Source organism: Desulfovibrio psychrotolerans, from assembly GCF_013340305.1.
Classification (GTDB): domain Bacteria; phylum Desulfobacterota; class Desulfovibrionia; order Desulfovibrionales; family Desulfovibrionaceae; genus Halodesulfovibrio; species Halodesulfovibrio psychrotolerans.
Genome location: NZ_BLVP01000008.1, coordinates 634,662 through 865,347, shown reverse-complemented (window position 1 = coordinate 865,347; position 230,686 = coordinate 634,662). Strand labels below are relative to the sequence as shown.

The 230,686-nt window shown below is 58.6% G+C and carries 201 protein-coding genes and 4 tRNA genes (2 of these 205 only partly in view); 66 read left to right on the top strand and 139 right to left on the bottom strand.

The window, feature by feature from the left end; all coding sequences use genetic code 11:
* Positions 1–410 carry the 5' portion of a DUF2000 domain-containing protein gene (locus tag HUV26_RS11520; RefSeq protein ID WP_174410228.1) on the bottom strand. The gene continues 7 nt to the left of window position 1, outside the view, so the window shows 410 of its 417 coding nt (coding positions 1–410); the start codon lies at positions 408–410; the stop codon falls past the left edge of the window.
* Between the two features lie 172 nt (positions 411–582).
* Positions 583–1,515, bottom strand: a complete 933-nt coding sequence (locus HUV26_RS11515) for a helix-turn-helix domain-containing protein (RefSeq protein ID WP_174410227.1) — start codon at positions 1,513–1,515, stop codon at positions 583–585.
* Between the two features lie 301 nt (positions 1,516–1,816).
* Here HUV26_RS11515 and HUV26_RS11510 point away from each other — a divergent pair, with 301 nt between their 5' ends.
* Positions 1,817–2,254, top strand: coding sequence for a hypothetical protein (locus tag HUV26_RS11510; protein WP_174410226.1), 438 nt, complete (start codon positions 1,817–1,819; stop codon positions 2,252–2,254).
* On the opposite strand, the gene HUV26_RS11505 is transcribed toward HUV26_RS11510, so the two are convergent.
* The 4 genes from HUV26_RS11505 to HUV26_RS11490 all read right to left on the bottom strand — a co-directional run bounded on the left by HUV26_RS11505 (position 2,255) and on the right by HUV26_RS11490 (position 5,264).
* Entirely contained in the window at positions 2,255–3,199 is a 945-nt protein-coding gene (locus tag HUV26_RS11505) for a DMT family transporter (protein WP_174410225.1), read from the bottom strand.
* Between the two features lie 93 nt (positions 3,200–3,292).
* Positions 3,293–4,156 carry a J domain-containing protein gene (locus HUV26_RS11500; RefSeq protein WP_174410224.1) on the bottom strand — a complete coding sequence of 288 codons (864 nt, stop codon included), beginning with the start codon at positions 4,154–4,156 and terminating at the stop codon, positions 3,293–3,295.
* Between the two features lie 157 nt (positions 4,157–4,313).
* A complete protein-coding gene (locus tag HUV26_RS11495; RefSeq protein WP_243451370.1) occupies positions 4,314–4,745 on the bottom strand; it encodes a YkgJ family cysteine cluster protein in 432 nt (143 codons plus the stop codon).
* A 102-nt stretch (positions 4,746–4,847) separates the two neighbouring features.
* On the bottom strand, positions 4,848–5,264 hold the full coding sequence (locus HUV26_RS11490; protein ID WP_174410222.1) for a CoA-binding protein: 417 nt from the start codon (positions 5,262–5,264) through the stop codon (positions 4,848–4,850).
* Positions 5,265–5,458: 194 nt separating this feature from the next.
* Here HUV26_RS11490 and HUV26_RS11485 point away from each other — a divergent pair, with 194 nt between their 5' ends.
* Positions 5,459–6,709 (top strand): M24 family metallopeptidase, encoded by a 1,251-nt coding sequence (locus HUV26_RS11485; RefSeq protein ID WP_174410221.1) that lies wholly within the window; start codon positions 5,459–5,461, stop codon positions 6,707–6,709.
* An 88-nt stretch (positions 6,710–6,797) separates the two neighbouring features.
* Here HUV26_RS11485 and HUV26_RS11480 read toward each other — a convergent pair.
* Both HUV26_RS11480 and HUV26_RS11475 read right to left on the bottom strand, forming a co-directional pair.
* Positions 6,798–6,872, bottom strand: a tRNA-Lys gene (locus HUV26_RS11480).
* Positions 6,873–6,904: 32 nt separating this feature from the next.
* Positions 6,905–6,979 (bottom strand) — tRNA-Lys (locus tag HUV26_RS11475).
* A gap of 119 nt (positions 6,980–7,098) precedes the next feature.
* Here HUV26_RS11475 and HUV26_RS11470 point away from each other — a divergent pair.
* The gene (locus tag HUV26_RS11470) at positions 7,099–9,234 is read left to right on the top strand and encodes a protein-disulfide reductase DsbD family protein (RefSeq protein WP_174410220.1); all 2,136 of its coding nucleotides are present in this window, start codon (positions 7,099–7,101) and stop codon (positions 9,232–9,234) included.
* A 12-nt stretch (positions 9,235–9,246) separates the two neighbouring features.
* On the opposite strand, the gene HUV26_RS11465 is transcribed toward HUV26_RS11470, so the two are convergent.
* The 10 genes from HUV26_RS11465 to dut form a co-directional block, all read right to left on the bottom strand.
* Positions 9,247–10,257, bottom strand: a complete 1,011-nt coding sequence (locus tag HUV26_RS11465; RefSeq protein ID WP_243451369.1) for a glycosyltransferase family 9 protein — start codon at positions 10,255–10,257, stop codon at positions 9,247–9,249.
* 371 nt (positions 10,258–10,628) lie between these two features.
* Positions 10,629–11,411 carry a RipA family octameric membrane protein gene (locus HUV26_RS11460; RefSeq protein ID WP_174410218.1) on the bottom strand — a complete coding sequence of 261 codons (783 nt, stop codon included), beginning with the start codon at positions 11,409–11,411 and terminating at the stop codon, positions 10,629–10,631.
* 485 nt (positions 11,412–11,896) lie between these two features.
* Positions 11,897–12,751, bottom strand: coding sequence for a 50S ribosomal protein L11 methyltransferase (locus HUV26_RS11455; protein ID WP_174410217.1), 855 nt, complete (start codon positions 12,749–12,751; stop codon positions 11,897–11,899).
* A 7-nt stretch (positions 12,752–12,758) separates the two neighbouring features.
* Complete coding sequence (locus HUV26_RS11450) at positions 12,759–13,451, bottom strand: amino acid ABC transporter permease (protein WP_174410216.1); 693 nt, start codon at positions 13,449–13,451, stop codon at positions 12,759–12,761.
* 10 nt (positions 13,452–13,461) lie between these two features.
* Entirely contained in the window at positions 13,462–14,163 is a 702-nt protein-coding gene (locus tag HUV26_RS11445; protein WP_174410215.1) for an amino acid ABC transporter permease, read from the bottom strand.
* 68 nt (positions 14,164–14,231) lie between these two features.
* Positions 14,232–15,044 carry an ABC transporter substrate-binding protein gene (locus HUV26_RS11440; protein ID WP_174410214.1) on the bottom strand — a complete coding sequence of 271 codons (813 nt, stop codon included), beginning with the start codon at positions 15,042–15,044 and terminating at the stop codon, positions 14,232–14,234.
* Positions 15,045–15,111: 67 nt separating this feature from the next.
* Positions 15,112–15,840, bottom strand: coding sequence for an amino acid ABC transporter ATP-binding protein (locus HUV26_RS11435; RefSeq protein WP_274602458.1), 729 nt, complete (start codon positions 15,838–15,840; stop codon positions 15,112–15,114).
* A gap of 588 nt (positions 15,841–16,428) precedes the next feature.
* Positions 16,429–16,707 carry a hypothetical protein gene (locus HUV26_RS11430; protein WP_243451358.1) on the bottom strand — a complete coding sequence of 93 codons (279 nt, stop codon included), beginning with the start codon at positions 16,705–16,707 and terminating at the stop codon, positions 16,429–16,431.
* A 185-nt stretch (positions 16,708–16,892) separates the two neighbouring features.
* A complete protein-coding gene (locus HUV26_RS11425) occupies positions 16,893–18,095 on the bottom strand; it encodes an aspartate aminotransferase family protein (RefSeq protein WP_174410213.1) in 1,203 nt (400 codons plus the stop codon).
* A 61-nt stretch (positions 18,096–18,156) separates the two neighbouring features.
* Positions 18,157–18,678, bottom strand: a complete 522-nt coding sequence (gene dut, locus HUV26_RS11420; protein ID WP_243451357.1) for a dUTP diphosphatase — start codon at positions 18,676–18,678, stop codon at positions 18,157–18,159.
* A gap of 423 nt (positions 18,679–19,101) precedes the next feature.
* Between dut and glgP the strand changes: the two genes are divergently transcribed.
* The 3 genes from glgP (at position 19,102) to trmFO (ending at position 24,163) form a co-directional block, all read left to right on the top strand.
* Positions 19,102–21,669: an alpha-glucan family phosphorylase gene (gene glgP, locus HUV26_RS11415; RefSeq protein WP_174410211.1), complete on the top strand. Its 2,568-nt coding sequence runs from the start codon at positions 19,102–19,104 to the stop codon at positions 21,667–21,669.
* A 70-nt stretch (positions 21,670–21,739) separates the two neighbouring features.
* Entirely contained in the window at positions 21,740–22,615 is an 876-nt protein-coding gene (locus HUV26_RS11410) for a substrate-binding periplasmic protein (protein WP_174410210.1), read from the top strand.
* A gap of 198 nt (positions 22,616–22,813) precedes the next feature.
* Entirely contained in the window at positions 22,814–24,163 is a 1,350-nt protein-coding gene (trmFO, locus tag HUV26_RS11405; RefSeq protein ID WP_174410209.1) for a methylenetetrahydrofolate--tRNA-(uracil(54)-C(5))-methyltransferase (FADH(2)-oxidizing) TrmFO, read from the top strand.
* 37 nt (positions 24,164–24,200) lie between these two features.
* On the opposite strand, the gene HUV26_RS11400 is transcribed toward trmFO, so the two are convergent.
* A complete protein-coding gene (locus HUV26_RS11400; protein WP_174410208.1) occupies positions 24,201–24,824 on the bottom strand; it encodes an HD domain-containing protein in 624 nt (207 codons plus the stop codon).
* A gap of 262 nt (positions 24,825–25,086) precedes the next feature.
* Between HUV26_RS11400 and HUV26_RS11395 the strand changes: the two genes are divergently transcribed.
* Positions 25,087–25,386 (top strand): (2Fe-2S)-binding protein, encoded by a 300-nt coding sequence (locus HUV26_RS11395; protein WP_174410207.1) that lies wholly within the window; start codon positions 25,087–25,089, stop codon positions 25,384–25,386.
* 141 nt (positions 25,387–25,527) lie between these two features.
* On the opposite strand, the gene HUV26_RS11390 is transcribed toward HUV26_RS11395, so the two are convergent.
* Positions 25,528–26,136, bottom strand: a complete 609-nt coding sequence (locus HUV26_RS11390; RefSeq protein WP_174410206.1) for a DUF2238 domain-containing protein — start codon at positions 26,134–26,136, stop codon at positions 25,528–25,530.
* A gap of 273 nt (positions 26,137–26,409) precedes the next feature.
* A complete protein-coding gene (locus tag HUV26_RS11385) occupies positions 26,410–27,303 on the bottom strand; it encodes a flagellin N-terminal helical domain-containing protein (protein ID WP_174410205.1) in 894 nt (297 codons plus the stop codon).
* 540 nt (positions 27,304–27,843) lie between these two features.
* Here HUV26_RS11385 and panB point away from each other — a divergent pair.
* Positions 27,844–28,731: a 3-methyl-2-oxobutanoate hydroxymethyltransferase gene (panB, locus tag HUV26_RS11380; protein WP_174410204.1), complete on the top strand. Its 888-nt coding sequence runs from the start codon at positions 27,844–27,846 to the stop codon at positions 28,729–28,731.
* On the opposite strand, the gene HUV26_RS11375 is transcribed toward panB, so the two are convergent.
* Positions 28,728–29,321 (bottom strand): hypothetical protein, encoded by a 594-nt coding sequence (locus HUV26_RS11375; RefSeq protein WP_174410203.1) that lies wholly within the window; start codon positions 29,319–29,321, stop codon positions 28,728–28,730. The genes panB and HUV26_RS11375 overlap by 4 nt on opposite strands.
* A 388-nt stretch (positions 29,322–29,709) precedes the next feature.
* On the opposite strand from HUV26_RS11375, the gene panC reads away from it, so the two are divergent.
* From panC to HUV26_RS11355, 4 genes are all read left to right on the top strand, one after another.
* Positions 29,710–30,558 (top strand): pantoate--beta-alanine ligase, encoded by an 849-nt coding sequence (panC, locus tag HUV26_RS11370; protein ID WP_174410202.1) that lies wholly within the window; start codon positions 29,710–29,712, stop codon positions 30,556–30,558.
* Between the two features lie 59 nt (positions 30,559–30,617).
* Entirely contained in the window at positions 30,618–31,325 is a 708-nt protein-coding gene (locus HUV26_RS11365; protein WP_205245139.1) for a DUF502 domain-containing protein, read from the top strand.
* A complete protein-coding gene (gene metK / locus HUV26_RS11360) occupies positions 31,325–32,494 on the top strand; it encodes a methionine adenosyltransferase (RefSeq protein WP_174410304.1) in 1,170 nt (389 codons plus the stop codon). Before HUV26_RS11365 ends, metK begins: the two co-directional genes overlap by 1 nt.
* A gap of 140 nt (positions 32,495–32,634) precedes the next feature.
* On the top strand, positions 32,635–33,543 hold the full coding sequence (locus HUV26_RS11355) for a DUF4344 domain-containing metallopeptidase (RefSeq protein ID WP_174410201.1): 909 nt from the start codon (positions 32,635–32,637) through the stop codon (positions 33,541–33,543).
* Positions 33,544–33,613: 70 nt separating this feature from the next.
* On the opposite strand, the gene HUV26_RS11350 is transcribed toward HUV26_RS11355, so the two are convergent.
* From HUV26_RS11350 to nth, 3 genes are all read right to left on the bottom strand, one after another.
* Entirely contained in the window at positions 33,614–34,570 is a 957-nt protein-coding gene (locus tag HUV26_RS11350) for a chemotaxis protein (RefSeq protein WP_174410200.1), read from the bottom strand.
* Positions 34,571–34,740: 170 nt separating this feature from the next.
* Positions 34,741–35,580: a ribonuclease H-like domain-containing protein gene (locus HUV26_RS11345; RefSeq protein ID WP_174410199.1), complete on the bottom strand. Its 840-nt coding sequence runs from the start codon at positions 35,578–35,580 to the stop codon at positions 34,741–34,743.
* Positions 35,577–36,302 carry an endonuclease III gene (nth, locus tag HUV26_RS11340; RefSeq protein WP_174410198.1) on the bottom strand — a complete coding sequence of 242 codons (726 nt, stop codon included), beginning with the start codon at positions 36,300–36,302 and terminating at the stop codon, positions 35,577–35,579. The genes HUV26_RS11345 and nth overlap by 4 nt, the downstream gene beginning before the upstream one ends.
* Positions 36,303–36,418: 116 nt before the next feature.
* On the opposite strand from nth, the gene HUV26_RS11335 reads away from it, so the two are divergent.
* The 4 genes from HUV26_RS11335 to HUV26_RS11320 all read left to right on the top strand — a co-directional run bounded on the left by HUV26_RS11335 (position 36,419) and on the right by HUV26_RS11320 (position 38,774).
* Positions 36,419–36,721 carry a hypothetical protein gene (locus HUV26_RS11335; RefSeq protein ID WP_174410197.1) on the top strand — a complete coding sequence of 101 codons (303 nt, stop codon included), beginning with the start codon at positions 36,419–36,421 and terminating at the stop codon, positions 36,719–36,721.
* A gap of 328 nt (positions 36,722–37,049) precedes the next feature.
* The gene (gene cutA, locus HUV26_RS11330) at positions 37,050–37,460 is read left to right on the top strand and encodes a divalent-cation tolerance protein CutA (protein WP_174410196.1); all 411 of its coding nucleotides are present in this window, start codon (positions 37,050–37,052) and stop codon (positions 37,458–37,460) included.
* 160 nt (positions 37,461–37,620) lie between these two features.
* The gene (locus tag HUV26_RS11325) at positions 37,621–38,547 is read left to right on the top strand and encodes a carbohydrate kinase family protein (protein ID WP_174410195.1); all 927 of its coding nucleotides are present in this window, start codon (positions 37,621–37,623) and stop codon (positions 38,545–38,547) included.
* Between the two features lie 77 nt (positions 38,548–38,624).
* On the top strand, positions 38,625–38,774 hold the full coding sequence (locus HUV26_RS11320) for a hypothetical protein (protein WP_174410194.1): 150 nt from the start codon (positions 38,625–38,627) through the stop codon (positions 38,772–38,774).
* A 126-nt stretch (positions 38,775–38,900) separates the two neighbouring features.
* Here the strand turns inward: HUV26_RS11320 and HUV26_RS11315 are convergent, their stop codons facing one another.
* On the bottom strand, positions 38,901–39,101 hold the full coding sequence (locus tag HUV26_RS11315) for a heavy-metal-associated domain-containing protein (protein ID WP_174410193.1): 201 nt from the start codon (positions 39,099–39,101) through the stop codon (positions 38,901–38,903).
* Positions 39,102–39,524: 423 nt separating this feature from the next.
* Between HUV26_RS11315 and HUV26_RS11310 the strand changes: the two genes are divergently transcribed.
* From HUV26_RS11310 to HUV26_RS11265, 10 genes are all read left to right on the top strand, one after another.
* Complete coding sequence (locus HUV26_RS11310; protein WP_174410192.1) at positions 39,525–39,887, top strand: hypothetical protein; 363 nt, start codon at positions 39,525–39,527, stop codon at positions 39,885–39,887.
* Positions 39,888–40,178: 291 nt separating this feature from the next.
* On the top strand, positions 40,179–40,442 hold the full coding sequence (locus HUV26_RS11305) for a hypothetical protein (protein WP_174410191.1): 264 nt from the start codon (positions 40,179–40,181) through the stop codon (positions 40,440–40,442).
* 121 nt (positions 40,443–40,563) lie between these two features.
* Positions 40,564–42,012 carry a tRNA (N6-isopentenyl adenosine(37)-C2)-methylthiotransferase MiaB gene (miaB, locus tag HUV26_RS11300; protein ID WP_174410190.1) on the top strand — a complete coding sequence of 483 codons (1,449 nt, stop codon included), beginning with the start codon at positions 40,564–40,566 and terminating at the stop codon, positions 42,010–42,012.
* The gene (locus HUV26_RS11295) at positions 42,006–42,650 is read left to right on the top strand and encodes a bifunctional nuclease family protein (protein ID WP_174410189.1); all 645 of its coding nucleotides are present in this window, start codon (positions 42,006–42,008) and stop codon (positions 42,648–42,650) included. Before miaB ends, HUV26_RS11295 begins: the two co-directional genes overlap by 7 nt.
* A gap of 305 nt (positions 42,651–42,955) precedes the next feature.
* Positions 42,956–43,762, top strand: coding sequence for a hypothetical protein (locus HUV26_RS11290; protein WP_174410188.1), 807 nt, complete (start codon positions 42,956–42,958; stop codon positions 43,760–43,762).
* Between the two features lie 368 nt (positions 43,763–44,130).
* Complete coding sequence (locus HUV26_RS11285) at positions 44,131–44,787, top strand: histidinol phosphate phosphatase domain-containing protein (protein WP_174410187.1); 657 nt, start codon at positions 44,131–44,133, stop codon at positions 44,785–44,787.
* A 52-nt stretch (positions 44,788–44,839) separates the two neighbouring features.
* Positions 44,840–46,465, top strand: coding sequence for an adenosine deaminase family protein (locus tag HUV26_RS11280; RefSeq protein WP_174410186.1), 1,626 nt, complete (start codon positions 44,840–44,842; stop codon positions 46,463–46,465).
* Positions 46,466–46,582: 117 nt separating this feature from the next.
* Positions 46,583–49,705 (top strand): efflux RND transporter permease subunit, encoded by a 3,123-nt coding sequence (locus HUV26_RS11275; RefSeq protein ID WP_174410185.1) that lies wholly within the window; start codon positions 46,583–46,585, stop codon positions 49,703–49,705.
* A gap of 196 nt (positions 49,706–49,901) precedes the next feature.
* Entirely contained in the window at positions 49,902–50,318 is a 417-nt protein-coding gene (locus tag HUV26_RS11270; RefSeq protein WP_174410184.1) for a hypothetical protein, read from the top strand.
* 408 nt (positions 50,319–50,726) lie between these two features.
* Entirely contained in the window at positions 50,727–52,001 is a 1,275-nt protein-coding gene (locus tag HUV26_RS11265) for a tetratricopeptide repeat protein (protein WP_174410183.1), read from the top strand.
* A gap of 116 nt (positions 52,002–52,117) precedes the next feature.
* Here HUV26_RS11265 and HUV26_RS11260 read toward each other — a convergent pair whose 3' ends face one another.
* Both HUV26_RS11260 and HUV26_RS11255 read right to left on the bottom strand, forming a co-directional pair.
* Entirely contained in the window at positions 52,118–52,546 is a 429-nt protein-coding gene (locus HUV26_RS11260) for an arsenate reductase ArsC (RefSeq protein ID WP_243451355.1), read from the bottom strand.
* 111 nt (positions 52,547–52,657) lie between these two features.
* Positions 52,658–53,140 (bottom strand): arsenate reductase ArsC, encoded by a 483-nt coding sequence (locus tag HUV26_RS11255; RefSeq protein ID WP_174410182.1) that lies wholly within the window; start codon positions 53,138–53,140, stop codon positions 52,658–52,660.
* 304 nt (positions 53,141–53,444) lie between these two features.
* Between HUV26_RS11255 and HUV26_RS11250 the strand changes: the two genes are divergently transcribed.
* Both HUV26_RS11250 and acs read left to right on the top strand, forming a co-directional pair.
* Entirely contained in the window at positions 53,445–54,341 is an 897-nt protein-coding gene (locus HUV26_RS11250; protein WP_174410181.1) for a LytR/AlgR family response regulator transcription factor, read from the top strand.
* On the top strand, positions 54,338–56,443 hold the full coding sequence (acs, locus tag HUV26_RS11245; RefSeq protein ID WP_243451354.1) for an acetate--CoA ligase: 2,106 nt from the start codon (positions 54,338–54,340) through the stop codon (positions 56,441–56,443). The genes HUV26_RS11250 and acs overlap by 4 nt, the downstream gene beginning before the upstream one ends.
* A 35-nt stretch (positions 56,444–56,478) precedes the next feature.
* On the opposite strand, the gene HUV26_RS17000 is transcribed toward acs, so the two are convergent.
* The 6 genes from HUV26_RS17000 to mqnE form a co-directional block, all read right to left on the bottom strand.
* Positions 56,479–56,670 (bottom strand): 4Fe-4S binding protein, encoded by a 192-nt coding sequence (locus tag HUV26_RS17000; RefSeq protein WP_373869062.1) that lies wholly within the window; start codon positions 56,668–56,670, stop codon positions 56,479–56,481.
* 181 nt (positions 56,671–56,851) lie between these two features.
* Complete coding sequence (locus tag HUV26_RS11235) at positions 56,852–57,469, bottom strand: tetratricopeptide repeat protein (protein WP_174410179.1); 618 nt, start codon at positions 57,467–57,469, stop codon at positions 56,852–56,854.
* A gap of 133 nt (positions 57,470–57,602) precedes the next feature.
* A complete protein-coding gene (locus HUV26_RS11230; RefSeq protein ID WP_174410178.1) occupies positions 57,603–58,679 on the bottom strand; it encodes a DUF429 domain-containing protein in 1,077 nt (358 codons plus the stop codon).
* A gap of 236 nt (positions 58,680–58,915) precedes the next feature.
* Positions 58,916–59,794, bottom strand: a complete 879-nt coding sequence (locus HUV26_RS11225; RefSeq protein ID WP_174410177.1) for a menaquinone biosynthetic enzyme MqnA/MqnD family protein — start codon at positions 59,792–59,794, stop codon at positions 58,916–58,918.
* Positions 59,791–60,912: a cyclic dehypoxanthinyl futalosine synthase gene (gene mqnC, locus HUV26_RS11220; protein WP_373869061.1), complete on the bottom strand. Its 1,122-nt coding sequence runs from the start codon at positions 60,910–60,912 to the stop codon at positions 59,791–59,793. The genes HUV26_RS11225 and mqnC overlap by 4 nt, the downstream gene beginning before the upstream one ends.
* A gap of 5 nt (positions 60,913–60,917) precedes the next feature.
* Positions 60,918–62,093: an aminofutalosine synthase MqnE gene (gene mqnE, locus HUV26_RS11215; protein WP_174410175.1), complete on the bottom strand. Its 1,176-nt coding sequence runs from the start codon at positions 62,091–62,093 to the stop codon at positions 60,918–60,920.
* Between the two features lie 160 nt (positions 62,094–62,253).
* Between mqnE and HUV26_RS11210 the strand changes: the two genes are divergently transcribed.
* Both HUV26_RS11210 and HUV26_RS11205 read left to right on the top strand, forming a co-directional pair.
* Positions 62,254–63,090, top strand: a complete 837-nt coding sequence (locus tag HUV26_RS11210) for a 1,4-dihydroxy-6-naphtoate synthase (RefSeq protein ID WP_174410174.1) — start codon at positions 62,254–62,256, stop codon at positions 63,088–63,090.
* A 214-nt stretch (positions 63,091–63,304) separates the two neighbouring features.
* Positions 63,305–64,603, top strand: a complete 1,299-nt coding sequence (locus HUV26_RS11205; RefSeq protein ID WP_243451353.1) for an HD domain-containing phosphohydrolase — start codon at positions 63,305–63,307, stop codon at positions 64,601–64,603.
* Here HUV26_RS11205 and HUV26_RS11200 read toward each other — a convergent pair.
* Together HUV26_RS11200 and HUV26_RS11195 are read right to left on the bottom strand one after the other, a co-directional pair.
* A complete protein-coding gene (locus HUV26_RS11200) occupies positions 64,572–64,826 on the bottom strand; it encodes a hypothetical protein (protein WP_174410173.1) in 255 nt (84 codons plus the stop codon). The two genes, HUV26_RS11205 and HUV26_RS11200, sit on opposite strands and share 32 nt — an antisense overlap.
* 55 nt (positions 64,827–64,881) lie before the next feature.
* Complete coding sequence (locus HUV26_RS11195; protein WP_174410172.1) at positions 64,882–67,218, bottom strand: SLC13 family permease; 2,337 nt, start codon at positions 67,216–67,218, stop codon at positions 64,882–64,884.
* 500 nt (positions 67,219–67,718) lie between these two features.
* Here HUV26_RS11195 and HUV26_RS11190 point away from each other — a divergent pair, with 500 nt between their 5' ends.
* Positions 67,719–70,244: a diguanylate cyclase gene (locus HUV26_RS11190; protein WP_174410171.1), complete on the top strand. Its 2,526-nt coding sequence runs from the start codon at positions 67,719–67,721 to the stop codon at positions 70,242–70,244.
* Between the two features lie 57 nt (positions 70,245–70,301).
* Here HUV26_RS11190 and HUV26_RS11185 read toward each other — a convergent pair whose 3' ends face one another.
* Positions 70,302–73,541 carry a PAS domain S-box protein gene (locus HUV26_RS11185; RefSeq protein WP_174410170.1) on the bottom strand — a complete coding sequence of 1,080 codons (3,240 nt, stop codon included), beginning with the start codon at positions 73,539–73,541 and terminating at the stop codon, positions 70,302–70,304.
* A gap of 379 nt (positions 73,542–73,920) precedes the next feature.
* Here HUV26_RS11185 and HUV26_RS11180 point away from each other — a divergent pair, with 379 nt between their 5' ends.
* Positions 73,921–74,790, top strand: coding sequence for a formyltransferase family protein (locus HUV26_RS11180; protein ID WP_174410169.1), 870 nt, complete (start codon positions 73,921–73,923; stop codon positions 74,788–74,790).
* Here the strand turns inward: HUV26_RS11180 and HUV26_RS11175 are convergent.
* The 11 genes from HUV26_RS11175 to HUV26_RS11125 form a co-directional block, all read right to left on the bottom strand.
* Positions 74,771–77,485, bottom strand: coding sequence for an MFS transporter (locus tag HUV26_RS11175; RefSeq protein ID WP_174410168.1), 2,715 nt, complete (start codon positions 77,483–77,485; stop codon positions 74,771–74,773). The genes HUV26_RS11180 and HUV26_RS11175 overlap by 20 nt on opposite strands.
* 8 nt (positions 77,486–77,493) lie before the next feature.
* Positions 77,494–78,591, bottom strand: coding sequence for an ABC transporter substrate binding protein (locus HUV26_RS11170; protein ID WP_174410167.1), 1,098 nt, complete (start codon positions 78,589–78,591; stop codon positions 77,494–77,496).
* Between the two features lie 39 nt (positions 78,592–78,630).
* The gene (locus HUV26_RS11165; RefSeq protein WP_174410166.1) at positions 78,631–78,912 is read right to left on the bottom strand and encodes a hypothetical protein; all 282 of its coding nucleotides are present in this window, start codon (positions 78,910–78,912) and stop codon (positions 78,631–78,633) included.
* Between the two features lie 114 nt (positions 78,913–79,026).
* Positions 79,027–80,232 (bottom strand): prohibitin family protein, encoded by a 1,206-nt coding sequence (locus HUV26_RS11160; protein WP_174410165.1) that lies wholly within the window; start codon positions 80,230–80,232, stop codon positions 79,027–79,029.
* Positions 80,233–80,234: 2 nt separating this feature from the next.
* Positions 80,235–80,735 carry a hypothetical protein gene (locus HUV26_RS11155; protein ID WP_174410164.1) on the bottom strand — a complete coding sequence of 167 codons (501 nt, stop codon included), beginning with the start codon at positions 80,733–80,735 and terminating at the stop codon, positions 80,235–80,237.
* Positions 80,732–82,414, bottom strand: a complete 1,683-nt coding sequence (locus HUV26_RS11150; protein ID WP_174410163.1) for a cyclic peptide export ABC transporter — start codon at positions 82,412–82,414, stop codon at positions 80,732–80,734. Before HUV26_RS11150 ends, HUV26_RS11155 begins: the two co-directional genes overlap by 4 nt.
* 175 nt (positions 82,415–82,589) lie before the next feature.
* Positions 82,590–89,180: a non-ribosomal peptide synthetase gene (locus HUV26_RS11145; protein ID WP_174410162.1), complete on the bottom strand. Its 6,591-nt coding sequence runs from the start codon at positions 89,178–89,180 to the stop codon at positions 82,590–82,592.
* Between the two features lie 595 nt (positions 89,181–89,775).
* Positions 89,776–90,387 (bottom strand): YcjF family protein, encoded by a 612-nt coding sequence (locus tag HUV26_RS11140; protein ID WP_174410161.1) that lies wholly within the window; start codon positions 90,385–90,387, stop codon positions 89,776–89,778.
* Between the two features lie 47 nt (positions 90,388–90,434).
* Complete coding sequence (locus HUV26_RS11135; protein ID WP_174410160.1) at positions 90,435–91,508, bottom strand: type 1 periplasmic-binding domain-containing protein; 1,074 nt, start codon at positions 91,506–91,508, stop codon at positions 90,435–90,437.
* A gap of 562 nt (positions 91,509–92,070) precedes the next feature.
* The gene (locus HUV26_RS11130) at positions 92,071–95,355 is read right to left on the bottom strand and encodes an efflux RND transporter permease subunit (RefSeq protein ID WP_174410159.1); all 3,285 of its coding nucleotides are present in this window, start codon (positions 95,353–95,355) and stop codon (positions 92,071–92,073) included.
* Between the two features lie 2 nt (positions 95,356–95,357).
* Positions 95,358–96,695, bottom strand: a complete 1,338-nt coding sequence (locus HUV26_RS11125) for an efflux RND transporter periplasmic adaptor subunit (protein WP_174410158.1) — start codon at positions 96,693–96,695, stop codon at positions 95,358–95,360.
* Between the two features lie 653 nt (positions 96,696–97,348).
* Here HUV26_RS11125 and HUV26_RS11120 point away from each other — a divergent pair.
* Positions 97,349–99,274, top strand: a complete 1,926-nt coding sequence (locus tag HUV26_RS11120) for a PAS domain S-box protein (protein ID WP_174410157.1) — start codon at positions 97,349–97,351, stop codon at positions 99,272–99,274.
* Positions 99,275–99,478: 204 nt separating this feature from the next.
* Here HUV26_RS11120 and HUV26_RS11115 read toward each other — a convergent pair whose 3' ends face one another.
* From HUV26_RS11115 to HUV26_RS11060, 12 genes are all read right to left on the bottom strand, one after another.
* A complete protein-coding gene (locus tag HUV26_RS11115) occupies positions 99,479–100,333 on the bottom strand; it encodes an ABC transporter permease (protein ID WP_174410156.1) in 855 nt (284 codons plus the stop codon).
* Positions 100,330–101,181 carry an ABC transporter permease gene (locus HUV26_RS11110; protein WP_174410300.1) on the bottom strand — a complete coding sequence of 284 codons (852 nt, stop codon included), beginning with the start codon at positions 101,179–101,181 and terminating at the stop codon, positions 100,330–100,332. Before HUV26_RS11110 ends, HUV26_RS11115 begins: the two co-directional genes overlap by 4 nt.
* An 11-nt stretch (positions 101,182–101,192) precedes the next feature.
* The gene (locus HUV26_RS11105) at positions 101,193–102,305 is read right to left on the bottom strand and encodes an ABC transporter ATP-binding protein (RefSeq protein ID WP_174410155.1); all 1,113 of its coding nucleotides are present in this window, start codon (positions 102,303–102,305) and stop codon (positions 101,193–101,195) included.
* A 75-nt stretch (positions 102,306–102,380) separates the two neighbouring features.
* Entirely contained in the window at positions 102,381–103,439 is a 1,059-nt protein-coding gene (locus HUV26_RS11100) for an extracellular solute-binding protein (RefSeq protein WP_174410154.1), read from the bottom strand.
* A 352-nt stretch (positions 103,440–103,791) separates the two neighbouring features.
* Positions 103,792–104,334, bottom strand: coding sequence for a single-stranded DNA-binding protein (locus HUV26_RS11095; RefSeq protein WP_174410153.1), 543 nt, complete (start codon positions 104,332–104,334; stop codon positions 103,792–103,794).
* 49 nt (positions 104,335–104,383) lie between these two features.
* A complete protein-coding gene (locus tag HUV26_RS11090; RefSeq protein WP_174410152.1) occupies positions 104,384–104,731 on the bottom strand; it encodes a hypothetical protein in 348 nt (115 codons plus the stop codon).
* Positions 104,732–104,743: 12 nt separating this feature from the next.
* Positions 104,744–105,394, bottom strand: a complete 651-nt coding sequence (locus HUV26_RS11085) for a biotin attachment protein (RefSeq protein WP_174410151.1) — start codon at positions 105,392–105,394, stop codon at positions 104,744–104,746.
* Positions 105,395–105,405: 11 nt separating this feature from the next.
* On the bottom strand, positions 105,406–107,673 hold the full coding sequence (locus tag HUV26_RS11080; protein WP_174410150.1) for an acetyl-CoA carboxylase carboxyl transferase subunit alpha/beta: 2,268 nt from the start codon (positions 107,671–107,673) through the stop codon (positions 105,406–105,408).
* Positions 107,674–107,762: 89 nt separating this feature from the next.
* Positions 107,763–109,181, bottom strand: a complete 1,419-nt coding sequence (locus HUV26_RS11075) for an ATP-binding protein (RefSeq protein ID WP_174410149.1) — start codon at positions 109,179–109,181, stop codon at positions 107,763–107,765.
* A gap of 25 nt (positions 109,182–109,206) precedes the next feature.
* The gene (locus HUV26_RS11070) at positions 109,207–109,587 is read right to left on the bottom strand and encodes a PilZ domain-containing protein (protein WP_174410148.1); all 381 of its coding nucleotides are present in this window, start codon (positions 109,585–109,587) and stop codon (positions 109,207–109,209) included.
* A 12-nt stretch (positions 109,588–109,599) separates the two neighbouring features.
* On the bottom strand, positions 109,600–110,313 hold the full coding sequence (locus HUV26_RS11065) for an OmpA/MotB family protein (RefSeq protein ID WP_174410299.1): 714 nt from the start codon (positions 110,311–110,313) through the stop codon (positions 109,600–109,602).
* A 10-nt stretch (positions 110,314–110,323) separates the two neighbouring features.
* Positions 110,324–111,079 carry a motility protein A gene (locus HUV26_RS11060; RefSeq protein WP_174410147.1) on the bottom strand — a complete coding sequence of 252 codons (756 nt, stop codon included), beginning with the start codon at positions 111,077–111,079 and terminating at the stop codon, positions 110,324–110,326.
* Positions 111,080–111,203: 124 nt separating this feature from the next.
* Between HUV26_RS11060 and HUV26_RS11055 the strand changes: the two genes are divergently transcribed.
* Positions 111,204–112,031: a purine-nucleoside phosphorylase gene (locus HUV26_RS11055; protein WP_174410146.1), complete on the top strand. Its 828-nt coding sequence runs from the start codon at positions 111,204–111,206 to the stop codon at positions 112,029–112,031.
* A gap of 81 nt (positions 112,032–112,112) precedes the next feature.
* On the opposite strand, the gene HUV26_RS11050 is transcribed toward HUV26_RS11055, so the two are convergent.
* Both HUV26_RS11050 and HUV26_RS11045 read right to left on the bottom strand, forming a co-directional pair.
* A complete protein-coding gene (locus tag HUV26_RS11050) occupies positions 112,113–112,595 on the bottom strand; it encodes a hypothetical protein (protein ID WP_174410145.1) in 483 nt (160 codons plus the stop codon).
* A 20-nt stretch (positions 112,596–112,615) separates the two neighbouring features.
* On the bottom strand, positions 112,616–112,870 hold the full coding sequence (locus HUV26_RS11045) for a DUF6899 family protein (protein ID WP_174410144.1): 255 nt from the start codon (positions 112,868–112,870) through the stop codon (positions 112,616–112,618).
* A gap of 276 nt (positions 112,871–113,146) precedes the next feature.
* On the opposite strand from HUV26_RS11045, the gene HUV26_RS11040 reads away from it, so the two are divergent.
* Positions 113,147–115,048, top strand: coding sequence for a flagellar assembly protein A (locus tag HUV26_RS11040; protein WP_174410143.1), 1,902 nt, complete (start codon positions 113,147–113,149; stop codon positions 115,046–115,048).
* Between the two features lie 399 nt (positions 115,049–115,447).
* Positions 115,448–117,283 carry a translational GTPase TypA gene (gene typA, locus HUV26_RS11035; RefSeq protein ID WP_174410142.1) on the top strand — a complete coding sequence of 612 codons (1,836 nt, stop codon included), beginning with the start codon at positions 115,448–115,450 and terminating at the stop codon, positions 117,281–117,283.
* Positions 117,284–117,420: 137 nt separating this feature from the next.
* Here typA and HUV26_RS11030 read toward each other — a convergent pair whose 3' ends face one another.
* The 4 genes from HUV26_RS11030 to galE all read right to left on the bottom strand — a co-directional run bounded on the left by HUV26_RS11030 (position 117,421) and on the right by galE (position 120,697).
* Positions 117,421–118,107, bottom strand: coding sequence for a FlgO family outer membrane protein (locus HUV26_RS11030; RefSeq protein WP_174410141.1), 687 nt, complete (start codon positions 118,105–118,107; stop codon positions 117,421–117,423).
* Between the two features lie 11 nt (positions 118,108–118,118).
* The gene (locus HUV26_RS11025; RefSeq protein WP_243451352.1) at positions 118,119–118,469 is read right to left on the bottom strand and encodes a hypothetical protein; all 351 of its coding nucleotides are present in this window, start codon (positions 118,467–118,469) and stop codon (positions 118,119–118,121) included.
* Between the two features lie 9 nt (positions 118,470–118,478).
* On the bottom strand, positions 118,479–119,357 hold the full coding sequence (locus HUV26_RS11020; protein WP_174410140.1) for a FlgO family outer membrane protein: 879 nt from the start codon (positions 119,355–119,357) through the stop codon (positions 118,479–118,481).
* A 326-nt stretch (positions 119,358–119,683) separates the two neighbouring features.
* Positions 119,684–120,697 (bottom strand): UDP-glucose 4-epimerase GalE, encoded by a 1,014-nt coding sequence (gene galE, locus HUV26_RS11015; RefSeq protein ID WP_205245138.1) that lies wholly within the window; start codon positions 120,695–120,697, stop codon positions 119,684–119,686.
* A 147-nt stretch (positions 120,698–120,844) separates the two neighbouring features.
* Between galE and HUV26_RS11010 the strand changes: the two genes are divergently transcribed.
* Entirely contained in the window at positions 120,845–122,026 is a 1,182-nt protein-coding gene (locus HUV26_RS11010) for a DUF3179 domain-containing protein (protein ID WP_174410139.1), read from the top strand.
* A gap of 82 nt (positions 122,027–122,108) precedes the next feature.
* Here the strand turns inward: HUV26_RS11010 and HUV26_RS11005 are convergent, their stop codons facing one another.
* On the bottom strand, positions 122,109–123,281 hold the full coding sequence (locus tag HUV26_RS11005) for an NAD(P)/FAD-dependent oxidoreductase (protein WP_174410138.1): 1,173 nt from the start codon (positions 123,279–123,281) through the stop codon (positions 122,109–122,111).
* 199 nt (positions 123,282–123,480) lie between these two features.
* Between HUV26_RS11005 and HUV26_RS11000 the strand changes: the two genes are divergently transcribed.
* Positions 123,481–124,206, top strand: a complete 726-nt coding sequence (locus HUV26_RS11000; RefSeq protein WP_243451351.1) for an HAD family hydrolase — start codon at positions 123,481–123,483, stop codon at positions 124,204–124,206.
* An 84-nt stretch (positions 124,207–124,290) separates the two neighbouring features.
* On the opposite strand, the gene HUV26_RS10995 is transcribed toward HUV26_RS11000, so the two are convergent.
* Complete coding sequence (locus tag HUV26_RS10995; RefSeq protein WP_174410137.1) at positions 124,291–125,049, bottom strand: class I SAM-dependent methyltransferase; 759 nt, start codon at positions 125,047–125,049, stop codon at positions 124,291–124,293.
* Positions 125,050–125,060: 11 nt separating this feature from the next.
* Positions 125,061–126,242, bottom strand: coding sequence for a pyridoxal phosphate-dependent aminotransferase (locus HUV26_RS10990; protein WP_174410136.1), 1,182 nt, complete (start codon positions 126,240–126,242; stop codon positions 125,061–125,063).
* Positions 126,243–126,689: 447 nt separating this feature from the next.
* On the opposite strand from HUV26_RS10990, the gene HUV26_RS10985 reads away from it, so the two are divergent.
* On the top strand, positions 126,690–130,592 hold the full coding sequence (locus HUV26_RS10985; RefSeq protein WP_174410135.1) for a class I adenylate cyclase domain-containing protein: 3,903 nt from the start codon (positions 126,690–126,692) through the stop codon (positions 130,590–130,592).
* A gap of 361 nt (positions 130,593–130,953) precedes the next feature.
* Here HUV26_RS10985 and HUV26_RS10980 read toward each other — a convergent pair whose 3' ends face one another.
* Positions 130,954–131,880, bottom strand: a complete 927-nt coding sequence (locus HUV26_RS10980) for an HD domain-containing protein (protein WP_174410134.1) — start codon at positions 131,878–131,880, stop codon at positions 130,954–130,956.
* Between the two features lie 5 nt (positions 131,881–131,885).
* Entirely contained in the window at positions 131,886–132,347 is a 462-nt protein-coding gene (locus HUV26_RS10975) for a hypothetical protein (protein WP_174410133.1), read from the bottom strand.
* Positions 132,348–132,553: 206 nt separating this feature from the next.
* On the opposite strand from HUV26_RS10975, the gene dnaE reads away from it, so the two are divergent.
* The 4 genes from dnaE (at position 132,554) to HUV26_RS10955 (ending at position 138,018) form a co-directional block, all read left to right on the top strand.
* Positions 132,554–136,036 carry a DNA polymerase III subunit alpha gene (dnaE, locus tag HUV26_RS10970; RefSeq protein ID WP_174410132.1) on the top strand — a complete coding sequence of 1,161 codons (3,483 nt, stop codon included), beginning with the start codon at positions 132,554–132,556 and terminating at the stop codon, positions 136,034–136,036.
* Complete coding sequence (queD, locus tag HUV26_RS10965) at positions 136,029–136,427, top strand: 6-carboxytetrahydropterin synthase QueD (protein WP_174410131.1); 399 nt, start codon at positions 136,029–136,031, stop codon at positions 136,425–136,427. The genes dnaE and queD overlap by 8 nt, the downstream gene beginning before the upstream one ends.
* A 3-nt stretch (positions 136,428–136,430) precedes the next feature.
* Complete coding sequence (locus tag HUV26_RS10960; RefSeq protein ID WP_174410130.1) at positions 136,431–137,054, top strand: MarC family protein; 624 nt, start codon at positions 136,431–136,433, stop codon at positions 137,052–137,054.
* Positions 137,055–137,463: 409 nt separating this feature from the next.
* Positions 137,464–138,018 carry an Rv1289 family protein gene (locus tag HUV26_RS10955; protein ID WP_174410129.1) on the top strand — a complete coding sequence of 185 codons (555 nt, stop codon included), beginning with the start codon at positions 137,464–137,466 and terminating at the stop codon, positions 138,016–138,018.
* Positions 138,019–138,084: 66 nt separating this feature from the next.
* On the opposite strand, the gene HUV26_RS10950 is transcribed toward HUV26_RS10955, so the two are convergent.
* From HUV26_RS10950 to HUV26_RS10900, 11 genes are all read right to left on the bottom strand, one after another.
* Positions 138,085–139,677, bottom strand: a complete 1,593-nt coding sequence (locus HUV26_RS10950; RefSeq protein WP_243451350.1) for a Ni/Fe hydrogenase subunit alpha — start codon at positions 139,675–139,677, stop codon at positions 138,085–138,087.
* A gap of 19 nt (positions 139,678–139,696) precedes the next feature.
* On the bottom strand, positions 139,697–140,443 hold the full coding sequence (locus tag HUV26_RS10945; RefSeq protein ID WP_174410128.1) for an NADH-quinone oxidoreductase subunit B family protein: 747 nt from the start codon (positions 140,441–140,443) through the stop codon (positions 139,697–139,699).
* Between the two features lie 9 nt (positions 140,444–140,452).
* The gene (locus HUV26_RS10940) at positions 140,453–141,286 is read right to left on the bottom strand and encodes an FAD/NAD(P)-binding protein (protein ID WP_174410127.1); all 834 of its coding nucleotides are present in this window, start codon (positions 141,284–141,286) and stop codon (positions 140,453–140,455) included.
* Positions 141,276–142,322 (bottom strand): 4Fe-4S dicluster domain-containing protein, encoded by a 1,047-nt coding sequence (locus tag HUV26_RS10935; protein WP_174410126.1) that lies wholly within the window; start codon positions 142,320–142,322, stop codon positions 141,276–141,278. The genes HUV26_RS10940 and HUV26_RS10935 overlap by 11 nt, the downstream gene beginning before the upstream one ends.
* 733 nt (positions 142,323–143,055) lie before the next feature.
* The gene (locus tag HUV26_RS10930; RefSeq protein WP_174410125.1) at positions 143,056–145,941 is read right to left on the bottom strand and encodes a chemotaxis protein CheA; all 2,886 of its coding nucleotides are present in this window, start codon (positions 145,939–145,941) and stop codon (positions 143,056–143,058) included.
* A 137-nt stretch (positions 145,942–146,078) separates the two neighbouring features.
* The gene (locus HUV26_RS10925; protein ID WP_174410124.1) at positions 146,079–146,447 is read right to left on the bottom strand and encodes a response regulator; all 369 of its coding nucleotides are present in this window, start codon (positions 146,445–146,447) and stop codon (positions 146,079–146,081) included.
* A gap of 9 nt (positions 146,448–146,456) precedes the next feature.
* On the bottom strand, positions 146,457–147,221 hold the full coding sequence (locus tag HUV26_RS10920) for a chemotaxis protein CheW (RefSeq protein WP_174410123.1): 765 nt from the start codon (positions 147,219–147,221) through the stop codon (positions 146,457–146,459).
* Entirely contained in the window at positions 147,218–147,994 is a 777-nt protein-coding gene (locus HUV26_RS10915; protein ID WP_174410122.1) for a ParA family protein, read from the bottom strand. The genes HUV26_RS10920 and HUV26_RS10915 overlap by 4 nt, the downstream gene beginning before the upstream one ends.
* 44 nt (positions 147,995–148,038) lie before the next feature.
* Entirely contained in the window at positions 148,039–148,917 is an 879-nt protein-coding gene (locus tag HUV26_RS10910) for a CheR family methyltransferase (protein WP_174410121.1), read from the bottom strand.
* On the bottom strand, positions 148,918–150,849 hold the full coding sequence (locus HUV26_RS10905; protein WP_174410120.1) for a HEAT repeat domain-containing protein: 1,932 nt from the start codon (positions 150,847–150,849) through the stop codon (positions 148,918–148,920). It abuts the gene before it with no gap.
* Positions 150,850–150,905: 56 nt separating this feature from the next.
* Complete coding sequence (locus HUV26_RS10900; RefSeq protein ID WP_174410119.1) at positions 150,906–151,991, bottom strand: protein-glutamate methylesterase/protein-glutamine glutaminase; 1,086 nt, start codon at positions 151,989–151,991, stop codon at positions 150,906–150,908.
* Between the two features lie 238 nt (positions 151,992–152,229).
* Between HUV26_RS10900 and HUV26_RS10895 the strand changes: the two genes are divergently transcribed.
* Positions 152,230–152,306, top strand: a tRNA-Pro gene (locus HUV26_RS10895).
* Between the two features lie 160 nt (positions 152,307–152,466).
* Here HUV26_RS10895 and HUV26_RS10890 read toward each other — a convergent pair.
* Complete coding sequence (locus HUV26_RS10890) at positions 152,467–154,041, bottom strand: hypothetical protein (protein ID WP_174410118.1); 1,575 nt, start codon at positions 154,039–154,041, stop codon at positions 152,467–152,469.
* A gap of 209 nt (positions 154,042–154,250) precedes the next feature.
* On the opposite strand from HUV26_RS10890, the gene HUV26_RS10885 reads away from it, so the two are divergent.
* The 5 genes from HUV26_RS10885 (at position 154,251) to HUV26_RS10865 (ending at position 158,532) form a co-directional block, all read left to right on the top strand.
* Entirely contained in the window at positions 154,251–155,597 is a 1,347-nt protein-coding gene (locus HUV26_RS10885; protein ID WP_174410117.1) for an MATE family efflux transporter, read from the top strand.
* A 244-nt stretch (positions 155,598–155,841) separates the two neighbouring features.
* The gene (locus HUV26_RS10880; protein ID WP_174410116.1) at positions 155,842–156,027 is read left to right on the top strand and encodes a hypothetical protein; all 186 of its coding nucleotides are present in this window, start codon (positions 155,842–155,844) and stop codon (positions 156,025–156,027) included.
* 333 nt (positions 156,028–156,360) lie between these two features.
* Positions 156,361–156,576, top strand: coding sequence for a hypothetical protein (locus tag HUV26_RS10875; RefSeq protein ID WP_174410115.1), 216 nt, complete (start codon positions 156,361–156,363; stop codon positions 156,574–156,576).
* Between the two features lie 160 nt (positions 156,577–156,736).
* On the top strand, positions 156,737–157,801 hold the full coding sequence (locus tag HUV26_RS10870) for an OmpA family protein (RefSeq protein ID WP_174410114.1): 1,065 nt from the start codon (positions 156,737–156,739) through the stop codon (positions 157,799–157,801).
* Between the two features lie 248 nt (positions 157,802–158,049).
* Positions 158,050–158,532 carry a hypothetical protein gene (locus HUV26_RS10865; RefSeq protein ID WP_174410113.1) on the top strand — a complete coding sequence of 161 codons (483 nt, stop codon included), beginning with the start codon at positions 158,050–158,052 and terminating at the stop codon, positions 158,530–158,532.
* A gap of 320 nt (positions 158,533–158,852) precedes the next feature.
* Here HUV26_RS10865 and HUV26_RS10860 read toward each other — a convergent pair whose 3' ends face one another.
* From HUV26_RS10860 to HUV26_RS10830, 7 genes are all read right to left on the bottom strand, one after another.
* Entirely contained in the window at positions 158,853–159,044 is a 192-nt protein-coding gene (locus HUV26_RS10860) for a 4Fe-4S dicluster domain-containing protein (RefSeq protein ID WP_174410112.1), read from the bottom strand.
* A gap of 209 nt (positions 159,045–159,253) precedes the next feature.
* Positions 159,254–159,625 (bottom strand): Hpt domain-containing protein, encoded by a 372-nt coding sequence (locus HUV26_RS10855; RefSeq protein ID WP_174410111.1) that lies wholly within the window; start codon positions 159,623–159,625, stop codon positions 159,254–159,256.
* A gap of 172 nt (positions 159,626–159,797) precedes the next feature.
* Positions 159,798–161,210, bottom strand: coding sequence for a sigma-54-dependent transcriptional regulator (locus HUV26_RS10850; protein ID WP_174410294.1), 1,413 nt, complete (start codon positions 161,208–161,210; stop codon positions 159,798–159,800).
* A complete protein-coding gene (locus HUV26_RS10845) occupies positions 161,210–162,916 on the bottom strand; it encodes a two-component system sensor histidine kinase NtrB (protein WP_174410110.1) in 1,707 nt (568 codons plus the stop codon). Before HUV26_RS10845 ends, HUV26_RS10850 begins: the two co-directional genes overlap by 1 nt.
* A gap of 678 nt (positions 162,917–163,594) precedes the next feature.
* A complete protein-coding gene (locus tag HUV26_RS10840) occupies positions 163,595–167,005 on the bottom strand; it encodes an AsmA family protein (protein WP_174410109.1) in 3,411 nt (1,136 codons plus the stop codon).
* Positions 167,006–167,107: 102 nt separating this feature from the next.
* The gene (locus tag HUV26_RS10835; RefSeq protein WP_174410108.1) at positions 167,108–170,074 is read right to left on the bottom strand and encodes an EAL domain-containing protein; all 2,967 of its coding nucleotides are present in this window, start codon (positions 170,072–170,074) and stop codon (positions 167,108–167,110) included.
* Positions 170,075–170,130: 56 nt separating this feature from the next.
* A complete protein-coding gene (locus HUV26_RS10830) occupies positions 170,131–171,363 on the bottom strand; it encodes an ABC transporter substrate-binding protein (protein WP_174410293.1) in 1,233 nt (410 codons plus the stop codon).
* Between the two features lie 149 nt (positions 171,364–171,512).
* On the opposite strand from HUV26_RS10830, the gene HUV26_RS10825 reads away from it, so the two are divergent.
* Positions 171,513–172,481 carry a D-2-hydroxyacid dehydrogenase gene (locus tag HUV26_RS10825; RefSeq protein ID WP_174410107.1) on the top strand — a complete coding sequence of 323 codons (969 nt, stop codon included), beginning with the start codon at positions 171,513–171,515 and terminating at the stop codon, positions 172,479–172,481.
* Positions 172,482–172,594: 113 nt separating this feature from the next.
* Here HUV26_RS10825 and zupT read toward each other — a convergent pair whose 3' ends face one another.
* Together zupT and thiC are read right to left on the bottom strand one after the other, a co-directional pair.
* Positions 172,595–173,425 (bottom strand): zinc transporter ZupT, encoded by an 831-nt coding sequence (gene zupT / locus HUV26_RS10820; RefSeq protein WP_174410106.1) that lies wholly within the window; start codon positions 173,423–173,425, stop codon positions 172,595–172,597.
* Positions 173,426–173,765: 340 nt separating this feature from the next.
* A complete protein-coding gene (gene thiC, locus HUV26_RS10815) occupies positions 173,766–175,055 on the bottom strand; it encodes a phosphomethylpyrimidine synthase ThiC (protein ID WP_174410105.1) in 1,290 nt (429 codons plus the stop codon).
* 195 nt (positions 175,056–175,250) lie between these two features.
* Here thiC and HUV26_RS10810 point away from each other — a divergent pair, with 195 nt between their 5' ends.
* Positions 175,251–176,243: a glycosyltransferase family protein gene (locus tag HUV26_RS10810; protein WP_174410104.1), complete on the top strand. Its 993-nt coding sequence runs from the start codon at positions 175,251–175,253 to the stop codon at positions 176,241–176,243.
* Positions 176,244–176,506: 263 nt separating this feature from the next.
* On the opposite strand, the gene HUV26_RS10805 is transcribed toward HUV26_RS10810, so the two are convergent.
* Positions 176,507–176,980, bottom strand: coding sequence for a hypothetical protein (locus tag HUV26_RS10805; protein ID WP_174410103.1), 474 nt, complete (start codon positions 176,978–176,980; stop codon positions 176,507–176,509).
* A gap of 62 nt (positions 176,981–177,042) precedes the next feature.
* A complete protein-coding gene (locus HUV26_RS10800) occupies positions 177,043–179,154 on the bottom strand; it encodes a hypothetical protein (RefSeq protein ID WP_174410102.1) in 2,112 nt (703 codons plus the stop codon).
* A 128-nt stretch (positions 179,155–179,282) separates the two neighbouring features.
* Here HUV26_RS10800 and HUV26_RS10795 point away from each other — a divergent pair, with 128 nt between their 5' ends.
* Positions 179,283–180,557 carry a radical SAM family protein gene (locus HUV26_RS10795; protein ID WP_174410101.1) on the top strand — a complete coding sequence of 425 codons (1,275 nt, stop codon included), beginning with the start codon at positions 179,283–179,285 and terminating at the stop codon, positions 180,555–180,557.
* A 110-nt stretch (positions 180,558–180,667) separates the two neighbouring features.
* Here the strand turns inward: HUV26_RS10795 and HUV26_RS10790 are convergent, their stop codons facing one another.
* Entirely contained in the window at positions 180,668–181,840 is a 1,173-nt protein-coding gene (locus HUV26_RS10790) for a TP0624 family protein (protein ID WP_174410100.1), read from the bottom strand.
* A 467-nt stretch (positions 181,841–182,307) separates the two neighbouring features.
* On the opposite strand from HUV26_RS10790, the gene HUV26_RS10785 reads away from it, so the two are divergent.
* A complete protein-coding gene (locus tag HUV26_RS10785) occupies positions 182,308–183,480 on the top strand; it encodes a Bcr/CflA family efflux MFS transporter (RefSeq protein ID WP_174410099.1) in 1,173 nt (390 codons plus the stop codon).
* A gap of 146 nt (positions 183,481–183,626) precedes the next feature.
* Here the strand turns inward: HUV26_RS10785 and HUV26_RS10780 are convergent, their stop codons facing one another.
* Entirely contained in the window at positions 183,627–184,442 is an 816-nt protein-coding gene (locus HUV26_RS10780) for a sirohydrochlorin cobaltochelatase (protein ID WP_174410098.1), read from the bottom strand.
* 280 nt (positions 184,443–184,722) lie between these two features.
* Between HUV26_RS10780 and rfbB the strand changes: the two genes are divergently transcribed.
* From rfbB to lpxB, 4 genes are read left to right on the top strand one after another with little or no spacing between them, the layout of a single operon-like run.
* Positions 184,723–185,748 carry a dTDP-glucose 4,6-dehydratase gene (rfbB, locus tag HUV26_RS10775; protein ID WP_174410097.1) on the top strand — a complete coding sequence of 342 codons (1,026 nt, stop codon included), beginning with the start codon at positions 184,723–184,725 and terminating at the stop codon, positions 185,746–185,748.
* Positions 185,745–186,644 (top strand): dTDP-4-dehydrorhamnose reductase, encoded by a 900-nt coding sequence (rfbD, locus tag HUV26_RS10770; RefSeq protein ID WP_174410096.1) that lies wholly within the window; start codon positions 185,745–185,747, stop codon positions 186,642–186,644. The genes rfbB and rfbD overlap by 4 nt, the downstream gene beginning before the upstream one ends.
* The gene (locus HUV26_RS10765) at positions 186,641–187,663 is read left to right on the top strand and encodes a hypothetical protein (protein ID WP_243451349.1); all 1,023 of its coding nucleotides are present in this window, start codon (positions 186,641–186,643) and stop codon (positions 187,661–187,663) included. The genes rfbD and HUV26_RS10765 overlap by 4 nt, the downstream gene beginning before the upstream one ends.
* Positions 187,664–187,699: 36 nt before the next feature.
* Positions 187,700–188,827 carry a lipid-A-disaccharide synthase gene (gene lpxB / locus HUV26_RS10760; RefSeq protein WP_174410291.1) on the top strand — a complete coding sequence of 376 codons (1,128 nt, stop codon included), beginning with the start codon at positions 187,700–187,702 and terminating at the stop codon, positions 188,825–188,827.
* 174 nt (positions 188,828–189,001) lie between these two features.
* On the opposite strand, the gene lon is transcribed toward lpxB, so the two are convergent.
* The 39 genes from lon to rpsL form a co-directional block, all read right to left on the bottom strand.
* The gene (gene lon / locus HUV26_RS10755; RefSeq protein ID WP_174410095.1) at positions 189,002–191,476 is read right to left on the bottom strand and encodes an endopeptidase La; all 2,475 of its coding nucleotides are present in this window, start codon (positions 191,474–191,476) and stop codon (positions 189,002–189,004) included.
* Positions 191,477–191,647: 171 nt separating this feature from the next.
* The gene (gene clpX / locus HUV26_RS10750; protein WP_174410094.1) at positions 191,648–192,901 is read right to left on the bottom strand and encodes an ATP-dependent Clp protease ATP-binding subunit ClpX; all 1,254 of its coding nucleotides are present in this window, start codon (positions 192,899–192,901) and stop codon (positions 191,648–191,650) included.
* A 13-nt stretch (positions 192,902–192,914) separates the two neighbouring features.
* Positions 192,915–193,514, bottom strand: a complete 600-nt coding sequence (gene clpP / locus HUV26_RS10745) for an ATP-dependent Clp endopeptidase proteolytic subunit ClpP (RefSeq protein ID WP_174410093.1) — start codon at positions 193,512–193,514, stop codon at positions 192,915–192,917.
* A gap of 247 nt (positions 193,515–193,761) precedes the next feature.
* Positions 193,762–195,078, bottom strand: coding sequence for a trigger factor (tig, locus tag HUV26_RS10740; protein ID WP_174410092.1), 1,317 nt, complete (start codon positions 195,076–195,078; stop codon positions 193,762–193,764).
* A 101-nt stretch (positions 195,079–195,179) separates the two neighbouring features.
* A tRNA-Leu gene (locus HUV26_RS10735) sits at positions 195,180–195,263 on the bottom strand.
* 184 nt (positions 195,264–195,447) lie between these two features.
* Complete coding sequence (gene selD, locus HUV26_RS10730; RefSeq protein WP_174410091.1) at positions 195,448–196,509, bottom strand: selenide, water dikinase SelD; 1,062 nt, start codon at positions 196,507–196,509, stop codon at positions 195,448–195,450.
* A gap of 2 nt (positions 196,510–196,511) precedes the next feature.
* Positions 196,512–197,423: a selenium metabolism-associated LysR family transcriptional regulator gene (locus HUV26_RS10725; protein ID WP_174410090.1), complete on the bottom strand. Its 912-nt coding sequence runs from the start codon at positions 197,421–197,423 to the stop codon at positions 196,512–196,514.
* A gap of 144 nt (positions 197,424–197,567) precedes the next feature.
* Complete coding sequence (rplQ, locus tag HUV26_RS10720; protein WP_174410089.1) at positions 197,568–198,071, bottom strand: 50S ribosomal protein L17; 504 nt, start codon at positions 198,069–198,071, stop codon at positions 197,568–197,570.
* Positions 198,061–199,104, bottom strand: coding sequence for a DNA-directed RNA polymerase subunit alpha (locus HUV26_RS10715; RefSeq protein WP_174410088.1), 1,044 nt, complete (start codon positions 199,102–199,104; stop codon positions 198,061–198,063). Before HUV26_RS10715 ends, rplQ begins: the two co-directional genes overlap by 11 nt.
* 13 nt (positions 199,105–199,117) lie before the next feature.
* The gene (gene rpsD / locus HUV26_RS10710; RefSeq protein WP_174410087.1) at positions 199,118–199,744 is read right to left on the bottom strand and encodes a 30S ribosomal protein S4; all 627 of its coding nucleotides are present in this window, start codon (positions 199,742–199,744) and stop codon (positions 199,118–199,120) included.
* Positions 199,745–199,759: 15 nt separating this feature from the next.
* Positions 199,760–200,149 (bottom strand): 30S ribosomal protein S11, encoded by a 390-nt coding sequence (gene rpsK, locus HUV26_RS10705; protein WP_174410086.1) that lies wholly within the window; start codon positions 200,147–200,149, stop codon positions 199,760–199,762.
* Between the two features lie 154 nt (positions 200,150–200,303).
* Entirely contained in the window at positions 200,304–200,675 is a 372-nt protein-coding gene (gene rpsM, locus HUV26_RS10700; RefSeq protein ID WP_174410085.1) for a 30S ribosomal protein S13, read from the bottom strand.
* Between the two features lie 18 nt (positions 200,676–200,693).
* Positions 200,694–200,807 carry a 50S ribosomal protein L36 gene (gene rpmJ, locus HUV26_RS10695; protein WP_174410084.1) on the bottom strand — a complete coding sequence of 38 codons (114 nt, stop codon included), beginning with the start codon at positions 200,805–200,807 and terminating at the stop codon, positions 200,694–200,696.
* A gap of 128 nt (positions 200,808–200,935) precedes the next feature.
* On the bottom strand, positions 200,936–201,703 hold the full coding sequence (gene map / locus HUV26_RS10690; protein WP_174410083.1) for a type I methionyl aminopeptidase: 768 nt from the start codon (positions 201,701–201,703) through the stop codon (positions 200,936–200,938).
* Between the two features lie 3 nt (positions 201,704–201,706).
* Positions 201,707–203,023, bottom strand: a complete 1,317-nt coding sequence (secY, locus tag HUV26_RS10685; RefSeq protein ID WP_174410082.1) for a preprotein translocase subunit SecY — start codon at positions 203,021–203,023, stop codon at positions 201,707–201,709.
* Between the two features lie 7 nt (positions 203,024–203,030).
* Positions 203,031–203,480 carry a 50S ribosomal protein L15 gene (gene rplO, locus HUV26_RS10680; RefSeq protein ID WP_174410081.1) on the bottom strand — a complete coding sequence of 150 codons (450 nt, stop codon included), beginning with the start codon at positions 203,478–203,480 and terminating at the stop codon, positions 203,031–203,033.
* Entirely contained in the window at positions 203,480–203,650 is a 171-nt protein-coding gene (gene rpmD, locus HUV26_RS10675; RefSeq protein ID WP_174410080.1) for a 50S ribosomal protein L30, read from the bottom strand. The genes rplO and rpmD overlap by 1 nt, the downstream gene beginning before the upstream one ends.
* An 11-nt stretch (positions 203,651–203,661) precedes the next feature.
* A complete protein-coding gene (gene rpsE / locus HUV26_RS10670) occupies positions 203,662–204,153 on the bottom strand; it encodes a 30S ribosomal protein S5 (RefSeq protein ID WP_174410079.1) in 492 nt (163 codons plus the stop codon).
* Positions 204,154–204,172: 19 nt separating this feature from the next.
* A complete protein-coding gene (gene rplR / locus HUV26_RS10665; protein ID WP_174410078.1) occupies positions 204,173–204,529 on the bottom strand; it encodes a 50S ribosomal protein L18 in 357 nt (118 codons plus the stop codon).
* A gap of 14 nt (positions 204,530–204,543) precedes the next feature.
* Complete coding sequence (gene rplF / locus HUV26_RS10660; RefSeq protein ID WP_174410077.1) at positions 204,544–205,080, bottom strand: 50S ribosomal protein L6; 537 nt, start codon at positions 205,078–205,080, stop codon at positions 204,544–204,546.
* Positions 205,081–205,091: 11 nt separating this feature from the next.
* Entirely contained in the window at positions 205,092–205,472 is a 381-nt protein-coding gene (rpsH, locus tag HUV26_RS10655) for a 30S ribosomal protein S8 (RefSeq protein WP_174410076.1), read from the bottom strand.
* Positions 205,473–205,490: 18 nt separating this feature from the next.
* Positions 205,491–205,676, bottom strand: a complete 186-nt coding sequence (locus tag HUV26_RS10650; RefSeq protein WP_174410075.1) for a type Z 30S ribosomal protein S14 — start codon at positions 205,674–205,676, stop codon at positions 205,491–205,493.
* 12 nt (positions 205,677–205,688) lie between these two features.
* Positions 205,689–206,228, bottom strand: coding sequence for a 50S ribosomal protein L5 (rplE, locus tag HUV26_RS10645; RefSeq protein ID WP_174410074.1), 540 nt, complete (start codon positions 206,226–206,228; stop codon positions 205,689–205,691).
* A 12-nt stretch (positions 206,229–206,240) separates the two neighbouring features.
* The gene (rplX, locus tag HUV26_RS10640) at positions 206,241–206,564 is read right to left on the bottom strand and encodes a 50S ribosomal protein L24 (protein ID WP_174410073.1); all 324 of its coding nucleotides are present in this window, start codon (positions 206,562–206,564) and stop codon (positions 206,241–206,243) included.
* 9 nt (positions 206,565–206,573) lie between these two features.
* A complete protein-coding gene (gene rplN / locus HUV26_RS10635) occupies positions 206,574–206,942 on the bottom strand; it encodes a 50S ribosomal protein L14 (RefSeq protein WP_174410072.1) in 369 nt (122 codons plus the stop codon).
* Between the two features lie 9 nt (positions 206,943–206,951).
* Positions 206,952–207,218 (bottom strand): 30S ribosomal protein S17, encoded by a 267-nt coding sequence (rpsQ, locus tag HUV26_RS10630; protein WP_174410071.1) that lies wholly within the window; start codon positions 207,216–207,218, stop codon positions 206,952–206,954.
* 1 nt (position 207,219) lies between these two features.
* A complete protein-coding gene (gene rpmC, locus HUV26_RS10625; protein ID WP_174410070.1) occupies positions 207,220–207,408 on the bottom strand; it encodes a 50S ribosomal protein L29 in 189 nt (62 codons plus the stop codon).
* Positions 207,409–207,822, bottom strand: coding sequence for a 50S ribosomal protein L16 (rplP, locus tag HUV26_RS10620; protein ID WP_174410069.1), 414 nt, complete (start codon positions 207,820–207,822; stop codon positions 207,409–207,411).
* The gene (rpsC, locus tag HUV26_RS10615; RefSeq protein WP_174410068.1) at positions 207,822–208,463 is read right to left on the bottom strand and encodes a 30S ribosomal protein S3; all 642 of its coding nucleotides are present in this window, start codon (positions 208,461–208,463) and stop codon (positions 207,822–207,824) included. The genes rplP and rpsC overlap by 1 nt, the downstream gene beginning before the upstream one ends.
* Positions 208,464–208,472: 9 nt before the next feature.
* Positions 208,473–208,805, bottom strand: a complete 333-nt coding sequence (rplV, locus tag HUV26_RS10610; protein ID WP_174410067.1) for a 50S ribosomal protein L22 — start codon at positions 208,803–208,805, stop codon at positions 208,473–208,475.
* 13 nt (positions 208,806–208,818) lie between these two features.
* On the bottom strand, positions 208,819–209,100 hold the full coding sequence (rpsS, locus tag HUV26_RS10605; protein WP_174410066.1) for a 30S ribosomal protein S19: 282 nt from the start codon (positions 209,098–209,100) through the stop codon (positions 208,819–208,821).
* 9 nt (positions 209,101–209,109) lie between these two features.
* Entirely contained in the window at positions 209,110–209,940 is an 831-nt protein-coding gene (gene rplB / locus HUV26_RS10600) for a 50S ribosomal protein L2 (protein WP_174410065.1), read from the bottom strand.
* A gap of 3 nt (positions 209,941–209,943) precedes the next feature.
* Complete coding sequence (gene rplW, locus HUV26_RS10595; RefSeq protein WP_174410064.1) at positions 209,944–210,234, bottom strand: 50S ribosomal protein L23; 291 nt, start codon at positions 210,232–210,234, stop codon at positions 209,944–209,946.
* Positions 210,235–210,246: 12 nt separating this feature from the next.
* Positions 210,247–210,867, bottom strand: coding sequence for a 50S ribosomal protein L4 (gene rplD, locus HUV26_RS10590; RefSeq protein WP_174410063.1), 621 nt, complete (start codon positions 210,865–210,867; stop codon positions 210,247–210,249).
* 12 nt (positions 210,868–210,879) lie between these two features.
* Positions 210,880–211,509 carry a 50S ribosomal protein L3 gene (gene rplC, locus HUV26_RS10585; protein WP_174410062.1) on the bottom strand — a complete coding sequence of 210 codons (630 nt, stop codon included), beginning with the start codon at positions 211,507–211,509 and terminating at the stop codon, positions 210,880–210,882.
* Between the two features lie 12 nt (positions 211,510–211,521).
* Positions 211,522–211,839 carry a 30S ribosomal protein S10 gene (gene rpsJ, locus HUV26_RS10580; RefSeq protein ID WP_007521013.1) on the bottom strand — a complete coding sequence of 106 codons (318 nt, stop codon included), beginning with the start codon at positions 211,837–211,839 and terminating at the stop codon, positions 211,522–211,524.
* 704 nt (positions 211,840–212,543) lie between these two features.
* Complete coding sequence (gene fusA / locus HUV26_RS10575; RefSeq protein ID WP_174410061.1) at positions 212,544–214,619, bottom strand: elongation factor G; 2,076 nt, start codon at positions 214,617–214,619, stop codon at positions 212,544–212,546.
* A 15-nt stretch (positions 214,620–214,634) separates the two neighbouring features.
* Entirely contained in the window at positions 214,635–215,105 is a 471-nt protein-coding gene (gene rpsG, locus HUV26_RS10570) for a 30S ribosomal protein S7 (protein WP_174410060.1), read from the bottom strand.
* An 18-nt stretch (positions 215,106–215,123) separates the two neighbouring features.
* Positions 215,124–215,495: a 30S ribosomal protein S12 gene (gene rpsL / locus HUV26_RS10565; RefSeq protein WP_174410059.1), complete on the bottom strand. Its 372-nt coding sequence runs from the start codon at positions 215,493–215,495 to the stop codon at positions 215,124–215,126.
* A 694-nt stretch (positions 215,496–216,189) separates the two neighbouring features.
* Here rpsL and sat point away from each other — a divergent pair.
* Entirely contained in the window at positions 216,190–217,467 is a 1,278-nt protein-coding gene (sat, locus tag HUV26_RS10560) for a sulfate adenylyltransferase (RefSeq protein WP_174410058.1), read from the top strand.
* A 127-nt stretch (positions 217,468–217,594) separates the two neighbouring features.
* On the opposite strand, the gene HUV26_RS10555 is transcribed toward sat, so the two are convergent.
* A complete protein-coding gene (locus HUV26_RS10555) occupies positions 217,595–218,446 on the bottom strand; it encodes a response regulator (RefSeq protein WP_174410057.1) in 852 nt (283 codons plus the stop codon).
* A gap of 4 nt (positions 218,447–218,450) precedes the next feature.
* Entirely contained in the window at positions 218,451–219,182 is a 732-nt protein-coding gene (locus HUV26_RS10550) for a M48 family metallopeptidase (protein WP_174410056.1), read from the bottom strand.
* Between the two features lie 166 nt (positions 219,183–219,348).
* Here HUV26_RS10550 and HUV26_RS10545 point away from each other — a divergent pair, with 166 nt between their 5' ends.
* The 7 genes from HUV26_RS10545 (at position 219,349) to dsrP (ending at position 226,369) form a co-directional block, all read left to right on the top strand.
* On the top strand, positions 219,349–220,350 hold the full coding sequence (locus HUV26_RS10545) for a hypothetical protein (RefSeq protein WP_174410055.1): 1,002 nt from the start codon (positions 219,349–219,351) through the stop codon (positions 220,348–220,350).
* Positions 220,351–220,850: 500 nt separating this feature from the next.
* Positions 220,851–221,390, top strand: a complete 540-nt coding sequence (locus HUV26_RS10540) for an RsbRD N-terminal domain-containing protein (RefSeq protein ID WP_174410054.1) — start codon at positions 220,851–220,853, stop codon at positions 221,388–221,390.
* Positions 221,391–221,409: 19 nt separating this feature from the next.
* Positions 221,410–222,417, top strand: coding sequence for a sulfate reduction electron transfer complex DsrMKJOP subunit DsrM (dsrM, locus tag HUV26_RS10535; RefSeq protein ID WP_174410053.1), 1,008 nt, complete (start codon positions 221,410–221,412; stop codon positions 222,415–222,417).
* 9 nt (positions 222,418–222,426) lie between these two features.
* Complete coding sequence (gene dsrK / locus HUV26_RS10530) at positions 222,427–224,037, top strand: sulfate reduction electron transfer complex DsrMKJOP subunit DsrK (RefSeq protein ID WP_174410052.1); 1,611 nt, start codon at positions 222,427–222,429, stop codon at positions 224,035–224,037.
* Positions 224,038–224,039: 2 nt separating this feature from the next.
* A complete protein-coding gene (dsrJ, locus tag HUV26_RS10525) occupies positions 224,040–224,420 on the top strand; it encodes a sulfate reduction electron transfer complex DsrMKJOP subunit DsrJ (RefSeq protein ID WP_174410051.1) in 381 nt (126 codons plus the stop codon).
* On the top strand, positions 224,420–225,196 hold the full coding sequence (gene dsrO, locus HUV26_RS10520) for a sulfate reduction electron transfer complex DsrMKJOP subunit DsrO (protein WP_174410050.1): 777 nt from the start codon (positions 224,420–224,422) through the stop codon (positions 225,194–225,196). Before dsrJ ends, dsrO begins: the two co-directional genes overlap by 1 nt.
* Before the next feature lie 9 nt (positions 225,197–225,205).
* Positions 225,206–226,369 carry a sulfate reduction electron transfer complex DsrMKJOP subunit DsrP gene (dsrP, locus tag HUV26_RS10515; RefSeq protein ID WP_174410049.1) on the top strand — a complete coding sequence of 388 codons (1,164 nt, stop codon included), beginning with the start codon at positions 225,206–225,208 and terminating at the stop codon, positions 226,367–226,369.
* 162 nt (positions 226,370–226,531) lie between these two features.
* Here the strand turns inward: dsrP and metG are convergent, their stop codons facing one another.
* A complete protein-coding gene (gene metG / locus HUV26_RS10510; RefSeq protein WP_174410048.1) occupies positions 226,532–228,499 on the bottom strand; it encodes a methionine--tRNA ligase in 1,968 nt (655 codons plus the stop codon).
* A gap of 102 nt (positions 228,500–228,601) precedes the next feature.
* Positions 228,602–230,284 carry a regulatory iron-sulfur-containing complex subunit RicT gene (gene ricT, locus HUV26_RS16975; RefSeq protein ID WP_174410047.1) on the bottom strand — a complete coding sequence of 561 codons (1,683 nt, stop codon included), beginning with the start codon at positions 230,282–230,284 and terminating at the stop codon, positions 228,602–228,604.
* 228 nt (positions 230,285–230,512) lie between these two features.
* On the opposite strand from ricT, the gene HUV26_RS10500 reads away from it, so the two are divergent.
* Positions 230,513–230,686, top strand: the start of a protein-coding gene (locus tag HUV26_RS10500; protein ID WP_174410046.1) for an HDIG domain-containing metalloprotein. Its footprint extends 387 nt past the window's final position; only the first 174 of its 561 coding nucleotides appear in the window; it begins with the start codon at positions 230,513–230,515; its stop codon lies off the right edge, out of view.

Below are 230,686 nucleotides of genomic sequence, written 5' to 3'. Positions count from 1 at the left end.
AGCTCAAGATGGCCAGTCAGCCGGGATATGCATCCCCGTTCGCCGAACAGGACCAGCCCCAGATACCGCATGTTGTCGGATGTCACTCCGCCAAGGCGGACCGCGTATTCATCATAGGAACGCGACCGCTGCGCCGTTTCGGAAAATCCTGCCACAAGTACACCGTTCTGCCCGTTTGCCTGGGCATGCAGGCGCGCCAATTCTTCAGACCGCGCCTTGAGCATGGGAAAGGGCACACGCGTAATGGCGGGGTGTACGCAACCTTCCGCATCCGCCACATCCCAGCCGACCAGCCCTTCTACCTTGCAGGAAAGGGCTGTGGCCAGAACCGCTGCTGTATTGGCCGCAAGGCCCGCAGGCAGCGTATCATCTATAACAAACACACATTTGGATTTCTTGTCCGCAGTCATGATACCTCCTTCTGAACGTCAGACAAGAGCACCCTAGCGCATCGTCGAAATCCGGTATGGTAAAAAATTGCGATGCCGGGCCTAAATGCTTCACGCAGCCCCACTACTGCCGGTGAAGACAGTACGGCGGCAGCAGAAGGCCGGGTTCGGAGACTGTGAAGAATATGAAAAATCAGGCTGCGGAACGGGCCATGCGGTACAAACCGGGAGTTGCTCCGGTATAGGTACGGAAGGTGCGTGAGAAATGGCTCTGATCAGTAAAGCCTGCGGCTGCGGCGGTGTCGGCAATGGACGCACCTTTGGAAAGCAGCGTCTTGGCGCGGTTTAAGCGCAACTGCACCTGCCACTGGTGCGGGGTTAACCCGGTTTCCGCACGGAAAATCCGCAGCAGGTGGTACGGGCTGAGTCCGCCCACGCGGGCAAGATCATCCAGTGTAACTTTTTCCGCATGGTTTTCGGCAAGATAGGCACGCACGGCACGCACAGCGGCATGTTCCGAATCGTTCGCAGCATCGGGCCGTGCATCGCGTACGTCCGCATACCCCACAAGCAACCGGGAAAACGCCTCGGTCATGGCAGTGCGTCTTGGCAAAGGGTCCGCCCCATGCTCCACAAGCCGCTGAAAACCGGAAAAAGCGGCAAAAACACGCGCATCGCCTATGACCGGTTCGTCAAAGCCGACGGCTAGCCCGCCCACGCGCTGCGTGGAAGAGCCGGAAATATCATCCGCCATTCTCTGCATAAGAGAATCCGGTACATACAGCATCCGGTAGGTCCATGAACCTTCACGGGGATTGCAGTCGTGCGCGGCACCGGGAGGAATGACCACCACCTGTCCGGCGTGCACAATCCGCTGCTGACCATCCATGCGGAAGACGGTGCAGCCCGCATCTATCAACCCCACGGACCACGTATCATGCACATGCGGAGGAAAACGGTAACCGCTGAAATGCGAGTAGCGCACCTCCACCGCGTCCACGCCCTCTTCACGCCAAAAGCGGACAACGTTATCCGCTGGGCAATGTCCATCGCACCCAGCCTGTACCGGGGTGCCGCTCATGCCCGTGTGTAAAGACATATCCGAGGGTTGGCTCATCCGACTCATGACACAGACCTCCGCTCCTGTTCCGCTGCCCGTAATGTCTTGCATTCTGCAAAATCCGCAATGTGCGCTCTGTCCGGCAGCGCCTGCCCCGATGCGCTCCCATACCCCCATTCGCCGGACAGAGCAACCGGGGAACATTTCCCGCCAACGCCTGCAACTCAATGGCGCTCCTATCTGGCGCTAATATATGGTACAATATCTGTCACCAGGCACCCGCCTGCGGGATTGACATGTCCGGGGCTATGGCAGAAAGTCGATAGCATGAAATAAGAAGCGCCATTGGCATAACAGAAGGAAAACCATGCATCTGGCCATATCCCTGCTGCTGCTCACCAGTTTGGGGCTTATCCTCTGGGTGGTACGCCGTGCCGCGCAGGTGGACCGCACCGCCCCCACGGACCCCCAATGGTATGACGTGAAGCTCTTTCACGATGCTGCAGCCATACTGGACGATGAAGACATGCGCGCCCTGCTTGATACCTGTGCCGAAGAAGAGGAACTGGACTCCGGTATGGAGCTGCGCGCGTGGACAATGGCTTCACTGCTCAAAGATGCCCCGAACAGCCTGCATAATCCCGTGGCGCGCAAGACCAGCACGGAACTGGCTCATGCCCTTGAAAGCCTGCTGGAACGGCTGGATAATCATGCAGACCGGGAGGCTCTGGAAAAAGCCATTGCCAGAACGGATGCGGCGTATCTAGCCTATCGTTCTTATTTTTATGATCTTACCGGAGAATGATCACGGCCTTGTGGCCGTGCGTATGCCTCCAAGAATAAGCACACCGCTCACCAGATGCACCCAGCTTACAGGCTCGCCCAGCAGCACCACCGCTTCAATGCCGCTGAAGAGGGGAAGGCTGTAATAGACCATACCAGCCTGTGCCGGCCCTATAACGGCCACAGCCTTGTTCCAGCACCAAAAAGCCACGAGGGATGCCCCCACCCCCACATAGGCCATTGTGCCCAGAATCACGGGGGTGAATGCAAACCTCAGCCCCTGCTGCCATTCCCACCACGCTCCGGGAGCCAGCATAAGCGCGCCCAAACCGAACAGGACGAACAGAAAGGCTCCCTGCTCCATGGGTTCGGGTATGCGCCGTACGAGGATGCTGTAACCGCCGAAGAGCATCGCTCCGGCCAGCATCCACACATCGCCCACGGCAAACTGTAATGCCGCCAGTCGTCCCAGATCGCCTCTGGTGACCAGCAGCACTATGCCGCAGACGACCACAGCTACCCCCGCAAGCCTGCGGCCGGTGACAATCTCGCCAAGGAACAGCCGCGCGAACACCAGAATGAACATGGGCGAGGTAATGGCGATGAGGGAGAGATTGAGTGCCGTGGTGGTGTGTGCCGCCACGTACAGGAAGGTATTGAATAGCGTTATGCCGATGAGGGCCGTGCAGGCAAGATACCGCCAACGGCGACGTACCACCGGCCACTGACGCAAAAAAGGCCGCAGCCCGAAGGGGAACAGCACCGCAAACGCTGTGGCCCAGCGCAAAAACGCGAGGGTTACAGGAGGAACGGTATCCGTGAGTCCGCGCGCCACAATGAAGTTGCCGGACCATATGACCGTTGCTGCCAGTGCAAAGAGGAAGCCCGCAAGTGCGGAAGGGGTGGCCTGAACAGAAGAAACGGTTCCGGAAACGCGGGCAATCTGCTCCGGCGTACGCTGGGTCATGTAAGCTGCCTTCTTCAGATGAAAGAATGTTGCATGAAAGAAAAATCGCCCGAAAAGGCAAAGCCAGACATGGGGAAATAGCTGGCCGGGCAGCTATACCTTGGCAAGCACCCGCAGAAACAGATCCCCTGTCCACGGCCCGATTTTGCGTCCCAACCCCTTCAGACGGATGGGGCGCCCCACAACAAAGTCCTGCGGCAGGGTTATCTCAATCTGTCTGGGCTCATCCCGCATTCCCTGCGAAAGGGAAATGCGCACCCGCGCACCGGGCAGCAGGTTCTGGGGCGGAACGTAGATGGTCTGCTCATCATCCATCTGCTTGCGCAGCCAGCTCTTCACTCCGGCCACCACGCCGTGGGTCATGTCGAAGGAGAGCTTGGATTCACCCCATTCAAAACTCAGCCTGCGTTTTTTAGGCAATGGCGATGGCTTGCCGCCTTCCCGCCGTATCTGGCTGTAAATATCCTCGAACACACGCCGGGCAAAGGGGTCTTTCAGGATATCGTTCAAGACGTCTTCCTGCCTGTATTCAGATGCGGTGCGCCGTGCTCCGCCGGGGGCACCCTTGCGGGCCTGCGTCCGTGCATAGGCTTCTGATGCCTGTGCCCTGCGCGCCTGCTCCGTTTCTTCTCCGGCTGCACCGGCATCTGCACCTGCAGTGCCGTTTCCCGCCCCGGCAGCAGCATTCTTCTGCCGGGCCTGAGAAGCGTCAAATCCCTTCTTGGCCTTTTCATAGGCAGAATTCGCCCGCGAGCGGGCATCGACCTCCGGCCCCGCGCTCTTGGTCAGCAGCACATAGGCTTCATTCAGCAACTTAAATTGCCGCGACGCGTCAGGATTATCCGGATGCAGGTCCGGATGCAGTTCAAATGCCCGCCTGCGGTAGGCGGACTTGATGGCATCCATTCCGGCCCCAGCATCCAGCTTCAAAATCCGGTAGCATTCCTGTAGCGTCACGCTGCTTTCTCCAGACTATTCTTCATTGCCGTCCGCGCGCCGGCACCCATTGTATTTCTTACCCTCCGCCCGGACAACCGGCCCCAAGGCGCTTGCAGGCAGCAACATCTTACAACACCCCATTGCCCCCGTTCGCTGCCTATCACAGAGCATGCTTTCAGCGGGGATCAGGTTCGTCGTCCAGAATCAGGGCACGCGCCTCACATGCAGGGTCAGACGCAATCAGCCCGTTCTCTTTCAGGTAAGCGCGCCCCTGCCGGGCAAATTCAGCATGCGGCACATCACTCCGGATACCGGGGCAATATTCCTTGGCAAGCTCCAGCGATTCCGCATCTACCACATTGCCCCGAAAAAAAGGCCACGCCCGGCAGATATCGGGCTTGGCCACATGCACGCCGCAGCCTTTTCCTTTTTCAAAAAAGATACAATACCCGTCAGAACCCGCACGGATGAACAACTTTCCACCTTTGTACGCGCCGTGTTCGGCGGCAAAAGCCTGCGGCTCCATGCGCAGATGCGCTGCTATGCGCGCAAGGTCTTTAGGGCTGACCACTATACCGCCTTCGCCGAGGCAGCAGTGCCCGCACATCTTGCAGTCAAAGGCTTCCTGTTCGTCTGCCTCATGCGATTCCTGAATCTTACGTTCCTGCAACACCTGTATATTGGTTTCCGCCATGCGCATTCTCTCCGGCTATCGCTTCAGTACCAGTCGTTGATGATCCACCATGATGCATCGGTCCTCAACCACACGCACCCCCGCAACGGACAGCATTGCCCCTGCCTCCGGGTTGCGGATGCCGGACTGCATCCAGAACGTGCCGGGCAGCACGGGCAATGCCAGAACCTCGCGGGCATGGCCGGCGCAGTGCTGCGAAGCACGAAAGACGTTCACAATATCAACAGGAACGGGAATATCCCCAATGGTTTCGTAGGTGACAAGCCCCCACACATTACGGCGGACGGGATGTACAGGAATGACCGTGTAGCCGGCCTCAATAAGGTAGCGGCCTACAGAATCCACGGGCTGCCCCGGTTTGTCCTTGGCACCCACTACCGCAATGGTCTTCGCGGTGCGCAGCAAGGCACCCACGGTATCGTCAAACAGCATATGATATCCTTCTCAAGAAATCGTAAGCGAGGAGCATACTCCGCAGCGCAACGAAGTGCAATTGCACAAAAGCGCATCCGAAAGCAAACTGGTCACGTTGCACTTGCCACCCCCTTCACGTACAACACGGCACAGGATCAGACGAAGTGCACCAAGCCTTTTGCAGACTGACGAATAAGACCGCAGGATACACTATGACCACCCAGCAAACGACCACGGATCACACTCCCATAGAAGTCATTCCACCGGAAGAACTGTTCATCCGCCATACGCGGTGCAGAGAAATGCTCGCACGGCATGCGCCGCAGGCCTGCGGCCTGCTAGTTTTCTCGCGCGTGAACATCTACTACCTTACGGGCACACTGGGCAACGGCGTGTTCTGGCTTCCTCTTAGCGGAGGGCCGGTGTTGCTGGCACGCCACGGGCTGGAGCGTTGCCGCCTGGAAAGCCCGCTAGCACATATTCTGCCCTTCCGGTCATACAGCGACATTCTTCCCAGACTCGGCGAAGCAGGCAGCGCACCGCAGAATACCACTCTTGCAGCCGAATTCTCGGGCCTGACATGGCAGTTCGGCGATATGCTGCGTGCCAAGCTTGCCGGTTTCAGTTTTGTGCCGGGAGACCACGCCCTGACCCTGACCCGTTCCGTGAAAACCGGCTGGGAACTCGCCAAACTCCGGCTGGCAGGGAAACGGCATCACGAAAGCCTGTATAGCGAATTGCCCAAACTCATCCGGCCCGGCATGAACGAACGGGAAATTTCCCACCGCGCGTGGGACGTTTTTTTCGCACGCGGACATTCCGGCATTCTGCGCATGAACTCCTTCGGGGAAGAGATATTTCTCGGCCACGTTTCGGCGGGAGAAAACGGAAACTACCCAAACCACTTCAACGGCCCGCTAGGCGTGAAAGGCGAACATCCAGCCACACCATACATGGGGTACGCTGGCAGCGTCTGGAATCCCGGCACGCCGCTGGCCGTGGATATCGGCTTCTGCCTTGAGGGCTATCATACCGACAAGACACAGCTTTACTGGGCGGGAGACGCGCAGGGCATTCCCGATGCTGCACGGCGCGCCCACGACACCTGCATAGAAATCCAGCGGCATGTCTCGGAGCGGATGATGCCGGGAGCCATTCCTTCCCAAATATACGGAGAAGCCATTGCCATGGCGGACAAAGCAGGTTTTGCGGAAGGCTTCATGGCATTGGGCGGCGGCAAGGTTCCCTTTGTGGGGCACGGAATAGGCCTTGCCGTGGACGAATATCCGGTTCTTGCCAACAAGTTTGACGATCCGCTTGAAGCGGGCATGGTCATGGCCGTGGAGCCGAAAATAGGCATTCCCGGGCTGGGTATGGTGGGGGTGGAGAACACCTTCGAAATCACCGACACGGGTGCACGTTGCCTTACCGGGAACGAGTACGACATGGTGTGTATTTCCTGAACCGCACATGGGCGGGCAAGGGCTTCCCAGGCCCTTCCCGCATGGGCGCAAAAAAGAAGGCACCCCGCGTACGCAGGGTGCCTTGATATGGTGGGGCATCAGGGATTCGAACCCCGAACCAATTGATTAAGAGTCAACTGCTCTACCGTTGAGCCAATGCCCCAAATATTATTTCGCCTTACGGCGTTGTTATCATGGTGGGCCATCAGGGATTCGAACCCCGAACCAATTGATTAAGAGTCAACTGCTCTACCGTTGAGCCAATGGCCCACACCATGGCTGCTGCGGCTAAATTGCTTCAACCTGCGGCGGAGATGGAACCTATTTGGAAGACCCATTTCTGTCAACATTATTTTGCATAAATTCCGCAAAAACCCCATAACAGCCCCATGGACAACTCAACACACCTCGCTCAACCGGAATCCTGCGGTCTGCGCACGCCGCGCGGCATATTCCTGCGGCGGACCGCATGCGTATCACTCAAAATCGCCCAGGTCACCCATGTCACTCTGATCATCCTTATAGCTCTGATCGGGCTGCTCTTCCTCCGCCCCTCCGGCAACGCGCTCGCTGCGGATCTGCCTGTAAGCTTTCGTACAGAAGCCTTTCTGCTGGACCAAGCAGCGCCGCCCGCAAATGTTCTTTCCCCCGCTCCGGGAACCGGTGACACACCCCTTCTCGCCGGGGACATACTGCTTGCCGTATGGATAACACCTGAAAACGGCTACCATTTCTACGCACACAATCCCGGCGATACCGGACGCCCCACGGAAGTGGTTCCCAATCGCCTGCTCGAAGGCATGCGCATCTATTACCCGTCCGGGGTGGCCAAGAAAGATGTTTTTGACCCAGCCGCCACGGTCATGATCCACGATGGCCCCACGCCAGTGTTCATCCGTTTTCCCGCCACTTCCGCCAAGCCGCCCCTTGAGATAACCATTAAGTTGCTGTTGTGCTCTCAGGACAACTGCTGGCCTGTACACCACACATTGAAAGCAGAATGGAACACCTCCAAACTGGCCTACGCAGAAGCACAGCCGTGGTGGCCTCTTTCCGGGCAGTATACGGAAATCGTTCCGACACAAGGCGGCGAGACCGTAACGGTGGGGACCAGCACATCGCGTCTGGCTACAGAACTTGGGGCGGAACTGGGGGTGGAGCTGCCTTCCGCATCTGGCGGAGGCACACGTGCGCTGCCTGCCACAAAGGATAAGAACGGCAAGGATAGCTCCGTGTCCCTTTCAGACCGTGCCTCCTCTTCTCTCTTCAGTTCAGAAAAAGGCTACAGCATAACGCCAGTTTTCTTCATGCAGTCGCTGGAGGTTACATCACTGGGCAAGGCCGTGCTTTTCGGGCTGATAGCGGGGTTCATCCTGAACTTTATGCCGTGCGTCCTGCCTGTCATAAGCCTCAAGCTCTCCTCCATTGTCTCGGCCACCAATATTGCAGACAATGCTGCACGCATGCGCAGCTTCAGGGAACATAACCTGCTGTTTGCAGCCGGAATCTTGACATGGTTTCTTGCGCTCGCGGCCATTCTTTCTGTGGCGGGACTGGCCTGGGGCCAGCTTTTTCAAGATCAGCGGCTCGTCACCGCCCTGCTACTGCTGGTCTTCACGCTGGGCCTTTCCACCTTTGACGTGTTCGATCTGCCCATGCTGAACCTGCGCGGCATCTCTTCCGCACAGGGCAACGGACGCTGGAGCGCCTTTTCCACAGGTCTTCTGGCAACCCTGCTGGCAACCCCGTGCAGCGGCCCCTTTCTGGGAGGCGTGCTGGGATGGGCCTTCATGCAGCCCCCCGTGGTGCTGGCCACCATCCTCGTGGCGGTGGGCGCAGGGATGGCCCTGCCCTATCTGGGCATGGCCGCGTGGCCGGGACTGGTGACTCACTTCCCTAAACCAGGCGCATGGACAGTCACCCTGCAACGGGTTGTAGGCTTTTTCCTCATGGGTACAGCAGGCTACCTGCTGACCATTCTGCCTGCGACACGGCTGCCCTTCCTTCTGGCCCTGCTGTGGCTTACCGCCTTTGCGGCGTGGATATGGGGACGTTTTGCTGGCTTGTCCGCCCCGCCGCTCCGCCGCTGGATTGTCAGGGCCTTGTGCTTGGCGCTGATTGCAGGGGCGCTTATGTATGACGGGCGGGGAACCAAAGAGGGCGGTGGCCAAAGTCCGTGGCAGACGTTCTCGCAACAGCAGTTTCTTGAAAGCGCGGGCAGGCACAACCTAGTGCTGGACTTCACCGCGGACTGGTGCCCCAACTGCAAGATTCTGGAGCATACCGTCCTTACGGAGGCGAACCGCGCCCGCTGGGCACAGGAATACGGAGCAGTCTTCATCAAGGTAGACCTGACGCGCGAAAACGAGGAGGGATATGCCCTGCTACGCGCACTAGGGTCCCAGTCCATTCCCGTGGTGGCGTTTTTCCCTGCGGGAGAAAAAGCGGCCTCACCCCTTGTTTTACGGGACCTGTTCACCACGGACGTGGCGGAGGCGGCCCTGCGGCAGGCCTTTGGCCCATAAAGGCGCGGCGGACTAAATCCCGCAATGCACCATGTGCTCGCGTACTGCCAGCCATACGGCTTCCGGCTCAAGCCCTTCAAGGCATGTGTAGCCTGTTTCGCAGGAATTTCGATTGCATGGCTGACAGTCGCAGCCAAGCGCTATCTGAGCATGCTCGGCAGAAGGAAAAGTCCATGCCGGACTCGTAGCTCCCAGCACGGTAAAGGTGGGAGTTCCCACGGAAACGGCAATATGACGCGGTGCTGAACAGTTGCCTATGTGCAGCACTGCCCGCTCGATGCAGGCTGCCATCTCTCGCAATGAGATAATCTCATCCGGCAGGATGACGGCCTCCGGGCACGGGCAGGCGTCGCGCACAGCGCCGGCTTCTTCCCGCTCCCCCGGGCCGTACAGCAGCAGAAAACGCATGTCCGGGTGATTTTCTGCCATACGTGCCATGAGTGCGCCGTAATGCCGTGCGGGCCAGCGCCGGGTGGCACGGCGATGGGTGGGATCCACGGTGACCAGCCTGTGATGTTCCTGCACACCGTACCGCGCAAGATAGTCTGCTGCAAAGGCCCGTTCCGGTTCCGTGAGATACAGGCGGGGTTTCTCTCCGTTCCATGCAATGCCGAGCGGCCGCAGCACGCTGGCCTTTGCCATGGCGGCATACCCGTCCTGCGGAGTAACGGTGTGGGTAAAGAGCCACGCATTGTACCACGCGGGGGTATAACTCAGGCGCACCGGCGCGCCGGAAAAGGCCACAACCCAGCGGCATCTTGGGAGTTGTTGGAAGTCCACCACGATGTCATAGCCCTGCCGGGCAACGGACCAGTAGAAGGATATCTCCTTGAAAAGACTGGTTAATTGCTTGCGGTCTATGGGCCACACGGTATCCACATCCGGATTGTTTTCCAGCATGGGGGCGCACTTCTTCTCGGTGAGCACATCTATGCGCGCCAGAGGAAAACGCTGTTTTAGCAGGTGGATAGATGGCGTTGCGAGCAGCACATCGCCTATTTGCCGCAACTGGCAGACCAGAATCCTGCGTACGGTGGCAGGGTCTGCGTGCTGGACGGAAACAGGAAGATTTTGGACGGGAGTGGATGAACTCAAAGCAAAACTCCGTGGCTTGTTGTGTGCCAGCGATACGGGCTTCCTGCTCCGGAGTCAACATTCTGCCGCCTCTGAAAAGAGCTGGAACAACGGCAGACATCCAACAGCCTGATTCAGACAATCAGACTCCTCAATGCGAACGCCCCCGGAAGCAATGCTTCAGGGGGCGCAACAGCAATTCGGACGTCTTGGCAGGCGGCAGGCGGGCAGGCAGATATCTTTCGTATGTATTAGCCAAGCCAACGTTGCCCGCCCCGACTGTAGCCAGCAGACGGAGCCGCAGCCGTGCGGCCGAATTATCAGTGATTTTGTCCGGGGATGAATTTGATAACCCGGAAATGGCTCTGGTCTGCGCAGTTCACCTCATCGGCGCTGGTTCTGCACCGGAAGAACATCATGACGAGGAAATATGCGGAGAACGCCACAAACGAGAGAGAAATGAATCCGAGTTCCTGCGCAGGGTCTGCGAACACAGGAAGGAAATAGGAAGCAAGCTCCGGTGCCGTTTTCACGAAATAGCGTACGGCGAGAAAACCCCACGTGCAGGCGAGGTACAGCGAAAGATAGTCGTTAACCTTGGACGTGCAGAAGGGGCGCAGTTCGTAGGAAGATGACGCCGGGTCGCACACCACGCCCTTGGAGGGATGGTAGAGGCTGTTTGCGCGCGCCTTGGCACTGGTTACCGTGGTGTAGGTCTTGAAGAGGGGGCCCACCGCTTCATCTTCCAGCGTATGAACAAGGCGGCACCACTTTTGCTGTGTGTACCGGCTGCCCTTGGTAATGGCTACCCAGGCAAAGGAGATGACCGCCCCTATGCTGCAGACAACAAGCTGGTAGAAATAGGGGTTTCGCATTGCTGCATCGGCAACGAACAGCCCGGTAAAGGCAAGGGCAGTGAACGCCCAGAACAGGATGGATTTTTTCCAGTACAGCTCGTTCTCGTAGCGATAATTATCCAGTGCCGTCTGCAAGGCCAGCGTTCTGCGTGTTCCGGTGATTTGACAGTCTCCTCCAGCCGCGTCGGTATCGCAGCCCTCACCGAAAAACGCTTCCACATATTCCTCTGGGGAAAGTGTCAGCATGATTCCATCCTTATCCGTTTGAAATGAAGGCGGACAGCACGCAACCACCTGCTGATTGCGCACTCAAACTATGCGCAGAGTAGTTAGCTCCAGTTGGCCTGCCCTGTCAACCTCCTTGTGAATTTTGTTTTAAGATATAAAATCGCAAAGATACGAAACAATCCCTGCCAGTTAGAGAGCACCACTTTCGCCAGCGACAGCAGCAAACTGTTCGGGCAAACAGCGCAACTACGCAATATGTTGGACTATTCTCGGATATCCTTCCAATGACGAGGACAACACTCAGGGCAGGTGTAGCAAATGCAACCTGCACACACAGAGGCTTGTGACCAATGGCGCAAAGACGAAGGCGCGTGCGGCTTGTCGCGTGTTGTTAAGGCACGTTCGGCTGCATTCAGAAATACCATTCCCGTTACCAAACGAAAACCGCCTCCGTTTGGAAACGGAGGCGGGACAATCAGCAATATATGCAGGGGAAAGAACGCTTACACGCTCTCCCAGATGAGCGCGGCCCACTCTCCGTCTATCTCACGACGTGCAGGCGCAAGACCAAGGGCTGTATAAGCCTGCTCCACACTGTCCGCCTGCGTCGCCAGCAGGCCGGAAAGCACAAGGCAGCCTCCGGAAGCCACGCGGGCCACAATCTGCGGAGCAAGCTCACGCAGCGGCTGAGCAAGAATATTGGCCAGCACCACATCGAAGACATCCTGCGTGTAGTCCGCGCTGCCCCTGGCAACGGCAAAGGCACTCTCCACGCCGTTTATGGCGCTGTTTTCCCGGCTGTTTTCCACGGCAAGGGTGTCGATATCCACCCCCAGCCCGGTCATGCCTATCTTGGCGCAACCAATGGCGAGGATGCCGGAGCCGGTGCCTATGTCGAAAAAGCGCATTCCTTCGCGCAGGCGACCTTCCTTTGCCAGCTTGGAAACACAGGCGAGGCACAGTGCCGTGGTGGGGTGATGCCCGGTGCCGAACGCCATCTTGGGCTCAATGACGATGGGAATGCGGCCTTCAAGATCCTGCGATTCCGCCATCCACGGCGCTATGACCATGAACAGTTCGCCCACCCTTACGGGAGTGAAAAATTCGCGCCACGCCATAGCCCAGTTGCGGTTTTCCACTTCGTCGCGCTCCACGCGAGCGTCCGGAACCAGACTCTTCATCTCCGCAAGAAATTCCTCGCAGAACGCGGGATTTTCCACATACACGCGGTAACGCACATCGCCCGTGGGCAGTGCTTCCTCTTCCCATCCGTACTGGAGCTTGCGTACCAGCGCCACGGTGGCGAGGTCCTGCATGTCTTCCGGTACCGTGATATCCAACCTGATCAGGTGTTCCATCGTATTGTTATCCTCGTGCCTGGTATCGTGCCATTTTGCGCTCCAGCCTGCGGCTGAAGGAGGTGAGCACGTAACAGATGATGAAGTACATGACAAGGATGGTCAGGTATATCTCCATGGGAGCGGAGAGCGTGCGGTTATTCACCTGTGTTGCTGCACGGGTGAGTTCGGCCACGCCGATGATGTAGGCCAGCGAAGTATCTTTAGTCAGGGAAACAAACTGGTTGACGAAGGAAGGAATCATGTTCCGCAACGCCTGCGGCAATATGACGTATTTCATCGCCTGAAACTTGCTCAGCCCTGTAGCCCGTGATGCCTCCATCTGCCCTGAAGGCAGCGCCAGCACGCCCGCGCGGACAATTTCCGCGATGTAGGCGGCGGTAAACACCACAAAGGCTATAATGACGGAATCGTTTTCCGGCATTGCCTTGCCCATGACCACCGGGAAAAGGAAATACACCCACAGGATGAGCATGAGCAGCGGAATGCCGCGGATGATTTCAATATAGACGAAGGAAGGCCATTTCAGCCACCAGCGTTTGGAAAGGCGCATCAGGCCGATGATAAGCCCGAGCCAGAACGCCCCGAAGATGGAAATGGCCGCCATGACCACAGTGAGGGCAAGCCCGCCCAGGGGTCCTTCCGGATAGGCGCCTATGAGCAGATATTCAAAGTTGTCGGCAACGATATTCCACTGCATGCCGGTACTCCTAGTAGCTCACTGTGCGCATGAAATGCTTATTGTACTGGGTTATCGCAAACGAAACCAGCAGCGAGATGAAAAGGTATATGAGCGTGCTCACCGTAAACGCTTCGAATCCGCGGAAAGAATAGGATTCAATCTGCCGCGCCATGTAGGTGAGTTCTGCCACGCCTATGGTCATACAAAGAGAGGAGTTCTTAATAAGATTAAGCGATTGAGAAATAAGCGGCGGTATGATGATGCGGAAGGCCTGCGGCAGAATGACATAGGCCATGGCCTGCACGAAGGACAATCCGCATGCGCGGGAGGCTTCGAGCTGCGTCTTGGGAATGGAGTTTATGCCGGACCGAATTTCCTCCGCAATGAAGGCGGAGGTGTACACCGTAAGCGCAATGACCCCGGCGACAAATTCAAAGTCCCATTGATACAACCACTGCATGACCGGACGGGGAAGCAATCCTTCCGAACCGAAATACCAGAAGAAAATCTGCACCAGCAGCGGCGTGTTGCGGAAAAATTCCGTGTACGCAACGGTAAACCACACAAAGGGCCTGAACCCTGTGAGGCGCATGACGGCCAGTGCCGTGCCGATGATAACGGAAAACAGAAGCGATAGTGCCGAGATTTGGCAGGTAACCGCAACACCCTGAATTATCCAGTCCAGATATTCTCCGGAAAGGACAACGTTCCAGTTGAATTTGTAATTCAAAACATGCCTCGGAACATGCAAAACGGGGAGCACGCGGTCAGGCGTGCTCCCCGCAGGTTAATCAAAGCTTAGGGCCACAGTTCCATGGTCCAGGTAAGGGGCAGGTAGAAACGGGTTTCCGGGCCGAACCACTTGTCGTACGTGGTCTTGTATTCGCCGGAACGCCACATTTCCATGAGGGTCTTGTTGATGAAGTCGCGGAACTTGGATTCGTTTTCCACAATGCCGAGACCGTAAGGCTCTATGGAAATGGCGTCGGGCAGAATTTCCCACTTGCTCGGCTCGGGGTCGGAACCGCGAAGGCCCAGAAGGATGGTGGAGTCGGTGGTGACGGCCACGGCCTTGCCCTGCTTCATGGCCAGCATGGCCTGCGGGTATTCGTCAAAGGAAAGCACCGTGCAGTCGGGCTGTGCTTCGCGGATATTCTTTTCGGAGGTGGAGCCCTTTACGGTGGCTACGCGCTTGCCCTTGAGGTCGGCAACGGACTTGATACCGGAATCCACGGGCACCAGCAGCTTCTGGCCGTCCATGAAGTAGGTGATGGAAAAATCGATGACGTCATCGCGCTCAATCTTGTGGGTCATGGTGGCGGCGGCGATATCCACGGAGCCCTGCAGCACCATGGGGATGCGCGAAGCGGAGGTGACGGCCTTCAGTTCCAGTCCCACGCCCATGGCATCGGCAATGTACTTGCAGATATCCACGTCGAAGCCCACAAGCTGTTTGCTCGTTTCGTCCACGTAGCCGAAGGGCACGGTGGAGTCCTTTACGCCGCAGATAAGCGTGCCGCGTGCCTTGATCTCTTCCAGCTTGTTGGCGTGTGCCAGAGTGCCCGTAAAGAGAATGCCCAGAGCCACTGCAACCAGTACTAAACGTTTCATGCCTTACTCCCTCACATTTGTTCTGTTGGGGACGCGCACCGTGCCTCGTCCCGTGTCCGCGGATATGCTAAAGGATTTCCTTGAGGAAAGCCTTTGTACGGTCATGCTGGGGGTTGGTGAAGAAATGTTCGGGCGTGCCCTCTTCCACAATCACGCCGGCGTCCATGAACACCACCTTATCCGCCACTTCACGGGCAAAGCCCATTTCGTGGGTAACGCAGAGCATGGTCATGCCGTCGCGGGCAAGGTCTTTCATGGCGTTGAGCACTTCGTTGATCATTTCCGGGTCCAGAGCCGAGGTCGGCTCGTCAAAAAGCATCACCTTGGGCTTCATGGCAAGGGCACGGGCGATGGCAACGCGCTGTTGCTGACCGCCGGAAAGCTCTACCGGATACTTTTTGGCCTGATCGTGTATGCCCACCCGCTCAAGCAGTTCCATGGCGAGCTTCTGCGCTTTGCTCCTGTCCGTTTTGCGGACCTTGATAGGCGCGAGGGTCACATTTTCCAGCACGGTGAGGTGCGGGTAGAGGTTGAACTGCTGGAACACCATGCCCACCTCGGTGCGCAGTTCGTTCACATCCACACCCTTGTCGTGAATGTTTCTGCCTTCCAGCAGTATTTCGCCCTTCTGGATTTCTTCCAGCCGGTTGATACACCGTATGAAGGTGGATTTACCGGACCCGGAAGGCCCGCAGATGACGAGCACCTCGCCCTTCTCTATGCTCTGGCTCACATTTTTGAGAACATGGAACTCGCCGTACCACTTATGAATATCTTTGATTTCAATCATTGCCATGAACAGCAACCTGCTTCCTCAAGTAAGGGGAAAAGTCCGCAACGGCGGCGCAAGATAGCCGGAAACACAGAGCCGACACAGGGGGTGGCGCGCACACAGGGCAACCTTTCCGAACCCGTTCGGCAATTCCCCCGATTTGGGTGATTTCTGCAGTTTCCGGTGACAATTCAATGGAGTTTCGTTGTTTTTAGACAAGGCAGGGCAAAACTGTCAAGCCCTAGATTTTACACGAATGTAAAACAAACCTCTTTTCAGCATGTTGGCTGTATGTCCAACCAGCCTTATGACAATGCCCTCTGCACCGTCTTATTTCAGGGTCATCAGCCGCTTATGCCGTGAAGGCGCAAAGCCCCTGATTTTAGTGCTGCTGCGGGAACCATGGAAAAAGCCCGCCGGAAAAACCCGGCGGGCTTGCTGTGGCTGCTTTCATGACGCGCTTGCTCCGGCATGTGCGAATTGACAAAAAAGACAAAAAAGGACAACGCGCACGGAGTCCTTAGGGGCAACGTACTTCATGCCCCGCCTGCTGACGCATGGGACTTAGTATTTGTGCCCATGAGTTGCCAGCCACGGCCTTTTACCGTCTGATCAGACATACATGTTCGCCAAGGCACCCTTGCCCGTTGCAAAGGCTCCCAGAACATCCTTATTGAAATTGTATGTGGCGCTCAGACCGGAGGCATCTCTGCCGCCGCCCGTATTCATGTACTCCATGGTCTTGCTGACCACCTGCGCGCCGAATGTCTGCTTGTCCGTTGCGCCCATGGACGCAAAGCCCGGTGAAGATGAATTATTCAGGTAATCCATGGTCTTGCTGACTACCTGTGCCCCGAACGTCTGGCTAGCAACACTTGTCATGCCGCTCATGGTCTCCCCTCCTTGAACGCGGGAATGCATACACACTCCACATTGAGCACTACTCTTAAATATAGAACACGCACAACCATAAGGCCAGTATTTTTTGTCAATTCAAGCTACGTTACAAAAAAAGAGGCACCCCGAACGGAGTGCCCCAAACATGCTGCATAATGCGGCAGGTATGAATACGTGCATCAGTTGCGCGCTGACAGCAATTCTTCCAGCACCCTGGCAAAGGATTCCAGATCCTCACGCCCGATGATGAGCGGCGGCACAAGGCGCAGCACACGGTCCTGCGTGAGGTTGAGCACGAAACCCCTGTCCATGAGAGTGCGCCAGATTTCCTGTCCGGGAAACGCCAGAACAATGCCTATCATAAGGCCCAGACCGCGCACTTCCTCAATGGTTCCGGGATGGCGGGCACCAATGGCGCGGAACAGGCCCATAGCGTACTCGCCCAGCTCTTCCGCACGGCGGGCCAGATCTTCTTCCCGCAGAATATCCAGCACCTTGGCTGCCACCGCCGACATGGTCGCTCCCGCGCCGAAGGTGGTGGCATGGCTGCCCGGCTCGAAGCCCCGGGCCACCTCGTTTGTGGTCATCATGGCGCCCATGGGCAGGCCGTTTGCCAGTGCCTTGGCAGAGGTGACAATATCCGGTTCCAGCCCGTAATGCTGAAACGCCCAGAAGCGTCCTGTGCGGCACAGCCCGGTCTGAATCTCGTCCACCATGAACAGCACGCCCTTTTCACGGCACAGGGCCTGCAAGCCGAGAGCGAATTCACGCGTCATGGGCCGGACACCGCCCTCGCCCTGTACCACCTCTATCAAAACCCCCGCTGTCTGCGGGCTGATGGCTGCGCGCAAGTCTTCCAGGTCGCCCCACTCCACCTGCCGGAATCCGGCCGGGATGGGTGCAAACCCATCCTGAAACTTGGCCTGCCCCGTTGCCGCCACCGTGGCCAGCGTGCGCCCGTGAAACGCGCCTGTAAAGGTGATGATCTCTCCTGCATCGCGCCCCTGCACCCGCTGCATATACCGGCGCGCAATCTTTATGGCGGCCTCGTTGGCCTCTGCCCCGGAGTTGCAGAAAAAGACCTTGGAAAAATGGTTGGTGGCAAGCAGTTTCTCCGCCAGATCGAGTTGCTCTTCCTGATAGAAAAGGTTGCTCACATGCACCAGTTTGCGCGCCTGTTCAGCCGCCACATCTGCCAGTTCCGGACGGCAGTGCCCCACGTTTACCACGGCGATGCCCGCCAGCAGGTCTATGTATTCCCTGCCTTCAAAATCGTACAGGCGTGCGCCGCTGGCACTCTTTACCGCAAGGGGATACCTTCCATAGGTGCGGCACAGCAGCGCCTCTTCCCTCTTCTTCAACGATTCAAACGTTTCGCTCATGGCGTGCACACCTTTGTCCGCCGCACACGCGGCGGGTAGATTGTCCTGACTGCCGCAGAGTCTACACGGTTCCGGTATGCCCGAAGCCGCCGCTGCCGCGGCTGGTTTCGCCCAGTTCTTCCACCGGCGTGAGCTGCGCCCTGAAAAAGGGCTGAAAGACCAGCTGCGCAATGCGTTCGCCACGCACAACGGTCCGCTCCGCACCGGAGGTATTCAGCAGCGAAACCACTATTTCGCCCCGGTAGTCCGGGTCTATGACGCCCACGCCCTGACTCACGGTCAGTCCGTGCCGGGCACCGAGCCCGCTTCGCGAGTAGACGAATCCCGCCACATTGAGCGCATCCGGCTCAATGGCGATGCCCACGGGAATGGCGCACCGCTCGCCCGGCGGAATCGTGATGCTCTCCTCTGCAAAACAGGCACGCAGGTCCAGCCCGGCGGAGCCCGGCGTGGCGTACGCAAGCCCCCCGTCTGACACACCGCCGGCGTAGACAGCCTTTGCATAGCCCACAAACCGTACCCGTACGGAAACGTGGGCCGCAGCACCTTGCGGGGCGGGGGGGGTGTATGTTTCGCTTGTCACTGTGTTTCTCCTGTGCAACAGTTCCATACATGCTCATGCCGGACAATAACCGGATGCTGCCGGACCGCAACATACGCAGGGTAAGTGCGGCCAATACCCTGCCTGCCATGAAAGAAGCCGGGGCGGCATACAGCATTGGGCAAGAAGGCCGCAACCGTACCCTGTGACCAATCTGTTCACAATACGGAACGAGCACCCCGGCGCAATGCGGGCTGATGGTGCGGTTTTGATATTCCAGACAGGGTTCCAAGTAAAGCAGCGACATGTTTTTTACTGTAACAGGATGGAGCACCTGCGGATAACGGGAAAACCCGCTGCCCGGATGCCCCCATAACCCGTCACTTGATTGCTGGCAAAAATGGGCTATACTGAACGCCTTGCCGCCGCACGACATATTTCTGTAGATAACACGGAGGAAAGCGCATGCAGCCGCTCAAGGTATTCAGTGTGGTCCCCCGCCTGCCCGAGGAGTTGGAAGATCTTCGGGAACTGGCGTACAATCTGTGGTTTGCATGGAACAGCGAGATAGAGTCCCTGTTCTCTCAAATAGATCTCGCCCTATGGCGGCAGATGGAAAAAAACCCGGTCCGGTTCCTGAACAAGCTGCCGCAGACAAAACTGGCGGAACTGGCACGCGACGACTTTTACCGCCAACGGCTGCGCGAGGCGGTGCAGAAAACCCGTGCCTATCTCTCGCGCCCCTCCTCGCCCCTGTTTAAAGATGCGGCGCGCACGCATCCTGCGCTGGTCTACTTCAGCTTCGAATTCGGCATTTCCTCGTGCCTGCCCATCTACTCGGGCGGTCTGGGCATACTCGCGGGCGACCATCTTAAATCTGCAAGCGACCTGAATATTCCCCTTGTGGGCATGGGGCTGGCTTACAAGGAAGGCTACTTTCGCCAGTATCTCACCCCGGACGGCTGGCAGCAGGAACGCTACCCGGATTATGATTTTGAACAGATGCCGCTGCGCAGGGCCCTCACTCCTGAAGGAGCACCTGCCCAGGTAACGCTGGACGTGGGCGGACGCCCCCTTGTGGCCCGCATCTGGCAGGCGGAAATAGGCCGCGTGACCCTGTATCTTCTGGACACCAATGTGGCCGCCAACCCGCCGGAGTTTCGCGCCCTTACGGCCCGGCTTTATGGCGGCGACCTTGAAATGCGCATTCAGCAGGAGATTCTGCTGGGCATTGGCGGCATAAAGGCACTGGAAGTGCTGGGCCTGTCTCCCAAGGTTATTCATATGAACGAAGGGCACTCTGCCTTTGCGGGGCTGGAGCGGCTGCGCAGCTTTATGCAGCAGGGACTGAGCTTTGAAGCGGCACAGGAGGTTGCGGCATCCAGTTCCGTCTTTACCACGCACACTCCCGTGCCCGCCGGGAACGACCGTTTTCCCATGGACATGATGCGCCGGTATTTTGAGGGCTATGCCAACGAGATTGGCCTTGCCTTTAAGGTATTTATGGCGCTGGGACGCGAAAACCCCTTCAACGACAACGAAGATTTCTGCATGACCGTGCTCGCGCTGAAGCTCTCCCGGTTCTGCAACGGAGTATCCAAGCTGCACGGGCATGTCTCGCGCGATATGTGGAAGCGTGTGTGGAACCAGTTTCCGGTGGAAGACGTGCCCATAGGCGCACTGACCAACGGGGTGCATGCCCCCACATGGGTGGCGGACGACATAGGCCTTCTGAACGACCGCTATCTTGGCCCCAACTGGCGTGAAGACCCGGACTGCACGCGCACATGGGCGCAGGCGGATGTTATTCCCGATGCGGAGCTTTGGCGCACCCATGAGCGGCTGCGCGCCCGCCTCATCGACTTTGCCCGTTACCGGCTGCGCAGACAGCTGGAGGCACAGGGAGCGCGCAACAAGGAATTGCAGCATGCGGACGAGGTGCTTAACCCCGAAGCCCTGACCATAGGGTTTGCCCGCCGCTTTGCCACCTACAAGCGCGCCAACCTGCTGCTGAAGGAAAAGGACAAGCTCCTCAGGCTGATTGCGGACAAGAAAAAGCCCATCCAGTTTATCTTTGCCGGAAAGGCACACCCGGCGGACAACGGCGGCAAGCAGCTCATTAAAGACCTTATCGCCCTGTGCCGCACAGCGGAGTGCCGCTTCAACATGGTCTTCATCGAGGACTACGACATGGAAGTGGCGCAGCATATGGTTTCCGGCTGCGATGTATGGCTGAACAACCCGCGCCGGCCGCTTGAGGCCTGCGGCACAAGCGGCATGAAGGCCATGCTGAACGGCGTGTTGCAGTTCAGCACGCTGGACGGCTGGTGGGACGAGGCCTACAAGCCGGACAACAGCCTAGGCTGGGCCATTGGCAAGGGGGAGGAGTATTCCGACCCGGACTATCAGGATTTTGTGGAAATTCAGACCCTGTACAATGTGCTGGAGCACGAAATAATCCCCGAGTTCTACGACCGCGGGCACGGCGGGCTGCCGAGGGCGTGGATACGGCGCATGAAGCAGGCTTTGGTGGAGCACGGCCCGGTGTTCAACTCGCACCGCATGGTCAGCGACTATGTGCGCACGGCGTATGTTCCTGCCTATGAGAACTACCTGCGCCTGAGCGAGAACGGCTTTGCCGCCGCAGGAGAGCTTGCCGCATGGCGCATGGACATGATGACCAAGTGGAGTTCCATCGAGATTCGCAACGTGCGCACCGCCGACACGACCCGTCTGTTCGTGAGCGAGAAGATCGTGATAGAGGCGGAGGTACACCTGAACGGCCTGCCGCCGGAGCATGTATTGGTGGAATCGTATTTCGGCCCTGTGCAGCAGGACGGCAGCTTTGCCTCGCGGGAGGTCGCCACCATGCACCCCGTGACGGCGGTGCGGGACGGGTGGGCAACATACCGGGGAGAAGCAACGCCGCCGGAGGCAGGACGGTTCGGCTTTACGGTGCGTGCCGTTCCCTCGCACCCGCATCTGCTGGACCCGCATTCGCTGGGGCTTATCCATTGGGCTCAGCCGGAGTAGCGAAGACGAAGGACGGTAGGTGCGCCGAAAATCATACAGGGGGGCACAGGGGGTGAACAGAGCGGGAACCATGCGGATAGCATACGTAGCCGCCGTCTGCGCGGTTGTTCTGTTGCTCGCCGCTGGGCCGGGTCGTGCGGATAACGCCCTGCAGCCCCTGGTCACCTACACGGTGCCGCCGCAAACACCGCCCTCGCCGAGCACCCTGCGGTTCGCCACGCTGGAATGGCCCCCCTATATCTCGCGGGAGCTTCCCGGCAACGGGTATGTGGCGCACCTGCTGAACGAGGTGTTCGGGGCTGCCGGATATCGTGTGGAGCTTGTCTTTCTGCCATGGCAACGCGCCATAAACGCCCTTTCTGACACCTCATTCGCAGGGTATGTGCCGGAATACTTCGATAAGACCATCAGCGAAAAACAATGTCTCTTCTCCGAAGGGTTTCCCGGCGGACCGCTGGCACTTGTGCATCGCACCGGACGCAGCATTGCCCTTGCGCCGCTTGAGGAGATGCGCCACCTGCGCTTCGGGGTTGTGGCGGGCTATGTCAATTTCAGGGAGTTCGACGACGCCGACTATCTGTTCAAGGACGATGCCCCGGACGATATGCACAACATCCGCAAACTTCTTGCCGGAAGAATAGACGTTATCATCGGCGATGCCATGGTCATTCAGTACCTGTACCGGACGCATATTGCGCCGGGCGGGAACGACCTGACCATTCTGCGACCCTATCTGGAGGACAAACCCCTGCACCTGTGCGTTAACCCCCGCCATCCAGACGCGGAAGTCGTGCAGAAGGTGTTTGCCAAGGGACTGGAGACCCTTCGCCGTAACGGAAGGTTACAGCAGTTGTATGATGCGTTTGTTCAGATGTGCGCACCACAGAACAACGGACCAAACCCGGCGGAGTCGCAGGACGTTCAGGCTTGCCCTCCCGTGCGGTAAATTTCTGTTGCTTCTTGCATGAGAAGACACGGGCATGACGGATGCCCGCCTGTGCGGAATGCCGCCCTGACCACGCCAGAACAAGCTTACCTGTAAAACACGCCTGCCTATAGAACACGCCCGGCTATAGAACACGTCCGGCTGACGTCTGTTGCCACTTGCCATTGCCCGCCCTATGGTCTACCAGAAAGCCCAACCATGCAGGAGGCTCACGTGTCCCATATTTCCAAGGTCGCCATAGTGGGCGGCGGTTTGGCTGGCTGCGAATGCGCCCGCAAGCTCTCGCTGGCAGGCGTGCATGTCACCCTGTTCGAAATGAAACCTGAACGGTTCTCTCCCGCGCATCAGCTTGAAGGGCTGGCTGAGCTGGTCTGCTCCAACTCTTTTCGCTCCGACCAGCAGGATTCCGGCGTGGGCCTGCTCAAACAGGAAATGCGCGAACTGGGCAGCCTGACCATGAGCGCGGCAGAAGCAACCAAGGTGCCCGCAGGCAAGGCACTTGCCGTGGACCGAGACCTGTTCAGCGCGCACATTACCCGCGAAATGGAACAGGACGCCAACGTCACCTTGGTCCGCAAGGAAATTCCTTCGCTGGACGCCCCTGAGCTGCTAGGGTTTGACGCTGTGGTCATTGCGGCAGGACCCCTTGCCAGCGAAAGTCTGAGTGCCTCGCTTGCGCAGGCGGTGGGCGGCACGCACCTGTATTTCTATGATGCCATTGCGCCCATTGTGAGCGCAGATTCCATAGATATGACCAAGGCGTTCTGGGGTTCGCGTTATCAGCCGGACGACAAGGATTATCTGAACTGCCCCATGAGCCGCGAGGAATACTTCGCCTTTCATGCCGCCCTTATCGCCGGAGAAAAAGCGCCCACCAAGGACTTTGAAAAGGAAATACACTTTGAAGGCTGCATGCCCATAGAGGCACTGGCGGAGCGCGGCGAAATGACGCTGGCATTCGGTTCGTTCAAGCCCGTAGGGTTTACGGACCCCGCGACAGGCCAGCGCCCCTTCGCCATTGTACAGTTGCGCACCGAAGACCTGAACAAGTCCATGTTCAACCTTGTGGGCTGCCAGACCAAGCTCAAGCACGGAGAGCAGGCCCGCATATTCCGCATGATTCCGGGACTGGAAAACGCGGAGTTTGTGCGGTTCGGCAGTGTACACCGCAATACCTATGTGAACGCGCCCAAATCGTTGGGCCCCGACCTTTCACTCAGCTCCCGCCCGGATGTCTTTCTGGCGGGACAGATTACGGGAGTGGAAGGCTATGTGGAGTCTGCCGCGTGCGGCCTGTGGCTGGGCATTGTGCTCGCAGCCCGTGCACGGGGACTAAAGATTCCTCCGCCACCGCCGGAAACCTGTCTCGGCGGGCTGCTGAACCACCTGCGCACGGAGCAGAAGAACTTTCAGCCTTCCAACGTGCAGTTCGGGCTTACGCCGGAACTGAACATGCGGGCCAAGAAGAAAGACCGCAAGTCCCTGTACGCCGAGCGTGCCCGCGAGCGGTTTGCAGCATGGCTGGAAAGTGTACGGGATATTCTGTAAAAAAGAAGGCCGGAGTCGCTGAGACCCCGGCCTTTTGCTATTTCTTGCCGTTTTTCCGTTCCCACCAACTGCGGTCCGGCCCGATGTACCACCAGTCTGTATGGTCCGTTTGCGCTATGACCTGAGCCAGCGCGTTACCTTGCGGAGTTCTGAGCCGCTGCAACGCCGCCTCCATCCACTTGCCCGCGTAACGGTTGCCCAGATCCAGCTCCTGCTTGAGGTTGAGGATAAGGTCAATCTGGTCCGCATCCTGCGCAAGCCGGGCTTCCTGCGTCTTGGCCTCTTCCAGCTCATCCCACAGCGGCAGCACGGCATCTTCCAGCCCGGTGCCTTCTGTGGCGTGCTCCAGCGCAGCCCGAGGCTTGCTGGTATTGTAGATGCGATTCACGTAGTTGAAGTCGCCCACCCGCGCCTCATGAAAATCATGGAACAGGCACATCAGTGCCGTGTGCTCAGCATCTGCACCGGCTTCGTGTGCCAGCACCCAGCCTATTACGGCCGTGCGGAAACTGTGTTCCGCCACATTCTCCGTTCCCGTTCCCAAAAACTGGTACCCGCTGCGGGGTGTCTTGCGCAGCATGCCGGCCTCGAAAAGAAAATCGGCCAAGCGGGTCAGGCGATCCCTGCCCTGTAAATTCTGCTGCGGATTACACGCTGTCATTCCTCTCTCCTGCGCTGGAATACTCCACATTTCGCTCATCAGCCCTGACAGGCACATCACTGCGCCCTGCGGGGCAAGGCTTATCCCCTTTTCCCATCCGTGTACAGCCGTGCCCTTGGAGTGAAGAAGGAAAACATACGTCAGCGATGTCAGTTGTTGCTCTCATTTTTGACGCAGTGGTATTGTTTTTCCTTACAGCACCACAACGGGACATAGCCGGCAGGTGCCGTAACAAGCCTTACACTGCGGGGGGATACCGACCATGGCGACAATGAAAACCGGACCGAACGGGCCAAATGGACCTGCCGGAACGACGGGGACGACCATTCAGGACGACATACTGAACGCCCCGGATGCCGAAATGGTCTGCTTTTGCAGCCAGACCAGCAAAGGGACGCTGGTGGGCCTTATCCGGGACGGCGTGCACAGCCTTGAGGAATTGAAACAGCGCATCGGCGCCACAGGCACTGAATGTGCGGAACGCTCACCGCGCGGACGTTGCTGCACACCCGAAATAGTCCGCCTGCTGCGTCACGCCAAGGGCATGCTGCCCATGGGCTGACCCTTTCCTCTCTCCGTTTTGCACCATACCATGCAGAGACCGGGCACCTGCCCCAAGCCATCAGGGGACATTGCGGGCACGCTCCCCCTCTGCAAAAGACGCCTGCCGTGCAGCAACCACCTGCCGCACCCCGAAAACGGCCTAACGGCTGCCCCACCGCTCGCCGAACACCCAGAACAGAATAAGCACGGTAACGGCACCCAGCGTGTCTGCCAGCATGTCCTTCTGGGCATCCCACACATCTCCCTGACTGCCCAAAAACTCAATGCCCGCCTCGCCGCCTTCGGCTACAGCATACCACCACTCGATGATTTCATATCCCGCTGCCACGGACATTATGAAGAAAAGAGAAAACAGCGTGGTGACGATTGGTCCTGCGAGTTTGCGCCGGATAAAAAGTTCCGCCATGGGATAGGCGTAAAAGCCCACTGAAAAATGGCCTATGCGGTCAAAGTGGTTGCGCTCCGCGCCCATGAGGTCGGTGATCCACTGGAACGGCACATTGGCGAAGGTAAAATGCCCGCCAATCGTATGCCAGAACAGCCACACCGCCATAAGTCCGTACGACACGTTGGAAAACCGGAACCACCGGTATGTGGCCGCCAGAAGAACAAAGACGAAGACTACGGGGATAACCTCCGCCAGCCATACGGCCCGGGAAGCTGGATTTATGGCGAGAAGGCCGAAAAAAACCACAAACACGGCCGCCAGCACCGGAGCAAAATTCTCTTGTGTCAGTCTGAATCGCATGACCACCTGCCTGTTATCGGAGACGTTTACGGAGAGTCTTCCGTTTTGTTCAATGTGCCGCAACGTCTGGCGATTGTAAACACGGCGGAAGCTCCCCCCGTTTCTTCCAGAGCGGTGTGCGGACGAAACGGCATGGAGCCGCATAAGAGAACGTACGCCCGCGATATGGCAGAAAACACGGCAGGAGGCATAGCTGAAAGCAATGAAAAAGGGCCGCCTTGCGGCGGCCCAACCATGTTCAGGACCGAGACTACCCCCATCCCCATGCGGGTGTTAGCCGCCGAGGAGCTGCATGGCCATTCTGGGCAGGCTGTTTGCCTGAGACAGCATGGCGACTGCGGCCTGGGTAAGAATCTGCTGGCGGACGAATTCGGTCATTTCGACGGACACGTCCACGTCGGAGATTCGGGATTCCGCAGCCTGGAGGTTTTCTGCCTGAATCTGCAGGTTGGAGATGGTGTTCTCCAGACGGTTCTGCAGGGCACCCAGAGCGGCGCGGATGTTGTCCTTGGAGATGATGGCGTTTTCAATGCCCACCAAAGCCTGCTGTGCAGCGGACTGGGTGGAGATTGTGTAGCCCTGGTTAGTGGCAGTGGCCTGATTGCCGAGACCAAGAGCCGAAGCGGTGGCAGTCCCTATCTGGATGTAGTAGTAGTCTTCCGCGCTATCGTTCTTGGTGCCGAAGTGGATCTTCATCTTGCCGGTGGATGTCAGACCGCTGCCGTCGTGGCTCGAACTGGACAGGTTGCCGTTCAGCAGATGAATACCGTTGAAGTCCGTGGAGTTGGCGATTCGGGTAATTTCTGAAGCCATGGCCTGATATTCGGAGTCGATGATCAGACGCTGGTCAGAGGTGTAGGTACCCGTTGCGGCCTGCTCTGCAAGTTCCTTCATGCGGATGAGCTTTTCGTCGATAACGCCGAGCGCACCGTCGGCGGTCTGGATCAGCGAAATAGCGTCGTTTGCGTTCCGGACGCCCTGGTTAAGGGCGGAAATGTCGGCCCGCATGAGTTCACGGATGGCAAGACCGGCAGCATCGTCCGCCGAAGTTCCGACGCGCAGACCCGAAGAAAGGCGGCGCACCGAGGTGGAAAGGTTGCCAAACGAAGTGCCCAGGTTGCGGGCAGCGTTCATAGCCATCATGTTATGATTGATTACCATCGACATAATATTCCTCCCTGAATATTTGTGTCTCCGAAGCGGTAGCACTGTGCTCGGCCGCATCCATGCGACCTTATCCGCCGTTGCATGACCTACTCATCGGTCCGGCTACACACTTCTTAAGGGTACTTTGCAAATAATTAGCACTGCCCTTTTCGCCGGAGGCATAAGCCAAGCAGGTCGACTGCGCCTTGGCTGCGTGCCGTTTGCCATAACCACCCAAACAGCGGAGTTGCGGCATTTTCCCCCTGCCCGGGCATGTTCTCCCGGCCAAGCAAATACCCGCCCCCCCACCCGTTTCACGGCACGCAGCACAGTCCTTGTCCTGCCGCAGGCAATCATATACAAACGGCCCCCGGCAGGGCAGGATGGGTGCACGCATTCTTTCCTGAAGCTGCGCCACAAGGCACGCCGCTGTGCAAACGGAAATGCCCTGTACTATAGACCCTTGAGCACTGATTACTCTCTCCTGGACGCATCGGCCCTGATCCGTCACGGAGAGATTGTCCGGCTGCAGAACCCAAAGCCTCTTCCGGAGAACAGACCATGAGCAAACATATACAGCCGGCTTCTGCCAGCACCGCCGGCACTTCCCCCGTTGCCACCCCCGTAACCGCAATGACAGTGCGCGGTGCCAAAGGTGCCAGAAAGCTCACGATGCTCACTGCCTACGACTACCCTTCCGCCACGCTGGTAGACCAATGCGGCATTGATATGATTCTGGTGGGCGATTCGCTGGGCATGGTCATGCTGGGGCGCGATGACACCATAAGCGTGACCATGGACGAGATGGTGCACCACTGCCGGGCGGTTACGCGTGGCACAAAACGCGCGCTGGTGATAGCTGATATGCCGTTCATGAGCTATGAACCGGGAGTGGAAACGGCCCTGACCAACGCCGCACGACTGTTCCAGCAGGGCGGTGTGCGTGCGGTGAAACTGGAAGGCGGACGGGAGATTCTTCCGCAGGTGCAGGCTCTGGTGCAGGCGGGCATACCTGTGGTGGGGCACATAGGCCTGACGCCGCAGCGTGTGGCAGCACTCGGCGGCTTTAAGGTACAGGGAAAGACAGCCGAAGCGGCGCGTCGTCTCATGGACGAGGCAAAGGCACTGGAGGATGCGGGTGCGTTCTGCATCGTACTGGAGGCCATTCCCGCCCCCATAGCCAGCCGCATAACCGCTGCCGTGGGCGTTCCCACCATCGGCATAGGCGCGGGCAGCGACTGTGACGGTCAGGTGCTGGTGTTCCACGACCTGCTCGGTCTGTTCGACCGCTTTGTGCCCAAATTTGTGAAGCAATACGCGAACCTGCGCGACATAGCGGCGCAGGCTATATCCGAGTACCGGCAGGATGTGGAAAACGGGGATTTTCCCGGCACAGAGCACAGCTTCCGCATGCCGGAAGAGGAAAACGCCAAGCTGGATAACGACTAGACCGCCTGCCGCTCCAGCAAAAAGATTGCAGCAGGCTCCAAAACAATCTGGCAGCCGGACGGGACAACCGCCCTGCGCACGGCGAATCCGCCACGGTCCAGAAAGTGTACGGCGGATTCCTCCTTGCTTGCATCGAACAGAAACAGGGTATCTCCCATAAAGCGGTCAGCCACTGTCCAGTGACAGACCACAGGGAGTTCGCGGGGCGGGATATACCGGCGGAAACGAAACACCGCCGTACGGCTGCCCGGATGCCGCGCCGTCCATTCCGCCATGGTAGTCCAGATATCGCCGGGGATTACGGCAGGTTCATTCCGCTCCTCGGCATAGTCTGCCCACGGACGATGCCACGCCAACCCCATGTTCGTGCCGTAGGTTTGCAGCAGTTCCGCAACCAGCCAGATGTAGTCTGTCTCGTTGCGCACACAGGCACGCCAGCCCTGAGGATTCTCTTCCGGCAACCGGAGAAGGATTTCCATGAGCAACGATTTGGCCTGCCATACGGAAATGCCGCTCAACTTCTGAAAAGCGTTCAGCACCGCATAGATGGCACAGAAAACATCAAGCTTTCCCTGATAAAACGGTTGCACCGTTCCTCCCGCTTTGCGCCCGGCACAGCCGGGGAACAATCTGCCACAAAGTTGCAGCACAGATACGTTCCGCACATGCGTACCGTATGAATAAAGCCAATGCATACCCCCGTGCGCCACAATCCGCCAGTTCTGAACCGATGATGCAAGACGCATCGGCCAACCGCAAGGAGACGCGCGCTCTCGCTGTGAGTACCCGCTCACGCTCCATCATGCAAACAGAACCGCCTGAAGGATGGCGATTCGCCCCGAATAGTGTACACTAGGCCAATGCGGCACTCTTTGGCGACAAATGCTTTCTTTTCAGTCTGTTATGTTGATTTGATTTTTCTGGACAAACCATTTGGGCCAGTATATATGCTACACAACCATATGCGGATAACTTGATATGCAGATAATTACAGACCCTTCACAGTTGCAACAGACCTGCCTGCAGTGGCGGGCGCAGGGCCAGCGTATTGCGCTGGTTCCGACCATGGGCTTTTTTCACGCCGGACATGAAAGCCTGATGGAGCACGCACGCACCGTAGCGGACAAGGTAGTGGTGACGCTGTTTGTCAATCCTACGCAGTTCGGCCCCGGAGAAGATCTGGAAGCCTACCCGCGCGACCATGACCGGGATACCGCCGTGGCTTCCGCCAGAGGCGTGGACGTGCTTTTCATGCCCGCCCCCGGAACCATGTATGAGGCGGACCACGCCACATGGGTGGAAGTGCCCGAACTTGCCCGCGGCCTGTGCGGACTGACGCGGCCCACACACTTTCGGGGCGTTTGCACGGTTGTGCTCAAACTGTTCATGCTCACGCTGCCGCACATGGCCTTTTTCGGACAGAAGGACTGGCAGCAGCTTGCCATCATCAGGCGTATGACGCGCGACCTGAACGTGCCGGTACATGTGGAGGGACGACCCATTGTGCGTGAGCAAGACGGTCTGGCCTTAAGCTCGCGCAATGTCTATCTTCTGCCCGATGAACGCAGGCAGGCACCGGCCATTCGTGCCGGATTGTGCCTTGCCGCAGACATGGCGGCGCGGGGCGAGAAGGATACCGCAACGCTGGCGGAAGCCATACGCACTTACTGGCGTGAGCACCTGCCCGCAGGCACTGAGGATTATCTGGCCTTTGTGCACCCGGAATCGCTTGCTCCGGTCACCCGCATGGACGGCCAGGTGCTGTGCGCCGTGGCGGTGCGGCTGGGCAAAGCGCGACTGATAGACAACATACTTATGGGCAGCTAGATACTGAAGAACCGGGTACGCATACGGCACAAACGGCCTTCGGACCGGAGGGTGCATGCATGATACAGGCGCCACAGGAAAAAACAGGGATAATCAGCGGCATCCGCCGCTTCATCAAGGCCAATCTTCTTGCGGGCATTCTGTTTCTGGTTCCGCTGGTATCTACGTTTCTCATCCTGCGCATGGTTGTGCGCTGGGTGGACAAGTCGCTGCTGCTTATCCCGCCTGCCTACAGGCCGGAAGAGTTTCTTCCGTACAAGGTGCCGGGACTGGGCTTTATTCTGGTGCTGGTGGTTTTGCTGGTCACGGGTGTTCTGGTGCGCAATCTGCTGGGGCGCAAGCTGGTGGCCCTGTGGGATGCCGTTTTATACCGCATTCCCTTTGTCAGCAGCTTCTACAAAGCCGTAAAGCAGCTTGTGGAAACCATATGCAACGGCGGGACCAAAGATTTTAAGCGCGTGGTGCTTATAGAGTATCCGCGTAAGGGACTGTACACGCTCGGGTTCGTCACCGGCGTGGCCGTGGGAGAGATTCAGCAGAAAACGGCAAAGCATGTGCTGAATATCTTTGTTCCCACAACCCCCAACCCGACGTCCGGCTTTTATCTGATGGTGCCGGAAGAGGATGTTATCCCTCTTGAAATGGGAGTGGAGGACGCCTTCAAGGTACTTATGTCCGGGGGCATACTCAGCCCGGACAAGCGTGACAGGAACGGAAACAAAGAAAAAACAAACGCGGAAACCGCTCAGGAGGACTCCCCGCTATGATGATCAACAAGAACGGCAAGTATCATTTTACGTCCGAATCCGTGACGGAAGGCCATCCGGACAAAGTGGCAGACGCCATTTCCGATGCAGTGCTGGACACCCTGCTTGAACAGGACCCCAATTCCCGCGTGGCCTGCGAAACCCTGGTGACCACCGGCATGGCCGTTATCGCCGGTGAAATTACCACCAAGGGCTACGCCGACCTGCCGCAGGTGGTGCGCGAAACCATCCGCGAAATTGGGTACACCAGCTCCGCCATGGGTTTTGACTGCGATACCTGCGCGGTTATTTCCTCCATAGACAAGCAGTCGCCCGACATTGCACAGGGCGTGGACCGCAGCGCCCCTGAAGAACAGGGCGCAGGCGACCAGGGCATGATGTTCGGCTTTGCCTGCAATGAAACCCCCACCCTGATGCCCGCTCCCATCTACTGGGCGCACCAGCTTTCCCAGACGCTTACCCGCGTGCGCAAAGAAGGTGTTCTGAACTTCCTGCGCCCCGACGGCAAGACCGAAGTTTCCTTTGAATATGTGAACGGCAAGCCCGTGCGCATAGACACGGTTGTGGTATCCGCCCAGCACTCCCCTGATGTGACGCAGGAAGAGATTGTGGACGGCATTACCCGCGAGGTTATCCGCAAGACCCTGCCTGCCGACCTGCTGGACAGCGCCACCCGCATCTTCGTCAATACCACGGGCCGGTTCGTTATCGGCGGTCCCATGGGCGACTGCGGCCTGACCGGACGCAAAATCATTCAGGACACCTACGGCGGCATGGGCCACCACGGCGGCGGCGCGTTTTCCGGCAAGGACCCCTCCAAGGTGGACCGCTCCGCAGCGTACATGGGCCGCTACATTGCCAAGAACGTGGTGGCAGCCGGACTTGCTCCCTCCTGCGAAGTGCAGATTGCCTACGTTATCGGCGTGGCCGAGCCTGTTTCTGTGCTGGCGACCTCGTTCGGCACCTCCGAGGTGCCGGATGAAGTGCTGACCAAGGCCGTGAAGGAAGTGTTTGACCTGCGCCCCTACGGCATCACCAAAACGCTGGACCTGAAGCGCCCCATCTACAAAAAGACCTCCTGCTACGGGCACTTTGGCCGCGAACTGCCCGAATTTACGTGGGAACACACCAACGCCGTGGACGACCTGCGCACCGCAGCCAAGGTGTAACCGACAGTGTTCCGCCTTTTCCGCCGCCAAACGGCGGCGGAAAAGGCACACCGGACAATGATCTGCTGCAGGGCTGTTGGCAGAACAGATATGGCCCGCGGACAGACGTGTACGGTTGCTGTAGACAACGACACAGGAATATGCTTCACCATGAGCCGGGGAACGCCCCGGCTTTTTCCATACCGGGCCCCTGCTCCATCCTCACGAGGTTACGTGTGCGCTCCGTTTCCTTTCCGCTCATACTGATTGCCCTGCTTCTCGCAGCGCCGGCGTTCTCCGCCCAGCGCGGGTCTGTGCGCGTTACGTATGAACGGGCCGATAGGGAGGAAGCGCGCATAGTGCAACTGCTGCGCGAAAACAACATCGGGCGCGAGGTGGCGCGGGTTATCAACGACCTGAACTGTCTGCCCCACGATGTGGTGATACGCTTCGGAACGCAGGAAGGGCCGCAGTACGCCCCGGCGCTGCACAACCGTCCGGCGGAGATCCATTTTCCCTACGCCTTTGTCATTGAGCTGCAAAACCTGTTTGCAAGGAACGGCTACACGGACAGCCCGCAGGCACTGGAACAGGCAACGCTTGATGCGGTGCTGCATACCCTGTTCCACGAGATCGGGCACGCCATCATAGACATGCTGAACATTTCCGTAACCGGCGGAGAAGAGGATGCGGTGGATTCTCTTGCCGCCATTCTGCTCATAGAATCCTATGAAAATGGCGGTGACATTGCGTTGAACGCGGCAGATGCCTTCTCTCTGTTTGCTGCGGAGAGAGAGGAGCTGGGCGAATGGCCGCAGGGTATTCCTGAACCTGAAGGCCAGACTTCCGGCCAGACTCCCGGGCAGTCTTCCGCCATGCTGGATGCCATGACCGAGCACAGCCTTGACCAGCACAGGTTTGAAGCCATTGCCTGCCTCATTTACGGCAGCAACCCGGAGCGCTACACATTTATCGCCGAAGACCTTGCCCTTACGGACATGGACGCCGCAAGCTGCGTGGAAAACTACGCCAAGCAGGCTGAGTACTGGTTCTCGCTGTTGCAACAGTAACGAAAAGGCCCCGCGCCTGTGGGCACGGAGCCATTGTATCGTTTGCCAGCCGTACGGTGCGCGGGCGCGGCTATTTGCCGTGATATTTGCGGATAAGCCCCTTGGCGCGCTCGGTCAACGAGGGCAGGTCCGGTTTGGAAACCTGATCGTCTGCCCCCACCGCAACGCCCTTGTGCCGCAGGCTTTCTGTGATGAGTGATGAGAACAGGATGACGGGCAGCTTCTGCAGCACAGGGTCCTGCTTCACGCGTCTGGTGAAGTTGTGGCCGTCCATTTCCGGCATCTCAATATCGGAAACAATCAGATCCACAAAATCCGTGAGGGGCTTGCCCTGCTCCTCGGCACGGCGTTTCCATGCCTGCACCATATCCCACGCCTCGGCGCCGTTGAACGCCTGTGTGCAGACAAAACCCGCCTTTTCCATAGTATGCACGATCATATTACGGATGGAGCTGGAATCGTCCACCACCAGTGCGCGGTATTCCTCATCCGTCTCTTCCGGGGGCATGTCTTTTATGGTGTGGTCCATGCGCAGGCGCGGGTTCATGGAGGCGACGATCTTCTCCATATCCAGAATGAACAGGATGCGGTCTTCAAACCGCACCACGCCGGTGATGGAGTCCTGACTGAAGGCGCGCATGTGCTCACCCGGCGCTTCCACCTGACTCCAGCTGAGGCGATGGATGCGGGTAACGCCGGAAACCAGAAAGGCTGTGACCACGCCGCTGAACTCGGAAACAATAACCTTGTTGGCTTGCGACGTTACCATGGTTTTGCCCAGCCAGACGGAAAGGTCTACGAGCGGCAAGACCCTTCCCCGCAGGTTAAAGGTGCCGAGCGCGGCAGCGTGGTGTTTGCTCGGCATGCCCGTAACATCGGGCTTGCGGATTATTTCCAGAACCTTGGCCACGTTCATGGCGTAATAGCCCGTGTATTGTCTGCCGGAGGAATCTTCTTCGGCAATGAAGAATTCTATGATTTCCAGCTCGTTGGTTCCTGATTCAAGCAGAATACTGTTCTGCGTCATGGCGGTTCACCCCTTTATTATCTACCCCGACACGGACCACGCGCCGCGCCCCCCTGCCCTGAATGCCCGGTAACAGTCACTTTCCACGGCTGATATGATCCGCCCGATGCACGGTTCCGGGCAACCGACCTTCATCAGATGCGGGACACCGCCTTTACATGCCTACCACATCACGCACCTTGAGTAACAGTATAGAGTATCTCGGACGATGCAGCAAACGGATTCTCGGTCTGCGGCGGCTCCTGCAACCTGTAACGATCCGACAGGGGCGTAGACTCCATATGCCTGTTGCATGCCCATACCGCCAGCGGCAACAGGTTGAGCACATCTTCCACGTTGTAGGCGAGCAGGGTTTCCAGCGCCCGCCTGTCGCCCGTGCGCCGGTAGTGCCGCCACAGCAGCACCGCAAGAAAGCCGTCCACCCCGTCAAGTTCGCCCCGGTCTATGCCCAGCACCTTTTCCACACGCTTCAGGCCGCCGGAGTATCCCAAGGCCTTGAATACATAGCGCAGGTCCACATGGCCGCAGCGCAGGGTAATGCCGAAGCTACGCTCTATGAACGGCACGTCGAAGCACTTGCCGTTAAAGGTGATGAGCAGGTCGTAGCGGGCGATGTCTTCTGCAAAGGCTTCCAGATTCTCGCCGTGCACGTAAGTGCGCACGGAGGTTCCGTCATACAGCGCGATGGTGGTGATGTGGGCGTGCGGCCATGAAAGGCCTGTGGTTTCTATGTCCACGCAGGCCACGGAATCCATGAATTCCGGCAGCAGGCGCCATTGCTGGTTGGCGGGCATGCGGGCGCCGAACCATGCCGCATCGCGCAATGCCAGATGCTGCGCGGAATCTTCCAGCAGGGCACGCAACTGTTCAGGGGAGGGTTTGCGCACGGGCAGCTTGCCCTGCCGCACCGCATGCAGGGCATCTTCCCACGTGAGGAGCCCGGCATCCCACAGCCGCTGCTCCGCGCCGCCGCCCACGCCCTGCAAATGACAGAAGGTGGAACGGATCATCGCCTGCCCCGCTTTGCCAAAGGCTTGCTTCCGCGCCCGGCAGAGGGCTTTTTGTCTTGGTCCGCAGAGTCTTTCATTTTCCGTTCCGCCACCCCGCAACGCGGGCAGATATCCTGCATTTCACACATACCGCATGCGGGATTGCGCGCATCGCACACATGCCTGCCGAACCACACCAGCATATGATTCACATTACCCCATTCGGACGCCGGGAACAGCGGCAGCAGGTCGCGCTCGACCACAACGGGATTGTCTGATTCCGTCAGCCCAAGGCGGAAGGCGATGCGCTTGACGTGCGTGTCCACGGCCATGCCCTCGTTTATGCCGAAGCCGCCCCAGAGCACCACGTTGGCGGTCTTTCGCGCAAGCCCCGGAAGGGCCACCAACTCCTCCATGGTGCGGGGCACCTCGCCGCCATGCATCCGCATAATACGCTCGGCCGCGCCGATGAGATTCTTCGCCTTGTTGCGGTAAAAGCCGGTGGAATGCACAACCGTCTCCAGTTCCGCCACATCCGCACGCGCAAGCTCCGCCGGTCCGGGCCAGCGGCGGAACAGTTCCGGCGTGACCTTGTTCACGCGCTCGTCTGTACACTGCGCCGCAAGCACGGTGGCCACAAGCAGTTGCCACGGCGAGGCGTGCACCAGATGCGTTTCCGGTTCCGGATACCGGGCATGCAGCCGTTGCAGCACCAGCAGGGCCCTTTCTGATTTTTCAAGCATGTTTTCCCGTACCTGCTGACAGAAAATGAGAGTCGTTGTATATGAAAGGCAAACGTTCCCTTTGGCACAGCCTCGTGCATAAGGCAACCGGACCTATCACCGCAAGGAGTGAATGTATGAACCTTCGCCGTATCGGGTACGCATCGGTTCCGCCGCTTGTCATTGCCTGTCTGGTTTTCGGACTCATGGTGTCTCCTGCCCTTTCTGAAGATATTGGCGCAAAGGTGCGTAGTGCCTGCACCAACTGTCACAACCTGAACCGGGTATGCAAAAATCTGGGCGTGAAGTCCGAGACGGACTGGACCACCACTGTGCAGCGCATGGTAGGCAAGAAGCCCGTGCTGGAGGGAGAGGAAGTGGGAAGCGCCATTTCATACCTTTCTTCGCTTGAGCCGAAGAACCCTGAAATCTGCAAGTGATGCGGCTTTGCCCGCCGGTATTGCCGGTCAGGATAGTTCATCAGGACTAGACATCTGCCCTGGACATCCGGGCTGAACATCTGAGCTGAACATCTGGACAGTTCGCCGGAACGATACATCCGGGCTGTACGCTAGGGCTGTTCATCTGGTCGATTCATCCGGATTGCCCGCCGGGGCAATTTGCGATACGTACACTGCCTGTGCCTGCGGCAAGGATTATCCATATGCCGCAGGCACAGCCGCGTGCATAGCCGCAAGCACAGACGCATAGACAGCCGCAGGCACAGCCGCGTGCATTGTACGGCTACTGCGCAACAGGAGACAGAGCATGGCACTGCTCGTATACATGACCGCCGCCTCTCCCGAAGAGGCAAGAACCATAGGCGATGCCCTTGTGGCCGGACGCTTTGCGGCGTGTGTGAACATTCTTGGGCCGGTGCAGTCTCTTTTCCGGTGGAAGGGTGCAGTGCAGTCGGAGACGGAAACGGCGTTCATCGCCAAAACCACGCAGGAAAGACTGGACGGACTGACGGCGGAAGTCCGGCGGCTGCACAGCTATGAAGTGCCCTGCATCATCGCCCTGCCCATACTGGGAGGCGATGCGGCATTTCTGGACTGGATAGTCTCCGAAACAAACGATGCCTCCCCCCGTCCGTCCGGCGAAGCTTCCGGTGTTACGAGCAATGTTTCTTCCGGTGCCCCTTCTGCTCCCCTCACTGTACCCGGCAAGGATACATGACAGGGGTTTGCCCGGTCCACACCTTGCCGAGAACAACCAGATGCACTGACTGATACTGAACGCAATACGGCATCCCCTGCCCCGGCATCCCTTAACCGCCTGCCGCGCGCCCGTGCGCACCGGCAGCATACCCGCAGCACAGCATTTCAAAGGAACGGCAATGTCCATCTATATCTCCGGTTCCATCGCCTATGACCGCATCATGAACTTTCCCGGTAAATTTTCCGACCACATCCTCCCCGACAAGATTCATATCCTGAACGTCTGCTTCCTCATTGACAGGCTGGAGGAAAAACGCGGCGGCACTGCGGGCAACATAGGCTACACCCTCTCGCTGCTGGGCGAAAAACCGACCATTCTTTCCGCCGTGGGCAAGGACTTTGACCGCTACGAAGACGTGCTGCGCACCATGGGGCTGCCGCTGGACGGCATACGCAAGTTTGACGACCTGTTCACCGCAGGCGCGTACATCACCACTGATCAGGACGACAACCAGATTACCGGCTTCAACCCCGGTGCCATGGCGAACCGTTGCGGCTACGCCTTTTCCGCCCTTGACCCGCAGAAGGACATTGCCCTTGTTTCGCCCGGCAACAAGGACGACATGATCGAACTGCCCCGCGCCTACCGTGCGGCGGGCGTGCGCTACATATTTGATCCGGGTCAGCAGATTCCGGTGTTTACTGCCGGGGAGATGCTGGAGTGCATTACCGGCGCGTACATGCTGGTTTCCAACGACTACGAACTGGAAATGATCATGAAGACCACCGGCTGCACCAAGGCGCAGTTGCTGGAAAAGTGCTCCTACATCATTACCACGCTGGGTGAAAACGGCTCGCGCATTGACAACGGCACGCCCATTGAGGTGGGCATTGCTGCCCCCGAGCGCGTGCAGGACCCCACCGGAGCGGGAGACGCCTACCGTGCAGGGCTGGTGAAGGGCATTCTGGAAGGAAGGTCTGTGGAAGACGCCGCGCGCATGGGCGCGGTCTGCGCCAGCTTCTGCATTGAACATTACGGCACGCAGGAACACTGCTTTACCATGGAGCAGTTCGCAGCGCGTTACGCCGCCGCTTTCGGCAGCTAGCCAGCTCCGCCCGGACACAGCCCCTGCCTGTGCGGGCTACTGTCGAATACTGCCGGATACTGTCGGATACTGCGGGATTGCCTCAGCCCCTGCGGAAGACCGGAGCCGTCTACGCCCCCAGACCGGAAGAGGCAGACGGGCTGACTGCAACGGGCAGCCAGTCCGGCAGACAATCCGGCAACCAGTCCGGCAGCAAGGCCGGCTGCAAGGCCGACAGACAGCACTAAGCAGACAGAAACGGGCAGACGCCGCTACCATACGGTGTCTGCCCGTTGATCATTTTTCTGCCCATGCCATGAAACCCGTAAGGCGGACACGGCGCACCCCGGAAAAATCCGGGGAGAGCACGGGGGTTACTCCTCCACTTCGTATCCGGCCTTTTCCACCGCTTCTTTGAGGATGGACATATCCACGCAGGCATCAGGACCGTAAGTCACTTCGCCCGTGGCAAGGTTCACGTTTACGTTCTCCACACCGTTGACCGTGGAAACGACCTTGGAAACCGTGGCCGCACAATCCGGGGTCTGCATGCCCCGCACACGTATCTTTTTCATGGCATCCTCCGCTTTGGGTGTCTTTATGTTGGAGCAGGAAAGCCCATGCGCCGCAGGCTGTAAACTCCGCGCGCGTCTCTCCCCTTCTTACTCTCGGCATACGCTTCTCATACCCTCCCGGCGTACCCTTGTGCAAGCTTGCAGTTACCATCCGAAAAAGATGGAACAGCCGCCGAAAATTGAGTATGATTACAACAACCCCTCTTCAGAACACAACGCGCAGCGCGCGACTATTTGATATTACTATAGAAAACGGAAACCGCGATACGGACCCTCTCCGTGCGGAACGGAAACGACGTATCCGTTTTCCGGCAGCCTTTCCCGCATACGCAGCGGCACCATGCCGCCCGCAAACATGCCGGGGAGAAATGCCGCACAGCCCTGACGCGGCAAACGGCCTGAGGCCGGAAGAGGAGGTGGGCTATGGTAGAAATGGTTGAAGCAGAAGTCATTGAGATGATGGACATGATGGACTATGAGGTATCGCCCATGGGCTATCTTATCATGGGAATCATCTGGTCCTTTGCCGGATTTCTCGGCGCGCATCTTGCCTATGACAAAGGCTGCAATCCCATTTTCTGGGCGGTGGTGTGCATGATTGCCCCCATTGCCCTCATGGCCATCTACGGCATGCGCAAGGCAGGGGAACCCGTGCCGGTTCTGTTGGGACGTGGACAGGAGGAGCAGCCCGGCTCCGTTGAAGGACGTGCCGGCGGACTGGTCCGAAGGCCCCGCACGCCTTTTCCCGCCGTTCCTCCCGCAGCCTTCCGCAAGGCACTGCCGTAAATGCAGCGGTGCAGACCAGTCAGGTGGTAGGGTCACGGCGTCTGACAGAGGGAGAATCCTTTATGAATTGGCACCGGCGCATGCGGCGGCACAGGCATGCGCCGGTTTTGCTTTGCTCTGCCGCACTTGCGCCACATGCCGGAATGCCGTATGGCAGTACCGCCTCCACTAGGCGATGACACCCCCCGGCCCAACCCCGGTTCAAACACAATTCAGACACGATGCCGCCCGGCCCGAAACGGGCCGAAACTGGCCAGAACTGGCCGGGACAGGCCGAACCATAGGAACAATATGATAGAATTGGATTTTACAGAAACCGGCTATATAATCATGGGGCTTATCTGGCTGCTGGCAGGCATATTCGGTGCAGGGCTGGCGTACAAAAAAGGCCGCAGCCCCTTCTTTTGGGGCATACTGTGCCTCATCGTACCCATTGCGCTCTTTGCCATAGGCGGCATGCGCGCCCCCGGCGAACCTCTGCCCCCCATTTTCCAGCGGGAAAAAGATGAACTGCGCCGTGAGGCAGAAGAGCGGGCCGCCCGGAACAAAAACTGACACACGCAATCTCGTGCCGCTGCTGCAGCGCGCACAGGCCGCTCCCGGCCGAGGCGGTGCTCGCCGCATATTTGCTGCCGACACAGCCCTTTTTTCCCGCCCATAACGATTCGGATGCACCATGATTGAACGCATGTTCCATATAATGACCTTTGGCTGCCAGATGAATGCCAATGACTCTGACTGGCTCCGCCGCTCTCTTTTTTCACGGGGGTTTACAGAGGCTGAAAAGCCCGAAGACGCCTCCGTCTTCATTCTGAACACCTGCTCCGTGCGTGAAAAACCGGAACAGAAAGTGTACAGCCTGCTCGGACGCATCCAGAACATGACACAGGGGCGCGAGGATGTGCTTGTGGCCGTGGGCGGCTGCGTGGCGCAGCAGGTGGGACGGGGATTCTTTAACCGCTTCAGGCAGGTGCGTCTGGTCTTCGGCACCGACGGGCTGGCTTCCGCCCCGCAGGCACTGGACCGCCTGACGGAAGAAACCCAGCTGCGCATGAGCCTGCTCGACTTTTCCGATGAATACCCGGAAAAGGAACAGGACTGGACGGACGGAGAAGTGCCCGCTGCCGGGTTTGTGAACATAATGCAGGGGTGCGACAACTTTTGCGCTTACTGCATTGTGCCCTACACCCGCGGGAGGCAGAAGTCGCGTTCCACCGCAGCCATACTGGAAGAATGCCGCGCCATGGCGGCAAGGGGCACACGCGACATCACCCTTCTGGGACAGAACGTGAACTCCTTCGGGCAGGACGCCCACGGAGACGGCACCTCTTTTGCGGAACTGCTGCACAGCGTGGCGGATACAGAGGGACTGCTCCGGCTGCGCTTTGTCACCTCGCACCCCAAGGACATAGCGGACGAGGTGATTGAGGCCTTTGGCAGCCGCACGAACATCTGCCCACGCCTGCACCTGCCCATGCAGTCCGGCTCTGATGAGGTTCTCAGACGCATGGGCCGCAAGTACGATATGGCGCGCTACCGTTCCATTGTGGACAAGCTGCGCGCCGCACGGCCCGACCTGCAACTGACCACAGACATCATCGTAGGGTTTCCCGGCGAGACGGAAGACGATTTTCAGCAGACTCTTGCCGCAGCCAGAGAGATAGGCTTTGCCCAGTCTTTCTCGTTCAACTACTCCGACCGTCCCGGAACCAAGGCGGAGATGCTGGCCGACAAGGTTTCCAAAGAGGTCATGCAGGACCGCCTGCAACGGTATCAGGACTGGCAGTCGGAATATACTGAACAGGTTCTGCAAAGTATGGTAGGAAAGACGGTAGATGTTCTCTTTGAAGGCATGAGCAGGCGTCAGACGGGCCAGATGGTGCCCGAAACGCCCGATTCGCCGAAGGGTACGGCGGGAACGGCGGATGCGGGCGATATGCGCGAGGCCGCAGGCCAACAGGCACCCGCAGGCGGCGAAACGTGGCAGGGACGGGATGTCTACGGGCAACTTGTGCATGTGCGCCTGCCGGAAGGGATGAATATGCAGGGCAAATGCATGTCTGTACGCATCTGCGAGGCCAAGAAGCACTCCCTGACGGGAGAAGGGGTTGGTGATCCATGGTAGTCATGCACGTAGCCGGGCTTACCCTTGACGAGCAGACCAAGGCACCCATCCTTGTACTGAAAAATGTGCATGGCAGTGAGGTGCTGCCCATCTGGATAGGAGCCATGGAAGCCATGGCCATTTCTGTGGTCCTGAACGAGGTTGCCGTGCCCCGCCCCCTGACCCACGACCTTATGCTGCGCACCCTGGAGGAATCCGGCACGGTGCTGCTGGGCGTGGAAATAGTGGCTTTGCAGGAAGGAACCTACTTTGCGGTACTTTCGCTCGGCGTAGGCGAGAGCACGCACAGGGTGGACTGTCGCCCCTCTGACGCGGTGGCGCTGGCACTGCGTGCGCAGGTGCCTATTCTGGTGCACGACCATGTGCTGGAAACCGCGCTGCGCGAAAATCTGCGCCCTTCCACCGAGCCTGCCACAGAAGAAGAGCGTGACCGCCTGCAGGAACCTGCCGATGCCGCCGCAGAAATGGTCCGCGCCTCCCGCGGGATGGGGAAGGGGCGTCCTTCCGGCCTGCGTCCGGCAAACAAGGCAACGGACGTTGCTTCCCGCGCCGCCACGTCTTCCGATGAGCCGCAGGATGATGAAAGCCTTGCGGATATGCTCCGCCAGATGGAACCGGACATAAAGACCAAGATGTAATTGTTCCCGCCGCCCTGCATGGTTACTCCTCCATACAAGGCCAGTCAGCCCTTAAGGATGCCCCGGCGCAATTTTTCCGGTACGGCTTTTCCCTTCTGCTTTTGGGACCGCTCCGTCCCCCCCCACTTCCCACCGCCTGCAGAACCTTAAGGTTTCTTAACCATTCTTAATGGTTTGCCCGACACTTCTCCATACACCCCGGCTGGACTCTTGCACGCCATTTCTCCGGACGCCGGAGCGGAAAATGTTTCCCCCCGGCGACGCGCGTTCAACAAAGAACCGAGGAGAACAGCGAGGTACAGGCTATGTCCATTTACGGAGTAAGCGGGTCCGGGTCATCCGGCGGCCTTGCCCAGCTGCTGGCGCAGGCAATTGCCCAGCGGCAGGCACAGCAGACGGATACCGAAAGCACGGAACGGTTTGCACAATCGTTCATTACGGACCATGACAAGGACAGTGACGGTCTGCTTGCCATGGGCGAGACGGATTTTGACCAGAAACAGTTCGACAGCATTGACACGGACGGAGACGGCTTTCTCTCCGCCGGGGAGTTGAGCGCAGAGGAACAGCGCAGGCAGGAATCCGGAGCCTTTGCCATGGCGATGCAGTCCTTCGGGCTGGATACGGACAAGATTGCCGCATCGCTCATCTCTGCTCTGGATACGGACAGCGACGGCATGCTCAGTGCCGGGGAAAGCGGGCTGGATGAAGACCTTTTCGGCTCACTGGATGCCGACGGCGATGGAGCCATAACCACGGCAGAGCTCACCGATGCGCTGAACAGCCAGCTTGAAACCGCACAGACGCAGACCGCCGCTGCCGGAACAGCAGCAACGGCAGGCATGCCCGGTGCGGCGGCTTCCGGCACCGGATCTTCCGAAGAGGAATACGATGAACTGGACCTGAACAAGGACGGCATTGTTTCCGCAGACGAACTCCGGCAGGCCATGATGCAGGGATTGATCGGCAAATCCGGAGAAACCTCCGGGGCAGGCGATACGGGAAGCATGTTCACACGCAGATTAGCGGAACAGGCGTACGGCGCTCAGTCGGGGGCCATGGACGCCATGTCGGCGCTTCTTACCTCATCCATACGGGAAATGGCGGCATGACCGGGCGTTGAGAAAAGGGAATCCGCAGTGATGCTGCGTAGTATTCCGGCCTGCCGCATGGCTCACTACGCGTTTGTGCGCAGCAGGTCTGAATAGCCCCTGCCCCTGCGTCACTCCCTTTTGAACGCCCTGGCGCCCTGAAGGCCTGAAGGCCTGCGGAAAAGGCGTTCCCCCCCCCCGGTGCGAACACCGCACGGGACACGAAGAGACAGACTCAACGGCTCTGCACGCAGCGGCCCCCGTCCGGCAACGGTCTTGGGGCCGTTTCGTTTGCAACCGTACCGGCTCTGGCGTATATTGGCCGGGTCCGCGCATATTTGTACAATGAACCTCCTTTCCGGAACCCAAGACGCAACGGATAATACCGCATGATAGACCTGCATGTGCACACGTACTTCAGCGACGGGAAAAATTCTCCGGCAGTAGCCATGCGCTACGCCAAGGCTGCCGGATACCGCGCCATAGCCTTTACCGACCATGTGGATGCCAGCAACATGCGGCATGTGCTGGAAAACCTGCTGCCCATGGTGCGTGCCTACGGCCCGTATGCAGGCATAGACCTCTTTGCCGGTGTGGAGCTTACCCATGTGCCTGCCGCGCTTGTGCCGGACGCCATACGTGAAGCACGCGCCATGGGGGCACACATTGTCAGCGTGCACGGGCAGACGCTGGCCGATATAGTTGAAGAAGGGACCAACCTCGCCGCCATTGAGGGCGGAGCGGATATACTGTGCCACCCCGGCCTCATTACCGAGCAGGAAGCCGTGCTCGCTGCCGAGCGGGGCGTGCTGCTGGAAATTACCACCCGCCCCGGCCACGCCCTTGCCAACGGCCATGTGGCAGTCACCGCGCGCCGGTGCGGCACGAAACTTGTCATTAACAACGATGCCCATCACTCAAGCGATTTCGTTTCCCGCGACAAACGCAAGGCCATTGCCCTTGGCGCGGGAATGACGCCTGATGAAATACGGCAGGCAGAGGAAAACAGCCGCGCACTGGTTGTCCGGCTGCTGCGCAACGTCTGACCTTCTGCGGAATTGAATATTTCAACAGAATCACGCCTTCAGGAGAACCTTCATGTCCCGCCCATCCGCCCATAACCGGCTCCATAGTGCGGTTTACTTCCTGCTGCTGGCCGTCCTCATGCTGCTTCCCGCGCAGGGAATGAGCCAGCCTGCCCTGTCGCAGAATGAGAAATCCACCATCCAGTTTTTTGAATCCGTTCGCCACAGCCCGCCCATGATGCGGGCATTTCTGGACGCAATGCCCAAAGGGGCAGACCTGCACACGCATCTTTCCGGTGCCGTCTATGCCGAAGACTATCTGCAATGGGCCATGGAGGACGGACGCTGCATAGACACCGCCACCTTTACCATCCTAAGCCCTGATGCTCCGTCCAATAAATCCACGGCGCAGGACCCGTGCCCGCAGGGCAGCGTGCCCGCCGAACGCCTGTTTCATGACAACACGCTGTACGCCGATGCCGTAAACGCGCTTTCTACCCGCGACATACACTCTGTTTCGCGCATGTGGGGGCATGAGCAGTTCTTCAGTTCGTTCGCCAAATTCAATGCGGGCAAACTGGGGCGCGGTGCGGACATGCTGGCTTCCGTCATACGCCGCGCGGCGAGCCAGAATATTCTGCACCTTGAGGTCATGGACTCCATCTACCCCGTCACGCTGAAGAATATTGCAACATCGGTGGGATGGTCCGGCAACGCGGAAGATACACTGAATGCCCTGCGACAGGCGGGGCTGTTTGAATCCATAGAAAATTCCGTGGCGGCCCGCCGCGCCCTGCTGGACGAAACCCGGTTCCTGCTGCAAGCCGGACTGGAAGATGAGCCCGGGCTTGCGGGCGGGGCATCGGCCCCCGTGCCGGACGTTTCCGTTCGGTTCATCCAGCAGATACACCGCAATTCGTCTCCGGAACAGGTGTTCGCCCAGCTTGCCTACAGCTTTGAACTGGTGCGTCACGACCCGTATGTGGTTGCCTTCAACTTTGTGGCACCGGAAGATTACCCCACCGCGCTGCGGGATTATACCCTGCACATGCGCATGATAGACGCCCTGCATGCCCTGCCGGAATACACGGGCACCAACATAACCCTGCACGCGGGCGAGCTGGCCATGGGCCTTGTTCCCCCACGGGATTTGCGGTTCCATATCCGTGAGGCCGTGGAAACAGGACATGCCCGCCGCATAGGGCACGGGGTTTCCGTTATGCATGAGGATAACGCCTTCGGCCTGCTGCGCACCATGCGCGACCGCCGCGTGGCCGTGGAGATATGCCTTTCAAGCAACGACCAGATTCTGGGGGTGCGCGGGGCGGACCACCCCTTCCCCGTCTACCGCAAGTACGGCGTGCCCATGGTGCTGAACACGGATGATGAGGGAGTGGCGCGTATTGACCTGACCAACGAGTACCTGCGTGCGGCCACGACCTACGCGCTGGGGTATCAGGACATGAAGGCGCTTTCGCGCAACAGTCTGGAATACAGCTTCCTTCCCGGCGCGAGCCTGTGGGCGGACCCCGCCGCCTTCATCATGGGGGGAGACTGCAAGGATTCTCCCATGGGACACGAGACGGCCCTGTGCGCCCGGCTGCTGGAAGCCAGCGACAAGGCGCGTATGCAGTGGCAGCTGGAAAAAGCCTTTGTGGATTTTGAACGGGACGTGGCGGAAAACATGGCCCGCCCGTAGGGGCAAGCGATCATGGCCGCGCCGGGAGCAGCGCTTTACTGCGCAGCCCCGGCGCGTTACATAGGACAAGCCGTATACACGCCCATATCAACCGCCTGACGCAAAACGGGAAGACACATGGACTTCATCGGATTTTCCATAAAAAAGCCTGTCGCCATCCTTGTGGGCGTTATCCTGCTGGTCATGTTCGGCACGCTGGGGCTGATGAACATGCCCTATCAGCTCAGCCCCACGGTCACGGAACCGGAAATTACCGTAACCACCTCGTGGACCGGTGCCACCCCGTACGAGGTGGAGCGCGATATCATTGAAGAGCAGGAGAAGGTGCTCAAGGGGCTGCCCAACCTTGTGACCATGGAATCCACCTCTTCCAACGGCAGGGGCCAGATTACGCTGCGCTTCACCATAGGCACCGAGGTGGACACCGCCCTGCTGCGCGTTTCTAACAAGCTGAACGAAGTTCCCTCCTACCCGCAGAATGTGGACAAGCCCATCATCAGCGCATCGGGCGAATCGTCCTCGCCCGTTATCTGGATGGTGCTGAAGACCCTGCCCGGCAACGAAACGCCCATAGACACCTACCGCACCTTCTTTGAAAACGAGGTGCGCCAGCATCTGGAGCGTGTTGACGGTGTTTCTGACCTGCTTGTGTTCGGCGGCACCGAACGCGAAATGCAGGTTACGGTGAACCCGCACAAGCTGGCAGCGCACAGGCTTACCATTTCTGACCTCATCGCCGTGCTGCAGTCGGAAAATGCCAACATTGCCGCAGGCAACATGGAGCTGGGGCGCAGGCAGTACCGCATCCGTACCGTGGGCGAATTCGACTCGCCGGAAACCATTCTGGATACCGTGATCACCTCCAGCGGCGAGAGGCGCATAACCGTGCGCGACGTGGCGGAAGCCTCGTACGGCTTTCAGAAGCGCACCGCTGCCATGCTGCACAACGGGGCCCCCGGCGTGGTCTGCGGCGTGCGCCCGGAAGCGGGCACCAACGTGCTGACCATGACCGATGCCACAGAAGCCGTGGTGACCGCACTGAATGCGGGCCTGCTGAAAGACAACGGCGTGCGGCTGGACTGGACGTATGACCAGCGGCCCTACATCAACGGTGCCATTGATCTGGTGAAGGACAACATCATGCTTGGCGGCATGCTTGCCATATGCGTGCTGCTGGTGTTTCTGCGCTCCCTGACCTCCACCGTGGTAGTGGCCGTGGCCATTCCCATAAGTGTGCTGGGCACCTTTATCTTCATGAACGGACTGGGCAGGAACCTGAACGTGGTGAGCCTTGCCGGGATATCGTTTGCGGTGGGCATGCTGGTGGACAACGCCATTGTGGTGCTGGAGAACATAGACAGGCACCGGAGCATGGGCAAATCGCCCTTCCGCGCCTGCTACGACGGCACAACGGAAGTGTGGGGAGCGGTGCTTGCCTCCACCCTGACCACGGTGGCGGTGTTTCTGCCTGTGGCCTTTGTGGAGCAGGAGGCGGGGCAGCTTTTCAAGGACATCTCCATTGCCATTACCTGCGCCATAACGCTCAGCCTGTTCGTTTCGCTGTCCGTCATTCCCATGCTGGCCAATCAGTTCTTCTCGCTTTCCCGGAAGAGCAAGGAACGGAGCAGGTTCCTCCCGTTCATAGACAGCGTGGGGCGCGGCATAAGCGCGGCCATAATGGGTGTGCTTGGCGTGACGCTGCGCAACGCCTTCACCCGGCTGGTCACGGTGGGCGCACTGACGGCCTTTGCCGTGGTTTCCACCTACATGGCCTTTCCCAAAATGGAATACCTGCCGCAGGGCAACCGCAACCTCATCCTGAACATTCTTATTCCCCCGCCCGGTCTTTCGTATGAGGAACGCTACGCCATAGGCTCCTACATCCAGCAGACCTACAGCGGGCAACTGGCCTCTGAAACGGAAGACGTGGACGGACTGCCGCCCATGAAGGCTCTGTTCTACGTAGGCGCGGCGGACTTTATGCTCTTTGGGTCCACCTCCAAAATTGAAGACAGGGCTGCGGAATACATTCCCTCCTTCACCGCCACCATCAACTCCATTCCGGGCATGTTCGGCGTTTCCATGCAGGCCGGGATTTTTCAGGACAGCATAGGCAAGGGCAGAACCATTGAGGTGGACCTTTCCGCCGGAGACATAAACAAGCTGGTAAGCGGCGCGGGTGCCCTGTTCGGCTCCATCATGCAGTCTATTCCCGGTTCGCAGATACGCCCCATTCCCTCGCTGGAACTGCTTTTTCCCGAAATACGCCTGAACCCGGACCGCGACAGGCTGCGGGCTGCGGGCATGTCTTCTCGCGAGCTGGGCATTGCCGTGGATGTGCTCATGGACGGCAGAAAGGTGGGCGACTTCAACGAGGAAGGCGAAAAAAAGATAGACCTCACCATCATGGCGTCTGATGCCGACGTATCTTCCCCGGAGGCGCTGTATCACTCGCTGGTGGCTACTTCCGGCGGGGTGCCGGTGCCCATATCCTCTCTTGCGGATATTGAGCGCACCTACGGCATTTCGCAGATACGCCATCTGGAGCGTGACCGCACCATAACCCTGCAAGTCACACCGCCGCAGGAAATGCCGCTGGAACAGGCCATGGACATCATTTCCGGCGAGCTTATTCCCAAGCTGCAGGAAGGACCGCTGCACGGGATAAACTACCGACTTTCCGGCGCTGCGGACAAACTTACGCAGACGCGGGAGGCGCTGCAATGGAACTTCCTGCTGGCAGTGATCATCACCTACCTGCTCATGTCTGCACTGTTCGGCAACTTCATCTACCCGCTCATTATCCTGTTCACCGTGCCGCTGGCGGCTGCGGGAGGCATTCTGGGCCTCAGGCTGGAAAACCTGCTCGTAACACGGCAACCCATGGATATTCTTACCATGCTGGGGTTCATCATCCTTATCGGCGTGGTGGTGAACAACGCCATTCTCATTGTGCACCAATCCCTGAACAACATACGGGAAGGGGGCATGGCGCACCGCGAGGCGGTGCTGGAATCGGTGCGGTCGCGCCTGCGCCCCATCTATATGAGCGCAACCACGTCCATATTCGGCATGCTGCCGCTGGCCATTGCTCCCGGCCCCGGTTCGGAACTGTACAGGGGTCTCGGTTCCGTGGTGCTGGGTGGCATAGCCATCTCCACGGTGTTCACGGTATTTGTCATTCCCGCCCTGCTGCTCTTTGTCATCGGCATGGAAAAACCGGGCACAGGCGAAGAATAGCGCCGCATCACTTCCTTCTTACGTTCCGCGCAACGGCATCCCGGAGGCATTTCCGGGATGCCGTTTTCTTTTGGGGCCGCACTGCACTTTTTCACACGCTTTTTTGCAAAGCATTCTAAAGTTGCCGGCACTTCTGCCGATAGGACTCATGTATTCGAAAAAAAGGCGCGCTCCGCGTGCGCGAGAGGTGTTCCGCATGCTCAACTATTACCGCTACAAAGAAGTGTACGAGCTTTTCCTCAAAGGAAAACCGGATGAAGCCAAACACCTGCTCATGGATTTGCAATCCCGATACATAGAAGTCTGCGATGAAAACAATGTTCTCAAATCGCAGGTTCAGGAATTTGAAGACATACTCTATCTTTCCAAAAACCTTGTGTATGACGGGAGCTATTACTGGCTCATTACCGGCAACATAAAGCAAGGTCCGTTCTGCTCCGCGTGCTACAACAGGGACGGTATTCTCATCCGCCTGCACGATGACGGAGAAGCCCGCAAATGCTACAATTGCGGGACGCAGTACGAACGGGATAATGCCGTCGCGGCTGCGCAGGGAGTGGAGAAATCCGCAGCACCGCAACGGCTGGCCAAGGTCATACCCCTGTACAAATAAGGAGCCGAGTATGCGCCAGTCTCGCGCCGCAACAATGGAGTACGGTTTGTTTCTGCAACGAGTCTATATCGCAACCGGTCTGATTTCCGTTTTTGCCCTCTGCTTTCTCACCTTCAAGACCATGTAGCCGTCTGCATTTGCAGACCTTCCGGCACACACCCGGCCCGCCCCCCGGCGGGCCTTGTTTTTTCCCTCTCCGTGAGCGCCGTACCGTGTGCATTTCATCGTGCACATGTCCGCGTATGGCTACGCGTATCGGCATAAATCACTACGGAACATAGGCGTTGCCTTGTTCCGCTAAAGAGATAGCGACTTCTGCTAAAGAGATAGCGGTATCTGCCGATAGGGTATGCAAGCTCACGCCGCCGTTCTCCCCCGTCCGGGCGGCACAACAGCGAGGCCCTGACCATGACCAAGAAGAATCAGTCGCCCTTTTTGTCCGCCCTTGTACTGGCGGATGCGGAAGGCGTTGCCGCCGTGGACCGCACCACCCTGCGCACCCACGGCATACGCCATGTACGGGTGCTCTCATCCGGCGAGGAAGCTGCGCGCCTGCTTGCCCGCGAGGCCGCCCGCAGGGAAAAACACCGGGCAGCCCTGCACCAAGGCAGGGGGCAGGAAGAGGCCAGAGATACCAGAGAAACCGGAGAAGCACGACCAACCTCCCCGACCTGCGACCTGGTGCTTTGCAACGCCACGCTGGACGATATGGAAGGGACCGCCTTTCTGCGGCTTATCCGCAAGCACCCTGCGCTGGCATCGCTGCCTGTCATTCTCACTGCTCCCTCGGCCACGCGGGAAGATGTGCTGAAGGCCATAGGGGCCGGATGCACGGGCTTTCTTGTGCGGCCCTACACGACAGCCGCCTTTGCCGAGCAACTGGAGCTGGCGGCCCGCAGTGCGGCCATGCCGGACATGGCAAGGCTCATGCACTCTGCGGACACGGCACTGGGTGCGGAAGAATTTGACAACGCCCTCGCCACGCTGGGCAAGGTGGTGACTGTTGCCAAACCCAAGGCGCAGGAATGCTACGAGCAGGGCATGGCGCACCTTGAGGCCCGCGACTACGCCGCCGCCATTGCCGCCTTTAACCGCGCAGTGCGGCTGAACGTGCTCTATGCCGAGGCATATATGGGGCTTTCTCACGCATGGCGCGGTAAAGGAGACCAACGCAAGGCCCGCAAATACATGATGATGGCAGGCGAAGCATACGCCCGGCTGGAGGCCTTTGCCGATGCGCGGTCGGTTTTCAGCCAGCTTTCGCAGGAATGGCCGGATATGCCCAACCTGCTGCTGGGCACTGCGGGCGCACTGGTGCGGCAGGGCAATTTTCAGGCGGCGGCCATGGCCTATGTGGAAGGGTACAAGCTCACCCCGGATGCGGACATAAGCACGCAGGTTGCCCGCGCCTGCCACTTCACCGACAAGCCGGAAGAGGCTGCGGTGGCGCTGTGCCGGGCCATGGAAAAAGGCGGTGAACGGGATATGGCGCAACGGCTTTACCGCCGCATCATCGCCATACCGGAACGGCGGCCTGCTCCCGCACGCAAGCCCCTTCTGGCGCAGTTTCCCATGCTCAACGAACTGCTGGCCGTGGCCCGCTACACCATGCGCGCATACAGGGAAGCGCACACCGCCCCGCCGGAACAACTGGCGCAGGACCGCAGACTACGCATTATCTGACGCAGAACTGAGCAAACCGCACACACATACATAAAAAGGCAGGCCCGGAAGCGTATCCGGCCTGCCTTTTCTTTGGCTTTACTCTCTAACGGAGTGCGCTCCCGCCGTGCGGCGGGCTATTCCAGAGAGGCAGGCAACGATGCGGCCCACGCCCGGATTTCGTCCCTTACCCGGCGGTAATGCACAAGGGCCTCCTCTTCCGAGGTGGCATGTTCGGCCAGTTTGGGCGGGTCGTCAAAGCCCGCATGCACACGCCGCGCCGCTCCCGGGAAGAAGGGGCAATTTTCGCTGGCGTGACCGCACACGGTGATAATGTAGTCATACTCCTGCTGCGGCAGATCGCCCACCAGCTTGGAAACGTGGGAAGAGATATCCACCCCGGCTTCCGCCATGACCTTTACCGCATGGGGATTGAGGCCATGCTTCTCTATGCCTGCTGACCAGACATCAAACGTATCGCCTTTCAGCGCGCGCACCCATCCCTCTGCCATCTGGCTGCGGCAGGAATTTCCGGTGCACAGGATAAGCATTTTTTTCTTGCTCAACAGTTCACTCCTCCAACGTGTTTACGGACGTGCCGCACGCGGCAGGCTGCTCCGGCAAAGGATACCTCCGGCCGGTCTCCGACCTGCGGTGCGCAACGGGTCGCCGCAAAATCAGAGGGGAGCCTTTTCAGCATCCGCCTGCACACGCCCCGCCGCCTTTCCGGCAAGCAGCGAAGCGGCGAGCGTCTGCGCCCGTTCGCGTATATCATCACGGATGCGGCGCACTTTTTCCAATTTTTCTTCGTGGCTGCCGGTAACACGGGAAGGATCTTCCAGATCCCAGTGCAGCCGCCTGACCACGCCGGGAAACAAGGGGCAACGAGCCTCCTGCTCCGCCGTGCACACGGTCAGCACATAGTCATATAACCTGCCCTGCCGGTAAAAATCAAATACACCGTTGGTCGGCTTGCCGGAAAGGTCTACACCTTCTTCCCGCATCACCTCAATGACAAGGGGGTTGATGACGCCCGGCTCCAGACCGGCGCTTTCCACGGCGAGGCGTCCTTCTCCGAACTGGTTCAGATACCATTCCGCCATCTGGCTGCGCGCGCTGTTATGCACGCAAATGGCCAATATCCGTATGGGTGCTGACATAATCGTTCCTCTTGGGGATGAGTGTTCGACATGAAAACTACATGCTCCATGATGACGAATTGAAGACACCGGCACGGCGGCAAGGGTGAAATATAGGGTGAAAGAAAGACTGAAATCAGGGCTGAAAACCGCCACGGCACGGGACTGCCCTTGTGCAGACTGCGCAACCAATCAACATCTTCTCTCCGTAACCCCTTTTCATGATTCACGCATAGTTGTAGAGTACAAAAAACCGCACGCCACCCGGAAGGATTCGGCGAGGTACGGGCTGCCATGCGCAGCCCCCGCAACGCAACGAGGTTACATGAGCCATCTCACCACCCTGCTTGTCCACCCGGACGCCGCCATACGCGCCCGCCTGCGCGCCATGCTGGAGCCTGTTTCCTTTGTCCGCGTGCTCGGTGAGGCGGCAACGGGGCAGGAAGCCCAACTCCTGCTGGACGCCATTCCCTACGGAGTGTTCTTTCTGGGTGTATCGCTTAGCAGCCCCACAGACGGGCTGGACCTTGCCCGCCTGCTGCTGGGGCGCAGGCAGCGCCCTGCGCTGGTATTCCTTGCCACGGATGAGCAGCACGCGTTTGCCGCCTTTGAACTGGAGGCGACGGATTATCTTATCTTCCCCTGTCAGGAAGACCGGTTTGCCCGAACCGTGGACCGCCTGCGGCAGTTTAAAACCCACCACAACCTTGCGCCGGAGCCTTCTTCCCGCTGGCGTGAACCGCATGCTCCCGTGCAGGTGGAGCATGACGGCGATTACGATGAGCTGGAAGAAACCGTACAACTGCCGCTTGCCGATGATGAGCAGGAGGATTTTCTTTCTGCCCTCAAACAGGCGTGGGACCACAGCAGCCGATTCCGCCCGGTGGAGATTGAGCGCCTTGCCATAACGCTGGAAGGCAAGACCATGCTCCTGCCCTACCACGAGATAATCTTTGTGGAGGCGTATGAAGATTATTCTTACGTCCATACCGCCACGCAGAAATACCTTACCTCTTACCGCCTGAAGGTGCTGGAAAGCCGCCTGCGCGCCCACCGCTTCTTCCGCGTGCACAGGAAATATCTGGTGAATCTGGATATGGTTACGGAAATAGCGTCACTGCCCGGTTCCAATTTCATGCTGCGCACCGCCGGGCGCACCCGCATCGAGCTGCCCATCAGCCGCCGCAGGCTTGCAGAACTCAAACAGGTACTGGGGCTATGACCATGAACAAACCCAAGAAAAATGCCCCTGCCCATAGAAGCGGCACTGCCGGACAGCGCACGGCGCAACAGCCTGCTGCCAAGGATGCCACCCGAAATGCCACCCCCAATGCAGCCGGGGGCGTTTGCGGCACGCTGGACACCCTGCTGGTGGAGGAACGCGTTTTCCGCCCCCTGCCCCGCGTGATGGCAGAAGCCACCGTAAACCCGCAGGACGCGGCGCATGCCCGCCGCCGCGCGGAACAGGACTGGCTGGGATTCTGGGAAGAGGCAGCGGACGAACTGCAATGGTTCCGCAAATGGGAAACCGTGCTGGACGATGCCGAGCCGCCTTTTTACCGCTGGTTTGCCGGAGCACGCTGCAACATTGTGCATAATGCGCTGGACCGCCATATAGAGACCGTGAACAAGAACCGCCTTGCCCTGATCTGGGAGGGCGAACCCGGTGACACGCGCAAGCTTACCTACTTTGAGCTATACCGGGAGGTTAACCGGTTTGCCAACGTGCTGCGCGGCATGGGAGTGCGCAAGGGCGACATGGTACTCATCTACATGCCCTCGCTGCCGGAAACCGCCATTGCCATGCTGGCTACAGTCAAAATCGGCGCCATTCACAGTGTGGTGTTTGCGGGGTTCTCTTCCGGCGGGCTGGCGGACCGTATCGTGGATGCACGGCCACGCATCATCGTAACGGTGGACGGCTTTTACCGCAACGGCAGGGTCATTGCCCTGAAGCCGTTGGTAGACGATGCCATAAGCCACTGCCGCCGCGCCGCGCAGGACAGGGGTGAAGCCTCTGCTGATGCAGGAATCGAGCAGGTAGTGGTAGTGCACCGGGCGCATCTGGACGTTGCCATGAAGGACGGGCGCGACCACTGGTGGCACGATGTTATGCTGCACCAGCCCTCGGAGGCGCTGACAGAGGTCATGGACGCCACGGACCCGCTGTTTGTGCTCTATACATCGGGCACCACGGGCAAGCCCAAGGGCATTGTCCATTCCCACGGCGGGTATATGGTGGGCGTACACCGGACGCTGAACTGGGTGTTTGACCTCAAGCCCACGGATATTTTCTGGTGCACGGCAGACCCCGGCTGGATTACCGGGCATTCCTACGCCATTTACGGCCCGCTTATGGCGGGAACCACAACGCTGCTGTACGAAGGGCATCCCCTCTACCCGGAGGCGGGGAGGCTATGGTCCATGGTGGAACGCTGGGGAGTGACCATACTCTACACCGTGCCCACGCTTATCCGCATGCTCATGCGGTTTGGCACGCAGTATCCTGCGCGCCACGACCTGACCACGCTGCGGCTGCTGGGAACCGTGGGTGAACCCATATCGCCCGAGGCGTGGGTATGGTTCCACAAAAACATAGGACGCGGCCAATGCCCGTTGCTGGATACGTGGTGGCAGACGGAGACAGGCATGATCATGATTGCGCCGCTGCCTGTCTCGCTGCTCAAGCCCGGTTCCGTCACCCGGCCCATGCCGGGCATAGAGGCAGACGTGGTGGATGCAAAGGGCAATTCGCTGCCGCCCCGCACGGGCGGGTATCTGGTCATAAAAAGACCGTGGCCCGCCATGATGAACACGGTGTTCAATGACCGGCAGGCGTATGAATCCATGTACTGGTCACAGTTTCCGGGCTGGTACTTCCCCGGCGATGTGGCACGCAAGGATGATGACGGCTATATCTGGATTCAGGGACGCGCCGATGATGTTATCATGATAGCCGGGCACCGCGTGGGCACGGCCGAACTGGAAGCCGCCCTTGCCTCGCACCCCGCCGTTGCGGAATGCGGCGTTATAGGCGTGCCGGACGACATTCGCGGCGAGGTGGCAAAGGCATTTGTGGTGCTGCATGACGATGTGCCGCCCATAGGCGGATTTGTGCAGGCGGAGGATCTGGAGTCGGAACTCATGGAACATGTGCGGCGTGAACTTGGCCCTGTGGCGGTGCTGCGCGGAGTGGAGTTCCGTACGCAGTTGCCCAAGAACCGCAGCGGCAAGATTATGCGGCGCATTCTCCGCGCCGAAGAACTGGGCGAAGACACCGGAGACACCAGCACACTGGAAGAGGAGCCGTTCTACCTGAGGTAGGCAGGGGATAAGAGGATATCTTTTCTATATATAATTCATCTCTTAACAGCTTCTGTTGGGCATGATGAGACACAAACTCCACAATTTGTACAGCCATCACCAACAATATACGTATTGCCAACCTTTACTATAATCTGCTCAGGACAAACCACACTGCATACTCCACATCCGATACACATGCTCGAATCTACCCTAGGACTTGAACCATTGACTCCTTGATGGTCAATAAGATTTTATTTGTAAGATTCAATCCAAGAAAACGGCATTTCACCATACTCTGTCATCATTATGCACAAATTATTCCAAGCATAGGCTCTATATTGAAGACTAAGAGATGTGTCTTTAATTATATTTTCACAAGCTTTTATATACGCTTGATCTTCCAAAGAAAATTGTATCATCCAATCGTTACTCATAACTGCCACCAAAGCTCATCGTTCCATTTTTATTAATAATACTCATGACTTTAATAGATTGTACAAATCCTTTTTTTGCGGAAACCTCCAATAGACTTTTTGCTTTTTCAACATCCTTTTGCACACCAAGCCCGTTAAGATACATCATTCCAACAACGAATTGTCCACGGGGAACCCCTGCTTCGGCAGCACGAATGCCATGCTGATAGGCTTTTTTCATATCCGCTTCCCCTGCAATTCCGAAAAGATACATATAGGCGAGATATGCATCAGACTTTGCATCCCCTGCCTCGGCACCCGACACAAAATGGCTTTTTGATTTTTCCAGATCCATTTCGTTACAGCGCCCTGAAAACAACACAACTCCCATTATGTGGTTAATATGCTTCTCGCCTTCAGCAATTGCAGAAAGGCAACTCGAATAAAGCTGCTCGCAATTTTCGAAGGGCCTATTTATATTGTAAATCTTTATGCATATTTCTGCATTGGTTAAACCTGTATGGTCCTCTTCAACACCTTGCGCCAAAGCATTGCTGGCCACTCCCCAAATAAGAAAAGCACATCCATACAACACGGCACGAACGAGCTTTGCATTTGCAATCGTATCCAACGCGCCCTCACAATACGTATTCATTGTTTGATAATGACTTTCATATTCAGACCCGATATGTCAACGCTTTTCTTCGGCAGACCGACTTTCTATCTCCACAACAGAAACGCATACCTCGCACTATACCAGAACGTTATGCCCTGAATTTTTCGGGCAGGCCGGGCAAGCCGGACAAGGCGGGCAGGCCAGACAGGCCGGTTCCCGCAATCCAGCCTTCAGTACGGCACATGCGTTCCAGATGCTCACGGCAGACAGAAGTATCGCCGCAATCGTGTGCAGCGGGAAAGCCCCAGTCCGGCAGCCGGGAGGCGCGGGCCGTCTGCACGGCGCAGAGAACGGCATCCAGAGCGTCTGCCTGCGCATCCTGCACCATTGCCTCACACAACGCCTGCGGCATGCGCAACGTAATCCCTAAGCACCGTTGCGTGTACTCCGGCAAATCACGAAGCAGCCTTTCCCGGTTGGCGCGGCGCAGTACCCGCTGTGCAGGCAGGCCATCTTTATAGGGTGCTGCGGCTGTAGCCTTGCGCCTGCCGCCCCCTGCGGGCTGCCCTTCACCATTGTGCATAGCCAGAACAGCCCGTGCAAGAAGGGCCGGATACGCTTCCAGCAGTACCGGACGCTGCGGAACAGGAACGGCCTGCGGAGCCGCCGCATCATCCCTCTGCGCCTGAATGCCCTGACCGCCGCCTGCCGCCTGCGGCAGATACGCCGCCCCGCTGCCCATGCGGAAGGGTACCACATCTGCTCCGCCGGCTTCCAGAACAGGCGCGAGCACGTGGAACATGCGCGCCACAGGCACATAGGCAAGGCTCATGGGGCTGGCGGCGTGGGCTGCACGGTCCGTAAGCCTGCGGATAAGCTTTTTGCCTGCCGGACGGTTGGCCATTACAGCGTATATGACCTGCGCGAAGTCTTGGGCATTCAGTCCTGCGGCGTGGCGCACATAGTGGCTCCATTCCGTGGGCCAGCCCGCTTCATGCAGAAATTCCAGCGGTTGCCCGAAGGGGAAATCCAGCCCTGCCGCCCATGGCTCCCCGTCCCGGCAACGCCGCGACGCCTCTGCAAGGTGCTCTGCGAAGGCCTGAACCGATTCCAGCCGGGTGAGTTCCTGCAGGTGCAGCACGGTGCCATCGAACCGGCATTGCGCACAGACAATGGGCTTGCGCCGCGCCGGGGCGGAGGTCATGTCGAAACCGCAGATGTGCACGCCCCTGCCTCCTTTGCAAAAAAAGCGGCGTGATGACACGCCGCTTCAGCATGATGACAAAGAATTTTTTGAGTTTTTTCGCCTCCGGCGGGCAGGGACCAAGCGGCCCCTGCACCCCGCATTAGCGAGGCAAATCCGTTTCTTGACTTCAGACCCGGCTTTACGGAAATCCGTTTTTTCAAAAAGACACGGTTTGCCAGCTATCTGAATCGACGTGATGGCACGCCGCTTGTCTGTTAATCGTCATCCCGTTCCGTCAGGCATTCGGGCGGCACCATGGCGGCATGGTCGTAAAACACCAGGTCCGGCACAGCGGGTATTTCTCCCGCTCCGGCCAGACGCTGCATGAACAACACAAGCCCTTCCTGTTCCTTTCGGCGCAGGTTGTAGACAAGCCCGCGGAAGTAGGTGCGCATGTCTTCTTTGCTCAGGTAGCCCGTATCTGCCGCCATGGAGACCATCTGCTCCATATTGGCGGTTCCCCAATCCTTGGCGCGGACAAACAGGGTGGCGGGGTCGCGCGTGAAGCATCCCTCTGCCACCGCCTTGCGGGAAATGACCCATACCCCGAAGATGAAGGGCAGGCCTGTCCATTCCCGCCACGCTTCGCCAAGGTCCAGCCGGTAGGGAAAACGCCCGTCCGAACGCAATTGCAGTGCCTCGTCCCCTATGCACAGGGCGGCGGTGGGCAGGTCGCCCGCCTGCAACCGCTCCGTCACCGAGCCTGTCTCGTACCGGACATCCACCTTCAGGTAGTCACGGAAGAGCATACGCAGCAGCGCGGCGGAGGTGTGCGACTGCGCCGTGGAGAGGATGGTTTCTCCCTCCAGCTCCCATATGGGCTTGCGGCTGATGAGCAGCACACTCATGACCGGGCCGCAGCTGCCTATGGCGATATCCGGCAGCAGGTAATACTGATCGGCATTGCGGGCGTATTCTATGGATGAGGCCGAAGACGCGTGCAGCTCGCCACGCGCCATCATATCGTTCAGCTCGGCGGGGGTGCCGTAGACAATCTCGAAATCACGACCCATTACCCCGCTTTCCATGGGGTAATAGATGGGCAGCACGTTCAGATACCGAATGCGCCCTATGCGCAGTTGCCGCTGACTCACGCCTGCACCTCTGGCTGCGGGTCTACGAGTTCATAGGTCATAGTGCGCTGCCGGGGTTCGAATCCTGCGGCGCGGATGATCTTGTGGATTTCTTGCCGCGAAAGCCGGAAAGAGACTCCGGCTGCCGCCACCACGTTTTCTTCTATCATCAGCGAGCCGAAGTCGTTGGCACCGTAGAACAGGGCAAGCTGCGCAATATGCGGCCCCATGGTGACCCACGAGGCCTGAATGTTATCCACATTATCCAGCACGATGCGCGACATGGCCAGAACACGCAGATAGCCGGGGCTTGGTTCCGGCAATACGCGGATGTTGGTGTTGGCAGGCTGGAAGGTCCACGGGATGAAGGCGGTGAACCCGCCCGTGCGGTCCTGCACCTCGCGCACGGCAAACAGGTGCTCCAGCCGGTGCAGGTGGGTTTCCTCATGCCCGAACATCATGGTGGCGGTGGTGCGCAGGTCCTGATAGTGCGCCTCTTCCATTACATCCAGCCAACGTGAGGCGCTGCACTTGTTGGGTGAAACCTTGGCCCGCACCTCGTCCACAAGGATCTCTGCCCCGCCGCCGGGGATGGAATCGAGCCCTGCCGCGCGCAGCCGGGCAATGACCTCTTTGACCATGAGGCCTTCCAGCTCCGCAAAGAACACGATCTCCGGCGGGGAAAAGGCGTGCACATGAATAGAGGGGTAGGTTTCCTTTATCCAGCGGATCATATCCTCGTACCATTCTAGCCGCAGGTCCGGGTGGTGCCCACCCTGCATGAGAATCTGGGTGCCGCCCAGCGCGATGGTTTCTTCTATCTTGCGCGCAAGCTCCTCGCGGGTGATGACGTAGCCGCCCTGCTCCGCCGATTTTTCCGGCGGGCAGTAGAAGGCGCAGAAACGGCATGCGCAGACACAGATGTTGGAATAGTTTATGTTCCTGTCCGCAACGTAGGTGACGATGCTGCCGGGATGCCTGCGCATGCGGATGCTATGCGCCAGTGAAGCCAGCGTGAACAGGCTTGCCTGCTCATACAGCACGCGGGCTTCGCCAAAATCGATACGCTGCTGCCGCAGCACCTTTTCCGCCACGGCGGACACGGCGGGATGCTCGGTAAACGGACTGCCGGAAAGCATGGACATTATGCGGCACCTCCCTTGCGGTCTGCCCCGCAGTTGACGGCTGCGGGGTCGGCACCCGTGAGATTGACGTTCACGGGATTGTAGAACGCATCGCGGCGGACAGGGGTAAACCCGGAACGGGTGATCATTTCATGCAGCCCCGGAATGGTCATGGACTGCTCCGACTGCGCACCGGCATCGTGACCGATCTTTTCTTCCACGATGGTGCCGTCCAGATCGTCCGCGCCGAAATACAGCGCCGCCTGCGCCATCTTCATACCCAGCATGACCCAGTAGGCCTTTATGTGCGGAATGTTGTCCAGCATGAGGCGGCACAGGGCAATGGTCTTAAGCCTGTCCAGTCCCGTGTGCTCGCCGAGGCGTTCTACCGGAAGCTTGAGCAGGCTGTTTTCGGTAAGGAACGGCAGGGGAATGCAGCAGGTGAAGCCGCCGGAGATATCCTGCTGCCGCCGGAGCCTGTCCAGATGGTCCAGCCTGTCTTCCACGGATTCTATATGGCCGAAAAGCATGGTGCAGTTTGTCTGCAACCCGAGGGAGTGCGCCTCTCCGTGCACCCGCAGCCACTCCTGCGCATCGGATTTGCGGGGGCATATGCGCTCGCGTACCTGCGGGGCGAAGATTTCCGCACCGCCGCCGGGCATCATACGCAGTCCCGCTTCTTTCAGGCGGGTGAGCACCTCCAGAGTGGTGCAGCCTTCCAGCTTTGCGAAATGCGCAATTTCCACGGCGGTGAAGGCTTTGACCGTTATGGCGGGAAATGCCCCCTTCACACGCCGGATGACACCTTCAAAAAAAGAAAGCGGCAAGGCGGGATGGCAGCCGCCCACAATGTGCATTTCATTGAAGGGCATGCCGCCGTGGTCGGATATTTTCTGCACAATCTCATCCGCGCTGAGGGCAAAGGCCCCTGCCTGTTCCGCACGCTCCTTCTGGAAGGCGCAGAAAAGGCAGCCGTTCACGCAGATGTTTGTGTAATTGACGTGCCTGTTCAGAACGTAATAGGCTTTGTCCCCGGTCAGGCGGGTTCGCACATGGTGCGCCAGTGCGCCCACGGCGTTCACGTCCGGACAGGCGAACAGCCGCGCCCCATCTTCCAGCGTGAGCCGTTCGCCCGCCAGAACCTTGTCGTATATGCCTGCCAATCCCAGCCGGGAATAGTGGTCGGCTGTAAGCATGGTTTATCCTCCGCTGTTTGACGGCACCGCCCGGCTGAAACCCGCGAAAGATGCGGGTGGGGGCTGCGCCGTCCGGCTGGTGAGTATCGGCTCAGTGCCCCGTCATGTCAACCTTTAGGCACGCCGTCCGCCTTTTCCGGCGGCATGCAGGACACATACGATGCAACGCTTTGAACTGGGCATATCCCCCTGCCCCAACGATACATTCATTTTTTACGCCCTTGCCAACGGGCGCGTGGACCTGCCCTTTCCCGTGAGCATGTTCATGGCGGACGTGGAACAGCTGAACGCACGGGCACGCCGGGGCGATATTGCAGCCACCAAGCTTTCTGTTGCCGCCATGGTGGACGCGATGGACGAATACATCCTTCTGCGGGCAGGCGGCGCGCTGGGGTTCGGCTGCGGACCGCTGCTGGTGGCGCGGGAAAACCGCTGCGTTTCTTCCATTGTCAACGAGCGCATTGCCATTCCCGGCAGCATGACCACCGCCAACCTGCTGCTCTCGCTGCATGGCGTGCACAAGGGAGAGCGGGTGGAGATGGTGTTTGACGAGATTATGCCCGCCGTGGCGCGGGGCGATGTGGCGGCGGGGCTGGTCATCCACGAGGGACGATTCACCTACGGGCGGTACGGGCTGGAACAGCTTTTCGATCTGGGGCGCTGGTGGGAAGACACAACCGGCCTGCCCATTCCGCTGGGGGCCATTGCCGTGCGCAGAGACGCAGGAGAGGAGGCAGCCTTTGCGCTGGAACATGCCATCCGCCGCAGTCTGGCCTTTGTGCGGCAGCACCCTGAGGAAGCACGGGGATATATAAAAAGCCATGCGCAGGAAATGGACGACGCGGTTATTGACCGCCACATAGCCACCTTTGTGAACGACTTCAGCATGGAGCTGGGCGAGGCGGGGCAGCAGGCCATACGCATTCTGCTGGAAAAGGCGTTTCACACCGCCGGAAGGCCCATGCCGCGCAGGCCGCTTTTTGTGGGAGAAGCGTAGAGGAATACAAACGATATCACGCCTTTTTTCCTTCCGTCCTGTTGCCATGGGAGCGGCATATGGGCTACCGTGTACTCTCGTGTAATGCAGTGCCGCGTCCGGGCTAGCATGGACGGAAAGCCGCGCCGTAAGCCGCCATGAACAGGCAGAAAGGGATATAGATGCGGCACAGGCACGCAAGCCCGCTCGGTTTTTAACTCCGGAGGCTGACTCCATGTCAGACAAGAACAACGACATCCGCAATAACACATTCCCTGTATCGTCCGGGGCTGGATGTACCGGGCTGGATTCTGCCGGGCGGCACGCGCCTTCCGATGCGGAAGCCATGATATGCAGCTTTTTGCGGGTCAGCGACGAGTTGAACCAGCTGAAGGACGTGGACACGATTCTGGACCGCACCCTCACAGAGGTGCGCGCCCTTGCCAACGCGGATGCAGGCTCCATTTTTCTGGTGGAGGATGGCAGGCTGCGCTTCAGCTATGTGCACAACGACACCCTATTTGCCAAAGACGCCACCAACGCGGCGGTCTATTCCAACTTTGCCGTTCCCATTACGGAAGCCTCCATTGTAGGCTATTCCGCCCTTTCCGGCGAAACGCTCATTATTGATGATGCCTATACGCTGGACCCTTCGCTTCCGTTCAAGTTCAACCCCTCCTACGACAAGGCAACGGGCTACAAGACCACATCCATACTCACCATTCCGCTGAAGATAGCGCAGGGTAAACTTGTGGGCGTGATGCAGATAATTAATGCCAAGGACACCGCAGGACGTTCCGTGCCCTTTGACCGCACCGCGCAGACATATATTCCCCTTTTCGCCAACAACACCGCCATTGCCATAGAACGAGGCATAATGACCCGCGAACTCATCCTGCGCATGATGAAAATGGCGGAACTGCGTGACCCTACGGAGACAGGCGCACATGTTCAGCGTGTGGGAGCCTACTGCGCGGAAATTTACCACCGCTACGCCCTGAACAAGGGGGTTCCGGTGAAGGAACTGAAGCGCACCAAAGACCTGTTGCGCCTTGCCGCCATGCTGCATGATGTGGGCAAGGTAGGCATATCGGACTCCATTCTTAAAAAACCCGGCAAGCTCACCGGGGAGGAGTTTGATATCATAAAGCTGCACACCGTATACGGTGCCCGCCTGTTCGAAAACTCCACCTCGGATCTGGACGCCATGTGCCGCGACATAGCCCTGAACCATCACGAAAAATGGAGTGGTGGCGGCTACCCCGGATTTGTGGACGCCCTGTTCGAGGGTGATCCGCATCTTGGCACCGCCTCCAAAAACGGGGAAGAAATCCCCCTCGCCGCCCGCATATGCGCACTGGCGGACGTGTATGACGCGCTGGCTTCCCCCCGCTCATACAAAGAGCCATTCCCGGAAGATAAGGTGCTGGACATTATCAAAAAGGACACCGGCACGCATTTTGACCCGGAAGTGACGGAAGCGTTCCTGCAGATACACGACGTCATCCTTGCCATACGCAGCAAGTATCAGTAGCCCGCGCACAGTAGGCCACCCGCCACAGAGTAAGCAGAACCGAGAAGGTTATGCCCTTGCCTGCCTTGCTGTTCACCGGCAGGTGTCCGCCCATATTCCCTGCAATGCCTAAAGAAATGGTCAGCCCCGGACCGGATCCCTCGCCCGCGCTCTTTGTGGTGAGGACGGGCTTGAACATCTTGTCCATAACATGCTGACGGATACGGCTGAATGGGTGAACCATACCGCCGCCTGCCCCGGAAAGATGTACTCAGCATGTCAGCCGGCAGGGGCCATGCTTACGCAGGCCAAAACAGAGGGAGCAGAAACACGCACACCAGCATGGTGATGATGGTTATGGGCACGCCTATCTTCACGTAATCCATAAAGCGGTAGCCCCCCGGCCCCATGACCAGCAGATGGGCCGGATGCGACAGGGGGCTGGCAAAGCTTGCAGACGCCGCCATGGCCACCGTCATCATAAGCAGGTGGGGCGAAATGTTCAGGTTGGCCGACGTGCTGAGCGCAACAGGCGACATGAGCACCACCAGAGCGGCGGTGGGAATGACCTGCGTGCCCAGCACGGTGACCAGAAAAAGCGCTGCCACAACCCACCGCGGCCCCATATCACCCACAAGGACGATGAGCGCCTCTGCCCCCATCTGCGCCGCGCCCGTGCGCTCAAAAGCCACCCCGAGCGGAAGCAGTGTGGCGATGAGGAAAATGACCTTCCACTCCACGGAGCGGTACGCCTCTTCCATGCTCAGGCACCCCACCAGCACCATGAGGGCGGCTCCGGTGAGCGCAGCAATGGAAATGGGCACCAGCCCCAGAATGGCGCTGAGGATGACCCCCAGCATTATGACCGCCGCCACGGGAGCCTTTTCCAGCAGGGGAGCCTGCGCGGCGGACTGGTCCAGCACAAGGAAGTCTCTGTCGCGCGCAACAGCGGCAAGGTTTTTACGCGGGCCGTATACAAGCATTCCGTCTCCGAACTGCAACGGCTGTTCCTGCAAACCGGTTCTGCGGGCACGTCCGCCGCTCCATATGGCCAGCACGTTCAATCCGTAATGCTCACGGAAGCGCAGGTCGGCCAGCGTTTTACCGCTCAAGTTGGTGCGGGGCGAAAGCAGCACCTCGGTAGCGCACACCTGCTGCGATTCCAGTTCGGCCACGATGCCGGGAGGCGTTTCGGAGAAAACAAGTTCCTGCAACCCCTGCAACACCGCAAGGTCACGGTCCAGTCCGTGCAGGAGAAGGATATCCTCTGCCTGCACCACCTCATCGGGAGCGGGCATCATGCGCGCCTCTCCGCTGCGTTCAATGCCCACCACGGTAAGGGCAAATGCATTGCCAAGGCGGGTTTCCGCCAGGGTACGACCCACCAGCACGGAGCCTTCCGGCACGCGCACGGACATGAACGAGGCATCGGGGCACACCTTTTCCGGGGCGCATTCCACAATCTCCAACCCACCCAGCATGCCCAGTTGCTCCAACTTTTCCAGCGACTCCCTCTCGCCCATGAGAAACAGGACATCTCCCTGCTCCATGGGATGATGCAGCAGATCGCCCTGCTCTTTCCTGTCTCCCGCATGCAGTGACAAGACGTGCACACGCTGTTCACGGCGCAGGGAGCTCTGCGCAAGCGAGACGCCCAGCAGCGGAGATTTTTCCGTAACCACACCGCGCGCCGTGCAAAACTTTTTCAGCACATGCACAGTCGCCCCGTTGCCGTTTTCCGTGCGCAGATGCTGGCTGCCGTACAGACGCCGGTAGTGTTCCACCGAGCCATGCACGATAAGGGTGTCGCCGCCCCGTACGGCATCGGAAGGGCCGGGGGCAAGACGCATTTCGCCTTCTCTCCGCAGGGCCAGCACTGTAAGGTTGAGGGCGGAGCCAAGGCGCGTCTCACCCAGCGTTCGCCCGGCAAGGGGTGAATCCGGACGGATGGAAAGGGAAAAAATGTGCGTATCCAACTGGTAGGACGATTCCACGGCATTGGCTTTGCGGTTCTTGGCAAGCGCGTCCCGGCTGGGCAGCAGACGTGAACCGCCCAGCACCACAAAGGCGATGCCGCACAGGACTATGACACCGGTTATGGGCGTAAAGTCGAATATCCCAAAGGGGGCGAACCCGGCACTCTTCAGTGCATCAATGATCATCATGTTGGGCGGGGTGGAAATTCCTGTAAACGGCCCGCCCAAAAGGCAGCCCAACGCCATGGGCAGCAGAAGGCGGGAAGGAGACCTGCCGCTGCGGCGGGCAAGATCCATAACCGTAGGCAGCAGAATGATGGCAACAGTGGTGGTATTTATGAGCGCGGAAAGAATGCTCGCCGTAGCCATGAGCACGGTCACCAGCAGCCATTCCGGGCTTTGGGCAAAACGTTGCAGGGGCTGCCCCAGCCGGTAGGCTATGCCCGTGCGGGAAAGCCCGGCAGAGATAATAAACAGGGCCAGCACCGTTATAACCGCAGAACTGCTGAACCCCGCCAGAGCCTCGTTGGTGGTGACAAGCCCGGTGAGAGCAAGGGCGGAGAGCACGAGCAGCCCCACAAGGTCTACGGCTATCCAGCCGCCGATGAACAGCACAAGGGCTGCCACGATGATGGCAATAAGAATAATCAGCGAAAGCACGGTACGCTATCTCCATATTCTCCGTTCGCAAGTACGGCAAACAGCGGATGCCGCGACCGGAGGGTAGACGTTGGTGACAAGGGAAGTTGCCGCAAACGGGTAATGCTCTGCGACGGACAGACATGCCTCGGGGCAGGCTTGGATGCCGTGCGTAGTCCCGGACAAGAATGTAATCTACCCGCTGCCCGCATCTTCCGCAAGCCTTGCGGGAGAATATCCGCTATGCGCACGAAACGGATATTCCGGCGGACATGCTGCTCCCCCGCACGGACACGATCAATAACCTTACAGCTAGACGGTTGAACGCCGAATGATATACAATGCAAAGGGATGGAGTATAAGGAATCCAATGAGCTGCAGCAGAACGAGTAACACGTTCCCTGTTGCCGGACTCCCGCCTGCCCTGTTCTTTCCATGGTAAGACACAGCCCGAAAGGGTGTTTTTCCTCCATAAAGGATTCATACGATTCAGGCAGATCCGCTTTAACCCGCAGCCCGGCATGGCCATGAAAAAACACTATCTTCGCCCCCTCCTCCTTATCGCAATCCTGTGCGCGGGGCTGGACGGATTATTGTATTACCAGATGCTCAACCAGCACCTGAATAACCAGAGAGTGGATGCTTCTCTGAGGCTGGCCACCCTGCGGGCCCGCCTCGAAAAGGAAATTACCGCAAACCTGCTGCTGGTGCAGGGCATGGCGAACTTTATCTCTGTAACTCCCGGGCTTACTCCGCAGATATTTACGCAATACGCGCGGGAAACGCTGCAGGATTCCCCCGTTATCCGCAATCTGGGGGCGGCTCCCGATTATGTAATGCGCTATGTCTACCCGCTGGAAGGCAACGAGGCAGTTCTTGGCGTGAGCTACCGCGACCTACCGGAGCAGTGGGAAACGGCCAGCCGTACGGAGCGTACAGGGGAACTGATCGTGGACGGCCCCTTGCAACTGGTGCAGGGCGGCACCGGCATAATCGGACGGGCTCCGGTTTTTGTGTACCAGAAAGGGCAGAGACATTTCTGGGGAGTTGTCTCTTCCGTCATTGACGCGGACCGCCTGTACGATATGGCGGGCATGCGTGATACCACCCTGAAACTGGCTCTACGCGCAGTGGATGAATACGGGCAGGAAGGACCGGTCTTCTGGGGACAGCAGGATCTGTTCGACCCCAAAATGAATGCCGTCCGCATGCCGGTTACGTTTCCTTCCGGAAACTGGGTGCTGGCAGGCACGCCGGAACATGGCTGGTCGCACACCCCGCCCCTTGCCTTTATGATACACGGTCTGGTGCTGCTGCTCTTTCTTGTGTCCGGTTTTGCAGCATACAGGGCCGCCCGCAGAAACCACCTTATCGAGCAGACACGCGAAAGCCTGAACCACGCGCAGGCTCTGTCCCATCTAGGCAGCTGGGACGCTGACATGCGCACCGGCGACCTGTGGTGGTCGGATGAAACGTTCCGGATATTCGGCACAGACAGGGAAGAGCACACCCCATCACTCAGAGGCTTTCTGGGCATGGTCCATCCCGACGACCGGGAACTGGTGGAAAACCAGTTTGCGGAAAGTCTGCGTTCGTGCGGCAGCTATTCCGTGGACCACCGTATAATCCTTGCCGACGGTACGGTACGCCACGTGCAGGAACGCGGAATAACCGAATGCGACGCCACCGGTACCCCCATACGCTCCACGGGAACCATTCAGGACATAACCGACCGCAAACTCATAGAAGATGCGCTGAAGGCCAATGAGGCACAGATGCGGGCCATGGCGGAGGCATCGCACGATGCCCTGATCATGATCGACTCCGATGATCACATCATGTTCTGGAGTCCCGCTGCAGAAAGAATGTTCGGCTGGACCCGCAAAGAGGCATTGGGCAGAAGCCTGCATCTGCTTGTCACGCAGGAAAGCGACAGGGAAAAGGCGTGGAAGGGGCTTAAGCACTTTGCCGCCACCGGCCAGGGGCCTGTAGTCGGCTCGGTGATGGAGTTCATGGCCGTTAAAAAAGACGGGGAGCTCTTCCCCGTGGAACGTTCCGTTGCGGCTTTCAGGCTGGGCAATTCCTATTATGCTGTGGGCAGCCTGCGCGACATAACCCAGCGCAAGAAGGCGGAACAGGAACTGCATGCCTTTTCAGACAGGCTGGAACTTGCATCACGCGCGGGTGGCATAGGCGTATGGGAATGGAACCTGAAAGACGACTCCCTGATATGGGATGAGCAGATGCTTGCCATTTACAAAATTCGTGGCGGAGAATTCTCCGGCCTGTACGAAGCGTGGAAAGGCCGTGTGCACCCGGCGGACATAACAGCCGCCCACAATGCCATACAGGAGGCGGGCAGAAGTGCCAGCCCGTGGGAGTGGGAGTTCCGCATCATCTGGCCGGATGGTTCCGTACGCCATGTGCGGGCAGCCGCACTGACCCGCCGAGACGCGCAAGGCCAGCCGGAACACATGATAGGCGTGAACTGGGATGTTACTGAATCGCGCATGCTACAGGAACAACTGCACAATCTGGCAACCACGGACGCGCTGACGGGCCTTGCCAACCGCCGGTGGTTCATGGAGCAGACAGAGCGGGAACTGGAGCGTTGCAGCCGGTATGACTCGCCCTTCTCGCTCATCATGTTTGATGCGGATAAATTTAAATCTGTTAACGACACCTACGGACACGATGCAGGGGATATTGTGCTTAAAGCCATTGCCGAAGCAGCCCGGTCGGTGCTGCGCGAGGTGGATATCCTTGGACGTTTGGGGGGCGAGGAGTTCGCCGTCGGGCTTCCGGAAACAGATATTGAGGGCGGCCGGCTGGTGGCGGAACGCATACGCCTTGCCATGCAGGACAGCGGCGTGGAGTTGGAAGACGGCACCACCGTGCGATTTACGGTAAGTCTGGGGGTTGCCGAATATTCTGAAGCCTGCTCCAGTCTGGAAACACTGCTCAAGCAGTCGGATATGGCACTTTACCGGGCCAAGCAAAACGGACGAAACAGGGTGGAGTGCTCGCTTGTGCCTCCGGTGCAGTAGCCTGCCGCCCTTCAGCAGGGCTTAGCCCCAACCGTTCACAAGATATGCGCCACCGCCTTAACGCATGGAGCGGCGTAGAATACGGAGCAGCGTGCCCACATCGAAAGGTTTGGCCAGATACTCGTCCACGCCTGCTTCCAGCAGGCGTTCACGGTCACCTGACATGGCATGCGCGGTAAGCGCGATGATGGGCACGTTCTTTCTGTCCTTTCCGGCGGTCCCTTCGCGTATGGCCCGCGTGGCCTGCACGCCGTCCATTACAGGCATCTGCACGTCCATAAGCACCACATCAAACTCCTCTGCCGCCAGCGCACGCACGGCTTGCTGCCCATCCTCCACGGCAGTAACAGCGTGCCCGTGCTTTTCCATGAGCTTAATAACGAGCGAGCGGTTCACCCGTTCATCCTCTGCCAGCAGAATACGCAACGGCCGCTCAGGCAATGCGCTTTCGGCAGATTCCAGTTCCTCCGGCACCAGGACGGCGTCATCGCTCCGCCCCAGCGTGACACAGAAGTGCACGGTGGTTCCCACCCCTTCTTCACTGGCTATGGAGATACTCCCTCCCATGAGGGCCACCAGACGCTTGCAGATGGAAAGCCCCAGCCCCGCGCCCTGATGCTGGCGGGCCATGCTTCCATCCACCTGCGTAAAGGGATGAAACAACTCGTTCTGTTTATCGTCCGGAATACCCACTCCCGTATCCGCAATGGCAAAAAGCACCCTGTACTCATGGGGCTTTATGGCCTGCAGGGGATATGCTTCCACAGTTACGGACCCGCCCTTTGTAAACTTGAGGGCGTTACCCACCAGATTGCTTATCACCTGCTGCAGCCGGACCACATCTCCCATGAGTCTGGGCGGAAAATCCTCTGAAATCCTGAATTCCAGAAGGTTGCCGGACTGGCTGGCACTGGGGCGGAACAGCAGTTCCATGGAATGCAGCGTCTCCCTCAGGTCGAACGGCTCCATGTAGAGTTCCATCTTGCCTGCCTCAATGCGCGACAAGTCCAGAATATCGCTGAGCAGGCGGGTAAGACGCCGGGATGATTCAAGTGCCGCACGGGCATAATCCCTCTGCTCCTCGTCAAGGTGGGTTGCCTCCATAAGTTGCAGCATACCCATAATGCCATTGAGCGGGGTGCGCAGTTCATGGCTCATGTTGGCCAGAAATTCAGACTTGCTGCGGCTTGCCGCCTCTGCCTGCTCCTTGGCTGCAAGCAGTGCCGTGTGCATCTTGCGGAAGTCGGAGAGGTCCACATCCACGCAGAACAGTTCCATATCGCCGCCCGGTCTGCGCTGGATGGCGTGCGAAGAATACACGGGCACCTCGGACCCATCTTTATGCTGCAGCACCAATTCCGCAGCCGGAATGGGCACCCCGTTGCGCACCCAGTTTTCTACCGCCTCCTTCACACCATCCCTCATAGGTTCCGGTATGATCAACTCCAACAGAGACCGCCCCATGGCCTCTTCATCGGTATAGCCGTAAAGCCGTTCGCTGGCCCTGTTCCAGTATATCACCCGCAGGTTGCTGTCGTAGCCCTGCACAGCCACCTCCACATCTTCAATAATCAGGCGGAAGCGTTCCTCGCTCTGCCGGATGGCCTCTTCCGCCCGCTTCTGTTCTGTTATATCCCGGAATTCCACCACGCGGACCTGCCGCCCTTTATAGGGTATCTGCCGCGCTTCAAGGCGAATGTGGTAGACCTCGCCGTTCTTACGCACTCCAAGTGATTCATAGGGTTTTTCATAGCCGGCTCGAATCCTCTCCATCACGTCGCCCCGACAGGACTCTTCAATAAGCAGCAAGCCGTCCATGCCCACCAGTTCATCCACCGTATACCCGGTAATATCCGCAAGCCCCTGATTACAGTCGAGAATAAGTCCATGATCATGGATAGTTATGCCCCCGAACGAGGCATTGTGCAGCGTGCGGAAACGGGCCTCGCTCTCCCGCAACATCTCTTCGCCCCGCTTGCGTTCGGTGATATCCAGCGCCGTAAAGGTTACCCCCACCGAATAGTCTGCAAGATTCATGGGGGTGGAACTGAGCAGCACATCCATGATGCCACCGTCCTTGCGCCGCCAATGCGTTTCCACCGTTCCCGTTCCGCGTTCCCGTATCTGCCGGTACTTTTCATCCCCCACGTAACGGTAGCTTTCGTCATCGGGATAGAGCATCCGGGCGTTGCTGCCTACCAAGTCCTCCTGCGAGTATCCTGTCATCTCGCACAGCCGGTCATTGACCCGAACAAAAACCCGGTCCACAACCACGCCTATGCCTACGGGAGCGGCCCGGAATATGCTGTTCAGGGCTGCCTCGCGGGCGCGCAGCGATTCCTCTGCCTGCCTGCGTTCGGTAATGTCTTCCAGCGTGGCGATGACCTCTGTGGGCGAACCCCCCGGGCGCACGGGATTGAAAATGACGCGAAGAATCAGGTGCCTGCCACCCGTAACGGAGGTGTAGGCATCCTCAAACGTGGACGGCTGACCGTTCAGGGCACGTTGCAGGGCGGCACTCATGGCAGGCGAGCTTTGCCGCACGGTATTGAAGCCTATGACCTTGTCGCGGGATGAACCCATAAGCTCCACGAACTTATCGTTGCAATCCACCACGGTGCCCGAGGAATCGAACAGAATCATACCCAGCGGGCTGTTCTCAAAAATGATTCTGTGGCGCAGTTCGCTGGCACAAAGCGAATCTTCCATGGCATCGCTGGTGAGACGGCGCGACATAAGGCTGCCGAGCAGGGCTGTGGCAACGGGATAGATCAACAGGACAGGCAGCCAGATACCGGAGAACACACGCAAGGCGATGTCGCCGGGAAGAGTCAGCGTGAGCATGAGCATGACGATATGGATGGCCAGGCCGAAGATATACAGCTGCGGCCATGAAAGTCCTTCCAGCCGCCGGGTGCGGTATCTCCACAGCAGGCCGATGATACCGGAAGTAAGTATGACGCTGACACCCATGACTGCCCCAGCCCCGCCCTGATACAGACGCAGTGCTGCCGTCATGCCCATGGTCACAAGGACAGGAATAGTACCGAAGAACAGCCCGGTTATACCTATCAGCACCGAACGGGTATCGAACATAACGCCAGGTGTGAAGGTCCACGGCGTAAGCATGACCACCATGCCGATAACACCGAGCAGGAAGCCCGTGAACAGCTTGGCGGGCAGGTGTCCCACCCCCCTGCGCCAACGCGAGGCAAAAAGATCAAAGAACAGGGCCGCCGCCAGAAGAAGCGCCACATTCTGCACCAACCCGACAAGTATCCCGGAATACTGCTCCATATGTCTCCCGCAGAATGGTAGTGCCCCGCCCTGTTCTGAGCAGCACCATGCAACTCTTTACGCTATCACACCAGCTATGCAACAGGCAGTGCCCTGCCGGGCGTGTCCCGCATGCGCCTGTTCTGCACAACACTATACCATGTAACGCTATATTGCCCAATCCCCACCATGCAGGGCATTATAGATTCGCAGCGCCGTGTGCCGCGCAGCACGCTCACCCGAAAAGCGGCATCGGCCTGACATGAACCAAGCCTGCCCCGCATAGATAACGCCTTAGACATGCAATGACCATCTTGTGCTCCCGCCGCAGCCCGTGCTATCTTCCCTCCCCGACGCGGCGTTCCCCTTTCAGGCTTCAACGACTCCCCATGGCGGCCCTTTGAAAATCGTCATCTGCACCAAACGTGATCTTGCGGGAAATCTGGCTCTGAACAGGCTTGTGAGCGCGCTTGCTCCCCGCCACAATGTCCATGTGGTTCTCTCCGACTATGTGCTCAAGGCGGAGCGGGCAAACCTGCTGGCAGCATGCCTGCTCAATCATGAACGGGATATGCCCCTGAAACTGTTTTACCCCTATCTGGATGACAGGTTCCCGGAAGGCAGTACTGCAGAATACCAAACATTTTCCGGAATTTCCAAAAAATTCGGCATTCCGGTCGAACTATGGGGCCGGGCCAGCAGGCCCGAAGCGGCCGCCGCCATGCGCGCCCTTGCCCCGGATGTCATACTCTCCTGCCGGTACGACTTCATCTTCAGAGAAGACATCATCTCCATTCCCCGCCTTGGCATATATGGCATGCACCCCGGTGTATTGCCTCAGATTCAGGGATTATGCGGCCCTTTTCGCGCCATGCAGATGCGTCATGCCCGCTCAGGCTGCACGGTCTTCCACATTGACCCCGGCATAGACAGTGGCGACGTGGTGGACGTGGGCTGGGCAGATATACGGTATGACCGTTCGCTGCTCTGGAATTTTGTGCAGACATATTTTGCAGGCATAGAAGCGTTTTTGCGCCACCTGCCCGTGCTGGAACGGGAAGAACGGCTGCCCGGCACATCGCAGGACAAGACACAGGAGCAGTATTTCAGCTACCCCACAGAAGAAGAATTCAGGCAGTTTGCTGAAAACGGCGGCAGGCTCATAGACATGGACGACTACCGCCAACTGCTCTCACTCTACCTGCCACAGGGGCTGGACGACCCCTGTCTGCCGGAGATGGAAGACCTGCTCAATCCTTCCGGCTGCTGATGCGCCATACCACCATGAACAGTATGGCGAGCAGGCACACGCCCGCCCCCACGGCCAGCAGGGTATGTGCGGCCCCCATGCGCACCAGCGCAACGCCGAAAAGAATAGGCCCCAGCACCTGCCCCATCCGTTCCAGCGTCCGGTAAAAACTGGCCGCCTTTTCCCGCCCCAGCCGACGCGCGGACCCCAGCGAGGTAACGCAAAGAATGGTTGCGGGAGCTGCAAGGCACTGGGCCACTCCGATGAGCAGGACGGATAACACAATGATGGCGATGCCTTGAGGTGTCATCATCCCCTGCACCGCTCCGGCACCTTCTGCCTCATGCCCTGCGGGCATGACATCAAGAAACGCCAGAGAAAGAGCGGCGGCAAGCAGGGAAACCCCGGAAAACACCCCCGTGAGCATGGCAAAGGCCCCCTTGTCCCGGGCCCTGTCCAGCAGCCTGCCCAGCATGGGCCCCACCGTGATGAAGCACAGCCCGTAAACCATGAAGATACGGCCGATGTCCGACTGGCTCACGTGCGCACCGTTCAGCACGAGCGGCAGCAGGTAGTAGAGGAATCCCGTCAGACACACAGAAGCGGGAATGCCCACCATGGCGAGCAGGAACAGCATGCGCGGGTCGAGCAGAAAGGCGAGCGCGGCTCCGGCCGCTCCCGGCGCAGGGGTGACATGTGGTACCGCAGGGACGGAAAGGTCATCCTGCCCGGCGTTATCGGCCTTCTCTGCCTTAGCAGTCTTACCCACGGGGCAGTTTTCCGGAACAGAACCGGAAGCCCAGCCACCGCCTACATACAACGCCAGAATGGACACGGGAACCAGCACGGCGGCCACCAGAAACACCGTTTCAAACCCCAGCCGCTCCGCCAGCATGGCCCCGGCAGCGGAACCACAGATGCTGCCGGAAAAAATTCCCGCGAAAACGCCCGCTAAGCCCGCACCGGCCTTTTCATCTCCCAGCGTTCCCAGCTGCACGGCCATGAGCACCAACCCGAAGCCGAAGCCGGAAGCACCGCGCGCCACGATAAGGGCCGGCAACGAGGTGGCGGCCCACCCCATTATCAGCCCTGCGGAGGCGGCCACGGCTCCCAGCGCAAACGCCATGCGCCAGCCGAAACGCTCGGAGAGGATGCCAGCCAGCAGCAGAGCCACACCGGCGCAAATCATCTCTGCGGATATGGGCAGCCCGGCCTGTACCTGTTCGGAAAAACCCCACAGCGGGGCCTTGAAATTACGCGCCAGCAACGGAATGAACGAGATTCCCATGTCGTAACCGAGAAAAAACAAAAAACCGGCGGCCCGCAGAGCCTGCGATGTGCAAACGGTTACTCCCGCTGTCCGGCCGATTGTCCGCCCCTTCGCCCGGCCAGTCACCTTTCGTGTCGTCTGCCCCGCATCCCCTTCTGCGGCAAGCATGGATCTGGTAAAACGCACAGACACCATGCTCAGCAGCCGCGCAAGCTCCATGAGAAACAGCAGGCTGATGACGAAGGAGGTGACGAGGTCCACGCTCAGGCTGCGCACCCCGGCCGCCACATGGGCATTGTCCACATGCAGGCGTATGCGCATGGCCTCTTCGCGCTGCCGGAAACGGCTTGGCCAGTAACCATCCACAGAACGCTCCACAATATGGCCCCCCTGCGTGATGTCTCCGGCAGAGGCAAGCATTGTCCCGTCCGGCAGCACCATCTCGGCACCTGCCACTTCGGCGTGCGCCTCCACAATGCGGGCAAGCAGGGCCTCTCCCCCGCGGATGGAGCGCACATCCACCCCCTTGTGGATAATGTACTCAAAGTCGCGCTTGATGAACCGGGCCGCCATGTCCACCTTTTCACGCACGGCATGTTCCATGAACGAGTCGAACAGCGTGACCATAGCGAGGGAATACGCAAGCTGCGTGCCGCCGATGAGGACAAGCAGCAGCAGGGACAGGGATTTCTGGAGCCGGGCCCGGGCTTCGGGCGTGGCGGTGAGCAGCCATATCCACCCCGCCAGCGTCACACACACAGCCGCGCACGCCACCACCAGCAGCAAGGCGGCCCAACGGGAAAATCCATCGGTGACGGAATCCACATGCGACCTGTCTATATCCAGCGCCAACCCGCCCGCGATACCCTGATATTGCAGCGGAATGACAATGCGGTAGACATCTGCCTTTGCAAGAAAGTCTTCCCCGTTATCTACCGCCGCCCCCTTCCGGGCTGCTTCAAGCATTGCGCGATCAAACGTCCGTGTACCGTCACCGGGAGAGCCATCATCCTTTGCGGCATACCCGCTGCCGGAGTCTGCGGGGGGCATGCTGTCCCTGCCGCCCTCAATTGTCGCGACGGAATACAGCGGTGTCCCGGAGACATCCAGCACCTGAACGGAGCGGATATTGCCTGCGCCGTCACGCAGGTCATCCAGCATCTCCACCATGCCCGCGTACTGTGCAAGGGGTTTGCCGAATCGCAGTCCGCGTTCAATACTCAGCGCCACATGCTCGCCTGCAGCGCGATAGCCCGAAAGCAGCGAGGCCGTTGCCAGCCTGTCCAGCGTGGACACGGAAAGCAGCACATTGAATCCGAGCGTGAGAACCAGCACGCCGAGGCACAGCACCCCGATGCCCATACGCAGCTGGAAAAGTCCTGCGGGATGTTCAGGTCCGGAGCTAGATACGGAGCCCGACACAGCAGCAGAAGTTGGGGTTTCCATCTCCACGGCTACTGCTCCTTTCCTGCGGCAGGCAGTGTTATCCGCTCGTGGATTTCATCGGAAACCACCAGCACGTCCAGAGGGAAGATAAACCCGATGCGTCCGGCGGTTTCCAGATTAATGGCAATGGTCGGCTCCACCCTGTCCAGCATGGGAATGGCGCGGGGGGAGGTGCCATTGAAGACTGCCGCCGCCTGCCGCGCCAGAAAAGTGCCTGACGGACCGAAATTCCATGTGGAAAAGCCCATAAGTGCCCCTGCCCGCACAAAATCTGATCCATCGCGGGCAAAGGTAGGAATGTTCCAGCCGTTCAGCAGTTCCAGCAGCGATGCCACGTTGCTGGTCTGCCAGTCGAAACAGTTCAGCGGGCCAATGAAAAAGGCATCCATGCCCTGCGCCCGCAGGGCATCCAGCCCCGCACGGCATTCCGCTTCTGTTTCCGCAGAGGAAAGCCCGCCATATTCGGCAATGCCGAATCCCAGCTCCGAAGCCACGGCGCGGGCGTCATCCAGAGCGGCATAAACCCGGCCTTCCGGGCTGTCGTTATACAGAATACCCAGAGTACGGAAGCCCACCACGTCGTGGAATACCCTGAACATGGTGGACCAGCGGTCTGCAACGATATGGCAGGTAACATTCTCCGCACCGGAATCTTCCGGCCCCGCCACCACGCCCGCCGCAACGGGGTCTGCCATGCCCATACCCATGATCGGGGTCTGTCCGGTATTGGCCGCCAGCAGGGCCTTCATGGCTGCCGTTCCCATGCCTACAACAAGATCAAGGTCATCCCGTTGCATCAGTGCCGCAGCAGCCTGCGGCAGGCGGGCCATGTTTTCAGGCTCCCATCCGGGGCTGAACCGGGCGTCTGCGGGAAAATCCGCACGGATTCCGCGCTCCTGCAAGGCATCGCGGAAAGCCTGAAAGGTGCGTTCAAACAGCCAGAAATGTCCGGCTTCCAGATAGCCGATGCGCCTGATTTTTTCTCCGCCCGTCCCGGCTTCTGACGCCTTGACGGGGGACGCGGCTGCCAGTGCACCCAGCATGAGGAGGCAGCCCAATAGCCGTAACACAACGCTGGAGAGGGCAATGTTCAGATGAGGCGGCATGCGTACCCCGGATGACAAATGAAAAACGGTATTTCACGCTCAGACATTGCCGCCTGCGGTGCCCGCTCCGGCTTCAGTTTCGGCTCCGGTTCCGGCCCGGGTTCCGGCCCGGGTTCCGTCTGTCGAGCCGGTCCGGGAAGAAGTGGCATGGGCATCGCGCCGATCACGGCACCCCGGTCCAGCCGCAAGCACCAGCAGCAGACCTACCACGGGCGTAAGCAACACGCTGGCAAAGAAATGCCCCCAGAAACCGAACCGGCAGTACCTTCCCAGAAACCCGACAATGATGCTTCCAACAAGGAAAAAGAGTAATACAACCATGATCTCACTCCGTTGCGTTTGGTCCGGCCACGGCATAAACTCGGCGAACACCTGTGCCCGCTCCGCACTGTCACGCCTGATCAGTCTGCGGAAAAGGCCCCCCTGCACAGGCGGCTATCGCCTGCCTTGCCCCTTATTGCCATTCTCGTCACCCTGTGAACCGTACGCACCGGGCGAACCGGACGCACCGGGCGCCTGCCTGTTCGGGTTCAGCAGTGTGGCATCCAGTTTTTTCATAAACTCAAGCAATTCCGGCTCGCGCAGTTGCCACTGCTTCCATCCGCCTTCTTCGCGCATGTTGGGTGCGGAACCGCCTCCTACAACACCTCTTGCGGATGCATTGCCCGCTGCCGAGTCAGCTGCGGTGGAGTTGCTTTCCGATGCCGCCGGGGTTGCCTGTCTGCGCCCGAATTTATCCTGCCGCTCCCTCGCCTCGCGGGTTGCGTTCGTCATATCCGGAATCCGCGGCGTATCCTGCGTATTCAGGATAATGGGCAAACCATCCTTGCCGCTTCCCACGACCACCACCTTGGCGTTCTCTGACGCGGCAAGCTTATGCGTTGCCTTAATGCCTTCATAGCGCAGGTAGTTCTCGGTCATGTTTTCGTTGACCAGCGATTGGTAGAAACGGATACCCTGCCCTTCTATGGCCTTGCGCTTTGCCTCTTCCCGTTCTTCGAGCAGGATATAGTAATAGCGCAGATACTTCTGTTCGGCCACCAGCTTGTCCACAATGGCGTCTCTGAGCACTTCCGGCAGGCTGATTTTCTTCACCACAAACCCATGCACGATGAGGGGCAGGCGGCCCAGTTCTTCCACCGCATCCACGAGCATTTTATCCTGCAGTTCCTGCCGCGCCGTGGAATACAGCGCATCGGGCCTGTAGCTGCCTATGGTCTGGCGTACCGCCGATGTCATGATGGGAAGAATGACCTTGCGCTTATACTCCGGTCCGATCTGCTGATGCAGAACGGGCAGTCTGTCGCGGATGATCTGATAACGCAGCGAAACATGGACCTTGACCGTCAGACCGTCCAGCGTGAGCACTTCCACTTCCTGCGTTTCTTCCTGAATGCGCACGTCATACACATAAAGGATGTCCCACGGAGGAATGAAGTGCACCCCTTCCTCGTACGTCCTGTCCATTCTGGTTCCGCCGAACAGGCGGGAGTAGTACACACCCAGTTCACCCGGCCGGATGCTTATGATGATATCCGGCCAGAAGAAGACAAAAAACAGCACGAAGAGCAGTCCCGTGGATACGAGGAACATCCGGTACCGCCTCAGCAGATTGCGTATCTTGATATACAGCGTTTTCATCATCACTCGGACCGATATTGTTGATGGGTGTACTGAGCCGCGCCGCGCCAGAATCTGTCCAGCGTATAATCCACGCACTGACGCTCAAAGAGGATGCAACGCTCCCTGTCATTCTGCGTCTGCCCCGTGCACAGGTTGTACATGACGGGGCACAGGTTGATATTTACCACAAACCACCCGAGATCGGGGCGCGAGCGCACCTTATCCCGTGCCTGGCTGACCAGTTCTTTTACATAGGCATTATTGCAGACACGCAGACGGGGGGTGTAGTCGGCATACTCCGCATAGCATTCCAGCCGCTGGCGGATAATGGCATCGTTTTCCCGTGCGTTGACTTCCGAGGCACGCGTTTTGTTCACATTTTCATACAGTTCGCGCACTTCCTGAATACTGGTACGCTGTTCCAGCTTGCGCGCCTGAGCAGGCGCAACCGCCAGAAAGCAGACCAGACAGATGGTCAGAAAGCTGGCCAGCACGGCGTAGCAGAGAATTACCCCTCTCATGCCGATCCCTCCTGCTGCCCGTTCTCCGCAAAGGTTCCATCGCGCATGCACAGCACCCTGTCCGCCACATGGAAGAAGCGGTCATCATGGGAGATGGCGAGAATGGTCGCGCCCTGCCCGCGCAGTTCCGGCAAAAATTCCTCATAGAAGAAACGCCTGAATTCCGGATCAAAGTCCGCCGCAACCTCGTCCAGCAGGTATACATCCCTGTCCTCAAGCATGGCGCATACAAGGGCAAGCCGTTTGCGCTGCCCGGCGGACAAATCCAGCGTGGAAAAAGTACCATCCTCGGTGATGCGCACCTTGGTATCCAAGCGCATCTTTTCCAGCATTTTTTGCGTACGGCGGGCGGAGGCATCCACTCCCAGCGGACGGCTGAAAAGATGGAAGTCCGCAGGCAGCACGGCAAAAAGGTTGCGGTAAGACTCCATGCCCACGTCTTCCACAGGCATGCCGTTCAAGATGAACTCGCCGGACTGGGGCTGATACAGCCCTGCCAGCACGTTCATGAAGGTGGATTTTCCCGAACCGTTGCCCCCGCGGATGAAGACCATCTCACCACGCTGCAGGGAAAACTCGGGCACATGCACCCCGAACTGGCGCGCCCCGTGCCTGTCCACATACTCAAACCGCACATCGCGCAGGAGAAGCGATTCAAAAGCGGGTACCTTGGGGTCCGGGTGCTGCCAGCTAGCAGCCACGCCTTCCCGTTCAAAGGGTTCGGTCACCGCATCCAGATGGCGCTCCATGTCCGTGAGTTCGTGCAGGCTCATTTCCACCTTGCCCATCAGCGGCACAAAACCCACCAGACTGAGCAGAGGACTGAGACAGAACATGGTGAGCACCAGCAGAGTGGAGGTGGATTCGGCATCCAGCCCCAGAAACCCCGGCATGAGGAACAGGATAAGCCCCAGAATGAGCAGGTTGAACATGGCAAAGAAGGAAATGCCTAGGGCATGCCTGCGTTCCATGGCCTCACGGGCCACGGAGGCTTTATTGAGTCCCTGCAGAATCTGCCCGCTGAACAGGTCTGTGGTCTTGGGCTTGTGCAGCTTCAGTTGCAACAGGCCGTCATGCAGGTCGCGCAGACCGGATGAAAACTCCAGATCTGCCCTGCGCGCAGGCTCCATAAGTGCCTGCACGCTGCCCACCAGCCGCAGAAAGATGCCAAGCCCCAGCCCCATAAGCAGCAGCACGCCCACAGTGCCCACAAACGAAACCGTGAACATCTTGCAAATAGCCACCAGGATCATCACGGAGTTGGCTGCGGAGGCCATGAGCATACGCGCCGCTTCCACCACCATCTCGCGCCCGTCCAGCAGCACGGACTGCACCTGCCCCCTGTCCAGCCGCGCATATTCCAGCAGCGATATGCCGCGCAGCTTGGTGGCAATGCGCATGCGCCATTCCATAACGCCGCGCAGGGCTATGAGGGCCGATTGCCCGGTTATGTAGCGGAAAAGATAATAGAACAGCCCGAGGCACAGAAGAAATGCCGCAAAGGTGTGGAACTTTATGCCCTCATCGGAAGAAAGCTGCTCCAGCCCCTGCAGCACGGTAAAGACGCAAAGCCCCTGCATGATACCCGCGCCAAGGCAGGCACCCACGAGCCGCCGCCCTTCCGCACCGGCGTTATCGCGGAGCAGCGTGAGAAAATACGATTGTTTCAGTTGCAGCATGAGTCCCAACAGCCCCCGTTACCGGAAGTCGCGATTGCAATGTTCATGGCCGGAAACCCCGGCACCCGGGCAGAAAGACCGGCACGCTCCACGAAGGAGTGATAGTGCCCTTCCTTGCTGTAAAATACAACTGGCGGAGTGCCGATTTGCACAAAAGTCCGCCATGTTACCAAAATCACGGTTCCTGCGGAACGCAGGCCTGCCGTCCTGCTGCCGTTGCCGCCCACAGGGCAGCATCCGGCACCAAAAGCCCCATTTCCGCTACGGGGCACTCCGGCAATTCTATGACGCTGCGCAACAGCCCGAGCCAATGTTCCGCAATCCGTTCCACTTGTTTCCGGGCATGGGCGGACGAATCATACCGGAACCGGAACCGCACGATACCGTCCGTCTCTGCCCAAAGGCACAGGCCGTGCGGCACCCCGGCGTGCATCCGCACGGATTCCAGCCGCAACCCGCCGGAAACGCCAAGAAACGGGGGCGCACCAAAGTGCACCAGATGATCCGGCCCGGAGCTGACAGCAAGGTCTCCCCACGCATCGGCGGGCAGCGGCATGTGGGCAACGGGCGAACGGTCCTCCATATCCTGCGCCACAGATTCCGCCAAGGCAGAGATGGTGGAATGCGGCAGCACCCGCAGCCGCAGGGGCAGTGGCTGCCCGAACATGCCCACGGTCTGCGTCGCTGCCTGCTGCGTCTGCGGCAACGCCGTGGTCATGGAGGCGAAAAGTACATCCGCGCGACCGGAGCCGGCAGAAAGGAACAGGCCCCATGCGGCGCAAAGCAGTGCTTCTGCCGAAACTCCGCATCGGGCGGCCAGCGCACGCAGGGCGGTGATTTCCACTTGCAACAGTTCCGCCGTGAACTCTTTTGTCTCCCCGGCAACGGCAACAGCGTCGGCCATTTCGCCATTGCGAGGCAGCAGCGGCACATAGCCCTGCGTCCCGGCAAGATATCGGCGCCAGAATGCCTGCGTATCATCCTCGTTCTGCAACGGCAGACCCGACAACGCCCCGGCAAGACTCACCGTACACGGCAGCACTGCTGACTCGTTGTGCAAACGGGCATGGTAAAGTGCGCACAGGTCGTGCAGCAGAATACCCACGCTCCGGTCGTCCAGAAGCAGACGGGGGAATGTCCATGCCATGGTGCAGCAATCATCGCCATGCCGCATGAACAGAACACGCATGAGCGGGCCGGACGGAAGGAAGGGGCGCTTCCGCTCAAACCCGAGCAGCGCCTGCAATTCCGCATCCTGCACCTCCGGCTCCAGACCCAGACCATCGGACACGGTCACCGCGTGCGCAGCTTCGGGCATCAGGCGCTGCTTAACGCTGCCTTCCCCCTTCTGCACAAAGACTGCTCTCAAAAATTCATGCCGCTGCACCACCTGCCGCCAGACATCGGGCAGCATTGCCGCGCACCGGTTGCCGCGCAGGCGGAAGGAGATCTGAACGGTTCCGGCAGCCGTCTCTCTTGCAGTCGCTTGACCCGACTCGTTCAGGCTTTCCACCAATGCCGCCTGCAAGGGAAGCACGGGAAATACGTTCTGCCCTGCCGCATGAACCGGAAAGGCACCGGATGCAGGCGCAGAGCGGGCCATCTCGCCAAGATTCGCTCTCCAGCGGTCCAGCATCGCGCGCACCCAGTCCGCATCCAGCAGTCCGCCGGGGAACTGCGCCACGATGTGCAGCGTTCCTTCCAGAATAACCAGCGACAGGTTCACCGGATCGGAATGCCGGGTGGATACCATGTCTGTGAGCAGGTCCGGATTGTGTCCGGACAGCCCGAACCCGTCTCGGCGCTCGACGGTTTGTCTTCCGTGATAGTTGAAACTGAAACTTGCCGCCGGTTTTTCAAGACGCTTCAGGGCATGGCACAACACGCAGAAGCCTGTGCCGCCATCCGGCACCTGCCGCATGTGTTGCAGCAGGTTCCCGGCAAGAGCCGATAGCGGAGAATGCGCATCCAGCGGCAGCCGGAAGGGATACGCCGCCGTAAACCAGCCCACCGTGCGGATCACATCCAGCGTGGAGTAAGAAACCTGCCGCCCGTGGCCTTCAAAGGTGAGCAGCACCGCGTCGCCTTCCAGCACAGGGACAAGGCTGCGCGCAAGGGTGGCCAGCAGGATGGACCGCATGTCCAGACCGTTACCCACCGCAAGGGCTTCCAGCCGGTCCACCACATCCGGGGACACTTGTGCCTCCTGCATAGTCCACTGCTCGTCCTGCGCCACGACAAGGGGAAGCCGTGCAATCCTGCCGGACACCATGTTCCGCCAGAATTCCAGTTCCCCCTCCGTTGCACCGGATTCCGCATGCCTGTACAGAGCGCGCAGCCACTGGTCAAATCCGGCAGCACCGGACACAAGCGCCCCGGGGCCGCGCCGGTACGCCGTTTCCAGATCATCGCTGAGTACACGCCACGACACCATATCCACACTGGTATGCGCGCTTACCACGAGCAGCAGAACCGCCTGCGGGGTACTGAACAGGCAGGCGCCCACGTTGTAGCCCTTGCATGGGTCTATCCACTCACGGATGGATCTGCCCTCCCGCAGGGCTGTTTCCGCCACGTCCGCATCGGCGCAGGCTATCCGCTTCCAGTAAACGCGGGGACTGCCCAGCAGTTCAAACGCCGCCCCGTCATGCAGCCGCAGCCTGTACCGGAACGCCGGATGATGCCGCACCACGGCCCGGAAGGCCGTTTCCAGCCTGTCCTCGTCCGCGGGGTCCTCATCGCGCCGTACTTCCACCATGAGAGATTGCACAAACTTGCGCAGAAAATCCGTCTGTTCGGGGATGAAGATATGGGCCACGGGGCTCACCGGAACCGGCCATGCGTCTGGCAGGGCTTCCGGCGTTGCCTCTGCTGCGCGACATGCTTCTGCCGCCTCTGCCACTGTCGGGAAGCGGAAGAGCTGGGCGGGAGAAAGGGGAATGCCGTGCTTGCGCAGCTCCCCGCACAGGCTGATGGCTTTTATGGAGTCGCCGCCGGCGGTAAAAAAGTTATCCCGTTCGTGCAGTTCCGGCCTACCCAAAGCCGTGCGCCACACAGCCAGCATAGTGCGGCGCAGCTCTTCCGTGCCAGCCGAGGATGCGGCGGCTGATGCCTGACCGGAGGCATTGCAAGCATCCGCCTCCCCTGCTCCGGCAGAAAGTGCATCGGAAGCGTTTTCTCCGTTCAGCACAGGCTGCCCGTATGCACCCTCAACAATCATGGCCCGCAACGATTCCAGCATGGCTTTTGCCGTCGAGCGGCTGTAGAGGTCGGAGTCGTACTCAAGCACCAGCATCAGGCCGCCATCCGGCAAGATGGCGGTCACGAATGTCAGGTCGAATCTGGCAAGGCCGGAATAGAGTGAAATAAACCTGCCCTTGCCCAAGGACAAGGACATTTCGCCCCGCGGATCGTCCGCCAATTTTTCCGGCATATCCTGCGGCAGAGTATCCGGCTGGCTGTCCGGCTGGCTGTCCGGCTGGCTGTCCGGTTGACTGTCCGGCTGGCTGTCAGGGCGACTGTCCGACTGGCTGTCAGGGCGACTGTCCGGCGAAGCCATTCCTTCATCATCTTCATAGCCATGCACATTGCCCTGTACGGGCACAGTCAGGGAAAGCTGGGGCGTGGTAATCATGACATCGAACAACGCCCCCCGCGCCGGGTCGCGCACAACGTCCAAATCGCCGTACAGCCGCACGGGCGGATACATGCAGTGTTCCATGGCTCCAGCCACAGCCTGTATGGACGAATTGAGCACGGTGGCAAACCCCTCCTGCGCCCTGACAGGCACCACCAAAGGCTGCGGCACAATGAAGTTGCCCACAACCTGCCCGAAAGACCCTTTATGCCGCACCGAAACAGGAATGCCCATGGTTATGGTGTCCCCGTCCGCACGGCTGCGCAGCAGCATGGCCACACAGGCGACAATGCGCATGAACAGCGAACCGGGCAGGGAATCGCGCCTGCAGAAATCCGCCACCTGCGTTCCGGAAAGAGCCACCCGACAAATCTCGCCCCGCCCCCTGCGAAAAGCCGGGCGTTCATACTCGGTGGCTATATCGGCCCGCGGCTGCCCCTGCGACAATACGTCCAGCCAGTACCTGCGGTCTGTCTGCATGACCGGAGAAGCCAGATACTGCTGCTCCGCATGGACAAAATCCTGATACTGCCCCTCTACGGCAGGCAATGCGCGCCCTTCCATGCAGGCCAGCAATTCATGCCCGACTATGCCCACGGACTGCCCGTCACCCACAATATGATGCAGGCTCACCGCAAGCCACACCCGGCCGGAAAGCCGGATGAGCAGCCCGCGCAACGGCGGTGGCTGGGTTATGTCCAGCGGGGTTTGCAGCAACTCCACGCACAGGTCCTGCGCATCCTCATCCGGTGTCAGGCTGTCGCTCAGATCGCGCAGGTCGGGCGTAAAGGGAATGTGCGGATGAATAATCTGCATGGGAGCGCCGTCCACCATGCTGAACGAGGTGCGCAGGCTCTCATGCCGGTCCATAATCGCACCGAAGGCGGCGCGCAGACGCTCTTCAAGAGCCTGTTCCGCTCCGGGTGTACAGGAAAATTCGACAACAAAGGACATGTTGCTGCTGGCTGCGGAAGCTTCCGACTGATGCAGTATCCAGTACTGCCGCTGCGAGAAGGACATGGGCAGCACACGCCCCGTTGGCATTTCAGGCGTGGTCCTCTCCGCTGCGGGCTGCCCGGGGATTTCGCTCTTGTGAGCCGCAGCTTCCGGTTTCTGCGCCGGGGCAGCCTGGCTGGAGAAGTCGCTCGGGACTGAACAATCAACACCTGTGGCAGCCGCCTGTGCAGCCAGTGCGGCATAATCAATCTTGCCGGAACGGTTGAGCGGCAGCCTGTGCAACTGCGTCCACCCTGAAGGAACCATATAGTCAGGCAGCGTGCGCAGCAGCCACTCCCGCAGCATCACAGGCGAAGGCAGCGCCTTTTCTCCCCGCATAACCAAAAAGCCGTGCAGGGCAGTGCTCCCGCCCATATCATCCGGCAGGCGATGGGCTGCCACGGCGCATTGCAGCACATCGGGCAATTCATCCAGCGCGCATTCCACCTCGCCGGGGTCGATGCGGAAACCGCGCACCTTCACTTCCCTGCCTATACGCCCCAGATATTCCAGTTCACCTGCGGCATTCCAGCGGACCAGATCGCCCGTCCTGTATATACGCCGGTTCTGCAAGGCCGGGCACAGAATAAAACTGGCTGCGTTCAGGTCCGGCCTGTTCACATAGCCCATGGCGAGACTGCGCCCGCTGAGGCAAAGCTCTCCCGGCTGTCCGGGCGGCACAGGCGCAAGGTCCGGCCCCAGTACGTGCGTTCCCATGTTAGGCAACGGCTTTCCCATGGGCAGGGGCACCCGTCCGGCGCAGGTTTCTCCTTCTGCGCCCCCGCTCCCGCCGTTTCGACCGCTCCCGTTGCTCCCAATGCTCCCGCTGTTCTCATTCTCCATGCCAGAACCGTGCGGAATGATACGCGTCATTGTCGCGCACACGGCGTTCTCCGTGGGGCCGTAGGCATTGTAATACGCAAGACGGGCGGCGTAATGCAGCGCATCTTCCCGGACAGGCGCTTCTCCTGCCGTAAGCAGGAACCGCAGGGTGGGAAAATCACGCCGCTGGAACAAACGCAGGTAGGCCGGGGGCAATGTGGCTCCGGTAAGGCCGTGGGAGTCTACAAAGGCTGAAAAAGATTCGGTATCCCCAATAATATCGCGCGAGACAGGGTACAGGCTGGCTCCCGCCCCCAGCGCCATGAACATTTCGGAAAGCGAGGCATCGAACGAAGGCAGTGCGAAGGCCAGCAGGCGGTCTGCGGGGGTTATGCCCAGCACGGCAATCTGCCCGCAGATCATGTTGACAAACGCCCCGTGGGAGACGGCAACCCCCTTGGGGATGCCCGTAGAACCGGAAGTGAAGATGATGTAGGCGCATGCGGCGGAATCTGCCGCGCGATGCACCGCATGGTCCGGGCAGAGTAACGCTGCGTCCATATTCAGATGGGCACAGCTGAACTCCGGGGTTGACTTTTCCGGGTCCGGCAACAGGCAATCGGGCACAGGGCGGGCGCGAAGGTCTGCATCGGTGCGCGCATCAAACAGCACGCGCACGCGTGCATCTTCCATCATTCTGCGCAATCGCGGGGCAGGCAGCGAGGCATCCAGCGGCAGATACACGGCACCGGCCTTCCATATCCCCAGAGCCACCACCGCCAGATGGGGATTCCTGCCCGTAAGCACCCCCACAACACGGTCTGGCACTGCCAGTTCCGCCATGTCGGCACTTTCCGGCGTGTTCATCGGTCCGGAAGAGATTGTGCTCCCCGTGCCGTTGCCGTTGCCGTTGCCATTGTCGTTTGCGGAGTGAGATGACACGTGCAGGGCGTGCACGGCTGGCGCTGGTTGAATGCCGTTTCCGTTCACACCGCCCAGAATATGCAGCAGCGCGTGCGCAACACGATTGGACGCTGCATCCAGTTCCGCATAGGAGAGCAACGCCCCGTCAACCAGCAGAGCGGGAGCGTGGGGAGCCATGCGCACCTGACGGGCAAAGAGCGCAGGAATGCCGCCATGAGGCACGGGCCTTACAGGACCGTACTCCCATACGTTGAGTTGCGCCCGTTCTTCCGGCGTAAGGGGCGCGCTGTCCGCATCTCTGCAGTCAGCACCGGTATCATCCGCCAGCACGGCGGCAGGCTCCGCCTTCTGTTCAGGGGGGAGCGGCAACGATCGGTTCTGCGTCATTCGGATTCCGATTCCTGCCCTGAATTCCACGTGAATACCATTGGAGATGGCAATCCCGCATGCCACACCCATCGGTATGAACCGGAGAGTGATGCAATATCTCTCCGGCATACGCAGGGTTCGATACGGGACAACCACAGCCCCCGCAGCACCGGACGAACAGGCAATAACAAACGGCTGCCCGCCGGTACCCCTGCGGTACATAAAGCCCTGTTCGGCTCAGATAAGCAGGCACCTGTACTGGCGCACAGCCTTGACGCAGGGAGGCACTATGCCCCTTCTGCCACGGCAAAGCGTCAGAGGACGGCAGGTACCGCAACGGCTAACAGCCGCACGGCAAGGCGCTTCCTTTCACTCCATGCTCGTCCATGCCCGGGCCATGCTCAGTCCATGCTACCTTACGTGTATACCACGCTGATTTCATGGACAGCCCAAGCCCCACACTGTGCACAAAGCATGGTCGGTCGCCCAGGTCCCGAAGCCCCGACCGCGCACTCGCTGAGCGAACACGTGCTGACATTGAACACGACCGCGCTCTACAGTGGCACACCCTACAGGAACGCATCCCACAGGAACACGCCCTACAGGAACATGCTTATGCCGGAGACTGCGCTTCGTCCGCTGCCGGTGCGGCCGCCTCGGCTGATTCATCCTTCTTCTTGGGATTCATCTTGGATACCAGAGCCTTGCCTTCTTCCATTTTGGTCTTGAAATAGGACTTGGCTTCCGCGGTATCAAAATTGACCAGATTGCCGCCCTTCTTGAAATGCCGGTCGAACACCCAACCCAGTGCATAGGTGGTGGCACCGCCCGTAATGCTCAGGGTAGCCGCACCGGCCGTGGTGCCGATAACCGGAATGCACTTGAACAGGGAAGCGAGCATGGGCACTGCCGCCACGGTGGCAACGCTGCCGCACAGGGAAGAAATGATGGATTTGACGCGTTCTTTCTTGAACTCCACGCCATACGCCTTGGAAAGGGCATAGACCATTTCCAGCTGAATGGCGGTAAGACCGGCCAGATCAACCAGCGGCACGGGAACAAAACCCAGTCCCACAGCCGCATAAACACGCTTGCGGATAATGCCATCCACTTCGTGCTCGCAGGGCAGAACCCTGGCCGTTTCCTCGGCGGCGTTCTCCATCGGTTCACCAGCTACGGTCTGTTCCGCCGCTTCGTTTGCCACATCGGGATTCTTCTTCGCCATTTCAAAGCCCCTTTAGTTTAGTTGCACGTTTCGGTCTTGCGACCCGCTTACTGTGACACCGTTGCATTCCGGACAGCCGCAAGGCTGGAATCGAAAATTTCGTCAGCAGAAATAAGCAGCACCAGAGGAACATTAATCTTCAACGCACTTGCGGTATCCAGATTCAACGTAATTTTGGGCCGGTACCGATATTCCGATGGCATAAAGCCTTCCGGCATCAGCCCCAGCAGTTCGGCAATGCCGGCTGCGTAAAATTCTGCCAGCGGCACATAATCCAGCGTGGAAAGCCCCATGAGCACTCCGCGCCGCACATGCACGGTTCCGTCCCGCGCAAAGGTGCGGATGCCCTTGCCATGCAGGCTGTCCAGCATGGGCTGCGGGTTTGCCTGCGTCCAGTCAAAGCAGTTGAGGGCAGAAATATAGAGAGCATCCACTCCCTGACTGATCAGGCTCCGCACCCCTTCCGCACAGGATTCCGGGCTTTCCTCCCTGTCCAGACGGTCATATTCCACAAGCTCGAACCCTCGCTCGCGTGCCACTTCGCGCGCCTCTGGCACGTTAGAGTACCAGAGCCCTTCCGGCGTATCGCTGTACATGATACCCAGACGGGAAAAGGGCAGTGCCTCGTGGAACAATACGAAAACCCTGTGCCATTTGTCCGGCGTATGCTGAATGATCAGGTTGGGCGCACCAAGTCCTGTATCCCGGTCAATGAATCCTGCGCGCACAGGGTCCGCCACGTCTATGGCCACAATGGAGGTTCTTCCGTTATTCTTGGCCAGCAGAGCCTTGGTGGCTTCCGTTCCCATGCTTATGATGGCGTCCACCGAAGGGTCTGCCATGAGCCGTTCAGCCTCCGCAAGATACACGTCGGGGTCTGCTCCCCAGCCGGGGCTGCTATGCAGATGCGGGGGCAGATGCACCTTGTCCCGCACGCCCATGCGCTCCAGCGCGGCGAGCACTTCCGTATACAGAAGTTCAAACTCCCAGTAAGGCCCCGCCTCAAAATACGCGATGGTCCCTGCTGAAGCAACTGCAGCCTGTGCATCATCCTCTGCCGCACGGGCGCTGTGCAAACCGGAAACAGCCAAGAGACAGCAGGCAACCAACAATACAGCCATATGGTGTATGGTTGTTGCTCGGGCAGGCAGGCCCGAACAGATACCACTGCATCTGCGGACCGGACTACTGCCCGATATCCGACTGAGAATCCTATCACGAACAACCATACACAATGAGCGCATTATCATCACGGTCCGTATTTCAGGCTCTGTTCTGACCAGCTTAGGCCAGTTAAAACTCTGTTCAGGTTCGGTTAAGCCTCAGTTAATCAAGTGGACACTCACTATCTCACAGAGTGATACTTTCTATCAGAAGATACTTGCCACCGTCCAGTATTCCCTTGCAGAACCTGTGGAAATGGCTTTTTGCCGCATGCCGGGACCAACCTCCGCCCCGTCCGTTACCGCCGCGGCAGTGCAGCAAATTCACGCTCCATCTTTGGTTTTCGCCGTGGGACCCGCAGGGACTGCAATCCCCTTCTTGCCCACAGGTAGCACAGTTCCTGCCCCTACTCCGTTATTATTCCCCGGCCTTTCCGGGCCTGTGCCTGTATCATGCCGTTTCTGCGTCCACACCCCCGCAATGCCCCACGCCTGAAAACGCCCCGTACCGCGCCCGCGGCTACACTTCCTGCGGCGCTTCCCTTGTGCATACGCCCGCGCCTTCGTACCCGGACTCCCCTGCCCCGGAAACCAGTATATACAGGGCCGGAATAATGACCAACGCCATGGCTGTGGATGCCGTAAGCCCGAACACGATGGCAAGGCACAGCGGCTTCCATGTGGGGTCTGCGATGGCAAGCGGCAGCAGGCCCACCACCGTGGTCAGGCTGGTGCTTATAATGGGCCGCAGCCTGTCAGCCGCACCGTGCGCTGCGGCATCGACCGCACTGCACCCGTTTCTGCGATATTCGTTCATGGTTTCCACCATGACGATAGCGTTATTTACCACAATACCGGCAAGGGAGATGATGCCTATCAGCGCCGGAAACGACAGCGGGATACCGAGGAAATAAAAGCCCGTAAACGTGCCGGAAAGCGCCATGGGCACTGTGAACATGATAATGAACGGCTGGCGGAACGACCCGAAAAGCAGTGCCATAACCGCAAACACCATGAACAGGGCCATGCACAGCACGGCAGGCACGGCGCTGTATACCTCGCCGCTGCTCTCCGCCTCTCCGCCAAAGGACACGGTGTACCCTTCCGGCCACGTGCCTCTGGCCTGCGCAAGCTTGGCGGAAAGAGGCCCCAGCACGTCCCCTGCGGTCACTCCTTCCGTTTTTGCCTTCACCGTTACGGTTCTGAACCCGTTGCGATGCGGAATGACCTGCTGCGAGGGAGCCAGCGTAATCTGCGCCAGCGATGCCAGCGGCACGGAGTTTCCTCTGGCATCGTTCACACGCAGAAAATACAGTTCCTCAATGCGCCTCGGGCCGCCCATGCCTCCTTCCCGGCTGGGCCACAGGCTGCCCATGCGCATGTCCAGATCATCCTGCGTACCGGACATCTTGAGCTTTCCCACCACATCGTTTTCCAGCGCAAGCCGCATCTGCGACACCACCTCGCTTTCGGTGAGTCCGTGGAAGTCCAGCGCCTCCCTGTTGGGAGCCACGCGCACAGCAAGGTCCGCAGGGCCGATGGTATCGCGAATATCCGTTGTTCCGGGAATCTGGGCGATCATGGACTGCACCTCTAGGGAAAGGCGGCGCAGCACCGCTTCATCGTCACCCGTTATGACCACCTGAACCGGATCATCGTTGGAAGAGCCGCCCGTCTGCGGCGTGAGGTACAGGCGGGTTCCCGGCCACGCTGCCAGAGACGTGTCCAGCCCCGCGCGCAATTCGTCCATGTATTCAAAGGCCATCTTGTCACGCTCTTCCTCCGGTACGAACCGGGCGGAAAAACCGATGAGATGCGATGCCTGGCTCACCCCGAGTGAATCTTCCTGCGAAACGGTGGAGAAAGGACTCTTTTTGCCCACGTACTTGGTCACGCTTTCGAACTGGGGAAAACCGCGCAGCATCTCGCCCGCAGCGTCCGCCACCCTCTGCGCCTCATCCAGTTCCGTTCCCGGTGCCATCTCTATAAGAATGCCCAGATCGCGTCCGTCACTCTTGGGATACATTTCCGAAGGCAGCGTTCCGGCCATGCGCAGGCTGAGCATGAACAGCAGCACGGCGTTCACGGTCCAGAACAGAGCCACCTTGCGGCTGCATAGTACGTTGCGGTGCATCCAGCCCCGCAGCCTGCCCGTCACGCGGTCTGTCAGAGCGTCTATGGCGGTGCCGGAGGGCGTGCCGCGGGATTTGAGCAAGTAGCGGGAAAGCGGGACACTGCACGCGAACGCGATGCAGAAACTGAGGCCAAGGCACACAATGGTGGTCAGCGGAATAATGCGGATGAACTTGCCGTCTGTTCCGCCAATGGCAAACAGGGGCGCAAGCGAAAGAATGGTGGTAAGCTGCCCAGCAAAAGCGGGCATGGCAAAGGTGCGCACCGTCTGCCACGCTGCGGCGGCAAAACTGCGCCCCTTGGTGAATATGCCCTCGTGCATGCCCTCCATCACAAGAATAAAAACGTCCACCATCATGCCCAGCGCAAGCACCATGCCCACAATGACCAACTGGTTCATGGTATTGCCGAAGGCTGCCAGCAAAGCGACGGTGCCCAGAAAGGTAACGGGCAGCGATAATCCCGCGATGAGTGCCTCGCGCCATGTGAGCATGAACAGCAGAATAACGGTAACGCACAGCATGGACTGCCAGCCGTTGTTCAGTGCCGTGGAAAGCTTTTCGTTGATGTTCTCGGACTGGTCCGAGGTTATGGCGTAGGTCAGCGTGGGCGGCCATCCGGGGGCGTGCACGGCCTGCTCCATGACCGTTTTGGCAACGGCGATGAGTTCCAACGTATCTCTGCCCGAACTCTTCAGAAGTGATATGGCCACCCCGTTGCGGTATTCACCCCCCTTCCAGCTCATGAAGGTGCGGGTGGTTTCCTGCGCAAGGTCACGAGAAACACGGGCCACCTCATACAGGCGCACCACGCGCCCGCCTGCTATACGCACAATGGGCAGATTTTCCACATCGGGCAGGCGTTCATACCGGCCTGTAAACTTGATGGAATAAGAAAGCACGCCTTCCTGTTCCACGCGGCCTAGGGGCATGTCCGTGCCGAAGGTCTGCAACTGCCGCTTGACCTGCGAGGAGGATATGCCCAATGCCTGCAAGCGTTCCGGCATGAGCTGGATGCGGACAATCTCTTCCCGCTCCCCAGCCAGCGTCACTTCACGCACGCCGGATATCCGCTCGAACTTTTTCTGCAAAGAGACGGCCATGCGCCCGATGACGGCGGGCGATGCATCGCCGTACAGCATGAAGGTGATAATGGGCGAATCGTTCACGGACATCTCCGTCACCAGCGGCTGTTCCGCTTCCGCAGGCAGGTCGCCTGCCGCCTCGGAAACAGCGGCGCGGAGCAACTGCATGGATTCGCCGAGATCCGCTTGCGCCTCAAACTCCACGGCAATGGAGGAGAAAGACTCCCGCGAACCGCTGAGAATACGCTTAACGCCCTTGAGGGACTTCAGCTTCTTTTCGATTTTGTTGGTAATTTCTTTTTCTATGATATCCGGCGGCGCACCGGCCCACTGGGTGGAAACCATGGCCTGCGGAATGGCGAGGTCCGGATTGGATTCCTTGACCATGCCCGAATAGCCGAGAATGCCCCCCAGAACCAGCGAAATAGTCAGCAGTATACTGAAAATGGGCCGCAGCACGAAAAACGAAAAGGCCACCCCGTAAGGACCGTCCGCCGCATCGCGCGCAGGCGCACCCGTTTCTGCCGTATCAGGAGCAATCTTCTGCCCGCCTTCATCCTGTCTGCCCGGACCATCTTCGTGCGGCATGGCTACCTCCCCTCCACCGGCACCACCTGAACGGCAGTGCCGTTCACCAGCAGGTGTCTGCCTTCGGTAATGACAAGCTCACCTTCCCGCACTCCTTCCAGCACTTCCACATTGGAGATGCCGCTTATGCCCATACGCATCTGCCGCTGCGCGGCTTTTCCCGTGGTGGAAGACGCGGAACCGGGTTCCGGTTCAAAGACGAACACCGAAGGCCGGCCATCGGAAAACACCAGTGACTCCATGGAGATGACCAGCGCATTGTCGCGCTGCTCATCGGCTATCCACGCCGTCACCAGCATGCCGTCCTTAAGGTGTTCCGCGCCCTCCACGGTATGCAGTTTAACCTGCACGGTACGGCTGTCTTCAGAAATGGAAGGGGTAATGGAATACACTATGCCCGTGGCGTATGGCGGCCTTTGCTCCGGGGGAATATGCAGCAGGCGTTCGGGCGAAAGCATGGTCTGCCCGAAGAAGAAATACGCCTGCTGCCCTTCCTGCACACCGTGGGCGGCAAAGGGCGGCAGATCCACCACCACTTCATACTGCGAGGGGTCTATAAGCACCACGGGCGTGGTTTTACTCATGCGCTCTGCACTGCTGCGGTCCACTGCCTCCGGTGCCACGGAGTCGCCCAGCCGGATGTTCAGATAGGCCACCATACCGGTAAACGGCGCGAACAGGCCTGTCCGCTCCAACCCCAGCTTGGCCTTGCGCAGGTCGGCTGTTGTGGCGGCGTATTCCGCCTGTGCGGTACGCAGGCGCGCCTCTGCGCTGCGCAGTTTGGCGCGGGCGTTTTCAAACACCGCCTGCTTAGATTCCAGTTCCTGCGCGGCAATGGCATCCTGCTTGAGGAGCGCGCGCGACCGTTCCAGATCAAGCCGGGCAAGTTGCAGGTCGGTCTGCGCCTGCGCAATATCAGCCTGTGCAGAGCTTATGCCTTCGGCAGATTTCCTCTGGTAGGCTTCCTGCGAGGTGTAGGTTTCCAGATCATCTCGCGTGTCTATGCGGGCAAGCAGCTGCCCCAGCATCTCCCCTTCGCCCGGACCGGAAACAATGCTGCCCTCCCGCAGGGGGAGCCCTTCCCTGTCCGTGCCCAGATACACAACCTTTCCGGCTTTCTCAAAAAAGAGGTACTCGCGGCGTATGGCGTAGGCCTTGCCTTCTCCATACACCCAGTGGCGCAATGTTTCGCGCTGTACGGGCAGGGCGGATACGGCAAGGGGAGGATGCTCGGGAGGCGGAGCCGCACTCTTTTTCTCACCCGACCCGACCACCAGCATGCCAAGGGCGAGAACAGCCGCCGCCACCGCCAGATACACCAAAGGCCGCGAAGATTTCATGCTTCCCCCTCATGAAAAGACGAAATGCCGTAACAGTTCCGCTTATATCCTATCCATTACAGTAATTTTTCAGATTCAGAAATACCTTTTCTATTCACGGACCCAAATACACGCCGGTGTGTGCCGGACCAAGAGAGAATGCGCACCGCGCGTCCATTTCCGCCAGTGCAACTGCAGAGGCACCGCCTGACATGGAGACAACGCAATCAGGCGCGCCGCTGGCAAACATTCATACTGAGGGCCATACCTTTCTCCATGCAAAAAATGAATATTTTATGCCCGTTGCACCATTCAGTTTTTGCGCGACCCACCGATAGTGTACATCTGAGCAGCCTGCCAGCACGCTCCATATCTGCATACTGTGCCAGCATATGCAATTATTCGTTTCCAACCTCCGCGTATTGGTATAATCTGCTCACAGTCTTGCACTCTGTTTCCGCGAAAGGCAGCCCTCCAATGCGTTCCGCAGAAAGGCTGCCTCCACTGTAAGCACGTGCTCACATAACTTTTGCAACCTTTCCGGGAAGGCCTGCACCAAAGATATTTGCAGCAACCCGGGATAACCGGATAAGCCGTTATTCTTCGCCGTCTGCAAAGTGCAGTGGAAAACGGCCCATTGCCAGCCCGAAAAGGCAGGAGACGCACACCGCACCATGAAGAACACGGACTACAGACTTCTCTTGCAGCACTCTCCCTTCGGCTATGCCTACCACAGGCTTATTACCGACGAAGCGGGAAAGCCTGCCGATTACATCTTCCTTGAAATAAACCCCGCCTTCGAAAACCTTACAGGACTGACCGCCATAAACACCATCGGCCGCCCTGTTACAGAGGTCATTCCCGGCATTGCCACAGGTACAGTGGATTGGATTGCCTTTCACGGCGAGGTGGCTTTGCATGGCGGAGTCAAAGAATTCGAAATGTATTCCGAGCAGTTGAAGCGCTGGTATAAAGGGCAGGTATTTTCTCCAGAAAAGCATCATTTCGCCGTCATCTTTGTGGATATAACCACCGAGGTGGAAAAAACGGCGGAACTTGAGAATTTCTTTTCAGTTAACCTGGACCTGCTGTGCATTGCAGACACATCCGGCCGTTTTCTCAAGGTGAACAAGGCGTGGGAAACCATACTCGGCTACCCGGTGCATGAAATTCAGCAGATGAGCTTTCTGGACTTTGTGCATCCTGAAGACCTGCAAGCAACCATCGACATCCTTGCGCGGCTGGAGCGGCAGGAGGATGTATGTCAGTTCGTAAACCGCTACCGGTGCCATGACGGTTCATACCGCATTATCGACTGGCACTCGCGACCTAACGGCAACCTCATATACGCCGCAGCACGCGATGTGACCCGGCAGAAACTGCTGGAATCGGAACTGACACAAAGCCACGAACGCTTCCGCAGCCTTGTGGACAGCTCGCCTTTCGGAATGGTCCTTGCCTCGCGCGATGGCACTGTGCTCTTTGTAAACGAGGAATGCACCCGCATGCTGGGGTACACCCGCGAGGACATTCCCAACACGGACGCACTGTGGCAACACACGCATCCCAAGGAAGAAGACCGCTGCCTTGCACGCCGCCTCTGGCATGCCATGGACAGCAACTCAGCCAGCGCACCTCCCTGCGACTTTCTGCTTGCCACCAAGGACGGCAAAAAGCGTGATGTGGAGTTCCGCATCAAACCCATAGGCAGCGAAATGCTGGTTATTCTGAACGATGTGACGGAGCGGAAGCGTACGGCCGAACTGCTTGTGCAATCGGAAAAGATGCACTCCGTGGGCGGGCTTGTGGCGGGTGTGGCGCACGAAATAAACAACCCCCTCGGCGGGATTCTGCAAGGCGTGCAGAACATCTACCGCCGCCTTTCGCCCGACATGGAAGCAAACCACCAGTCCGCCGCAAGCGCGGGGTGCGCGCTGGACAACATCCATGCTTACCTGCGCCTTCGCAAGATAGACAGAATGCTGGAAGGCATTCAGGAATGCGGACAACGGGCGGCGGACATTGTAACCAGCATGCTCAGCTTCAGCCGCAAAAGCGAAACCGCCTTTGCACCGCACGCCCTGCCGACCCTTGCGGAACGGGCCATAAACCTTACCCGCTCAGATTACGACCTGAAGCAGAACTATGATTTCCGCAAGGTAGAAATCATCCGCGACTACGCCCCCGACCTGTCTCCTGTGGAATGTTCCGCAACAGAGATAGTGCAGGTATTGTTTAACCTCGTCCGCAACGCCGCACAGGCCATTGCCAAGCAGCCGGACCGCAACGACATTGGCAGGATAACCATTCGCCTGCGGCAGGAAGGCGAATGGGCCATCATTATCGTAAAGGACAACGGCCCCGGCATGGACAACGAAACCCGACGCAGGGCCTTTGAACCGTTTTTCACCACCAAGCCTCCCGGAGAAGGCACCGGTCTCGGTCTGCCGGTTTCCTTCCTTATCATCAGCCGCAATCATAACGGGGAAATGTTCATAGAAACTGCCCCCGGACAGGGCACGGCCTTCCACATCCGGCTGCCTGTAAACCATGCAGCCGCCATGGCGGGCAGGCTCCAGAACATGGAACAGGCCCTCTGACCGGCCAACCGCATAGAGCTGTTCCCGGACCCCAAGTACAATGCTGCGCACCCCGCCCTTGCGGAATGCGCAGTACACTCATGGGTTACTGAAAAGACAACTCACTGATCTGGCACAAAATGTTCAGCTATTCTGCAGTTTATTCGCCCCGCCGGAAGCCGGACGGAACATTTCGCACGCCCGACTGCCGTATCTGGCCGGAAACTACTCCGCCTTGCGGCTTACATAGAGATTAAAGAGTACCAGAACCGAGGTACCCACGATCAGCAAAAACGAAATGGCGTTTATAACAGGCGTGCTGCCGTCCCGCACCTGCAGATACAGGTTTATGGGCAACGTGGGTTGCGACCCCACCAGAAACAAGGTGGTGTTAAAGTTCTCAAAGCTCATCAGAAAGGCAACCGCCCCTGCTCCGATAATGGCGGAACGCAGGAACGGCAAGGTGATGTACCGTATCACCTCAAACCTGTTGGCTCCCAGATTCAGGGCCGCTTCTTCCAAGGTTCTGTCAAACTTGCGCAACCGGGCGGAAACCACCAGCGTGACAAAGGTAGTGATGAAGGAAAACTGCCCGAGCACCACCAGCCAGAAGCTGGGCCTCAGCCAGCCCACATCCCAGCCGAACATATCTTCCAGCGCAAAGCCCATTGTGTTGGCAGCCAGAAGCTGTGAAATGCCCAGAATAACCCCGGGAATAACCAACGGCACCAGCATGAGCATGTACAGCAAGCTCTTGAACGGGAACTCCTCCTGCTCAAACAGGAAACTGGCGCAGGTGCCCACCAGCACGCTGAACACAGAAACCCAGAAGGCTGTCTGCACGCTGGTGACCATGGCCCGCAGGTTCTGGCTGTCATGGAACACCCCTATACGCTCCGGTCCGGGAGAAAGGAACCAGTCCAGACTGAACCCGTACCACGGCAGCGAGGGAAAGTTGGAATCGTTGAATGCCAGAACACAGGTGACCACCAGCGGCGCGAACAGAAACACGAGATACAGAATGACAAAGGTGTGGAACGACCACAGATAGCCCTTTCCGTTATTCAGCGACCGGATCATGACGCCACCTCTCCCAGCTTTTGGCGTGTCAGCTTAAGCCCCGCCCAGACAATGCCCGAACTCAGGGCAAGCAGCAGGAAGCCGAAAGCGGACCCCTGATTCCAGTTAAAGCTGGCGATGAACTGATTGTATATCTGCTCCGTAAACCACAGGGAGTTCTTGCCACCCATGAGGTTTGGGGTGAGGTAGTTACCCAGCGAGAGCATGAACACCACAATGCAGCCGGAGGTTATGCCCGGTTTGGCGTGCGGAATGATAATGGTGCGCCATATGCACAGCTTGCCCGCGCCAAGGTCATAAGCCGCCTCCACAAGGCTGTCGTCCAGACTCTCCATAACCGAGACAAGGGGCACTACCATGAACAGCATGGATGTGTAGACAAGCCCCATGATCATGGTGGCGTCGTTGTAAAGCATTTCAATGGGCGTATCTATGATGCCCGCTTTCAGCAGAAAGTAGTTGATGACGCCGGATTCGCGCAGCAGAATCATCCATCCGTACACGCGCACCAGTTCGCTGACCCAGAAAGGCAGCAGCAACAGCACCATAAGCGCGCCGGAAAGGCGCGGACGCACCACCTTGGCGATGTAGAACGCCACAGGCAGCCCGATGACAAGCGTGAACAGGGTGGTCACCACCGCATAGGTGGCTGTACGCACAAAGGTAAGCCAGTAGATGGGCTCCTCAAAAAAGGTACGGTAGTTGGCCAGCGTCCAGCCCGGGTCGGAAAAATTGCCGCTGCGAAAACTCATGTACAGCATGTCCAGATGGGGCAGCACGATAAGCAGCAGCAGCCACCCGAGCACGGGGGCAAGGAATATCCAGAACGCAAGCCGGGACTGCTTCATGCCCGTTGCCGTCATGCGTCGCCTCCGTCCGTGCAGGAAGCATCACCATCCGCCGCAAAACATATGCCCGATTCGGGATACCAGCCCACGGTGAACTGCCTGCCGGACTCAAGCCCGTCAAAGGTCCGGTTCTGGGGCAACCGCACCAGCAGCTCATGCCCCTGTTCGGTCACGGTAAGCAGCCGGCTGTTTGCACCGTCAAAAAGAACGGCCCGCAAGGTCACGGTAAAGAGGTTCAGTCCCGCCGTTTCACGCGGTTCTATGCGCATGGCCTCCGGCCGCAGGAACAGGTTCACCCGCGTTCCTGCGGGGCAGCCCGCCATGCCGCGGGCACGGAACACATACCCCTCATCGGTGCGGAGCACCACCAGACCTTCCTTCACGTCTTCCACCGTGCCTGCCCACGTATTATTATCACCCACAAACCGGGCAACAAAGGGGGTGGCGGGCTGGCCGTACAGTTCCTGAGGAGTGCCTACCTGTTCAAACGCACCAAGATTCATCACGGCCACCCGGTCAGACATGACCAATGCCTCCGACTGGTCGTGGGTGATGTAGATAAAAGTGGTGCCCACCTTGGCCTGCAACTTCTTCAACTCCACCTTCATCTGCTCACGCAGCTTCAGGTCCAGTGCCCCCAGCGGCTCATCCAGCAGCAGAACGGAAGGTTCCAGCACCAGACACCGGGCAATGGCCACGCGCTGTTTCTGGCCGCCGGAAAGCTGGGTCACGCGCTTATCGGCGTAACCGGGCAGGCCCACGCGCTCCAGCATGGCCTCGGTACGCCTGCGGGCCTCGTCATTGCCCACACCCCGGCGTTTAAGCCCAAAGGCAATGTTCTCCGCCACGCTCATCATGGGGAAAAGGGCCAGATGCTGAAAGACCAGATTCACCGGCCTTCTGTTAGGCAGAACGCCGGCCATATCTTTGCCGCGTATGGCTATGGTTCCGCTTGTCGGCTCCTCAAACCCGGCCACCATGCGCAGCAGAGTGGTCTTGCCGCAGCCGGAAGGGCCGAGAATGGAGAAGAATGAACCCGTGGGCACATCCAGTGAAATATCGTTTACCGCGATGAAATCCCCAAACCGTTTGGTCAATGACCGCAAGGACAGATCGTTTGTCATGGCTTCCGTAGGCGTTAAGGAAAAGCACGGGGCGGCATGCGCCGCCCCGTGCGTGGGGTGTTAGAGATGGCGCGCCTACTTGGCGGCCTTGACCTTGTCGAGCATCTTGCCTTCCATGGCTTCCAGTTCAACCGGAACAGGCGGATACCACTTGATGTTGTCTATAACCGCAGGCGGGAAGGAGCGTTCAAAGTTGGCGCGCACAGACTCGGCCACGAACTCGTTGCCACCGGCAGACGCGGTGGGCGTATTCTCCTGCGTGGTGAAGTAACCGGCGTTTTCAGGACGCAGCATGAAGTTTATCCACTTGTAAGCTGCGTCCACATTCTTTGCCTTGGAAGGAATGGCAAAGGTATCTATCCAGCCCAGAGCGCCTTCCTTGGGAGCCTTGAAGTCAATGGCGGGATTTTCTGCGTGGAGCTTCCAGCCGCCGTTGTCCCACGCCTTGGCCACATGCACTTCGCCGGAACGCATGGATTCCAGCAGGGCATCGCCGTTGGCCCAATAGTTCTTCACCATAGGCTTGGCTTCGATAAGGGTCTTTTCAATGACGTCCAGCATTTCCTGATACTTGGCGGTATCGCCGTACAGGGCGAAGGGGTCATAGCCAAGGGCAAAACCCATGGCGATGATGATGGGACGCTTCAGGCGGTAGCTCACGCGTCCGAGATATTGCTTGTCCAGCAGGGCCTGCCAGGAATCTACGCCGGGGGCCTTTTCGCTGTTGACGATGAGGCCGGAAGTGCCCCAGCAGAAGGGAACAGCATAGGAAGCGCCGTCCACAAGGGTGTTTTTCTTCACTGCCTCAAGCATGGAGGGAATGAACAGGCCGGTTTCGATGCGGGAAAAATCTATGGGCTGATACAAACCAAACTCGGCCTGCACGGAAGAGATGCGGTCCTGACTGGGCTGGGCAAGGTCAAACCCCGCACCGCGCGTGGCGCGCAGCTTGGCGATCATCTCTTCGTTGTTGGAGTAGGTAACTTCAACAGCAATACCGGTTTCCTTCTGGAACTTATCCACAAGTTCCTTGGGGGCATATCCCTTCCATGTCAGAATCTTCAGAGGCTCGGCATGGGCAACGCCCGTTGTGGCAAACAGTGCCAGCGCAAGCAACACAAGCAGTCTTTTCATTGCAAACCTCATAACGTTGTGTGGTTAATGACGGTATCAGGCCTTGGCGGCAAGGCCTGAGGAAAGGTAGCCGCACTCGGTTTCATTTCCGCGTCGCAACAGGAGTACAGTGCACAACTTTCGCAAATTCGGCAACACAGACATGCCGCAATGCCCACTTTTACATACAGCAAGTCCTCACTGCATTCTGCTGCAATGGTTAAGCAGGCAGGTCGGTTACGGCCGGGAACACCGGCTTACGTCCTCAGCCTGAAAAGTCTGTGCCGTGTATTGCGGTGTTCCCGCTCGCTAAAAAAAACCTCCGCAAACGTATCCGTCTGCGGAGGGTACCGAAAGTATTTTCAGAACGTGCCTAAAAAGGCACGTCATCCATGCCGCTGGCCTCGGAAGGAAAGGCGGGACCGAGGTCATCATCATATCCCGGCCCGGCGTTATCCGCGTAGGCAGGCTGATTGCCACGTCCGCCCTTTCCGGATTGACCGCCGGATTGACCACCGGATTGGCCACCCTGATTAGCGAAGGAGCGACGCTCACCGCCGCCCGCCGCCTGCTGAGCACCCGCCCCTTCTCCACGGCGGTCAAGGAACTGCACGCGCTGCGCCTTGATCTCGGTGGTATAGCGGGTCTGCCCCTGCTGGTCCTGCCACTGCCGGGTCTGCAGGCTGCCCTCTATGTAAACGAGGCTGCCCTTGCCCAGATAGTTGGCGCAGTTCTCTGCCTGCCGCTGAAAAACAACCACGCGGTGCCATTCAACACGGTCCACCTTGTTGCCTTCGCGGTCGGTATAGGATTCGTCCGTCGCCACGTTAAAGCTGGCAATGGGCGTGCCGTTTCCCGCATAGCGCAACTCCGGGTCCGCGCCCAGACGCCCTATGATCATTACTTTATTCAGCATGCCTTGGCTCCTTGAGAATACAGGTTCTCCCTCACGGGGAGATGCATCATTACGCCTTGGGGAGAACTTTTTCAATACCCGTAAGCAGGTCTTCAATCTGGTCTGTGAGCCTGTTGGCGGCCTTGGGGTCCCAGTCCGCCAGAGCCGCATCCAGTTGCACACGCACTGCCGCAAGCTGGCGCAAGCCTTCTCCGGTCAGTTCCCTGACATCTTCAGGCCAATCCGCGAACCGGTGGGCATCCACAAGCGTATCCACCATTTCCAGCACGCCCTGCTTGGCCACATACACGGGGCTTTCCACGGGCCAGGCCAGTTTATGCAGCCGGGGCCATTCCCTGAGCACATCATCGTCATTGTAGGTAGTGGCCCATACCCGGACCTGCAACACCTTGCCCATGGTCTGTCTCCGTTAATCCTGTTCCACCCACTCCGTCTGCACGCGGATGACCACATCCTCAATCATGCCTACCTGATCGGGCGGGCACACGCCTATGAGGGGCGCGCCCGCATCCACGTTCTCGTTGTGCTGAAAGTAGACGGCGTAAATCACGCCTTCCGGTCCGGAATAGTTGAGAGCGGCCTCGCGTTTCATGCGTGACATGATGAACAGTTCCTGCCCGTCATGTACCGTCACGGCCTTGGGGCCGGAAGCCTTTATCTTTTTGTCCGCATCCGGGGCAAAGTAGTACTTTGCCCGTTCCGGTGCGCTGAACAAATACAGGGCCTTCTTCAGGATGATGCCCAGCACCTCGTCCTTGGAAAGATAGTGCCGCAGTTCCAGCAGCGGCGTACCGGCCTCCACAAAGGTGCCTTCCAGTTCGGAGTGCACCTTGGCGACTACGCCTTTTTCCACAGAGAGGATGGGTTTCTTGTTCCGTTCGCGGTCCAGCGTGGCAAGACGGGTTCCGGGAATCTCCTTCCACATGCCCGTGGGGCCGACAACGCGGTCCCCCTCCTTCAGTCCGGCAAAGCTTACTATACCGGTGTGGGGGGCATGAATGACCACCTCCTCATAGGGAGAGGCCTTTATCTCTTCAAGCAGTTTTGTAATATCCAGCATGGCTTGCTCCCTTACCTGTAGTAGAGGTTGCGCCCACCCATGGTGAGCAGCGCCTGACGCAGGTTATGCCGCGCATCGCGCCGGTCCCATATGCCCTGAATGTGCCCACGGGAAAGCGCGCGGTAGGCCCGGTGGTAGTCCGGAGGGATGTCCATGCCGGTGGTTTCCTTAATGACGCCGGGACCGGCAAAGCCGATGTTGGCGGACCGGATGGCAAACTGGTACGGCGAGCAGCCGAGGAAGCTGGCCAAAGGACCGGCGTAGGAGTTGGTGTCGTACAGCACGAGGTACAGGCCCCCCGCGTCTATGTAGCGACGCACGGCAATGGTGCAGCGCGGCATCTGAATAACGCCGTTCACGCCTTCCTGAATGCGTATGCCCGCAGTGCCATGCACATAGGCGAGGAAGGGAAACCGCTTTTTCTTGGCCCGCTCCGCCGCCTGAATGAACTTTTCGCCTTCTGCCGCCCCAACTGTGCCGCCCCGGAAGGGCGCCACCAGCATGGCGACAACGACCTTCACATTGTCTATACGCGCCTCAAAGGTGGTGCAGGCGGACTTGAGACCGGTTTTCTTCTTGGCCTCTTCCAACTTCACGTCCAGCCCTTCAAAGCCCAGCGGGTTTGCGGATTCCACCTCGCTGTTGAATTCGAATATGGAACCGGGATCAAAGATGTTATGCAGATACCACTGGTATTCCATGGGGAAATGGTGTCCGCAGTAGTTGCACACCCCTGCAAACTCACCGAACAGGTCCGGTGCCCACAGGTCAAGACAGCCGTGCGTGGCGGCATTGGGGCAGGTTATGGCCCTGTCTTCCTTGGCGCGCCCGGAAACATAGCTCCACTCGCCGTTGCGGGCTTCGTCTTCCTTATCCCACTGCGAGAGCATGGTCAGCTCGCGTTCCTTGGAATCGTCCTTGCCCTGTGCGGTAGGCAACGCGTTGGTCAGCTTGCGCCAGGGACGCAGCACCTTTTCCACAAGAACGCGGGCTTCCGCGTCCACTTCTTCCACGGCGTAAATGAGCTGTTTCTGGTGTTTACGCCACAGGTCGTACTTGAAGTAGGAATAGATATCCCACCCCTTGTCGTACCACCATGCGGAAAAACGGCGAAAATAGGGCCTGCGGTCCAGAAACGCCTGACGCGACAGCCGCAGGAACTTCTTATGCCGCTTCTGAAGCAGGGTTGCCCGTGCGGCGGGGCTGAGGCTCCAGCGCACGTAAATGTTTTCTATATCCAAATCTTCAATGGTCTTGCCCCTGCGGCGGCGCAGAGCCATGGCGCGGAACGGGGTGAACCCCTTTACGCTCAGCACCACTTCGTCCGTGGCGCGGATAACTTCCTGCCGCAGGCGGCGGAAGAAATCGTAATGGTAAGGACGCGCTCCCATCGGCGGCTCATCAATGGCATGGTCAATGTAGCCCATGCGCACGTTGTCGTCGGAGGTCATCTTCAACTGCATGGCGCACTTTTCGATGAGTTCGCCGCCCGCCCGGTCTCCCGAACGCAAACGCCCTTCGATGGCTGCAGCACCTTCCGGCGAAATCACGGAGTAATAGCCATGCGAGAGCATGAGACGGATGTCCGCAAGCCCTATGGCTTCCGCCCCGCCCGACCCGCCTTCGGAAAAAACGGAGATAATGGGAACACGCAGCCCAGCCATTTCATACAGGTTCTTGGCTATCTGCTGTGCCGCGCCGGGAGCGTCTTCCACGGGAAAGGAGCCGGGCGTGAACACATAGGTATGCACGGGAATGTCTTCCGTCTCCGCAACCTTCATGTATTGCAGCGCCTTGGCATTGCCCCACGGTTTCACGGAGCCGCCGTTGCGGAACTCCTCTCCGTGCCCCTTCTCCTGCCCTATGACCATGACCGGCTGGTGGTAGGTCTTTTTTCCGCTGCGGCGGGTTATGTAGGCGCGGGCGATGAGCATGCTCGGGTCAATGCTGTTTTCGTCCTTGCCGCCTATTTCCGTGTAGTTGTCATACACGTTTTCAAGAATATCGCGCAGGCATATGCGCTGGGAGTGGCGCACTATGCGCACCTTGTCCATGGGGGTGAGTTCCGTTTCCAGCTTTCTTTCCACAAAGCCGAAAAGGTCCTCTATGGTCGTTACGGCAGCCAGCTTTTCCTTGGCAGGAAGCGCGTTCTCCCTCTGGACAAACTCCTCAAGGCGGGTTTCCAGCAGCCGGACATTTTCCGCCTGCTTGGTACCGAAAATGTCCTTGATGTACGAAAGACGTTCGGTGAGATGCTGTATCTTCTTGTCAATATCCATATGGGCACTCCCCCTCGCCGCATGGCGGGGCGGTAGATGTCATGATGGCACCGGGGCGGACGCAACGGTCCGCGCGGTGCGTGCGAGTCCTAGAATTTCAGGATGACGGATGTCTTGTCACGCAGGAAATTCACGTTGGACTTCAACGCCTCGCCAGCCTTGTTGCGCCCCTGCAGGGTAAGCCTGTCCAGAAACGCCACGCCGCGCTCCTTCACCTGAACAATATCCTTGCCCCAAATGATAGCAAGCGCGAGGTTGGGGTCGAACTCGGTGGGAATGTCGTAAGGCATATCCGTAGGCACATGCGTGTGCATCTGGAACCAGTCTTCCTGCTCCCAGCCGAACGCTTCTATGCGCCCCACCCACGGGGTGAACTTGTTATCCGGGTTTTCCGCAATGAGCCGGTACTCTATGCCCACACCCTCAAAGGTGATGTCGGACTGTGCGTACCCCAGCGGTTCCCCAAGCCCCACGCGGATCTGCTCCTTGATCAGGTCCACACCCTTTTCCCCGTGCACACGGGCTATCATGGCAGAAACACCGTTCTCCACCTGAATGCGCGTGTTCACTTCCATGAGGAAGGGGCGTCCGTCGCGGGTGACAATCCATTCCCACGTGCCCACGTTGTCGTAGCCCACCTTGCGCGCCATGGCGAGCGAGTACTCGGTTATGTCGTCCAGCACCTTTTGTGCGTCGAACGTATAGGTAATGGAGGAGGGATCGAATCCGGGAGCAATTTCCAGACGTTTCTGGAGTCCCGTGGACTGTATGGAGCAGTTTCGGGTGCCGAAATGCACGGGATTTTTCCCGGAACGGTCTGAGACGACCTGCACTTCCAGATGGTTGAAATCCATCACGCGCTGCTCAATGAGAACGCCTTCGTCGCTGAACTGGCGTAACGCGTAGTTGCGGATACGCCGGTACACGGATTTAAAGAGATCCGGATCATGCACCTCTTCAATGCCCATGCCGCCGCCGCCCGCAGAGGCCTTTACCAGCACCAGCGGACGTTCCACCCCCAGCTCTTCCTGAAACTCGAAGAGCTGACGGGCCACTTTTTCCGCTTCCATTTCGTCATAGATGGGCCTGTCCGAACCGGGCACCGTGGGCACCCCAAGGCTTCTGGCAAGCCGCTTGGTGTTTATCTTGTCGCCCAGTTCGCGGATGACGCGCCACGAGGGGCCTATGAATATGAGTTTCCTTTCGCGCTGCGCCACGCGCCGCGCGAATCGGTAGTCTTCCGCAAAAAACCCGTAGCCGGGATGAATGGCCGTTGCGCCGGAATCGTCCGCCACGGCGAGCAGCTCGTTGGCGTCCTGATAAGAGGACACGCGGTACAGGCTTTTTTCGCCGCCTTTTTCGCGGGCAATGCGAACATGGCCCGATGCGGCGTCCTCCGCCGTATGCACGCACACGAAGTCCAGTCCCAGCTTCAGGCACGCCTGAACGATACGGATGGCGATTTCCCCTCTGTTCGCCACCAGCACCTTATGGTCTTTTGTATGCACCTATTTCCCTCGATTGTTATTGCTTTCAGTCTTCTTCCAATCCAGTACGCTTCTTGGCTATGCTCCGCTTCTGCACTTCCAGCACCAGCTTGTCCAGCCGTGCCTCCTGCCTGCGGTCCAGCTCCAGAAAGTCGAAGGCCACCACGCCGCTGGCCAGCACGCGCACCACCTTGCAAGGCAGTTGAGATATAAACAGGCGCTTGCTGATCATCATGTCCAGATGCACGCTCTGCCCTTCCTTGAAAGGCTTGCCCTGCGTCTGCACCGCCAGTCCCGTGGCGCTTACATCCTTGACGGAATATGCGGCATCGTGTTCCGCAACCCAAACTTCCAGCCCGGGAACCTGTGCCCGGAAGGCCCGGCGAGCAGATTCCTCGCCTCCTATGGAAAACTCGAAACTGTTCACACTGGTCCCTTTCTAATTCCCCACCTTGCGTTCCAGAACAAATTCCACCCTTCGGTTCTTGGCTCTGTTCTCTTCACTCGTGTTGGGTAACAGGGGGTCTAAATCACCAAGTCCGGTGGCTGTCAACCTGTTTGCTTCAATTCCCGAGCGCAGGAAAAAACGCAGCGTATTCACTGCGCGCAGGGCAGAAATCTCCCAATTGTCTTTAAATCTGCTGCCCGTAGTCGGCATTGTGTCGTCAGTGTAACCCTTAATATTGATAGTCTGGGTCTTATTTTTGAGAAAAAAATCTCGCAGACTCATGAGCAGGGCCTCCCCCTGCGGGGTAAGTTCCACCTCGCCCTTGCCGAACATCACGCCCGAAGGCACGCGCAGGGTGATAATGCCCTCATCGAACACGGCACCCACGATGCCCTCCACTCCCTTCTGGTTCATGAAGGTGCGCACATCAGAAAAAACCTTGCGCTGCGATTCGATGAGCTGCTTCTGCAACCGCACGCTGTCCATTATGGAGGCATCGTCATGCCGGACCGTCGTGGTCAGAAGATCCTTGTCCTTGCCGCCGAACACCTGCCGCACGGTGAGGAAAGAATCCGTGAACCGCTTCTGGTCAATGACGGACATGGAGAAAAGCAGGATGAAGAACACCAGGAGCAGCGTAACCAGATCGGCAAAGGTCATAAGCCATTCGGATGTCTGCTCCTCGCCTTCCAAGTCCTGACCCATGTTCTGGGGTTCATCTCGCACTCTTGCGCTCCTGGGGCGGCATGAACGAGCTCAGCTTTTCATACACCAGCCGCGGGTTGTTGTTCTCCAGAATGGATTTGGCACCTTCAAAGATGATGTTCAGGTGCACTTCCTCCTGTAACGTTCGCGCCTTGAGCTTGCCCGCAATGGGCAGAAAGAGCAGGTTCGCCAGAATGGCTCCGTAGAAGGTGGTCAGCAGTGCCACAGCCATGGCAGGGCCAATGGTACTCGGGTCATCCAGCCGTGCCAGCATCTGCACTAGCCCGATCAGAGTACCTATCATCCCGAACGCGGGCGCAAAGGCACCCAACCGGTTGAACACGGCAATGGACACGTTGTGCCGCCGTTTCATGGTGGCAATCTCGATCATCACCGTATCGCGGATAAGGGCGGGGTCCGCGTTGTCGGCGATCAACTGGCAGGCTTTTTTAAGCAGGGCGTTTTCAGTCTGAATGTTTTCAAGGGCCATGAGGCCTTCGCGGCGGCTTATTTCCGCAATGCGCACCATGGTGTTCACAACTTCCTGCGGCTTTACGCGGCGGGCGGCGAACACCTGTATGCCTCCGGCAAACGCATGCGCCACCTCTTCCAGCGGAAAGGTTACGCTTATAGCCGCCGCAGTGCCCCCGAAAACAATCATTACGCCCGGAATGTTTATGAAGTCCGCTATCGAACCGCCCATAAAAATAGCGCCGATGACGAGAGCAAAACCGACGATAATGCCCAAAAGTGTTGCAATATCCATATGTTCGGCCTATACATCCATACAGAAAGCGGACGATGGCGGAAACTTCCACGGCAGCTGCCGTCCCTTTACTGCTGCCATGCCCCCCGCATGATTCATCAACAATAATACATTTGGGACTGTTATGCAAAAGCCAAAAAAAGTCCAGAATGCGGTGCAGGCCATTCGGGAAAGGCTGTCCGGCCTGCCTGAGCCCAAGGTGGGCATCATCCTCGGCACGGGCCTGGGCGGGCTGGCAGACGCCATGCAGGTGCACGCCGCAGTGCCCTACGCTGATATCCCGGAATTTCCCCGCTCAACCGTGCAGTCACATGCCGGACGTTTTCTGTTCGGCACGCTGGGCGGAGTGCCCGTGGTCATGCAGCAGGGACGCAACCACCTGTATGAAGGATACGGCCCGGATGATGTGTGCATGGGCGTGCGCTGCATGGCACAGCTGGGCATGCAGACGCTTATCGTGACCAACGCCGCAGGCTGCCTGAACCCCCAGTGGGACGCAGGCGACCTAATGGTCATAACCGACCACATCAACTTTACGGGGCGCACGCCCTTAAGCGGCGAAAACCACGAGGTGTGGGGACCGCGCTTCCCGGACATGAGCCGCGCCTACGACCCGCAACTGGTACGAACAGCCCTGGAGCAGGCAGATGCGCTGGGCATACGGCTGGAACGCGGTGTTTATGTGGGCGTCTGCGGCCCGCAGATGGAAACCCCCGCAGAAACCCGCATGTTCAAACGACTGGGAGCGGACGCCGTGGGTATGTCCACGGTCATGGAAGTCATCGCCGCGCGGCACATGGGCATCCGGGTGCTCGGCTTTTCCTGCCTGACCAACAAAAACCTGCCGGACTGCATGGAAGACGCCCCCATAGAAACGGTCATTGCCATGGCTAACCGCTCCGGTGGCAACCTTGCCCGGCTCATAGAGTCCGTCACCGCACGGCTGGGATAACGGCGGAATAGAGCACCACCATCCGGAACACGCACCGCGCACAGCAAACAGGCGCGGCGCGTGTTCCGGGCGAGGTGATTTTTATTTCTTCAGCCCTGCCAGCATGTCGCGCAGCGCCTGGGCCTGTTCCTTAAGTGTTTTTTCCTGTCCCGCTTCCCCCACCGTGGCGGCAAGCGCCTCTGTGCGGTGCGTCAGGTCTTCCAGCGCGGCGGATATGGCGGCCTTTCTCGCGGCAGTTTCCAAATCACCCACCGACTCCAGCCGGGCGGAAAGCACGGCCACCTCTTCACGCAGTGCCGCCACGGAAGCCAGCTCCGACGACAGGGCGGAAAGACGCACCACTTCCTCGCGCATGCCGGAAATATTCTGCGTTACGCCAAATCCCACCACCACGGAAACGATGAGTGCCAGCGCGGCCAGCACCATGGGAATACGCCCGGCAAGGCAGGCAAAACGGCCTTCGGAACGCTCACGCTCACGACGGGCCTTATCTTCCTGCTCCTGTCTGCGCATCTCTTCCCGCCGTTTTTCCTCTTCCATCTCCCGTTCCAATTCATGCTGCATAGGTCATTCCTCCGGCACGGTTATATGTCACCGTGTTCTGCAATTTTCTCATCCTCATACGGGGCCAGTTGCCTGCGGTACCATTCCAGCTTTGCATGCTCCATGGCACCGGAGCACATGGAGAGCTTGGCGTAGCTCTTTCCTGTGCGCCCGATAAGCATGGTACACATAGCGTATATGCAGTAATTAAGCTCTCCCTCATTTTGAATCTCGGCAGCGCACCGGGCCAGGGCTTCATTAAAAACCTTCCTGCGCTCCTGCGGAATATACGGCATGTTCCCTCCGGCTCCATATACCTTTCTTCATCCCCACGCTACCGCCGCCCAGCGCAGCGGAAAACCACGGGGCCTGATCGCAACCATAACTCATCATAGTAGATTCCTATACGCTGTTCAAGCAGTTGCCCATTGTTCCCGTTTAGCCTACTCTCGTCTTGGGGAGGCTGTCCGGAATCGTCGCCGGAACAGGGGGTGCGGTATTTCGTTCTTGCGCCGTCGGTTCGTGGTGTCGGCTGTTCCGGCAGACGCAACATTCTACGGTGCGGGTACCACATGAGCGCACGAAACGCCGATATTGAAATCATCGTTTCCGACGACGGACTTGCGGCCATTGTCTCAGGCTTCACCATAGCCGGGGACGGGGGCGCGCCCTTTACGATGCAGACCCTCAGCAACGCCCTTGCCCGTGCGGGCATTAAGGCCCCGCCCGACAAAGAGGCGGCAAAACACCTGCTCAGTGCCTTTTCCGCTGGCGAAACGCCGGATGAAAAGGCGGTGCTGGGCACCGTCATTGCGCGCGGCGTTCCGCCCAAGCGGGCGGAAGACGCTTCCATCAAGCCTCTGGGTGACCTTTCCCGCCCCGTGTTGCCCGGCGATGCCTTCTGCGAGATAGTGCAGGCAAAACCTGCAACGGATGGCATTTCCGTCTCCGGCACCTCCATCCGGCCCGCCGGTCCGCCCATGGGCAAAAGCCTTGCCTTCCCGGAGTCGCCCAACTGCTTCATAGACACCACCTCCCTGCAGATTCGTTCAGAGACATACGGCCTTGTTGTCTTTGAAGACAGCACCCTCCATGTGCGCCCGCTCCTACAGGTCGCCAAAGGCGACATGCAGGTGTTTGCCACGGTTTATCCCAAAACCTTCCGGGACAGAAATATCACCGCAGAGCACATGGAATCCGCCCTTAAGGAAATGGGCATAACCGCGCCACCGGACCATCAGGCCCTCTCCCAGGCACTGGAGGCTGCGCGCACCGCCAACGCAGAAGTAACACAGGTATCCGTTGCCCGGGGTCTGGAGCCCATCAACGGAAAGAACGGCTGGTTTGAACTCTACGTGAAAGACGAACGCTCCGGTGTGGGACAAGAAGATGAAGAGGGCAACATAGACTTCCGGGCACGCGGCGTCATCCGCTCCGTACCTGTGGGTGCCGCCGTAGGCAAACTGCATGCCCCCACGCGCGGCATTCCCGGTAAGGATGTCTACGGCAGGGTAATCCCTGCCCACGATGGCGCAGTGTTCCCCATCTCGCTCGGCGAAAACGTTTCCGCCACGGAAACAGGCTCTGAGTTCATCGCCGACATAACGGGCATGGTCTTCTTCATCCGCAACACGCTTTCCGTCACGGAGGTGTTCACCACCGCCAGCGATGTGAACATGACCACAGGCAACCTGCTGCTGGAAAAAGGCTCCGTCCATGTACGCGGCTCCGTGCTTTCCGGCTTCCGCATAGACTGCCCCCGCAACGTGCTGGTGGATGAGGTGGTGGAAAGCGCCGTCATCAATGCGGGCGGCGATGTGCAGGTACGCGGCGGCATCATCATGGACAGAGAGGGCAGAATCACGGCGCAGGGCGGCGTTTCCGCCATGTTCGCCAAGGGCGCAACCGTAGAGGCACAGGGCGACGTGAACATTGCCCACGAAATGATCAACTGCGTCATCTTTGCGGGCCAGAATGTCGTCGCCACCAAGGGGCGGGGAAAAATAGTAGGGTCCACCGTGCGCTGCGGCGGCTCCGTCATCGCCAACGAGATAGGATCCGAACTGGGAGTGCCCACCACCATCTTCCTCGGCTTGGAAGCGGAAACCACCGACTACAGCCAGCGCAGGCGCGAACTGAAGGCGCTGCTCCAGAAGATATACGGCTCTCTGGGAACGGGCGATCCCCGCACTATTCTCGTTAACACCCCGCCGGGCAAGCGCGAAGCCGTGGCACAGGTGCTCAAGCTACGGCTCAGTGCGGAAAAAGAACTGCGGGAAATTGACGCATGCATCCTGTGCGAACGCGCGGAGCAGCGCAAGGCCATGCAATCCAAACTGAAAGCCCAGCGCGTCATCTATCCCGGCACCGTTGTACACGCATACGGAGCCATCTTCCGGGTCACCGCACCGCTGGAACGCAGCCAACTCGTTTACGACCCGGACGAACAGAAAATCGTGGTCATGTCGCTCTGATTCCTTGGCACGCCATGCGCGGAGCATACCATAAAGAAAGACGCTACCTTTCCCGGGCGTGCTTCCCCCCTGCGGTATAACTTCTTCTCCCGCTTTCCTTATCAATGCCGGTCATATCCGCACGCAAAAAGCAACGCTTGCCCTTTCCCCGCGTTCGGTATATTTCCGGCAGCACCACAACGTCCGAAAACGGACACACGCCACAAACCACCCGCCGTCTTTGTTCCGACACAGGAACATGCCAAGGGTTTGTCCATACGGATACGGAGCGTGGGGCATAAAGGAAAAGCCCAGTGCGCGCAATGCCCGAGCCGCAAGGCTCTGTCCGGCAGATACCGCGCCGCGCCGTTTCAAAAACAAACTCACTGCACAAGACAGCCCTTTCATGAGGATACCCTGTTGAAAAACCGCATAGTTAATGATTCCGTCCGCAACGTTGCCATCATCGCACACGTTGACCACGGCAAGACCACCCTTGTGGATGCCATGTTCCGTCAGGGCGGTGTATTCCGCGACAATCAGGAAATGAACGACCGCGTCATGGACAGCATGGACCTGGAACGCGAGCGAGGCATCACCATTGCCGCGAAGAACTGCGCCGCCTCCTGGGCAGGACGCAAAATCAACATTATCGACACCCCCGGCCACGCCGACTTCGGCGGCGAGGTGGAGCGCTCGCTCTCCATGGCCAATGGTGCCATCCTGCTGGTAGACGCCTCCGAAGGCCCCCTGCCCCAGACCCGCTTCGTGCTCAAAAAGACATTGGAAGCCGGGCTCAAGGTCATCGTCGTGGTGAACAAGATAGACCGTAAAGACGGCCGCCCCGAAGAGGTGCTCAGCGAAATTTACGACCTGTTCATTGATCTGGACGCCAACGACGAGCAACTGGAATTTCCCGTGCTCTACGCCATCGGCCGCGATGGCGTGGCCATGCGCGGCCTTGAGGACGAACGCAAGGACCTTACCCCCCTGTTCGAAACCATTATAGAAAAAATTCCCGCTCCTTCCTATGACCCGGAACAGCCCTTCCAGATGCTGGTGGCAGACCTTTCCTACTCCGACTATCTGGGCCGCCTCGCTGTGGGCCGTGTATTCCACGGCACCGCGCGCAACAACGACGCCCTTGCCTGCATCGGCGCGGAAGGCAAGCCCAAATCGCTTAAGGTGAGCAAACTGCAAACCTACGACGGCAGCAGCCTGCGCGAGACCACCGAAGCCCAGCCCGGCGACATCGTGGTCATTTCCGGCATTGAGGACGTGGTCATTGGCGATACCATCTGCACCCGGGACAATCCCCGCGCCCTGCCCCGCATAAACGTGGACGAACCTACGGTTTCCATGCGCTTTTCCATAAACACCTCCCCGCTTGTAGGGCAGGAAGGCAAGCTCGTACAGTCCAGCAAAATTCGTGAGCGCCTGCACAAGGAAACCCTGCGTAACGTGGCCATCCGCGTGGAAGACAGCGATGACCGCGACTGCTTCATCGTCAAGGGACGCGGCGAATTCCAGATGGCCATCATCATCGAGCAGATGCGCCGCGAAGGATTTGAACTCACCGTGGGCCGCCCGGAGGTCATCTACCGCGAGGTGGACGGCAAGCTGCACGAACCCATCGAGCATGTGTTCGTAGACTGCGACGAAGCCTTTTTGGGCATCGTCACCGAGAAGCTGGCCATCCGTAAAGGCCGCATGACCAATCTCACCAACAACGGTACCGGCCGCATCCGCATGGAATTTTCCGTGCCCTCGCGCGGCCTTATCGGCTACAGGGACGAATTCCTCACCGATACCAAGGGTACCGGCATCATGAACTCGCTGTTCGACGGGTACGAACCCTACCGGGGCGACTTCCCCACCCGGTTCACCGGTTCACTGGTGGCGGACCGTCCCGGCGTTGCCGTGGCGTACGCCCTGTTCAACCTTGAACCGCGCGGCGAGATGTTCATCGTTCCCGGCGTTCCCATCTATGAGGGAATGATCATCGGCGAACACAACCGCGACAACGATATCGACGTGAACCCCGCCAAGGGCAAAAAGCTTACCAACATGCGCGCATCCGGCAAGGACGAAGCGGTAACGCTTACTCCCGTGCGCCCCATGACGCTGGAACGCGCCATCCACTTCGTGCGCGAGGATGAACTGGTGGAAGTAACCCCCCATTCCATCCGCCTGCGCAAGGCAGTACTCTCCGCCATGGAACGGCACCGTCTGGGCGGCAAGAAGAAAAAGGACTAGCGTCATTCCGGTTTAGGGTGGGGTTCCTGCCTGACCAAAACGCCAACGGCCCGTGGCTGCGTGCATCGCACCGCCACGGGCCGTTTTCTCATGGGTCGCTAACACAGGGAGGACCAACGGAGGAAAAGGCGTTCCGGCTACGGAAGCCGCGTTCCCACCGAAGGCATTATGCCTATATTTCTTGCACCCCCCGACATACCCGGCATACCGGGAATCCCCTGCATGCCCGATACGGGCGAGCTTTCCGCCACCAGCGTGCGTAATTCCGCATTCATGGGCACAGTCTGGCTGGCCATGGCTACCACCTCGTTGGTGGCAGCATGCAGCAGACGCACGTTAAAGCGCACGTTCTTCGCGGTTTGCGAGTAGGTGGTCGCCATAATCAGGGCACTACGCACATTCTCGTTCCCCAGCAGGTTACTGCGGCGAGTGAGCAGCGTCTCACCGTTTTTGGGGTCGAACAGCACCGTGCGGCCCTTGCGGATTTCCTGCACCTTATAGCCGGACTGCACGAACCACAGGGCCAGTTCCTCGCCCATCTGCCGCCCCAGCGGGCTGGACGCTTCCAGATTATTCAGATCCACGGGCGTGGTCACTATAAGGGTGTAGCCTTTGGCAGGCCCTTCCAGCAGACCAAGCCGCTCAACCAGTTGCGAATCCAGCACCTCTCCTATCTTGAACGCTGCAAGCGGCAGATTCACAGGCGCGGGTGCCGGCGGAGCCTTGGGCTCATCCTTCCAGAAATCAAAGATGCCTGCAGATGCCGCCACCGGGAGCAGCAGACAGATAAGCATGACGATAATGCGTACTATACTGTGCAACATGGCTGTTCTCCTCAACGCAGGGTTCGTATGAGACGGTCCACCGCGTGCAATTCAGCGGTAAGGCTTTCCTGCAGTTCCGGGCCGTCTGCGGAGGCTATGGCAAGCAGAAAGTGCTCCCTCGCCAGTTCATAGCGCCCCTGCGCCACATATTGCCGCCCCATGTAAAAGTTGTGCAGGGCGTTGGCGTTATAGCCTGCCGCCATCACGTCCGTGGGTTCGGGCAACGGCGCGGCAGGTTCTTTTTCAGCAAACATGCCGGACAAGGTGGCACAGCCCGTCAGCGGTGCCACGGCCAGAAATGCCGCAAACAACAGGGGGAGCAGACTGCGCACCGGGCGCATGGATGAATACGTATTCCGCATGGCCGCCCCCTAGTGGAAGTCCTCGCCCAGATCAAAGGCGGTTAGGTCAAACGCGCGCGTAAGCATATCGTAATCGTTCATGCCTACATACGTTTCCTCAAGCCGTTTGCCCGTATTGGCAAGCATGCGCCGGGAAACGTCCGACTGCGGAAAAACCAGTTGAGCCGTGCGCAAGACCATGCCGTCCGCAGCCCGGAACATACGCACGTTGACAAAGACATTCTGCTTGTCCTGATAATACGTTCCCGCCACGAACATGGTCATGCCGCTGTCCACGTATATCTGCTGCTGGGCGCGGGAAAGAAGAAACTCCCCTTCTCCCTTGCGCAGCACCAGATCGCCGCCACGGTATTCCCGCACGGGAAAACCGCGCTGGTTGAACTCGTAGAACAACGCTTCGGCCATATACCGCCCGAAGGAGGAACTCTCCTCAAAGTCGTCCTGATTCACCAGCGAAACGGGCATGGCGGTCACGCCCTTCATGAACTTGCGGTCGATGTTGGAAAGCAACTGGTCCGCAAGCTCGCGCACCTTCAGCTTCAGTTCGCGGGCAGCCACGTGCGAGGGGTCCGGTTCGGGGCGCGCGCCTTCTCTCCAGATAAGCCCGCCGTTACCGTCCGGCACCACAATGCCGCTGTCTATGGTCCGCATGGAGCGCATGGGCACTGCCATGCCGTCCATCATCACAGTTTCCGGCGTTTTGCTCACCCGCATGGCGGTCACGGGGTCAAATTGCTCCGCTCTGCCGGAGGAAAGCGCGCCAAAGTCCACCGCGTTCATCACCGGGGTATGCCCCTGCGGAACGTATGGCTCCTGCGCCTGTGCCGGTACTGCTAAAGTAGCCGCAAGCAATGCAGCCATGAATATTCTGTGTGAATTGCCTGACATCCCTGTCCTCCCGACTCCGGCCTTGGCCGGACAGAACCGGATGCGCCCGCGTCCCTGCGGGCCGCCCATGCCGGTTGATTCCATCTGCAAACCATATCGGCCCGCACGGCGAATACTTAAGAGGCCCCCCCAAAAAGCCCGTCAGCCTGCACAGGCGGCATCCATGCCCGCCTTCCCTGTTCAGCAGTAAAGAATACGGATGCGTTGCCCTGCAACATACAAACGGGGCAGATTCAATTGCGCGAGGGTGTTATGTGCCGCACAATATGAAAAGGCGCGCACCTTCACGGTACACGCCCTGAAAAAACAACACATCCGGCAGGAGGCTAATACCGCTGCGCGCCGTGCCACCGCCATGCGGTTTCCATAAGTTCCCTCAGGTCGACATAGCGCGGTTGCCAGCCCAGCACCCGCCGGGCCTTGGCGCTATCTGCCACCAGTACGGCGGCATCACCGGAACGCCGGGGAGAAACCTCATGCGGAATGCTCTTTCCCGTCACCTCGCAGGCGGCGGCAAGCACCTCGCGCACGGAAAAACCTTTGCCGTTGCCCAGATTAAAAACATGCGCCCCCCGCTCTTCCTGCATGAACCCCAGAGCGCGCAGGTGCGCGTCCGCAAGGTCGTTCACGTGAATGTAGTCGCGCACGCAGGTGCCGTCCGGCGTATCGTAGTCGTCTCCGAAAATATGCAGCGCAGGCCCCGTGCCCAGAGCAGCCCGCAGAATGTTGGGAATAAGGTGCGTCTCAGGCTCATGTGATTCGCCAATCTCGCCGGAAGGGTCCGCCCCTGCGGCGTTGAAATACCGCAGACTCACTGACCGCAGGCCGTAGGCCGGCGCAAAGTCACGCAGGGCCTGTTCCACATGCAGCTTGGTGCGCCCGTAGGGGTTGAGCGGCGCCACGGAGTGCTCCTCGTCAATCAACCGCGCAGAGGACGCTGCCGCGCCGTCTCCGCCAAGCGGATTACCGTATACCGCCGCCGTGGAAGAAAACACAAACCGCCGCACGCCCTCTTCCATCATGGCATTCAGCAGGTTCAGGGTACCTGCCACGTTGTTCTCGTAATATTCCGCAGGCTTTTCCACCGATTCGGCAACAATGCTGCGGGCGGCAAAGTGCATTACCGCGTCAAAGGAATGCTCGGCAAACACGCGGCGCAACGATGAAATATCGCGCAGATCTCCGCGCACGAGCATTTCTTCCGGTATAGACTCGGCATGGCCCGTGGAAAGATTGTCAAACACCACGGGATTGTGCCCGTGCTCCTGCAGCACCTTCACCATATGGGAGCCTATGTACCCCGCCCCGCCGCAAACCAGCACGTTCATGGAAGCACTCATGACACAAACCTCGTTTTCCTGAGTAAAAGCCCGCCCCCGAACCGGAAACCTGAGCACCGAAAAGCACGCCGGAAAGTCCGCGTCGCAACTCCCCGTTGCCTCACTGCGCCGGTTGCAGTACTCTTCGCCAAGGAGGCACGATACCAAATGATTTCATACTTGCAAACCACCCCGCCCCCCCGGCACGCCACTTTTTTTTCGGCACGTCTCCGCGCCTGCACTGCCCGCCAGCGGGTGCTCCGGAAACATGGTCCGGCCCTGCGGCGCGTCCTGATCACGGCAATGTGCCTGCTTACCCTTGCCGCCGTTTCGGCATCGCCTCTTCCTGCCCACGCCCAAAGGCCGGATACAGCCACCCTGCGCCGTCTCGCAGAAGCCGTGGTGGATACGGGACTGAAATTCGACCATATTCCCTCGCTCTCCAAACCTGCCTACGTGAACGTACCCAGCGCCTCCTTAAGCCTGAACAGCGACGAGCAGGTTTTTGTGGCCCGTTTTCCCGGCGGCGTACGCATCTACCCGCAGCGCATCATGGTCTACCATGAGGTGGTGAACGAAGAGGTGGACGGCATCCTCTACAGCATCACCTATAGCCCGCTTTCCGGCAGCCTTGTCGGCTACCACGGCAGGGCGGGCCGCTTCGAGACCAGCTTCGGGGTCTCAGGCTCCATGCTCAACGCCAATTCGGTACTCTTCGACCGCGCCACCGGCAGCCTGTGGCCGCAACTGTATGGCATTGCCGTTAAGGGACCGCTTGCGGGCACTGGGCTCGACCGCTTCCCCCTGCTGTGGACCACATGGCAACGTGCAGCGCGCGCCTACCCCAACGCCATGGTCCTTTCGCGCTCCACGGGCTACAACCGCCGCTACGGCACCGACCCCTACGGTTCGTACTCCCAGCGCGACTCCTACTACCACAACCAGCACATCACCTACCCCGTGCTGCACACGGACCCGCGCCTGCATCCCAAGGAACGCATTGCCGCCCTGCTGGCGGACGACCTGCCCATCGCCCTGCCGCACTCCTTGGTGCGCCGGGACGGCGTGGTGAATTTTTCGGCAGGCGTCACTCCTATGGTGGCGGTGTGGGACAGGAATCTGGATACCGTGCGCGTGTACGAACGCGAAGTGAGCGGAAAAACAGCGGACTTCATCGCCCCGGATGGCAAACTTCTGGACGCGGGCACCCGCACGGAGTGGTCCTATGACGGCGAAGCCCTGATAGGCGTATTGCGTGGCAATTCGTTGCGTCCGGTGGCTTCCATGGACAGCATGTGGTTCGCGTGGGCAGCTTTTCATCCCAACACGCTGATAGTCCCCACCCCATAAGGGCCCCGCAGGTATCCCCCCACCCCGTACCTGTGCCGAACGTTTCAGGAAAACTCCCGCAAAACCTGTGCAGAACGCCCGCCTACGCCAGCTTGCGAAAAAACTGGAAGGAACGTCTGCCGTGGATAACATCCAGCAGCACACGCCGTCCCCTGCGGATACCCCATTTAACCAGCGGGTTCAGGCCGTTGCGGTCCAGTAGAAAAATCAGGCGCTGCATCCGCCGCGAGCTCGCTATTTCGGCGCACACATCCCGCCGCAACGCCCCTGCATAGCCGGAATGGATAGGGGCCCCGCCGTGCAGGGCCTCTGTAACGCTCTGCGCCGCTGCCTCCCCTGAACGGATGGCAAAATAAATGCCCTCACCGAACACGGGCTCCACCAGCCCCCCCGCGTCTCCCGCCAGCAGCCCTCTGCCACAAGTCAGACTTGCGAGCGGATTGCCCAGCGGCAACGGGTGCCCGCGAAATGCCATGCCGGAAACATCCCGGACTCCCAGCGTTTCCAAAAAATCCCGGAACAGACGCGCCAGGTTCTGCCCTTCGGCAGGTCTGCCTCCCAGCCCCACCACCACGGCATCACGGTTGGGAAACACCCATCCGTACCCTTCCGGCACAGGCCCCACGTGCACCTCCGGGTGCTCCACGCGCCGCGGATACTCGCTGCGGGGAATACGCACCTCCACCGTGGAAGCCACTCCCCGCGACCACTGCCGCCTGTCCACGCCAAAGGCTTTGCGCACCACGCTGTTAGCCCCATCCGCGCCCACAATATAGCGGCAACGTACCGTGCCGCCACCGGCCAGCGTCAGCACTCCGGCATCAATATCCACCGCACGCACGGGCGTTCCGGTCCGTACGGCCGCTCCCGCCTTCCGGGCTTTTTCCAGCAGCCACGCGTCAAACACCGCACGTTCGGTAAAATGGAACGGGTAATCATACCGGTCGCAGCACAGAAGAACCCCGCCGAAATGAATCTCGTATCCCGCCGAGGAGTAGTTGATGATACCGCCCTCCGTCAGGTCAGCGGCAGAGGCATTATACAGGCGCTTGACTATGTCCATGGTCTTGCGGGACAACAGACCGCCGCACAGCTTGCGGCGCGGCACGGGGCATGCTTCCAGCACAATGACGGAAAGCCCCCTGCGGGCCGCGCACAAGGCGGCTGTGGCCCCGGCGGGACCACCCCCCACGATGCCCACGTCGTACACGGCGGCTTCTCCGACATGCGGGTCTGCGTCTTGTTCCGGCTCCATGGCACCTCCCTGCACAGGCAACGCGGCGGTGGAAGAGGAGGAGTTACGCGCTTGGCCCGGCGTTGCGGGCCTGACGGACTCGGTATACCCAGACCGGCTGCCACACCCTGTCTTCCAATACAGGCAGGCGCACGGCCATCTCCACGGCGTTACGGCGAGCGAAGAAATTTTTCTGATTGTTCCGGAAGGGATACGACAAATGAAGACCTGCGTGCAAGCGATGATTTTTGATTTTGACGGCACCCTTGCCCACCTGACGCTGGACTTCGGCGTCATGCGCCAGCGGGCCATGCACGCAGCCCGCGCCGTTGCGGACCGATCAGCACGAACGGCGCATCCCTTCGCTTCCGGCATGTCCCCCACGCTGCCCGCCGATGACGGACGCCCCATGCTGGAATGGCTGGAAACCGCCCACAGACACATGGCCCGGATCTGCCCCGTCACGGCGGATAATATGCTGCGCAACGCGCGTCAGGCCATTGAGGATGTGGAGGTGGATGCGGCAGGTAAAGGTGCCCTGTTCCCGTGGACACGGGCCATGCTTGACGCCTTGCGGGAAGATGGCATCGCCACGGCGGTTATCACCCGCAACTGCCGCAAAGCGGTACTCGCCGTCTTTCCGGACGTGCTGGACTACTGCGCCTGCCTGCTCACGCGGGAAGATGTTCCGCAGGTCAAGCCGCACCCGGACCACCTCCTGCGCGCGCTTGCGCACACGGGCACTCCGCCGGAACGGAGCCTGATGGTGGGCGACCATCCTATGGATATTGCCACGGGCAAGGCGGGCGGCACCCTTACGGCGGGGGTTGCCAGCGGCAGCACACCGCACGGGCTGCTGGCGGCAGAACAGCCGGACTTCATGGCCCGCGACTGCATGGACCTGTACCAGCAACTGCGCGGCGGCACCTGCCCCACCATACGCTGACGGAACAAACGGCAGCGCAGCCTGACAAGGTGTGCCTACGGCGCTACGCCAGAGGGTATGAAATCGCGCGATGCCGCAAGGGGCTCATTGCAGCGCAGGCTCCTGCCCGGCTTCTTCCCTCTCCAGCACAAAGATACCCGCTCCGCCCATAAACAGGTGCTCACGGTGCAGCAACCGCACGCCGGAAGTGCGGAACAGCAATCCCTGCACAGCCCCGGACTGCATGAACATCCGATAGTTGCGCCAGTGTTCCCCGCCCACTAGCCGTTCCGGCACCGCCATGAGCCATTGTCCGGGCAGTTCCAGATTGCGCTCCGCCATGGTGTAATCCGTTATGATGCACAGCGGGGCAACGCGCAGGGCTTCGGCAAAAATGGCGTGGGCAGTGCCCCGGGGCTTCTCGTGCAGGGCAAAGCTGAGCAGGGCGGCGTCAAAAGCATTGTCCGCAAAGGGCAGGCGGACGGCATCTGCAAGAACAAGCCCGGGCAGACGTTTGCCGGAACCTGCACCATCCCGCGCAGGCTCTCCCGCCGCTGCCCGTCCCGGCGTGCGCGTATCCGGTCCCATACACGCCCGCGCGTCAGTCTGTTCGCACGCGCTTTTATCTGGCCCCGCACCTGCCTTCAGCATGGAAAAGGAAAGGTCGGCCCCCACGCAGGCAATGCCGTGCCTCTGCAGAAAAACGGCCTGTCGCGCCGTACCGCAGCACACATCCACCACCCGCGCCGCTCCGTGCCCGCGGCAGATACGGGCCACACGTTCGCGCACCCGGTCCAGAAAAGGATTCAGCAGCGCATCATAGTACGCGGCAAACCGGGCATATTCGTCCGCATGCGCCGCCATCCCCGCCTCCGCTACCTGCCCGGAGCCCGGACATCGCCGTAGCGTTCACGGATAAATGCCTCCAGCCTGTTCATGCCCTCGTTTATGTTTTCCAGCGAGTTGGCGTAGGAGAAACGGATATATCCCTCGGCTCCCTGTCCGAAATCGATCCCCGGCGTCACCCCCACATGGGCGTGTTCCAGAATCTCGAAGGCGAATTTGTAGGAATCCATGGACCAATGGCGGGCGTTGCCCAGCACATAGAACGCACCGGTCGGCTCCACCGTAATGCCAAACCCTATCTCCCGCAGGCGGCGGATCATGAACTTGCGCCGCTCATTGTACACCAGTTTCATCTTCGCCACTTCGCGCCCGCAGTCGCGCAGGGCGGCAATGCCCGCACACTGGGAAACGGCGTTGGGCGAAATGAAAAAGTTCTGGCACAGCTTGTTCAGGGTGCGCATACACTGTGCGGGTGCAATGAGATAGCCCAGCCGCAGCCCCGTCATGGCATACAGCTTGGAAAATCCGTTAAAAACAAAGGCGTTGTCTGTATACTCAAGAATGGAGTGTTCTTCTCCCTCATACACCAGACCGTGATAAATCTCGTCGGAGATGACAGGCACGCCCATCTCGCAGATTCTGCGCATGCGCTGGGGCGAAAGCAGGTTGCCCGTAGGATTGGAAGGCGAGTTGATGAAAATGGCCTTGGTGCGCTCCGTCATGCGCTCCCGGATGGCTTCCGAACGGTACTGAAAGCCGTCTTCCTCCAGCACAGGTACCTTAACCGGCACACCACCGTGAAAGGTGATAAAACTGGGATAACAGGCGTAATGCGGGTCGGAGATGATGATTTCGTCCCCCTGTTCCAGCAGCGCGCCGAACAGCAGCGACATGGCGGGAGACGTGCCGTTGGTCACCACGATACGTTCGGGCGAAACCTCCACTCCGTAGCGTGTGTGATAATCTTCCGCAATGGCTTCGCGCAGGTCCGGCGTGCCCATGGAGTGCGTGTAATGGGTGCGCCCGTCATACATGGCCCGGCACACGGCGTCCCGCACAGGCAGCGGCACGTCAAAGTCCGGTTCGCCCACCTGCAGATGCACCACGTCCACCCCTTCACGGGCCATGGCGTGCGCCCGCTCCAGCACATCCATTACATAAAAGGGCTTTATGTCCCTTGTCCTGCTTGTCTCCACACACGCCAGCTTCATCGCGCCTCCTGCGTCCGCCTTGCGGCGGGCCGTTCCGCCGCATATCCCCGTCACAAACGGCAAACAAGCCGTCCACACCTTCAAACCGCCCATGAGCAGTATACGAAAACCCCGCCGATGCAAAGCCCCGGCATACTCCGTTTCCGGTAACAGGTCCGCACCCTTGACCATTCATGCCGCAGGGCCGTATAGATTACAAGGGGGCCTGTACCGCTCATTATCATGTATGAGACAGGCCGGTGAAGCTACGCTCTCATTGGCTTTTCCCTGTTCCCGGTCCCCCGTGAACGTCAGACAGGCCAAGCGCCTGTTAAGACTCCCATGATTTCTGCGGAGCACAGGAAAGAATCTGGGCCTGCCGGAAGCAGAAACACGCAGCACATAGGACGGAGCAACGCTCTTTTCCCGGAACCGACAGCAGGAAATACCCGGACACATACCCCAACCATGCAGCACACCACGCCCACACTGGACGACCTGCTCGCCCGCATACGGCAGGCGCGGGACCGCGTGACGGAAGCCCCGGCCCAACTGAAGGCCCTGCTGGAAGAGTCCGCACGGGCCGTTGCCGACTTCGAGTCCGGACAGGGCTACTCTCCGGCGCAGGCTGTGCCAATGGCTCTTGCCGTGCGCGAGATGGCAGTACAGGATTCCGCAGCAGCCATGGGCGGCCTTTTTCTGCGCTTCTGGCTGGACATGCCCGCCTGCTGCTGGAGCCACGCCATACGCCATATTTCCGGCATATCGCCCTTTGCCGCGTGCGAACCCACGCTGAACAGCCTGCCTCTGCGCCATCGGCTGCTGCTGGCGCACGAAATACTCAGAACCGGCACCGCCACGGGCAAGCTGGCGGGCACCCCGCAGGAAACGTGGTGCCTGAGCCTGCTTGAACAATCTCCCATGTGGTCCTTCGCAGAACTGCTGGCCTTTCTGGAACGCCTGCACAAGGCCAGAAGAGTGCTGAACCTGCAGATCGCGGAATGCCTCAGGAACATACGCACCGCGCAGCAATGTCTGGCCCTAGTGGATGCGCCCCCTCGGCCCGAACTGGCCATTCAGGCAGCAACGGCCCTGTGCGTGCTGGAGGTGGCTCCCGGCGCGGGCACGCTGATCAAGGCGCTGCTCTCGGATGACGACCAGCGTATCAGCCTGCTGCTGCAGGCCATCCGCACCAATCCGCCGTATCCGGTGGCCCCAGATCTGCTCAGAACGCTGGTGCAGCTTGCCCAGCACCCCCAGCCCGCCATCCGCAAAGACGCCCTGTTCACCATGGTGGTCTTGAACGTGCCCAACCTTACCACCATTTTTTTGGCGGTACTGCGCAAGTTCACGCGGGATCGCAATCTCTTCTACCCTGCCCTGCTCTACCTTTCGCCGGAACAGTTCAGTGAATTTCTGAACAGCATGCCGCCCAAGCTGCGGCAAGATGCCCTTGGCTACCTGCTGCACCTGTTCATGTCCGGGGCGCAGGACCTTGTTTCCCACTCTCTTTCCAGTGCGCCGCATCTGGTCAGAGCACTGCCGGAAGAAGCCTCCGCCGCCCTGCGACAATTTGTGCAAACCTGCCGCAAGAACCGCTACATAGACCCCCGTCCCGGCTCGCTGCGCACTCCGCGCGCCCCCCGCAAACACGCCCGGCAGGAGAGTGCCGCCTTCTTCGCACGCCGCAGGCACAACCCGGAAGAAGCCTTCGCGCAGGCGGCTGCCCGCACCGGACGTATCACCGACCTGAACGCGCAGGACGCATGGCTTACCGAGCAGGAACTGTCCGGCCGCGAAATCGCCGATTCCAGCTTCGCGTCCGCCTCCCTCGTCAATTTTTCCTTCACCGGCTGCCTGTTCCGCAACGTCTCCTTCGCGGAAGCCGCACTTGTCAGCATCCTCTTCACTGACTGCCGGTTTGAGCAATGCGATTTTTCAGGAACCACGCTTGATTCCTGCGAATTTGAAAACTGTGCCTTCAAAGATACAGACGCCACAAGTGCAGACCTTGTCCGCTGCACCTTCACCGCATGCTCCGCACGGCAGGTGCTGTTCACAGACGCACACCTGCACTCCTGCACACTGCACGAAACATGGACAGACGAGTGTGTCTTCTGGGAAACCAGCTTCTCCCGTGTGCAGCTGACAAGCAGCCATTTCCAGACAACAGATTTCACGCGGGCTCTGTTCTTCGGCTGTACCCTGCGGGGATGCACCTTTGCGGAGTGCACCTTCAGCCATACGCATCTGGAGCGCAGCAAAACGGAACACACCTTCTCGCTGGCGGGCAACTACTCCCGCTGCGCCTTCCGGCAGACCCTGAGCGATGAGCCGCACCTGCTCATGTCCGCCGAGCACGAACGGTTCAATGCCCTTATGGAATTGGCAACGTCCATTCCCCCCGCCGCCGTGCCCAAGTGGTGCCGCACGGCCGAGGCATTGGCAGAGCACGTGCTCCAGCAGGTTTTGCGGTTCAGGGGCGTTATCCGCTCCCGCTACCGCTTCCTGCGCCAGAACAGCCAGCGCACCAACCTTGTGCGCGCCACACTGGAACAACGCCGCACGGATTTTTTCATTCTGCTGCCCCTGCTGCTGCAGACCCGGCTTTTCGAAACACGTCACGCGCCCAAATCCCGGTGGCCGCTGTGCGTCATCTCAGGCTACGCCCCCACGCACGAAACCCTGCAGATTGCACGCAACCTGTTCGGCTTTAACCCGACGGAAGAAATGCAGCCGCAAACCGGGGCAGATGCTCCGCTCACGGCAGACGCCATCTATACCATAGGCAGCGTGGGCTCCATCGCCATGACAGGCGACTCGGACATAGACTACTGGATCAGTCTGGACCCGCAGACCTTCACGCCCAAGGCTGCCGCCGCCCTTTCCGACAAGCTGGAGTCCATCTCCCGCTGGGCGCAGGAAACCTTCGGGCTGGAAACAACCTTCTTTGTCATGAACCGCAACGCCATCATCGGCAACGACTTCGGCATCTCGGACAAAGAAAGTTCAGGTTCCGCACAGGCTCTGCTGCTGAAAGAAGAATTCTATCGCACCGCGCTCAAGGTGTGCGGGCGCGACCTCGCATGGTGGGCCATGCCCGCCCGGGCAGACCGCGCCGCCCACGCCGCCCTGCTGGAGCAGTTTGCCTCGCTGCCCTTCCGTGTGGGCGACTGCCTTGTGGATTTCGGCATTCTGGAGACCATTCCGCCGGAAGAATACTTCGGCGCAGCGCTCTGGCAGATTGTAAAGGCGTTCAAAAACCCCTTCAAATCGGTGATGAAGCTGGGCATTCTGGAGGCATACATCACCTCCAAAGACGACATACTGCTCTGCGAAACCATCAAGCAGCACATCGTAAGCGGTAACCGCTCGCTGCTGAAAACAGACCCCTACGTCACCCTCATGCGCACCCTGCAGGAGCACTACCACGCCTGCGGCAACAAGGAATCGGCCGCCCTGCTCCAGACAGCCTTCACCGCCAAGCTGCACGACCCCACGCTGAAGGCGCAGGACAACGCCCTGCTCACAACCCTGCGCAACCGTGCGCTGCAGGAACTCTACGGTTCCGGTGCGCAGCTCAAACCGCAGGGCTACGAACAGGCCAAGGCACTGGGCGACAGCCTTAACTCTTTTTTCCTGCGCTCCTACACGGCCCTGCAGCAGCAACTGGAGGCCAAGCGCATTGCCGCGCGCATATCTCCGGAAGACATCACCCGGCTGGGCCGGAAAATCTTTGCCGCCTTCGCCCCACGCAAGGACAAGGTGGAACGCCTGCCCTTTGTCAACAGCATGGGCAGAACCATCCGCGAACTGATGTTCAGAAAAGACACCACCCCCGGCAAGCGCAAGAAATGGATCGCCATGGGTCTGCCGCAGGGGGTCGCCTCACGGCGGGAATCATTCGTGGAACTCAAAGCGGAAGCGGAGCCGGTAAGGCTCATGATCTGGCTGGTGGTAAACGGCATCTACCACCCGGACATGCATGTGGAGGTGGACATGACCATGTCCCCCATCGCGGCACAGGATGTTTCCGCCCTGTTGCAGGGGTTGTACGAATTTTTTCCGCACAAGCTGCTGGAAACGGATGCCGAAGAGACGTTGCGCAGCGAAAAGGTACTCAAGGCCCACTGCGCCTTCAACTTCACCCTGCGCAGGGATACCTCCGTGCACAAGGAAGTGGCCGTAACCTACGTGACCAACTGGGGAGAGCTTTTCTGCACGCACATGGAGGTGGAAGACCCCGTGCTCATGGCCAAATCGCCCCGCAGCTTCCTCGCCAAAAACCTGCCCCACGCCGTGACCATGGACATGACGCTGGGCTTTCTCATCCCCTACAAGTCACGCACCCCGCGTATTTCCACAGTATAGCAGCACAACGCCGCAGATTGCCATTTTTCAACGGTTCCGCCTCTCGCCCCGGCCCGGACTGCCGAAACACCGGATACCCGCAGGCCGTTCAAAAATGGTAAGATGCAAGGCGCAAGAAGGAATCAGGACTGAAGCGTATACGGACATACGCGAAGGTCTGATTCCTTCGCAGCAACGCCGCAGATTGCCATTTTTCAACGGCTCCGCCTCTCGCCCCGGCCCGGACTGCCGAAACACCGGATACCCGCAGGCCGTTCAAAAATGGTCAGATGCAAGGCGCAAGAAGGAATCAGGACTGAAGCGTATACGGACATACGCGAAGGTCTGATTCCTTCGCAGCAACGCCGCAGATTGCCATTTTTCAACGGCCTGCAAGGGCTGCTCTCACAGCCCCCTTCAACTCCTCACCATCCGGCATCTCCGGCCACGTGGCCAGCAGGGCCTCCACAAGCCCCCTCTCCTGCAGCAGGCTGCGGCTGGCGTCAAAATTCAGCTCAAACACCCACGATCCCAGCAGCAGTTTGAAATCGTTCACATAGCGCATGTCACGGTAGCTTGCCAAACGCCTGTGCCGCACGGCATCCACTAAAGGTTGCGACCACGCGTCTTTCCTGTCCTCCAGATGCAGCGTCACCACATCGTTTTCAGAACCGTCGCGGGTAAAGGTGGAAACCATGACGGGAAAGATGTCCAGCTTGTCGCTGTCGCGCACCACGTCGGTAATGAACCGCAGAACAGGCGATATGCCGCCCGGAACGCGAAACCGGTTGTGCATGGCCACGGCGGCGGCCACCCGCCCCCGTATCTGCGGGGTTTCCGGGTTCAATGCCCCCTCGCGCAGCAGCGTGCGGCAGCCCAGCAGCCCGTGGTTTACGGAACGCTGGTCGCTGAAGGTACGGTATTGCGCGTACTGCGGAAAACGGCCCACATCATGATACAGGGCCGCCAGCAGAGCCGCACGGGCTGTTTCCGGCTCCGGGCGCAGCGTGCAGAGTATGGCGCGGGCGTTGTCCAGCACCCGCAGGGTATGCTTGCGTTTGAGTTCTATGTAGCGGTTGTCCGCTTCGCAGTCGGTAAGAAAGGTTGCGCTCCACGCGGTAAACCACGCCTCGTGCGCGGCTATGTCCGGCAGCGGAGAGTCGCACCGGCAAGTTTCCTGCTCCGGTTTCTCGGGCAGTTCTGGCTGTTCTGGCTGTATGGGCTGCGCGTCAGCAGCGTTGGACGCAGCTCTGCCCAATGTCTTGCCAGTCGTCTCGCCAGTCGTCTTGCCATTTGCCTTCAGCGGCATGACCGTTACGCACCGTTGCCGGTTACTCCGGCTGCCTTTTTCTGCGGGTCAGGCCCGCCTGCGGCACTCTTTGCATCAGGAGTGCTCTTGTCCCCCGCCGCGTCGCCCACTCTGCTTGACGCACCCGTGCGGGGAAAATCATACGCGCCCACACCCTGCTGCCCCAGCTGTATCTCGCGTGCAAGGTGCTCCTCACGCAGCAGGGCTTCCTTCTGGCGCATCTCCTCGTTCAGTTCATCCCAGCGTTTGTCACGGAACAAACCGCGCGGTCCGAACAGCGTGCGCAGATACAGGATGATAAACGAAAAAAAGATAAAAATAAGAAAGTACTGACCCCACTTGGTGTGAAAAAATGTGGCCAACTTCTCCAGCCCCGGATCCACGGGAGCCTGCTCCGTGGCAAGTGCTGCGCCTGCCGCCAGAAATACCCCCGCCACGGCGATAAAAACAGATACTATTCGGGACACGCCATCCTCCTTGCGCTGTCTGGTTGTTCCGGCTCACGTTGTACGTGAAGGGCCGCTCCGGCGCAAGCTCGCCCCTCCTGGATCCGAAAGGCAAAGAAACTCCTGTTTTTCAGCATGTTACCACTTTGCTGCACCCTCAAGGTTGTGGGCATGGGCCACTTCTGGTACACAGGTTCGATTATCAACCTCTGCCCGCGAAACATACCATGCCAGACTTCGTACATCTTCACTGCCATACGGAATACAGCCTGCTGGACGGAGCCATCCGTCTGGAAGACCTCTGCGCCAAGGCCAAGGACTTCGGCATGCCCGCCGTTGCCATCACCGACCACGGCAACATGTTCGGCGCGGTCTACTTCTACACCATGGCACAGAAGATGGGCCTTAAACCCATCATCGGCTGCGAGGTGTATGTGGCCCACGGCGACCACACCGACCGCACCAGCGAAAACGCCCGCAGGCGCTACCACCTCATCCTGCTGGCGCAGAACGACACAGGCTACCACAACCTGTGCCGTCTGGTCACACGCGGGTTCACAGAGGGCTTCCACTACAAGCCGCGCGTCAGCCGCGACATGCTGCGCGAATACAGCGAAGGGCTCATCGCCCTGTCAGCCTGCCTTGCAGGCGAGATACCCCGTGCCCTTCTGAACGAGGGCATGGAACGGGCAGAGGAACTGGCAGGCATCTATGCCGATATCTTTCCCGGCCGCTTCTATCTGGAATTGCAGGATAACGGCATAAAGGAACAGGACGAACTGAATAAAAAGCTCATAGAGCTTTCAGAACGCACCGGCCTGCCGCTGGTGGCAACCAACGACTGCCACTACCTGAACGCCAGCGACGTGGAAGCCCACGACACCCTCCTCTGCATCCAGACCGGGGCCAAGGTCACGGACGAAAAGCGCATGCGCTTCGACACCACGGAGCTGTATTACAAGTCGCCGGAAGAGATGGAAAAAGCCTTTGCCCACGTGCCTCAGGCCATTGAAAACACCGTACGCATAGCAGAGCAGATCGATCTTACGCTGGATCTCGGCAACAACTATTTCCCGGTGTATGACCTGCCGGAAGGCGTTTCCATGGCGGATGAATTCACCCGTCTTTCGGAAGAAGGCCTGCGCAGGCGTCTGGAGACCATCCCCTACCCCGTGGACGAAGAAGCCTACTGGAACCGGCTGCACTACGAGCTGAACGTCATTAACCAGATGGGCTTTCCCGCCTACTTCCTCATCGTGCAGGACTTCATCAACTGGGCCAAGGACAACGGAATTCCCGTGGGTCCGGGGCGTGGTTCCGCCGCCGGTTCGCTGGTGGCGTGGGCACTGCGCATCACCAACCTGGACCCCATACCCTACGACCTGCTGTTCGAACGTTTTCTGAACAGTGAACGCGTGTCCATGCCCGATATAGACGTGGACTTCTGCGAACGCAGGCGCGGCGAGGTCATCCGCTACACCCAGCTTCGCTACGGCGAAGACAAGGTGGCCCAGATAACCACCTTCGGAAAAATGAAGGCCAAGGCCGTGGTGCGCGACGTGGCGCGGGCGCAGGGCCTGTCGTTTCAGGAAGGCGACCGCATCTCCAAGCTCATCCCCGAAGACCTGAACATGACCATCCGCAAGGCGCTGGATGCGGAGCCGGAGTTGGCGGAACTGTACCGCACAGACCCCACGGTACGGAAACTGCTGGATATTTCCATGCGCCTTGAGGGGCTATGCCGCCACGCCTCCACCCATGCTGCGGGCGTGGTCATGTCAGACCGCCCCATGACCGACTACCTGCCCCTCTACAAAGATAAAAAAGGCGGCATGGTTACCCAGTACGACATGAAAAAGGTTGAGGCGGTGGGACTGGTCAAGTTCGACTTCCTCGGCCTGCGCACCATGACCGTCATACAGGACGCGCTGGACAACATAGCCCTCACAGGCAAGACCCCGCCCAATCTGGACACCCTGCCCTTTGACGACTGGCCCACCTACGAACTCTACCAGCGCGGCGATACCGACGGCATCTTTCAGGTAGAAAGCTCCGGCATGCGCACCTATCTGCGCATGCTCAAGCCCACCTGCTTCGACGACATCATCGCCATGCTGGCCCTCTACCGTCCCGGTCCGCTCAACTCCGGCATGGTGGACGAATTCATCAAGCGCAAGCACGGGCAGGTCCCGGTCATCTACCCGCTGCCCACGCTGGAAGACTGCCTCAAGCCCACCTACGGGGTTATCGTCTATCAGGAACAGGTCATGCAGATTGCCCAGATAGTGGGCAGCTACACCCTTGGCGGTGCAGACCTGCTCCGCCGCGCCATGGGCAAAAAGAACCCGGAGGCCATGGCGCAGGAACGCGGCAAGTTTGTACAGGGCGCGGCCCAAAACGGTATAGACGAGACAAAGGCCAACGAAATCTTCGATTTGATGGAGCAGTTCGCGGCTTACGGCTTCAACAAATCCCACTCAGCCGCCTACGCGCTCATCTCCTACTGGACAGCCTACCTCAAGGTGCACCACCCGGCGGAGTTCATGGCCGCACTCATGACCTCGGAAATGGGCAATCAGGCAAAAATCCTCAAATATGTCGCCGCCTGCCGCGACATGGGCATAGAGGTGTTGCAGGCAAACGTGCAGGCCTCGCTGCGCCGCTTCACCGTGCACGACGGCAAGGTGATTTACGGACTCGGCGGCATAAAGAACGTGGGCGATGAAGCCATCCGCGAAATAGTGGAATCGCGCGAGGCAGACGGTCCCTTTGCCTCGCTGCTCGACCTGTGCTGCCGCGTAAACACCCGCAAGGTTACCAAGCGCGTGCTGGAAAGCCTCATCAAGGGCGGTGCGGTAGACTGCCTCGGCTGCTCGCGGCAGGGCATGTTCGCCTCGCTGGACAACGTCGTCGCCCGCGCCCAGAAAAAGGCCCGCGAAAAAGATTCCAATCAGGTTTCCCTGTTCACCATGATCAAGGAAGAGCCGCAAGTCTGCCCCGGCATCGGCTTCGATTGCGAAGAACAGACCATGGAGGAATGGTCGGACGAGATGAAGCTGAAGTTCGAGAAAGAAGCCCTGGGCTTCTACCTCACCAGCCACCCGTTGCAGCCCTACCGCCGCGAAATGCTGCGCCTGCAGCTCACCCCGCTGGAAGAATGCGCCGACCTCTCTCCCGGCATGGAGGTCAAATGCGCCGTGCTCATCACCGCGCTGAAGGAGCACATCACCAAAAAAGGCAGCAAGATGGCCTTTGTGGAGATAGAAGACCTCACCGCCTCCGGCGAGTTGATCATCTTCCCCGAAGCGTATACGGAAGGCCGCGAACTCTACCATTCCGACCAGCCGCTGCTGCTCACCGCCAAGGTTGCGGAACAGAAATCCAAAGATGATAACGAACAGGCAGAAGAAGACGAGGACGCTATAAAGGAAATAAAGCTGCTGGCGGAAAAGGTGCAGCCGCTGGCAGAGGCCTGTTTCAGCAACGGCGACCCCACCACGCTGGACCTGCCCGCAGTGGGCCTTACCCGCCAGTCGCTGGCCACCCTGCGCGATATTCTGCGCAGGCATCAGGGGCCCGTGCCCGTGCAGGTGTGCGTGCATATAAACGGCACCCACGCCTTCTTCAGCGTGGATGAGCAATATGCCATTCTGCCCGGCCCCGCGTTTGAAAAAGACTTCACCAACTGGAAAGGAGCCATTCATGGCTAAAGGAATATGGCGTCTCACGGTGCGGTCAGACTTTGCCGCCGCCCATGCCCTGCGCAACTATTGCGGCAAGTGCGAGAACATGCACGGGCACAACTTTGCCGTGGAAGCCGTGGTAGAGGGCCAGACCCTCACCCCGGACACGGAAATCGTTCTCGACTTCAAGGTGCTCAAGCAGGAACTCAAGGCCGTGCTGGAACTGCTGGATCACAAGATGCTCAACGAGGTTCCGCCCTTTGATACGCAGAACCCGTCGTCAGAAAACCTCGCCCGGTTCATCTACCGCCATCTCGCGCAGCGTCTTGCGGACCATGAGGCAGCAAACGGTGTGCGCGTGCATGCCGTTACCGTATCGGAAAAGGCAGCCCAGTCCGCCACCTATATGGAGATGTAAGGCATGGAAGGCACAAGCCTCAGGGCTATATTCGAAATCGCGCTGCCCCTCTTCCTCATCATGGACCCCATAGGCAACGCCGCCATGTGCCTGCCCATGCTCAGCGAGCATTCGCCGCGCAAGCAGCAGCGCATTCTCATGCGCGAACTGCTCTTCGCGCTGGTCATCATTTTCATGTTCCATTATCTGGGCGAATGGCTGCTGGGCATCCTGAATATCCATCAGTCCACCCTGCGGCTTTCCGGCGGGTTCATCCTGTTCATGATAGCCATCAAGATGGTGTTCCCCCAGTCGGAGGGCGTAACGGAGCTGGACCGCGACCCCTTCATCGTTCCCATTGCCGTGCCCCTCATAGCCGGACCTTCCCTGCTGGCGGCGGTTATGCTGTATGCGCATAAGGCGCAGAGCACCCATCCCGGCTGGGTTGGGTCGCCCAACGTGTTGCTGGGCATACTTGCGGCGTGGAGCGCGGCATTTGTCATCATGCTCAGTGCGCCCGCGCTTATCAAATATCTCGGCAAGCGCGGCATGAGGGCAGCAGAAAGGCTTATGGGGCTTATCCTCGTGTTTCTGGCGGTTCAGATGCTGGAGGATGGGGTAAGGATGTTTATTGAGAGTTTTGTGTAGATTCTCGGGATTTCTGCGTAAGGCAAGCCAAGTCAGCATGTCAGGGCTTTGCTGAATGCACCAGAAGGACAAGAGAAATGCAGACTATTCCGGCCATTACGACCATTAAAGCCGTGCGGCCTTATGTTGTTCGGGTAACGTGGGATTGCGGCGTTACAGCGTCTTTTGATCTAGCGGAATGGTTAAACAAGAGCGAATGGTTTGCCCCGGTCAATGATCCGGCAGTATGGAAGTCCATCCGTAAGGAGCATGGGGGTGGATACATGGAGCGGGAAGGGTGCTAAATGGAAGTACCTCTAACGCTCTTATAAATTTTTAGATACAAAAGAGTCATCAAAAATAAAGCACAGAAAAATAACTATAATATAAATACTGAAAACTAAAAACCTACAAAATTAATAATTTAAAAATGAATAATATTTCAAAATTTATCAACTCTTCAATAATTGAAGCAAATAATGAAAATATTCTACAATCATTTCTTCATATATTTACCGCGCTTGAAGGAATTGCAAAGAAAACCTACCCTCAAATTGCTAAACCAGGAAAAAGATTTAAAAAATTACTTTCAGACAACAAAGACACTATTTTTGCAATAATATCTGATGGACACATAAAAGCACACCCTCAATGCAGTGTTATATTTACTTCAGAATCAGGATCGATATCTTTTGAAGACTGCATATACAAATTTGCAAGATGCCCTTTAATACACGAAGCAGAATTTTCTAAAGGACTAAATTTTTCACAAGAAATTATATTTGGCGGTGACGGACACACAAACTTCACAATAAACGAAAAACTTCTCACTTCCCTAATACTTACAGCGATAACACTAACAAGAAGAGACAACAAAGATCTTTCATACGATTTTATTATTAATGAAAAACATATACACTACTCTGACATTGCTGGTAACAAAGAAAAACATCTGGAAATCCTATTTAGTAACAATAGCAAATAACAATGAAGCCCGCACCTTCCGGTGCGGGCTTCATCATTTCTTCAATCATTCCAGCGAATCGCAATCCTACCGCCCCTTATACACAAACCTCACTCCCCTGTCCGGCTTGCTCATCTGACCGGGGGTAATGTCTATACAGTGCGTGGAGCACGATATGCAGGGGTCGTAAGCCCGCACGAGCATGGAGGTAAGCAACTCTATCTCCGCTTCGGACGTATGCGCGATAACAGGCACCAACCCTTCCAAATCCTTCTGGATATTGGCGTGGTTCATGTTGGTGGGAATAACGCAGTCCGCCTCCACAATGCGGCCCTTGGAATCATACTCGTAGCTATGGAACAGAATGCCGCGCGGCACCTCCACGGCACCCACGCCGCGCCCTGCGCGGGGGCGGATAACCGGGGCCTTCTCCCGCTTCACGCCTTCCACCAGCAGCCAGTGGATAAGTTCCATGGAATCTTCCACGGAATGCACACACTCCACCAACTGCGCAAGGTTGTTATGGAACGGGTTCACCGTATCGGGCGTAAGCCCCACGGTTTCCGCCACCTTCTTGGCAGTGGGCTTCAGGTGCGTATGGTTCAGCTTGTAGCGGGAAAGCGCCCCCACCATAAACGAGCCACGCATATTCTTGGTCCACTTGGCCGTGGACTGTGGCACACAGTACTCCTGCGTCACATCCTTGTAGAAGCTGGCAGGCTTGCGGCTGTCGTCCGTAGACCCCACCTCGCCGCGATACAAGGCGTATTCAGAAGGCGAAACAAGCCCGATGTATTCCGTCTCGCGCGAAAAATCGGGCAGTTTGTGGCGTAGCGAGGCAAAAAGGTCCGCCGCCTTCAGAAAACCGGGCAGACTGTCGCGGAACGATTGCAGCAACACCTGCAACTCGCTCTCGTCCGGCAGCTTGGTAAACCCGCCGGGCACCATGCGCTGCGGATGCGTGGTGCGCCCGCAGATGGTGCGCGAAAACTCGTTGGCAAGCCGCCGCAGCCCGATAAGCCCCACCAGTTCGCTCTTGTGGGTTTCTGCCAGCGGAATCACCGAGTTCACGCCCATAAGGTCCGGCAGCACCAGATACGCCAGATGCAGCAGATGGCTCTGCAAATTCTCCGCATGAATGGCCAGCTTGCGCAGTGTCACCGTCTGCTCGGAAATGCGGATGTTCATGGCATCTTCCGTTGCCTGCAACGAAGAAAGCTGATGCCCTATGGAACATATGCCGCAAATGCGCGAAACGATCTGATGCACATCCTTGTAGCTACGGCCCTGCAATATGGCCTCAAAGAAGCGCGGAGCCTCCGGCACCTCCCAGCGCACGGTCTCCACGGCGTTATCCGCGCCTATCACCACCACAATGTTGCCGTGGCCTTCCACCCGCGTCACGTGGTGCACATGTATGCGCTTGGAGCCGTCACCGGCGGCGGCTTCTGCCGCAATGCCGGGGTCCGTGCATGCGCATGAGGAAACAGGCGCACCACTGCCGGCGGCCTTCATCGGCTTTGGCCCGGCACTGCCGCCTCGCTGCATCGCAGCTTCCGCTGCAACACCGGAAGCAGGCTTGCCGGAAGCCTTCGTATCCTGCGCGGGTGCGGCACTGCCGCCGGAAGACTTCTTCCCGGCCTTGCCGCCCGCGTTTCCGGTCACTTTCTTGGCACTCATGGTCTCTCCCTCACGCCGCCTACAATGGCGCGGTGGTATGGCTGAGGAAAATGCGCAGCAGGTCCTGCACCTCTGTGCGGCTGTATCCGGCACGCTCCTCCATCACATAGCGGGCGGCGTCCAGATTCGCCATGGGCGCAAGTCCGCGGCAACCCCAGCAGTGTGCCCCTTCGGTAATACAGCATGCGCCGCACCCGGCCCGTGTTATCATGCCCAGACACAACTGCCCAAGATCATACCGGCAGATGTTCCCGGCCTGCTTGCACTCGGCACACACAGGATAATCCGGCACAAACGGGCGTTTGCCCACCAGCAGGTCCTTGACTATGCGCATGAATTCGTTGCGGTCTATGGGGCAGCCGTGAATCTCCGCATCCACCTTCACCACGGCAGAAAGAGGACGCGCCGCATACGTGCTGTAGCAGCGGGCGTTGTCGCCGTAGACCTGCCTGCGATACATGGTCTCGCTCATAAAGTTCTTCATGGCGTTCACGCCGCCAATGGTCGCACACGCCCCAAAGGCCACCAGAATTTTGGCGTGAGAACGAATCTCCTTCAGGCGCGCCTCGTCCTCCGGCCGTGTGATGGAACCTTCCACAAACGCGATATCGTAATCCTCGCTATGGCCGGTCATCACCTCGCGAAAGCTCACCACCTCCACGTGCCCCAGAAGATCCAGCAGGCTCTCTTCCAGGTTCGCCACCTGCAACTGGTCGCCCTCGCACCCCGCAAAGTCAAAGAACGCAATCTTCGGTTTGTTCTGCATGGCGCGCTCCTACAAGGCTTCCGGGGTGGTCTGGATGTCGTGATACTTGAACACCGGACCCTCCACACAGGCATTCAGCCCGTTTATCTGACAGTGGCCGCACTTGCCTATGCCGCACTTCATGTGCCGCTCCAGCGAAACGTAGATGCTCTCGCGCGAAATACCCAGATTGCGGCATTCCTGAATGACAAACTTATACATGACGGGCGGTCCCACCATGGCCACGTGGGTTATGTCCGGCTCAATGTATATCTTGGGCAGCAGCGTGGTAATAAGCCCCACATTGCCGCACCAGTTATCGTCGCCGCAATCCACGGTTTCATACACCTCCACATCCTCGCGGGCCTCCAGTTCCTTGATCTGGTCCACGAAAATGCGCTCGGCAGGATTACGGCAGCCTATCATCACGATAATGCGCCCGAACTCGTCGCGGTGGCGCAGCTGATAGTGCAGCAGACTGCGCAGGGGAATATACCCCAGACCACCCGCCACAAAGAGCGTATCCTTGCCCACAAAATCCTGCACGGGAAAGCTGGAACCGTAAGGCCCGCGTATGCCCACCTTCTGCCCTTCGCGCATGTTGTGCATGGCGTTGGTCACATTGCCTATGCGGCGCACCGCAAGCTCAAAGGTGCTGCCCGTGGCGTTGGGCGGCGAACTGACAGAAAAAGGTGCCTCGCCCACCCCATACACCGAAACCATGATAAACTGCCCCGGCTTGTGCATAAGCGCCTTGCCGTTGTCGGGCTGAAAGGTGAACAGGGTGACAAAGTCCGAAAGCTTTTCCTTCTTCACCAGCGTGGCGGGCGAAGGAACATACTGGAACAGGGTATCAGGAGTCATGCCTGTCTGCCTCCCACAGTTCGTTGAACACCGTTTTCGGGTCGGCAATGCCGGACGTACAGCCGGAAACGCACCTGCCGCAGCCCACACAGCCAAGCTGGCCGGTCTTGTCCAGAATGTACTTGCCCTTGCGGTAATAGCGGTGGCGGAACCGTTCGCGGGTATGCGGGCGGAAGTTGTGGTCGCCCGCCACACGGGAGAAGCTGTCCATCATGCATCCGTCCCATTCGCGGTAGCGCTCGCCCTTGGTCAGGGTGTTGTCCAGCTCTTCCTTCATGTCGAAACAGTAGCAGGTGGGACAGACCAGATTACAGGTGCCGCACGAAAAACAGTGCCGCGCCCGGTGCTGCCACAGGGTGGAATCCCACGCCCGGTTCAGAATGTCCGATGTCTCGCGCCACGGATACTTCAGCCCGTCCCTGAGCGATTCCTTCACTATGCGCTGGTGCGCCCGCCGCGCGGCCTCGCGGTCCGCAGCGGTAGAAAGCTCCAGCCCCCCCGCGGCCAGCAGAAGCTCCTTGCCGCGCCGGGTAGAAACCTCCACATGGAACGAGGCAGAACTGATGCGGGTCCAGTACAGGTCATACCCGGCATCCACCTTGTGCGCATCCACAGATGCCCAGAACGCGTTCCGCGCCACGGCAGCCGGTTCCAGCGCAAAGATCACCGTGTTCTTCTTGCGGGTGATGAAATTGTAGTCCGGCACATCCTTGCGCATGAGCGTGTCCAGCTGGTTTGCCGCCTTCACGTCATAGGGATGCATGCCAAAGATAAGCTGGCGGGGTGCCTCGCACACCACCTCGGCCGTACAGTTGGCCGGGTCAAAACGCAGCAGCGTTTCGCGCGGAGGCAGAAAGAACCGTTTGAGAGGATTGTACGCCACATCATATTCCCACGCGATCTCCTCGCTCTTTCGCCATGGGACAAAATCGTAGATGCCGTTCTCAACTTCCACCGGAACATGGACTTGGAACTCCCTCGCCCATAGCTCCAGCAACCCCGGAAGCTGATCCATATAAACAGTGTACGAGGTCATGTAATCCTCCGCACCGATAGTAACTCACCCGTCCACACCCCTTCGCAAAAGGGCCTCCGGCCGGGTGAAAACTCCCATCGGGAAGCGCGTCACTGAATGATAAAAAAAGACCGTACAGCACACGGCAGCCATATTCCGACTCTGCGGAACCACAGGGAGACTCTTACTCCCATTGCGGGCATTATACAAGAATGTAATTTTGAATCCGTCAATTCTTCCTGCAAGCAATCCCGCACCCTTTCCGCACACACCCTGCTGCGGGCGAAACTTTCCTGCGGTTTTATGCAAAATCCCATCCACAATCGGAAGACATGCTCCTCACGCTCCCGGAAAATGACCACCACCGGCGATTCCCAAGCTGTAAAAGAACGCACATCTCCCACCCACCATAAAACCCTCAGCCGTCTCATCTGCCACAAGCAGAATAAAACCCGCCAAACCTGTCGCCACAGCATGTCGCGCCGCCATGCCGCCTGCCCGCAAGCGACATTTCTGTCGCCCCCCGTACAACACACCTGCCACCCCCGGCAGCGCAATGCCCCGCTGGCACCTCCGCCCTCCCGTTTCAGTTCCGTTTCAGTTCCGTTTCGCCCGCCCTCATGCTCCGCACAGCAGACAAGACATACGCACGATACGCGCACGACAGGTGCACGACAGGCGCAACCTCTCGCCCACAAAAAAGGCCGGGACTGCTCCCGGCCTTTTCGTTTGATATGCAGGTCTGTCTCCCCGGCTACATAGCCTTGGAGGTGGCAAGCAGATATATCTCGTGCGGGTCAAGAATAAGGATGACCGAACCGTCGCCCATGATGGTGGCCCCGGAAATCCCCCTCACATCGCCCAGATACTCTCCCAGCGGCTTGATAACTATCTCCTGCCGTTCGTGCAGCCTGTCCACCACAATGCCCAGACGCCGCTGGTTGTCGTGAATGACCACCACAGAGAGCACTTCCGGCTGCGTATCCGGCTGCGGCAACTCCAGCAGCTCCGCCATATTCACTATGCCCAGCACCTCGCCGCGCAACGTCACGGCCTTGCGCCCGTTCACATCTGTAAGACGGCGCGCCTCAATCTTGGTGGTTTCCGAAACGGCATCCAGCGGAATGGCATAGTTCTCTCCGGCCACATTCACCATCAGCGCATCGATAATGGCCAGAGTGAGCGGCAGCGAAAGCGTGAAGCGCGTGCCCTTGCCCACTTCGGACGTAATGTTCACGCTGCCTTTCAGGTTCTTGATATTGGTGCGCACCACGTCCATGCCCACACCGCGCCCGGATATATCGGTAATGGTTTCCGCAGAAGAGAACCCGGGCGCAAAGATAAGCTCCATGGCCTCCCGGTCGTCCAGATTTCTGGCTTCCTCCGCCGAAACAACGCCCTTGCGGATGGCAACCTCGCGCATTTTTTCAGGGTCTATGCCCTTGCCGTCGTCCTCAATTTCTATAGCCACCGAGTTACCCCGGTGGTAGGCGCGCAGCCACACCTTTCCTTTGGGCGGCTTGCCAGCGGCAACACGCACGTCCTCCGACTCCACCCCGTGGTCCATGGCGTTACGGATAAGGTGCACCAGCGGGTCACCGATAACCTCCACCACGCTCTTATCCAGTTCCGTCTCCTCGCCTTCCATAATCAGGTCCACTTCCTTGCCGCTCTTGCGGGAAAGGTCGCGCACCAGCCGGGGAAAACGCGAAAAAACGGAGGATACGGGCACCATGCGCACCTTCATGATGGTATCCTGAAGATCGTCGGAAATGCGTGCCATGGCGTAGGTGGTTTCCGTCAGCGACTGCGCCACATCAGCCACATCCACATCCTGCCCGCTTTCCAGATGGCGGGCGAGCATGGTGTAACGGTTGCGGTTGATGATCAATTCACCGATGAGGTTCATCAGGTGGTCCAGCTTTTCATGGTCCACACGTATGGTGGATGAAGATTTGGATTTACTCTGGTCGCCTGCCGGGGCAGCGGGTGTCGCAGGAGCTGCGGCCTGCGCGGGCTTGGCCGCAGGCGAGACGGCAGGTTTAGCTGCAGGTTTAGCAGCAGGTTTAGCCGCAGGCTTGGCGGCAGGCTTGGGCGCTGGCTGAGGTGCCTGCGGAGCAGCAGGTCCGGGTGTGGCAGGAGCGGCAGGTGCGGCGGGCTTAGGCGCAGGAGCGACCGCCTTTGCCGGAGGAGCACCCACAGCGGCAGGGGTATGGGAAAGCCGTTCCTTTTCCCCACCCAACTTCTCAAGCTCTTCACCCACCATATCAAAAAGAATTTCCACTTCCTGCGAAAGAATGGGAAGCAGAAGACCAAAGTCCAAGTCGCTGCTGCGGGCGTTGTCCACCAGTCCGGCAGTCCGTTCCGCGTGAACCTGTATACCGTCAAACCCCATGTACCCGCAGGAATTTTGCGCAGTAGTCAGGCTGCGATACAGCGTGTCCACATAGTCACGCTGAGAGGCATCCTTTTCCAGCTCGCCCATGGCCAGAGCAATGGCGGCCTTCTGCTGGGTAATGGTGGTGATGAACAGTTCCACATCGTCTTCGTCCAAGCCGTTGTCCGCCCCCTGCGGCACGTCAGCCGCCTCCTGCGCCGGTGCGGGAGCCTGAGCCGGCTCCGCCGCAGCCTGCGCATCCGCAGCGTCCGCCCTGCCGCGCACGGGGGCTTCTATAACCCCCTCGTTCACGGCACGCTGCAGCAGAGCCACAGCATCGGTGATAATCAGGGGCGTTACGCCGCCGGTGGCGGGATCTATCTTGGCGACAAGACTCTCAATGATGTCCACCACAAAAAGGAGCAGGTCGATAAGCCCCTGCGAGATAGCCATCTCGCCCTTGCGGGCCCTGTTGAGCAGGGTTTCCGCCTCGTGGGTCAGGCTGTTCAGTTCGTTAAAACCTATGATGCCGCTGTTGCCCTTGAGGTTATGGAAATAGCGGAACAGGTCGTTGACCAGTTCTCCCTGCTCGTGCGGGTTCTTTTCCAGTTCCAGCAGTCCGGCACTGAGGTTTTCCGTCATGTCGCGCGCTTCTTCAATAAAGTCGCGCAGGTGCCCTTCGCCAAAGGCGGTGAGCGTGTACGGCGTTCCCTCCTCCAGCACAGCGGAGGCAACGGCCTCCTCCGGCGCGGCGGCCGATACCGCTGCAGGCTGATCGGCGGTTGGCTGCGCATCCTGCGTCACTTCGGGCGCAGGAGCTTGCTTGCGGGCTGGTGAAGGAGCGGCAGGCGCGGGAGCGGCTTGCCCTTCGCCTGCCAGCAGGGCGTCCAAGGTTTGCATTATGCCTTCCGTGGCAACATCACCCTCGCCTCCCTCCGTCTCCAGATTATCTATCATCTGACGCAGCGCATCGGTGGCGGAAAGAATAACGTCCATGATCTCCGCAGTAACGCTCATGTCGCCTTTGCGCAGTTCATCCATAATATTCTCCGCCTTATGGGCGAGAATATTAATCTTGTTCAGCCCCAAAAAGCCGGAAGCCCCCTTGAGAGAGTGCATGGGACGAAAAATCTCATTGAGCAGCGAAATATTTCCCGGTTCCTTTTCCAGCTCAAGCAGGTTGGGCTCTATGGTTTCCAAGTGCTCTTTGGCTTCCACTATGAAGTCGGCAAATATTTCAGGATCCAGAAAATCTTGGCTCATATCGCACCCTCTACGTTGCGGACTTCATTCAAGCACCGGAGAACAGATAAACCAGCTAATACATTATCAAACCGCATCGTTCAGTTCCATATGCAAACAGTGTGTGTCCTATCGTATCGGCAGCCTTTGCAAAAAGCTTACCCCAAAAGCATCTTGACGTTCTTGACCATCTTATCCGGTTGGGCAGGTTTCACCATATACAGGTTCGCACCCAGTGTCATGCCCATCTGAATGTCTTTGTCCTGCCCTTCCGTGGAAAGCATGACAATGGGCAGGTCGCGGTAAGCTTCCTGTTCGCGCACGGTCTTAATGAAGGTAAACCCATCCATGCGCGGCATGTTCACATCGGAAATGATAAGATCTATGCGTTCGGCGGAATAGAGCTTCTCCAGTCCGTCCAGTCCGTCTTCAGCGGTTGTAACCTTAAAGCCTTCTTTTTTCATGATAAACGCCACAAGATTGCGCACGGTCTTGGAGTCGTCGACAATCAGAATATGCTTGCTCATTCCGGCCTCCTAAAGCTGCAGAACGCTATCAACTATATGGTCAACGGAGATGATGCCTATCAGATTCTCACCGGATTTCATGAGTCCGGACACAAAGTTCACATTGGCACCCAGATGCGATTCAATGGCCCAGTCAATGGAGTCCTGTGTTGCCCGGTACATGGTGTGCACCGTCTCGATCATAAGGCCTATCTGCAACCCGTGCCTGCGGCATACGACAATGAACTTGTCCTGATTCTCCCCGGTGGCGGGAATATTCAAAAGATCGCGCAGCCGCACCAGCGGAGTCACCCTGCCCCGCAGGTTTATGATTCCGGCGATAAAGGAAGGCGCAGTGGGCAACCGTGTGGGCGGCATGTACCGCAGCACTTCCTGCACCGTGACTATGGGCACGGTAAATTCCTGTGAACCCACGAAAAAACTCACCAGTTGCAGCTCTGTAGCCTGCTTGAGCTGCTCCGCAAGGTCTGGTTCGCGCTCTATGACAGGCGCAGACCGCACGGCGCGTGAATCGGCAGCCTCCGTACGGACTTCGCCTTCCGGCTGCTCCGTCCCCTCCGGCGGGCGGGCGGCAGACGCAACAGAAGTGCCGGGGGCCACAGGAGCCGCCTGTGCAGGTGGCTCCAATCCCAGCTTCTTCAGGGCTGCGGCCTGATCCATGCCCAGATATTTCTGCATAAAGGCAAGCTCAGCAGGCGTGAACTTGCCCTTCTCGGCATCCGGAACGACCTGAAACTCCTGATCCTGAAAATACTCTTCCGGTGTCTTTATCATAGCAACGTCACTATTTCGTTTGCGAGGCTTTCATACGCCTTTGCCCCGCGACTGTTCGGGTCAATATCATAGACCATCTTGCCGTAGGCACTGGCATCGCGGAACTTCGTATCCACGCCCACTATTGTGGAAAACATCCTGCCCCCCATCTTACGTTCCAGCAACTCCAGCACTCTGCGGCAGGCTCCGGCGCGTTTGTCGAACATTGTGGGCAGGGCGCGGTAATTCACAGGCTCCGGCAGCACCTTGTTCAACAGGCGAATACTGTCGAAAAGCAGCTTCAGCCCGTGCAGCGCCAAAAAATCTGTCTGGATGGGAATGATAAGCAAATCGCACGCCACCAGCGCGTTAATCTGCAACAGCCCCAGATGTGGCGGACAGTCCAGAATGATATAGTCATACTCATCCTGCACCAGCGCCAGTGACATCTTCATTATACCGCCCTTGCCGGGACGGTCCCGCAGGTCGCCTTCCAGTTCCGAAAGCCGTATGGAAGCGGGCACCACGTCAAAGGTCTGCCCTTCCTGCCTGTGGCGCACCTTACCCCAAAGCTCCCGCCACCCTTCTTCCGGGGTAACAAAGAGATCGTATGCCGTGTGTTCCACCGCATCCGGGTAATAGCGCAAATGCACGGAGGCGCAGGCATGGGGGTCCAGGTCCACAACCAGAACCTTCTTGCCCATTCGGGACAGCGCCGCCGCAAGAGTGAGAGCCGTCGTGGTTTTGCCCACTCCCCCCTTCTGGTTGGCTACAGACAGAATCTTACCGGCCATGGCAGGTTCCTTGCTTGGCAGCGAAACGCAATGCGGCCTCCTGGTTATTCCAGCTTTCTGTAAACAATGGCACCTTTATGGTGCTCAGGCTTGAACGCTCTGGTAATGTTATGCAGGGATTCAGAGTGCCCTATGAGCAGGGAACCGCCCGGAAGCAGGTTGTCATAGAACGAGCCGATGACCTGTTTTTTCATCTCATCGTCAAAATAGATGATAACATTGCGGCAGAAGACCAGATGAGAACGCTCAATTCTCTTCAACTGCACCCTGTCGCTCAGGTTTATCTGCCCGAAGGCAACAAGCCTTTTCACATCCGCATTCACCTTGTACAGGGCATCCTGCTGAGTGAAATAACGGGCCACAACCTCCTTGGGCGTGGTGCGCAGGGCATATTCCGTATAAATGCCGCGCCGTGCAGAGGCGAGAACCGCTTCGGAAAGATCGTTTGCCGTGATCTTTATGTCCCACGAGCCAATCTCCGACTTGAGCACGTCGAGCAGAATCATGGCAAGGGTGTAAGGCTCTTCCCCCGTGGAACACCCGGCAGACCAGATGCGCAGCTTCTTCTGCTTTTTGGCGCGCAGGTCATCCAGCAGCGGCGGCAGCACGTTCTCTTCAAACACCTTCAACTGGGGCGGGTTTCTGTAGAAACTCGTCTCGTTGGTGGTCACCACCTCAAACAGCTTATTCAGTTCCTGCCGCCTGCCCGCATCGTACCGGAGAAAATAGTAATACTCGCCAAAGGTCTTCAGGTTCAGATCCTTCAGGCGGTTGGCGAGCCGGTTCTCGATAAGATATTTACGGTTGTCCGCAATATAGATGCCGCACTGCTCGTAAATAAAATCACGCAACTGGCGGAACTCTTCGTCGGAGACCTTCTGTTCCTTCTTCAGGGTGATGGTCTTCGAAAACAAAGACGACATCTAGGCTCCCTCCCCCTCGTTCTGGCGGATACGCTCCGCCGCCGACTGCGCCGCCATCTGCACTTCCGGATCATCACTGTCCATCTGCGCAAGCAGGGCGCGGAACGCCATCTTGCCGCCAATTTCCCCGAGGTTCTCCACCGCCTTCAGCCGGACCAGCGTGCTTTCCGAATCAAGAAGCCTGATAAGGTGTTCCGCCCCGCTGCGCTCTCCGCGTCTGCCCAGTGCCTCAATGGCGCGCACAACAACCCAGTCGTCCTCGTCATCCAGTGCCTGCACCAGATAGGGCACCACATCTTCCGAGGTACAGGAGCCGATAAGCTCCACAAGGGCAAGGCGCACCTCGCGGTTCTCGTCATGCAGGCGCGGCACCACAAGCCCCAGCTTGTCAAAGGAAGTGCAGGTGTTGCTCTCGAACAGGGATTCAATGGCGATCTTGCGGATATCCGGCACCTCGTCCTCAAGGGCGGCTGTCAGTTCCGTGATATTGTCGTCCACCCCCAGCTTACCCAGAGCATACACCGCCATCATGCGTTGCACCGGGTCCGGGCTGTGAAAATAATCCCTGAACCGCGTCACCATGGTGGGATCGTTCAGGGCGATGCAGGCTTCCAGAGCGGCTTCCTTCACATCGTCATAGGGGTGTTCCAGCATGGCAAAGAGCTTATTCCCATGCTCGCTGGCGCGGGCGCGCATCCCCAGATAATACAGAACGGCCTTCAGCACGTTGCCGTCATTATGACGGTCCAGAACATTCAGGAAAAACGGCAGAGCTGCGGTATCCGCATGCTCCGAAAGCACGTGCATAATGGCCCGCTGCTCATCGCGGCTCTTCTCCCAGAAAACATCCATGAGCAGGGAGTTTGCCCTGTCGTCCTGCATGCGGGAGATGGCTTCCACGGCAATGCGTACCGAATATTCCTCACCCGTGCGGACAACGTGCTCCACCGCGTTGTTAAATCCTATGGCCCCTATGCTCTCCACCACCGCAAGCAGCCGCTCATGGTCACGGTCGGCATCCAGCCCGGAAGCCAGTTCCAGCAGGGCCGCGCTGGCTTTTTCATCGCCCACCACACCCAGTCCGGCTACGGCGGCGTCCTGCACATCCACCTCTTCATCCTCCAGCGCGGCAAGCAGATACACGCGGAACTTCTCCCGCTCCTTGTCCGCCAGAAGATTAAGGGATTTTCCGCCCATAAGCCGCACCACGGCTTTGACAATCTTATTCCTGAGCGGGCCGGGAGAGGAATCCAGCCGCTTCATAAGAATGCTCACGGCCTTAATATTGCCCATCTCTCCCAGCGCTTCCACAATCATAGAGGCCACAAGGTCAGAACTGGTATCCAACGCGCGGGCAAGGGCGTTCACAGAAGAATCGGCCCCAATCTTGGATAACGCCTCAATAACGGAAAACTGCACCCATTCTTCATCCTGCATGGCCTTGTTCAGGCAGTCTGCCGCCTCGGAAAAACCCAGTTCGCCAAGGCTCACCGCCGCCTGATACCGGACGTTGACCTCCGGGTCACGGAGCAGAGCCTCGCACAGCGGCCCGATGGCCGAACGGTTGTCGGAGGTGCCCAGGATGTCCGCCATAAAAATGCGGATGTCGGGATCGTTGTCGTGCAACAGTTCAAAGAGTGTCTGCAGGTCGTGCGCTCCCACGTCACGGAGAATATCCATGGCAATATTGCGTATGGGGGCATCGTCAGAGCGCAGCAGCGGCACAACCGCCTGCACCACCACATCGCCGCCTATCTGGCGCAACGCCCTGTCCGCGGCCTCCTGCACCCCCAGATTCCCGCTCTGGATATGCTCGGCCAGCAACGCGATAGCCTCTTCCAATCCCATCTGCCCTGCGGCAAAAGCGGCTTCGCGGATCTGTGCCGGATCGTCGCTTCTCAACTGGGCAAGTATCTCATTGTGCCCTGACATGGACCCCAACCTTGCTGCACGTTCGTAACACTGCGCCCCAAGCCACGGCGGCACCTTTATTTGTACAGTCCCGCCATAATGGCTTCTGCCATGTCGTCAATATCATGTATCTCGTCTGCAAGCCCGGCATCCACAATGGCCTTAGGCATACCGTAGACCACACAGGTGGCATCGCTCTGCGCAAAGGCCCGCCCCCCTTTCTGCTTCAGCACGCGCATGCCTTCGGCCCCGTCGCTGCCCATGCCGGTAAGAATAACCCCAAGGGCGCGCCGGCCAACCAGATTGCCCACAGATTCCATGAGCACGTTGGCCGAAGGTTTATACAATGCCTCCGCAGGCTCCGGGGTGACAATTATTTCCATCCTGCCGCCGCGCAGTTCAAGCCGGATATGTTTCCCGCCCGGAGCAACATAGGCTGTGCCGGGCATGGCTTTGTCGCCCGGTTCCGCTTCCTTCACCTTTATTTTGCACACCCCGTCCAGGCGCTTTGCAAACGGCCCGGTAAAGGCCGCAGGCATGTGCTGCGCAATAAGTATGCTGGCCGGAAAATCCGCAGGCAACTGCGAAAGCACCTTCTGCACCGCAGGCGGCCCGCCCGTGGAAACGCCTATGGCAACCACGTCTCGCAGCGGCCTTCCTGCCCGCGATGCCACCATGCGGGGCACTCCCGGAGCAACAGCCGCACCTGCAGAAACGCCTGCCGCCCCTGCGGGCCGCACAGGACGCACCGCACGGGGCGACACAACACGCCTGCGGGAAATCTGCTTCACCTTGTCCTGCAGGTCTTCCTCAATCTTCACAATATCCAGCGAGACCTTGGAAAGCTGCTTGGGGATAAAATCCACAGCCCCCAGTTCCAGTGCCTTCAGCGTCGCCTCCGCGCCCTCCACGGTAAGCGAGCTGACCATAAGCACGGGCCGGGGCATTTCCATCATTATGTGCCGCAGGGCGGTCAATCCGTCCATACGCGGCATTTCTATATCAAGAGTCACCACATCCGGATTGTGCTTACGGATAAGCTCCAACCCTTCCTGCCCGTCACGGGCAGTGGCAACAACCCGGATTTCCGGATCTTTTTCAAGCATGCTGCTCAGCGCCTTGCGCATGAACGCGGAATCATCAACAACTACAACAGTAATCACCCTTCACTCCTTGTGAATTACGGTGATGAGGAATCGAAATGAACGGCAACATGAATACGAAATCACAGGAGAGAAATCGGCCCCCCCAACATACTCGGCAAGGCAGAGCCCGCCTTGCCAGCACATCATAGTGAGTATTACCACGCTTTATTCAACAATAAAAGAAACAGTATTTTTTCGCAACGCGCGAAAAAAGGCTTGCAAACATCTGTGAGCTACGCTAGTTATCCCCTCCTCACGGGATGTGGCTCAGTTTGGTAGAGCGCTGCGTTCGGGACGCAGAGATCGAAGGTTCGAATCCTTTCATCCCGACCATAAAAACGATCAGGGCTTGCGGAACACACCGCAAGCCCTGCTTTTTTTCACCCTATCGAACGGGCAACCGCTAACACCACATCCCCCAATCACAACCGGTCAACGGCGCACGGGCGGTGCGGGTACGGGGTTCTCCCCCGGCTTGATTACGATTATCATACTAACCCCACTGCATCCACACGGCGTGGATGACCGGCAATGTTAGCGTACTGGCACGTATTCTGTACCGCACCGCCGTGCCGTTCGGCTGTGCAGATACATCTGCCTGTCCTGCGTAGATAACGGGACCCCCCGGCGCGCCATAGTTGGCGTATGCAGACATTGAGCACTGCGACCACGTGGTTCCGTCATCTCGCGATGCCTCTACAATCAAGTCGGTGTTAAGAACCATTGCCCCGGTTTCGGCAACTATCAGGACGCGCACCATTGCAGGAGCCGCCTCCGCCGTAAATGCAATCGACGCAAGATCCCGCTCACCCGCTGGCATCTCGTAAAAGTGCGCCCGCCCCCAGTAGTATTCGTTCGATTTGCCGAAGGGATCATCCTTGGCCACGTAGTACAGCCTATACGTTGAGTAGGCTGCGGCCTCTGCGTTCATGGCGTATTTACGTACCTCGCTGCCTGACCATGCCCCCTCATGTACAATGTTCAGTAGAGTGACATTCGCACCAGCCGGGTCGCCAACCAATGTCCACGTTTTGGGCGCGCGTTCAGGCAACGTGGCGTGCGCCGTTAATGCAAACTCCGTTATGATGCGCGGCGATGCAAACGTGTAATCCACGTGCCCGGTGTCATTCGCCAGCGTATTCAAGCCCAAGTATGACGCACCACCGCTAAGGTTGCTCCCGGTAACGGTTGTCAGGCTTGCTACATCCGGCGTTGGTACATAATACGCATGAATAGCGGCATCACGCGCGAAAATCTCCGCCACGGCAATCCCGGTTGCGTCTCCGTAGGTGTCCGCAATCGCGCTGACAAAATCACGCCAGCCATCAAACGCCATGCGCACGTTGGTCATACCCAATGCGTCCCAAATTGCTGACAGGTCCGGCACGGGAATGAGATCATTCGTCGGCACGTCATCCGGCCCCGTGCCCACGTTTTTCGCAGCCGCCGTGCCGCCCAATGTCCAGCCGCCTTCCGGGGCCACAACAAGCCCACGGCCCGATTCAGCAGGGGCAGGCCCAGGCAGGTTCACAGATGCCGCAGCGGCAGCCGATGCCATGGCCGAAACCGCCGCCTCGTCCCGCGCTGTTGCCGCTCCGGCTGCGCTCTGGCCGGATGCCGCCTGCGCCGCCGTGCATACCGCCACGCTGGCGTCAATGCTCGCCAGCAGTTCATTCGGTGTCAGCCCGCTGGTGCGGCCTATCTGCACACAGCGCCCCACCTCTTCCTTCAACTGCTGGGCAATAAGTGTCAGGCGATCAAACCCCCGCTCTATGATCTCCGGTGCCAGAATGCCTGTATTGCTCAGGTCAATCTGCTGCACCGGAGCCAGATCAAGGAACAGGGTAAGCCGTTCACCGCTGCCCAGCGGGCAGATGCAACGACCTCCATTCTCCAGTGCCGCCACCGTGTACTCGCTGCCATACGCGAGCACTGTGTCCTTCCCGTCTGCCCCTGTCCGAATGGCCCGCACATCCTCCGGGTTGAAAAAGGGAAACAGCACCGGCCATTCCTGCTGCACGCCGTCGCCCACATAGGCATGCACCGTTGTCATTGTGGATACCGTCATCCGTTCACTCCTGTCTGCGGTTCTTCCGGCCCATGCGACCGGAACGGTATGCGCAGGCATGACACACGACCACAGCTCATTCCACAGCAAACAGATACGGGACCGGAAACATTTCTCCTTCCAGCCGCCGCTCATTTCCGATATTCCCCACAGGCACGACAAGCGTTCTTCCTCAAACCCGCAGACTCCCTCTTTCAAAGGTCAGCGCCATGTCCATCCATGCCCCGGATCAGCACCCCTACCTCAGGGCGCCCCGCCGTACCCTGCTTGCCATGACTCTGCCGGTGCTCGTCTCCCTCATCGCAGAGCCCCTCACCGGCCTTGCCGACACGGCCTTCGTGGCCCGTCTCGGCACTGAGCATCTGGCCGCTCTGGGCGTGGGCACCATGGTGCTCACCTCTGCCTTCTGGGTATTCAGCTTTCTCGGTGTGGGCACGCAGACAGAACTGGCCAACTGCCTCGGCGCGCAAGACCGCCACCGGGCATCCATGGTGCTCACGGCCTCGCTTGTGCTGGCGCTGGGGCTGGGCATCCTTTCCGCCCTGCTGGCGTGGGCCTTTGTGGAACCTGCCGCCCGCGCCATGGGAGGCGAGGGAGAAATGCTCGCCATGGCCGTGGACTACATGCGCCACCGGCTCATCGGTGCTCCCGCGGTGCTGCTCACCCTGTCCTGCTTCGGCGCATTGCGCGGATTGCAGATGATGCGCGCGCCCCTGTTCATCGCAGCGGGGCTGAACGCCCTGAATATCCTGCTGGACTGGATGCTCATCTTCGGCTTCGGCCCCTTTCCGGCACTGGGCATTTCCGGCGCGGCCATAGCCACCACCATAAGCCAATGGTTCGGTGCCCTATGGGCGGTGCTGCTGGTGCACCGGCACATCGGCATTGCCCGGCAAGTACGCCCGGCAGACCTCCGCAAACTCATTGTCATTGGCGGCGACCTGTTCGTGCGCACCGCCATGGTACTTACCTTTCTTCTGCTGGCAACCCGCGTTGCCACGTCGGCGGGTGCACAATCCGGCGCGGCACATCAGGCCATACGCCAGTTCTTTTTCTTCACCGCGCTCTTTCTGGATGCTTTCGCCATCACCGGGCAAAGCCTCATAGGCTACTTCATGGGGCGCGGCACAACGCTGCACGCGCGGCACGTTGCGGCAACGGTCTGCCTGTGGAGCACAGGAACAGGGCTGCTCATGGCGGCTGGCATGCTGCTTTTCCAACGTCCCATCGCATGGCTGCTCGTCCCGGCAGAAGCCAGCTCCACCTTCGCGCAGGCATGGCTCATCGCCGCGGCCCTGCAACCCGTAAACGCCCTCTCCTTTGCCACAGACGGCATCCACTGGGGCACGGGCGACTTCCGGTACCTGCGCAACAGCATGATTATTTCCGCCCTGTGCGGCATGGCAGTGCTGTTTATGCCGCCTGCGCACTCTGGCTTGTCAGCCCTTTCCTGGATATGGATCGCCACGGGCGTATGGACCGCCCTCCGCGCCACTCTGGGCATAGTGCGCATCTGGCCCGGTGTCGGAAGCGCACCGTTACGTCCGGATGCCTAGCCCCATGGCGTCCAAACCGTATCGCCCAATGCCCTTCAGAAGCCCCCCCCGGCACATACATTCATCCATAAGAGAGTCCATTTTTCTCTTTGCAAAGCGCAACACGCCGGCCCGTAACCGCTCCCTGGTCAGATTAATTTCACTTTCTCAACTTTTTGCTTGATAACGACTTTCATTTTCACTATACATGGCGTCAAGAGTTCACCGCAACCGTTTCCCCGCATGACGGGTCAGGAGATTCCCGATGGTAAAAGCCTATTCCATAAGCTCGCCGGACAAGCGCAACACCGTGCGCCGTTTCTTCAAGACCGCCCTGTCGTTCATCGTGACCGACCCTTCCGCGGAGCAGCAAAGCGCCATGAACACAAACTGGAACACCCCCTCGCCCAACCTCACCTCTTCGCCCGCTGCTGCCGAGGGGGAACGCTGAGGCGAATCAGCAAGTGCCTTACTGCACTTTCCTGCGCAATCAGTGCATATTTTGAGGACAGAATAATGGACACCCTGAATTTCGGCTTCTTTTTGGCTGCGCTTATTCTGCTTGAAGTGTTCGCGGCCATGCTGCTTACCTGATATTGCCCCTTGCCCGTCCGCCGGAGTGCCCACCCGGCAGGTAAAGGCCGCCTTCCCGCTGCGGGAACGGCGGCCTTTCGTCTTCCGAAAAGCCCCCCAAGCCCCTGCCGCATCCCGCACACCCGGTTGTATCCGGGCCTTTACAACGCATGCAGGCAGGCGTATATATTCACAATCGGAGGAGCAGCACATGACGTTCAAGGAATCGGTTCTCTACGCCATCAAGCGCGCTCACAGAGAAAAGAAAGATCTTGTGGTGGGCAGAGAGGACAACCGCTGGGAGATACGCGAACTGGCAGACCCGAAGTCAGACATGCTCTCGCCCAGCATCATAGTGTGCGGAAAAGGAATCAAATACCCCGAGCACGAAACGCTGTACGCCGCTCTGGTGGCGCAGGGAGCCTGATGCCACTGCCCGTTGCGGCGCGGATGCAGGCATCTTCCTGCCGGAGAAAGAGATTCTTTTTATATGGCTTGTCATAAACCGGGAAACCAGTGTATAGATAGAAAAATTTGTTTTTACACTTAACCAGCACTCATTGTTTTTCTCATGAAGGAGACCGCACATGAAAATTTCCCGAATTCTGCTTTTATCCGCGTGCATCGCGCTCCTCGGCTTTGCCGCCGTTGCGCAAGCGCAGACCACCATGCGTATGGAACCCAAAATCGCCAGCTTTGACTTCTTCATGGACCACTCCGGTTCAATGATGATGTCGCACAAGCAGGCTGGCGAAAACAAAATGGTCCTCGCCCGCGACCTGATGATTAAGGTAACCAAAAAGGTTCCGGCCCTGCCGTATGACGCTTCACTGCACACCTTTGCTCCCTACAAGGAACGCCTTGCACAGGGTGCTTTTAATGCAGTGGCCATGGAAAAGGGTCTCATGGGCATTACCGTGAACGAAGATATCCGCGGCCGCTACACCCCCATGGGCGATGGCCTGATGAAACTGCACTCTGCCGTACACTCCATGAAGCGTGAAGGCGCTGTCATCGTGGTTTCCGACGGCGTTTCCAACAAGGGCAGCGACCCCGTTGCAGAAGCGCGCGCTCTGTATAACACCGAACCCGGCATCTGCCTGCATGTGGTTTCTTTTGCCGACAGTGCAGAAGGCGAAGCTGTTCTGAAGCAGATTTCCGCGCTGAACAACTGCTCCGTCTATGCGGACGGCACCCAATTGCTGGCCAGCGAAATGGCTCTGGACAAGTTCATGCAGGATGTCTTCTACCGCGTGGTTGAAGAATCCGCCCCGGCCCCGGTGGCCGCCGCTCCGGCACCCGCTCCGGCTTCTGAAGACGAAGTGCTTGTGCTGCGCAACGTGAACTTTGCCTTTGACAGCGCAGTCATCACCGAAGATTCCGCCGCCATCCTCACCGAAGCCGCCCTGCTCATTCAGGAACGTCCCGGCACCGTAGTGCTTACCGGTCACACCGACTCCGTGGGCACCGATGCATACAACCAGGGCCTGTCCGAGCGCCGTGCACAGTCCGTCCGCGCCTTCCTTGCCCAAAAGGGCATCAGCGCCGACAGGATCAGAGCCGTCGGTAAGGGCGAAAGCGATCCGGAATACGACAACTCCACGGATGAAGGCCGCAGGCTGAACCGCCGCGTTGTTATCACCTTTGAATAGCAGATAAAAAACAAAAGGCCCGTCAGCACTTGCCTGACGGGCCTTTTTCATTGTAATGGAGCTTTATGAAAACAAGCTCATCCTCGGTGCCCGCGTTCATCGCGGCCTTAACGTGTGTATTGTTGCTCTCTGTTTCGGCTCCGGCACACGCGGTACAACCCGATGTGGCTGCTGTTCCCCAGACAGCCGTGACCGAAACGCCGGAAGCCTCTGTTGAAGCGCCTGTTCAAACTCCTACAGAGAATCCCATGGAAGCTTCAGCTGCGCAAGCCGCTTACCAGCCCTCGCAGGCAGACGCAAAGGCCGCGCCGGAAGCCACCGAAGCCTGCCCCCCGCAGCCCTTGGCAACAGAGCAGGCAGTACCGGCCCCCGTAGAGCCTGAAGAGGCCCCCGGCCTTGCAAGAGCCCGTGACCATCTGCGCGACTTCGCGTTCACACGACTTGTTTCCATGTCCGGCAAGCTCTGCTACACTGCGAGAAACCACCTCATTGAACAAAAAGAAGGCGGCTGGGTTGCCTCTTACAAAGACTTGGCCCCAGACACCCTCATGGTGCAGGTAAAGCCCGCCGATGGTTCGGGCAAAAATTTCATCGGTCTCATCAAATACGCGGTGCTGCACTACGAAGCACGCGCAGAGGCCAAGCACCTGCTCGCCCAGCAAGATTTCCAGATGGTCAAACGCCTCTGGCAGACAGAAATTCTCCGCTACGACGGAAAGAACTGGAAATAACACGGTCCGGCTGCAAAGCCGGACTTTTTCATTGGTAACGACTCCGACAACAGCCCCACCCCATCCTCCGGGCATTGGTCACACATCCCGCCATCACCCTCCTGATACACAAGCAGAAAGCGGGGCGGACAATCGTCCGCCCCGCAGTGTGTATGAAAAACAGGCCGTCATCTGCATCTGCCGCAAGGCCCCAGCTCCCGCCCTCAAATGTTCAGTCACACCTGCAAACACCGAGTGCACAAGGTGTAACATCCATCCAGCGCAGTACTTTCCATGCACAGTGCCAACCGGCATCTACGCTGTAGTTCGCGCCGTACACCTCACTCATAGTCAAAGCAATCTTCCGGGCAAAACGCCTGCAGTTCGTACACCACGGCGTCCGGGGCCACATCGGTGAGCAGCAGTGGCCTGCTTTCTTCTTCATCCCAGCCGATATAGTCCGGCTGCAACTCGGCACACGCTCCACATCCCGTACAATTGGCGGTAATGGTAAGAAGTCGGTCATCCGTCATGGCCACCTCCCTGTCTGTCCGTCGCTGTCGGAGCGAAGACAATCACTCCGCAGGCAACGGGTTTCTTTGCCTTATAAAAGAATAAGCCCCCCGGGCACGGGGGGCAAGGACAAAGGAAGAGGTATGGGAAACTGATTTGACCGAGTGTCTGGAAAAGAATCTACGGCCCGTCTGTGACAAATGCCGGACACCCGAAACACATTTCTGTTTCAGTCGCCGTTTATCTGCGCGTCGGCATCCCCATGCGTCACAAGCCACTGCCGGATATGCGCAGCCGTTTCATGGCACACCTCGGCGAAACGGGGGCGCAGCAGCCGCAGGGCTTCCGCATCCTGCGCCCGCGCCGCTTCCTCCAGTTCCAGCGCACACGCCTGCAACCGGGCGGCGTTAATGGTTCCGCTCGCCCCCTTCAGGCCATGTGCCTCCTTCCATAGTGCATCGTAGGCGCAGGCATCCATCAGTTCCAGAATATGGTTTATCCGCGTGTCATAGGTATCCAGAAACGTTGTGTACAACTCGCCGACAAATTCCACATCGTTCATCAACCGCTTCAATGTCGCCCTGTAGTCAAGATATTCCATACCTGCTCCTTCCGGCATATCGATTATCCCGGTCTGCGGGACATTCGCGTCAGACAGTATCATTCCCGGCGTATGCCGTCTCCCGCACAATCAATGCGCGGGCACTGCGGCATGCAGCATGCGGTGCACAACTGCACGGGTATCCCCGTTCTCTGAACAGCCATCCCTTGCCTTACCCCCGTTTGGTAAGCCCGTACTTGCGCAGCTTGTATTGCAGTGTGCGTCTGCTTATGCCCAGTGCATCTGCCGTTCGTTCCCTGTGCCCGCCCTGCGCTTCAAGAGCGTCCACAAGGGCCAGACGCTCCGCATCGTCCAGCGTCTTCGGGCGGCTGCGTACAGGACGCAAAAACACGTCACTCTGCGGTGGCGCAAAAACGGCTGCATCCACACTGTGGGCCATTCCTCCCGTCTCAACAATACTGGCAAACTGCGCGGGCAAAGATTCCACCCCTAACGTTTCCGACCGGGAAAGGATAAGTGCCCGCTCCAGAACATTTTCCAACTCCCGGACATTGCCCGGCCAGTGGTATGCCATAAGCGCCTGCATAAAATCGGGACTAACCGTCCGTACATCCTTTCGGTTCTTCTTGCTCAGCTTATCAAGCAGTCTGCTCACAAGCAATGGAATATCGTCTGGCCGTTGCCGCAGAGCGGGCGAAACTATCTCCAGCACGTTCAACCGGAAAAACAAATCCTCCCGGAATTCCCCCTTGTCCACGGCTTCCCGCAGATTACGGTTGGTCGCGGCAATTATGCGCGCATCCACATCCACAGGGCGCACGGCTCCCAGCGGTTCCACCACGCGCTCCTGCAAGGCCCGCAGCAGCTTGGCCTGCAATTCCACGGGCATCTCCCCTATCTCGTCCAGAAACAGGGTTCCCCCCCGCGCCAGTTGAAAACGCCCCGGCTTGTCCTTAACAGCGCCTGTAAATGCCCCTTTCACGTAGCCGAACAGTTCACTCTCCAGCAGGTTCCCCGGCAATGCGGCGCAGTTCACCTTCACCAGCGCATGAGCCGCACGCGGGCTCGCCTCGTGCAGGGCTTCTGCAATAAGTTCCTTGCCTGTGCCGGATTCACCCATGACCAGCACCGTGGCTTCAGAAGGCCCGGCCTGCCGGATAAGCTCCAGCACACGGAGCATGGCGGGGCTGCTGCCTACAAGCCGCTCAGCCGGATCTCCTGCGGCCAACTTGCGCCGCAGGTTTTCATTTTCATTGAGCAACCTTCCGTATTCGTAGGCCTTCTCCAGCACGGCCACCAGTTCCTCATTGTCCGCGGGCTTGGAAAGATAGTCAAACGCGCCCCGCTTCATGGCCTCCACAGCGGAACCCACGGTACCGTAGGCCGTAAGCATGATGACAGGCAGACTGGGGCGGATATCCTGAATACGGGCCAGAGCCTCGTTTCCGTTCATGCCCGGCATGCGCATATCCAGAAGTACCACGCTTACCGTGTCCTGAGTCAGAAAGGCAATGGCGTCCTCGCCGGAACCGGCCTCCTCCACTTCCCACCCGGCATCTTCCATCACCGCGCGCACCATAAGGCGCAGTCCGGGTTCATCATCAATGACAAGCAGTCGCTTCATCATGCGCTCCATTCCTGTTCCGCGTGATCAGTGTCGGGAAAAAACAGGGCCACGGTTGTTCCACGCCCCACTTCTGATTCAATGAGGGCCTTGCCCCCGTGCTCACGCATGGTCTTGTGTACAAGGGCAAGGCCAAGCCCGGTGCCCTTGGTCTTTGTGGTAAAAAACGGCTCAAACGCCTGCTCTTTCTGCTCCTTGGTCATCCCCGGCCCGGTATCGCGCACAAACAGCCACACGCCACCGTCTCCAAAGGCAGAGGCAATATGTATGTAGCGCATATCTCCGTCCGCCTCTCCCAGCGCGTCCAGACTGTTGAGCACAAGGTTCAGCACCGCCTGCTTCAGCAGGTCGGCATCGGCAAGCACCTCCTGCGACTCAAGGCTTATTTCCAGAGAAACGCCCCTGTCTTCCAGGTCCATGCGCACAAGGTTGCTTATGTCTTCTGCAAGCAGCAGCAGGTCCACGGCCTCCTGCTGCACGGAACGGGGCCGGGAAAGGTAGAGCAGGTCGGTAATAACCCGGTTCAGGCGGTCAGCCTCCCGGATCATGGTCTGCGCGTAGGTCTCGTCAGGATTGCTGCCCTTGAATTTTTTGGCAAAATACTGTGCGAACCCGCGCAGGGAGCTGAGCGGATTCCGAATCTCATGGGCCACCCCCGCCGCCAGCGTGCCCAGAGCCGCCATCTTTTCCGCGTCGGCCAGGCTCTTTTCCAGTTCGCGCATACGTGTTCGGTCACGTATGATGACCAGCCGCGCCCCTTCTTCCTCATGCTCCCGCAGGGGAACCGAAAGAATTTCCAGATGCGCCCCCTTGGCCGTGCGGCGTTGCCATCCGGCCGTAGGGCCTTCTTCAGGCTGCAACAGGCATTCACCCACGTTTCCGGGTAACTCCGCAAGAGGCAGCCCCGCAAGCCCGGAGCCTTGAGCGTCCAGAATGGAATGCGCGGCAGGGTTGGCGGCGCGTATCACATTGGCCGGGCTGACAATGAGCAGCCCGTCCGGCAGATTGTCCAGCAGCTTGGCCTGAAAACGCTCCAGCTGCAGAGCCTTGCCCGCCAGTTCGCGCCGCTTGAGCAGTCCCATTGCCAGCGCCCAGATAAACACCGCAGCAGCAAGAATGTATGCCGCCTGAAACAGCGCGTTCTGCCGGAAGCCCTGATACACCGCCATATGCTTGGTCATATCCAGCCCTACCACAAGAAAGGTGGGCAGCAGGTGTCCCGCTTCGTCAAGCCTTGCCGCAGCCCCGGTCACGGTCTGCCGGGCGTGCACGTAGACCTTGTGCTTTCCGTATGCGGCTCTGCCGGACCACTCCCCCTGCTCGCGCAGGATGGTCAGTGCGTCCGGGGGAAAAAGAATGGTGCCCGTTTCATGCGTGGTGTCCCGCGAGGTAATAACCCGCCCGCCGCGCTCATCGATAATCCCCACGAACACCACCTCGCCGCTGCGCTCAAGCTCGCGGAAATATTCGGCGGTTCCGGGGCGGAAGAGCCCTGCGTCCTGCCCGACAAAAAGCCCCGTCCGCAAAGAGCTTTCCACCGCCTGCAGCACGGAGCGCGCCGTAAGCTGCAAGTGCAGCGTGCCCGCCTCTTCCTGACGAGAAAGGGTCTGCCCCGTGGAGATAATGAGGGAAAGCCCGATGGTCACCAGAGTCATGACCGCTATGATGAGCGTACTCCGCTCCTTGTTGGAATCAGCGACTTCCATGAGATTACACCACCGGGTAAGAAAAATAGGATTCCGGAACGCCGGAAGTGCCAACCGTCTCCGCGAACCGGGGGATACCATGAAAAAGGTGTGCCAAGATTTTCACAAGGCGGCCGTATTCGCACATTTCTCCGTCAGGCAACGGCATACACCGCTTCAGCCCACAGGAAGCAGGCAGTTTTTGTGCCTGAGCGCTTCCCATCTTGTGCAAAACAGGAACATGGCAGCCACTCATTCTTGCACATGCACACATATGTGCATTTTACTGCACAACACATTGCACATCAAGGACAACTGCACACAGCGTGGGGAAATACACACGTACCGCTGCCGGCAGTACAAACGGTAACCGGCGTGACAAACCGGGGAGGCATTAGGGAAGAGGGATAGGGACAGGAATAGGAAAAGGAGAATAGGGTCCGCAAAAAAACAACGGCTTCCGCAGACAGCAACGCGCGCCGGGCACCCCGCTGCACCCAGGTGCAGCCGTTTCCAAGCGCAACGTCTTTCGGGTATAGCGGCTTTCAGGCATAGCGTCTTTCGGCGCAGCAGCCCTCAAAAACAGTGTCCCCCCAGCGCGGCAGCTCTCTGGTACAACACATCGCAGACAAGCCCGCCCGTCCTGAACAGAACCATGCAGCATGGGGCGGCTCTTAACGCACTGCCCGCCGCGCAAGACTAGCGGGTACGGGTGGAGTTGGTGCTCCCCATATTGCCCAGCGTTTCCAGCACACTGAACGGCGTGGTTATCACCCGGCGGAAGATGTTAAAGATGCCCCCTCCCAGCTTGCCAATGGTGCGGGGGATAATTTCAGCCCCCCGTATGGAGGTCTTGGGGTCGCTGAAGCTGCCGTAGATGCGCACGGGAAAAGTGGGCACTTCCGCATAGGTCACGTTGATCTGGTAGTCCAGATTCTTGCGGGCAAGGTCCACCACACCCTTGCCGCTCATGCTCATGAGCAGGGAACTCATGGAAAGATCGTCATTTTTAAGCACCCCGCGATCCATAACACCGGAGGCGGACGCCTTGTCAAAGGGCGTGCGGCTGCGCTCGCCGTCCTCGCGTGTGCCAAAGCTGTAATGCCCCTTTGCGATATCAAATCCCCATGTCCCGCTGAAGGCGCCGGGAATATCGTCGCCGTTGCGCAAAAGCCCCTGCATGTCCACGGATGCGGAAAGGGTGCCGCCCACATACTCATTCCCCGCAAAACGCAACGCAGCCGGTTCCAGATCAATTTTCCTTATCCGCACGGCAACCCGGGTATCCAGTCCGTCCTTAGCCACTGCGTCCAGTTCGCCTGTCGCGGTGCCCTTGTACATCCCGGCACGCAGGGGAGAAACACGCATCCTTCCCCCGGCAACAGAGACCGTGGCATTCAGTCCGGAGAATTCAAGATTACGGTAAATGATGTGATCAACCGCAATATCGCCCGCAATATCGTTGCGGCGCATCCAGTCCAACTTCCACGGCGCTGAGGAAGCTGGCTGTACGGCAGTCTCGTCGGCAGGCGGCATATACCTGTCGGCATCCAAAAAATCACCCCGCAGGGTAAAGCGAACGGTCGGCGTTTCTCCCCGCAGCAGGGAAAGAAACCCCGTCACCTTGGTACGGTCCAGCAGCATGTCCACATCGCGCAGCACCAGACTGCGCCCCTCAGACCTGAACCGCGTGCGTAACGTGGCGGCGTTCAAGGCTCTCGGATCGGCAGTGTCCCACACGTCCTTGCCGTACCGGGGTAAAAACTCCCTCAAAGAAACCTCATCCGTCACAAGCGAACCTTCCCAAACGGGCACAGTTCCCAGCAACTGGCTTCCCTCCACCGAGCATACGGCGGAAACATGCTGCGCAGAGGCGGTTGCCTGCGAAAACCGTATGGTCTCCTTATCCAGATCCATATCCATCCTTCCCGTAAGGGAAAAATCTATGGGAACCGTCCTTCCGAACGGCGCATCCGTTCCCTGCCAGCGCAAGGTTGTCCGGGCATCCTTCACCTGCACCGGCAACGCCCTGCGGGAATCAATAACCACCGGGCCGACCAGTTGCACGTCATACCGCTCCTGCGTGCCCGCAGGAACAAAATCCATCTTCATGTCCCAGTGGTATGGCAGATAGCGCGTGGCCTTGTCCGGGTCCGGGTGCTGGGTCTTGCCCTTAAGCGTCACAGAGAACGAATCCAGCGCATGGCGCGGCTTGGTCCCGTCGCGCAAAGCCATGGTCTGGACAGAGCCTTTCTGCAACGTTGCCTCCAGCGTACCCTCCAGCCCTGCTACCATACCCCATACGGTATCCGCCCCGGACTGCACCCGCGCCTTGCCGGTCAGCACTCCGCCCAGAACAGACTCCCCCGTCATAAGACGGCTCACCTCGGCGGTCTGCACATTGGTCACATCCAGATCCAGCGTCAGCACATCGCGTATACCCAGCAGCGCTTCCACCTTGCCGCCGTAAAACGAACCTATGGAGTACGAGGTATTTGTTCCCCCTCCCTGCATGGGCCAGCACCGGAAAGCAAGATCCCCGAACTGGAAAGACCGGGCCGTTCCCTTGGCAGCTCGAACCCGGATATCGTACCCGATGTCGTCGTCAGGGTCGTCATCCTCCTCAAGGTCCGCCTCAAGCACGGCCTTGCCGGGCCGGGCAGGCTGAGGCAGTACGGACGGCGGATTCTCCATAATTTCCGGAAAAATCCTGTTTACGTCCAAAAACGTCCCTTCCACGTCTATGTAGATGACGGGCCGCGAAAAATCCTCCACAGCGCCTTTGCCGGAAAGCTGCATACCCAGCAACGAAACATCCAGCGAGTCCACCACCAGTCCCTTGCTGTCCATCCGCAACACAAGGGTTCCGTCCAAAGAATCCAAAGCATGTTGCAAACTTGTGGGCAAAAATTCCCCGAAGCCAAACCAGTAGGGAAGACTCAGCTTGCGCACCTCCACCACTCCGGCAAGGTTACGTTCCGCAGCAGTACATTGGTTCACCTGAAGTGCTCCGGCAATTCCGGCCCCGTCAATGTCTGCGCTCAGTCCGTCTAAAATCAGGGTATCGGCGGCATGGTCAAACCGCAGAGCGGTGCGCACAGAAAGCGGCACAGCCCGCTCCCCGACATACATATTCCCCTTTACCGCCACGGTGGATGTGGCTGAACGCACCCCTGTAAAATGCTCCTCCAGCACCACATCGCCACGGGCAGTTACCGCCACATGCGCGGGCAGTATCGAGCTTTCAAGAACAAAGGAAGATTCGTAGGTCAGGCGTCCGTTGGTATCCACGTCCATATTCAGGCGGGAAACCCGGACAAAGGGAATGGTATCCTGCTCCATGGCCGGGGCTTCGCGCAGCACCGGAGCCACCGTAAAGCGTTCCTGCTTCCCGGTTTCATTCCCCACGGGTATCCCGCCGTCTGCCGTGCTGCCGTTCACATTTCCGTGCAGGCGCACACCGGACCACTGTGTCCCGTTCTGCGCATTGTCACCGCCCATCCCGGTGGTGGTAGGCATGGTTCCGGCTACGGATTCATCACGCCATTCGAACAGGCCATTTTCCACATCCAGCCCCACCAGATGAATGCCGCGAATGGCAAGCCCGCCCGCAAGCGCATGCCGTTCTGCTTCCGTAACGCTCTCTTCTGCAGCGGAAATAACCACCTCTCCCGCAGAAGCCACCCGGTCCAGCACCCTGCGCCACGGCATGCCCCCATCGGGCAGCGTGCGGAGCGTAACTGATGGAGATTCAAGAATGATGCGTTCAAAATCAAGCGTGCGGTCAAGCAGCGGTTTTAGCGCCACGGCAGCATGCAGCCTGCCCACCCTTGCCAGCACACCGTCCCCGGGTGCCTGCGTAAAGCCTTCTCCGGCGGGCGGCTCAAGTATGACCAGATTGTTCAGGGTAACGGCAAGCCGCGGGAAAAAAGATATCTCCACCCCGCCTTCCAGCCTGCATTCAGTGCCCGTGAGTGTGGTAAGATACTGCTCTATCCTTGCCGCCACAGCGGCGGCATCCAGCATGCGGGACGCCTGAAAGACAGCCGCCCCCCCAGCGAGCACCACGATCAGCAGCAGGATAAGCACAATACGGGCAAAAATTCGCACCAGATCATTCCAACGGTTGGGAGTTGTTATGCCGCATCGCAGTGCAGGGCGGACAGCAGAGAGGCTGCACGGACATGCACGGCAACCATGACGCAGAAGAAACTATAACCCCGATACGTTGGGGAAGTCATCCTTTTCGTATGACATTGCAAGATATGCCAGCGGATTTTCCAGACTGAGCAGGGTATCCACCTCGGCAGCGGGGAGTGCCGGAGCATAAAGGAATCCCTGCAAAAAGCGGCAACCGAATTCACCGAGCAACTGCGCCTGCGCCGGGGTTTCCACCCCTTCCGCCACCACATCCAGCCCAAGGCTGTAGCCAAGCGACAGAATGCTGCGCACAATGGAGCGCCCCTCCTTGTCATCGCCCAGTTCCGCCACGAAGGAGCGGTCTATCTTGATGGTATCCACCGGAAGCCGTTGCAGATAGCTCAAAGAAGAATACCCAGTACCAAAGTCATCAATGCACATATGCACACCCAGATCGCGCAACCGGCTGATGGTATCCACAGCCATGCTCCCATGATCCATGAGCATGCTCTCCGTTATTTCAAACCGCAGCAGGTCCGGGTTAACATTCCAGTTCCGGATATGCTGCTCTACATAACCCGCAAAATCAGGCTGCATAAACTGCCTGCCGGAAATGTTTATGCTCACGAACAGGTTCCCGTGATGCGCCTTCTGCTCCCGCCTGTTCCAGCGCTTTATGTTCCGCACCGCCTCTTCAAGCACAAACTCCCCAAGCTCCGTAATGAGTCCGGAATCTTCCGCCAGCGTAATAAACTCTGATGGCGGAACAGCCCCCATGCTCTCATGATGCCAGCGCACCAGCGCCTCAAACCCGCAGACCCGCCGCAACGATGCATCCACAATGGGCTGATACCATACCTCCAGTTCCCTGCGTTCCACCGCACGTCGCAATTCCGTCTCCAGCGCCATGAGCCGCAGCGCCTCTTCATGCATACGCTGGTTGAACACCTTGAATCGTGATTTTCCCAGTTCCTTGGCACGGTACATGGCGGTATCCGCATCGCGCAGCACCTCCTGCGGGTGCACATACGCAGAGGTCTTCAGCACAATGCCTATGCTTGCAGAGGTGAACACCTCATGCCCTCCGATATCCACCGGAAAACCCAACAATTCCTGTATGCGCCGGGCAATTCGTACGGCTTCACGCGGTGCGGCGATCTCTTCCAGCAGGATGGCGAACTCGTCTCCGCCAAAACGGGCAACCGTATCCACCTCGCGCACACATTCACGCAGTTTGCCTGCCACATGACACAGCAACTCGTCTCCTATGGCGTGCCCCAGACTGTCATTGATGATCTTGAAACGGTCCAGATCCAGATACAGCACAGCAAAATAGTATTGCGTGCGCCTCTGGTGGCGCGAAAGAGCCATGCGCAGATGGTCCTGAAAAAGCAACCGGTTGGGAAGCCCGGTGAGCGGGTCGTGAAATGCCTGATACTCCAGCCGTTCCTGCGCCTCCTTGCGCATGGTCATGTCTTCTAGAAAACCCTCAAAGTAGAGCGTTCTGCCATCCTTGTCCGCCACCTTGCGGGCGTTTGCCACAACCCATATCACTTCCCCGCTTCTGCGCCGGGCACGAAATTCAAAGTTCACCACCCTGCCGTGGGCACTCATCTCTTCCACAAACCGGATCCTGTCCTCAGGGTTGAGATATACGTCTCTAGCCACATCGGAAATGCCGGAGATAAGCTGTTCCGGAGCTTCAAACCCGAGAATACGGGCAAGAGCGGGGTTCGCGTTTATGCACCGCCCTTCCGGGGTGGTCTGAAAAATGCCTTCTATGGCGTTTTCAAAGATGGAACGGTAGCGTTCCTCAGTACGCCGCAGGGCTTGTTCCACCACGCGCCGCTCCGCATTCTCCAGCATGAGTTGCGAATTCATGCGCGAAAGCTCCCGGGTGCGCTCTGCCACCTTTCGCTCCAGCAGGTCATGCGCCTTCTGCATGTTCTCTTCCGCTCTCTTGCGCTCGGTGTTGTCGCGCATCAGACAGATGATGGAAAACACGCCCTCACGCTCAAAACAGACCATGGAAACTTCCAGCGGGAACATTTCCCCGCCGCGCCTGCAGCCAAAAATCTCGTAGCTGCGCACGGGCTGGTTACGCCCCTCCCGCGCCGCCTGCCGCAGCAGGGTAACAAGGCTTCTGTTGCCTTCACCACCCCAGGTGCCTGACGTAAAGGCATCTTCCAGCGTCAGCCCTTCCAGCCTGCCCACCTCGCAGCGGAAAATGGCGTCCAGCGCGGCATTGGTCCGCGCTACGCGCCCCTCCGCATCCACCACCAGCAATCCATCTGCTATATTACTGATAATGGCAGAGACATAGGCCACGGTTTCCTGCAATTCGCCGGTTTTTTCCGCAACGGCAGCCTCCAGATGGTTGATCAGCGTTGCCAAGTCCCGCGCCATGGACTGCATGGCTGCGGCAAGTACACCTATCTCATCTTTGGTGGTGATGCTGATGGAACCGGAAAAATCGTGCGCCGCCACCTTGTTTGCGTAATCCGTCAGGTCGGAGAGCGGACGCGAGATAGAGCGCATGAACAGGTAGGCCACAACAACGCTGACAATGAAGAAGACCATGGTCAGCCCATGCTGCCGCACCACCGCAGTGAGGATGTAGCCGGTGATGATGGAACGGTCCATGCCGATATGCACAAACCCGCCTGCTCCCGCCAACACGGGCACGCGCACGTACAGCACATCGCCCTGCGTCAGGGCTATGTTCTGCACCCGCTGTGCCTCCATAAGCACCGGCCCTGCGGAATCATCGATAAGCTCCAGCACGGCCTGCGGAATGACGGGAATAAACGTATGGGCCAGCACCTCGCCCGCCGAATCCGTCACCAGCACAAAGGAGACGCCCTCAAGGTCCAGATACTGGTCTATGCGGGACTGGATAGACGCCGCATCGTTACGGACGATGATATCCAGCTCCGACTGCGCCACGCTGCGGGCAATGGCCACAGCCTTGCTCTCGTATTCGTCCGTCAGGCGGTGGTACAGAATCCATGCGGAATACAGGGCCGTTACATTCGCCACAAAACCAAATAGGATAATAATAAATATCAATGTCTTGCGAAAGAGCCGTGAGCGAATCATCTGCGCCACCGTTCCCAATCCGCAACGGGTACATGCCTGCCGCCGGAAAGCATCATGAAATACACCCGGTCAAGCCCCTGGTGCCTGTCCGGACCGAAGCTCACCGGCATATCCAGCCCCACATCCAGATCCGCCATGCTCTCCAGCACCCGGGGAATCTTGCTTTTATCAGGGTTAGCCCCCATCCTGCGGAGCATCTCCACAATAAGACGGGCGTTCATGTAGCCCTCAAAGCTCACCGCGCTATAGCGTTTGGGCAGATAACTTTCCTTGCCCAAATGCGCCGGAAGCACACCGGAATAGCTGTCCATGGCGGCGCGATAGGCACGCACGGCTGGCAATCCGAGATCCTCGTAACAGGGCACAACCTGCATATGGACAAGGTCCGCCGTATAGTCCACTCCGGCTGCCCCGCCCATTTCCACAAGCAGACGGATGAGGTTATCACCATCCGCAAAGGAAACGCTGGCTGCCAGCGCAGTATTGCCCATATCCCGCAGGTCGCGGATAAACCCGGCACCTGAGGCGTAGGTGCCTATGCAGACCACGGCGTCAATGTCTGCCTCGTGCAGCAGGCGGGCCTGTTCCGTGTACGAATACTCCGTGCCGCTGCCCCGCGGGTAGGAAACATCTGCCACGGGCTTGAGCCCGTACTTGGCAAGAGCCCTGCGCACGCCATCCCAGCCGCCCCGTCCGTAGGCATCGGCCTGATAGAAGATACCCACCCGTGTACGCCCCAGAGCGATAAGCCTGTCCACCACGGCTTCTGTTTCCTGCATGTATGAAGCCCGCAGGTTGAACACAAATTCGCTGTAGGGCTCACTTCTGTGAGGCTCCGCACCGGTGAAGGGAAAAAGCAGGTATACGTGCCGGTCGCGATATTTGAGGAGAAGCGGAAGAATGCGGGTGACCGTGGGGGTGCCCACGTAGGAAAACAGCGCGAACACATCGTCACGCTCTATAAACTGAATGGTATTGGCAATGGTGGGCAGCGGGTTGTAGCCGTCATCAAGAGCCGTTATGCCAAGCTTTCGGCCGTGCACACCGCCTTTGGCATTCACCTGTTCAAAGCAGGCCGAGGCCCCCCTGTACAACTCTATTCCCAGCCCTCTGGAAGGTCCGGTAAACGCAGCTGACATGCCGAACGTGATGACCGGGTCTTCAGCCGCACGAGCTACGCCGCCGCATACGAGCAGGCCAGCCAGCAACACCGCACCCAACAATCGCATCGCGCCCAAGACACACCCCCGTCTTTTGGCACTTTACCCGCACCGCCCGAAAGACTATGTTCGAAGCATAGTTTCCTCACACATACCCATTTGCATAGCGGAAAAAAATACGCATTGGCAATACTATTTTTTCTAAGGAGAATGGACAGATGCGCATCATCGTTCTGGACGGCCATACCCTGAATCCCGGCGACAACCCGTGGAGTCCCGTAGAAGCTCTGGGAACACTGGAAGTATACCCCCGCACCGTACCGGACGATGTTGTTCCCCGCGCCTTGGGAGCGCAGGTTCTCCTCACCAACAAAACCCGGCTGACCGCACAACATCTCGAAGCCCTGCCCAACCTCCGGTTCATAGGCGTGCTGGCAACGGGATATGACGTGGTGGATATCCGGGCGGCGGCGCAACGCGGCATTCCCGTCTCAAACGTACCGGGCTACGGCACCAACGCCGTTGCCCAACATGTATTTGCCATGCTGCTGGAAACATACCGCCGGGTCACGGACCACGCCGCCAGCGTGCGCGCGGGCGAATGGACCGCCAGTGCCGACTGGTGCTACTGGAACTCCACGCAACTGGAACTGACAGGCAAAACGATGGGGCTTGTGGGTTTTGGCAACATCAGCCGCCGGGTGGCGGAAATAGCCCTTGCCTTCGGCATGCGCGTAATGGCGTACGTGCCCAGACCCAAACCGCACCCCGGATACGAAAACTTCGCCTTTGCCGGGCTGGAGGAACTGTTTGCCGCATCGGACGTTATAAGCCTGCACTGCCCGCTGACAGAAGAAAACAGGGGCTTCGTCAATGACCGCCTCATTGATGTGATGAAGCCGGATGCGGTGCTCATCAACACGGCTCGGGGTCCGCTCATAGACGAGCACGCTGTGGCACGTGCCCTGAATCAGGGCAGACTGGGCGGCCTGTGCACGGATGTAACCGCTGTGGAGCCCGTTCCTGCTGACAACCCGCTGCTTACCGCGCGCAACTGCCTCATCACGCCTCATCTGGCATGGGGAACCCTCACCGCACGGCAAACCCTCATGCAGACCACCGCCCGGAACATCGCCGAGTTTCAGGCGGGAACACCGCAGAACGTTGTGAACGCCGACCTTCTGTAGCAAGCCGGCATCGTACCACCCAAGTCTGTACACAACCATTCAGCCCCCGCACATGCAGTAACATGGCGGGGGCTGAATGGTGAACAGCGTCGTGGCGGCAGAGCTTTTCCCTGTTACAGCAGCAGCAATGAAAGCGCCATAACGGCCATGCCGGAGATAAGTCCGTACGTGCACAGGTGATGCTCGCCATATTCCTGCGCCGCCGGAAGCAGCAGGTCCAGCGATATGAACACCATAATGCCCGCCACAGAGGCAAACACCACGCCCATTACGTAGGGCGAGAGAAAAGGCATGAGGATCAGGTAGCCCACCAGCGCGCCCAGCGGCTCGGACAATCCGGAAAGAAAGGAGTAGCGAAAGGCTTTTTTGCGGCTGCCGGTGGCGTAGAAAATAGGAATGGAAACGGCAATACCTTCCGGAATGTTGTGAATGGCTATGGCCACGGCTATGGCAACGCCCAGCGATGGGTCAGCCAGTGCCGCCGTGAAGGTGGCCAGTCCTTCCGGAAAATTGTGAATGGCTATGGCCATCGCCGCAAATACCCCCATGCGCTTGAGTTTGCCGAAATCATGGGCGCTGTCTTTGGGCAGATTGGACTGGCCATCGTCCATTTCCTCAATAGAGTGCAACTGGTGCGGGTTTTCATAACTGGGCACCATCTTGTCAATGGCCGCAATAAGTGCCATGCCGCCAAAAAACGCCAGTGTGGTCACCCACATACCTGCATTCTCACCCACGTCCAGCACCAGCACGTGCTGCGCCTTGACGAATATCTCCACAAAGGAAACATACAGCATGACCCCTGCGGAAAAGCCCATGGCCACAGAAAGAAACCGCGTGTTGGTCTGCCGGGTCAGAAAAGCTATGGCAGACCCGATGCCTGTGGAAAGACCGGCCAGCACCGTAAGGCCGAAGGCGAAAAGCACCTGATCATTCGTGTACATGGCATCCCCGTGGCTAAGCTGATGTAACGCGTGCATGGGTGTAATACAGCCGGACGCAAGCCTGCATTGTGGGAACATGCCACAGTCTCCGGGCCGTGCGCAATCCCTTTTGTGTTCCTGCATGAAACAGAAAGGGGCCGTGCGCCACAAGTGCGCACGGCCCCTAAACACCGGAATCGGTCTTCCCGGCCGCCCTGCCGGTCAGCAATACGCCAACCGATATCAGCCCATATGCAGACAGGCGACAAACAGGCGACAACCTGCCAGCAGGCAGCAGGCAGCAGGAAGTGTTCAGAATGCAGACAAAGGCGCATGCAGGCGCACCGCAGCATTCTGCCGCTTATTCCCCGCAGGAGGGATTTTCTTCCACCATCTTGTACGCGCAGAACTTGCCGCACATGGCGCATTCGCGCTTGTCGCTGTGCTCTTCACGGCGCTTTTCCACCATGTCCGGGTCCAGAGCCAGAGTCTGCATGGCTTCCCAGTCCAGCGCCTTGCGGGCGCGTGACATGGCCATTTCACGCTGCACGGCATGGGGGCGGCCAAGAGCCGCTTCGCCAGCCTGCGCCGCAATTCTGGAGGCCATTACCCCGGCATGCACATCCTCTATGGAGGGCAGGGTCAGATGCTCAGCCGGGGTGAGATAGCACAGAAAGTCCACACCGGCCCGCACGGCGACGGCACCGCCTATGGCTCCCGCAATATGGTCATAGCCGGGGCTGCAGTCGATGGTGAGCGGCCCGAGTACATACAGGGGGGCTCCGTTGGTCAGCTTTTTGATGCCGCGTATCTGGGTTTCCACCTCGTCAAGGCGCACGTGGCCGGGGCCTTCGATCATGCACTGCACGCCTGCGGCAAGACCGCGCCGGGCAAGCTGCCCCAGCACCATCACTTCTTCCCACTGGGCGGCGTCACCGGCATCGCACCCGGCACCGGGGCGCAGCCCGTCACCCAACGAAAGGGTCACGTTGTGGGCACGGGCTATCTCCAGAATACGGTCATAGCCGGTCAGAAGCGGATTTTCCTTGTCATTCTGCAGCATCCAGCGCGCAAGGATAGACCCGCCGCGCGAGACTATACCCATCACGCGGTCACCGCCGGTGGCAAACTCCGCACCACGCCGGGTCAGCCCGCAGTGCACGGTCATGTAATCCACGCCCTGCAACGCCTGATGCTCAATCTCCGCAAAGATATCCTCCGGGTCTATCTCCGCAGGGTCGCGTCCGGCGTCAATGTATTTCTGGGCAACGGCGTACATGGGCACCGTGCCGAGAGGCAGGATGCACTTTTCCAGCATTTCCTTGCGAATGGCGTTCAGGTCGCCGCCGATGGAAAGATCCATCACGGTGTCCGTGCCTGCGTTGATGGCGGTTTGCAGTTTCACCATCTCGCAACGGACATCGTTTTTCAGCGGCGAGGTGCCGATATTCGCGTTCACCTTCACGCTGGCGGGCTGGCCCACCAGCACGGGTGCCACATTGCTGTGGTTGGGGTTGGCAAGCAGCACCATGGTGCCGCCTTCTATGCCCCGGATGATGGTCTCCGGGTCAAGGTTCTCGCGTTTTGCCAACGTTTCAATATGCTTATCCAGCATATTCGCGAGAGCCGCGTTCAGGTTCAGTATGGACATAAGGTCCCCTTTCCGGGTCGGAATATATGCAGGGACAGGCCGGGAACGACAACAACGGATAAATTAGATACCATTCCCCGGCTGATTGCAAGCACAGGCAGGGTCGGCGTTGAACATTCGCCCCGCTTCTGCCATAACAGGGCGCACTGCGCAGCGGCATAAATACCCGCTGTGCCCCACCGCAAGGACACGCCCATGAAACGACTGTTCTGGATAGGTTCCCCGTTCTTTTCCTCCGCCCTCTCCGCCTGCGGCTGGGATGTGTGCGTACACAATTTTGAGCACACCGCCGTTTTCGGCTGGGACGAAATCAGGACGATAGCCGGATGGGAACCGGACGTGGTGGTGGTGGCGGATAAAAGCCGCCCGCCGTTCGTGGTGGGCATGGAGCGTTTTCCGTGTCTTACGGTCTTTTACTGCGTGGACTCGCACATTCACAGCTGGTACCCGCACTACGCGCAGGGGTTTGATGCCTGCCTCATGAGCCTGCGGGACCACATGGACGGCATGTGCGGCGAATTTCTGCCCCGTGAACGGATATGGTGGTCGCCTGCCTTTGCCAAGGACGAGGACCAGCCGGGAAAATACGCCCCCCTGTGGGATGCCCTGTTCGTGGGTACGGTTCACCCGGAAACCACCCCCAAGCGCCACGCCCTTATGCGCACGCTGCAAGACGCGTTTCCCGGTCTGCACGTAACACGCGGCAACTACCGCGACCTGTACCCCAAGGCGCGGCTTGTTCTCAACCATTGCGAAGCGGGCGACCTGAACTTCCGGGTCTTTGAGGCACTGGGCTGCGGCGCATGCCTGCTTACCCCCGATGTAGGTCACGGGCAGGACCGGCTGTTTACGCCGGGGGTGGATATGCTTACCTACCCTGCAGACACACCGGATACCGCCGCAGCCATTCTGAAAGCCATGCACCATGCCCTGTCGGATGAAGCGGCCCTGCGGCGCATGGCGGCAAAAGGTCTGGCAAAGGTAAACGCGGAGCACAGGGCACAGCACAGAGCCCAAGCCTTTACGCAACGCATGCGGAGCCTTGACCGGGCAGCGCTTGTTTCTCGCAGAACGGAAAACGCCCGTGCCATACGGACACGGGCGTTGCGTCTTATCTATCTTCTGCTGGCGGAGAGCGTGGCTTCGCCGGTGCTGAAAAGCGCCTACCTGGCAGCCGCCTCCGATTGAGCCGACTGATGCTGTTTTCTGATGGCCTGAATTGTCAGGTCACGGCACCTGACCTCCCTCGCCGTAAACAAACACCACCTGATCTGTCTGCCAAACTCTTTGCCCAAAATCATTGCCCAATCTGTCTACGCTGCAGGCGGCTTTGTGAGGCTGCCTCGCCCGACCGATTGGGCAGGGGATTTGCCGGGCGGATTGGTCGGGCTTAAGCCTTATTGCATGCCGCAGAGGAAAACGCTATCGAAAAAACAGCGCACCGTGCGGGGTTATTCCGCTGACATCTTTCCGGCCTCATACGCGGCCTGAGCCTGCTGCAGGGTGGCAAGGCTGATGAAATCCAGCATGATGAGCAGTTCTTCCACGGAGTTCTGGCTGGCGTTCTTTTCCTTATAGGTCTTCACCTTGACCAAGTGCTCCTTGGTGACGATTCCCTGCCTGACCATATACTCCAGAAAGGTCTCCGCCCTTGCCTGTTCGCGTTGCAGGGCGGCATCGCTCACTGCCCGTTTCTGTGCCTCCACGGCTTCCTCGTGGGCCTTAAGCCTGCCCCGCAGCACCGCAAGGCTGGACTTGACCTGCTCCCGTTCCTCTTCCACGGAATGGATACGCATTTCTATGAGATTGTTTTCGTTTTCCAACTGGTTCAACATGCTGCGATAGCCGGATGACCGCTTCACCATGAAAACCATGACGAATGCGGCAACAGCCACACCGCCCAGAATCACAAATGACAAATCCATAGGCGCTTCTCCATGGAACACCCGGCACGGGACTCCGACTGTTCCGTCCTGTATGGGCCGGGCTATTCCGGCACAATGTATTCCGTTATGTTGTCACTTGCCTCTCCGGCACCCCTATCCCGCTTCTTCTTTCCGTCACCGGCACGCTGCGCAGGCTCGGAGTTTCCGGGCACGGTGTCGTCCTCCCAGACAAAATCCATGGATTCGCCGTTTCCCGCTTCCTGCCCGACAGAAACATCGGAAAGATACCGGCTGCCGTCCGCAGGCGGAGCATCATCGGTTATTCCCGCCGCAGCCAGAGCCTTAGCCAGAGCGGAGTCCATGTCTATGGGGGCGTCGTCACCGTCATCCGCAGGTATTTCCGCACTGCCCTGCTCGGGGGCTTCCGCAGTACCGGAAAACACGCCGGGGCTGGAAAACACAGCCGGTTCTTCCTCATCAGCCAACGCATCCGCAGCGATAACCGACCTGTCAGCAGGGGCATAGTCTTCATCCCCGGCTGTCTGCACGGGGCGGGCAGATTCCTCTTCATCCTCATCGAAAAAGGAAAACAACCTTCCACCGCCTTTGCCGAAGTAATCGTCGCTGCCAACGGAGCGATGCCCTGTCACAGCCGGAGCGTCTTCTTCATCCGTGACAATCTCTTCCGGCGTGAGCAGAATGACTTCCTCGTCGTCGTCCCCCGAGGTGTCATACGAGGCATGATGCGAAGTGTCATGCGAGGCGTCAGCGTCATACATGGAGGTATCATACGCGGAGGCGTCGTACGCAGAGGCGTCATCCGCCTGCGCATCGCTGAGCACCTGCGCCGTGCCGCGACCGGACACCGGGACAAGTTCAGGCCCGGCGGGCACGTTGCCGCCCTCTGCTACGGCAGTCTGCGCTTGCTCGTCAGACTCCATCGCGAAGGCTGCGAACAGCCTTCCAATATCCTCGTCATCGTCATCGACGTCCGGCTTAACGTCTTGCGGCCCAAAGTCTTGCAACCCGAGGTCTTTCGGCCCGACACCTTCCGGCACAATACCTTCCGGCCCGTATTCCGGCATAGCCGAGGGCAGAACTTCGGGCATGAAATCCGAACTGAAGTCCGGCCCGTCTGCGGCTATTTCGGCCTGCATATCAGCCGATATGCCCGCCCGGGCGGACACAGTAAAAAACACCTCTTCCGCATCCACTCCCGCACGTTCTTCCGCGTCCTGACTTGCATATGGGTCCTTACTTGCATCAGCGTCCGGCAGTGCATCGAACAGGGATTGCACATGGTCATCAGCCGATGCACGCGCCGTGTCATCCGCCTCCATCATGCGGAAGTCGCTTACGGGGACTTCTGCTTCAGGTTCATCGGAGCCTGCGGTGATGCCAGTCATGACTGCGGCGGGAAACGGGTCCAGCGTCAGTTGGGCTGCCGCCTTGTCCTTGCCGCGCCTGTCTGCCCTGCGTTTATTCCCGGAATCTTCTTCCTGACGGGAAAGTTGCAGCAATTCCGTCATGTCGAAGGCTTTGCCTGCGGAATCCTCTGCAGAGCGCTTTGCAGCACCGTCGGCAGCATCAGCAGCATCAGCAGCAACATAGGCAACATCATTGCCGGGTTCTTCAAACAGGGCAGACGGAGTCTTAGCCCGAAAGGGAGTCCTGACCTGAGAAACGGCATCATCATCTGCCAACTGCAACCCGCGTCCCGTGCGGGAGGAATCGCCCTTTCCCACAGTACCGGGACGCGGAATGTCCAGTTCAGGCAGCGCTGCGGAGGAAGCGGACACGGCATCGTCAACCTCCGCGACTTCGCTGTACGCCGACTTATCTTCCGCGCTGAAATAGTCCCTGTCCGCCTGCGGGTCTTCGTCCGTGAAAGCGGCTGCCCCGGTGGGCATTCCTGACGTGGCGGACCCGGCTGCCGGAGTATCTTCGCCTTCATTCTCCGCATACACCACGCTGCCGTCCCTGCCAAAATGCACATGGTTTCCGGTGGTTCCCGCCCTGTTGAACGCGCTTACCTGAGACAAGCGCTTTTCCATGGCACGCAGAGCCTCCATCACCTCATTACGCTCATCCTTCATGCGTTTGGTCAGTTCCTCAATGCTGCGCTGCATGAAGAAAAACATGACCATCAGTCCTGAAAAGCACAGCAGCATGAAAAGCATGAACGCCGTATACGGCTGATCCAACAAGCCCATATTTTCACTCTTTCGTTTAGTCGTCCGATAACGTACCATGCCTTTCCGGCATGTCCATTGCTGACATTTCTAGGCAGCTACCACAAAAGATAGTCCGTTAACAATACACATACCCCACGGGAACCCGCATGGCTTCTTCCAATATCCGTCCAAGGCTCCTTGTCGCGGACAAGGACGGCAACATATATGATCACCCGGATCTGCTCATGGTTTGCAAACGCGGCAAGGAAATGGCTCTGCCGCGTCCCGATGAACTGATGCCCCTGCCGGAAGGCAGCGACCTTTTCATGCTTCCCGGCAGGCACGCCGTGGGGCTGGACCCGGAAACAGGCGAAGCGGAAGCCATGGAAGAGTTCGCGGTGGCGGCGTTTTCCGCCCCCGCCCACACGCTCACGGCGCACGCAGCCTTTATCGCGCAGCCCGATGCCCCCACCCTGCCCCTGTTCGCCTACGGCGCGGTGGGGTTTGCCAACGGGCGCTTCTATGTGTGCGCTAAAAAGGTGGATCAGGACACACGACAGGTTTTCACCAACATTCCGTGCGACAAGATAGAGAAAAACGCGCACAAGCTCATCCGCCGTTACCCGGACAACCGGCTCATGCAGCACATTATGGGCAACTGCGTCCTTAAATACTCATGCCCTGCCGCCCGCAACCTTGCCCTTGGCAGGTTTGAAGCACCGCTGCCCACCTCGCGCGCCTGCAACGCCCGGTGCGTGGGCTGTATTTCGCAGCAGGAAGACGATTCCAAAATCTGCTCCACCCCGCAAAGCAGGCTCAGCTTCACCCCCACGGCTCAGGAGATTGCAGAAGTTATGCTGCACCATCACGGCAACGTGAAGGAAAAGCCCATATACTCCTTCGGGCAGGGCTGCGAAGGCGAACCGCTCACCGAGGCTCCCCTGCTGGAAGAAGCCATTCGCCTGTTCCGGGCACAGGGCGGCAAGGGTACGGTAAACATGAACACCAACGCCTCCATGCCCCAAGCCGTGGGCAGGCTGTGCGACGCGGGTCTTTCTTCCATCCGCGTGAGCCTGAACTCCGCGCGGGAAGAGGTGTACAACCGCTACTACAGACCAAGGGGCTACTGTTTCGCCGATGTGGTGCAGTCCATGCGGGAAGCCAAAGCCCGTGGCAAGTGGGTTTCCCTGAACCTGCTGTTCTTTCCCGGCATTACGGACTCCGAGCCGGAAATCGAAGCGCTCATCTCCCTTGCGGAAGACACCCGCCCGGATTTTATCCAGCTGCGTAATCTGAACATTGACCCGGAAATGTATCTGGACCTTCTGAACGGCATAGAATTCGGACCGAGTGTGGGGTTCACCTTCTACCGCAAGCGCATAAAGAAGGCGTGCCCGTGGATAGAGTTCGGCTACTTTAATCCCTATGTCGCCGGGGAATAAACCCCTCCTCTGCCCCCGTACAAAGAAACTCCCGCGCACCGAAGGTACGCGGGAGTTTTTGATGGTAAATGTATATTTGTTATGCGGAGCCGGAAAAGCGGTGCTTCGCCTCAGTCCAGAACGATGACTACCCGGCAGTCACCGAGCACGGCTTCTGAGGCAAGCCGACGCAGAAGCACGGCATCTGCCTCCGAGACGACAAGGTTGGTCCGCGCCTTGCCACGCACCCCCACAGGCCGGATGACCGCAGGATTAGCGCCCACCCGCCCGAGAACCGAGGCTCCTTCCGCAGTCCGGGCATACCCCGCTATGCCGTTCTGTACGGCGGTTTCGCGGTTTGCCAGACGGGAGCCGTACACATCGCTCCCCGGCTCGTCCTGCACTACGGGAATCAGGGCGGGGCGCGCATCCAGCCCCCGCGCATCAATCAGCACTCCGGTAAAGGGTCCTGCCTGCGCAACTGCGGCCATACGCGGAACAGAAGAATTCATATCCGCCGCTATGGGCGACTGCACTCCGGGCACCACAGGTTGGGGTACCACGGGAGTGACCGGCGATGCTACGACCGGCACGGCAATATCATGCCCGCCTGTCCCTTCATTCACAGCCGTTCTGCCGTCGGCCCCGCCCGCCTGCTGTCCTGCCGTCCTGTTGCCGGGCGCGATAAGCATGGCCGCAAGTTCTTCCACAGCCGACAGCTTTGCCTTTTCGCCTGCCTCTGAAGACGGGGCAGGCGTAACCTGCGGCGCAGAAACCGGCTGAACATTGGTATTGGAAACGGACGGCTGCGACGCCGTATTCCCGGTCATGCCGGGACGGGAAAACATGAACGGCATGTCCGGAGAGAACAGGGCGTTGGAAAGCCCGCCGCGCAGGCTCATGCCCACAACGACCTCCACCGAGCCGTCAGACATCTGCGCCGTGTCCAGAATCTGCGAGTTCTGCAAAATGCCGCGCACACGCTCCAGAACCCCGTCGTTGCCGTTCATGGCATCCTGCACGGTGGCATCTGCCGTTACCTGCACGGACCGGATAACGGCCAGCAGATTGCGGCGGGCTTCCACCGTGGCAGCGCGCACGGCCAGCGACTGAGCCTGCGCAAGGCTTACGGCATTGGGCGAAGGCACGCCCACGCCCTTGGCCGTGACGTAGCCCGTCTGCCAGTTCACGGCACCGGCATCCAGACCCTGTATGTAATCCGCGTAATCGGTATCCTGAGCGAACGCCTGCACAGCAAACAGAAGCAGGCATGCAGCGAAAGCAGCCAAGGGTTGCAACCGCATGAAGTTCCCCCTTATTGACAAGCCGTTCTGTTCCGGCCCCGCATGATGCGGGCCGGAAATGTCGATCACATAGCAGAGCACCTACCCTACGGGTGCCCTTTCTGCAAACAGAATCTGCCCCGATGCACACCACTGTACCGGGCACACCATACTCCGGCCATGCTACGGTCGTAGTACGGCCCTGCTCCACACATACTCCGCATGGCCGGCATGGCCCTGATGCAATGACACGCAATTTCCCATTGACGACACAGGGGCACGCCGCTAACAGTTGCCTTGGCAACGGACAGGCCTCCGCGCCATCCTGACCCGCAGCAACGCCCCTCTAGTCACTCCGTCCGCCATCAGCGGCCCCGGCGTGCGTGCGCTGTGCATACTCACAGTGCCTACGCACCGTGCATGCTCATCTGCTGACGAGGCTGTTTTCGTTTGTAACCAACTGTAACCCCGGCACAACGCCCCCCTCCATGACCAACTTCATTCTCATTCTCATGCTTGCGGGCTTTCCCGCCCTTTCCACGGATATGTACCTGCCCGCCATTCCCACCCTGTGCACCATATGGGGCATACCGCTGGCACAGGCAAACCTGTCGCTGGTTGTCTTCTTTGTCTGCTTCAGCGCGTTTCTGCTGGTGCATGGCCCGCTTTCCGACCGGTTCGGCCGCCGCCCTGTTCTGCTCTTCGGCGTAACGCTGTACATAGGCGGGTGCTTGCTCTGCGCTGCCGCCAACTCCATCTCCATGCTCATAGCCGCCCGCATGGTACAGGCCGTGGGCGCGGCTGCGGCATCCGCCCTGTCGCTGGCCCTTGCCAAAGACCTGTACGAGGGCAATGACCGCAAGAAGCTGCTGGCATACATCGGTGTTATTGTGCCCCTGTGCACTATGGCCGCTCCCACCGTGGGGGCCATGATGCTTTCTTTTTTCTCGTGGCGGGCCATTTTCCTTTCGCAGGGCGTTCTGGCCCTTGCCGCGCTGTACGGTTCGTTCCTACTCAGGGAGCCGCTGGATGAACGGGGCACGGGCGGAGTGCGCGAGGCACTGGGCCGCTACCGCGACCTTATGCGCAACCGGGCCTACATGAAGTACGCCGTTTCATTTTCCATGCTGGGGTTCGCCTTTTTCGGGTTCATTGCCGCATCGTCCGACATCTACATCACCGGATTCGGCATGTCCGCCCAGACCTACGGTGCCTATTTCGCCTTCAACGCGGTGGCGCTCATGTGCGGTTCGCTGCTCTGCTCGCGCCTGTGTGTCAGCTTTGACTCGCGGCCCATTCTGCTCACCTCCGTTTCCGGTATGCTGCTTGCCGCCGCAGTCATGTTCATGCTGGGCGGGGAAACGCCCGCACGGTTCGCGCTGCCTATGTTTGCATACACCTTCTTTCTGGGCATGAGCCGTCCGCTGAGCAACCACATGATTCTGGAACAGGTGAACAGAAATTCCGGCACGGCGGCATCGCTGCTCACATTCTTCTTCTTTGTTTGCGGAGCTGCCGCCATGGAGCTTGTCTCGCTGGACTGGTGGGCATCCAAGCCGCTGATCATTGCCGTGCTGGGCTTCTGCGGCGCGGCTGTGCCGCTGGCTCTTCTTGTTTCCCAGCGCAGAGCGGGCAAGGCGACGCCTCCCTCGGCAGCGTGAGGGAAGGCCCCTTACCCATCGCCCGCCCTTGCCCATACGCGAACGCCCCGGATATGCAGCACATATCCGGGGCGTTCGCGCGTTTGCACGCATGCGCCGTTCGCAGGGTCGTACCCCGCTGTCGCGATGCGAAAGACCTACCCGTCTTACCTCTCTGGCCTCTCCGGCCTCTCCGGCCTCTCCAGCCTCTCCAGTGCGGCAGCAAGATGCTGAATCCATATATCCACAAACCCGCTGTACTCTGCCACGCCGGTAAGCACGGGCAGGCATTCCATGCCCGCCCCTTCCAGACGGGATTTCCATGACTGCGGCTCATCCCCCGCCATATCTCGCCGCGCGTGCCTGCCCACCACCGAGAGCAGGGGCAGCAGCCACACGCGCCCACACCCCGCCGCCTGCAGCAGGGGAAGCAGATCGTCGATAGTGTGGTTGCCGTCCATGGTGCCGATGAATATGCGGTCGTCCTTGTCCCGCACCGCGCGGGAGAGGTCTTCATAGCGCGAATCGCCGGAATGCCATGTGCCGTGCCCCATGAACACCACAGCCTCTTCCGGCGTCCGCTGAGACGGCAGATGCCGGAGCATGGCTGCGGCTGCCTGCGCCACGTCTGTATCCGAATGCAGCAACGGACTGCCCACCACCACATCACTCAGCCTGCCCTGCTCACGCATGGCGGCTCCATCGGCCAGCAAATCCTCGTATTCCACGCCGGGAATGATATGCAGAGATTGCACGGCCACGTGGGTATACCGCTCGAACCCCATCTTTTCCAGCGCCTTGCGTACCGAATCTGTTTTCACACGCTGTTCCGCCAGACGATCGCGGATGAGTTCGGAGGTAAACGCCCAACGCACGTTCACGCCGGGAAACGCGGAACGCACCCGTTCGTCCACCAGAGAAAGGGTATCGTTGGCCTGTTTGCTGTTCGCGCCAAAGACCACCAGAAGAATGCCGCGCTTCATGCCAGAATAATCCTCGTTGGGGGAACCGGCGGCCGAAGGCGGCACAACCGGGTGAATAGCCTGAAAAAATACGTCAACCGGCAGGTAATGGCAAGCGCCATGCACACACATCTGCTCCCTGCCCCTTAGTCCGGACCGGGCGGCCGCCGGGCGGAAGCAGACAGACGTTGCCAGCCGCTGCCATACGGAAAACGGGCTTGCGCCAGCATGGCAGCCATTTGACCATCGCACCGCCAAGGAGTACAAGGGGCCATCCACAAACCTCCAGCCAGGGGCGACCATGCGACTTCTTGTTACCGGCGGCTGCGGCTTTATCGGCACCAACTACATCCGCCATCTGTTCGAAACCGACAACGATGCGGTTGTCGTTAATGTGGATAAGCTCACCTACGCAGGCAACCCGTTGAACCTGCTGGATATTGAAGAAATCCAAGGGGGTACCCGCTACTTCTTTGAGCAGGCGGACATAGCCGACCCTGCCGCCATGCGGCGCATTCTGGAAGAGTACGCCGTGGATTCCATTGTTAACTTTGCAGCGGAAACCCACGTGGACCGCTCCATAAACGACCCTGCCCCGTTCATCACCACCAACGTGATGGGCACCCAGAATCTGCTTTCCGCCGCCCGCGCCCTGAATGTGCCCCGGTTTGTGCATGTTTCCACCGACGAGGTGTACGGCGACTTAGGCCCGCAGGACCCGCGCTTCACCGAAGAGACCCCCCTGCGGCCCAGCAGCCCCTATTCCGCCTCCAAGGCGGCAGCGGACATGCTGGCCCACGCCTTTTTCCGCACCTACGGCTACCCCGTGTGCATCACCCGCTGCTCCAACAACTACGGGCCATACCAGTTTCCTGAAAAGCTGATTCCGCTCATGTTCAAGCTGGCGAGCGCGGACGAGCCGCTGCCTGTGTACGGCGACGGCATGAACGTGCGGGACTGGATACACGTGGAAGACCACTGCCGGGGCGTGCATCTTACGCTGCTCAACGGCGTACCCGGCAGGGCATACAATTTTGGCGGCGATGCGGAACGCACCAACATGCAGGTGGTGCGCGCCATGCTCGCGCTGCTCGGGCGGTCCGAATCGCTTATCCGCTACGTGAAAGACCGCCCCGGACACGACCGCCGCTATGCCATGGATTTTTCGCTGGCGCAGCGTGAACTGGGATATGAGCCCAAGCACACCTTTGAGGACGGCCTTGCCGGAACCGTGCGCTGGTATCAGGCCAACCGGGAGTGGATGGCGGGTATAGAATCGGGCGCATACCGGGACTTCATGAACACATGGTACGGAGACAGGGCATGAACAGGCAGAAAACGGCCATTGTTCTTGGCGGCAAAACCGGTCTGCTGGGCCGCCCCCTTGCCCGCGCCCTTGCCGAGGCGGGCTGGATGGTTCACACCCCCGGCAGGGAAGACCTGGACCTGTTCAGTGACGATGCCCTTGCCGCCTATGTGGACGCCTGCGCCCCGGACATGCTGTTCAACACCGTGGCCTACACGCAGGTGGACAAGGCGGAAGACGAACCGGAAGAAGCCCGCCGCGTGAACACCTGCCTGCCCAAACTGCTGGGCCGGGTACTGCGCAGCCGCCCGGTGCGCTGCATGCATGTGAGCACGGATTTTGTGTTTAACGGCAAAGGCCACACCCCATATAGCGTGGATGACACGCCCGACCCGCAGTCTGTTTACGGCAGAACCAAGCTGGACGGTGAAAAGGCCCTGCTGGAACAAATGCCGGAGCGCACCGTCATCGCCCGCACCGCGTGGCTGTTCGGCCCCGGCAAGAAAAACTTTGTACATACCATTCTGGGGCTGTGCCGCCAGCGCGACTCGCTGAACATTGTGCATGACCAGACAGGTTCGCCCACCTACACGGTGGACCTTGCCGACATGTGCGTGGCCCTTGCGGGGCACGAAACCGACGGGGTATACCATCTGGTGAACGCGGGGCAGGCAAGCTGGTGTGAGCTGGCGGCGGAAGCCGCAGCCCTTGCGGAAGTGCGCTGCGCCATCCATGCCATTCCCTCTGCGGAATACCCGCAAAAAGCGCGGCGTCCCGCCTATTCCGTGCTGGATACCTTGCGCTACACGCAAACCACGGGGCTGACCCCGCGCCCATGGACGCAGGCCCTGCGGGACTATATTTTCAAAGACCTGTGGACCACCGACCTTCTTGCCCACACGGAACCCCGCCAATGACGCCAGCCTCCGAAACGCCCCCCTCCCTGAACCGCCCCGCTTCCCTGCCTGTGCGGCTGCTGGGGGCCTGCAGGCAGATTCTGCGCAATGCCGTGAGCACCAGTCTGGATCTGTATAAGGTGATGATTCCCATCATTATCGGCGTGAAGATTCTCAGCGATCTGGACCTCATCAGGTATCTGGCCCTGCCGCTGGAGCCCTTTATGGGGCTGGTGGGGCTGCCCGGCGAAATGGGGCTGGTATGGGCCACCTCGCTGGTGGTGAACATCTACAGCGGCATTATTGTCTACGTGGCTATGGCGCCGACCATGGAGCCGCTTTCCGTGGCGCAGATTTCCGTGCTGGCCGCCATCATCCTTGTGGCCCACTCGCTGCCCGTGGAATGCAAGATTGCGCAACGCTGCGGCGTTTCGCTGCGCAGTCAGGTCATCTTCCGCATGGCATCGGCCATGATGCTGGGCATCATCCTGCACCTTGTCTACAGCGGGTTCGGGCTGCTGCAACAGCCCAGCGAGATTCTCTGGCGGCCGGAGCAACCTGCCCCCGGCCTTCTGAACTGGGCCGTAAATCAGGCCCGCAATCTCCTCTACCTGTTCTGGATCATCCTTGCGCTTATGGCCTTCATGCGGCTGCTGGACCAGTTCCGCATAACGGAATGGATAAACAGCAAGCTCACGCCCTTTCTGCGATTCATGGGCATAGGCGAAAATGCCGCCACCATAACCGTGCTGGGGCTGACCATGGGCATTACCTACGGGGGCGGGCTGATCATCCATGAGGTGAAATCCGGCCGGGTTTCGCAGCGGGACGTGTTCGCCTCGCTCACGCTCATGGGCCTTTCCCACGCCCTCATTGAGGACACCTTGCTCATGATGCTGCTGGGGGCGCACGTTAGCGCCACACTATGGGGACGGCTGCTTTTTTCGCTCGTGTTTGTGGCCGTGTTCATGCGCATATTTGACCGCTACAGGCGGAACAGGCTGCCTGCGGAAGACACAGCGGCGGACCAGCAGGCTTAGGACGGGGAACCGGAGACAATGGCGGATGAGCAATCCATGACGGGCACCATCTGGATAAACGCGGGCGAGATGTCCGGCGATATGCACGGCGGCAGGCTTATGGCTGCCCTGCGCAGACAGGCACCCTCGCTTGAATACTGCGGCATGGGCGGGCCTGAGATGCGGGAACAAGGGCTTGAGGCGCTGCTGCGCGTGGAAGATCTTTCCGTCATGGGGTTCACCGAGGTGCTGGGGCATATTCCCCGCATCTTCCAGATGCTCAAACGCATAAAGAGCGAGCTTGCCGCGCGAAGGCCGCGCGCCGTCATCCTTATCGATGCCCCGGAGTTCAACTTCCGAGTGGCAAAATACGCCTACGCGCTGGGCATACCCGTCTTTTACTACATTTCGCCCAAGCTCTGGGCATGGCGTACCGGAAGGGCACGGTTCATCGCCAAGTACATCACCCGCATGATATCCATTCTGCCTTTTGAGATAGCCTTTTACAGGCAGTTCGGCATGGAGGTGGACTACGTGGGCAACCCGCTGGTGGACATGGTGGACTGGCCCTCCATTGACCATATTACGCCGGTTCCGGGACGCATCGGTCTTTTGCCGGGCAGCCGCAGGAAGGAAATTGAGCCGCTCATGCCGGAATACGCCAGAGCGGCCACCATTCTTGCGCGCACGGTGCCGGGGCTGGAGTTCCACTGCGTGCAGGCTCCCGGCGTGGAACAAAGCCGGCTTCGCGAACTGTGGCAGACGGATGTTCCCCTCACCATTCACGGGCCGCTCAACCGTTACGCCTTTATGCGCGGCTGTCAGATGCTCATCGCCGCCTCCGGCACGGTTACGCTGGAATCCGCGCTCATAGGCACCCCCACGCTGGTTGCCTACAAGTTATCCAAGCTTTCCTACGCCATAGGCAGGCGCGTGGTGAAGGTGCCCTTTGTGGCACTGCCCAACCTGATCATGGAACGCGAGGTCTTCCCTGAATTGCTGCAGGAAAAGGCAGACGGCCCAGTGCTGGCGGAATACGCCCTGCGCTGGCTTACCGACGCCGATGCCATGCATGCCGTGCGGGACGACCTTGCCCGCTTGCGCACCATGCTCGGTGCCCCCGGCGCGCCGGACAGGGCAGCCACGGTCATTCTGCATGATTTGCAGACCAGACGGCCCGCGTAGTCCGTGCAATCCGCTCGGCCCGCGCAATCTGTGCAGTCCGTGCAATCTGTGCAATCCGCTCAGCCCGCTGGCTGATTGCCAAATCAATGCCCTGCCCCCCATCATGTCCCAATAAAAAGGGCGACCCGAAGGCCGCCCTTTATCTTTGTCATCTCATACCAGTCGGAATCCTGACTACTGCGGCGTGGTGTGCGCCTCGCCGTTTTCCAGATTCTTTATGCTCTCCACCCGCAGGGACTGGGTAAAGGCCACGCAGGTATCACCGTTGCAGTATATCTTGTCGTGCTCCGCCATCAGGGCAATGGGCAGCACCTCGTCCACATGCTCCACGGGAATGATGGTCAGGCCCTTCAGGATGTCATCCGGCACTTCCTTCAGGTCCTTCTCGTTGTCCTTGGGGATGAGCACCGTACTTATGTGCCCGCGGTGGGCCGCAAGCAGCTTCTCGCGCAGGCCGCCGATGGGCAGCACGCGTCCGCGAAGGGTAATCTCACCCGTCATGGCCACGTCGTTGCGTACGGGGATGCTGAGCAGTGCGGAAACCATGGAGGTGCACAGCGTGATGCCCGCAGAAGGGCCATCCTTGGGAGTGGCACCTTCCGGCACGTGCACGTGGATGTCCACCTCCTTGTGGAAGTCGGGCTTAAGGCCGAAGGTGCCCGAACGCGACCGCACATAGGAGAGAGCCGCCTTGGCGGATTCTGTCATCACCTCGCCCAGCTTGCCGGTAATGGCCACCTTGCCGCCGCCGGGCATGATGGCGGTTTCCACCATGAGCAGTTCCCCGCCAAGCTCCGTCCACGCAAGGCCGGTGGTAACGCCCACCTGCGGCTGCGCCTCCCGCTCGCCGTGGCGATGCTTCTTCACGCCCAGGAGGTTGCCAAGGCTCTGCCGTGTTACCGTGACCACCTTGTCCAGGTCGTCCGATTCCACAATCTTCATGGCCACCTTGCGGCAGATGGAGGCAATCTCGCGCTCAAAGTTACGCACCCCCGCTTCGCGGGTATAATGCCGGATGATATCCAGCAGGGCGTTGTCCGAAAGATGCACGTTATCGAGCCTTATGCCATGCTGCTCCACCTGCTTGGGCAGCAGGAACTCGCGGCCGATGCGCCGTTTTTCCGTTTCCAGATACCCAGGCAGGCGGATGATTTCCATGCGGTCCTGCAAGGGCAGCGGAATGGAGTGCAGGCTGTTGGCCGTGGTAATGAAAAACACCTGCGACAGATCGTAATCAAGGTCCAGATAGTGATCGTTAAAGGCGTTGTTCTGTTCCGGGTCCAGCACTTCCAGCAGGGCTGCCGAAGGGTCGCCCCGGAAATCGGTGCTCATCTTGTCAATTTCATCAAGGCAGAACAGGGGGTTGTTAAACTCCACCCGCTTGAGCGACTGAATGATCTTGCCGGGCAGTGCGCCCACATAGGTGCGCCTGTGGCCGCGTATTTCTGCCTCATCCCGCACGCCGCCCAGCGACAGTCGGACAAACTCACGGTTGGTGGCGCGCGCAATGGATTTGGCAAGCGAGGTCTTGCCCACCCCGGGCGGGCCCACGAGGCAGAGAATGGGTCCCTTCAGCTTGGTGGCAAGCTTCTGCACGGCCAGATATTCCAGAATGCGTTCCTTGGGTTTTTCCAGCCCGAAATGGTCTGCATCCAGAATGCCGCGCGCCTTTTCAATGTCTATGGCCGTTTCGCGCAGCTTGTTCCACGGCAGTTCGATTATCCAGTCCACATAGTTACGGATAACGGTATATTCCGCAGAAGATGCGGGCATGGCCCGGAGCTTTTTGAGTTCCCGCAGGGCCTTGTCACGGGCCTCGGCAGGCATATCCTTGGCCTTGAGCGTGGCCTCGATCTCGTTAAGTTCTTCCTGCGGGTCATCATCGCGGCCCATCTCTTTGTTGATGGCCTTGATCTGCTCGTTCAGGTAGTACTCTTTCTGATTGCGCTCCATCTGGTTCTTCACGCGGCTCTTGATGCGCTTCTCCATGGAGGTGATGGCAATCTCGCCCTGAAGCAGTTCGTACACCTTTTCCAACCGCACGATGGGATCGGTCAGCTCCAGCACTTCCTGCTTCTTGCGGTAATCCACCTTAAGGTGCGGCATGATGGCGTCCGCCAGCTTGCCGGGGAACGTAATGGACATGATGGCCAGCAGGGTTTCCTGCGCCAGCTTCTTGTTTATCTTGGAATATTCGTCCAGCGCCTCATGGCAGGCACGTATAAGGGCTTCCGCCTCGGCACCGGCGAAGTCGCTCTCATCCATGGGGGATACGAACGCCTTGGGGAAGTCCTGATCATCGTCAAAGGTACGCGGGCTTTCCGGCGTCCAGCGGGCGCGGTGCATGCCCTCGAAGAGCACCTTGATGGTGCCGTCCGGCAGGCGCAGCAACTGCAGCACCTTGGAAACGGTGCCCACCTCAAACAGATCGGACTGGCCGGGTTTTTCCATTTCCGGCTCACGCTGGGCAACCAGCAGAATCTCCTTGCCGTGATCGGCAATGGCGCTTTCTATGGCCTTAATGGAGGCCTCGCGCCCCACGAACAGGGGCACGATGGAACGCGGGAACATAACCACTTCCCGCAGAGACATCAAAGGGAGCGACACAGGCTCGCCGCGGTGGTCACCGCGCACACCAAATTCGGTCATACATCCTCCTGGCGTAGCTGCCTCCATCTTCCTGAAATGAAAAGAAGGGGCATGAGCGAAAAACTAATGCCCCTTCACACATTGTCAATCGAAACGGTATCCGGGCAGCTGCCTTTGATCAATAACGCCGTGCTCCATTCGCCCCGTCCGCCATACGGCGGCTACGGGATATCAGGAACCGGTCTTAGCCTCGTTGTGATAAATGAGCATGGGCTCCTTGCGCTGTTCAATCACCGCGCGGTTCACAACGCACTCCTTCACTCCGTCGAGCGAAGGCAGGCGGTACATGATCTCCAGCATGGCGCTTTCCATCACGTTACGCAGACCACGTGCGCCCGTCTTGCGGGTAATGGCCTCGGCGGCAATGGCCCGCAGTGCGTTGGTGGTGAAACGCAGCTTCACCTTATCCAGTTCAAACAGCTTCTGGTACTGCTTGACCAGCGCGTTTTTGGGTTCGGTGAGAATGCGGATAAGGTCGTCCTCTTCCAGTTCTTCCACGTGGGTCACAACAGGTATACGCCCGATGAATTCCGGAATGAGGCCGAACTTGACCAGATCGTTGGGATGCACCTGCTTGAGCAGATCTGTGTAGCTGATGCTGTTTGCCGCAACCACCTTGGCCCCGAAGCCCATGGCTCCGCCGTGCACGCGCTGTTCTATGATCTTGTCCAGCCCGATGAACGCGCCGCCAAGGATGAACAGGATATTGGACGTATCCAGCCGGATAAATTCCTGCTGCGGGTGCTTACGCCCGCCCTTGGGCGGGATGTTCGCCTCCGTGCCCTCAATTATCTTGAGCAGGGCCTGCTGCACGCCTTCGCCGGACACATCGCGGGTGATGGAAGGCCCGTCGCCCTTACGGGAAATCTTGTCGATCTCGTCGATGTAGATAATTCCCTTGGAGGCAGCCTCAATATCGTAGTCGGCATTCTGAAGCAGTTGAACAAGGATGTTTTCCACATCCTCGCCCACATAGCCTGCCTCTGTCAGCGTGGTGGCATCCGCAATGGCAAAGGGCACGTTCAACACGCGGGCAAGGGTTTTTGCCAGCAGTGTCTTGCCGCTGCCGGAGGGACCGGCAAGCAGGATGTTGCTCTTTTCCAGCTCCACCTCGTCGCCGAGGGCTTCTGCATAAAAGACGCGCTTGTAGTGATTGTGCACAGCCACGGAAAGGATCTTCTTGGCCTGATGCTGCCCGATGACATATTCATCCAGCTTGGCCTTTATCTCTTCCGGCGACAGGAGACGCCCTTCCTCCACGGTATCCTGCATGGTTTCCTGCGCAATGATCTCATTGCACAGAGCCACGCATTCGTCGCAGATATAGACGTCCGGCCCGGCTATAAGCCGCTGCACCTGCTCCTGCCCCTTGCCGCAGAAAGAGCACCGCAGTTCCTGTGTCTTGTCGTTCTTCATTGTATCCATACCTGATGATTCGTTATTTATCTTGCATCACGTCCCTGCGGGAGGTGAGAATACGGTCTATGATGCCAAACTTGAGTGCCTCTTCCGGTCCCATGAAGTAATCACGTTCCGTGTTCTCGGCAATCTTTTCCACAGTCTGCCCGGTATGATTGGCCAAAATACCGTTGAGCGACTGCTTCATGCGCAGGATTTCCCGGGCGTGGATTTCTATATCCGTGGCCTGCCCCTGAAAACCGCCAAGGGGCTGGTGGATCATGATGCGGCTGTGCGGAAGCGCGGAGCGCAATCCCTTTTCACCGGCGGAAAGCAGCAACGCCCCCATGCTGGACGCCTGCCCCATGCACAGGGTGGCAACGGGCGAAGAAATATACTGCATGGTGTCATAAATGGCCATGCCCGCCGTCACCGCGCCGCCGGGCGAGTTGATGTAGAGGTATATTTCCTTTTCCGGGTTCTCGGACTCCAGAAAAAGCAGCTGCGCGCAGATAAGCGACGCCACATAATCATCAATGGGGGTGCCCAGCAAAATGATCCTGTCCTTGAGCAGACGGGAATATATGTCGTAAGCGCGTTCGGAACGCCCGGTGGTTTCTATGACAATCGGCACTGCCATTTTATAGCTCCTGATGGTAATACGTCATGTTGAAAATGGACGGATGCGGGAACGAGGAGGGAAAAACATCGTACAACACCGGCACCTGTGCCCTCAGTTCCTGCCAGCATGTTGCAAACTAGCAAAATATGCAAGCCTTCCTCAAGGGTCATAACGGCATGGGAGCACTATATATTACCCCCGTACACGAAAAAAACAGGGGAAGCGCGGCCGCCTCCCCTGCAAGACTAAGCTGTGTAAGCCAATCTTATTCAGCGCCGTCCAGTTTCAGATCTTTGGGCGGCACTTCGGTCACGTTGGCTTTCTGGAAGACGGCGTCCATAGCCTTGTCCGCCAGCAGGCGGTCGCGGAGGCCGAAGAGCAGGTTGTTCTGTGCATAATATTCCTTCACGCTGCGGAAATCCTGTCCGGTCTGCATGGCCAGCTGATGCAGCTGCATGTCCACTTCCTGCTCGGTAACTTCCACGCCTTCCTTACGGGCGGCGGCAACAAGGAAGATCTGAGTCTTGGCGATCTTCTCCGCTTCTGGGCGTACTTCGTCGCGCAGCTCTTCCATGGACTTGCCCAGAGATTCCAGAGACTTGCCCTGACGCTCCAGACGGTTCTTCTTTTCCATGAGCAGGTTATCCATGTACATTTCTACCATGGATTCCGGCAGGGGGTAGTCCACCGTCTTCAGCAGACGCTCCAGCATGGAGGTCTGTGCCTGCGACTTACACAGGTCGCCACGGCTTTTCTTGTAGGACTGCACCACGGCTTCGCGCATCTTTTCCACGGAGTCAAATCCGCCGGCCTTGCGGGCCATCTCGTCGTCCAGCTCGGGCAGGCGACGCTCCTGAATGGAGTGCACGGTCACCTTCATGGTCACGGTCTTGCCAGCAAACTCGGTATTGATGAAGTCGGCGGGGAAGGTGACTTCGCCTTCCTTTTCTTCGCCGGGGGCGACCGTCTTGACCAGATTTTCAAAGTCTTCCAGAGCCTGCTTTTCGCCAAGGGTCATCTGGAAGTTCTGCGCGGCAATGCCTTCTATGGGTTCGCCATTCTCGTAGGCAGCGAAATCGATCACGGCAATTTCGCCATCTTTTGCGGGGCGGTTTTCGGCAAGGGTGATTATCTCTGCCATGTTGCCGCGGATGCGGTTGATCACTTCGTCAACCTCGTCATCCTTCACCACCACCTGCTCCTGCTCCACATCCATGCCCTCGTAGTTGGGCAGTTCGAACTCGGGCAGCACTTCAAAGGAGAGCGCGTAGGAAAACGCCTCGTCACGCACCAGTTCGCCGCCGTCAAAATCGATGCGGGAAACGGGATTTACGTTCAACTCGCCGATGATTTCGTTGATGTGCACGTTCACAAGGTCCTGAGTGGCCTCGGAATATACCTCTTTCCTGAAGCGGGATTCGATGACGCTGGACGGCACCTTGCCCTTGCGGAAGCCCTTCAGGTCCACGCTGGTGCGGTACATGGCGATGGTGGCGGAAAGAGAGGCGTTGACCTCTTCAACCGGAACGGTGACGGAAACTTTCTTCTTTACCGGGGAAAGGTCTTCAACGGTATATTCCATGGTGAATAACTCCTCCTTGCCTGCTGGCAAAATCTCGAAATATGAATAGTACCGGAAGCGAGAACCGATAAAGCATCGGCCCCGCCCTGCCGGTCAATATCTGGTGCGAAAGGGGAGACTCGAACTCCCACGGCTAGGCCGCTAGATCCTAAGTCTAGTGCGTCTACCAATTCCGCCACTCTCGCAGAATATGTCCTGCTGAATCCGGTGTGCGCCTGCACGGAACAGGCAAGAACCTACGTGCCGCACATGCCGCTGTCAACGTACGGAAGGCGCGTTGATGTACCATTAGTCGCCGCAGAGTTCAAGAGCCGCCATGCACCATTTTTCAATTGCGGCGCACGGAGTTGCGAAAAACGGCAACGGGTTCTAAGCGAGCAGATGAAGGTGCCCGCAGGAATGAGGGCCGGTCACCTCGCCCACATGGGCGGCGAGTTCTCCGGCATCTTCCAGACGGGTGACAGCCTCTGCAAGGCGTGCCTGCGGCACGGCAAGCAGAAGCCCCCCGGAGGTCTGGGCGTCAAAAAGCAGGTCTGCGTGCACAGGAGGCACGGCTGCGTCAATGGTCACGTGCGATTCACAGAACCGCCTGTTGGCGTAACTGCCCGCCGGAACCATGCCCACAGCGGCCAGTTCCACGGCTTGTTCAAGATATGGTACGGACGAAGACCACACAGAAACGGCACAGCGGGAAGCCCGGGCCATTTCCAGCAGGTGACCGCCAAAACCGAACCCTGTGATATCGGTTGCCGCCTTCAGGCCCATTTCGCGCAGCACGCGGCCGCTATGGTTGTTCAGACGGGCCGCCCAGTGGTACAGCACATCCTCAAGGGCATCGCTGCCCTCCCACTGTGCTTTCACCGCCGTGGCGATGACACCGGTGCCCAGCGGCTTGGTGAGAATAATCTGGTCGCCGGGAACAAGCCCGCTGTTGGAGGCAAAGCCGTCGGGGTCCACAATGCCGGACACAGAAAGACCATACTTGATCTCTGCATCCTCCACACTGTGACCGCCTGCCAGTACGGCCCCCGCCTCGCGGATTTTATCGAACCCGCCGAGAATGATGTCGCGCAACACATCGCGCGGAAGCTCCTTTACAGGGAAGCAGACAATGTTCATGGCACACCATGGTTCACCGCCCATGGCATAGACATCGGAAAGGGAGTTGGCGGCGGCAATCTGCCCGAACCTGTAAGGATCATTCACAATGGGTGTAAAAAAATCCAGCGTCTGCACCAGCGCCTTACCGGGCGGGAAACGCAGAATAGCCGCATCCTCGTTCGTACCGGTGCCGGAAAGCAGCCTCCCCTGCCCTGCAGTGGGATCGTGGGGCAGCGAAGCCAGAATGTGCTCCAGGTCCCCCGGAGCGATCTTGGCAGCTCAGCCGGCGGCCTTGACCTTATCTACCATCGTAAACTTAGGGAGGGTCATACCTATATCACGCTCCGCAGATGCTGCGTGTTCTCGTTGAGGTAGTAAATAAACCCCGTAACAGCGGGGAAAAAATGCCGCTTGGTGTGGTACACGCTGTAGAACTGACGGCTTGCCACCACATCATCCAGCGGAACAATGCTCAACTCGCCCCGTTCCACCATATCGGCCACAGCGAGGCGCGACGTCATACTCACACCAAGCCCGGAGCGCACACACTGCAACACTGCCTGCGTGGAATCCACGGTAATGGCCGAGGCAAAACGGCGTATATCCACGCCCTTGTCCGCAAAGGCGCGCGCAAAGGTCTTACGCGTACCGGATCCCGGCTCCCGCATGATCCACGGATACTGGGCCAGCTGGGAGCTGTTCAGGATTGTGCCTGCAGGAAACATTTCCGGCGGAGCAATGAGCACCAGCTCATCATCGACAAGGGGGGTATAGGTCAATTCCGGCTGGGCATCACGCGCGCCCACAACTGCCAGCGCCAGTTCCCCTTCATTGACCATTTCTATGATGCGGCTGGTATCTCCCACCCGCATCTCCATGGTAACGCCGGGATGGCGCTTTCTGAATCCGGCAATGAGCGGCGGAATAAGAAAATACGCGGGAATGGTGCTGCCGCCTATGGCAAAGTGGCCGGTCACTTCATCCTGCAGCAGGGTAATCTCCGCCTTGGCGGCATCCAGACTGGCAAAGGCCTGCCGGGCATACTGATACAGCACTTCTCCGGCGGCGGTAGGCAGCACAACGCGCCCCATCCTATCCAGCAACTGCACGCCCAGTTCTTTTTCCAAGGAAAGGACGTGCGCGCTGATCGTGGGCTGCGAAAGAAACAGATCCTTTCCTGCAAGAGAAAAGCTCTTGAGTTCGTAAACCTTGCAAAAGGCTTCAAGTTTTCTGAAATCAATCATGACAATGCCATACATCGAAAACAGCAATACGGCAAGCGCGAGACTATGCCGAGTGCAGATTTGCAAAAACAATACACATAAAAAGAAGGCCGTTGCATGTGCAACGGCCTTCCATAGTCTCAACAGGTGCTGGAAAAAAGCAGATTACTCCGCCTTCTTTTCAGCCTCTTCCGCCACGGGTTCCGCAGCGGTCTTGGCGGCGGCTTCTGCCGCTGCCACAGCCTGCTTCACGGCTTCAGCCTTGGCAACCTTGGCTTCGGGAGCCGAGGTTTGCGCAGCGGCTTCGCCGGGCTTGCGGGTCAGTTCAATAACGGCCATGGGTGCGTTATCACCACGGCGGGTTGCGCCGAGCTTCAAAACGCGGGTGTAGCCGCCGGGAACGCCCACGTACAGGGGGCCGATTTCATCAAAGAGCTTCTTCACCAGCTGGTGATTGCCAAGAACGCTGTAAGCCTGACGGCGTGCGTGCAGGTCGTTGCGAAGGGCCAGAGTGATCAGGGGCTCTACAACGCTGCGAAGGTTTTTGGCCTTAACTTCAGTGGTACGAAGCTGGTAATGAGTCAGCAGGGACTTTGCCATGTTACGAAACATGGCTTTGCGATGAGCGGGAGTCCTGCTCAACTTCTTTCCGGAATTGCTATGCCTCATTTTGCTGCTTCCTCTTCAACCAATCCTGGTATTTCTTCTCAAAGCCATCAACCTGCAGTCCGAAGTCCAAGTCCATTTCGCACAGGACGCGGCGTATTTCATCCAGCGACTTGCGACCGAAGTTCTTGGTCTTGAGCATCTCGGACTCGCTGCGCTGAACCAGTTCACCCACCAGCGTGATGTTTGCGCTCTTCAGGCAGTTGGTGGCACGAACGGAAAGTTCGAGCTCGTCAATACCCTTGAAGAGGTTTTCATTCACGCCGCTGTCGGAAGATGACGAGTTGGACTCTTCTTCCGATATGCGTTCGTCAAAGTTGATGAACACAGATATCTGGTCTTTAATGATCTTCGCGCTGTAGGCAATGGCATCTTCAGGAGAGATGGAACCGTCCGTCCACACCTGAAGGATGAGCTTGTCATAGTTCGTCATCTGACCAACGCGAGCCTGCTCAACCGTATAGGCAACCTTGCGAACAGGCGCGAAGCTGGCGTCGAGAGCGATAAGTCCGATCTCGTCGCCCAGACCTTCATGCATGTCAGCCGGAACATAGCCCTTGCCCATTCTCACTTCCAGTTCGAAGGTAAGTTCCTTGTCCTCGGTAAGAGTGAACAGATGCTGTTCCGGGTTGAGCACCATCGTATGCTGGTTGCCGGCAATGCTGGCTGCGGTGATGGGGCCCTTCCTGTTCACGGAAAAGGTAAGCTTCTGCGGCTCTTCCGTGTCCATGGCGAATCTGACCTGCTTCAGATTCAGTATCACGTCGGTCACGTCTTCAAGCACACCCTCTATGGTGGTGAACTCGTGTTGCACACCGGAAATCTTCACGGCAACGACGGCGGCACCCTGAAGCGATGCCAGAAGCACGCGACGCAGAGCATTGCCGATGGTATTGCCGTAACCGCGCTCCAGAGGTTCGCAGATAAACTTCCCGTACTGGGTATCTGCATCGCCGGAACGCGTGATGGTTTCAGGTTTGACAAGTTCGGACCAATTCCGTGTATTGATTGTCCTGTCGCCTTGTTTGATGAGCATGCTTTATACCCGCTTATTTGGAGTAAAGCTCGACAATCAGCTGTTCGTTGATGGGGAACTGAATGTCTTCGCGCTGAGGCAGAGCCTTGACGGTGCCGGTGAAGTTGGGACCGTCCACTTCCAGCCAGGTCGGGCAGCCGCGACGGGCAGTTACGTCCTGCGCTTCTGCCAGAACCGGGTTCTTACGATGCTTTTCATTCACAACAAGCACATCGCCTACCTTCACCTGCATGGAGGGAATGTTAGCCTTGTGGTTGTTGAGGGAAAACACACCGTGGCGAACCATCTGGCGTGCCTGCTGGCGGGAGTTTGCAAAGCCCAGGCGGTACACGACGTTGTCGAGACGACGCTCAAGCAGTGCCAACAGGTTGAAGCCGGTCACACCCTTCTGCATGTCGGCCTTTTCAAAGTAGCCGCGGAACTGCTTTTCCAGCACGCCGTACATGCGGCGAACCTTCTGCTTTTCACGAAGCTGCAACGCATAGTCGCTCACCTTCTTGCGCGCACGGCCCGCTGCGCCGGGGGCGTACGGACGACGATCAAATGCGCACTTGTCGGTGTAACAGCGATCACCCTTCAAAAACAGCTTAGAACCTTCACGCCGACACATGCGGCACTTGGAACCATTATACTTAGCCAAGACACTATCCTCCTACTAAACGCGGCGACGCTTGGGGGGGCGGCAACCGTTGTGGGGGATGGGGGTTACGTCACGAATGAACGCGACCTTGAAGCCGGCGGCATTGACGGCGCGCATGGCGGCTTCACGACCGGAACCGGGACCCTTGACGTAAATGCCGACGGTACGCATGCCGTTTTCCTGCGCCTTTTTGGCGGCAGTTTCTGCAGCAACCTGTGCGGCGAACGGGGTAGACTTACGCGAGCCCTTAAAGCCGCTCTGTCCTGCGGAAGACCAGCTTACCGCATTACCCCTTGTGTCCGTAAAGGTGATAATGGTGTTGTTGAAGGTAGCCTGGATATGGGCGATCCCTACGGGAATGTTCTTTTTTTCTTTCTTCTTGCCCGCGCGTTTGGGTCTTGCCATAACTATACTCTCTCAACTGAATGATTGATGGACGGGGTTGGAACCTCGTACGAGCCTAGTCATGACTAAGCCGTGAACGCCGGGCACAGGAAATTTTCTTTCTCTGTGGCTCGGGAGAGATTCCACGCCTGATCCGGAGATCCGTTGTAGGAACTTACTTCTTCTTCTTGCCGACAACAGCGCGACGGGGACCCTTACGGGTACGTGCATTGGTCTTGCTGCGCTGACCGTGAACAGGCAGTCCACGGCGGTGGCGCAGGCCACGATAGCAACCAATGTCCATCAGACGCTTGATGTTAGAGGAAACCTCGCGGCGAAGATCGCCTTCAACCTTGTAGTTGGTTTCGATTTCCTTGCGGATTTCGTTGACTTCTTCCGCGGTAAGATCGTCCGCATTACGGGTCCAGTCGACGCCGGTGGCGTCAAGGATCTGGAGCGCAGCGTAACGTCCAATACCGAAGATGTAAGTCAGGGCGATATCCACCCGCTTGCCTCTGGGGAGGTCAACACCAGCAATTCGAGCCACAATCTACTCCTGCTTCGCTTAGCCCTGGCGCTGTTTATGCCGGGGGTTTTCGCAAATGACTCTAAGGATGCCCTTGCGCCGAATCACCTTGCACTTAGGGCACATCTTTTTGACAGAAGGCCTGACTTTCATGATAGACTCCATAAGTCTGGGATCGTTCTGACACATCACACTCCGGAAGCACTCCGGCTACCAGAACGGAGGTGAGTACCATCCCGTTCCGTAAGCAGTCAATACAATTCTCACTGTATTGACGTTATTTATTCGGACCGACTAAGTATCTCTGGTCCGTTGGACGTGATGGCGACACTGTGCTCGAAGTGGGCAGAAAGCTTTCTGTCCCGCGTCACGGCGGTCCAGTTGTCTTCCAGCACGTCCACCTCGTAGGAACCAACCGTCACCATCGGCTCAATGGCAAGCACCATGCCTACCTTCAGGGGCACCCCTGGCAGTCCGGGCGGAACGAAGTTGGGAATCTCCGGCCGCTCATGCAGCCGGGTACCTATGCCATGCCCCACGAAACGCCGCACCACGCCGAATCCGTTAGATTCCACATGCTGCTGCACCGCACGGGATATGTCATACAGGCTGTTCCCGGAACGGGCCTGTTCTATTCCCAGCATCAGCGATTGCCGTGTCACGTCCATGAGCCGGGCAGCCTCTTCCGAAACAGTACCCACAGCAAAGGTTCTGGCAGAATCTCCGAAGAACCCCTGATAGATGACACCCATGTCAAAGCTGACAATGTCACCTTCCTGCAGCACACGCTCGGACGGAAACCCGTGGACGATCTCTTCGTTCACCGAACAGCAAAGGGCAAACGGAAAACCGCAATACCCCTGAAACGCAGGACGCACACCGAACTGTTTGCACAGATTCTGCGTTATGTCCTCAAAAAACATGGTCTTGACCCCCGGGCGAACATGCTCGCCCAGCACGTCAAGAATTGTTGCCACAATTCGATTGGCCTCCCGCAGGAGGCCAATCTCTTTGTCATTTTTCAGAAATACACCGCGGAATTTCTTCACTGCCTACTTCCTGACCTTACCCTTGGACCGATTCATCAGTCCTTCGTATTGGCGGGAAATCATGTGCGATTCAACCTGAGACATAAAGTCCATGGCCACGCCTACAACGATAAGCAAACTTGTGCCTCCGAAGTAAAACGGGACATTCAGGTTGGCAATAAGCAACATGGGAAGTACGCAGATTGCGGCGATATAGAAGGAGCCCCACAGCGTAATGCGGCTGAGCACCCTGTCTATGTACTCCCTGGTCTTTCCGCCGGGGCGGATACCGGGGATAAATCCTCCGGCGTTCTTCAGATTCTCCGCAATATCCTTGGGGTCAAAGATAATGGCGGTGTAGAAGAAGCAGAAGAAGATGATCAGTGCCACAAAGAGCACATTGTACAGCAAGGAGTTCGGCGAGAACAACGCGGTAATCTGCTGCAGTATCTCCGACCCCTGCGCAAAAGAGCCGATGGTCGCGGGGAACATCAGCAGGCTGGAGGCGAAGATGGGCGGAATGACACCGGCGGTGTTAATCCGCAACGGCAGATGCGTGGTCTGACCGCCAAACATTTTGCGACCCATCTGCCGCTTGGCATAATGGATGGGTATGCGACGCTGCCCACGCTCCATGAACACGATGAACACCAGAACTGCCGCCATAAACGCAAGGATGAGCAGTCCGACAAAGACGGAAAGCTCGCCAGCGCCGATGAGGCTGAAGGAGTTCATAATCGCGCCGGGCAACCCGGCAACGATACCCGCAAAGATGATAAGGGAAATTCCGTTCCCAATGCCCTTTGCGGTTATCTGCTCACCAATCCACATGATGAACACGGTTCCGGCAGTAAGCGTGAGGATAGTGATGAGACGGAAGCCCCACCCGGCACTCAACACGATTGGGGCACCCGTGGGGCTGGTCATACTCTCCAGACCCACGGCAATGCCGAACCCCTGCACAACGGTGATAAGCACCGTCGCATAGCGGGTCCACTGCGTAATCTTTTTACGCCCGGCAGCCCCCTCCTCCTTGGCAATCCGCTTCAGGTCGGGCGAAACCACCTGAAGAAGCTGCATGATAATGGAGGCGGAGATGTAAGGCATAATTCCGAGGGCGAAAATCGAAAGGGTTCGAAGTCCGCCCCCGGAAAACATGTCGAGCATGCCGAACAGGGTGTTTTCGACGCTGGCGAAGAATTCGGACAGTGATGCGGTATCCACACCCGGCACCGGCACATGGATGCCGAGGCGGTAAACGGCAAGCAACAGGAAGGTCCACAACAACTTCTTCTTCAGTTCTGGCATTCTGGCCAGGTTCTCAACACCACTGAGCGCCACGTTTTACCTACCCTTCAAGCGCCTTGGCTTCGCCACCGGCGTTTTGGATTTTCTCAATGGCGGACGCACTGAACTTGTGCGCCTCCACCTTCAGGGCCACGGAAATGTCTCCACGGCCGAGAACCTTGACGGCAGCACCGTTCGTTGCCAGACCGCTGGCGTAGATGTCTTCCAGAGACACTTCTGCCTTGCCGGCAAACACTTCCACCAACCGATCAAGATTGACCACGTCGTAGTCGTTCCTGAAGAGGTAGTTGGAGAAGCCGCGCTTGGGCAGGCGACGCTGCAGGGGCATCTGGCCGCCTTCAAAACCGGGGCGTACACCGCCGCCGGCGCGGGCGTTCTGGCCTTTATGGCCCTTACATGCCGTCTTGCCCATACCGGAGCCGGAGCCGCGGCCCACGCGCTTGCGGGACTTGCGTTCTTCAGCAAAGGGATAGAGTTCGTGAAGCTGCATTACTCCGTGACCTCCACCAGATGGGAAACCTTGGCAATATTGCCACGCACGGCGGCATTGTCCTCAAACTGCTTTTCCTGACGGATCCGCTTCAGCCCAAGCGCATCAAGAACCTTGCGCTGCTTGGGGGTGGTGCAGATCCGGCTGCGTACAAGCGTAACCTTAATCATGGTCGTAACCCTTACTTCCTGGGAGCTTCCAGCTTCTTGCCGCGCAGCTCGCTCACGTGCTCGGCGCTGCGCAGGGAGGTCAGACCGGCCATGGCGGCGCGCAGTACGTTGTGGGGGTTGTTGGTGCCGATGGCCTTTGCAAGCACGTCATGTACACCAACAGCTTCCATCACGGCGCGCACGGCACCGCCGGCGATGATGCCGGTACCCTTGGAAGCAGGCTTGAGCAGCACGCGGCCAGCGCCGAACGCACCAAGCACTTCATACGGCAGAGTGCCGTCAACCAAGGGAATGTCAACCATGTCCTTCTTCGCGCGCTCAGTGGCCTTGCGGAGGGCTTCCGGCACTTCCTGGGCCTTGCCCAGTCCGAAACCTACAGCACCCTTACCATCCCCAACGACTACAAGGGCGCTGAAGCTGAAACGACGGCCGCCTTTCACAACCTTTGCAACGCGGTTGAGAGAGACAATCTTTTCTATATAGCCGAGTTCGTTCTGTTCCATGCCAATAACCTACTACCTGTTAGAAATCCAGGCCAGCTTCACGGGCGGCTTCGGCTATGGCCTTAATGCTTCCGTGATAGATGTAGCCGTTGCGGTCGAACACCACGCGGTCAATGTTCTTTTCCTTGGCAAGGCGGGCAATCTCGGTGCCGACCTTTCCGGCACCGGCGATGTTTGCCTTAAGGGCCTCGCCGCTCTTGCCAAGATTCAGGGTGGAGGCGGCGGCAAGCGTCGCACCTACCTGATCATCCACCAACTGGGCGTATATGTGCAGGTTAGACCTGAAGACGACCAGACGCGGACGCTCCGCAGAGCCGGAGACTTTTTTACGGATGCGAACCTTGCGGCGCAACCTTTTATCGTTCTTGGACTTCATTTGTCTATACCTGCCTATTTACCCGCAGACTTGCCGGACTTGCGACGAATCTGCTCGTTTTCGTACTTGATGCCCTTGCCCTTGTACGGTTCAGGCTGACGCACGCGACGCAGGGAGGCGGCAAATTCGCCAACCATCTGCTTGTCTGCGCCGGAAACGGTCAGCTTGTTCCCTTCGGCCTTCGCTTCGAGCCCGGCGGGAAGCTGCATGTTCACGGGATGGGAATACCCGACGGCAAGTTCGATTACGTTACCCTTCACGGCTACCTTGAAACCAACCCCGATGACTTCCATGGTCTTGGAAAAACCCTTGGATACGCCTTCGATGCAGTTCGCAAGCAGTGTGCGACGCAGGCCGTGCTGTGCACTTGCCTGGCGGCTGTCATTCTTGCGGGTGATCACGACTTGGCCATCGGCCAATTCGTAGTTCAGGCACGCTTCGACAGGGGTGGTAAGGCTTCCCTTGGGACCTTTTACCTCAACAACGTCCGCACCGATCTTCACTTCAACGCCGGAAGGGATCGGGATAGGCTGTTTTCCGATTCGAGACATGACTGCACCTGCTACCAGATTTCACAAAGAAGTTCGCCGCCGGTATTGGCGTCCTTAGCGGCGCCACCTTCGAGCAAACCGCGGGAGGTGGACAGGATGCAGATTCCAAGGCCGTTCTGAACCTTGGGAATATCCTGAGCACCGACGTAGACACGACGACCGGGCTTGGAGATCTTCTTAAGACCGGCAATAACCGGCTTGCCCTTAAGATACTTGAGGGCGATCTTGATCTCACGTTCAGCTACCGAATAGTCTTCCACGTAACCTTCTGCCTTGAGGATGAGGGCAATAGCTTCCTTCATCTTCGAGCGCGGCACACTCACTTCCTGGTGCAGGGCCAAGTGTGCGTTGCGGATACGCGTAAGCATATCTGCAATAGGATCAGTCAGCATGTAATTCTCCTTGTGACTTTACCAGCTCGACTTACGAACACCGGGCAGTTCGCCACGCAGGGACATGTTGCGGAAGCAGATACGGCAGATGCCGAACTTACGCATGTATGCGCGGGGACGCCCGCAAATGGGACAACGGTTGTACGCGCGTGCACTGAACTTAGGCTTGCGCGTTGCTTTAACTTCAAGCGATGTACGGGACACAGCTGTTCCTCCTTACTTCTTGAAGGGCATGCCCAGCTGATCCAGCAGGAACTTGCCTTCTTTGTCAGTGGTCGCAGTGGTTACGATGGTAATGTTCATACCCTTCGGGTTGTCCACGCGGTCCACTTCAAGTTCGGGGAAAATGGTGTGTTCCTTGATACCGAGGGTAAAGTTCCCACGGCCATCAAAGCCACGATCCGGAATCCCGCGGAAGTCACGGACTCGGGGCAGCGCGAAGTTTACCAGCTTGTCAAGAAAATCCCACATCATGTCCTTGCGAAGCGTCACCCGGCAGCCGATAGGCATGCCTTCACGCAGCTTGAACGCGGCGATGGACTTCTTGGCACGGGTGACTACGGCCTTCTGCCCGGCAATGACGGTGAGTTCCTTAACGGCTTCTTCAAGAAGCTTGTTATTGGTGCTCGCCTCGCCAAGACCGATGTTCAGTGAGATCTTTTCCAGCCCGGGAACCTGCATGGAGCTCTTGTACTGGAACTCCTTCTGCAGGGCCGGCACCACAGTTTCATTATAGATCTTTTGCAGACGGTTCATCGTCTTTTCACCCTACCCAATGATTTCGTTGCACTTTTTGCAGAAGCGGACTTTTTTGCCGTCTTCGGTGTAACGGTAGCCAATCTTGGTAGGATTGGCGCATGCGTCACACATGACCATCACGTTGGATACGTGTATGGGCGTTTCTTTTTCGACAATTCCGCCGGGCTGTTGCTGGTAAGGGTTGGCCTTGGTGTGGCGCTTAACCATGTTCACCTGCTCGACAAGTACACGATCCTTCTTACGAAGCACCTTGAGCACCTTGCCGATCTTGCCCTTATCCTTACCGGAGACAACCATAACCTTGTCGTCTTTGTGTACACGATACTGTTTCATGGTCATCTCCTACAGAACCTCGGGTGCGAGGGATACAATCTTCATGAACCCCTTGCCACGCAGTTCACGGGCAACAGGTCCGAAGATGCGGGTTCCAACGGGCTCGCCTTGCTTGGAAAGCACAACGGCGGCATTGGAATCGAACTTGATGTAGGAGCCATCGGCACGACGAATTTCTTTCTTCGTGCGTACGATAACAGCCTTCATCACATCCCCTTTCTTTACCTTTGCATGAGGCATAGCCTCTTTCACGGAGACAACGATGATATCGCCCACCGAGGCATAACGGCGATGTGAACCGCCGAGTACCTTGATGCAGGCAACCTTCTTGGCACCGGAATTGTCGGCTACTTCAAGAGTAGATTCTACCTGGATCATCGTAAACCCCTAAACGGCTTTTTCCAAAATGGATACCAGATGCCAGCGCTTGTTGCGGCTCAGCGGGCGAAACTCCACGATCTTCACCTTGTCACCCATGCCACACTCATTGTTGGGGTCGTGGGCGGTGAACTTCTTCCTGCGGCGGATATACTTCTTCAGCAGAGGATGCTTGACCAGCGTTTCAACGCGAACAACAATGGTCTTGTCGTTCTTGTCGCTTACAACAGTGCCGACGAGCGTTCTGCCGTTATGCTTTACAATAGCTTCGGACATACTACGCTCCCTTTTCCTTCAGGATAGTCAGTATACGCGCAATGTTGCGCTTGGTTTCCGGGAGGCTGGCAGTGCTCTTCAGCTGTGCAGTCGCATGCTTGAAGCGCAGGTCAAACAGTTCCTTGCGCGATTCTTCAAGCTTGGTCTTCAGCTCTTCGGCACTGAGCTTTCTCAATTCTTCAGAGTTCATTTATACCCCCTCCTTCACGACGATAGCGGTCTTGATGGGGAGCTTATAGGCGGCACGGGAAAGTGCCTCCTTGGCAAGTTCAATGTCAACACCCTTGATTTCGTACAGAATACGACCGGGCTTCACCGGGGCAAACCACCCGCAGGGAGCGCCCTTACCCTTACCCTGACGAACTTCAAGAGGCTTACTGGTCTTAACACGGTCGGGGAAGACACGAATCCAGACCTTGCCGCCACGCTTGATGTGACGGATCATGGCGATACGGGCTGCTTCAATCTGCTGATTGGAGAGCTTGCCATGTTCCAGAGCCTTCAGGCCAACATCACCGAAAGCCACGCTGTTGCCGCGAAGAGCCTTGCCCTTCAGGCGACCCGTCTGGTGCTTGCGGAATTTCGATCTCTTGGGCATCAGCATTACTGCGTTACCTCACTGTCAAGGATTTCACCTTTGAAGATCCAGACCTTGACGCCGATGATGCCGTACGTGGTGGTTGCTTCGGCAAAGCCGTAGTCGATATCGGCACGCAAAGTCTGCAGCGGCACGCGACCTTCGCGGTACCACTCGCTGCGGGCGATTTCGGCTCCGGCCAGACGACCGGCACAACCGACCTTAATACCTTCCGCGCCGAACTTGCGCGCCATGGAAACGGTGCGCTTCATGGCACGGCGGAAAGCCACGCGGCGTTCCAACTGCTGAGCAATGCTTTCGGCGACCAACTGGGCATCGGTTTCAGGGCGACGAATCTCGTTGACTTCGATGGAAAACTCGCGACCGAACTTCTTGCGCAGGTCGGCACGCAGCTTTTCAATCTCAACACCCTTACGACCAATGACTATACCGGGACGAGCGGTGGAAAGAATCAGGCGAACCTTACCACCGGCGCGTTCGAGTTCAATGTTGGCAATACCGGCGTGGAACAGAGCCTTCTTCACGTATTTGCGAATCTTGTCGTCTTCGTAAACGAAGGCAGGGTATTCCTTGTTGCTGAACCACCGGGACTTCCAATTCTTGTTGTACCCGAGCCGGAACCCGAACGGATGTACTTTCTGACCCATAACTGTATCCTATTTAGCTTCAAGAATTACAGTGATGTGGCTGGTACGCTTCTTCACGCTTGTGGCGCGGCCCTGTGCTCGGGGAAGAAAACGTTTCCAGGTGGGGCCTTCGTTAACGATAACCTGCTTGACCACCATCGCGTCCACATCAACGCCGGGCATCTGCTCTGCGTTTGCCACTGCGGAATGAAGCACCTTATAGATGATTCCGGCAGCCTTCTGCGGGGTGAGTTTCAGGATGTTCAGCGCGTCTTCCACAGGCAGTCCGTTTACATTACGGGCCACCAGGCGCGTCTTACGCGGAGAAACGCGGATAAACTTTGCAGTAGCTTGGGCTTGCATAATACTCACCTACCTATCGCTTGGCCTTGCTCTTCTTGTCGGCGGCATGGCCGTAGTAGGTACGTGTGGGAGAAAACTCACCCACTTTGTGCCCTACCATGTTTTCAGTAACGAAAACAGGAATGAACTTCTTGCCGTTATGTACCGCGAAGGTAAGGCCCACCATTTCAGGAAGGATGGTGGAACGGCGGGACCATGTCTTAATGACGCGGCGGTCGCCGGATTCCTGTGCCTTCTCGACCTTCTTCATCAGATGGTCGTCCACGAAGGGACCTTTTTTAAGAGACCTTGGCATATTCTACTCCTACTTCTGACCGCGACGCTTGATGATAAGCTTGGAAGAAGCCTTCTTCTTGTCGCGGGTCTTGTAGCCCTTGGTGGGAATACCCCAAGGGGTAACCGGATGACGACCACCGGAACTGCGGCCTTCACCACCACCAAGGGGATGGTCAACCGGGTTCATGGCTACGCCGCGAACCTTGGGACGACGACCGAGCCAACGGTTGCGCCCTGCCTTGCCCAGAGAGATGTTCTCATGGTTCACGTTGCCTACCTGCCCCACGGTTGCGATGCAGGAAAGCAGAACCTTACGAACTTCGCCGGAGGGCATACGCAGCAGTGCGTACTTGCCTTCCTTTGCAATGAGCTGGGCATAGGAACCAGCGGCGCGGCAGAACTGACCGCCACGGCCGGGTGCCAGCTCAATGTTGTGGATGACGGTACCCACAGGAATCTTACCCATCGGCAACGCGTTGCCGGGCTTGATGTCCACGGTATCACCGGCTTCCACCTTATCGCCCTGCTGGATGCCCAGCGGAGCCAGTATGTAACGCTTTTCGCCGTCTGCATAATGCAGCAGGGCGATGCGTGCGGTACGGTTGGGGTCGTATTCAATGTGGGCCACGGTAGCCGGAATACCCACCTTGTCACGCTTGAAGTCGACGATACGGTACAGGCGTTTGTGCCCGCCGCCACGGCGACGCATGGTGACACGACCATAGCTGTTACGGCCTGCCTTACTGGTAAGGCCGACAGTAAGAGACTTCTCAGGGGTGCTGCGCGTTACTTCCTCAAAGTCGGAGACGGTCTGGAAGCGACGACCCGGAGAAGTAGGCTTAAGCTTGCGAACTGCCATTGCTTACACTCCCTCGAAGAAATCGATTTTTTCTCCGGGTGCCAGCGTCACATACGCCTTCTTGTACCCGGATATCTGGCCGACGGTGCGTCCCTGTCGTACACGAGCCTGAGGGCTGTGCTTCACCACGTTAACGCCTGCAACCTTTACATTGTAGGCTTCTTCAACTGCCTTCTTTATCTCAATCTTGTTCGCGCGGGGATCGACAAAGAACGTCACCTGCTCGTCGGCTTCCTTCAGGAAGGTCGCCTTTTCAGAGATAAGAGGCTTGATAAGGATCTGTGTGTAGTTCATATCATAACCCTCTTACTTCAGTCGTTCCTGAACGGGTTCCACGGCGCTCTCCAGCAGCACGAGCTGCTTATGGCGAAGCACGTCATAGACGTTCAGCTGTTCGACGTTCTGCACGGTAATGCCGGGCAGGTTGCGAGCAGAAAGCGTGAGCTTTTCATCCGCACCGTTGGCGATGATCAGTGTCTTGCCCAAACCGAGCTTGCTCACCACATCGGCCATGAGCTTGGTCTTTACTTCGGGCAGGTCAATGCTCTTCACCACCATCAGCGATTCGGCAGCAAGGCGGGAAGAAAGGGCCATGCGCATGGCAAGGCGGCGCACTTTCTTGTTCACCTTGAAGCTGTAGTCGCGGGGCTGCGGTCCGAAAATGATGGCACCGCCACGCCAGATGGGCGAACGTGAGGAGCCGGAACGGGCACGACCGGTACCCTTCTGACGCCAAGGCTTGGCGCCACCGCCGCTTACGTCGGCGCGGGTCTTTACGGCATGGGTGCCTGCACGCATGGCGGCACGATGTGCACGAACCACAAGGTTCAGTATTTCCGGCTTTACCTCGACCTCGAACACTTCGGGAGCCAAGGTGATGTCACCGGCTTCCGTTTTGTTCTGATCGTATACTTTTACAACAGCCACTGTAGTACCCCTTTACTGCTTGCGAACCATTACCAGACCATTCTTGGGACCGGGAACGGCACCCTTGATCAGGATCAGGTTTTCATCGGCGCGCACAGCGACGACTTCGAGGTTGATGACGGTTGTACGCTCGTCGCCCATGTGGCCTGCCATCTTCTTGCCCTTGATGATCTTGCCGGGCTCGGTGTTGTTACCGATGGAACCGGGGGAACGATGTACCTTCTCGTGACCGTGGCTCGCGGGCATACCGCCGAAGTTCCAACGCTTCATGACGCCCTGGAACCCCTTACCTATGGAGGTGCCGGTAACCTTCACCTTGTCGCCGGGAGTAAAAATCCCAACGGTGACGGCCTGGCCCACTTCAAGCTCGGGGGCGTTTTCAAGGCGGATTTCGCGAGTGTTGCGGTACAAGCCTGCGCTTGCCTTTTCAAAATGGCCGCGCATTGGCTTGGAAACGTGCTTTTCCTTGGCTACACCAAAGGCAATCTGCACGGCGTTATATCCATCAGAGGCCGCATCCTTGACTTGGATGACGGGGCAGGGGCCAGCTTCGATGACGGTACAGGCTACTGCCGAACCATCATTCACGAAGATGCGCGTCATGCCCAACTTGCGGCCCAGGATTCCCATATTCTCAGCCATGACTACCTCTCGCTAGAGTTTGATTTCTACGTCCACGCCAGCGGGCAGACTCAGCTTACCAAGTGCGTCCACGGTCTGCTGGGTGGGCTCAAGGATATCCATGAGCCGCTTGTGAATGCGCATTTCGAACTGTTCGCGAGACTTCTTGTCTACGTGAACGGAACGGTTGACCGTGTACTTGTGGATGTTGGTGGGGAGGGGGATAGGCCCCGCAACCCCAGCGCCCGTGTTGCGCGCCGTATCTACGATTTCAGCCACAGCCTTGTCCAGGATGCGGTAATCGTAAGCTTTCAGCTTGATCCTGATACGATCACTGCTAACAGTCGTCATAGTTTATTACTCCATGATTCGGGAAACAGTACCCTTGCCTCTGGGCGTTCCGTGAGGTGGAACGCTCCCTGCCTTTCAGGCGATAGGCAGTAAATTCCTCACAAACGATGGCTGCTCGCCGGACTCACGCCCGCGTGTAACGGTCGCGCGCGCCTTGGCTTTGCTGGCCTTGCGGTCCGACGAAAACGAGGGTGGCCACGACTTCGCTTGCGAAATCATGCGTTCTTTTGAGGAGGATGGAGAGAGGATGGTGGGAGTTGACGCGGACCTTGTTTCCAGCCCGGCAACACCTTTTGTACTTCCCTCCGCCTTTCGCGAAGAACGCCCACGTTGTCGCCAGCCTGGTCCGGAAAGTATTCTTCCGGACAGGTGGTCCAACAGGCTTCCTAAATGCAGGTGCATACGCACCTTCTTGTTGTATGTGCGCCTCCCGTGAGCAAGCTCGCGGATCGGCACGACATTCATGCAGCATTTAGTAACGCCTGCAAATGTCAAACAACAGCAGGACAGACTCGATCTGCCCTTTGTTCCTCCCAGGGTAAGGAGGAGACTACTGACGAACGGGATCCGTCCGTGCAGCGAAGGAGATGTATACAGCCGCCCGGATTGGGCGTCAAGTCGAAAACGTGATTTTTTGCCGACTTTCAAAAAAAAACCCGGCATCCTGATCGGATGCCGGGTCGAGGGTCTGCTTAATCGGGCAACTAGGCGTTCTTGGCCTTGATGCCTTCTGCGATGGATACAGGAACCGGCTCGTAATGGTCAAACTGCATGGTGAAGGTAGCCCGGCCCTGCGTCTTGGAACGCAGGTCAGTGGCATAGCCGAACATTTCGCTCAGCGGAACCATGCAGCTCACCACCTGGGCGCCTGCACGGCCTTCCATACCCTGCACCCGGCCACGACGACCGTTCAGGTCACCCATCACATCGCCGAGATACTCGTCGGGGGTGACAACTTCAACAGACATGATGGGTTCCAGAATCTGGGGACCGGCCTTACGCATAGCTTCCTTCACTGCCATAGAACCGGCAATGTAGAAGGCCTGCTCGGAAGAGTCCACATCATGGTAGGAACCGAACACAAGCTTCACCTTTACGTCCACAGTGGGGAATCCGGCGGAAACGCCGCTCTTGAGCGCTTCCTGAATGCCCTTGTCGACAGCCGGGATGTATTCCTTGGGAATAACACCGCCGCTGATGGCATTGACGAACTCGTAGCCCTTTTCGGGGTTCGGCTCCACTTCAATGACAACATGGCCGTACTGCCCGCGACCACCGGACTGCTTGGCATACTTGTGGTCTTCCTTGGCTGCCTTGGTGATGGTTTCGCGGTACGCAACCTGGGGCTTGCCCACGTTGGCGTTCACGCTGAACTCACGGGTAAGGCGGTCCACGATGATTTCAAGATGCAGCTCGCCCATACCGGCGATAAGGGTCTGCCCGGTTTCATCGTCACCCTTCACGCGGAAGGACGGGTCTTCCTTGGCAAGCTTTGCAAGAGCTGCAGAAAGCGCATCGCGGTCTGCCTTGGTCTTGGGCTCAATGGCCACTTCGATAACCGGCTCGGGGATATCAAGCGATTCCAGACGCACAGGGCGATCCACGGAACACGCCGTATCACCGGTGGAAACGTTCTTCATACCCACCACGGCCACGATATCGCCTGCGCCTGCCCACTTGATTTCCTCACGCTTGTTAGCGTGCATCTTCAGCAGACGGCCCACGCGTTCCTTCTTGCCGGTGTTGGCGTTCAGGATGGTCATGCCGGATTCGATGAAGCCGGAATAGATGCGCACAAAGGAGAGATGGCCGATATAGGGGTCGGACATAAGCTTGAATACCAGCGCGGCCAGTGGTTCGCTGTCCTTGCAAGGGCATTCGTACTTCACATCTTCCTTGTCGGGGTCGGTACCCACCATGGCCGCAATGTCCACAGGGCTGGGCAGAAAGTCGATAACCGCATCCAGCAGGGGCTGAACGCCCATGTTACGGAATGCGGAACCGCACAGTACAGGCACGATGGTACGGCGTATGGTGGCAAGACGCACAGCGCTCTTAATTTCCGCTACGGAGAGTTCCTCTCCGCCGAGGTATTTTTCGAGCAGTGCTTCGTCTTCTTCCGCCACGGCTTCGATCATCTCAAAGCGCTTTTCATCAAACATGTCCTGCATGTCAGCCGGAACAGGCTTGATTTCAAACTCGGCACCCTTGGATGCCTTATCATAATAGATAGCATGGCCCTCAATGAGATCCACGATACCTTCATAATGGTCTTCGGAACCTATGGGCAACTGCAGCGGAATGGGCTTAGCGCCAAGGCGGTCCTTGATCATGGATACGCAACGCCAGAAGTTGGCGCCGATGCGGTCCATCTTGTTCACAAAGCATATGCGCGGCACGCCGTAGCGGTCGGCCTGACGCCACACCGTTTCGGACTGCGGCTCAACGCCGGCAACAGAGTCGAACACACACACGGCACCATCAAGCACGCGCAGGGAACGTTCCACTTCCATAGTGAAGTCCACGTGCCCGGGGGTGTCGATGATGTTGACACGGTGCTCATTCCAGAAACAGGTGGTCGCGGCGGAAGTAATGGTGATGCCACGCTCCTGCTCCTGCTCCATCCAGTCCATGGTGGCCTGACCGTCGTGCACTTCGCCCAGCTTATGGGACACGCCAGTGTAGAACAGGATTCGTTCCGTGGTCGTCGTCTTGCCGGCATCAATGTGGGCCATGATGCCGATGTTCCTCTGCATGGGAATAGCTACTTTTCTTGCCACGCTACTTCTCCAGCACTACCAGCGGTAATGAGCGAAAGCCTTGTTGGCTTCGGCCATACGGTGGGTGTCTTCTTTCTTCTTCACGGCACCGCCGCGGTTGTTGAAGGCGTCCAGCAGCTCGGCGGAAAGGCGGTTTACCATGCCCTGCTCGCCGCGACCACGGGAATAGGTGATCAGCCAGCGGATGGACAGGGAAACCTGCCGGTCAGAACGCACTTCCAGCGGCACCTGATAGGTAGCGCCGCCTACGCGGCGGGACTTGACTTCCAGATGCGGCTTTACGTTCTCTACTGCGCGCTCGAAAGCGCGGATAGCGTCCTCGCCGGTTTTGTCGGCGAGCACTTCGAGAGCCTTATAGAAAATCTTTTCGGCCGTTCCCTTCTTGCCGTCATACATAAGACGGTTGACGAAACGGGCAGCAAGGCGGCTGCCGTATACCGGATCGGGCAGAATTTCACGCTTGGGGATGGGACCTTTACGAGGCATAGTATCTTACTCCAATGTCTACTTGGGCCGCTTGGCACCGTACTTGGAACGACCCTGACGGCGATCGCTTACGCCGGAGGTGTCGAGGGTACCGCGAACGATGTGGTAGCGGACACCGGGAAGGTCTTTCACGCGGCCGCCACGGATCATTACAACAGAATGCTCCTGAAGGTTGTGACCTTCACCGGGAATATAAGCGGTAACTTCCATGCCGTTGGTGAGGCGCACACGGGCAACCTTACGAAGAGCGGAGTTGGGCTTCTTGGGGGTGGTGGTGTACACGCGGGTACAAACACCGCGGCGCTGCGGGCAGGCCTGAAGAGCGGGAGTCTTTCTCCGCTTGGCCACAGCCTTGCGCTCTTTGCGAATGAGCTGGTTAATAGTGGGCATTTTTCCTCCGTAGGAAAGTATCAAAGTCTTGCGCTCAGTTAAGACGCACGGCAATACGCCTCCGCCGACATCATGTCAAGCAAAGCCGTATCCACGCTCCACTCCCCGGCCAGCATGTCCGGGGCGGGCCATGTCCTGCGTCACTCCAAACGGGGACATCGATGCAGCCCAGCAGCCCGCTTGGCATCGAAAATCAGACCCGTGAAAATGCAACAGAATCCATTAAGCCTTTTTCAAAACCTGTTCAAGCATTTTTTACACACACCGGCAGAATATCATCGTTGAACACAAACCGTCACCGGTTTGCGATTTTTCTCACATGCCCGCAAACACCATGCACCGCAAGCATAGCACCCTCGCCGCAGATCCTATTACACCCGCTTTGGCAACGGCATGCATCAAACTCAGCCAATTCAAGAAAACACTTGACAAACACTCACCTCAGCAACTCACTGTTTTTACTGCTAATAAAAAGCAAAGTTTTTGCACTTGACTTTTTGTCTATTTTTTCACAAGACCTTTCACACGTGGCAAGAACTACGGTGAAGAGGCCCCAAGCCGGTGCAGTCACAACCGGAAGGCTACCTGACCAGTTCTGCCCCTAAGATTTTCCTTATGGCATTTACGGATTTGCGTGCTCACACTGCACTGAATCCCACGGGAAACAACTCATTATATTTCGGAGGAAGGAATTATGTCCAAGCTGGTCCCCCCGCATGGTGGAAAAGGCCTCGTATGCTGCCTTCTTGAAGGTGCCGAACGTGAAGCTGAACTGAAGAAGGCCGCTGGCCTGAAGCAGCTTGAAATCACCGCCCGCGCCAAGGGCGACCTTATCATGATGGGCATCGGCGGCTTCTCTCCGCTGAATGGCTTCATGGGCAAGGCCGACTGGAAGGGCGTATGCGAAAAATTCACCATGGCTGACGGCACTTTCTGGCCCGTGCCCGTTACCCTGGATGCCGACAAGTCCTTTGCCGACACCGTTGCCGTGGGCGAAGAAATCGCTCTCGTGCGCAAGGGCGAAGTGTTCGCCACCATGAAGGTCACCGAAAAGTTCGAAATGACCGAAGCCGACAAGAAGTGGGAATGCGAGAAGGTCTTCAAGGGCGAAGGCGCTGACTCTGCTGACGATAAGTTCTGGGCCGTTGCTCTGGAAGACCATCCCGGCGTTCAGATGGTTATGGCTCAGAAGGAAGTTAACCTTGCCGGTCCCGTTAAGGTTCTTTCCGAAGGCGAATACCCCGCAGAATACAAGGGCGTTTACCTGCGTCCCGCAGAAGTGCGCGCCATGTTCGAAGAGCGCGGCTGGGCCAACGTTGCCGCTCTGCAGCTGCGTAACCCCATGCACCGTTCGCATGAGTTCCTCGCCAAGATCGCCATCGAAGTATGTGACGGCGTGCTGATCCACTCCCTGATCGGCAACCTGAAGGCTGGCGACATTCCCGCAGACGTTCGCGTGAAGGCCATTGACTGCCTCGTTGAGCACTACTTCGTGAAGGCCAACGTCATTCAGGCCGGCTACCCCCTCGACATGCGTTATGCCGGCCCCCGCGAAGGCCTGCTGCACGCCACCTTCCGCCAGAACTATGGCGTGAACAACATGCTCATCGGCCGTGACCACGCCGGTGTGGGTGACTTCTACGGCCTGTTCGAAGCACAGACCATTTTCGACAAGATCCCCACTCCTGCCGATCCCGGCAAGGCTCTGCTCTGCAAGCCCATGAAGATTGACTGGACCTTCTACTGCTACAAGTGCGACGGCATGGCTTCCCTGCGTACCTGCCCGCACACCAAGGAAGACCGCGTCATCCTCTCCGGCACCAAGCTGCGTAAGGCTCTGTCCGAAAACCAGCCTATCGTTGACCACTTCGGCCGCGACGAAGTTCTCGACATCCTCCGCGCTTACTACGAAGGCCTCACCGAGAAGGTCGCCGTTAAGATGCAGGGTGCCGCTTCCGGCGCAGCCATGTAATCACGGCTTACGCCGCTGATTGACTGCCTGTAATTGAAAGAGGGGGAGACGCAATGCGTCTCCCCCTCATCATTATATATACCACCTTTTCGGCAACTGATTGTCCTGCCGCCGCAGGCAGCTCCGACTACCGCCAGGACCGGGCAAAATCAGCCAGTTCATCCAGCGCAGCAACAAGACCGGCAACCGCATCCTGCAAGGCAGGGGCATCATCATTCCGCCCTGCCGCCTCCTCCACAAGACCGGCATACCCATTGGCACGGAAAGCACCCACGGCTGCACACTCCCCCTTTATCCTGTGAGCACTCCCGACAAGAGCGCTGATCGCACCTTGCTCATACAGCCGGAGCACCTCCTCCCGGTAATGCTTCAGAACATCACTCACCGCACCCAGCAGGCTTCCGTACTCATCCCGCGAGATTCCCATCTCCCGCATGATCGCTTCCACATCACATACCGCGCCTGATTTGTCTGATGTGCCTGAAGTGCCCGATGTTTCTGAAGCTCCAAGCGGAACGTCACCAACAGGGCCGTCCACGGTGTCCTGACCGCCGGAAAGCCCGGCCATCTGCCGCAGCACCCGCTCCAACGCCGATCGCGTAAGGGGCTTGCCAAGAACGTCTTCAAATCCTGCCTGCAGACAGGCATCGTGCACAGCATCCTTACGACTTGCGGTACAGGCCAGCAAAAAAACCTTGGACCGCTGGGCGCGCATACGCCGGGCCACTGCATAGCCATCCATATCCGGCAGAGAAAGATCCATGATCACCATATCAAACTCACGAAGCCGAAAGGCATCCAACGCCGCTTTGCCGCTATCCGTCCACTCGGTATCGGCACCCGCCCGCCTAAGCACGCACAGTGCTGCCTGTGCGCTCAGCCTGCTGTCTTCCACAAGCAGCACGGACATACCCGCCAAGGGCGTTTCCGTAAGACAGTCGCCCCCTCTCACACCGGAACAGATAGTTGATACGGTCATGCCGCTACTCCGCAGGAACAAACGCCCAACGCGGCACAAAATCTCCCGCGTCTCGCAGTTCCCGATCCAGCCTCCCCGCTCCGGGCATGAGCGATTCAAGATGTGCCCAGAATGCGGGAGAGTGGTTGTGGTACACCCGGTGCGCCAGTTCGTGCGCGCAGACATAACGCGCTAACTCTTCCGGCAGAAACAACAGGCGTGCATTCAGATTGATGCTGCCCGCCGCAGAACAGCTTCCCCACCGCGAACGCTGAAGGCGTATGTGCACGGCCTGCACGGAAATGCGATACTCTTTGGCCAGCGAGAGCAACATAGGCACCAGAACATGCCTCGCTCTGTGGCGCAGCCAGTCGCGCAGCACCGCATGAACACGCGCAGCGTCATACCGCCCGCATAATTCCAGAATATCGTCCTTCTCCCGCACAGAAAAAGGCCGCACGGAAAAAGCGTACACAACGCGCACAGTCTTTCCTGCAGCTCGCAGCATGACCGTATCCGGCAACTCCGGTTCGGATTCCATGCGATTCATGCGCGGCATGAGCCTGCGTGCAACCCGGGCAATCCATGCCCGCTTACCGTCTACAATTTCCGGCACCCTGCTCGTATCAAACCCGGCAGGCACCACAACGACAAGTCCGCCAAGGGCGGAGAACTTCAACGTCACCCTACGGGCACGGGCACTCTCGGCAATAGCGTACGGGATAGATTCTTCCGCTGAAAGATGGAAACAATGCATTCGTCAATCCACAAGAAGGTTTGTCCGCCTCTTTACCCTGAAAGGGATACACAGTACAGTACCGCCGAGCGTCTTCTTGTTTTGCGAAACAACCGCCAATAGTTAGCTTAAGAAAAGCGCCGCCTGCCGTCATGCGTTGCGGCCTTTCGCCCTTTGGAGCCTGAGCATGTTTGAAATTTCGCGCCGCAACGCCCCCGTATGGCCCGCGGTTTTCATCGCCCTTGCCGGATTGGCGTTCTCGTTGACCAATGCACTGGGCAAGGCAGATGCCCTGTGCGTTACCAGCGGCTGCGATCTTTTTAATGAAGCCATGACGTATAAGGGATACTCCCTCTGGTGGGCCGGTGTCGCTTTTTTCAGCATCGTTCTGCTGCCCTGTCTTCTGGGCAGACGCTCCATTGCTCTGGCCATTGCCGGCTTCGGCCTGCTGGCAGACACACTGCTCCTGCTGTTCATGGCTTTTACCGTTCCTTGCCTGCCCTGCCTCGGTGTTGCCGTTTTTATGGCCCTGCTCTTCACCGTGCTCCACCGTGCCCAGTATTCACGCAACCGCACAATGAGCATACTCATGCTGGCGTGGCTCATCGCGCTCTGCCCCAACCTGTTCGCAACAACCAGCGAACTCATGGGAACATGGAAGATACACGGCCCGGAACGGGCGGACATACGGGTCTTCTTCTCCCCCAGTTGTCCGGTATGCGTCATGGCTGTAGAAGCCCTTGCCAAGGACCCCGCAGCAGCCATCGCCTTCTATCCCGTGGCCGAAAAAGAGTCGGACCGGGCATCGCTGGCAGCGATGGAAGAATCCCTTGCCAAGGGCACATCCTTTCTGGTGGCCTTCCGACGCGGCACCCGCGACCCCGATGCACTAACCTCCCCCGCAGGCTGGCCCGACCTGTTCATGCGCTGGAAGATATTCCGTAACAAGGCACACCTGCACGCCATGGGAGTAGATACCATTCCGGCCATCCTCACCAACGGGGTATCCGGCAACCTGCTGAACGCGCTCACCGCTCCGTCTCCGGTTCCGGCGGCAATCCCCAAGCCTGCGGAACGGCCCGCAACAGACGCCCCAGGAGCAGAGCAACTGCTCCCCGGGCTTGATGCGTTTTCCGGATGCGGCCAATCCGCCCCGGAACCCTGCGACGAGCCCGAAGCGCGCCCCTGACAAAGACATTCTTCTTATAATTCAGCATCATGCAAAATACTGTTTGGGCGCTCAGAATCCGGTGAAATTGTTGACGTTTTCCCGTTTTCGGACTATGTGAAAAAAATCATTTTTCTTGGCTTTCCGAACGGGGGGTCTGCAATGGTACAACCCGCATGCGATTACTATGCGATTTCATTTGGACAATGCCCTGAAAACACATTATAGGGTGTTCCGCTGCCAATGCTCTGAGAGCAGGCCCGGTGCGCCTTGCGGGTTGACTGAGCGATAGGATGTGACAAATCGGTCGCATGCGTTGGCTGCACTGCACAATTCAGGCGATCATCATGTTCATCCTTCGCGGGAACCGGACAGGAGTGATCGCAGGAAGGACTGACAGGAGTTTGCCAGCGCCGCCTCAGAAAGGGGATTATCCGCCGACTCCGCCGACCGGAACCGGTGGCAAGGCCATTGCTGCAGGATTTAAGTTGCTCCAAACTCACTAACCGAAGATACACATAATGAACATTCTGGAAAGTTTGCAGGAACATCGCGAAGCCATCATTAAAGAATGGGTAGAAACCATCTTCGGCACCTACCCCTTCGACACCGTAGGCTTTCTGCGCAGCCAGTCCAATGCCTTTTCCAACCCCGTGGGCGCAAAGACTCGCAAAGCGGCCACTACCATCGTAAACGCCCTGCTGGAAAGCGACATGGACTCGGAAGCCATAGCTCCTGCCATAGACGAGCTTATCCGCGTACGCGCCATCCAAAAATTTCAGGCCGATGCCGCCATGTCCATCCTCTTCTTCCTGAAGACCATATTGCGCCGGCACGCCAAACCTTCCCTCACCTCCACAGCTGCCTACCAGCGGCTTCTGGAAATCGAATCAAACATAGACTCTATGGCCCTGCTCGGCTTCCGGGTATATTCCGAATGCCGCGACAAGGTACAGCAAATGCGCGTGGACGAATTCAAGCGCCAGCACTCCCAGCTCTTACGTAGAGCTGAGCGTATATTGGAAAAACCGGTTGGGGAACCGGATAACGAAAACCGATAGCCTAGCAGCGAGGTACGGAATGATTATTTCACTTCTCGCGGTCACAGCATTAGGGGTCATTGCCTGGCTGGGAGCCCAATCGGGCTTTCAGATTCTCTTCGGGGCATGGCTTCCCTACACTGCATTGGCCGTCTTCCTGATCGGGTTTGCATGGCGGATCATGGATTGGGCGCGCCGTCCTGTTCCTTTCCGCATCCCGACCACCGGAGGCCAGCAAAAGTCTCTGCCGTGGATCAAGCCCGCACCGCTGGACAACCCGTCCGATTCCAAGGGTGTGGTCATCCGCATGCTTCTGGAAGTGTTGCTGTTCAGATCCCTGTTCAGAAACACAGAGGTCACCATTGAGAACGGCAACCGGGTCGTCTACTGGTCCAGCAAGTTCCTGTGGTTGTTTGCCCTCGCCTTCCATTACTGTTTCCTGGTCATTTTCATCCGTCACTTCCGGTTCTTCCTTGAGCCTGTTCCGTTTGTCATCAGTGCTCTGGAAATTCTGGACGGCATCATGCAGATCGGTGTTCCCCGCCTGTTCATGACGGATGCCCTTGTGGTTCTGGCGGTCCTGTATCTGCTCGGCCGCAGGCTGTTCAACCAGAAGGTGCGCTACATCTCTCTGGCGAACGATTACTTCCCTCTGCTCCTCATCCTCGGGCTGGTGGGCAGCGGCATCATGATGCGCTACTTCACCAAGGTGGACGTGGCTTCCGTCAAGGCTTTCGTCATGAGCCTTGTGACGCTTCAGCCCAACACGGAAATACTGGCCAACATTGGTCCCATGTTCTTCGTCCATCTGTTCTTCCTCTCCGTGCTCCTGATGTACTTCCCCTTCAGCAAGCTCATGCACATGGGCGGGGTATTCATGAGCCCCACGCGTAACCTCCCCAACGACAGCAGAGCCAAGCTCCACGTCAACCCCTGGAACCCGGCCAAGGAATACCGCACATACGAAGAGTATGAAGATGAATTCAGGGATGCAATGTATGAAGCGGGTCTCCCTGTCGTTAAACTGCCGGAAGACGCAGAGGAATAAGGAGCAGCCATGTCCAAACTGCCTACCCCTGAAGAGTTGATTAGCATCAGCTACAATACTCCGGTCGAGTCCTGGATGGACACCAAACCGGAAATTGTCCCTGGCGCCGTGGCTTATCCTGCCAAGCAGGAAACCATGGAAGGCCTGCATATGCCCAATCCGCACACATGGAACCCCTTTGAGGAAGACTGGAATCTTCCTGAAAACTGGGAAGAGATCATCTACAACGGACTGAAGGAACGCCTTGAGAAATACCGCTCCTTCAAGCTGTTCATGGATATCTGTGTGCGCTGTGGAGCCTGCGCCGACAAGTGTCATTACTACATCGGCTCCGGCGACCCCAAAAACATGCCCGTTTTGCGTGCAGAACTGCTCCGCTCCGTCTACCGCAAAGACTTCACCACCGCCGGGAAGATTCTCGGCAAGCTCGCGGGTGCCCGCAAGCTGGACAAGGAAGTCATCAAGGAGTGGTTCTACTACTTCTATCAGTGTACGGAATGCCGCCGCTGCTCGCTCTTCTGCCCCTACGGCATAGACACGGCGGAAGTAACCATGATGGCGCGCGAACTGCTGCACGAACTGGGCCTTGGTCTGCACTGGATCATGGACCCCGTGAGCAACTGCAACCGCACCGGTAACCACCTTGGCATCACCCCCCACGCCTTCAAGGAAATCGTGGAATTCCTGTGTGATGACATCGAAGAAATCACCGGTGTGCGCATTAACCCGCCCTTTAACGAGCCCGGTCACGAAGTGCTGTTCATCACCCCCTCCGGCGATGCCTTCGCCGACCCGGGTATATACACCTTCATGGGCTACCTCATGCTCTTCGAGGAAATCGGGCTGGACTACACCCTGTCCACCTATGCCTCAGAAGGCGGCAACTTCGGCCTCTTCACCTCCGCAAAGGTGATGAAGAAGCTGAACGCCAAGATGTACGCCGAAGCGGAACGCCTTGGCTCCAAGTGGATTCTGGGCGGCGAATGCGGCCATATGTGGCGCGTGATCAACCAGTACATGTCCACCATGAACGGCCCCACTCCCGCCTGCATGGAAACCCCGGTCAGCCCCATCACGGGCACGGTGTTCCACAATGCTGCGGAAACCAAGATGGTGCACATCACCGAGTTCACCGCAGACCTCATCAAGCATGACAAGCTGCGGCTCGATCCTTCCCGCAACGACCATCTCACGGTCACCTTCCACGATTCGTGCAACCCCGCACGGGCCATGGGTCTGCTGGAAGAGCCGCGCGAAGTGCTCAAGGCCGTGTGCAACAACTTCTACGAAATGCCCGAGAACACCATCCGCGAGCAGACCTTCTGCTGCGGCGCGGGTTCCGGTCTGAATACCGACGAGATCATGGAAATCCGCATGCGCGGAGCACTGCCCAGAGGCAACGCCCTGCGCTACGTGCAGGAAAAGCACGGCGTGGACACGCTGGCATGCATCTGCGCCATCGACCGCGCCACCCTGCCCCCGCTGGCAGACTACTGGGCACCCGGCGTATCCGTTTACGGCACGCACGAACTGGTGGCCAACGCGCTGGTCATGAAGGGCGAAAAGAAGCGCACTCTGGATATCCGGCAAAATGACCTGCCCGGGATGGAGGACGAATAACCATGTATAACACCAAATACGTCATCGCCGGACTGGTTGTCTTTCTGGCCCTGTTCACCTCTCCCTTCTGGCTGAACATGGGTAAGGCATCGTACCAGCGTCCGGAACTTGCCCTGCCCGCCGATGCCAAGGAATGCATAGAGCCGGTCGACTACATGCGCGCCGAGCATATGCAGATTCTGGACACATGGCGCGACCAGGCACTGCGCGAAGGCAAGCGCACCTACGTGGCAACCGACGGCAAGGTATGGAATGTCAGCCTGCAGAACACCTGCATGAAATGCCACGCCAACAAGGCCGATTTCTGCGACAAGTGCCATACGACCAATAGCGTGAACGTCTATTGTTGGGATTGCCACGTTGAGCCGAAGGGGAATCAATAATGAAACGTAGCAGAAGACAATTCCTCAAGGTTGCCAGCCTCTCCGTGCTTGGACTGAGCGCGCAGCTTGCCGGTGGTGCCATTGTCAGCGCCGCGGAAGCACCTGCCTACCAGCCCAACGAAGGCGGCCTTAAGGCCGGACGCTGGGCCATGGTAATAGATACCCGCGGATTCGAAACCGCTGCTGACTTTGAGGCGTGCATAAAGGCCTGTCACCAGTACCACAACGTACCGAACATCCCGAACAATCAGGAAGTGAAGTGGCTGTGGACAGACAAGTATGAATACGTGTTCCCGGACGATGTGAACGAGCACCTCTCGGAATCCGTCCGCTCGCGCGATTACTTTGTACTGTGCAACCATTGCGAAAATCCGCCCTGTGTCCGCGTGTGCCCCACCAAGGCTACCTACAAGAAGCCCGACGGCATCGTGACCATGGACTACCACCGCTGCATCGGCTGCCGCTTCTGCATGGCCGGCTGCCCCTACGGCGCACGCTCCTTCAACTTCGCCAACCCCCGCAGGTATCTGGACATGGGGGCCATCAATGCCGAGTATCCCACCCGCATGATGGGCGTTGTTGAAAAGTGCACCTTCTGTGTGGAAAGGCTTGCCAAGGGCCAGCTGCCCTTGTGCGTAGAAGCTTCGGAAGGCAGGATTCTCTTCGGCGACCTTTCCGACCCCGAATCCGAGGTACGGAAGGCACTGGCAGAAAACTTCACCATCCGCCGCAAGCCCTCCCTGGGTACGCAGCCCGGCGTGTACTACATCATTTAGGAGGCGGACATGATTGAAAAAGTACTCAAAGGTTCTCCCAAGTACTATGTGTGGCTCGCCTTTCTGGGCAGCCTCATAGGTCTGGGCGCCTTCACCTACCTGTTCCAGATGAAGTACGGTCTGGCCATTACCGGCATGAGCCGCGACGTATCGTGGGGCTTCTACATCGCCCAGTTCACCTATCTGGTCGGTGTGGCTGCATCCGCCGTTATGCTCGTGCTGCCCGCGTACTTCCACCACTATAAAAAGTTCAAAAAGATCATCATCCTGGGCGAGTTCATGGCCATAGGTGCTGTGCTCATGTGCATGCTCTTCATCGTGGCAGACATGGGTCAGCCCCAGCGCATGCTCAACGTGATGCTCCACCCCACCCTCAACTCCGTCATGTTCTATGACATGCTGGTGCTGATGGGCTATCTGGTTCTGAACGCCATCATCGGCTGGGTAACGCTTGAGTGTGAACGTCACGACGTGGAACCGCCCAAGTGGATCAAGCCCATGATTTACCTGTCCATCATCTGGGCATTCAGCATCCACACGGTTACGGCATTCCTGTACTCCGGTCTGCCCGGCCGCCACTACTTCCTCACGGCCATCATGGCAGCCCGCTTCCTCAGCTCGGCATTCTGTGCGGGTCCCGCCATTCTGCTGCTGCTGGTCTTCCTTGTCCGCAAGCTCACCGGATTCAACCCCGGCCGCGAAGCGGTGCAGACCCTGACGAAGATCATCACGTATGCCATGGCCATTAACGTGTTCTTCTTCCTGCTGGAAGTGTTCACGGCCTTCTACAGCGGCATTCCCGGCCACGCGCATCCCATTGCCTACCTGTTCGCAGGGCATGACGGGCATGTGGACTGGATTACCGGTGCCATGTGGATTGGCGCAACCCTTGCGCTGCTCAGCCTCGCACTGCTCATTCCCCCGAGCCTGCGCGACAACGAGCAGCTGCTGCCCTGGTCGCTGGGTATCCTCGTGCTGGCCACGTGGATAGACAAGGGCCTCGGCCTCATCATCGGTGGCTTTACGCCCAACCCCTTCGAGAAGGTGACGGTATACACCCCCACCGTGCCGGAACTGCTCATCTCGCTGGGCATCTTCGCCGTGGGCTTCTTCGTGATCTCCGTCCTCTGGAAGATCGCGCTTGATGTGAAGAAGGAAGCCGGCCACTTCTAGCCGCCCCTGCCGTAAAATGAAACGGGCCTGTCCTTGGCGGACAGGCCCGTTCTTTTTTGCATGCTCTTTAATCAAGATCAGATCGTAACCGACAGTAACGCAGCAACCGGCAGTAACAGGCAGTTGCCGGCAGCCAAGCTCCCGCACTCCACTCCAAAGCAGCTACGAAGCTTTGGTGCCGTCGGGAACCGTGCCGGAACCGGTCAGCAGTTCCATGCCCGCCGGCGTCTTAAGCGCCAGAATCATGCCGTGGGATTCCAGCCCACGCAGCATACGCGGCTTAAGGTTGGCTACAACCACGACCTGTCTGCCTACAAGCTGCTCCGGTGTGAAAAATTCCTTAATGCCCGCACACACCTGACGCGGCTTCTCTTCGCCAAGGTCCACTTCCACGCGGTACAGGCGGTCTGCCTTGGGATGGTTCTCCACCACCAGCACGGTGCCTACCCGCAGGTCCAGCTTCTGGAAATCTTCAAATTCTATGGCGGCAATCTCAGCCTCAACCTTCTCAGGTGCAGGCTTTGCCACAGCAGCAGTTTCCTTGGCAGCCTGGGGTTGCTTGGCGGCAGCAGGAGCTTCCGTTTTGCGCAGCGCCTCCATATCCACACGGGGGAAAAGGTTAGACCCCAGCGCAGGCGCAATACCCGCAGGCATCCCCCCCCAAGAATCCACTTCCGCCCGAAGGTCCGTACGCGCAGCGTCGAAGGGAATGCCCAACTGTGCCACCATCTTCTCCGCCGCTTCGGGCATCACAGGCCACAGGTGCAACGCCACCTTGCGCATGGATTCCAGCAACGTATACATAACCGTTCCCAGCCGCTCCATATTGCCTTCCTTGAACAGGGTCCACGGCTGGCAGGTATCCACATACTTGTTCAAGGCGCGTACCAGTTCCCACAGCGATTCCAGCCCGTTGGAAAACCGCACGTTCTCAAACAACTGCTGGAAGTTGCGCTGGGCGTTGGCTGCCAGTTCACGGATAGCAGCCTCTTCCGGCCCTTCCGCGCCGGGTGCAGGCACAACCCCGCCAAAGTATTTGGTATTCATGGAGAGAACGCGGCTGAACAGATTGCCCAGATCATTGGCAAGATCGGCATTCAGCCGGGCCACCAGCGCCTCTTCCGAAAAGCTGGCATCGCTGCCGAAGTGCATCTCGCGCAGCATAAAATACCGGAAGGCATCCAGCCCGTAACGGTGCACCATCTCCAACGGTTCCACCACGTTACCGATGGACTTGGACATCTTGGTGTCCCGCACCAGCCAGTATCCGTGGACGTTCAGATGGTTGTACGGCTCAAAACCCGCCGCCTTGAGCATGGTAGGCCAGAAAATGGCGTGGGGCTTGAGAATGTCCTTGGCAACAAGGTGCTGCACTCCCGGCCAGAAGCGGGAGAACTTTTCCCCGTCGGGCCAGTCCAGCGCGGTCACGTAGTTGAGCAGCGCGTCAAACCATACGTAGGTAACAAAATTGCTGTCAAAGGGCAGTTCTATGCCCCACTCCAGACGGGATTTAGGCCGCGATATGCACAGGTCTTCCAGCGCACCGCTGTCCAGCAGCGCAAGCACCTCGTTACGGTACCGCTCCGGGCGTATGAAATCCCGGTTGTCCAGAATGTGCTGCCTGAGCCAGTCCTGATACTTGGACATGCGGAAGAAATAGTTCTTCTCCGCAATGTATTCCGGCTTGGTCTGGTGCTGCGGGCACAGGCCGTTTTCCAGTTCCTTTTCAGGATAAAACCGCTCGCAGCCATAGCAGTAATGCCCGCCGTATTCCCCGAAATAGATGTCACCGCTGTCATAAACCTTTTGCAGAACGGCCTGAACCACCTGCTTGTGCCGGGGCTCCGTGGTGCGGATGAAATCATCGTTGGAGATATTCAGGTGCGGCCACAAATCACGGAACAACTGGCTTATGCTGTCCACGTATTCCTGCGGGCTGCAGCCATTCTTTTCCGCCGCCTGCACGATCTTGTCGCCATGCTCGTCTGTTCCTGTCAGAAAATAGGTATCCCGCCCCATAAGGGAATGGAAACGGCGCATGGTATCGGCAATGACGGTGGTGTAGGCATGCCCCAGATGGGGCTTGGCGTTTACGTAATAGATGGGCGTTGTTATATAAAACGGTTGCAAGGGGATGCTCCTCATTGCTTCGCCCGGCGGATGGGCCGCCGGGCGTGGATTACTGCATAACGCACCGCAAGGGTGCCTACTCACAAAATGCAAAGATCGGGACTAGGCGTCTTCCCCGGCAGGCTTGCGCTTGCGCTTGCGCCTGCCCCGGCTGGTCTTGCGCGAACCGGGTTCTGCACTCTTCACGGGCTTACGCAGGGGCGTCAGCCGGGCAATCTTGGGATTGTGGGCAGGCTGATCCGGCTGGTTCTGCTGTTCCGGCTCAACCGGTTCACCCGAGCCACCCGATCCACCAGATCCGAGCGGTTCACCCGATACTCCCGAGTCCCCGACCTGCACGGAACGGGCGAAAGACTCCCCAGCAACAGCCTGCACCTGTTCAGCGGTTGCATCGGAAGACAAGGCCCTCTCCGGTGCAGCAGGCTCTGACGGCTCTGCATACGCTTGTCCGGCTTGTGCTTCGTCCGGTGCCATACGGGCATCGCCGTGGGCCACAGACGGGGCACCTCCGGCATCGGCGGGCACTTCCTCGTCCTCTCCGTCACTGTCCAGCCCGGCGGTGATAAAGGGCGGTAATCCGGTGCGCGCCGGACCTGCGGAAAAAGATGGAACACCTGCCTCTTCGCTACGCACAGGCAGAACAGCGGCAACAGCCTGTCCGTCCAATTCTCCGATTATGTCTTCGGGTCCGAACTCCGCCTGTGCAACCACATCGGCTTCTTCACCCAGCAGAGCCTCCACAGGTTCAGCATCCTCGGGCCCCATGGCAAATACGGGTTCGCCATCATCCCCCTGCACCGCCCCGGAGACAACCGCGTACTGGGGCAGCACAATGCCGCCACGTGCCGGGCCGGAAGAAAGCTCCTGAGATGCCGGAATATCCGACCCGGAGCCTGTCTCCCCCGCATCGCGTTCCGCGCCTTCAACAATCGCACGCTTGGCAGCCGCTCTTGCCGCATCCTGTTTGGCCTGATCAGGACGCGAAGGTTTGAGCGTTTCCCACTCCTCCAGCGTAAATTCCTTTTCCTCGTTGGCTTCGGTCAGCACGGCAATGCTGTTGCGGAACATGTTTGCCCGCAGCACCTTCACCGCGCCCTCTTTGGTCTGATATTTCTTGCCCAGCTTGGGGCAGGCTCTGTGAAATTCTTCATAGTTATGCTGCTCATAGGAAAGGCAGCACAAAAGGCGACCGCATATGCCGGAAATCTTGGCCGGATTAAGGAACAGGTTCTGTTCCTTGGCCATCTTTATGGTCACAGGGGCAAAGGTACGCAAAAACTGGCGGCAGCAGCACACCATGCCGCAGTTGCCCACGGCACCTATCATCTGCGTTTCATGCCGCACCCCTATCTGCCGCAGTTCAATCCGCGTGCGATAGGTCTTGACCAGATCCTTGACCAGTTCACGAAAGTCTATACGCGCGGGTGCCGTGAAGTAGAAAACGATTTTGCTGCGGTCAAAGTAGACTTCCACATCCACCAGCTTCATTTCCAGCTTGCGGCTTCGGATGCAGTCAACACAATACTGACGGGCTTCCCGCGCCAGCAGTTCGTTTTCCTGCTCACGCTCCAGATCCTCGCTCACGGCAAGGCGGTGCACTGGTTTTATCTCATCCACCTCGGCGTCGTCCGGCAGAACTTCGTGCTCGGAAACCACCTTTCCCAGCCCCTGCCCCTGTTCGGTCTTCACAATGACCCTGTCGCCGACATTCACCTCAAAAGAACTTTTTTCAAAATAATAAATCTGCCCGTATTCACGGAACTTAATACCCAATATCAATGCCATCTGTATTCTCTTTACTCACCGCGCGGCAGGCGGTGTATATGGTATGCTGTCCCGCACGCACGCGGCGCGCAGGCAGGTAGAATCGCGCATTCGTAACCTCTTCTTTTCGACTTTTATGGCGTCTGTGTCAACAAAGGCGACACGGTGAATATGTGGTTGTCAACCTGACCGAACATGATTATGAGAAATCTTTCACAGGGGGTTCCCCTCCACGCATCAGGAGAAGCCATGATACCGCGCGAAGAAGCCCTGCAATTGCTGCTCGGTCACAACCCGGAAGAGCACCTTGTCCACCACGCCCTCGCATCAGAAGCCGTCATGCGCCATCTGGCACAGTCATTTGGCGAGGACGCCGACCTGTGGGGTCTGACCGGCCTTCTTCACGACATCGACTTCCCCTAC

Coding starts and splice junctions, on each gene's coding strand:
- HUV26_RS11515 (WP_174410227.1), bottom strand. CDS start 1,515: ATGAGTCGGATGAGCCAACCCTCGGATATGTCTTTACACACGGGCATG.
- HUV26_RS11510 (WP_174410226.1), top strand. CDS start 1,817: ATGCATCTGGCCATATCCCTGCTGCTGCTCACCAGTTTGGGGCTTATC.
- HUV26_RS11505 (WP_174410225.1), bottom strand. CDS start 3,199: ATGACCCAGCGTACGCCGGAGCAGATTGCCCGCGTTTCCGGAACCGTT.
- HUV26_RS11495 (WP_243451370.1), bottom strand. CDS start 4,745: ATGTGCGGGCACTGCTGCCTCGGCGAAGGCGGTATAGTGGTCAGCCCT.
- HUV26_RS11490 (WP_174410222.1), bottom strand. CDS start 5,264: ATGCTGTTTGACGATACCGTGGGTGCCTTGCTGCGCACCGCGAAGACC.
- HUV26_RS11485 (WP_174410221.1), top strand. CDS start 5,459: ATGACCACCCAGCAAACGACCACGGATCACACTCCCATAGAAGTCATT.
- HUV26_RS11470 (WP_174410220.1), top strand. CDS start 7,099: ATGGACAACTCAACACACCTCGCTCAACCGGAATCCTGCGGTCTGCGC.
- HUV26_RS11460 (WP_174410218.1), bottom strand. CDS start 11,411: ATGCTGACACTTTCCCCAGAGGAATATGTGGAAGCGTTTTTCGGTGAG.
- HUV26_RS11455 (WP_174410217.1), bottom strand. CDS start 12,751: ATGGAACACCTGATCAGGTTGGATATCACGGTACCGGAAGACATGCAG.
- HUV26_RS11450 (WP_174410216.1), bottom strand. CDS start 13,451: ATGCAGTGGAATATCGTTGCCGACAACTTTGAATATCTGCTCATAGGC.
- HUV26_RS11440 (WP_174410214.1), bottom strand. CDS start 15,044: ATGAAACGTTTAGTACTGGTTGCAGTGGCTCTGGGCATTCTCTTTACG.
- HUV26_RS11435 (WP_274602458.1), bottom strand. CDS start 15,840: ATGGCAATGATTGAAATCAAAGATATTCATAAGTGGTACGGCGAGTTC.
- HUV26_RS11430 (WP_243451358.1), bottom strand. CDS start 16,707: ATGAGCGGCATGACAAGTGTTGCTAGCCAGACGTTCGGGGCACAGGTA.
- HUV26_RS11425 (WP_174410213.1), bottom strand. CDS start 18,095: ATGAGCGAAACGTTTGAATCGTTGAAGAAGAGGGAAGAGGCGCTGCTG.
- glgP (WP_174410211.1), top strand. CDS start 19,102: ATGCAGCCGCTCAAGGTATTCAGTGTGGTCCCCCGCCTGCCCGAGGAG.
- HUV26_RS11410 (WP_174410210.1), top strand. CDS start 21,740: ATGCGGATAGCATACGTAGCCGCCGTCTGCGCGGTTGTTCTGTTGCTC.
- trmFO (WP_174410209.1), top strand. CDS start 22,814: ATGCAGGAGGCTCACGTGTCCCATATTTCCAAGGTCGCCATAGTGGGC.
- HUV26_RS11400 (WP_174410208.1), bottom strand. CDS start 24,824: ATGACAGCGTGTAATCCGCAGCAGAATTTACAGGGCAGGGATCGCCTG.
- HUV26_RS11395 (WP_174410207.1), top strand. CDS start 25,087: ATGGCGACAATGAAAACCGGACCGAACGGGCCAAATGGACCTGCCGGA.
- HUV26_RS11390 (WP_174410206.1), bottom strand. CDS start 26,136: ATGCGATTCAGACTGACACAAGAGAATTTTGCTCCGGTGCTGGCGGCC.
- HUV26_RS11385 (WP_174410205.1), bottom strand. CDS start 27,303: ATGTCGATGGTAATCAATCATAACATGATGGCTATGAACGCTGCCCGC.
- panB (WP_174410204.1), top strand. CDS start 27,844: ATGAGCAAACATATACAGCCGGCTTCTGCCAGCACCGCCGGCACTTCC.
- panC (WP_174410202.1), top strand. CDS start 29,710: ATGCAGATAATTACAGACCCTTCACAGTTGCAACAGACCTGCCTGCAG.
- HUV26_RS11365 (WP_205245139.1), top strand. CDS start 30,618: ATGATACAGGCGCCACAGGAAAAAACAGGGATAATCAGCGGCATCCGC.
- metK (WP_174410304.1), top strand. CDS start 31,325: ATGATCAACAAGAACGGCAAGTATCATTTTACGTCCGAATCCGTGACG.
- HUV26_RS11355 (WP_174410201.1), top strand. CDS start 32,635: ATGCTTCACCATGAGCCGGGGAACGCCCCGGCTTTTTCCATACCGGGC.
- HUV26_RS11350 (WP_174410200.1), bottom strand. CDS start 34,570: ATGACGCAGAACAGTATTCTGCTTGAATCAGGAACCAACGAGCTGGAA.
- HUV26_RS11345 (WP_174410199.1), bottom strand. CDS start 35,580: ATGATCCGTTCCACCTTCTGTCATTTGCAGGGCGTGGGCGGCGGCGCG.
- nth (WP_174410198.1), bottom strand. CDS start 36,302: ATGCTTGAAAAATCAGAAAGGGCCCTGCTGGTGCTGCAACGGCTGCAT.
- HUV26_RS11335 (WP_174410197.1), top strand. CDS start 36,419: ATGAACCTTCGCCGTATCGGGTACGCATCGGTTCCGCCGCTTGTCATT.
- cutA (WP_174410196.1), top strand. CDS start 37,050: ATGGCACTGCTCGTATACATGACCGCCGCCTCTCCCGAAGAGGCAAGA.
- HUV26_RS11325 (WP_174410195.1), top strand. CDS start 37,621: ATGTCCATCTATATCTCCGGTTCCATCGCCTATGACCGCATCATGAAC.
- HUV26_RS11315 (WP_174410193.1), bottom strand. CDS start 39,101: ATGAAAAAGATACGTGTGCGGGGCATGCAGACCCCGGATTGTGCGGCC.
- HUV26_RS11310 (WP_174410192.1), top strand. CDS start 39,525: ATGGTAGAAATGGTTGAAGCAGAAGTCATTGAGATGATGGACATGATG.
- HUV26_RS11305 (WP_174410191.1), top strand. CDS start 40,179: ATGATAGAATTGGATTTTACAGAAACCGGCTATATAATCATGGGGCTT.
- miaB (WP_174410190.1), top strand. CDS start 40,564: ATGATTGAACGCATGTTCCATATAATGACCTTTGGCTGCCAGATGAAT.
- HUV26_RS11295 (WP_174410189.1), top strand. CDS start 42,006: ATGGTAGTCATGCACGTAGCCGGGCTTACCCTTGACGAGCAGACCAAG.
- HUV26_RS11290 (WP_174410188.1), top strand. CDS start 42,956: ATGTCCATTTACGGAGTAAGCGGGTCCGGGTCATCCGGCGGCCTTGCC.
- HUV26_RS11285 (WP_174410187.1), top strand. CDS start 44,131: ATGATAGACCTGCATGTGCACACGTACTTCAGCGACGGGAAAAATTCT.
- HUV26_RS11280 (WP_174410186.1), top strand. CDS start 44,840: ATGTCCCGCCCATCCGCCCATAACCGGCTCCATAGTGCGGTTTACTTC.
- HUV26_RS11275 (WP_174410185.1), top strand. CDS start 46,583: ATGGACTTCATCGGATTTTCCATAAAAAAGCCTGTCGCCATCCTTGTG.
- HUV26_RS11270 (WP_174410184.1), top strand. CDS start 49,902: ATGCTCAACTATTACCGCTACAAAGAAGTGTACGAGCTTTTCCTCAAA.
- HUV26_RS11265 (WP_174410183.1), top strand. CDS start 50,727: ATGACCAAGAAGAATCAGTCGCCCTTTTTGTCCGCCCTTGTACTGGCG.
- HUV26_RS11255 (WP_174410182.1), bottom strand. CDS start 53,140: ATGTCAGCACCCATACGGATATTGGCCATTTGCGTGCATAACAGCGCG.
- HUV26_RS11250 (WP_174410181.1), top strand. CDS start 53,445: ATGAGCCATCTCACCACCCTGCTTGTCCACCCGGACGCCGCCATACGC.
- acs (WP_243451354.1), top strand. CDS start 54,338: ATGACCATGAACAAACCCAAGAAAAATGCCCCTGCCCATAGAAGCGGC.
- mqnC (WP_373869061.1), bottom strand. CDS start 60,912: ATGCTTTCCGGCAGTCCGTTTACCGAGCATCCCGCCGTGTCCGCCGTG.
- mqnE (WP_174410175.1), bottom strand. CDS start 62,093: ATGCTTACAGCCGACCACTATTCCCGGCTGGGATTGGCAGGCATATAC.
- HUV26_RS11210 (WP_174410174.1), top strand. CDS start 62,254: ATGCAACGCTTTGAACTGGGCATATCCCCCTGCCCCAACGATACATTC.
- HUV26_RS11205 (WP_243451353.1), top strand. CDS start 63,305: ATGTCAGACAAGAACAACGACATCCGCAATAACACATTCCCTGTATCG.
- HUV26_RS11200 (WP_174410173.1), bottom strand. CDS start 64,826: ATGGTTCACCCATTCAGCCGTATCCGTCAGCATGTTATGGACAAGATG.
- HUV26_RS11190 (WP_174410171.1), top strand. CDS start 67,719: ATGGCCATGAAAAAACACTATCTTCGCCCCCTCCTCCTTATCGCAATC.
- HUV26_RS11185 (WP_174410170.1), bottom strand. CDS start 73,541: ATGGAGCAGTATTCCGGGATACTTGTCGGGTTGGTGCAGAATGTGGCG.
- HUV26_RS11175 (WP_174410168.1), bottom strand. CDS start 77,485: ATGGAAACCCCAACTTCTGCTGCTGTGTCGGGCTCCGTATCTAGCTCC.
- HUV26_RS11170 (WP_174410167.1), bottom strand. CDS start 78,591: ATGCCGCCTCATCTGAACATTGCCCTCTCCAGCGTTGTGTTACGGCTA.
- HUV26_RS11165 (WP_174410166.1), bottom strand. CDS start 78,912: ATGGTTGTATTACTCTTTTTCCTTGTTGGAAGCATCATTGTCGGGTTT.
- HUV26_RS11160 (WP_174410165.1), bottom strand. CDS start 80,232: ATGAAAACGCTGTATATCAAGATACGCAATCTGCTGAGGCGGTACCGG.
- HUV26_RS11155 (WP_174410164.1), bottom strand. CDS start 80,735: ATGAGAGGGGTAATTCTCTGCTACGCCGTGCTGGCCAGCTTTCTGACC.
- HUV26_RS11150 (WP_174410163.1), bottom strand. CDS start 82,414: ATGCTGCAACTGAAACAATCGTATTTTCTCACGCTGCTCCGCGATAAC.
- HUV26_RS11145 (WP_174410162.1), bottom strand. CDS start 89,180: ATGACGCAGAACCGATCGTTGCCGCTCCCCCCTGAACAGAAGGCGGAG.
- HUV26_RS11140 (WP_174410161.1), bottom strand. CDS start 90,387: ATGGCGAAGAAGAATCCCGATGTGGCAAACGAAGCGGCGGAACAGACC.
- HUV26_RS11135 (WP_174410160.1), bottom strand. CDS start 91,508: ATGGCTGTATTGTTGGTTGCCTGCTGTCTCTTGGCTGTTTCCGGTTTG.
- HUV26_RS11130 (WP_174410159.1), bottom strand. CDS start 95,355: ATGCCGCACGAAGATGGTCCGGGCAGACAGGATGAAGGCGGGCAGAAG.
- HUV26_RS11125 (WP_174410158.1), bottom strand. CDS start 96,695: ATGAAATCTTCGCGGCCTTTGGTGTATCTGGCGGTGGCGGCGGCTGTT.
- HUV26_RS11120 (WP_174410157.1), top strand. CDS start 97,349: ATGAAGAACACGGACTACAGACTTCTCTTGCAGCACTCTCCCTTCGGC.
- HUV26_RS11115 (WP_174410156.1), bottom strand. CDS start 100,333: ATGATCCGGTCGCTGAATAACGGAAAGGGCTATCTGTGGTCGTTCCAC.
- HUV26_RS11110 (WP_174410300.1), bottom strand. CDS start 101,181: ATGAAGCAGTCCCGGCTTGCGTTCTGGATATTCCTTGCCCCCGTGCTC.
- HUV26_RS11105 (WP_174410155.1), bottom strand. CDS start 102,305: ATGACAAACGATCTGTCCTTGCGGTCATTGACCAAACGGTTTGGGGAT.
- HUV26_RS11100 (WP_174410154.1), bottom strand. CDS start 103,439: ATGAAAAGACTGCTTGTGTTGCTTGCGCTGGCACTGTTTGCCACAACG.
- HUV26_RS11095 (WP_174410153.1), bottom strand. CDS start 104,334: ATGCTGAATAAAGTAATGATCATAGGGCGTCTGGGCGCGGACCCGGAG.
- HUV26_RS11090 (WP_174410152.1), bottom strand. CDS start 104,731: ATGGGCAAGGTGTTGCAGGTCCGGGTATGGGCCACTACCTACAATGAC.
- HUV26_RS11085 (WP_174410151.1), bottom strand. CDS start 105,394: ATGCTGGATATTACAAAACTGCTTGAAGAGATAAAGGCCTCTCCCTAT.
- HUV26_RS11080 (WP_174410150.1), bottom strand. CDS start 107,673: ATGGATATTGACAAGAAGATACAGCATCTCACCGAACGTCTTTCGTAC.
- HUV26_RS11065 (WP_174410299.1), bottom strand. CDS start 110,313: ATGGGTCAGGACTTGGAAGGCGAGGAGCAGACATCCGAATGGCTTATG.
- HUV26_RS11060 (WP_174410147.1), bottom strand. CDS start 111,079: ATGGATATTGCAACACTTTTGGGCATTATCGTCGGTTTTGCTCTCGTC.
- HUV26_RS11055 (WP_174410146.1), top strand. CDS start 111,204: ATGCAAAAGCCAAAAAAAGTCCAGAATGCGGTGCAGGCCATTCGGGAA.
- HUV26_RS11050 (WP_174410145.1), bottom strand. CDS start 112,595: ATGCAGCATGAATTGGAACGGGAGATGGAAGAGGAAAAACGGCGGGAA.
- HUV26_RS11045 (WP_174410144.1), bottom strand. CDS start 112,870: ATGCCGTATATTCCGCAGGAGCGCAGGAAGGTTTTTAATGAAGCCCTG.
- HUV26_RS11040 (WP_174410143.1), top strand. CDS start 113,147: ATGAGCGCACGAAACGCCGATATTGAAATCATCGTTTCCGACGACGGA.
- HUV26_RS11030 (WP_174410141.1), bottom strand. CDS start 118,107: ATGTTGCACAGTATAGTACGCATTATCGTCATGCTTATCTGTCTGCTG.
- HUV26_RS11025 (WP_243451352.1), bottom strand. CDS start 118,469: ATGCGGAATACGTATTCATCCATGCGCCCGGTGCGCAGTCTGCTCCCC.
- HUV26_RS11020 (WP_174410140.1), bottom strand. CDS start 119,357: ATGTCAGGCAATTCACACAGAATATTCATGGCTGCATTGCTTGCGGCT.
- galE (WP_205245138.1), bottom strand. CDS start 120,697: ATGAGTGCTTCCATGAACGTGCTGGTTTGCGGCGGGGCGGGGTACATA.
- HUV26_RS11010 (WP_174410139.1), top strand. CDS start 120,845: ATGATTTCATACTTGCAAACCACCCCGCCCCCCCGGCACGCCACTTTT.
- HUV26_RS11005 (WP_174410138.1), bottom strand. CDS start 123,281: ATGGAGCCGGAACAAGACGCAGACCCGCATGTCGGAGAAGCCGCCGTG.
- HUV26_RS11000 (WP_243451351.1), top strand. CDS start 123,481: ATGAAGACCTGCGTGCAAGCGATGATTTTTGATTTTGACGGCACCCTT.
- HUV26_RS10995 (WP_174410137.1), bottom strand. CDS start 125,049: ATGGCGGCGCATGCGGACGAATATGCCCGGTTTGCCGCGTACTATGAT.
- HUV26_RS10990 (WP_174410136.1), bottom strand. CDS start 126,242: ATGAAGCTGGCGTGTGTGGAGACAAGCAGGACAAGGGACATAAAGCCC.
- HUV26_RS10985 (WP_174410135.1), top strand. CDS start 126,690: ATGCAGCACACCACGCCCACACTGGACGACCTGCTCGCCCGCATACGG.
- HUV26_RS10980 (WP_174410134.1), bottom strand. CDS start 131,880: ATGCCGCTGAAGGCAAATGGCAAGACGACTGGCGAGACGACTGGCAAG.
- dnaE (WP_174410132.1), top strand. CDS start 132,554: ATGCCAGACTTCGTACATCTTCACTGCCATACGGAATACAGCCTGCTG.
- queD (WP_174410131.1), top strand. CDS start 136,029: ATGGCTAAAGGAATATGGCGTCTCACGGTGCGGTCAGACTTTGCCGCC.
- HUV26_RS10960 (WP_174410130.1), top strand. CDS start 136,431: ATGGAAGGCACAAGCCTCAGGGCTATATTCGAAATCGCGCTGCCCCTC.
- HUV26_RS10955 (WP_174410129.1), top strand. CDS start 137,464: ATGAATAATATTTCAAAATTTATCAACTCTTCAATAATTGAAGCAAAT.
- HUV26_RS10950 (WP_243451350.1), bottom strand. CDS start 139,677: ATGAGTGCCAAGAAAGTGACCGGAAACGCGGGCGGCAAGGCCGGGAAG.
- HUV26_RS10945 (WP_174410128.1), bottom strand. CDS start 140,443: ATGCAGAACAAACCGAAGATTGCGTTCTTTGACTTTGCGGGGTGCGAG.
- HUV26_RS10940 (WP_174410127.1), bottom strand. CDS start 141,286: ATGACTCCTGATACCCTGTTCCAGTATGTTCCTTCGCCCGCCACGCTG.
- HUV26_RS10935 (WP_174410126.1), bottom strand. CDS start 142,322: ATGACCTCGTACACTGTTTATATGGATCAGCTTCCGGGGTTGCTGGAG.
- HUV26_RS10930 (WP_174410125.1), bottom strand. CDS start 145,941: ATGAGCCAAGATTTTCTGGATCCTGAAATATTTGCCGACTTCATAGTG.
- HUV26_RS10925 (WP_174410124.1), bottom strand. CDS start 146,447: ATGAGCAAGCATATTCTGATTGTCGACGACTCCAAGACCGTGCGCAAT.
- HUV26_RS10920 (WP_174410123.1), bottom strand. CDS start 147,221: ATGATAAAGACACCGGAAGAGTATTTTCAGGATCAGGAGTTTCAGGTC.
- HUV26_RS10915 (WP_174410122.1), bottom strand. CDS start 147,994: ATGGCCGGTAAGATTCTGTCTGTAGCCAACCAGAAGGGGGGAGTGGGC.
- HUV26_RS10910 (WP_174410121.1), bottom strand. CDS start 148,917: ATGTCGTCTTTGTTTTCGAAGACCATCACCCTGAAGAAGGAACAGAAG.
- HUV26_RS10905 (WP_174410120.1), bottom strand. CDS start 150,849: ATGTCAGGGCACAATGAGATACTTGCCCAGTTGAGAAGCGACGATCCG.
- HUV26_RS10890 (WP_174410118.1), bottom strand. CDS start 154,041: ATGACGGTATCCACAATGACAACGGTGCATGCCTATGTGGGCGACGGC.
- HUV26_RS10885 (WP_174410117.1), top strand. CDS start 154,251: ATGTCCATCCATGCCCCGGATCAGCACCCCTACCTCAGGGCGCCCCGC.
- HUV26_RS10880 (WP_174410116.1), top strand. CDS start 155,842: ATGGTAAAAGCCTATTCCATAAGCTCGCCGGACAAGCGCAACACCGTG.
- HUV26_RS10875 (WP_174410115.1), top strand. CDS start 156,361: ATGACGTTCAAGGAATCGGTTCTCTACGCCATCAAGCGCGCTCACAGA.
- HUV26_RS10870 (WP_174410114.1), top strand. CDS start 156,737: ATGAAAATTTCCCGAATTCTGCTTTTATCCGCGTGCATCGCGCTCCTC.
- HUV26_RS10865 (WP_174410113.1), top strand. CDS start 158,050: ATGGAAGCTTCAGCTGCGCAAGCCGCTTACCAGCCCTCGCAGGCAGAC.
- HUV26_RS10860 (WP_174410112.1), bottom strand. CDS start 159,044: ATGACGGATGACCGACTTCTTACCATTACCGCCAATTGTACGGGATGT.
- HUV26_RS10855 (WP_174410111.1), bottom strand. CDS start 159,625: ATGGAATATCTTGACTACAGGGCGACATTGAAGCGGTTGATGAACGAT.
- HUV26_RS10850 (WP_174410294.1), bottom strand. CDS start 161,210: ATGAAGCGACTGCTTGTCATTGATGATGAACCCGGACTGCGCCTTATG.
- HUV26_RS10845 (WP_174410110.1), bottom strand. CDS start 162,916: ATGGAAGTCGCTGATTCCAACAAGGAGCGGAGTACGCTCATCATAGCG.
- HUV26_RS10830 (WP_174410293.1), bottom strand. CDS start 171,363: ATGCGATTGTTGGGTGCGGTGTTGCTGGCTGGCCTGCTCGTATGCGGC.
- HUV26_RS10825 (WP_174410107.1), top strand. CDS start 171,513: ATGCGCATCATCGTTCTGGACGGCCATACCCTGAATCCCGGCGACAAC.
- zupT (WP_174410106.1), bottom strand. CDS start 173,425: ATGTACACGAATGATCAGGTGCTTTTCGCCTTCGGCCTTACGGTGCTG.
- thiC (WP_174410105.1), bottom strand. CDS start 175,055: ATGTCCATACTGAACCTGAACGCGGCTCTCGCGAATATGCTGGATAAG.
- HUV26_RS10810 (WP_174410104.1), top strand. CDS start 175,251: ATGAAACGACTGTTCTGGATAGGTTCCCCGTTCTTTTCCTCCGCCCTC.
- HUV26_RS10805 (WP_174410103.1), bottom strand. CDS start 176,980: ATGGATTTGTCATTTGTGATTCTGGGCGGTGTGGCTGTTGCCGCATTC.
- HUV26_RS10800 (WP_174410102.1), bottom strand. CDS start 179,154: ATGGGCTTGTTGGATCAGCCGTATACGGCGTTCATGCTTTTCATGCTG.
- HUV26_RS10795 (WP_174410101.1), top strand. CDS start 179,283: ATGGCTTCTTCCAATATCCGTCCAAGGCTCCTTGTCGCGGACAAGGAC.
- HUV26_RS10790 (WP_174410100.1), bottom strand. CDS start 181,840: ATGCGGTTGCAACCCTTGGCTGCTTTCGCTGCATGCCTGCTTCTGTTT.
- HUV26_RS10785 (WP_174410099.1), top strand. CDS start 182,308: ATGACCAACTTCATTCTCATTCTCATGCTTGCGGGCTTTCCCGCCCTT.
- HUV26_RS10780 (WP_174410098.1), bottom strand. CDS start 184,442: ATGAAGCGCGGCATTCTTCTGGTGGTCTTTGGCGCGAACAGCAAACAG.
- rfbB (WP_174410097.1), top strand. CDS start 184,723: ATGCGACTTCTTGTTACCGGCGGCTGCGGCTTTATCGGCACCAACTAC.
- rfbD (WP_174410096.1), top strand. CDS start 185,745: ATGAACAGGCAGAAAACGGCCATTGTTCTTGGCGGCAAAACCGGTCTG.
- HUV26_RS10765 (WP_243451349.1), top strand. CDS start 186,641: ATGACGCCAGCCTCCGAAACGCCCCCCTCCCTGAACCGCCCCGCTTCC.
- lpxB (WP_174410291.1), top strand. CDS start 187,700: ATGACGGGCACCATCTGGATAAACGCGGGCGAGATGTCCGGCGATATG.
- lon (WP_174410095.1), bottom strand. CDS start 191,476: ATGACCGAATTTGGTGTGCGCGGTGACCACCGCGGCGAGCCTGTGTCG.
- clpX (WP_174410094.1), bottom strand. CDS start 192,901: ATGGATACAATGAAGAACGACAAGACACAGGAACTGCGGTGCTCTTTC.
- clpP (WP_174410093.1), bottom strand. CDS start 193,514: ATGGCAGTGCCGATTGTCATAGAAACCACCGGGCGTTCCGAACGCGCT.
- tig (WP_174410092.1), bottom strand. CDS start 195,078: ATGGAATATACCGTTGAAGACCTTTCCCCGGTAAAGAAGAAAGTTTCC.
- HUV26_RS10725 (WP_174410090.1), bottom strand. CDS start 197,423: ATGATTGATTTCAGAAAACTTGAAGCCTTTTGCAAGGTTTACGAACTC.
- rplQ (WP_174410089.1), bottom strand. CDS start 198,071: ATGAGGCATAGCAATTCCGGAAAGAAGTTGAGCAGGACTCCCGCTCAT.
- HUV26_RS10715 (WP_174410088.1), bottom strand. CDS start 199,104: ATGCTCATCAAACAAGGCGACAGGACAATCAATACACGGAATTGGTCC.
- rpsK (WP_174410086.1), bottom strand. CDS start 200,149: ATGGCAAGACCCAAACGCGCGGGCAAGAAGAAAGAAAAAAAGAACATT.
- rpmJ (WP_174410084.1), bottom strand. CDS start 200,807: ATGAAAGTCAGGCCTTCTGTCAAAAAGATGTGCCCTAAGTGCAAGGTG.
- rplO (WP_174410081.1), bottom strand. CDS start 203,480: ATGCAGCTTCACGAACTCTATCCCTTTGCTGAAGAACGCAAGTCCCGC.
- rpmD (WP_174410080.1), bottom strand. CDS start 203,650: ATGATTAAGGTTACGCTTGTACGCAGCCGGATCTGCACCACCCCCAAG.
- rpsE (WP_174410079.1), bottom strand. CDS start 204,153: ATGGAACAGAACGAACTCGGCTATATAGAAAAGATTGTCTCTCTCAAC.
- rplR (WP_174410078.1), bottom strand. CDS start 204,529: ATGAAGTCCAAGAACGATAAAAGGTTGCGCCGCAAGGTTCGCATCCGT.
- rplF (WP_174410077.1), bottom strand. CDS start 205,080: ATGTCTCGAATCGGAAAACAGCCTATCCCGATCCCTTCCGGCGTTGAA.
- rpsH (WP_174410076.1), bottom strand. CDS start 205,472: ATGCTGACTGATCCTATTGCAGATATGCTTACGCGTATCCGCAACGCA.
- rplE (WP_174410074.1), bottom strand. CDS start 206,228: ATGAACCGTCTGCAAAAGATCTATAATGAAACTGTGGTGCCGGCCCTG.
- rplX (WP_174410073.1), bottom strand. CDS start 206,564: ATGAAACAGTATCGTGTACACAAAGACGACAAGGTTATGGTTGTCTCC.
- rplN (WP_174410072.1), bottom strand. CDS start 206,942: ATGATCCAGGTAGAATCTACTCTTGAAGTAGCCGACAATTCCGGTGCC.
- rpsQ (WP_174410071.1), bottom strand. CDS start 207,218: ATGTCCGAAGCTATTGTAAAGCATAACGGCAGAACGCTCGTCGGCACT.
- rpmC (WP_174410070.1), bottom strand. CDS start 207,408: ATGAACTCTGAAGAATTGAGAAAGCTCAGTGCCGAAGAGCTGAAGACC.
- rplP (WP_174410069.1), bottom strand. CDS start 207,822: ATGCTGATGCCCAAGAGATCGAAATTCCGCAAGCACCAGACGGGTCGC.
- rpsC (WP_174410068.1), bottom strand. CDS start 208,463: ATGGGTCAGAAAGTACATCCGTTCGGGTTCCGGCTCGGGTACAACAAG.
- rplV (WP_174410067.1), bottom strand. CDS start 208,805: ATGCAAGCCCAAGCTACTGCAAAGTTTATCCGCGTTTCTCCGCGTAAG.
- rpsS (WP_174410066.1), bottom strand. CDS start 209,100: ATGCCAAGGTCTCTTAAAAAAGGTCCCTTCGTGGACGACCATCTGATG.
- rplB (WP_174410065.1), bottom strand. CDS start 209,940: ATGGCAGTTCGCAAGCTTAAGCCTACTTCTCCGGGTCGTCGCTTCCAG.
- rplW (WP_174410064.1), bottom strand. CDS start 210,234: ATGAACTACACACAGATCCTTATCAAGCCTCTTATCTCTGAAAAGGCG.
- rplC (WP_174410062.1), bottom strand. CDS start 211,509: ATGGCTGAGAATATGGGAATCCTGGGCCGCAAGTTGGGCATGACGCGC.
- rpsJ (WP_007521013.1), bottom strand. CDS start 211,839: ATGACGACTGTTAGCAGTGATCGTATCAGGATCAAGCTGAAAGCTTAC.
- rpsG (WP_174410060.1), bottom strand. CDS start 215,105: ATGCCTCGTAAAGGTCCCATCCCCAAGCGTGAAATTCTGCCCGATCCG.
- rpsL (WP_174410059.1), bottom strand. CDS start 215,495: ATGCCCACTATTAACCAGCTCATTCGCAAAGAGCGCAAGGCTGTGGCC.
- sat (WP_174410058.1), top strand. CDS start 216,190: ATGTCCAAGCTGGTCCCCCCGCATGGTGGAAAAGGCCTCGTATGCTGC.
- HUV26_RS10555 (WP_174410057.1), bottom strand. CDS start 218,446: ATGACCGTATCAACTATCTGTTCCGGTGTGAGAGGGGGCGACTGTCTT.
- HUV26_RS10550 (WP_174410056.1), bottom strand. CDS start 219,182: ATGCATTGTTTCCATCTTTCAGCGGAAGAATCTATCCCGTACGCTATT.
- HUV26_RS10545 (WP_174410055.1), top strand. CDS start 219,349: ATGTTTGAAATTTCGCGCCGCAACGCCCCCGTATGGCCCGCGGTTTTC.
- HUV26_RS10540 (WP_174410054.1), top strand. CDS start 220,851: ATGAACATTCTGGAAAGTTTGCAGGAACATCGCGAAGCCATCATTAAA.
- dsrM (WP_174410053.1), top strand. CDS start 221,410: ATGATTATTTCACTTCTCGCGGTCACAGCATTAGGGGTCATTGCCTGG.
- dsrK (WP_174410052.1), top strand. CDS start 222,427: ATGTCCAAACTGCCTACCCCTGAAGAGTTGATTAGCATCAGCTACAAT.
- dsrJ (WP_174410051.1), top strand. CDS start 224,040: ATGTATAACACCAAATACGTCATCGCCGGACTGGTTGTCTTTCTGGCC.
- dsrO (WP_174410050.1), top strand. CDS start 224,420: ATGAAACGTAGCAGAAGACAATTCCTCAAGGTTGCCAGCCTCTCCGTG.
- dsrP (WP_174410049.1), top strand. CDS start 225,206: ATGATTGAAAAAGTACTCAAAGGTTCTCCCAAGTACTATGTGTGGCTC.
- ricT (WP_174410047.1), bottom strand. CDS start 230,284: ATGGCATTGATATTGGGTATTAAGTTCCGTGAATACGGGCAGATTTAT.